The sequence below is a fragment of the Paenibacillus sp. FSL F4-0100 genome (assembly GCF_037993005.1).
GTDB lineage: Bacteria > Bacillota > Bacilli > Paenibacillales > Paenibacillaceae > Paenibacillus_AQ.
Genome location: NZ_CP150303.1, coordinates 5,989,498 through 6,220,183 on the forward strand (window position 1 = coordinate 5,989,498; position 230,686 = coordinate 6,220,183).

The 230,686-nt window shown below is 49.6% G+C and carries 215 protein-coding genes, 2 tRNA genes, 1 pseudogene, 1 riboswitch and 1 other annotated feature (1 of these 220 cut by a window edge); of the genes and pseudogenes, 58 read left to right on the forward strand and 160 right to left on the reverse strand.

The window, feature by feature from the left end; genetic code table 11:
• The 11 genes from polA to MHH48_RS27110 all read right to left on the reverse strand — a co-directional run.
• Positions 1-69 carry the 5' portion of a DNA polymerase I gene (gene polA, locus MHH48_RS27060; RefSeq protein ID WP_076324314.1) on the reverse strand. The gene continues 2,592 nt to the left of window position 1, outside the view, so only the first 69 of its 2,661 coding nucleotides appear in the window; the start codon lies at positions 67-69; its stop codon lies beyond the left edge, outside the window.
• Positions 70-334: 265 nt separating this feature from the next.
• Positions 335-994, reverse strand: a complete 660-nt coding sequence (gene phoU / locus MHH48_RS27065) for a phosphate signaling complex protein PhoU (RefSeq protein ID WP_076324315.1) — start codon at positions 992-994, stop codon at positions 335-337.
• Positions 995-1,043: 49 nt separating this feature from the next.
• Positions 1,044-1,799 carry a phosphate ABC transporter ATP-binding protein PstB gene (pstB, locus tag MHH48_RS27070; RefSeq protein WP_076324316.1) on the reverse strand — a complete coding sequence of 252 codons (756 nt, stop codon included), beginning with the start codon at positions 1,797-1,799 and terminating at the stop codon, positions 1,044-1,046.
• Positions 1,800-1,847: 48 nt separating this feature from the next.
• Entirely contained in the window at positions 1,848-2,723 is an 876-nt protein-coding gene (gene pstA, locus MHH48_RS27075; RefSeq protein WP_076324317.1) for a phosphate ABC transporter permease PstA, read from the reverse strand.
• Positions 2,724-3,656, reverse strand: coding sequence for a phosphate ABC transporter permease subunit PstC (gene pstC / locus MHH48_RS27080; protein ID WP_076324318.1), 933 nt, complete (start codon positions 3,654-3,656; stop codon positions 2,724-2,726).
• A 59-nt stretch (positions 3,657-3,715) separates the two neighbouring features.
• Positions 3,716-4,717, reverse strand: a complete 1,002-nt coding sequence (locus tag MHH48_RS27085; RefSeq protein ID WP_076324319.1) for a PstS family phosphate ABC transporter substrate-binding protein — start codon at positions 4,715-4,717, stop codon at positions 3,716-3,718.
• 127 nt (positions 4,718-4,844) lie between these two features.
• The gene (locus tag MHH48_RS27090; RefSeq protein ID WP_076324320.1) at positions 4,845-6,035 is read right to left on the reverse strand and encodes a methyl-accepting chemotaxis protein; all 1,191 of its coding nucleotides are present in this window, start codon (positions 6,033-6,035) and stop codon (positions 4,845-4,847) included.
• 175 nt (positions 6,036-6,210) lie between these two features.
• Entirely contained in the window at positions 6,211-6,942 is a 732-nt protein-coding gene (locus MHH48_RS27095; RefSeq protein WP_076324321.1) for a response regulator transcription factor, read from the reverse strand.
• Between the two features lie 70 nt (positions 6,943-7,012).
• Positions 7,013-8,827, reverse strand: a complete 1,815-nt coding sequence (locus tag MHH48_RS27100) for an ATP-binding protein (protein ID WP_076324322.1) — start codon at positions 8,825-8,827, stop codon at positions 7,013-7,015.
• 25 nt (positions 8,828-8,852) lie between these two features.
• Positions 8,853-9,824 (reverse strand): bile acid:sodium symporter, encoded by a 972-nt coding sequence (locus MHH48_RS27105; RefSeq protein ID WP_076324323.1) that lies wholly within the window; start codon positions 9,822-9,824, stop codon positions 8,853-8,855.
• 163 nt (positions 9,825-9,987) lie between these two features.
• A complete protein-coding gene (locus MHH48_RS27110; RefSeq protein ID WP_076324324.1) occupies positions 9,988-11,541 on the reverse strand; it encodes a fumarate hydratase in 1,554 nt (517 codons plus the stop codon).
• 218 nt (positions 11,542-11,759) lie between these two features.
• Between MHH48_RS27110 and MHH48_RS27115 the strand changes: the two genes are divergently transcribed.
• Complete coding sequence (locus MHH48_RS27115; protein ID WP_076324325.1) at positions 11,760-12,131, forward strand: hypothetical protein; 372 nt, start codon at positions 11,760-11,762, stop codon at positions 12,129-12,131.
• Positions 12,132-12,261: 130 nt separating this feature from the next.
• On the opposite strand, the gene MHH48_RS27120 is transcribed toward MHH48_RS27115, so the two are convergent.
• The 5 genes from MHH48_RS27120 to citZ all read right to left on the reverse strand — a co-directional run bounded on the left by MHH48_RS27120 (position 12,262) and on the right by citZ (position 17,501).
• Positions 12,262-13,128, reverse strand: a complete 867-nt coding sequence (locus tag MHH48_RS27120; RefSeq protein ID WP_076324326.1) for an SDR family oxidoreductase — start codon at positions 13,126-13,128, stop codon at positions 12,262-12,264.
• Positions 13,129-13,418: 290 nt separating this feature from the next.
• On the reverse strand, positions 13,419-13,844 hold the full coding sequence (locus MHH48_RS27125; RefSeq protein WP_076324327.1) for a hypothetical protein: 426 nt from the start codon (positions 13,842-13,844) through the stop codon (positions 13,419-13,421).
• A gap of 152 nt (positions 13,845-13,996) precedes the next feature.
• A complete protein-coding gene (mdh, locus tag MHH48_RS27130; protein WP_076324328.1) occupies positions 13,997-14,938 on the reverse strand; it encodes a malate dehydrogenase in 942 nt (313 codons plus the stop codon).
• Positions 14,939-14,952: 14 nt separating this feature from the next.
• Entirely contained in the window at positions 14,953-16,245 is a 1,293-nt protein-coding gene (gene icd, locus MHH48_RS27135; protein WP_076324329.1) for an NADP-dependent isocitrate dehydrogenase, read from the reverse strand.
• A gap of 143 nt (positions 16,246-16,388) precedes the next feature.
• Complete coding sequence (citZ, locus tag MHH48_RS27140) at positions 16,389-17,501, reverse strand: citrate synthase (protein WP_076324330.1); 1,113 nt, start codon at positions 17,499-17,501, stop codon at positions 16,389-16,391.
• A gap of 376 nt (positions 17,502-17,877) precedes the next feature.
• On the opposite strand from citZ, the gene ytvI (MHH48_RS27145) reads away from it, so the two are divergent.
• Positions 17,878-18,996 (forward strand): sporulation integral membrane protein YtvI, encoded by a 1,119-nt coding sequence (gene ytvI, locus MHH48_RS27145; RefSeq protein ID WP_076324331.1) that lies wholly within the window; start codon positions 17,878-17,880, stop codon positions 18,994-18,996.
• A 161-nt stretch (positions 18,997-19,157) separates the two neighbouring features.
• Here the strand turns inward: ytvI (MHH48_RS27145) and MHH48_RS27150 are convergent, their stop codons facing one another.
• The 8 genes from MHH48_RS27150 to MHH48_RS27185 all read right to left on the reverse strand — a co-directional run bounded on the left by MHH48_RS27150 (position 19,158) and on the right by MHH48_RS27185 (position 28,392).
• Positions 19,158-19,550, reverse strand: coding sequence for an FxsA family protein (locus tag MHH48_RS27150; protein ID WP_076324332.1), 393 nt, complete (start codon positions 19,548-19,550; stop codon positions 19,158-19,160).
• A 4-nt stretch (positions 19,551-19,554) separates the two neighbouring features.
• Positions 19,555-20,064 (reverse strand): thioesterase family protein, encoded by a 510-nt coding sequence (locus MHH48_RS27155; protein ID WP_076324333.1) that lies wholly within the window; start codon positions 20,062-20,064, stop codon positions 19,555-19,557.
• A 104-nt stretch (positions 20,065-20,168) separates the two neighbouring features.
• Positions 20,169-21,596 (reverse strand): pyruvate kinase, encoded by a 1,428-nt coding sequence (gene pyk / locus MHH48_RS27160; protein ID WP_076324334.1) that lies wholly within the window; start codon positions 21,594-21,596, stop codon positions 20,169-20,171.
• A 111-nt stretch (positions 21,597-21,707) separates the two neighbouring features.
• The gene (locus MHH48_RS27165) at positions 21,708-22,697 is read right to left on the reverse strand and encodes an acetyl-CoA carboxylase carboxyltransferase subunit alpha (protein ID WP_076324335.1); all 990 of its coding nucleotides are present in this window, start codon (positions 22,695-22,697) and stop codon (positions 21,708-21,710) included.
• Complete coding sequence (gene accD / locus MHH48_RS27170) at positions 22,697-23,590, reverse strand: acetyl-CoA carboxylase, carboxyltransferase subunit beta (RefSeq protein ID WP_071218063.1); 894 nt, start codon at positions 23,588-23,590, stop codon at positions 22,697-22,699. Before accD ends, MHH48_RS27165 begins: the two co-directional genes overlap by 1 nt.
• 92 nt (positions 23,591-23,682) lie before the next feature.
• Entirely contained in the window at positions 23,683-23,871 is a 189-nt protein-coding gene (locus MHH48_RS27175; protein ID WP_006212044.1) for a hypothetical protein, read from the reverse strand.
• 155 nt (positions 23,872-24,026) lie between these two features.
• Positions 24,027-24,521 (reverse strand): phosphatidylglycerophosphatase A, encoded by a 495-nt coding sequence (locus MHH48_RS27180; RefSeq protein ID WP_076324336.1) that lies wholly within the window; start codon positions 24,519-24,521, stop codon positions 24,027-24,029.
• A gap of 145 nt (positions 24,522-24,666) precedes the next feature.
• Positions 24,667-28,392: a DNA polymerase III subunit alpha gene (locus MHH48_RS27185; protein WP_076324337.1), complete on the reverse strand. Its 3,726-nt coding sequence runs from the start codon at positions 28,390-28,392 to the stop codon at positions 24,667-24,669.
• A 178-nt stretch (positions 28,393-28,570) separates the two neighbouring features.
• On the opposite strand from MHH48_RS27185, the gene MHH48_RS27190 reads away from it, so the two are divergent.
• From MHH48_RS27190 to MHH48_RS27200, 3 genes are all read left to right on the forward strand, one after another.
• On the forward strand, positions 28,571-28,897 hold the full coding sequence (locus MHH48_RS27190) for a YtrH family sporulation protein (protein ID WP_076324338.1): 327 nt from the start codon (positions 28,571-28,573) through the stop codon (positions 28,895-28,897).
• Positions 28,898-28,900: 3 nt separating this feature from the next.
• A complete protein-coding gene (locus tag MHH48_RS27195) occupies positions 28,901-29,404 on the forward strand; it encodes a hypothetical protein (RefSeq protein ID WP_076324339.1) in 504 nt (167 codons plus the stop codon).
• Positions 29,405-29,538: 134 nt separating this feature from the next.
• Positions 29,539-29,850 carry a YtpI family protein gene (locus tag MHH48_RS27200; RefSeq protein WP_076324340.1) on the forward strand — a complete coding sequence of 104 codons (312 nt, stop codon included), beginning with the start codon at positions 29,539-29,541 and terminating at the stop codon, positions 29,848-29,850.
• 83 nt (positions 29,851-29,933) lie between these two features.
• Here MHH48_RS27200 and MHH48_RS27205 read toward each other — a convergent pair whose 3' ends face one another.
• From MHH48_RS27205 to MHH48_RS27220, 4 genes are all read right to left on the reverse strand, one after another.
• Positions 29,934-31,268, reverse strand: a complete 1,335-nt coding sequence (locus tag MHH48_RS27205) for a DRTGG domain-containing protein (RefSeq protein ID WP_076324341.1) — start codon at positions 31,266-31,268, stop codon at positions 29,934-29,936.
• Between the two features lie 177 nt (positions 31,269-31,445).
• Positions 31,446-31,733 (reverse strand): hypothetical protein, encoded by a 288-nt coding sequence (locus MHH48_RS27210; RefSeq protein ID WP_076324342.1) that lies wholly within the window; start codon positions 31,731-31,733, stop codon positions 31,446-31,448.
• A 141-nt stretch (positions 31,734-31,874) separates the two neighbouring features.
• Positions 31,875-32,222: a YlbF family regulator gene (locus MHH48_RS27215; RefSeq protein ID WP_076324343.1), complete on the reverse strand. Its 348-nt coding sequence runs from the start codon at positions 32,220-32,222 to the stop codon at positions 31,875-31,877.
• A 75-nt stretch (positions 32,223-32,297) separates the two neighbouring features.
• Positions 32,298-33,464 carry a DUF445 family protein gene (locus MHH48_RS27220; RefSeq protein WP_076324344.1) on the reverse strand — a complete coding sequence of 389 codons (1,167 nt, stop codon included), beginning with the start codon at positions 33,462-33,464 and terminating at the stop codon, positions 32,298-32,300.
• Between the two features lie 136 nt (positions 33,465-33,600).
• Here MHH48_RS27220 and MHH48_RS27225 point away from each other — a divergent pair, with 136 nt between their 5' ends.
• Genes MHH48_RS27225 through MHH48_RS27250 form a run of 6 tightly spaced genes read left to right on the forward strand, consistent with a single transcriptional unit; the run spans position 33,601 to position 40,310 of the window.
• The gene (locus tag MHH48_RS27225) at positions 33,601-34,995 is read left to right on the forward strand and encodes a YheC/YheD family protein (RefSeq protein ID WP_076324345.1); all 1,395 of its coding nucleotides are present in this window, start codon (positions 33,601-33,603) and stop codon (positions 34,993-34,995) included.
• A 15-nt stretch (positions 34,996-35,010) separates the two neighbouring features.
• Positions 35,011-36,147, forward strand: coding sequence for a YheC/YheD family protein (locus tag MHH48_RS27230; RefSeq protein ID WP_076324346.1), 1,137 nt, complete (start codon positions 35,011-35,013; stop codon positions 36,145-36,147).
• Entirely contained in the window at positions 36,144-37,517 is a 1,374-nt protein-coding gene (locus MHH48_RS27235; protein ID WP_076324347.1) for a YheC/YheD family protein, read from the forward strand. Before MHH48_RS27230 ends, MHH48_RS27235 begins: the two co-directional genes overlap by 4 nt.
• On the forward strand, positions 37,514-38,620 hold the full coding sequence (locus tag MHH48_RS27240) for a YheC/YheD family protein (protein ID WP_083659757.1): 1,107 nt from the start codon (positions 37,514-37,516) through the stop codon (positions 38,618-38,620). The genes MHH48_RS27235 and MHH48_RS27240 overlap by 4 nt, the downstream gene beginning before the upstream one ends.
• 53 nt (positions 38,621-38,673) lie before the next feature.
• Entirely contained in the window at positions 38,674-39,213 is a 540-nt protein-coding gene (locus MHH48_RS27245; RefSeq protein WP_076324348.1) for a GNAT family N-acetyltransferase, read from the forward strand.
• Complete coding sequence (locus MHH48_RS27250; protein WP_076324349.1) at positions 39,195-40,310, forward strand: YheC/YheD family protein; 1,116 nt, start codon at positions 39,195-39,197, stop codon at positions 40,308-40,310. The genes MHH48_RS27245 and MHH48_RS27250 overlap by 19 nt, the downstream gene beginning before the upstream one ends.
• Before the next feature lie 103 nt (positions 40,311-40,413).
• Here MHH48_RS27250 and MHH48_RS27255 read toward each other — a convergent pair whose 3' ends face one another.
• The gene (locus MHH48_RS27255; RefSeq protein ID WP_076324350.1) at positions 40,414-41,100 is read right to left on the reverse strand and encodes an HAD family hydrolase; all 687 of its coding nucleotides are present in this window, start codon (positions 41,098-41,100) and stop codon (positions 40,414-40,416) included.
• A gap of 194 nt (positions 41,101-41,294) precedes the next feature.
• Between MHH48_RS27255 and MHH48_RS27260 the strand changes: the two genes are divergently transcribed.
• Positions 41,295-41,573: a hypothetical protein gene (locus MHH48_RS27260; RefSeq protein WP_076324351.1), complete on the forward strand. Its 279-nt coding sequence runs from the start codon at positions 41,295-41,297 to the stop codon at positions 41,571-41,573.
• 32 nt (positions 41,574-41,605) lie between these two features.
• Here MHH48_RS27260 and MHH48_RS27265 read toward each other — a convergent pair whose 3' ends face one another.
• The gene (locus MHH48_RS27265) at positions 41,606-41,815 is read right to left on the reverse strand and encodes a DUF5957 family protein (protein WP_076324352.1); all 210 of its coding nucleotides are present in this window, start codon (positions 41,813-41,815) and stop codon (positions 41,606-41,608) included.
• 2 nt (positions 41,816-41,817) lie between these two features.
• Positions 41,818-42,222 carry a DUF6220 domain-containing protein gene (locus MHH48_RS27270; RefSeq protein ID WP_076324353.1) on the reverse strand — a complete coding sequence of 135 codons (405 nt, stop codon included), beginning with the start codon at positions 42,220-42,222 and terminating at the stop codon, positions 41,818-41,820.
• A 179-nt stretch (positions 42,223-42,401) separates the two neighbouring features.
• Here MHH48_RS27270 and MHH48_RS27275 point away from each other — a divergent pair, with 179 nt between their 5' ends.
• From MHH48_RS27275 to MHH48_RS27285, 3 genes are read left to right on the forward strand one after another with little or no spacing between them, the layout of a single operon-like run.
• Entirely contained in the window at positions 42,402-43,088 is a 687-nt protein-coding gene (locus tag MHH48_RS27275; protein WP_076324354.1) for a response regulator transcription factor, read from the forward strand.
• Positions 43,085-43,483 (forward strand): hypothetical protein, encoded by a 399-nt coding sequence (locus MHH48_RS27280; protein ID WP_256720694.1) that lies wholly within the window; start codon positions 43,085-43,087, stop codon positions 43,481-43,483. Before MHH48_RS27275 ends, MHH48_RS27280 begins: the two co-directional genes overlap by 4 nt.
• The gene (locus MHH48_RS27285; protein WP_256720695.1) at positions 43,390-44,454 is read left to right on the forward strand and encodes an ATP-binding protein; all 1,065 of its coding nucleotides are present in this window, start codon (positions 43,390-43,392) and stop codon (positions 44,452-44,454) included. The genes MHH48_RS27280 and MHH48_RS27285 overlap by 94 nt, the downstream gene beginning before the upstream one ends.
• 102 nt (positions 44,455-44,556) lie before the next feature.
• Here MHH48_RS27285 and MHH48_RS27290 read toward each other — a convergent pair whose 3' ends face one another.
• The 10 genes from MHH48_RS27290 to MHH48_RS27335 form a co-directional block, all read right to left on the reverse strand.
• Positions 44,557-45,126, reverse strand: a complete 570-nt coding sequence (locus MHH48_RS27290; RefSeq protein WP_076324355.1) for a manganese catalase family protein — start codon at positions 45,124-45,126, stop codon at positions 44,557-44,559.
• A gap of 90 nt (positions 45,127-45,216) precedes the next feature.
• Positions 45,217-45,492: a spore coat protein CotJB gene (locus MHH48_RS27295; protein WP_076324356.1), complete on the reverse strand. Its 276-nt coding sequence runs from the start codon at positions 45,490-45,492 to the stop codon at positions 45,217-45,219.
• A 6-nt stretch (positions 45,493-45,498) separates the two neighbouring features.
• A complete protein-coding gene (locus MHH48_RS27300; protein WP_076324357.1) occupies positions 45,499-45,720 on the reverse strand; it encodes a spore coat associated protein CotJA in 222 nt (73 codons plus the stop codon).
• A gap of 148 nt (positions 45,721-45,868) precedes the next feature.
• Positions 45,869-46,900, reverse strand: coding sequence for a sporulation integral membrane protein YtvI (gene ytvI / locus MHH48_RS27305; protein WP_076324358.1), 1,032 nt, complete (start codon positions 46,898-46,900; stop codon positions 45,869-45,871).
• 34 nt (positions 46,901-46,934) lie between these two features.
• Positions 46,935-48,260, reverse strand: a complete 1,326-nt coding sequence (locus tag MHH48_RS27310) for a hemolysin family protein (protein WP_076324359.1) — start codon at positions 48,258-48,260, stop codon at positions 46,935-46,937.
• Positions 48,261-48,285: 25 nt separating this feature from the next.
• Positions 48,286-49,425: a radical SAM/CxCxxxxC motif protein YfkAB gene (gene yfkAB, locus MHH48_RS27315; protein ID WP_076324360.1), complete on the reverse strand. Its 1,140-nt coding sequence runs from the start codon at positions 49,423-49,425 to the stop codon at positions 48,286-48,288.
• A gap of 139 nt (positions 49,426-49,564) precedes the next feature.
• On the reverse strand, positions 49,565-51,826 hold the full coding sequence (locus MHH48_RS27320; RefSeq protein WP_076324361.1) for an MMPL family transporter: 2,262 nt from the start codon (positions 51,824-51,826) through the stop codon (positions 49,565-49,567).
• Between the two features lie 29 nt (positions 51,827-51,855).
• Positions 51,856-52,941 carry an HD-GYP domain-containing protein gene (locus tag MHH48_RS27325; RefSeq protein WP_076324362.1) on the reverse strand — a complete coding sequence of 362 codons (1,086 nt, stop codon included), beginning with the start codon at positions 52,939-52,941 and terminating at the stop codon, positions 51,856-51,858.
• Positions 52,942-53,049: 108 nt separating this feature from the next.
• Positions 53,050-53,874, reverse strand: a complete 825-nt coding sequence (locus tag MHH48_RS27330; protein ID WP_076324363.1) for an undecaprenyl-diphosphate phosphatase — start codon at positions 53,872-53,874, stop codon at positions 53,050-53,052.
• A 69-nt stretch (positions 53,875-53,943) separates the two neighbouring features.
• Positions 53,944-55,377: a bifunctional UDP-sugar hydrolase/5'-nucleotidase gene (locus MHH48_RS27335; RefSeq protein WP_076324364.1), complete on the reverse strand. Its 1,434-nt coding sequence runs from the start codon at positions 55,375-55,377 to the stop codon at positions 53,944-53,946.
• Positions 55,378-55,490: 113 nt separating this feature from the next.
• On the opposite strand from MHH48_RS27335, the gene moaD reads away from it, so the two are divergent.
• A complete protein-coding gene (gene moaD / locus MHH48_RS27340) occupies positions 55,491-56,228 on the forward strand; it encodes a molybdopterin converting factor subunit 1 (RefSeq protein WP_076324365.1) in 738 nt (245 codons plus the stop codon).
• 87 nt (positions 56,229-56,315) lie between these two features.
• The gene (locus MHH48_RS27345; protein ID WP_076324366.1) at positions 56,316-57,362 is read left to right on the forward strand and encodes an HD-GYP domain-containing protein; all 1,047 of its coding nucleotides are present in this window, start codon (positions 56,316-56,318) and stop codon (positions 57,360-57,362) included.
• 273 nt (positions 57,363-57,635) lie between these two features.
• Here MHH48_RS27345 and sufB read toward each other — a convergent pair whose 3' ends face one another.
• From sufB to MHH48_RS27375, 6 genes are all read right to left on the reverse strand, one after another.
• Complete coding sequence (gene sufB / locus MHH48_RS27350; protein WP_076324367.1) at positions 57,636-59,033, reverse strand: Fe-S cluster assembly protein SufB; 1,398 nt, start codon at positions 59,031-59,033, stop codon at positions 57,636-57,638.
• A 33-nt stretch (positions 59,034-59,066) separates the two neighbouring features.
• On the reverse strand, positions 59,067-59,486 hold the full coding sequence (gene sufU, locus MHH48_RS27355) for a Fe-S cluster assembly sulfur transfer protein SufU (protein WP_076324368.1): 420 nt from the start codon (positions 59,484-59,486) through the stop codon (positions 59,067-59,069).
• Positions 59,476-60,696 carry a cysteine desulfurase gene (locus MHH48_RS27360; RefSeq protein WP_076324369.1) on the reverse strand — a complete coding sequence of 407 codons (1,221 nt, stop codon included), beginning with the start codon at positions 60,694-60,696 and terminating at the stop codon, positions 59,476-59,478. The genes sufU and MHH48_RS27360 overlap by 11 nt, the downstream gene beginning before the upstream one ends.
• Positions 60,693-61,997, reverse strand: a complete 1,305-nt coding sequence (gene sufD, locus MHH48_RS27365) for a Fe-S cluster assembly protein SufD (protein WP_076324370.1) — start codon at positions 61,995-61,997, stop codon at positions 60,693-60,695. Before sufD ends, MHH48_RS27360 begins: the two co-directional genes overlap by 4 nt.
• A 22-nt stretch (positions 61,998-62,019) precedes the next feature.
• Positions 62,020-62,802 (reverse strand): Fe-S cluster assembly ATPase SufC, encoded by a 783-nt coding sequence (gene sufC, locus MHH48_RS27370; protein ID WP_076324371.1) that lies wholly within the window; start codon positions 62,800-62,802, stop codon positions 62,020-62,022.
• A 445-nt stretch (positions 62,803-63,247) separates the two neighbouring features.
• Entirely contained in the window at positions 63,248-63,724 is a 477-nt protein-coding gene (locus tag MHH48_RS27375) for a Dps family protein (RefSeq protein ID WP_076324372.1), read from the reverse strand.
• Between the two features lie 308 nt (positions 63,725-64,032).
• Between MHH48_RS27375 and mtnK the strand changes: the two genes are divergently transcribed.
• Positions 64,033-65,256: an S-methyl-5-thioribose kinase gene (gene mtnK, locus MHH48_RS27380; RefSeq protein WP_076324373.1), complete on the forward strand. Its 1,224-nt coding sequence runs from the start codon at positions 64,033-64,035 to the stop codon at positions 65,254-65,256.
• Positions 65,253-66,332, forward strand: coding sequence for an S-methyl-5-thioribose-1-phosphate isomerase (gene mtnA / locus MHH48_RS27385; RefSeq protein WP_076324374.1), 1,080 nt, complete (start codon positions 65,253-65,255; stop codon positions 66,330-66,332). Before mtnK ends, mtnA begins: the two co-directional genes overlap by 4 nt.
• 173 nt (positions 66,333-66,505) lie before the next feature.
• Here mtnA and MHH48_RS27390 read toward each other — a convergent pair whose 3' ends face one another.
• On the reverse strand, positions 66,506-66,808 hold the full coding sequence (locus tag MHH48_RS27390) for a DUF1805 domain-containing protein (RefSeq protein ID WP_076324375.1): 303 nt from the start codon (positions 66,806-66,808) through the stop codon (positions 66,506-66,508).
• Positions 66,809-67,028: 220 nt separating this feature from the next.
• Here MHH48_RS27390 and MHH48_RS27395 point away from each other — a divergent pair, with 220 nt between their 5' ends.
• A complete protein-coding gene (locus MHH48_RS27395) occupies positions 67,029-67,580 on the forward strand; it encodes a hypothetical protein (RefSeq protein ID WP_076324376.1) in 552 nt (183 codons plus the stop codon).
• An 86-nt stretch (positions 67,581-67,666) separates the two neighbouring features.
• Here the strand turns inward: MHH48_RS27395 and MHH48_RS27400 are convergent, their stop codons facing one another.
• The gene (locus MHH48_RS27400; RefSeq protein WP_076324377.1) at positions 67,667-68,047 is read right to left on the reverse strand and encodes a DUF423 domain-containing protein; all 381 of its coding nucleotides are present in this window, start codon (positions 68,045-68,047) and stop codon (positions 67,667-67,669) included.
• Between the two features lie 211 nt (positions 68,048-68,258).
• On the opposite strand from MHH48_RS27400, the gene MHH48_RS27405 reads away from it, so the two are divergent.
• The 5 genes from MHH48_RS27405 (at position 68,259) to MHH48_RS27425 (ending at position 74,479) form a co-directional block, all read left to right on the forward strand.
• Positions 68,259-68,681: a hypothetical protein gene (locus MHH48_RS27405; protein WP_076324378.1), complete on the forward strand. Its 423-nt coding sequence runs from the start codon at positions 68,259-68,261 to the stop codon at positions 68,679-68,681.
• A 168-nt stretch (positions 68,682-68,849) separates the two neighbouring features.
• The gene (gene yhbH / locus MHH48_RS27410) at positions 68,850-70,010 is read left to right on the forward strand and encodes a sporulation protein YhbH (protein ID WP_076324379.1); all 1,161 of its coding nucleotides are present in this window, start codon (positions 68,850-68,852) and stop codon (positions 70,008-70,010) included.
• Between the two features lie 458 nt (positions 70,011-70,468).
• A complete protein-coding gene (locus MHH48_RS27415) occupies positions 70,469-72,676 on the forward strand; it encodes an acyltransferase family protein (protein ID WP_076324380.1) in 2,208 nt (735 codons plus the stop codon).
• A 169-nt stretch (positions 72,677-72,845) separates the two neighbouring features.
• Complete coding sequence (locus MHH48_RS27420) at positions 72,846-73,682, forward strand: sulfurtransferase (protein ID WP_076324381.1); 837 nt, start codon at positions 72,846-72,848, stop codon at positions 73,680-73,682.
• A gap of 77 nt (positions 73,683-73,759) precedes the next feature.
• The gene (locus MHH48_RS27425) at positions 73,760-74,479 is read left to right on the forward strand and encodes an SDR family NAD(P)-dependent oxidoreductase (protein WP_076324382.1); all 720 of its coding nucleotides are present in this window, start codon (positions 73,760-73,762) and stop codon (positions 74,477-74,479) included.
• Positions 74,480-74,630: 151 nt separating this feature from the next.
• Here the strand turns inward: MHH48_RS27425 and MHH48_RS27430 are convergent, their stop codons facing one another.
• The 6 genes from MHH48_RS27430 to MHH48_RS27455 all read right to left on the reverse strand — a co-directional run bounded on the left by MHH48_RS27430 (position 74,631) and on the right by MHH48_RS27455 (position 80,970).
• Positions 74,631-75,656 (reverse strand): hypothetical protein, encoded by a 1,026-nt coding sequence (locus tag MHH48_RS27430; RefSeq protein WP_076324383.1) that lies wholly within the window; start codon positions 75,654-75,656, stop codon positions 74,631-74,633.
• Between the two features lie 71 nt (positions 75,657-75,727).
• Positions 75,728-76,066, reverse strand: coding sequence for a hypothetical protein (locus MHH48_RS27435; protein WP_076324384.1), 339 nt, complete (start codon positions 76,064-76,066; stop codon positions 75,728-75,730).
• 7 nt (positions 76,067-76,073) lie between these two features.
• Positions 76,074-76,508: a tetratricopeptide repeat protein gene (locus MHH48_RS27440; protein WP_076324385.1), complete on the reverse strand. Its 435-nt coding sequence runs from the start codon at positions 76,506-76,508 to the stop codon at positions 76,074-76,076.
• Positions 76,509-76,705: 197 nt separating this feature from the next.
• Positions 76,706-77,893, reverse strand: a complete 1,188-nt coding sequence (locus MHH48_RS27445; protein WP_076324386.1) for a multidrug effflux MFS transporter — start codon at positions 77,891-77,893, stop codon at positions 76,706-76,708.
• A 356-nt stretch (positions 77,894-78,249) separates the two neighbouring features.
• On the reverse strand, positions 78,250-79,257 hold the full coding sequence (locus MHH48_RS27450) for an ABC transporter substrate-binding protein (protein ID WP_076324387.1): 1,008 nt from the start codon (positions 79,255-79,257) through the stop codon (positions 78,250-78,252).
• Positions 79,258-79,353: 96 nt separating this feature from the next.
• Entirely contained in the window at positions 79,354-80,970 is a 1,617-nt protein-coding gene (locus MHH48_RS27455) for a helix-turn-helix domain-containing protein (RefSeq protein ID WP_256720698.1), read from the reverse strand.
• Between the two features lie 265 nt (positions 80,971-81,235).
• Between MHH48_RS27455 and MHH48_RS27460 the strand changes: the two genes are divergently transcribed.
• On the forward strand, positions 81,236-81,574 hold the full coding sequence (locus MHH48_RS27460; RefSeq protein ID WP_076324388.1) for a VOC family protein: 339 nt from the start codon (positions 81,236-81,238) through the stop codon (positions 81,572-81,574).
• 89 nt (positions 81,575-81,663) lie between these two features.
• On the opposite strand, the gene MHH48_RS27465 is transcribed toward MHH48_RS27460, so the two are convergent.
• A complete protein-coding gene (locus tag MHH48_RS27465) occupies positions 81,664-82,200 on the reverse strand; it encodes an SMI1/KNR4 family protein (RefSeq protein ID WP_076324389.1) in 537 nt (178 codons plus the stop codon).
• Positions 82,201-82,284: 84 nt separating this feature from the next.
• Positions 82,285-83,049 carry an SDR family oxidoreductase gene (locus MHH48_RS27470; protein ID WP_076324390.1) on the reverse strand — a complete coding sequence of 255 codons (765 nt, stop codon included), beginning with the start codon at positions 83,047-83,049 and terminating at the stop codon, positions 82,285-82,287.
• A 319-nt stretch (positions 83,050-83,368) separates the two neighbouring features.
• Here MHH48_RS27470 and MHH48_RS27475 point away from each other — a divergent pair, with 319 nt between their 5' ends.
• Entirely contained in the window at positions 83,369-84,205 is an 837-nt protein-coding gene (locus tag MHH48_RS27475; protein ID WP_076324391.1) for a YitT family protein, read from the forward strand.
• 105 nt (positions 84,206-84,310) lie between these two features.
• On the opposite strand, the gene MHH48_RS27480 is transcribed toward MHH48_RS27475, so the two are convergent.
• Positions 84,311-85,198, reverse strand: coding sequence for a hypothetical protein (locus MHH48_RS27480; protein WP_076324392.1), 888 nt, complete (start codon positions 85,196-85,198; stop codon positions 84,311-84,313).
• A 387-nt stretch (positions 85,199-85,585) separates the two neighbouring features.
• Here MHH48_RS27480 and gdhA point away from each other — a divergent pair, with 387 nt between their 5' ends.
• Positions 85,586-86,965 carry an NADP-specific glutamate dehydrogenase gene (gene gdhA / locus MHH48_RS27485; RefSeq protein ID WP_076324393.1) on the forward strand — a complete coding sequence of 460 codons (1,380 nt, stop codon included), beginning with the start codon at positions 85,586-85,588 and terminating at the stop codon, positions 86,963-86,965.
• A gap of 51 nt (positions 86,966-87,016) precedes the next feature.
• Here the strand turns inward: gdhA and MHH48_RS27490 are convergent, their stop codons facing one another.
• Positions 87,017-88,000: a diaminopimelate dehydrogenase gene (locus MHH48_RS27490; RefSeq protein WP_076324394.1), complete on the reverse strand. Its 984-nt coding sequence runs from the start codon at positions 87,998-88,000 to the stop codon at positions 87,017-87,019.
• Positions 88,001-88,151: 151 nt separating this feature from the next.
• Entirely contained in the window at positions 88,152-89,213 is a 1,062-nt protein-coding gene (locus MHH48_RS27495) for a suppressor of fused domain protein (RefSeq protein ID WP_076324395.1), read from the reverse strand.
• A 254-nt stretch (positions 89,214-89,467) separates the two neighbouring features.
• Here MHH48_RS27495 and MHH48_RS27500 point away from each other — a divergent pair, with 254 nt between their 5' ends.
• The gene (locus tag MHH48_RS27500; RefSeq protein ID WP_076324396.1) at positions 89,468-90,199 is read left to right on the forward strand and encodes a hypothetical protein; all 732 of its coding nucleotides are present in this window, start codon (positions 89,468-89,470) and stop codon (positions 90,197-90,199) included.
• A 94-nt stretch (positions 90,200-90,293) separates the two neighbouring features.
• Here MHH48_RS27500 and MHH48_RS27505 read toward each other — a convergent pair whose 3' ends face one another.
• From MHH48_RS27505 to MHH48_RS27520, 4 genes are all read right to left on the reverse strand, one after another.
• Complete coding sequence (locus tag MHH48_RS27505) at positions 90,294-91,832, reverse strand: copper amine oxidase N-terminal domain-containing protein (RefSeq protein ID WP_083659758.1); 1,539 nt, start codon at positions 91,830-91,832, stop codon at positions 90,294-90,296.
• Between the two features lie 17 nt (positions 91,833-91,849).
• Entirely contained in the window at positions 91,850-93,256 is a 1,407-nt protein-coding gene (locus MHH48_RS27510) for an MBOAT family protein (protein WP_076324398.1), read from the reverse strand.
• A gap of 200 nt (positions 93,257-93,456) precedes the next feature.
• A complete protein-coding gene (locus tag MHH48_RS27515) occupies positions 93,457-93,906 on the reverse strand; it encodes a YdeI/OmpD-associated family protein (RefSeq protein ID WP_076324399.1) in 450 nt (149 codons plus the stop codon).
• A 47-nt stretch (positions 93,907-93,953) separates the two neighbouring features.
• A complete protein-coding gene (locus MHH48_RS27520; RefSeq protein WP_076324400.1) occupies positions 93,954-94,715 on the reverse strand; it encodes a glucose 1-dehydrogenase in 762 nt (253 codons plus the stop codon).
• A 232-nt stretch (positions 94,716-94,947) separates the two neighbouring features.
• On the opposite strand from MHH48_RS27520, the gene MHH48_RS27525 reads away from it, so the two are divergent.
• Entirely contained in the window at positions 94,948-96,060 is a 1,113-nt protein-coding gene (locus MHH48_RS27525; protein ID WP_076324401.1) for a DUF3626 domain-containing protein, read from the forward strand.
• Between the two features lie 138 nt (positions 96,061-96,198).
• Positions 96,199-97,053: an AraC family transcriptional regulator gene (locus MHH48_RS27530; protein ID WP_076324402.1), complete on the forward strand. Its 855-nt coding sequence runs from the start codon at positions 96,199-96,201 to the stop codon at positions 97,051-97,053.
• A 94-nt stretch (positions 97,054-97,147) separates the two neighbouring features.
• Here MHH48_RS27530 and MHH48_RS27535 read toward each other — a convergent pair whose 3' ends face one another.
• Entirely contained in the window at positions 97,148-97,639 is a 492-nt protein-coding gene (locus MHH48_RS27535) for a GyrI-like domain-containing protein (protein WP_076324403.1), read from the reverse strand.
• 94 nt (positions 97,640-97,733) lie between these two features.
• Between MHH48_RS27535 and MHH48_RS27540 the strand changes: the two genes are divergently transcribed.
• Entirely contained in the window at positions 97,734-98,429 is a 696-nt protein-coding gene (locus tag MHH48_RS27540) for a GyrI-like domain-containing protein (RefSeq protein WP_076324404.1), read from the forward strand.
• Between the two features lie 117 nt (positions 98,430-98,546).
• Here MHH48_RS27540 and fabV read toward each other — a convergent pair whose 3' ends face one another.
• The gene (fabV, locus tag MHH48_RS27545; protein ID WP_076324405.1) at positions 98,547-99,737 is read right to left on the reverse strand and encodes an enoyl-ACP reductase FabV; all 1,191 of its coding nucleotides are present in this window, start codon (positions 99,735-99,737) and stop codon (positions 98,547-98,549) included.
• A gap of 223 nt (positions 99,738-99,960) precedes the next feature.
• Positions 99,961-100,710 carry an SDR family oxidoreductase gene (locus MHH48_RS27550; protein ID WP_076324406.1) on the reverse strand — a complete coding sequence of 250 codons (750 nt, stop codon included), beginning with the start codon at positions 100,708-100,710 and terminating at the stop codon, positions 99,961-99,963.
• A 144-nt stretch (positions 100,711-100,854) separates the two neighbouring features.
• On the opposite strand from MHH48_RS27550, the gene MHH48_RS27555 reads away from it, so the two are divergent.
• Positions 100,855-101,754, forward strand: a complete 900-nt coding sequence (locus tag MHH48_RS27555; protein ID WP_076324407.1) for a LysR family transcriptional regulator — start codon at positions 100,855-100,857, stop codon at positions 101,752-101,754.
• 102 nt (positions 101,755-101,856) lie between these two features.
• Here MHH48_RS27555 and MHH48_RS27560 read toward each other — a convergent pair whose 3' ends face one another.
• Positions 101,857-102,621: an exodeoxyribonuclease III gene (locus MHH48_RS27560; RefSeq protein ID WP_076324408.1), complete on the reverse strand. Its 765-nt coding sequence runs from the start codon at positions 102,619-102,621 to the stop codon at positions 101,857-101,859.
• A gap of 248 nt (positions 102,622-102,869) precedes the next feature.
• On the opposite strand from MHH48_RS27560, the gene MHH48_RS27565 reads away from it, so the two are divergent.
• The gene (locus MHH48_RS27565; RefSeq protein ID WP_179090678.1) at positions 102,870-103,013 is read left to right on the forward strand and encodes a hypothetical protein; all 144 of its coding nucleotides are present in this window, start codon (positions 102,870-102,872) and stop codon (positions 103,011-103,013) included.
• Positions 103,014-103,254: 241 nt separating this feature from the next.
• Here the strand turns inward: MHH48_RS27565 and MHH48_RS27570 are convergent, their stop codons facing one another.
• The 3 genes from MHH48_RS27570 to MHH48_RS27580 all read right to left on the reverse strand — a co-directional run bounded on the left by MHH48_RS27570 (position 103,255) and on the right by MHH48_RS27580 (position 105,602).
• On the reverse strand, positions 103,255-103,632 hold the full coding sequence (locus MHH48_RS27570) for a VOC family protein (protein WP_256720702.1): 378 nt from the start codon (positions 103,630-103,632) through the stop codon (positions 103,255-103,257).
• A gap of 95 nt (positions 103,633-103,727) precedes the next feature.
• On the reverse strand, positions 103,728-104,429 hold the full coding sequence (locus MHH48_RS27575; protein ID WP_076324409.1) for an RNA polymerase sigma factor: 702 nt from the start codon (positions 104,427-104,429) through the stop codon (positions 103,728-103,730).
• 156 nt (positions 104,430-104,585) lie between these two features.
• Positions 104,586-105,602, reverse strand: a complete 1,017-nt coding sequence (locus MHH48_RS27580) for an iron-hydroxamate ABC transporter substrate-binding protein (protein ID WP_076324410.1) — start codon at positions 105,600-105,602, stop codon at positions 104,586-104,588.
• 169 nt (positions 105,603-105,771) lie between these two features.
• Between MHH48_RS27580 and MHH48_RS27585 the strand changes: the two genes are divergently transcribed.
• Both MHH48_RS27585 and MHH48_RS27590 read left to right on the forward strand, forming a co-directional pair.
• A complete protein-coding gene (locus MHH48_RS27585; protein WP_256720708.1) occupies positions 105,772-106,794 on the forward strand; it encodes an iron ABC transporter permease in 1,023 nt (340 codons plus the stop codon).
• Positions 106,795-106,796: 2 nt separating this feature from the next.
• A complete protein-coding gene (locus MHH48_RS27590; protein WP_076324412.1) occupies positions 106,797-107,801 on the forward strand; it encodes an iron ABC transporter permease in 1,005 nt (334 codons plus the stop codon).
• A gap of 224 nt (positions 107,802-108,025) precedes the next feature.
• Here MHH48_RS27590 and MHH48_RS27595 read toward each other — a convergent pair whose 3' ends face one another.
• Positions 108,026-109,075: a 2,3-butanediol dehydrogenase gene (locus MHH48_RS27595; protein WP_076324413.1), complete on the reverse strand. Its 1,050-nt coding sequence runs from the start codon at positions 109,073-109,075 to the stop codon at positions 108,026-108,028.
• A 324-nt stretch (positions 109,076-109,399) separates the two neighbouring features.
• Between MHH48_RS27595 and MHH48_RS27600 the strand changes: the two genes are divergently transcribed.
• Positions 109,400-110,428: a LacI family DNA-binding transcriptional regulator gene (locus MHH48_RS27600; protein ID WP_076324414.1), complete on the forward strand. Its 1,029-nt coding sequence runs from the start codon at positions 109,400-109,402 to the stop codon at positions 110,426-110,428.
• Positions 110,429-110,539: 111 nt separating this feature from the next.
• Here the strand turns inward: MHH48_RS27600 and MHH48_RS27605 are convergent, their stop codons facing one another.
• The 13 genes from MHH48_RS27605 to MHH48_RS27665 all read right to left on the reverse strand — a co-directional run bounded on the left by MHH48_RS27605 (position 110,540) and on the right by MHH48_RS27665 (position 122,685).
• Positions 110,540-111,388, reverse strand: coding sequence for an AraC family transcriptional regulator (locus tag MHH48_RS27605; RefSeq protein WP_256720709.1), 849 nt, complete (start codon positions 111,386-111,388; stop codon positions 110,540-110,542).
• Between the two features lie 254 nt (positions 111,389-111,642).
• Complete coding sequence (locus MHH48_RS27610) at positions 111,643-112,740, reverse strand: alpha/beta hydrolase (protein ID WP_083659759.1); 1,098 nt, start codon at positions 112,738-112,740, stop codon at positions 111,643-111,645.
• Positions 112,741-112,834: 94 nt separating this feature from the next.
• Positions 112,835-113,428, reverse strand: a complete 594-nt coding sequence (locus MHH48_RS27615) for a TetR/AcrR family transcriptional regulator (RefSeq protein ID WP_076324415.1) — start codon at positions 113,426-113,428, stop codon at positions 112,835-112,837.
• A 211-nt stretch (positions 113,429-113,639) separates the two neighbouring features.
• Entirely contained in the window at positions 113,640-114,482 is an 843-nt protein-coding gene (locus MHH48_RS27620) for a sulfurtransferase (protein ID WP_076324416.1), read from the reverse strand.
• Positions 114,483-114,518: 36 nt separating this feature from the next.
• On the reverse strand, positions 114,519-115,292 hold the full coding sequence (locus MHH48_RS27625) for an ABC transporter ATP-binding protein (protein WP_076324417.1): 774 nt from the start codon (positions 115,290-115,292) through the stop codon (positions 114,519-114,521).
• Positions 115,293-115,313: 21 nt separating this feature from the next.
• Positions 115,314-116,330, reverse strand: a complete 1,017-nt coding sequence (locus tag MHH48_RS27630) for an ABC transporter substrate-binding protein (RefSeq protein WP_076324418.1) — start codon at positions 116,328-116,330, stop codon at positions 115,314-115,316.
• 39 nt (positions 116,331-116,369) lie between these two features.
• Positions 116,370-117,146: an ABC transporter permease gene (locus MHH48_RS27635; RefSeq protein WP_076324419.1), complete on the reverse strand. Its 777-nt coding sequence runs from the start codon at positions 117,144-117,146 to the stop codon at positions 116,370-116,372.
• A gap of 5 nt (positions 117,147-117,151) precedes the next feature.
• Positions 117,152-118,492, reverse strand: coding sequence for an LLM class flavin-dependent oxidoreductase (locus tag MHH48_RS27640; RefSeq protein WP_076324420.1), 1,341 nt, complete (start codon positions 118,490-118,492; stop codon positions 117,152-117,154).
• A gap of 76 nt (positions 118,493-118,568) precedes the next feature.
• Entirely contained in the window at positions 118,569-119,549 is a 981-nt protein-coding gene (locus MHH48_RS27645) for an aldo/keto reductase (protein WP_076324421.1), read from the reverse strand.
• A 172-nt stretch (positions 119,550-119,721) separates the two neighbouring features.
• Positions 119,722-121,038 carry an LLM class flavin-dependent oxidoreductase gene (locus MHH48_RS27650; protein ID WP_076324422.1) on the reverse strand — a complete coding sequence of 439 codons (1,317 nt, stop codon included), beginning with the start codon at positions 121,036-121,038 and terminating at the stop codon, positions 119,722-119,724.
• 44 nt (positions 121,039-121,082) lie between these two features.
• On the reverse strand, positions 121,083-121,655 hold the full coding sequence (locus MHH48_RS27655) for a DUF4825 domain-containing protein (protein WP_076324423.1): 573 nt from the start codon (positions 121,653-121,655) through the stop codon (positions 121,083-121,085).
• A complete protein-coding gene (locus MHH48_RS27660; protein ID WP_076324424.1) occupies positions 121,652-122,332 on the reverse strand; it encodes a permease prefix domain 1-containing protein in 681 nt (226 codons plus the stop codon). Before MHH48_RS27660 ends, MHH48_RS27655 begins: the two co-directional genes overlap by 4 nt.
• Positions 122,329-122,685, reverse strand: coding sequence for a PadR family transcriptional regulator (locus MHH48_RS27665; RefSeq protein WP_076324425.1), 357 nt, complete (start codon positions 122,683-122,685; stop codon positions 122,329-122,331). The genes MHH48_RS27660 and MHH48_RS27665 overlap by 4 nt, the downstream gene beginning before the upstream one ends.
• Positions 122,686-122,886: 201 nt before the next feature.
• Between MHH48_RS27665 and MHH48_RS27670 the strand changes: the two genes are divergently transcribed.
• The 5 genes from MHH48_RS27670 (at position 122,887) to MHH48_RS27690 (ending at position 127,617) form a co-directional block, all read left to right on the forward strand.
• Positions 122,887-123,417: a DUF2062 domain-containing protein gene (locus MHH48_RS27670; protein WP_076324426.1), complete on the forward strand. Its 531-nt coding sequence runs from the start codon at positions 122,887-122,889 to the stop codon at positions 123,415-123,417.
• A gap of 206 nt (positions 123,418-123,623) precedes the next feature.
• Entirely contained in the window at positions 123,624-125,084 is a 1,461-nt protein-coding gene (locus MHH48_RS27675) for a spore germination protein (RefSeq protein WP_076324427.1), read from the forward strand.
• On the forward strand, positions 125,084-126,259 hold the full coding sequence (locus tag MHH48_RS27680) for a Ger(x)C family spore germination protein (RefSeq protein ID WP_083659760.1): 1,176 nt from the start codon (positions 125,084-125,086) through the stop codon (positions 126,257-126,259). Before MHH48_RS27675 ends, MHH48_RS27680 begins: the two co-directional genes overlap by 1 nt.
• A gap of 12 nt (positions 126,260-126,271) precedes the next feature.
• Positions 126,272-126,478, forward strand: a complete 207-nt coding sequence (locus MHH48_RS27685) for a hypothetical protein (protein ID WP_076324428.1) — start codon at positions 126,272-126,274, stop codon at positions 126,476-126,478.
• A 35-nt stretch (positions 126,479-126,513) separates the two neighbouring features.
• Entirely contained in the window at positions 126,514-127,617 is a 1,104-nt protein-coding gene (locus MHH48_RS27690) for a GerAB/ArcD/ProY family transporter (protein ID WP_076324429.1), read from the forward strand.
• A gap of 516 nt (positions 127,618-128,133) precedes the next feature.
• On the opposite strand, the gene MHH48_RS27695 is transcribed toward MHH48_RS27690, so the two are convergent.
• Complete coding sequence (locus tag MHH48_RS27695) at positions 128,134-128,994, reverse strand: DUF421 domain-containing protein (protein WP_076324430.1); 861 nt, start codon at positions 128,992-128,994, stop codon at positions 128,134-128,136.
• 161 nt (positions 128,995-129,155) lie between these two features.
• Here MHH48_RS27695 and MHH48_RS27700 point away from each other — a divergent pair, with 161 nt between their 5' ends.
• The 3 genes from MHH48_RS27700 (at position 129,156) to MHH48_RS27710 (ending at position 131,213) form a co-directional block, all read left to right on the forward strand.
• Positions 129,156-129,362 carry a DUF1657 domain-containing protein gene (locus MHH48_RS27700; RefSeq protein WP_076324431.1) on the forward strand — a complete coding sequence of 69 codons (207 nt, stop codon included), beginning with the start codon at positions 129,156-129,158 and terminating at the stop codon, positions 129,360-129,362.
• Between the two features lie 157 nt (positions 129,363-129,519).
• Positions 129,520-130,482 (forward strand): sugar kinase, encoded by a 963-nt coding sequence (locus MHH48_RS27705; protein WP_076324499.1) that lies wholly within the window; start codon positions 129,520-129,522, stop codon positions 130,480-130,482.
• 62 nt (positions 130,483-130,544) lie between these two features.
• Positions 130,545-131,213 carry a bifunctional 2-keto-4-hydroxyglutarate aldolase/2-keto-3-deoxy-6-phosphogluconate aldolase gene (locus MHH48_RS27710; RefSeq protein WP_076324432.1) on the forward strand — a complete coding sequence of 223 codons (669 nt, stop codon included), beginning with the start codon at positions 130,545-130,547 and terminating at the stop codon, positions 131,211-131,213.
• A 98-nt stretch (positions 131,214-131,311) separates the two neighbouring features.
• Here the strand turns inward: MHH48_RS27710 and MHH48_RS27715 are convergent, their stop codons facing one another.
• The 5 genes from MHH48_RS27715 to MHH48_RS27735 all read right to left on the reverse strand — a co-directional run bounded on the left by MHH48_RS27715 (position 131,312) and on the right by MHH48_RS27735 (position 136,745).
• A complete protein-coding gene (locus MHH48_RS27715) occupies positions 131,312-131,917 on the reverse strand; it encodes a YitT family protein (RefSeq protein ID WP_076324433.1) in 606 nt (201 codons plus the stop codon).
• A 122-nt stretch (positions 131,918-132,039) separates the two neighbouring features.
• Positions 132,040-132,891, reverse strand: coding sequence for an MBL fold metallo-hydrolase (locus tag MHH48_RS27720; RefSeq protein ID WP_076324434.1), 852 nt, complete (start codon positions 132,889-132,891; stop codon positions 132,040-132,042).
• A 148-nt stretch (positions 132,892-133,039) separates the two neighbouring features.
• Entirely contained in the window at positions 133,040-135,001 is a 1,962-nt protein-coding gene (locus tag MHH48_RS27725) for a fructose-specific PTS transporter subunit EIIC (RefSeq protein WP_076324435.1), read from the reverse strand.
• Between the two features lie 83 nt (positions 135,002-135,084).
• On the reverse strand, positions 135,085-135,996 hold the full coding sequence (gene pfkB / locus MHH48_RS27730; RefSeq protein ID WP_076324500.1) for a 1-phosphofructokinase: 912 nt from the start codon (positions 135,994-135,996) through the stop codon (positions 135,085-135,087).
• Positions 135,996-136,745 (reverse strand): DeoR/GlpR family DNA-binding transcription regulator, encoded by a 750-nt coding sequence (locus tag MHH48_RS27735; RefSeq protein ID WP_076324436.1) that lies wholly within the window; start codon positions 136,743-136,745, stop codon positions 135,996-135,998. Before MHH48_RS27735 ends, pfkB begins: the two co-directional genes overlap by 1 nt.
• Positions 136,746-137,013: 268 nt before the next feature.
• On the opposite strand from MHH48_RS27735, the gene MHH48_RS27740 reads away from it, so the two are divergent.
• A complete protein-coding gene (locus MHH48_RS27740) occupies positions 137,014-137,931 on the forward strand; it encodes a molecular chaperone DnaJ (protein WP_076324437.1) in 918 nt (305 codons plus the stop codon).
• Positions 137,932-138,013: 82 nt separating this feature from the next.
• Here MHH48_RS27740 and MHH48_RS27745 read toward each other — a convergent pair whose 3' ends face one another.
• Positions 138,014-138,904: a hypothetical protein gene (locus MHH48_RS27745; RefSeq protein ID WP_076324438.1), complete on the reverse strand. Its 891-nt coding sequence runs from the start codon at positions 138,902-138,904 to the stop codon at positions 138,014-138,016.
• A 173-nt stretch (positions 138,905-139,077) separates the two neighbouring features.
• Between MHH48_RS27745 and MHH48_RS27750 the strand changes: the two genes are divergently transcribed.
• A complete protein-coding gene (locus MHH48_RS27750) occupies positions 139,078-139,935 on the forward strand; it encodes a DegV family protein (RefSeq protein WP_076324439.1) in 858 nt (285 codons plus the stop codon).
• Between the two features lie 241 nt (positions 139,936-140,176).
• Positions 140,177-140,680, forward strand: a complete 504-nt coding sequence (locus MHH48_RS27755) for a hypothetical protein (RefSeq protein WP_076324440.1) — start codon at positions 140,177-140,179, stop codon at positions 140,678-140,680.
• A gap of 97 nt (positions 140,681-140,777) precedes the next feature.
• Here MHH48_RS27755 and glpX read toward each other — a convergent pair whose 3' ends face one another.
• The 4 genes from glpX to MHH48_RS27775 form a co-directional block, all read right to left on the reverse strand.
• Complete coding sequence (gene glpX, locus MHH48_RS27760; RefSeq protein WP_076324441.1) at positions 140,778-141,755, reverse strand: class II fructose-bisphosphatase; 978 nt, start codon at positions 141,753-141,755, stop codon at positions 140,778-140,780.
• 42 nt (positions 141,756-141,797) lie between these two features.
• On the reverse strand, positions 141,798-142,604 hold the full coding sequence (locus MHH48_RS27765; RefSeq protein WP_076324442.1) for a pyruvate, water dikinase regulatory protein: 807 nt from the start codon (positions 142,602-142,604) through the stop codon (positions 141,798-141,800).
• Between the two features lie 13 nt (positions 142,605-142,617).
• The gene (locus tag MHH48_RS27770; RefSeq protein WP_009595798.1) at positions 142,618-143,280 is read right to left on the reverse strand and encodes a helix-turn-helix transcriptional regulator; all 663 of its coding nucleotides are present in this window, start codon (positions 143,278-143,280) and stop codon (positions 142,618-142,620) included.
• A 209-nt stretch (positions 143,281-143,489) separates the two neighbouring features.
• On the reverse strand, positions 143,490-143,663 hold the full coding sequence (locus tag MHH48_RS27775) for a GapA-binding peptide SR1P (protein ID WP_076324443.1): 174 nt from the start codon (positions 143,661-143,663) through the stop codon (positions 143,490-143,492).
• 327 nt (positions 143,664-143,990) lie between these two features.
• On the opposite strand from MHH48_RS27775, the gene MHH48_RS27780 reads away from it, so the two are divergent.
• The gene (locus MHH48_RS27780) at positions 143,991-144,965 is read left to right on the forward strand and encodes a cation diffusion facilitator family transporter (protein WP_076324444.1); all 975 of its coding nucleotides are present in this window, start codon (positions 143,991-143,993) and stop codon (positions 144,963-144,965) included.
• 65 nt (positions 144,966-145,030) lie between these two features.
• Here the strand turns inward: MHH48_RS27780 and MHH48_RS27785 are convergent, their stop codons facing one another.
• Positions 145,031-146,827: a S9 family peptidase gene (locus tag MHH48_RS27785; RefSeq protein ID WP_076324445.1), complete on the reverse strand. Its 1,797-nt coding sequence runs from the start codon at positions 146,825-146,827 to the stop codon at positions 145,031-145,033.
• Between the two features lie 286 nt (positions 146,828-147,113).
• On the opposite strand from MHH48_RS27785, the gene MHH48_RS27790 reads away from it, so the two are divergent.
• Positions 147,114-148,505 (forward strand): SpoVR family protein, encoded by a 1,392-nt coding sequence (locus tag MHH48_RS27790; protein WP_076324446.1) that lies wholly within the window; start codon positions 147,114-147,116, stop codon positions 148,503-148,505.
• 129 nt (positions 148,506-148,634) lie between these two features.
• Here MHH48_RS27790 and MHH48_RS27795 read toward each other — a convergent pair whose 3' ends face one another.
• Together MHH48_RS27795 and MHH48_RS27800 are read right to left on the reverse strand one after the other, a co-directional pair.
• Positions 148,635-149,696, reverse strand: coding sequence for a globin-coupled sensor protein (locus MHH48_RS27795; protein ID WP_076324447.1), 1,062 nt, complete (start codon positions 149,694-149,696; stop codon positions 148,635-148,637).
• A gap of 213 nt (positions 149,697-149,909) precedes the next feature.
• Positions 149,910-151,805, reverse strand: a complete 1,896-nt coding sequence (locus MHH48_RS27800; RefSeq protein ID WP_076324448.1) for a PrkA family serine protein kinase — start codon at positions 151,803-151,805, stop codon at positions 149,910-149,912.
• A 265-nt stretch (positions 151,806-152,070) separates the two neighbouring features.
• On the opposite strand from MHH48_RS27800, the gene MHH48_RS27805 reads away from it, so the two are divergent.
• Positions 152,071-152,847: a DUF2161 family putative PD-(D/E)XK-type phosphodiesterase gene (locus tag MHH48_RS27805; RefSeq protein ID WP_076324449.1), complete on the forward strand. Its 777-nt coding sequence runs from the start codon at positions 152,071-152,073 to the stop codon at positions 152,845-152,847.
• Positions 152,848-152,973: 126 nt separating this feature from the next.
• Here MHH48_RS27805 and MHH48_RS27810 read toward each other — a convergent pair whose 3' ends face one another.
• Both MHH48_RS27810 and MHH48_RS27815 read right to left on the reverse strand, forming a co-directional pair.
• A complete protein-coding gene (locus tag MHH48_RS27810) occupies positions 152,974-154,188 on the reverse strand; it encodes a PLP-dependent aminotransferase family protein (protein ID WP_076324450.1) in 1,215 nt (404 codons plus the stop codon).
• Positions 154,189-154,298: 110 nt separating this feature from the next.
• Positions 154,299-154,955 carry a response regulator gene (locus tag MHH48_RS27815; protein ID WP_076324451.1) on the reverse strand — a complete coding sequence of 219 codons (657 nt, stop codon included), beginning with the start codon at positions 154,953-154,955 and terminating at the stop codon, positions 154,299-154,301.
• Positions 154,956-155,336: 381 nt separating this feature from the next.
• Here MHH48_RS27815 and MHH48_RS27820 point away from each other — a divergent pair, with 381 nt between their 5' ends.
• Both MHH48_RS27820 and MHH48_RS27825 read left to right on the forward strand, forming a co-directional pair.
• A complete protein-coding gene (locus MHH48_RS27820; protein ID WP_076324453.1) occupies positions 155,337-155,744 on the forward strand; it encodes a hypothetical protein in 408 nt (135 codons plus the stop codon).
• Positions 155,741-156,826, forward strand: a complete 1,086-nt coding sequence (locus tag MHH48_RS27825) for a phosphodiester glycosidase family protein (protein ID WP_076324454.1) — start codon at positions 155,741-155,743, stop codon at positions 156,824-156,826. Before MHH48_RS27820 ends, MHH48_RS27825 begins: the two co-directional genes overlap by 4 nt.
• A 281-nt stretch (positions 156,827-157,107) precedes the next feature.
• On the opposite strand, the gene MHH48_RS27830 is transcribed toward MHH48_RS27825, so the two are convergent.
• From MHH48_RS27830 to MHH48_RS27865, 8 genes are all read right to left on the reverse strand, one after another.
• On the reverse strand, positions 157,108-157,362 hold the full coding sequence (locus MHH48_RS27830) for an AbrB/MazE/SpoVT family DNA-binding domain-containing protein (protein WP_009595823.1): 255 nt from the start codon (positions 157,360-157,362) through the stop codon (positions 157,108-157,110).
• Positions 157,363-157,558: 196 nt separating this feature from the next.
• Positions 157,559-158,023 carry a tRNA (uridine(34)/cytosine(34)/5-carboxymethylaminomethyluridine(34)-2'-O)-methyltransferase TrmL gene (gene trmL, locus MHH48_RS27835; protein WP_076324455.1) on the reverse strand — a complete coding sequence of 155 codons (465 nt, stop codon included), beginning with the start codon at positions 158,021-158,023 and terminating at the stop codon, positions 157,559-157,561.
• Positions 158,024-158,152: 129 nt separating this feature from the next.
• Positions 158,153-159,241: a 3-phosphoserine/phosphohydroxythreonine transaminase gene (serC, locus tag MHH48_RS27840; RefSeq protein ID WP_076324456.1), complete on the reverse strand. Its 1,089-nt coding sequence runs from the start codon at positions 159,239-159,241 to the stop codon at positions 158,153-158,155.
• 99 nt (positions 159,242-159,340) lie between these two features.
• Entirely contained in the window at positions 159,341-160,225 is an 885-nt protein-coding gene (locus tag MHH48_RS27845; RefSeq protein ID WP_076324457.1) for a hypothetical protein, read from the reverse strand.
• Positions 160,226-160,303: 78 nt separating this feature from the next.
• Entirely contained in the window at positions 160,304-163,030 is a 2,727-nt protein-coding gene (locus tag MHH48_RS27850) for a cellobiose phosphorylase (protein ID WP_076324458.1), read from the reverse strand.
• A 25-nt stretch (positions 163,031-163,055) separates the two neighbouring features.
• Positions 163,056-163,892 (reverse strand): carbohydrate ABC transporter permease, encoded by an 837-nt coding sequence (locus tag MHH48_RS27855; protein WP_076324459.1) that lies wholly within the window; start codon positions 163,890-163,892, stop codon positions 163,056-163,058.
• The gene (locus MHH48_RS27860; protein ID WP_076324460.1) at positions 163,892-164,785 is read right to left on the reverse strand and encodes a sugar ABC transporter permease; all 894 of its coding nucleotides are present in this window, start codon (positions 164,783-164,785) and stop codon (positions 163,892-163,894) included. The genes MHH48_RS27855 and MHH48_RS27860 overlap by 1 nt, the downstream gene beginning before the upstream one ends.
• Positions 164,786-164,892: 107 nt before the next feature.
• Entirely contained in the window at positions 164,893-166,233 is a 1,341-nt protein-coding gene (locus tag MHH48_RS27865) for an extracellular solute-binding protein (protein WP_076324461.1), read from the reverse strand.
• 414 nt (positions 166,234-166,647) lie between these two features.
• Between MHH48_RS27865 and MHH48_RS27870 the strand changes: the two genes are divergently transcribed.
• A complete protein-coding gene (locus MHH48_RS27870; RefSeq protein WP_076324462.1) occupies positions 166,648-167,691 on the forward strand; it encodes a LacI family DNA-binding transcriptional regulator in 1,044 nt (347 codons plus the stop codon).
• A 176-nt stretch (positions 167,692-167,867) separates the two neighbouring features.
• On the opposite strand, the gene glnA is transcribed toward MHH48_RS27870, so the two are convergent.
• From glnA to metA, 23 genes are all read right to left on the reverse strand, one after another.
• A complete protein-coding gene (glnA, locus tag MHH48_RS27875; protein ID WP_076324463.1) occupies positions 167,868-169,292 on the reverse strand; it encodes a type I glutamate--ammonia ligase in 1,425 nt (474 codons plus the stop codon).
• A 292-nt stretch (positions 169,293-169,584) separates the two neighbouring features.
• Positions 169,585-170,640, reverse strand: a complete 1,056-nt coding sequence (gene aroF / locus MHH48_RS27880; protein WP_076324464.1) for a 3-deoxy-7-phosphoheptulonate synthase — start codon at positions 170,638-170,640, stop codon at positions 169,585-169,587.
• Positions 170,641-170,867: 227 nt separating this feature from the next.
• Positions 170,868-172,658: a sensor histidine kinase gene (locus MHH48_RS27885; RefSeq protein WP_076324465.1), complete on the reverse strand. Its 1,791-nt coding sequence runs from the start codon at positions 172,656-172,658 to the stop codon at positions 170,868-170,870.
• A gap of 38 nt (positions 172,659-172,696) precedes the next feature.
• Positions 172,697-174,271 carry a helix-turn-helix domain-containing protein gene (locus tag MHH48_RS27890; RefSeq protein WP_076324466.1) on the reverse strand — a complete coding sequence of 525 codons (1,575 nt, stop codon included), beginning with the start codon at positions 174,269-174,271 and terminating at the stop codon, positions 172,697-172,699.
• Between the two features lie 79 nt (positions 174,272-174,350).
• The gene (locus MHH48_RS27895; RefSeq protein WP_083659761.1) at positions 174,351-176,021 is read right to left on the reverse strand and encodes an extracellular solute-binding protein; all 1,671 of its coding nucleotides are present in this window, start codon (positions 176,019-176,021) and stop codon (positions 174,351-174,353) included.
• Between the two features lie 79 nt (positions 176,022-176,100).
• A complete protein-coding gene (locus MHH48_RS27900; RefSeq protein ID WP_076324467.1) occupies positions 176,101-176,997 on the reverse strand; it encodes a carbohydrate ABC transporter permease in 897 nt (298 codons plus the stop codon).
• A 31-nt stretch (positions 176,998-177,028) separates the two neighbouring features.
• Positions 177,029-177,985, reverse strand: coding sequence for an ABC transporter permease subunit (locus MHH48_RS27905; RefSeq protein ID WP_076324468.1), 957 nt, complete (start codon positions 177,983-177,985; stop codon positions 177,029-177,031).
• A gap of 670 nt (positions 177,986-178,655) precedes the next feature.
• Positions 178,656-179,606 (reverse strand): 4-hydroxy-3-methylbut-2-enyl diphosphate reductase, encoded by a 951-nt coding sequence (locus tag MHH48_RS27910; RefSeq protein WP_076324502.1) that lies wholly within the window; start codon positions 179,604-179,606, stop codon positions 178,656-178,658.
• A gap of 52 nt (positions 179,607-179,658) precedes the next feature.
• A complete protein-coding gene (locus MHH48_RS27915) occupies positions 179,659-181,116 on the reverse strand; it encodes a HAMP domain-containing sensor histidine kinase (RefSeq protein ID WP_076324469.1) in 1,458 nt (485 codons plus the stop codon).
• Between the two features lies 1 nt (position 181,117).
• Positions 181,118-181,804: a response regulator transcription factor gene (locus MHH48_RS27920; RefSeq protein ID WP_076324470.1), complete on the reverse strand. Its 687-nt coding sequence runs from the start codon at positions 181,802-181,804 to the stop codon at positions 181,118-181,120.
• A 129-nt stretch (positions 181,805-181,933) separates the two neighbouring features.
• Positions 181,934-183,577 (reverse strand): trypsin-like peptidase domain-containing protein, encoded by a 1,644-nt coding sequence (locus MHH48_RS27925; RefSeq protein WP_076324471.1) that lies wholly within the window; start codon positions 183,575-183,577, stop codon positions 181,934-181,936.
• Between the two features lie 159 nt (positions 183,578-183,736).
• Entirely contained in the window at positions 183,737-184,390 is a 654-nt protein-coding gene (locus MHH48_RS27930) for a response regulator transcription factor (protein ID WP_076324472.1), read from the reverse strand.
• An 18-nt stretch (positions 184,391-184,408) separates the two neighbouring features.
• A complete protein-coding gene (locus MHH48_RS27935; RefSeq protein WP_076324473.1) occupies positions 184,409-185,491 on the reverse strand; it encodes a sensor histidine kinase in 1,083 nt (360 codons plus the stop codon).
• Positions 185,492-185,496: 5 nt separating this feature from the next.
• Entirely contained in the window at positions 185,497-186,603 is a 1,107-nt protein-coding gene (gene liaF / locus MHH48_RS27940) for a cell wall-active antibiotics response protein LiaF (protein WP_076324474.1), read from the reverse strand.
• A gap of 198 nt (positions 186,604-186,801) precedes the next feature.
• Complete coding sequence (locus tag MHH48_RS27945; RefSeq protein ID WP_071222739.1) at positions 186,802-187,002, reverse strand: hypothetical protein; 201 nt, start codon at positions 187,000-187,002, stop codon at positions 186,802-186,804.
• A 131-nt stretch (positions 187,003-187,133) separates the two neighbouring features.
• Positions 187,134-187,880, reverse strand: coding sequence for a 3D domain-containing protein (locus tag MHH48_RS27950; protein WP_076324475.1), 747 nt, complete (start codon positions 187,878-187,880; stop codon positions 187,134-187,136).
• Positions 187,881-187,966: 86 nt separating this feature from the next.
• On the reverse strand, positions 187,967-188,200 hold the full coding sequence (locus MHH48_RS27955) for a hypothetical protein (protein ID WP_340388338.1): 234 nt from the start codon (positions 188,198-188,200) through the stop codon (positions 187,967-187,969).
• A 119-nt stretch (positions 188,201-188,319) separates the two neighbouring features.
• Positions 188,320-190,257: a threonine--tRNA ligase gene (gene thrS, locus MHH48_RS27960; protein WP_076324503.1), complete on the reverse strand. Its 1,938-nt coding sequence runs from the start codon at positions 190,255-190,257 to the stop codon at positions 188,320-188,322.
• Positions 190,258-190,720: 463 nt separating this feature from the next.
• Positions 190,721-191,626 (reverse strand): putative sporulation protein YtxC, encoded by a 906-nt coding sequence (locus tag MHH48_RS27965; protein ID WP_076324504.1) that lies wholly within the window; start codon positions 191,624-191,626, stop codon positions 190,721-190,723.
• Between the two features lie 198 nt (positions 191,627-191,824).
• Positions 191,825-192,958, reverse strand: a complete 1,134-nt coding sequence (mqnC, locus tag MHH48_RS27970) for a cyclic dehypoxanthinyl futalosine synthase (protein ID WP_015737124.1) — start codon at positions 192,956-192,958, stop codon at positions 191,825-191,827.
• 165 nt (positions 192,959-193,123) lie between these two features.
• Entirely contained in the window at positions 193,124-194,347 is a 1,224-nt protein-coding gene (locus MHH48_RS27975) for an aminotransferase class I/II-fold pyridoxal phosphate-dependent enzyme (protein ID WP_076324505.1), read from the reverse strand.
• Positions 194,344-195,528 (reverse strand): PLP-dependent transferase, encoded by a 1,185-nt coding sequence (locus MHH48_RS27980; RefSeq protein WP_076324506.1) that lies wholly within the window; start codon positions 195,526-195,528, stop codon positions 194,344-194,346. The genes MHH48_RS27975 and MHH48_RS27980 overlap by 4 nt, the downstream gene beginning before the upstream one ends.
• 24 nt (positions 195,529-195,552) lie before the next feature.
• A complete protein-coding gene (metA, locus tag MHH48_RS27985; protein ID WP_076324507.1) occupies positions 195,553-196,470 on the reverse strand; it encodes a homoserine O-succinyltransferase in 918 nt (305 codons plus the stop codon).
• A gap of 133 nt (positions 196,471-196,603) precedes the next feature.
• Positions 196,604-196,733, reverse strand: a riboswitch (SAM riboswitch).
• A gap of 435 nt (positions 196,734-197,168) precedes the next feature.
• Between metA and corA the strand changes: the two genes are divergently transcribed.
• Positions 197,169-198,104: a magnesium/cobalt transporter CorA gene (corA, locus tag MHH48_RS27990; RefSeq protein ID WP_076324508.1), complete on the forward strand. Its 936-nt coding sequence runs from the start codon at positions 197,169-197,171 to the stop codon at positions 198,102-198,104.
• 79 nt (positions 198,105-198,183) lie between these two features.
• On the opposite strand, the gene MHH48_RS27995 is transcribed toward corA, so the two are convergent.
• From MHH48_RS27995 to MHH48_RS28055, 13 genes are all read right to left on the reverse strand, one after another.
• Complete coding sequence (locus tag MHH48_RS27995) at positions 198,184-199,209, reverse strand: HRDC domain-containing protein (protein ID WP_076324509.1); 1,026 nt, start codon at positions 199,207-199,209, stop codon at positions 198,184-198,186.
• Between the two features lie 184 nt (positions 199,210-199,393).
• On the reverse strand, positions 199,394-200,290 hold the full coding sequence (locus MHH48_RS28000; protein WP_076324510.1) for an ROK family protein: 897 nt from the start codon (positions 200,288-200,290) through the stop codon (positions 199,394-199,396).
• A gap of 94 nt (positions 200,291-200,384) precedes the next feature.
• Positions 200,385-201,068: a molybdate ABC transporter permease subunit gene (gene modB / locus MHH48_RS28005; RefSeq protein ID WP_256720712.1), complete on the reverse strand. Its 684-nt coding sequence runs from the start codon at positions 201,066-201,068 to the stop codon at positions 200,385-200,387.
• Complete coding sequence (gene modA / locus MHH48_RS28010) at positions 201,065-201,871, reverse strand: molybdate ABC transporter substrate-binding protein (RefSeq protein WP_256720713.1); 807 nt, start codon at positions 201,869-201,871, stop codon at positions 201,065-201,067. The genes modB and modA overlap by 4 nt, the downstream gene beginning before the upstream one ends.
• Before the next feature lie 38 nt (positions 201,872-201,909).
• Positions 201,910-202,806, reverse strand: coding sequence for a 5'-3' exonuclease H3TH domain-containing protein (locus tag MHH48_RS28015; protein ID WP_179090684.1), 897 nt, complete (start codon positions 202,804-202,806; stop codon positions 201,910-201,912).
• 398 nt (positions 202,807-203,204) lie between these two features.
• A complete protein-coding gene (locus MHH48_RS28020; protein WP_076324513.1) occupies positions 203,205-203,567 on the reverse strand; it encodes an arsenate reductase family protein in 363 nt (120 codons plus the stop codon).
• Between the two features lie 37 nt (positions 203,568-203,604).
• On the reverse strand, positions 203,605-204,621 hold the full coding sequence (locus tag MHH48_RS28025) for an RluA family pseudouridine synthase (RefSeq protein WP_076324514.1): 1,017 nt from the start codon (positions 204,619-204,621) through the stop codon (positions 203,605-203,607).
• Between the two features lie 3 nt (positions 204,622-204,624).
• Positions 204,625-205,185 carry a cob(I)yrinic acid a,c-diamide adenosyltransferase gene (locus tag MHH48_RS28030; RefSeq protein WP_076324515.1) on the reverse strand — a complete coding sequence of 187 codons (561 nt, stop codon included), beginning with the start codon at positions 205,183-205,185 and terminating at the stop codon, positions 204,625-204,627.
• A gap of 236 nt (positions 205,186-205,421) precedes the next feature.
• Entirely contained in the window at positions 205,422-205,685 is a 264-nt protein-coding gene (locus MHH48_RS28035) for an aspartyl-phosphate phosphatase Spo0E family protein (RefSeq protein WP_076324516.1), read from the reverse strand.
• 118 nt (positions 205,686-205,803) lie between these two features.
• Positions 205,804-207,009: an aminotransferase class I/II-fold pyridoxal phosphate-dependent enzyme gene (locus MHH48_RS28040; RefSeq protein ID WP_076324517.1), complete on the reverse strand. Its 1,206-nt coding sequence runs from the start codon at positions 207,007-207,009 to the stop codon at positions 205,804-205,806.
• A 14-nt stretch (positions 207,010-207,023) separates the two neighbouring features.
• Positions 207,024-207,524 carry an Lrp/AsnC family transcriptional regulator gene (locus MHH48_RS28045; protein ID WP_076324518.1) on the reverse strand — a complete coding sequence of 167 codons (501 nt, stop codon included), beginning with the start codon at positions 207,522-207,524 and terminating at the stop codon, positions 207,024-207,026.
• Between the two features lie 177 nt (positions 207,525-207,701).
• Positions 207,702-208,097 carry a spore coat protein gene (locus tag MHH48_RS28050; protein ID WP_076324519.1) on the reverse strand — a complete coding sequence of 132 codons (396 nt, stop codon included), beginning with the start codon at positions 208,095-208,097 and terminating at the stop codon, positions 207,702-207,704.
• A 46-nt stretch (positions 208,098-208,143) separates the two neighbouring features.
• Positions 208,144-208,380, reverse strand: coding sequence for a hypothetical protein (locus MHH48_RS28055; protein WP_083659766.1), 237 nt, complete (start codon positions 208,378-208,380; stop codon positions 208,144-208,146).
• 140 nt (positions 208,381-208,520) lie between these two features.
• Here MHH48_RS28055 and MHH48_RS28060 point away from each other — a divergent pair, with 140 nt between their 5' ends.
• Positions 208,521-209,747, forward strand: a complete 1,227-nt coding sequence (locus MHH48_RS28060; RefSeq protein ID WP_076324520.1) for an FAD-binding oxidoreductase — start codon at positions 208,521-208,523, stop codon at positions 209,745-209,747.
• A gap of 157 nt (positions 209,748-209,904) precedes the next feature.
• Here the strand turns inward: MHH48_RS28060 and MHH48_RS28065 are convergent, their stop codons facing one another.
• From MHH48_RS28065 to MHH48_RS28080, 4 genes are all read right to left on the reverse strand, one after another.
• On the reverse strand, positions 209,905-211,107 hold the full coding sequence (locus tag MHH48_RS28065) for an MFS transporter (protein ID WP_076324521.1): 1,203 nt from the start codon (positions 211,105-211,107) through the stop codon (positions 209,905-209,907).
• Positions 211,108-211,252: 145 nt separating this feature from the next.
• A complete protein-coding gene (locus MHH48_RS28070; protein ID WP_076324522.1) occupies positions 211,253-211,810 on the reverse strand; it encodes a hypothetical protein in 558 nt (185 codons plus the stop codon).
• Between the two features lie 161 nt (positions 211,811-211,971).
• Positions 211,972-212,391 (reverse strand): DUF350 domain-containing protein, encoded by a 420-nt coding sequence (locus MHH48_RS28075; RefSeq protein ID WP_076324523.1) that lies wholly within the window; start codon positions 212,389-212,391, stop codon positions 211,972-211,974.
• A 120-nt stretch (positions 212,392-212,511) separates the two neighbouring features.
• Positions 212,512-214,881, reverse strand: coding sequence for an endonuclease MutS2 (locus MHH48_RS28080; RefSeq protein ID WP_076324524.1), 2,370 nt, complete (start codon positions 214,879-214,881; stop codon positions 212,512-212,514).
• A 156-nt stretch (positions 214,882-215,037) separates the two neighbouring features.
• Between MHH48_RS28080 and MHH48_RS28085 the strand changes: the two genes are divergently transcribed.
• Positions 215,038-215,397 (forward strand): phage holin family protein, encoded by a 360-nt coding sequence (locus MHH48_RS28085; RefSeq protein ID WP_076324525.1) that lies wholly within the window; start codon positions 215,038-215,040, stop codon positions 215,395-215,397.
• A 274-nt stretch (positions 215,398-215,671) separates the two neighbouring features.
• On the forward strand, positions 215,672-216,058 hold the full coding sequence (locus MHH48_RS28090; protein WP_076324526.1) for a cytochrome C oxidase subunit II: 387 nt from the start codon (positions 215,672-215,674) through the stop codon (positions 216,056-216,058).
• A 91-nt stretch (positions 216,059-216,149) separates the two neighbouring features.
• Here the strand turns inward: MHH48_RS28090 and MHH48_RS28095 are convergent, their stop codons facing one another.
• From MHH48_RS28095 to MHH48_RS28145, 11 genes and pseudogenes are all read right to left on the reverse strand, one after another.
• On the reverse strand, positions 216,150-218,114 hold the full coding sequence (locus MHH48_RS28095; RefSeq protein WP_076324527.1) for a hypothetical protein: 1,965 nt from the start codon (positions 218,112-218,114) through the stop codon (positions 216,150-216,152).
• A 259-nt stretch (positions 218,115-218,373) separates the two neighbouring features.
• The gene (gene pheT / locus MHH48_RS28100) at positions 218,374-220,824 is read right to left on the reverse strand and encodes a phenylalanine--tRNA ligase subunit beta (RefSeq protein ID WP_076324528.1); all 2,451 of its coding nucleotides are present in this window, start codon (positions 220,822-220,824) and stop codon (positions 218,374-218,376) included.
• Positions 220,825-220,853: 29 nt separating this feature from the next.
• Positions 220,854-221,888: a phenylalanine--tRNA ligase subunit alpha gene (pheS, locus tag MHH48_RS28105; RefSeq protein WP_076324529.1), complete on the reverse strand. Its 1,035-nt coding sequence runs from the start codon at positions 221,886-221,888 to the stop codon at positions 220,854-220,856.
• Between the two features lie 66 nt (positions 221,889-221,954).
• Positions 221,955-222,230 (reverse strand) — a binding site (T-box leader).
• Positions 222,231-222,338: 108 nt separating this feature from the next.
• Positions 222,339-224,207, reverse strand: a complete 1,869-nt coding sequence (gene abc-f, locus MHH48_RS28110; RefSeq protein ID WP_076324530.1) for an ABC-F type ribosomal protection protein — start codon at positions 224,205-224,207, stop codon at positions 222,339-222,341.
• Between the two features lie 524 nt (positions 224,208-224,731).
• A pseudogene (locus MHH48_RS28115) lies at positions 224,732-225,387 on the reverse strand (HXXEE domain-containing protein).
• Positions 225,384-225,998, reverse strand: a complete 615-nt coding sequence (locus MHH48_RS28120) for a TetR/AcrR family transcriptional regulator (RefSeq protein ID WP_076324531.1) — start codon at positions 225,996-225,998, stop codon at positions 225,384-225,386. The pseudogene MHH48_RS28115 and the gene MHH48_RS28120 overlap by 4 nt, the downstream one beginning before the upstream one ends.
• Before the next feature lie 387 nt (positions 225,999-226,385).
• Positions 226,386-226,456 (reverse strand) — tRNA-Gly (locus MHH48_RS28125).
• Positions 226,457-226,533: 77 nt separating this feature from the next.
• A tRNA-Pro gene (locus MHH48_RS28130) sits at positions 226,534-226,607 on the reverse strand.
• Between the two features lie 177 nt (positions 226,608-226,784).
• On the reverse strand, positions 226,785-227,747 hold the full coding sequence (locus tag MHH48_RS28135) for an aldolase catalytic domain-containing protein (protein ID WP_076324532.1): 963 nt from the start codon (positions 227,745-227,747) through the stop codon (positions 226,785-226,787).
• Between the two features lie 143 nt (positions 227,748-227,890).
• Complete coding sequence (locus MHH48_RS28140; RefSeq protein ID WP_076324533.1) at positions 227,891-229,408, reverse strand: leucyl aminopeptidase; 1,518 nt, start codon at positions 229,406-229,408, stop codon at positions 227,891-227,893.
• An 84-nt stretch (positions 229,409-229,492) separates the two neighbouring features.
• Entirely contained in the window at positions 229,493-230,617 is a 1,125-nt protein-coding gene (locus tag MHH48_RS28145; protein ID WP_076324534.1) for an ATP-binding protein, read from the reverse strand.
• Positions 230,618-230,686 lie beyond the last annotated feature (69 nt).

Sequence of the window (230,686 nt, forward strand, 5' to 3'; positions counted from 1 at the left end):
CAACGGCGGCATCGCAAAGAATGCACGGTAAATGATATTATTTCCATCAATCAAAATCAGCTTGTCCATAGAACACCTCGCACCAATATTACTTCCTTTCCACATGATAACATAGGTTACCGCCAATTCCGAACAATCCGTTCGATTAACGATGAATTCTTGATGAAACGCAAAATAACCCCACAAAGTGGAGCCTGTGCTTCGATGCTTATTCCAAATACTTTGCGGGACCCCAAATATATAAATGCGATTAAAGAATTGTTCCGCTTCGCTGGAGTTTTCTAAATTCTCGCAAAAAAACGCCAGCTTTCGCCAGCGTTAGACTGTCATGATGCTATTGATTGAGGTCGGGACGGTGACCTGTTACGAGGTACACGGTGCTCTCGCCAATGTTCGTGGCATGGTCGGCGATCCGTTCAATGTAACGGCCCACCATGATCAGCAGCATCGCTTGATTGGCCGAGTCCGGATCGGAGGTCAGATGCGAATACAGGTCCTGCAGAATGACGCTGTACAAATGATCGACCTGATCGTCATCCTGGGCCATTTTATAAGCCAGATCCGTGTTTTCCATCAGATAGGATTCGATGGATTCCGAGACCATCGCACGCACCAAATCCGACATCCGCGGAAGATCCACTAAGGGCTTGATCAGCTTCTGGCCTTGCAGACGGATCGTGACTTTAGCGACATCACGAGCCAAGTCGCCCATCCGCTCCAAATCGCTGGCAATCCGGAAAGCAACCAATATCCGTCGCAAATCCTTCGCCACAGGCTGCTGGGTTACGATCAAGCGGGAGCCGATCTCCATGATCTGCTCTTCCATTGTGTTTAACTGTACATCGTTCTTGATAACCGCCTGCGCTTTCTCCGCATCCAGGGTCTGGAGAGACTCTACACTGCTCGCCAGTGCCTCCTCCATATGCTTGCCCATATCCTGCAGCAAGGTTTTCAGCTCATTAAGCTGCTGATCAAACTCAATTCTCCGGATCATGTGTGATGTTCCTCCTATCTACTTTTAAGAAAGATCATATGAGTGTGGGTTAACCAAATCGACCCGAGATATAGTCCTCGGTACGTGCATCCGACGGCGTCGAGAACAGCGTATCGGTGCTTGCAGATTCAACCACTTCGCCATTCAGGAAAAATACCGTCTGCCCGGATACGCGGGCGGCCTGATGCATATTGTGCGTTACCATAACGATGGTGTATTTGCTCTTCAGCTCTTGTACCAACTCTTCGATTTTCAGGGTCGAAATCGGGTCCAGCGCGGAAGTAGCTTCGTCCATAAGCAGAATATCCGGCTGTACAGCAAGTGCCCGGGCAATGCACAGACGCTGCTGTTGGCCCCCGGACAAGCTCAGCGCGGACCGCTTGAGATAATCCTTGACTTCATCCCACAGCACGGCCTGCTTCAAACTCTGTTCCACAATTTGGTCAAGCTCCGCTTTACTGCGGATACCGTGGAGTCGCGGACCGTAGGCGATATTATCATAAATCGATTTAGGAAACGGATTCGGCTGCTGGAACACCATCCCTACCTGCTTGCGCAGGGCTTCAACGTGGACTTCCTCGCTGTAGATTTCCGTCCCGCCGATTTGCACGCTGCCTTCAATCCGGGTGGAAGGAATCATGTCATTCATCCGATTCAGCGTACGCAGCAGCGTGGATTTACCGCAGCCCGACGGACCGATGAACGCCGTCACCGTTTTTTCCGGAATGTCCAGATCCACGTTTTTAAGCGCATGATACGTATCATAGTAAAGGTTTAATTTCTTAATCTGTATGATGGATTCCATATCTTATTCATGTCTCCTTTTTCACGATTAGATCTGCTTAAGCGTCTCTTAGATGTTCTTCGAATACTTGTTCCGGATCCACACGGCGATGATGTTCATGATGAACAGCATGATGAGCAACAGAATAATACCCGAAGCCGCCAGCTCGTGGAAAGCCTCACTTGGTCTTGATATCCAGTTAAAGATCTGGATCGGCATGACAGTAAACGAATCGAGCAGATTTTCCGGCAAGAAGGCCACGTACGTTAAGGCACCGATCATGATCAGCGGTGCGGTTTCGCCAATCGCACGAGACAAGGCTAGGATAACCCCGGTCATGATTCCTGGAATCGCTGAAGGGAGCACAGCGCTGGATACCGTTTGCCATTTCGTTGCGCCCAGCGCATAAGAAGCATCGCGCCGGTTCTTAGGCACGGCGCGAAGCGCCTCCTGAGCGGCAACGATAATAATTGGCAGCACCAGCAGCGTCATCGTTAATACCCCGGAGAGCAGACTGCGGCCCAGATTCATCCCACGTACGAAAATAGCGAGCCCCAGGATACCATATATAATAGAAGGAACCCCTGCAAGCGTACTGATATTCAGCTGAATCAGCCGAACCCAGCGGCTGCGGCCCGCATACTCTTCAAGAAAGATCGCTGCGCCAACGCCTAATATGAAGGACAGCGGAGCCATGAGCAGAAGCAAGTAAATCGTGCCGACAATCGGCGATTTCAGTCCTGCTTTATCCGCGATACGTGACGGATAGTTGGTGAACAGATCAGGCGATAGTCTGAAAATACCATCCGTCACAATCGTAACAATCAAAGCCATCAAGGCAAGAATACCGATACTGGTACAAGCCAGGAATATAATGTGCAGCGTCTGGTCACTACGGCGTCTCCGGTTGATTCCTTTGCTATCTCCCAGATTCAATTGTTCCATCTAGTATTCCTCCCTGAAGCGGCGAGCGACCCACTGCGCCAATATATTAAGCAAGAAGGTGATGACAAACAAGGTCAGACCTACCGCAAAAATCGTGCCGTATTCAATCGTTCCGCGCGGAACATCACCCATACTTACCTGAACGATATAAGAAGTCATGGTCTGGATGCTTTCCAGCGGATTCAGCGTCAGCTGCGGCGTAGCACCAGCAGCCACCGTTACGATCATCGTCTCGCCAATCGCACGCGAGAATGCCAATACGAAGGACGACACGACCCCCGACAGAGCGGCAGGCAGCACAATTTTCAGTGCAACCTCAAATCGGGTAGCACCGAGCGCGTAGGCACCGTGACGAAGACTCTTGGGTACCGCACGCATCGCGTCTTCACTTAAAGATGAAATCATCGGCAGGACCATGATCCCTACCACGATACCCGCGCTAAGAGCATTGAATATACCCATGTTGGGAAAAATCTTTTGAAGGAATGGCGTTACCGTTTCAAGCGCAAAATATCCATAAACAATCGTTGGTACACCAGCCAATACTTCAAGCACTGGCTTTACAACCCCCCGAACCCGGGCAGGAGCGTATTCATTGAGATAAATAGCGCATGCCAAGCCGATAGGCACTGCGAATAGAATCGCAATGCCTGTAATCAGCAATGTGCCGCCCAGCAGGGGCAGCACGCCGAATTCTTTTGGAGGGAGAATCGGACTCCATGTCGTTCCAGTCAGAAAGGACCATACCGGTACTTCCTTGAAGAAGATCACGGATTCCTGCAGAAGCGTATATACAATACCGATGGTAGTAAACACCGAAAGCAGGGCACACAAGCCGAGTAAGATTGGAATGATTTTGTCTGAGATGCGTGTTTTGCTTCGACGGAATGTCATGCTTTTTGTGTTTACCGCCACGGGTGAAGTTTTGTTCATTCTCCTCTTCCCTTTCTATGGGTCACCCGGAGGATTCCCTCCGGGCATCTAGTCTTTAATTATTTTGCCAACTTGTCTTTTTCTGCTTTGTACTGTTCATCTTGAAGCGGTACGAATCCGACTTCGCCAGCAAGACTAGCGGCATTCTCAAGGTAGAAGTTCATGAATGCACTCACTTCTGGACGCTCAAGCTCTTTATCGTTAACATAGAGCAGCAGCGGACGGGACAATGGAGCATAGCTGTTATCCTTGATCGTTTCCATGCTTGGAGCTACTGTAGCCGTACCGTTATCAATCGGAACCAGCTTCAACTTGTCTTGGTTCTCTTCATAGAAGGAGAATCCGAAGTATCCGATGGAGTTCTTGTCACCAGCTACCCCTTGTACGACTGCGTTTGTATCAGCACTGAACGTAATTTGGCTATCGTTTCTGCTTGCTTGTGCTTCACCGTTAATTGCTTCTGTGAAGTAATCAAATGTACCGTGGTCAGTACCTGGCGAGTAAATCTTGATTTCCTCTGCCGGCCATCCTTCACGAACGTCAGCCCATGTTTTTACGGTGCTGTTTGGCTCGTAAATTTTCTTGAGCTCATCTACGGTCAATTTATCTACGAATTCATTGCTTGGATTAACAACGACGGACAGTCCGTCATAAGCTACCAGAACCTCATGATAGGTAATGCCATTGGCTTTTGCTTCCTCAGCTTCACTGTCTTTAATTGGACGGGAAGCATTGGATACTGCGATCTCGCTGTTGTTAAAACGTTTGAAGCCAGCGCCTGTTCCGCCTGTTCCGATTGGAATACGGACATCAGGGTTAGCTGCACCAAACTCTTCAGCAACCGCTTCGGTTAATGGATGCAGTGTACTTGAACCATCAATTTCAATTGTTCCTGTCAAAGCTGTTGAGGTATTTTCCTCTGTTTGCTGTGCTGAACCATTCTCTTTATTTTCTCCTGAAGCACCGCCGGAAGTTCCTCCTCCGCATGCTGCCAAAAGTGTGCTCAGCATTAACACCAATACGAGAATACCTGCTGGTTTACGACCCCTTCTTCTAAACAAACGAATCCACTCCTTCAAAATGGTTGTTGTCTCTACTTCCTGCTTACAATATTGATAATAATCCCGGAATGTAATAGCAGTTTCTTAGAAATGTAAACGCAGTGTAAAATATTTTAATAAAGTAGAGTTATACATTCGATCTTTCTTCCTTGATCGAAGATTCGCCGGTGTTCATTCCAGCAAGCTCATCCTTAACCCGCTCCACACGCCTAACGGTTTCCTCGGCCAGTTGATAAACCTGGCTCCCGGATTTCTCGACCTCTTGAACGGCGTTGTCCATTTCATTAAACATCTGGGCACCTTCCGTTACATACCCCTCGCAGGATTGAATTTCCTTCAGCGATGATACGGCCCCCTTGGCTGTATCTGCTGCCAGCCGCTGGATTTGCTCCAGCAGCTGCGATATATCCCCTGAGAGCTTGCGTGTTTGTTTAGCCAGCGATTGTACCTCTGCCGCAACCACTTGAAATCCCCGCCCATGCTCGCCGGCATGTGCGGCTTCAATCGAGGCATTCATTGCCAGCAGACTGCTTTGGTTCGCAAGCTCGGTAATCATGCCGGTTATGGAAAAAATGCGGCTGGCATCCGCCGCGAGCTCGGAGGCCTGGCCTTCACGCTTCGTCATATCCTCCACAAGGCCAAGGTACGAGGTTCGGACAAGATCCAGTTTCTCCTTCCCGGTTTGAGACCACTCCCTCATCCGTATACATTCCGAGTTCGTTCTCGCTGCTGCCGTTCGGACGTCGGTTAATGAGGATTGAATGTTCCGGGTATGCCGGTAGCTTTCCTGCAGGATCAGTTCCCGCTTCTCTTCCGCCTCCGCTTGGAGTCCGCTGGACAGACTCATCAGATCCCGGACGGTAAGCACACCTTGCAGTTGGTTTGAATCCGTGATCAGGACACAATCATAGAATTTTGAATCCGGGCGCTGTAGGGACAATTCCAGCAGCGTTCCGACCTTCTCGGATATATCGACACGCATCGGTTGATGGTCCGCAAACTGGAAGGCGGGCTTGGAATAATACAGGTCAACGGCAAACCTGCCCATCATTCGCTGGTAAAACACATCCCGCATGATCAGTCCTGCTGGTGTGTCTGCCTCATCGCAATAAATAACACACGGAATACGCGGGTCCTTCGCAAAAACATTCAACACATCAAGGCAGGATTCAGTCTTTCCTATAACAGGGACCCTTCTTATGTATTGCCGATATAATGCGCCTGCTTCAGGCTCGTTTGCTACTTGTCCATCAAGTTCCGGCTCTACCTCCATCTTCATTCTCTCTGTCTGATTTGGTTTGGTTTGAAGCAGTGTCATGCGCCTTCACCCCTTCTTCATCTGGTCCTTTAGACGCATCTTACCGAACAAGTATTATGGGAATATACTCGAATGATTAAGGGAACGTAAACTACGGAAGGATAATCGCGGGGATATGAGACATTAGACACGTCAGGATCTGACCAAAGACCCAAAAAAAAGACTCCTCATCATTTCAAACGGAATGATGGGAGCCTTTTTTCGGATTTACTACAAGTTTATAACCAACCCCGCGAATGGAGTCAATGTGTACAGATTCAGGATCAAGCTCAAGCTTCTTGCGCAGGGAACTCACATGAACGTCCACGGTTCGCTGCCCGCCGATATAATCGAAGCCCCAGACCACGTTCATCAGATCATCCCTTGTTAACACAACGCCCGGTTTTTTGGCCAGATAGAGCAGCACTTCAAATTCTTTCGGCCTAAGATTAATGCTCTGACCGCCAAGACGAACCTCGTATTTCTCAGGATAGATTTCCAGTTGTCCAAGTGAGATGACATTTCCTTGATTATCAGTCGTCTTCACTTCATCGGCGTGACCGGAAACCCGGCGCATAACGGCCGATACGCGGGCCAGCAGCTCAGATACGCCAAATGGCTTGGTAATATAGTCATCCGCCCCCATCTTCAAACCTTGAACAACTTCTTCCTCGGCGTTCTTCGCGGTCAGAATGATGATCGGCGTGGTAATTCCGTTACTGCGAAGCTTCTCTAAAATCTGAAAGCCGTTCATGCCAGGCAGCATGACATCCAGCAGGATCAGATCATATTCATGATGCGACGCTTTCTCGTAACCTGCGGTACCGTGTTCCTCTACCTCGACTTGAAAACCTTCCTGCGTCAGATTGTAAGACAACAGCCGCGAAAGTGTCGGCTCATCTTCGATAACCAGCATGCGTTGCGTCAATGTTACCCCCGCCCTTATCTTGATAATTGGACTGCTTATGCAAGTATATCAACAGAATGTTAACGGAGTGTTAACTCCCTGTCTCCTGGGTTTCCTGCAATATCGGAAGCTCAATAATGAAGGAGCTGCCGATTCCGAGCTCGCTCTCCACCTTGATGGTTCCGTGATGAAGATCTACCAGATGCTTCACGATCGATAGTCCAAGCCCCGTTCCGCCTGATCCGCGCGAACGCGCTTTATCCACCCGATAGAATCGTTCAAATATACGGGGAAGATCTTTCTTCGGAATGCCAATCCCGGAATCCTTAACGATGAATTCCACAATATCCTCGGCGTTCCCATGACTATGCTTTTCAAGAGCCGTTAATTTTACTCGTCCGCCTTCTTGCGTGTAACTGATCGCGTTCGAGAGCAGATTCATAAATATCTGGCGGAGCTTGTCCTCGTCTCCCTCCATAAACAGCTCTTCCGGAATGTCGAGCTCCAGGCTGATCCGCTTCTTCTCTGCGACCGTGCGCATCATTTCGGATATCGTATCAAAGAACGCCGACAGATGAATCGGCGAATAATCCATCTGAATCCGCTTGGATTCGATCTTGGACAGCTCTAGAATGTCACCGATCAGCCGGTTCAGCCGCTCGGACTCGTCATAAATAATCTGAAGGAAGGAACGCGATGTCTTCTCATCGGTAACCCCGCCACCAAGCAGCGTTTCGGCAAACCCTTTAACCGCAGCGAGCGGAGTCTTCAGCTCGTGAGACACGTTGGCTACGAATTCGCTCCGCATGCGTTCCAGTCTGCGGATATCACTTACATCCTGCAGGAGGAACAGCATGCCTCTATATGACTCCTGCTCTTCCTCCTGCATCATCGCAACCCCATCCAGGCGGATGATCGATTCCACCGGATAATAAATGTTGCGCTCTTCATGGAAGCCTTCCTTGCTCTCCAAGCCTTGCTCCATCAGTTTGGTCAATTCATAATGCTGCTTGAGCTCACGGTACGATTTGCCTGTTATCACTTCGGCATTAATGCCGAGCATTCGCTCGGCAGCCCGGTTCACAAGAATAATCTGACCTGCTCCGTTCACCATGACGATACCGCCTGTCATATTGTTTAGAACGCTTTGCAGCAAATCCTCATTATCCCGTATCGTCCGCAGTTGGGTCTGCAGGCTGTCGGCCATTCCGTTAATCGCTTGCGCCAATTGACCGATCTCGTCCTTACGGTGAATCTTCACCCTCGCATCATATTCAAGGCTCGATATCCGTCTGGCAACGCGCGTGATTTTCTCTAGCGGTGACGTCAAGCCTTTAGCGACACGATAACTCACTAGGGCAGCAATCAGGAACAGCACCAGCAGGCCAATCCCCATGACGGCCCAGCCTTGCCTGACTCCCTGGTCCACTGCTTTCAGGCTAACCGACAATCTGACGAATCCGTCGAAATTCTCTCCGGCCTTGACCGGAAGAGCAACGTAGAGCATGTCCTGCTCAAGCGTATCGCTCCGGCGAATGGTACTCCCGCGGCCTTCTTTAACCGCCTGAAGCATCTCTTCGCGATAAGCGTGGTTATCCATAGTTAACGGATCACTTTCCGAATCCCCGATGACCTTGCCATCCTTCAATATAAACGTCACTCTCGACTCGGACAGCTCCTCAAGCTGCATGGATCTGTTGGTATAATACGTGATAGCATCCGCGCTGTCCGCATCCGGAAACTCCATCATCGTCTGCAGAAGCCGAATCTCCCGGACCATATTGTCCTCCAGCAGCTGAACATGGGACTGCTTGAATACCGTCACCATAGCCAGTCCTGCCGCGAGCATAGATAACCCAATTAAAGTAAGCATAATCAGAGTCAAACGATTGCGATACTGCCTCATGGTCTCTCCTCTTTCTGCCGCGTGATCATTTTGGATAACTTACTGCTCGTGTGCGTCTTCGGTGGAATAACGCATGAATGATGGTCGCCGCTGGCTGCTGGAACATAATGCCAAGCACCACCGGGATGGAAGCCTGGGGTGAGAAATACGTTGTAGCTAGCACCATCCCGAGTGATATATTACGCATTCCGGACGCATATGTAAATGTAATTTGCATTTCCCGTGTCGGTCCCGGCATCGCATACGAGCCAAAATAACCAAGCAAATAACAGATCACAATCAACGTGAAAACAACCGGGATAACCACCAGCATCTCCTCCTTCATGCCTGCTGCATGGGGAGCGATGGCAGCTGCATTCAGCATAACCACGAGCATAAAAAACACCTTCGAGATCGGCTGGGCAACGGGAGCCGACCAGTCCTTAATCCGTCCTTTGGAGCCTTCATACAGCATCACCCCGATCACAGTGGGCAATACCACCATGGTTAGCAAATCGAGAATCAGCTCAGACGCATTCCAGGTAACCAAAGCATCCCCGATAAACATATCCATCAAGGCCGGTACGACTAGTGGACTGAGTATGGTATCCAGCACGACCACCGCTAAGATGAACGGAACGCTGCCGCCGGAGCTCCCGACCCACATCACCGAGGATATCCCCAGCGGAATGATCGCGAACAGCAGCAAGCCGATCGTATAATCCGAGTGCGCACCAAACACAGCCGAGCCCAGTCCATAAGCAAGCACCGGTGCGGCCGCATGGGCAAGAAACAGCGTCAACATAACGGCAAAGGGGCGTTTTAGAACCCCTTGCAGATGACGGATCCCACAGCCAAGCGCCATAACCAGTGTAATATAACCGAATAGATAAGGAATCCAGTGAACAAAGTCCAGCAAGACATCCGAGAGCAGCCAGCCAAGCACCAGCGAGCCGGGAATCAAGAGAAAGGTGTACTTTTCAAACCAAGATGCAAAGGCTAGTCCAAAACTTCTCACCTGTTTCCTCCCATGTCTGAATTGACGTATTTGACTTTCATCATAAACCGGAGTGTGCGAAAACCGCAACGAAAATTCGAAATAAGGGCCCACCTCCCCTGCTCAACAAAAAAACATCGACCGGCACATAATGGCCAATCGATGCTTCTTCAGATGCTCTGGATTAGGAGTACACCGGCTCTTTAAACATGGCCAGCTTCTCTGCCGAATCCTTGCTCACATCGGCATGCAGGCTATTTCCGTGTGAATCCATCGTGACGATAGCGGCAAAGCCATCAACCTCCAAATGCCACATCGCTTCCGGAATGCCAAACTCCATGAAATCCACGCCGTTTACTTTTTTGATGCATCTTGCGTAATACTGAGCGGCCCCGCCGATTGCATTCAAATACACGCCGCCATGCTCCTGCAGGGCTTGCAGCGTCTTCGAACCCATGCCGCCTTTTCCGATGACCGCGCGAATGCCGAATTTTTTCAAAATATCGCCCTGGTACGGCTCCTCGCGAATGCTGGTTGTCGGGCCTGCCGCCTTGACATGCCATCCCTCTTCATCCTGCATCATAACCGGACCGCAGTGATAAATCACAGATCCGTTCAGATCGATAGGAGCATCGTGATCCATCAGATATTTATGAAGCGCATCCCGTCCGGTATGCATCTCGCCTCGGATAACCACCACGTCCCCAACGCGCAGAGAACGAATTTGCTCCTCGCTGATCGGGGTCTGCAGCACCACTTCGCGGCCCTTGGAATCACTTGGACCGGCGTCTTCTGCTTGGGACACAGCCGTTTCGGAATTTGCGTTCATCTGCACCTCGCTGCCCGCTTCATACAGCCAGTCCGTGATCTCCCCGGTTTCCGGCTCAATCAATACGCCCTGACGGCGGAATGCCCAGCAGTTATAAGCAACCGATACAAAAAAGCTTGCCGGCAAACGGTTCATCGCACCGATCTTGCAGCCGAGCAGCGTGACTTCTCCGCCAAAGCCCATTGTCCCGATCCCCAGCTTATTTGCATTTTCCAATATGTAATCTTCGAGCTTCGCCAAATCTTCATTCGGGTTCACATCTTCCACATGACGGAACAGCTGATGCTTCGCAAGCTCATAACCGGTCGTCCGGTCGCCTCCGATGCCTACGCCGATAAATCCAGCGCTGCAGCCCTGACCTTGAGCTTGATACACGGCATGCATAATGCATTTGCGGATCCCGTCAAGATCGCGGCCTGCTTTCCCCAATCCTTCAAGGTCTGCAGGAAGACTGTACTGGATATTTTTGTTCTCGCAGCCGCCCCCTTTCAGGATGAGACGGACGTCCACCTTATCCTGCTCCCATTGCTCGAAATGGATGACGGGCGTGCCAGGACCGAGATTATCCCCGCTGTTAGCGCCAGTCAACGAATCCACTGAGTTAGGGCGCAGCTTGCCATCCTTCGTGGCGCGAATCACTGCAGAGTAAATCGCCTTTTTCATCTCGATTTGGTTCGCACCCACCGGTGTATGTACGATGAATGTTGGCATGCCGGTATCCTGGCAGATCGGCGATACTTCCTGCTCGGCCATCTCAATATTTTGAGCGATTGTTGCCAGTGCCAGCCCCGCTCGCGTTGCCGCATCCTCAGACGCTCGCCCACGGTTGACTGCTCTTCGCACATCTCCAGGCAAATTCGTGGAGGTTTCTACAATCAGTCGATACATGCTCTCTTCAAATGACTTCATAACGTTAGTAAACTCCTCTCTCTCATAACCCAAACATGATGGTAAAAAAGAATCATTATAAACTGCCAATATTGTTATCATATCATATCATTTCGCACATGAAAGGGTTTACTTCAAAAAATGAAAGAGTAGAGAAAATGTGTTGATTTTCCCCGTCGCATCAACCATACCAATCTATGAATCTCACATATATTGGTTAAGGAAAGGAGGTGATAGTTATGACGAAAGCCTCAATCTCCCAAGTTGTCTTTCCAAGACTTGCCCTGTTTAGAAACGAGTTTTACAGAGGACGCCGATTTGTCGTACGTGGAAATGTAGGTATCCGCAATCTCGAGAGAACTTTCGGTGACATTGAAAGCTTGAGATTCTTCTCCACCAACCCCAATGCAACCCTGGTCCTGTTCTCGGAAACGAATTTCAGGGGCAGATTCAGAGTATTCCGCGGCAACACCAACATCGCCGATCTTGATGATATTATTCGTGGCGAAGAGCCGGAATCCATTATCAGCTCCAACCGTCGTTTGACGCTGGCTCAAATCCGGGCGATCCGCGATACCGGTACACTTCCAAACGGTTTTAGAACCATCTGATTCTCCGTAAGCTCCGTAATCTCTCCAAATTCACCTATGATAAAATAGCGGACATCCGGGCTGGAGCCCCGGATGTCCGCTCTATTTTATTCATTGAGTATGTCTTCACAACATAAGTGAAACAAACACCTTAACCGTTAATCACTTCGCCGCCATTCACGTGAATGACTTGACCGCTCACGTAGGAGGAGTCCGTCGAGGCCAGATATACATAGGCAGGAGCTAGCTCTTCCGGTTGACCTGGACGTTTCATCGGCTGGGTCGCCCCAAACTCGGCTACCTGATCCGGCGGGAACGTCGAAGGAATCAGCGGCGTCCAGATCGGTCCCGGCGCAACGGCGTTCACCCGGATCCCTTGCCCGACTACGTTCATCGATAATGAGCGCGTAAAGGCAACGATGGCCCCCTTGGTTGATGCGTAATCCAGCAGCTGCGGACTTCCCCGGTAAGCCGTGATGGAGGTTGTATTAATAATCGAGCTTCCTTTCGACAGATGCGGCATTGCCGCCTGTGTCAGATAGAACATACCGAAAATATTCGTACGGAACGTCCGCTCCAATTGTTCTTTGGTAATATCCTCAATCTTCTTCTGCGGATGCTGTTCGGCTGCATTGTTAACGAGAATATCGAGCTTTCCGAGCTTCTCCACGGTTTCGGTAACCGCATCGCGGCAAAACGCATCGTCGCCGACGTCACCGGCGATCAGCAAGCATTTACGGCCTTCCTGCTCCACCTGACGCTTGGTCTCTTCCGCATCCTTATGCTCATTCAGGTACACAATAGATACGTCCGCGCCTTCCTTGGCATAGTGGACCGCTACCGCACGGCCAATACCGCTGTCACCTCCGGTAATCAGTGCAACCTTTCCCTTCAACTTACCGGCTGCTTTGTAAGCACTGCTCTCAAACTCCGGCTTCGGACTCATCTCCGATTCCGTTCCGGGTCTGTGATCCTGATGCTGGGGCGGCAAGGTTTGTTTCTGTTGATCTTGTGGCATATGAACATTTCTCCTTTCGGGTCAGTATCTCAAACTACCACTCATAGGATGCGTACGACACGCCTCTTTATACTCATACAAAGCCCTTCGCTATTGTTTTTACCCAGATTGAACGGGATCAAACGTAAGTAAAGCCCTTCTCTCCCAATAAATTCCCCCCACAAAGTGGGGCATTGCTCCGAAGTCCATTCAGATCCTTTGCGGGGGACGCCGGTAATTTATATGAATGCAATAATATCAAAAAAAGCCGCCCGATAAACGGACGGCTTCTCTTTCGTATGTAGCTGTTCTTAGATGATATGGTTGAATACCATGAAGAAGATCATAACCAGGAGCAGCAAGGAGAGGAGTGCGCTAAGCGTACCCAACTTGCTTGTTTCTTCCTTCACTTCACGCTTCTCGCGGATTCCTGCAAGCGCATTCTTCAATGGCTTGCTCATGATGCCTCCAATAGCAAACATCGCCAGCAGCAATACCGTTACAATGATCATCCAAGGAACCGAATACTCGCCTTGGGACATCATGTATCCGCCAGTCAACAACTGAATAACCAAGCCGTACTGAGCAAACCGGTTCGCTACACGAATCGTATTAACGGCTCCTTCTTGTGCGCCGAGGGACAACTTCTGAATACCGCCAACAACAAACGGCAGAATCAAGTAAAATCCTAGCGCCGCCGTACCGACCATATGCAGAAAAAATGTTACGTTCCACATAAACAATTCCTCCAAAGTCGTTAGTGTGATTTTTGTTACATCAAGTTCATCGTCTCTTATTATACTGGAGAGATCCTCCAAAGAAAAGCAATCCCGCCCCGAATCACGGGACGGGATTGCATTATTAGACGATTTTGTGAATCCTGATTCAATTACAGGGTCACGACCGCGGTTACATTACGTACGGATTCCGCAGACTTATCGAGAGCAGCTTTCTCTTCGGCCGTCAGCTCAAGCTCGAAAATTCGCTCGATGCCGTCTCCGCCGAGAATTGCCGGTACGCCCATGAACAGATTGTCATAGCCATACTCGCCCTCCAGCAGAGCAATAATCGGAATGATCCGTTTCTTGTCCTTCAGAATCGCTTCCGTCATTTGTACCAGGGACGCAGCCGGCGCATAGTATGCACTACCGTTACCCAGCAGGTTCACAATTTCGCCGCCGCCAACCCGGGTACGCTGCACAATGGCTTCAATGCGCTCAGCCGGAATCAGCGTGTCGATCGGAATGCCGCCAACACTGGAGTAGCGAACGAGCGGAACCATGTCATCACCATGGCCGCCAAGTACGAATCCGCGGACATCCTCAACCGATACGTTCAGCTCTTGCGCGATGAAAGTGCAATAGCGAGCCGTATCCAGTACGCCAGATTGGCCGATTACGCGGTTCTTGGGAAATCCGAGCGTGTTATATGCCACGTAAGTCATGGCATCGACCGGGTTGCTCAAGATGATCACCGTGGCGTTCGGTGCGTGACTCTTCACGTTCTCACATACGGATTTCACGATCCCTGCATTGGTATTAACGAGGTCATCGCGGCTCATGCCCGGCTTGCGGGCTACACCTGCTGTAATGATTACGATATCGGAATTAGCTGCATCCTCATAGTTGGATGTACCAACTATGTTGCTGTCAAATCCTTGAACGGGACTTGCTTCGAGCATATCCAGCGCTTTACCTTTCGTTGGGTTCTCGAGCTGCGGGATATCCAGCAGCACCACGTCACCCAATTCTTTTTGAGCAAGCATCAGGGCGGTAGTCGCACCTGTAAAGCCAGCACCTACTACCGTAATCTTTTTACGAGTAATTGCCACGATGAATCTCCTCCTTACAGGTTTTTAATGATTTCGTCTGCGAACTGGGAGCATTTCACTTCGGTAGCGCCTTCCATCAGGCGGGCAAAGTCATACGTCACAGTTTTGTTGTTGATCGATGTTTCCATCCCTTTGTAGATCAGGTCAGCGGCTTCCTGCCATCCGAGGTGCTCAAGCAGCATTACGCCGGAGAGGATAACGGAACCAGGGTTTACTACGTCTTTGTCTGCATATTTCGGAGCTGTACCATGAGTCGCTTCGAAAATCGCATGTCCAGTTACATAGTTGATGTTAGCCCCTGGAGCGATACCGATACCGCCAACTTGTGCAGCCAGCGCGTCAGACAGGTAGTCACCGTTCAGGTTCAATGTCGCAATGACATCGAAGTCGGTTGGACGAGTCAGAACTTGCTGCAGCGCGATGTCAGCAATCGCATCTTTAACGATGATTTTGCCAGCTTCTTCAGCTGCTTTTTGAGCAGCATTAGCTGCATCTACGCCGTCTTTATCCTTGATGATATCGTATTGAGCCCAAGTGAACACTTTATCGCCGAATTCAGCTTCAGCCACTTCGTAACCCCAGTTTTTGAAGGCGCCTTCTGTAAATTTCATGATGTTGCCTTTGTGAACCAATGTCACCGATTTGCGGCCATGCTTGATTGCGTATTCAACCGCTGCACGTACAAGACGCTTGGAACCTTCGGAGGATACAGGCTTGATGCCGATACCGGACGTTTCCGGGAAGCGGATTTTGTTGGCTCCCATCTCGTCTTGAAGGAACTTGATCACTTTCTTCACTTCTTCGGAGCCTTCTTTATACTCAATACCTGCGTAGATGTCTTCCGTGTTCTCACGGAAAATAACCATGTCTACCAGTTCAGGGCGTTTTACCGGAGATGGTACGCCGTCGAAGTAACGAACAGGACGCAGGCAAGTGTACAGGTCCAACTCTTGACGAAGGGCAACGTTCAGGGAACGGATACCGCCGCCGATAGGCGTTGTAAGAGGCCCTTTAATCGCAACGATATACTCGCGAATCGCTTCAAGCGTATCGTTCGGGAGCCATTCACCGTATGTATTGTATGCCTTCTCACCGGCAAATACTTCATACCAGGCAATTTTCTTGGAACCGTTGTATGCTTTTTCTACTGCTGCATCAAGGACGCGTTTGGAAGCTCTCCAAATGTCACGGCCAGTACCATCACCTTCAATAAAAGGAATGACAGGGTTGTTAGGCACCTGCAGAGTTCCGTTATCAATCGTAATTTTCTCGCCTTCAGTTGGTAGTGCGAATTTTTCCAATTTCATGAGTATGAGTTCCTCCTTTGAATATGGTTCTTGTCTCTAACTATTCCAAAAATTCCACCAGAATAGGCACAGAGAAACCCGCCACCCGCGATTCACTCACGTTTGAGCGGTTCTCTAGCCTATTGTACATGATTGCCAGCCACTTAGCGAAGTTCTATCGGCACATATTTTTGGTCGGTCATACCTGTATACTCTGCGCGCGGGCGGATAATACGGTTGCCTTCATACTGCTCAAGGATGTGCGCAGTCCATCCGGATACACGGCTGATGGCAAAAATCGGCGTGAACAATTCCTGCTCGATACCGAGCTGCGTATAGACCGATGCGGAATAGAAATCAACGTTCGGCTTCAGCCCTTTTTGGTTGGTAACCGTTTCGTCGATCAGTACCGACATGTCGTACAGCGTAGTGTCGCCTTTCATTTCACCAAGCTCACGCGACATTTTTTGCAGATGCTTCGCGCGCGGGTCGCCGTTTTTGTAAACGCGGTGTCCAAAGCCCATAATTTTTTCACGGTTGTCCAGCTTCTCCTGAATGTAAGCCTGAGCCCGATCAATCGAACCGACTTCGTTCAGCATCTTCATGACGGCTTCATTCGCACCGCCGTGCAGAGGACCTTTCAGCGCACCAATGGCGGAAGTTACGCCGGAATATATGTCGGACAGCGTGGCTACGGTTACACGGGCAGCAAACGTGGATGCGTTAAGCTCGTGATCCGCATGCAATACCAGTGCCTGGTCCAGAGCTTTGATCGAAGTCTGATCAGGATCTTCGCCTCTGAGCATATACAAGAAATTCTCCGAGATGGAGACGCCGGCTTTCGGAGCGACCGGCTCTTTACCCTGACGAACACGGGCGATGGCAGCGATGATCGTCGGAAGCTGAGCTTGAAGTTTAACCGCTTTCTTTTCGTTCGCTTCACGGCTCATATCGTCGCCTTCGGCGTCATACAGAGCAAGCGCGGATACAGCGGAGCGAAGCGCAGCCATCGTATTGGTATCCTTCGGATACAATTTGATCTGCTGGATAAGCTCATCCGGAATGGCAGCATAGTCGCTCAAATCTTGTTGAAGGGCCTTAAGCTCTTCGGCATTCGGAAGTTTTCCGAACCAGAGCAGATAGGCTACCTCTTCAAAACTTGCATGTTCTGCGAGATCGTCAATATCATATCCACGATAAGTCAGAACGCCATCGACGATCGAACTAATCGCGGAGGTGGTAGCTACAATGCCTTCCAAACCCTTGGTAGCTGTCATGCAACATCTCTCCTTTATGATCGGGATAAACTGAACTATTTTGACATTCATGAAAACATTTTCATGAAGTCGGATAAAAAAGAAAACGCGAAAAAAATTGCTATGGTCCTAGTCATAAACCTTCTCATATCATACTGGATTTTGTCTGATATGTGAACATGAGCAGCGACATTCGCCGCATCAAATTGTTTTATCGACACCATAAACATTTTTTTGAAATCACTTACAATTCCATTATACCTGTGATAATTCTCATTGTCGAATCATGAAGACAAGCGTTTTCCAACTCTTTATCCTTATATTGAAACTCCTTGCATAGGTATAGAGAATGAGCGACTCTGCTCGTCCTTGAAGTGCTGCAAAGGAGTGTGATTGTTTGGAACGATTGATGCTCAAGCGTTTTGGCCGGGGAGTGTGGGTGCTGTCTTCCATCTTCGTGATTGCCTATTTAATATATGTACTGCTGCCGCTGCTTTATCCCTTCCTTCTGGCCTGGATCATCGCCTATGCCATGAATCCTTGCGTCCACCTGCTTCAGCGGAGTTTGAAGCTGCCGCGGTGGCTCGCCGTCACGTTGTCCCTGCTGTTGTATTTCGGAGCGGCTCTACTGATTCTTACTGCGGCTGTTACCAGACTGGTCAAGGAACTGATTATTCTGTCACAGTCCTTCAATCTCCATATTGATACCTGGATGGAATGGCTGACGGCCTGGATGCAGAATGATAGCTTCCAGAATATCATCAATGAGATTAGCCGGTTTTATCAGAACAACCCGAATTATCACGATACCATCAATCAAAATATTACCCGTACGACACAAACGATTGGCACGGCCGTGACCGATTTAGTTACCAGTATTTTTAACGGAATTTTGCAAATTATTTATTACTTGCCGAACTTAGGCACGATTCTGATTGTTGTTTTACTGTCAACATTCTTTCTCAGCAACAGCTGGGAGCGCCATAATCGCGCGCTTATCCGCATCCTACCGGGCGTCATTCGCAAACCCATGATCTATATCTTCTCGGATCTGAAAAAAGCATTGTTCGGATTCGCGAGGGCCCAATTGATCCTCATCTCCATCACGGCCCTTATCGTCATGCTCACGCTTTATGCGCTCGGGGTCGATTCCGCCTTCTCCATCGGACTTCTGATCGGCTTGGTGGATCTTCTCCCATACCTTGGCGTCGGCATCGTCCTGATCCCCTGGTCGCTGTATGCCTTTATGTCGGGCGACCTGACGCTCGGCATCGGACTGACCGTCCTGTACAGCATCATCCTGATCGTCAGGCAGATCATGGAGCCCAAGGTGCTCGCCAGCAGTGTGGGACTGGACCCGCTCGCCGCCCTGCTGGGCATGTTTGTCGGGCTCAAGCTGTTTGGCATTCTGGGATTGATTGTAGGTCCTGTGTCGCTTGTCATCCTGGATGCGTTCCACCGGGCCCATGTATTCAAGGACCTAAGGAATTATATTATCGGAGGCAGGTTCAGATAGCCGTCAGACGAACAGGTTTGACTCATGATAGGGCAATAGTGATCCGATTATCGCAGGACTGATAGAAGTACTTCCGTGGTGCTCCCTGATTCTCTCTCGTACTCCATGCATAGATAGACCGGCCCACGAAGGGGCCGGTCTTATGGGTGATCCTGTTTGTTTTATCTGCGAAAGATCGTAATCTTGCCGTTTTTCATATTTTTCTTCATCCATTTCAACAGCAAAATCCGATACAGCGGGCGGGTCAACGGAAATATCAGCGTAAATCCGATAATGTCAGTTACAAAGCCCGGCAGAATAAGTAGTACTCCACCTGCAAATATACATAGGCCATCAGCCATGGAAGCACCCGGAACCATGCCTGAGTTCATTCTCTGCTTGGCATCTTCCATCGCTTTGCGACCTTCGAACCTCATCATGGCCACGCCAACCGCAGAGGTCAGCAGTGTCAATAACAAGGTATTCATGCCACCCACGCGATCCGCAACAATCTGGAAGCCGAATATTTCAATAGCAGGCACGAAGATAATCGCTGCCAGCAACCATTTGAACATGAAGCTACTCCTTCCTCCCCCAAAGGGTGTCCCTCAATGCATCATACAGCTTTGGGGAGCATTTATCCAGTCGGGCCGGCTTCCACTCTCGATTCAGCCATACATGTCGGGTCGCACCTGCCGTTAACAAGGCACCAGGCAGCCCGGATTCGGGAGACAAATCCATCGTCCCCAAATCTGCCTGCTCCTGTTCGCTCAGCAAACGGACCTCATATTCATAGTGTATTCGAAGCGGGGAGAAATCAGTCATTCTGGTAAATACCGTTACGAGATCATCATACCGCGCAGGCTGGCGGTACTTGATATCAAGTTCAACCACCGGGAGCAGGACGCCTTCTTCTTCCATTCCACGATACGTAAATCCCATTTCACGGATCATTTGGGTGCGCCCGATCTCGAACCAGTTTAAATAGTTAGCATGGTATACGACACCCATTTGATCGCTTTCCTGATAACGCACCCGAAATGACGTCCAGAACCAGCGGCTTAGTGTCGGCACGGATGGCTTAGGCATCAACATCACCCCCTTATCTATGCAAAAAGCAATGGTCGACAGAATCATCGTCCATTGCTCATATGCTGCTATATTCAGAATCCAACGGATTCTTGACTGTTGTATTACTTCTGTTGTGGAATTTGATCCACTTTCAGCAGGTTGGTCGAACCGGAACGGCCCAGCGGCACGCCTGCTGTAATCACAACAAGATCGCCTTCTTTAACGAGTCCGGACTTCACGCCGCCTTGCAGCGCGTAATCAAACATCTCGTCCGTAGAAGAAGCCTGTTCGCCTTTAACCGGCGTTACACCCCAAGTCAGTGCCAAACGTCTCATCGTTCTGTCTTGAGTCGTGACAGCGACGATAGGAGCCTCTGGACGGTATTTGGATACCATGCGAGCCGTTTGACCAGATTCCGTGGACGATATGATTGCTTTGGCATTCAGGTCGAGTGCCGAGATCGCAACGGATTGGCTGATTGCTTCGGTAACGCTGGTATCTTGAGCAATACGCTGTTTCAAGAACATTTCACGATAGTTCAGTGCGGATTCCGCTTTCTCTGCGATACGGGACATGGTCAAAACGGATTCTACAGGATATTTACCTGCAGCCGTTTCGCCGGACAGCATGATGGCATCGGTACCGTCAAAAATCGCATTGGCAACGTCACTTGCTTCCGCACGGGTAGGACGTGGGTTGCGCTGCATGGAATCCAGCATTTGCGTAGCCGTAATGACCGGTTTGCCAGCCAGGTTACATTTTTCGATCATGCGTTTTTGCACCAATGGAACTTCCTCAGCCGGAATCTCAACACCGAGGTCGCCGCGGGCTACCATCAAGCCATCGGATACTTCGAGGATTTCATCCAGGTTGTCAACGCCCTGCTGGTTCTCGATTTTGGAGATGATTTGGATGTGCTCGCCATTATGCTTCTTCAGCAATTCGCGAATTTCAAGCACGTCACTTGCTTTACGAACGAAGGAAGCAGCAACAAAATCGATGCCCTGTTCGATCCCGAAAACGATATCGTTGGCGTCTTTTTCCGTAATCCCTGGGAGCGAAATCGCGACTCCCGGTACGTTTACACCTTTTTTGCTCTTAATGGTTCCGCCATTGACGATGCGGCATCTGATTTCGGAGCCTTGAATCTCCACCACGGTCAGACCGATCAAACCGTCATCGATCAAGATCGTGGATCCGACTTGAACATCTTGCGGCAACTCTTTATAAGTAATGGACAAACGATTCTTATCACCAAGGATTTCCTCGGTAGTAAGGGTGATATATTCATCTTGTACAAGCTCAATCGGTTCCAATTCAAGTTTACCTGTACGGATTTCCGGTCCTTTGGTGTCAAGCAGGATCGCTACCGTTTTGTTCAACTCTTCACAAGCTTGGCGGATGTTCTTGATCCGGTTGCCATGCTCCTCGAAGTCGCCGTGAGAGAAGTTCAGACGAGCCACGTTCATGCCGGCCATAATGAGCTTCTTGGTGTTTTCCAACGATTCACTGGAAGGACCGATGGTACATACAATTTTTGTTTTGCGCATTTGGGTTTCCTCCGTTTATTAAAGGGTTCTCTATATCTCTTTTTCCAACAACTAAATCTACTACAAAAAGTCTAATTTGTATAGGAACTTTGTCATATCGTCACATACTCATCAGATTTTCACAGAATCGTCTTCCTGTTCCGCCTTCGCAAAATCGAATTCGCCAATCTTGCGGAACTTGCGGTACCGGTCTTCCTTCAGCTCGCAGGCATCCATGACGGATAGCTCTTTCAGCTGGCTGATCAGTGCGCTTTGAATGGCGGCGGCCGTCTCTTCATAGTCGCGGTGCGCACCGCCCTTAGGCTCCGGTATAATTTCCTCAATGACTTCCATTTCAAGCAGGTCCTTAGCGGTGATCTTCATGGCTTCCGCAGCCTGGTCCGCTTTGGATGCATCCTTCCACAGAATGGATGCGGCGCCGTTCGGTGAAATGGCGGAATAAATGGCATGCTCAAGCATCAACACACGATTGCCTACAGCCATCGCAAGGGCACCGCCGCTCCCACCTTCGCCGATGACCACAACAACAATAGGCACCCCAAGGGACGACATTTCCCGTAGATTACGGGCAATCGCCTCGGACTGACCTCTTTCTTCTGCTGTATTACCCGGATATGCGCCTTTTGTATCAATAAATGTGATAATGGGACGCTTGAACTTGTTCGCCTGCTGCATAAGTCGCAGAGCTTTACGGAAGCCTTCCGGATGCGGACTTCCGAAGAAACGCGCGATATTATCCTTCGTATCCTTACCGCGCTGCTGACCGACCACCGTGACGGGAACACCGTCCAGTTTGGCCAAGCCGCCGACAATGGCAAGATCGTCCCCGTAGAGACGATCTCCATGCAGCTCAATAAAATCCGTAAAGATCAACTGGATCAAATCAAGCGAAGTCGGTCGCTGCTGATGACGGGCCAGATGCATTTTCTGGGAAGGCGAAATCGAAGAATAAATTTCTTCCTCCAAACGACTATATCGTTCTTCCAGGCGGGCGATTTCATCCGTGAAATCGATCCCTTTTTCCTGTCCGAATTGTTTCAGTTCATCAATCTTCTTGCGCATTTCGGCAAGTGGCATTTCAAAAGGCAATTCGCCTGACATCAGAATCCCCCTTTCACGGTATGCATCTCCAGCAGCTTACCAAGCATGGAGCGCATATCTTTCCGATGAATAACCATGTCAAGCTGACCATGAGCCAAGTTGAACTCCGCTGTCTGGAAGTCATCCGGCAGCTTCTGGCGAATGGTCTGTTCAATAACGATACGGCCCGCAAAACCGAATACGGCTCCCGGCTCGGCAATATTGATATCGCCAAGCGTCGCAAAGCTGGCGGATACACCGCCGGTCGTCGGATCCGTTATCACTGAAATATAAAGCCCGCCGAGTTCGTTAAACCTGGACAGGGCTGCGCTTGTTTTGGCCATCTGCATCAAACTGAGAATACTCTCCTGCATCCGGGCACCGCCGGAAGTGGAGAAAATAATGAGTGGTAAACGCTTGTCCGTCGCAAACTCGATCGCTCGGGTGATTTTTTCCCCGACGACGGAGCCCATGCTTCCCGTGAAGAAATCAAAACTCATCACAGCCACCACAACAGGCTGGCCGAGAATCGAGCCTTGACCGGTAATAACCGCATCATGAAGACCGGATTTCATCTTCTGCTGCTCCAGCTTGGCCGCATATCCCGGAAACTTGAGCGGATCCACCGAGATCATATCTGCGTCAAACTCTTCAAAGCCTGTCTCATCCAGCGTCATAGCAATCCGTTCTACCGCATTCAGGCGCATATGATGTCCGCATTCCTGACACACCTTCAGATTCTTCTCAAGCTCTTTGCTGTATTGAATGGTGCCGCACTTAGCACACTTATTCATCAGACCTTCCGGAATTTCCCGTTTCGGGCGTTCGCCTTCCTGAGGCTGCCCTGCTGTCCCAAGTCGTTCCGATGGGATCGTTGCGTATTTCCTTTTTTTCTGAAATAAGTCTTTAAACACAACTACACCTCTCCAGCCGTAAATTTGAATGGCCGCCGCAATAGCACATCGCCGATCCGTACGCTAAGCTTCGCTATGTAACCCAGATGAAACTAGGGGTGCAATATCGAATTCAACACTTCCTGTACTTCCTCAAGCTCTCCGGAGGGTACCAAAATCTCAAACTGCTGTTTGGAAAGATTCACAGGACGGCTTTGAACCAAAAAACCTTCTTCCGTTAGCCTGGTCTTGATCATTTCCGCCACCTTTGCAGTTGGCGCAATATAGATTACCGTCCACATGCCTTTCAGATCCCCCTAATCTCGTCCCACAGGCATATCCTGAGCCGATATAATGGATAATGATAACATACTTCAGTTTTTACCTCAACAAAGAGAGCAGGGGGCTGAAAGCCAAATCTTACCCTTATGCAGCGATTCGACACCGCTCGCGCAAATCAGTCAGAACCTGCGGTATAATGGGCCGCATCGGGATTGTTATGGGCGATGCGTGAGGAAGCGGCAGCGGCGATGCCTGCAACGAGATCATCCAGAAACACATGTATCCCGTCCGACTTTTCATTTAATATCTCAATCACACCTATTTTTTCTTTGTCCAGGTAACCGAAACTGGTCAGTCCGATCATGCCATATATGCTCGTGACACCAAGCGCCATGGTCTCATCCACTCCGTAGAGCGGTTCGTCTTGCTCCATAATCGATTGCAGCGGCTCCGGCAGCAGTTTCTTCTCCGCCAGCTCATCCAGCGCAATGCCCGTATACAGCGTATACTGAACTTCGCGCTTGCCGAGAACGGCCCGGACGCTTTCTTCACACTGCTCGATGGTTAACTTCGGATGATAACGCTGCTGCAGCTTCAACACAATATCCGCGATGGAGCTTACGCTGACTCCTCTGCGGCTGAGCATGCTTTCTGCCAAGTCCATTGACATCACAAATCCCCCCCGCGTCTTTGGCCGCGCTCTTTCAATCCGGTTCTATCATGAAGAGCCTTCTTCATGCGAATACTCGGCCAACATTACCTGTAGTGTCCTAATTGTATGCGGGAGGGATGGGAAACGTTCTTAAATTTTCATGTCACTTCACTTTAACGGTGTCCTTACCCAGCATGCTCTCCATTTCGGCAAAAAGCTCTGTCGAAGGCTTAATCCGATAGGCATCGCTAAGCGCAAGCACCTTCTGGCTTCGCTCATAAAACAGCACCGTTGGCACATGCCCCGGATGCTGCTGCAGGAGCTCTTTCAGCTTCACCAGCAGCTCCGATTGCTCCGCATCGGCCGTTATTTTCACAAACACGCGCTGCTCAGCCTTATGATTCGATACGCCGGTACGAGATTCCTTCTCGGACGATAAGCTGCTGCCCGATGCTTCATTTCGAATTGAGGTCGAATCATCGCCACTCCGGGCGACAAGCGGCTCCGGAGGCGGGACGGCCGAGGGATTACCGGCCGAAACCGGCGGCATGCCGACTGCGCCCGATTTTACGCCCCGACCGTTATTCTCTCCGCCGGATCTTCCTCTTCCGCCTGCTGTTCCCCGAACCTTGCTCCGGTGAACCAGTTGGCTCAAGGTTTGCGCCTCAAGCGGAGCGATTTCTTCGGCCAGCAGCTTGAAGCCTTCGTCCTGCAGTTGGACCTTTGCCCGGATCGCGAGCAGTGCGCCTTTATCAATCAGATGCGCGCTTCGCTTCCACACTTCGGGAAAGAGAACGACCTCGCAGCGCTCGATTTGGTCCTCGCACTCCATGAAGGCCATCGCCTTCCCCTGTTTCGTCGTAATGGTCTTTAGTGTAACCACCATCCCGGCAACCGTAGCCATCGATTCATCTTCCGCTTCATGCAGATCCATTAACCGATCAGCTCCGGATTCCGTCAGCGTATCTTCGAATCCGTCTAGTGGATGACCGGACAAATACATGCCTAGCAGCTCACGTTCGAATTCGAGCTGCTGACTTGCGGTATACGGCGGGATGTCCGGATATTCAATGTCCCAATTCGTCGTTTCCACGAAGTCGAAGAGCTGAATCTGGAGATCATCCCGCTCCTTTCTCCACTTCACGGCCGCTTCGACCGTTTCGTCCAGCATAGCAACCAGTTGGGAGCGGTGACCCTGCAAGGAATCGAAAGCCCCCGCCTGGATAAGCGACTCGATCACGCGCTTGTTGCATACGCGGAGGTCCACCCGGCGGCAAAAATCAAGCAGGCTTTCAAACGGCTTTTCACGCCTGATCTCGACGATATTCTCCACCGCTTGCGTGCCAACATTCTTAATCGCGGCAAGCCCGAATCGGATTCCGCCTCCGGCAGGACGGCCTTCATCATCGCCGCCCTCGGCAGCAGGACCGCTCATGACCGGCGTGAAATACGTTCCGCTTTCGTTGACATCCGGCGGCATGACCTCGATGTCGAGCCGCCGTGCCTCCAGCACGTATTCGGCTACCTTCCGGTGGCTGCCCATAACCGCAGTCAGCATGGAAGCCATGAACGGAACCGGATAGTGCGCCTTAAGATAAGCCGTCTGGAAGGCCAGCACGCCATAAGCGGCAGCATGCGCACGGGGAAATCCGTAATTCGCGAACCGGACGATCATATCGTACACACGGTTGGCCTCATCCTCGCTATAGCCGAGCTTGAGACTGCCCGACACGAAATGGCTCCGCTCCCGGTCCAGCACTTCGCGCTTCTTCTTCGAAACCGCTCTTCGCAGCAAATCGGCTTCCCCGAGCGAGAAGCCGGCCATCGTCGAAGCGATCTGCATGATCTGCTCCTGATAGACGATAATGCCGTACGTATCGCCTAATATCGGGATCAGGTCCGAATGGGGATACTCCGGCTCAATCCGGCCGTGCTTGGCTTGAATGAACTTCGGAATAAACTCCATGGGACCCGGGCGGTACAAGGCATTGACGGATACGATATCCTCAAATACCGAAGGTTTCAGATCCTTCAGCACCCGCCGAATGCCCGCGGATTCGAGCTGAAATACGCCCGTGGTATCGCCGCGCCCCAGCATCTCATACGTCAGATGATCGTCATCTTGCACTTGTTCGAAATCGAGTGTTCTGCCGGTCAATTCTTGAATCCATCGCAGCGTACGCTCAATGATGGACAACGTCCGCAGACCCAAAAAGTCCATCTTGAGCAGCCCCACGCTCTCCAGATTCTCCATGGAATACTGTGTCAGCGCCGTCTTCTCGCTGCCTTCCTGCAGCGGCACAGCATCCGTCAGCAGATCGCGGGAAATGACAATGCCCGCCGCATGCGTCGAAGCATGACGGGGCATGCCCTCGACCTTCATCGCCATATCGATCAGCTCGCGCACCTTCGGCTTCGTCTCGTACTGCTCCTTCAGCTGTGGGCTTTGCTCCATCGCTCCTGCGATGCTGATGCCCAGGTGGTTAGGGATCAGCTTGGCCGCCTTGTCCACATCCCCGAACGGCACATTCAGCGCACGTCCGACATCACGGACGGCCGCCCTTGCCGCCATCGTACCGAACGTGATGATCTGAGCGACATGTTCTTTCCCGTATTTATCCACCACATAATCAATGACCTCTTCCCGGCGCTCGTCACTGAAGTCGATATCAATATCCGGCATCGTAATCCGTTCCGGGTTCAGGAAGCGTTCAAACAACAATTTATATTTCATCGGATCAACATTTGTAATGTGAAGCGTGTAAGCTACCAAGCTGCCCGCCGATGAACCCCTGCCCGGTCCAACCGCGATGCCTTGCCTGTGGGCATAGGCGATAAAATCCCATACGATCAGGAAATAATCGCTGAAGCCCATGCTCTCAATGACACCGAGCTCATAGTTCAGTCGCTGCTCCAGCTCGCTGCGCAGCGCTTCATCCTGCCACCGCTCCGTATTCTCATAACGTCCTTTCAGCCCGTTCAAGCAGAGATCCCGCAAGTATTCTGCTGCATTTTTCCCTTCAGGAAGAGAGCTGTATTCCGGCAAAATGGACTTGCCGAACTCCAGCTCCAGGTTACATTGGTCCGCAATCTTAGCCGTATTCAATATAGCTTCAGGCACATGGGGGTACAGACGCTCCATTTCGCTGCCGCTCTTCAAATAGAGCTGGTTCGTCTGGATTTGCAGCCTGTCTTCATCTTCCACCGTTTTGCCCGTGCCGATGCAAATTAGGACGTCCTGAACTTCGGCATCGCTCTCAGCCAGATAATGCACATCATTGGTAGCGACCAGCGGAATACCCGTCTCGCGGCTCAGTTGAATCAGCTGGGGATTCACGCGCTTCTGCTCCGGAATTCCGTGATCCTGCAGCTCCAAGTAGTAGTCTTCTCCAAAAATCGCCTGGTAACGAAGCGCAGCGGCTTTCGCTTCCGCCTCACGTCCATGAAGCAGATGCTGGGGAACCTCGCCGCCCAAGCAAGCGCTGAGACATATGATGCCTTCATGATGGGCGGCGAGCGCCTCCATATCGATTCGGGGTCTGTAATGGTACCCCTCCAGATGCCCGATCGAGCACAGCTTCATCAAATTGCGATAGCCGGTCTCATTCTTGGCAAGCAGAATCAAATGATAGATCGGCTGATCCTTGCGGCTTCCCCGCTCCTTGCGGGAGCCTGCCGTGATATAGGCCTCGCAGCCGATAATCGGTTTGATGCCTTGCGCCATGCAAGCTTTATAGAACGGAATGGCACCATACATCACGCCATGATCCGTAAGCGCCAGCGATTTCATTCCAAGCGCCGCCGCTTCCCGCACCAGGTCACCGATACGTGCCGCTCCATCGAGCAAACTGTATTCACTATGCACGTGCAAATGCACGAAAGAGCTCATCGTAACGCCTTCCTTTCGCCGGTACATGTATATTTAAAATCAATCCAAAGATATCTTTAAAAGTCTTTATACCATTTTATCATAATCCCGCTAGGCCCGCCCATAGAATGAAACTAGGGAGTACGTGGACAGGCGGTTGCCTTAACATCCACCAAGAGAAGAGAGGAGACATGAGGGCATGAGCGTTTTTTTATCAAAAGCCATCCTGGACTTTTTTATAGCCTTCGGCATCGTGCTGGGGGGAGCCATGGTGGGAGGTGTGGGCGCCGTGCTGTCCCTGCAGCCCCCCACCCACACCATGATGGAGGTCGCAGACCGAATTAAGATCTGGGCGCTTGCGGCTGCCATCGGAGGCACCATCGATCCGATGAGGGTCATTGAGAGCAATATGCTTGGCGGTAATTTATCACCTGTGATCAAACAAATTCTATATCTCGGCTTTGCATTTCTTGGAGCACATATGGGCAGCGAGCTGGTCAAATGGGTGTGCTCCAGCCGGAGTTAATCGATGCGCGTACCTCCAACCCACCGCTTCCGCCCCTTCTATCAGGTCGCATCCATCTTCGTGCTGGGGATGGTTGTCGGCAGCATCGTCTACAACTCGGTCTATCATGCAGCCTACAATAAACTATGGGAAACGAATCAAGGCCAGCAGATCAAAATTGCACAATATGAAGAAGACATCGAGTCGTTAAAAAAATACAATAAACAATCGACGGTCATCAAAGAAATCAAGATCCGGAGCGAGCAAAACGACAGGGCGCCGCTGGATCCCGTGATCATCAAAGAACTCATCAAGCTTATGGGCGATGATCTGGCAGCCCTTCGGGGCCGTAATGTGTTTGATATCGACGCGGACAGCAAGCTGACGCGCTCACTCCTTAGCGACAAAATATATACGGTTCGCGAAAAGGATTACAAGGTCCAAATCAAGACCATGCTTGTGATGGAAGGTGTACTTCAAATCTGGGTTAGCTTTGATCATGTGGATGCAAAGTCAACGGTATCATGATACAATACCGGTATTGTACATGATCGAATCTACACGCTTCTAGAAGTTGTTCAGTAAGTCAGCCTGACTTATTGAACACGCACTTTTAGCTATATCGTAAGCATGTTACTGAATATAAAGGAGCCTTCCATTCCATGATCACAGTCATCCACTATATCCTATACATTATCCTCGTTCTGTCCGTGATCGCTGCCGCGCTGTACAGCATTCGCGCACGACGAGTAGCGGATCCCGCAGACCGCGGAATCTATATGTCCATGATGAACCTCTATATGGGCATTATGCTGGTTTCCCTTTCGCTAGTCTGCATGTTTCTGTTCAGCGGCTCCACGCCGGCTGTCATTGTAGAAGCCATATTCTTGGTGCTTGGCGCATTTAATATATTTTCCGGCATAAGAAGCCGCACCTATTACAGCAGACTGAAGGATTCGCGGACGGCCAGTTAAATTAAATTAAACGGAACAAGGGCATCCCAGAAGGTCTATTATAAGACCTGCAGGATGCCCCTTTATTTTGTCCGGAATTTACGTCAGCCATGATCGATCGCCTGCATCGTCATGACCGCTTTGGCAATCAGGTTCGTCTGATGCTGAATCTCAATCTCCATCTTGCAGGTACGGCGGCTGATCTCCAGCAGTTTCGGCATAATGACGATCGGGTCCTCGATCTGTACGGGCCGGATGAAATACGTTGACAGATGGTCCAGCACATGATCCCAGCCGCTGATATCCTTGGCCGCTTTAACCGCCGCTTGGCTCATTACGGTCGTAAGCACTCCTTGTGAAATCGTTCCAAGTTCTGAAGCCATTTGGGGCGTGATAAAACCGTGAAAGAACAAACGCCCTTCCTCATCCCGATCCTCTGCAATCCCATTCCAGATCAGCTGATCAAACGTTTCGCCGAGCTGAGGCTGATTTCGCGCATCCCGCAGTGCCCCTAACACTTCTTTACGAGTGACCGTTGCAAGCAGCTTGCGGTTCCGATCCACAATCGGCAGAAAATCGATCCCTTCCCACATCATAATCTGCGCCGCTGATGCAAGCGAAGTTTTCATGCTTGCCGTCACCGGGTTACGGGTCATCGCTTTCTCGATCGGCTGGGTGTCGGCGAGCCCTTCCACATCCCGGACACCAACAATGCCGATGACCCGGTTCCATTCGTCGGTTACCGGATAACGGATTTCCCCGGTCGCTTGTGAAATCCGTTTGAATTCCTCAACGGTGACGGAGTTTTTCAACTGATGATTCTTCGGCTTATCATGAGCGATATCCTCCACCAGCATAATTTTCTTCTTGATTAAACGGTCAAAAATGGCGCGGTTAATCATGGAGGCGACGGTAAACGTGTCATGACGGGACGATATAATGGGCAGATGCAGCTGGTCTGCCAGCTGCTTCACTTCCCGGCTGGTTCCGAAACCGCCCGTAATCAATACGCCCGCTCCCTGCTCAAGTGCCAGGAAATGGGCATCTTCACGGTTACCGACAATCATGAGGCTTCCGGCATCGATATATCGGATCATCGCCTCTACCTTCATAGCGCCAATCACGTATTTATGCAGGCTTTTATTAAGCCCCTCCGCACCGCCAAGCACATGCCCTTCCACTATTTCAACAACATCGGCAAACATAAGCTGCTCGGATATGTTCCGCGGCTTCCGTTCCACACGAACCGTGCCGATCCGCTCCTTCGTGACCACAATGCCCAGGCTTTCCGCTTCCTTCACCGCCCGATAAGCGGTGCCCTCGCTGACGCCCATCTCTTTAGCTAACCGTCGTACCGATATTTTGCTTCCAACCTTCAAACTTTCAATATGCTGAACCAACTGCTCGTGTTTAGTAATCGTATCATCTCGAACGTCCAACTGTTACACCCCCAGAACACTATCTGTACCATACTGTATCTATTATATCACGTCCTATGACACTCCCATACCCGTCAGAAACAAAAAAACCTCCCATAAAGGATAACGGATGGGCGATCCAACCGTATACCTTAAGGGAGGTTTTTGTTCATCACAACGCTCGCTATGATCCAACTCTTAATTAGCTTCCTGGCTCTTCTGTTCCTCAGGCCATTTCAATTCCCATTGACGCAATTTCTCCTTGCGGATCTCATCGAGCGCTTTCTGTTTCGCTTCATCTACACCGATGAGGTAATAGAGATGCGAACCGATCACGAGCAGGGCAAATCCTGCCCAGACTGCACCGAACAGCGAAACCCACGAGAACCCGCCAGAAAAGGAAATGCTGGGAAGGGCGTATATCAACATGCCGAGTGCAACCAATAAATAAGCGGTGTGTTTAAACTTGTTCTTCTTTTTTTTCATTGTAAACGCAGCTCCTCTACTCTCTGAAATCTATATTTCTACTCTATGAGGAGCTTGCGCAATTTATGAGACAAGTTTTTAAAAATTGTTCAAATTCGATCCGAAATTAACGGCCCGCATCATGGTTACAAATAGATTGCTTTATGGTTGAGCTGGTCCGTACAGATGCTGGAGGCTATCCGATATAATCTTGTTCACGTCTTCGATGATGACACTCAAACGCCGCTCCGCGTCAAACAAACGACGAATGTTCAGGTTCAAGCTAAGCACCTCAAACTGCTTCTCCATCTTCTCCATTTCGTCCTGAGCCGGCATATCGCCGGACATCATACGCTGTTGAAGCTCCATCTGGCGCTGACGGAAATCATCCAGCATGCGTCTGCTCTCCGGATCTGCATCCACGAGTTTCATAGCAGAGGTGATCTCCTCTACCTCCTTGCTTTCCCTCATCGCTTTTGCCAAATCATGTGCCTTGTCATAAATGTTCATTTTTAATTCCTCCAATATATTCGGCCAAAATGCCATTTTTTTCAATTCGCCTTTCGCCTTACTCCATCAAACATCTCATCTCCACAGCACAATCAGCATGGATTGGAACAATCCGATCACTCCGCCCAGCAGAACTCCAAGCCAGGTGATAGCCCTGAATTCACGGCCGGATACACTTAGAATGATCTCTTCCAGCCGCTCAATTGGAAACTTCTCCACCTGCTCCTGAACGAGCTGCGGCAAGTTAACAGCCTTCATGGCAGCCGGGATGCTTCGCTCAAGGAAACCCAGTCCCTTATCGAGCAGTCCAGGCAAGGCTGCCCCAATAGCCGGCATTCGCGGTCCGATCACTTCGCTAACACGAAGAAGCTCGATCCGCTCAATCCACTTGGACCAAGGAAGCTTATCATCCAAAGTTCGGGTGATCCAAGCTAAGCCCGGCTCATCCGCGACATGTTCGATGAGATTCCCAAGCGGCATATCACCGTAATACGACAGCTTTCCTGAGATGATATCCGTGATGGTCTTGCGGACTTTCTCTCCCTCCAGCTGCTGAATCAGCATGGGCGTCAGCTTCTGGACCAGCTTATCCTCATCCACAAAGATCGAAGCCATGGTCCCGAGAAATCCGCCTGCCTTATCGATGAGCGATGAAGCCACCTCCGATAGCATAAGCTGTCCCTTGGCGGACAGCAGCGTGTTCTTCAGCTCCTTCAGCACAATATCGGCGGCAGCCCCGCTCCAGCCCTGGATCGTTTCCTCCGACCAGCCGGGAACAAGCTCCTTCAGCGGCTTTGCCTCCAGCCCGTAGCCATGCCATACTGCTGCGGCACCCCGGGCCGTAAGCTGGCGGGCTGATTGTTCAGCACGGACCTTCAATTGCTCCCACTGTTCCGAACTCCATACCTTTAGCGCCAAGTCTCGGAAGCTCAGCTCCGACTGGCTCCATTCCTCCAGCTTCCGATAGAGGCTGTCCTCTATCTTACCCCGAAACACCGGCTTACGAATAAGCTCCTGCAAGCCCTCGCTTGTTACCAGGTAATCCGAGACCACGTGTCCGAGCGACTCGGCTATTTCGTCTTTACGCTTGGGGATGAGCCCTGGTGTAAAGGGTATGCGGCGACCCAGGATGATTTTTTCTTCACGAGGATGAAACAGCATTTTTATCGCAAAATGGTTCGTTATGCCGCCAACAAAAGCAGCAACGCACACGTTCACCAAAATAAACAGCCAGTTCTGCATTTTAAGCACTCCTTTTTCCCGAGCAGTACAATCACCAAGGGATATATGTCCTCATATGATGCATTACATGCAATGATCAGATGAAGTCTTTGTCTGTTCACTTAAGTATCCAGTTGTTGTCGGAAGGAGATCCATCATGCGCAAATCCAAGATTAAATCCAACACCAAATCCAAGATATCGGCTCAATTAATCCGCTCAGCCCAGCTTTCGGATAACGATATCAAGCTTGGTGACCGTCTCATAAGACAGCTCCGTATCCCGACAGATTCAAAGGTACAGCTTGCCTTTGGCTCCTTCAGGCAGGAAGTCAGCGTTACCTCAGGAGGAAAATCGAACTCGCTGGCCCTAAGCCCATCCGTATTCAGCCATTCGGGACTTCTTCCTCGTACCGTCATGAATGTCAAATATTATCCAACGGAAAGAACACTGAAGCTCGGTCCGCTTATCGGGATCATGGTTAGTCGCTATCAACCGGATGAACCTGATAAACCTTTCGGATCGATCTCAGCTTTCTGCTTGGAAATGGTCAACGCAGCCAAGAAACAAGGCGCATATGTATATTTTTTCACACCTGACATGATCGGTTCGAACCCGGCAACACTTGAAGCCATTGCTTATGACGCAGGATGGAAAAAGCTCAGCGTTCCAGCTCCGGACGTCATTAATAACCGGCTGTCTACCCGCAAACTGGAGAATAGTCCTAGCGTACAGCATTTTATGAGAGAAGTAAAATCACAATTCGGCACCCATATCTTTAACGAGAAATTTCTCGATAAATCCGATGTCTTCGAGGCACTCGGACCTGATGCGAAACTGCAGAAATACTTGCCGGAATCCTACTTGCTTAGCGGTTATCCGACGCTCAAAAAAATGTGTGCTACTTATCGGACGGTCTTCCTGAAACCGGTCCGGGGTAGTCTGGGAAAAGGTATCATCCGGATATCCCGCCAAGAGAACGGCCATTATCAAACGATGACCACCTCTCTTGAAGGAAGCAAGAAGAATACCTACTCCTCGCTTCCAAAGCTGTTCAGCAGCTTATCCGGAAAAATAAAAAAAACGCGTTATCAAATTCAGCAAGGATTGGATTTAATCCGCATCAATAGGCGAAACGTTGATTTTCGCGCGCTTGTTCATAAAAACAAAAACGGCAAATGGGCAGTGACCTCGGTCGTGGCCCGCATTGCCGGCGGAAACCACTTTGTTTCCAATCTCGCCAGAGGTGGTACACTGTCTTCCGTCAAGGATGCGCTTGCCATGAGCAGTATCCCGTTAAACTCCAAGCAAACGGCCCCCGCTCGAATGAATCAAGCGGCGCTCGATATTGCTCATGGTCTGGAAGCTGCCATCCCCTATCATTTCGGAGAGTTGGGCATTGACTTGGCAATTGATACGACAGGACGCATTTGGCTCCTGGAGGTCAACTCCAAGCCGTCCAAAGGCGAAAACGCACCGCTGAATGCCGACTCCAAAGTAAGGCCGTCAGCCGTACGACTCGTTCAGTACTGTATATACTTGACGGGTTTCTAAAAAAAGGAGAACCCTATGGCCTCAAACAAGATAGGCACCCTGGGTGTCATGGTATGCCGCAAACCGGGCTTCCCTCCCTTTAATGAGAAGGAATTTCTCCGTGAACTAAGCTCGAAGGCCAAGGAACTCGGCATGCAAGTATTTGTTTTTTGTCCGGATGATGCCTCTCCTGCTTTTGGTGCTGCAAGCACCATAGACAGGATACAAGGATATCAATTCAATCCGGGAGATGGCTGGACCATCGGCACCTTTCCTCCTCCTGACGTCATCTATGACCGATGCCTGCACCGAAACGGTGAGGAAACGGCTGCTGCCGGCCAATGTCTGGACCAACTGCTGCAGCAGGGCGTAAAGCTGTGGTCACGAGGTCTGCCCGGCAAGCAGAAAGTTCATGAAGTATTAAAGCGCTCCTCCGCCTTACGACCTTATCTGCCGGCAACTTTAAACTATACGGGTGCCGAGACACTGAACAGGGCTTTGCTGGCTTTTGGCAGCAGACTTTTCATGAAACCTAGCGGAGGCTCCCAAGGCCGTCATACTTTGTACCTCGCTCTGACAGATCACCAGCGTGTCAGACTGCAAGGAAGGGATCGGAGCAATCGCATGTTCCAGCAGACCATTCCCGCACAAGAGATGAACGAATGGGTGAGGCGTTTTACCGGCCGACGCCGATTTATCATTCAACCCTACCTGGAGCTTTGCAACCGTAACGGAGACCCGTTTGATATTCGGTCATTGGTTCAAAAGAATGACCGCGGCATATGGTCCATCACAGGAATCGCCGCTCGGCAAGGCGTAAGCCAAGGGCTGACCTCGAACCTACACGGGGGAGGTACGGCATTTCCAGCCCTTCCCTATCTAACGACTGATTTCGGAGAAGAACAGGCCATGAAGATCATTCAGAACATCCGGAATCTGTCCGCTCAGCTTCCATCTTCGCTCGAAGAAGGATTCGGCCGACTCGGCGAGCTGGGAATCGATTTTGGCGTGGATACAAAGGGACGGATCTGGATTCTGGAGGTCAACTCCAAACCGGGCCGCCGCGCATTTACACTAACGGGAGATGGTCACGCAGCCCGGCTGTCCGTCGAACATCCGATTCAATACGCCCGTTATTTATTGCTTCGACAACTTAGGAGGGTAAATACATGAGTTTGAATTTCGGAAATATTCATTTCTCGCAGCAGCCCGAAAAAGTCGTCTTTTTATCCGGTTCGCTTCTAAAGAGCCTGGGGCTATCAAGCAGGAAATCGATTAAGCTTCGCATCGGTACCAATACGGTGTCCGCTGCTGTGAAACCGATTGAGCGATCGGGGAAACACATCTATTTAAGCAACGGTGTCCGAAATGGCATCAACGTCCCCAGACAGGGCCCTGTCTATATCCATTCCCCCGGTGAGGGCGAAATCGTGCTGGGGCCTGTGGTTGGGGTTCTGTCCGACGGACCACATAATCCATCCAGCCCTTTTGGAGCCCGAACCTCGTATATTCGGCAGCTTCTTCGTGAGGGCAACAAAAAAATGTTCGTATATGCCTTTGCCCCCCGGGATATCAACTGGCAGCGCGGAACCATTCATGCCTATATGCTCGGTTCCGGCGGCGGTTTTGTCCGCAAAACCGTTCCGCTCCCTGATGTCGTCTATAATCGCCTTCCTAGCCGGAAAACCGACTTCTCCCCTTTTACCAATCAACTGAGAGATCGGTTTCTGAAGCGCAACATCAAATTTTTCAACTGGGCCTTCTTCAATAAATCCGATGTGTACTCCCAACTGGACGGCGATGTGCAGGCAGGCAAATATTTGCCGGAAACGTATAATAATCCTAGTCCCGAGCGGATTAAGGATATGATGGAGCGTCACAACTTTGTGTATTATAAGCCCTCAGCCGGAAGTTTAGGCCTTGGAATTTACCGGTTAACCTATCTTCCCAAAAAAGGATACTTCGCGCGTTATCATGGAAACGGGGGCAACACCCTCCTCAAGTTTCCAAACTTTAATAGTCTGATGCGGATGCTTCAAGCCAAACACGGCTCCAAGCTGCGAAACTATGTTATCCAGCAAGGAATCCGTCTCATTGAAATCGACAGCTGCCCCATCGACTTCAGATTCCACATGCATAAGAACAGCAAAAACCGCTGGTCCGTGGTTGGTATCGGTGCGAAAAAGGCCGGAAGGGGCAGCGTCACGACGCATATCAAGAACGGGGGATCCTTGATGACGCCGGAGCATGCGCTCAGCCGGGCCTTCGGCTCCAAAGCGAAAGATGTGCTGGAGCGTGCCAAGGACGCTGCCATCGAGATGTCGGAAGCCATCGAGAATCATCATCCGCATCTGTTAGGAGAAATCGGGTTCGATATCGGAATAGATGACAACGAGAGAATATGGATGTTTGAAGCGAATTCGAAGCCGGGCCGATCGATATTCAACCACCCTTCCCTTAAAGGGGAAGGAAAAGCATCGGTCGAGCATATTTTTGAACACAGTATGTATCTCAGCGGCTTCCACAGGGGGAATGATTCGTGATCAACCGAGTGGAGAGTGATGGAAGACCGGTTGTAGCCATCCTGACCATGCACGATACGCATACGATGTTCAGGGGCAACCGGCAAAACTTTCAAGAAATCATCAAGACGGGAAAAGATATGGGCTTTATGGTCTACGTAGTGACTGTACGTGATCTGAAGCTTGATACGGGTACTGTCAAGGGCTACATCCTGAACAACGACCATTCCTGGGAGCAGAGGCCATGCCCTCTGCCCCAGGTTATATATAACCGGATCCCCTACCGAGAGGATGAAGCTCTTCCCTGGGTTCGCCGCAAAATCAAGGAATGCCAAGATCATCCCCATATCGATATCTATAATCCACACTTTTTCAATAAATGGCGGCTGTTTGCTTGGCTGAACAAATCCCGGTTAACTAAAAAATGGGCTCCTTTGACAAAGCGTTTGAAAGGTTATCCCACTTTATATGAAATGATGAAGCGGAAGCCTTACCTGTATCTTAAACCCGAGGACGGCAAAGCCGGGCAAGGGATCATGAGGGTACGATATCAGAAAAACAAACCGCTCCCCTACCGCATACAGATACAGAACAACAAAAACAGCACCACATACAAAGCAGCCTCCTTGGAGCGGCTTTGGAACCGGGTTTATCAAGAGACTAAAGGAAGCTCATACCTGATCCAGCAGGGAATCGAGCTGGCCCAGGTCCACGGTCGCGCCTTCGACCTCCGTATACTTGTGCAGAAGAACGAATACGGTTTCTGGGCAGTTACAGGAATTGGAGCTCGAATGGCAGGCGCCAAGAGCATAACCACGCATGTTCCTCGCGGAGGAACGATTGAGGATCCAGAGAAGCTGCTTCCGATTGTATTCGGTCAGGAACGGTCCGACGCCATCCTTAGCGAAGTTAAAAAAGCAGCCGTGCATATGGCACGGCAGATTGAGAAGAGCTCTGGTCAAATCCATGGCGAAATGTCCATGGACCTCGGGATTGATAACGAGGGCGTCCTTTGGTTCTTCGAAGCCAATTCAAGACCCATGAAATTTGACGAACCCGCGATCCGGAAAAAATCACTGGAGCGGATTTTTCAATATTCCGAATACCTGATCAATCAAAGGTAGTCCTTGCATCCTCTAGAGCAACCGTTAAGGAAGATACGAAAGGAGGGGATCATGTGGAAATCTCATGTCTCTCTCTCTCAAGCCCGGAAGAATGGCCGCATGCCAGACAGCAGTGCAGCGATTTCTTCCGACGGTACGGCAACAAACGTCTAACCCGCGAAGGTTACCAGTGTCTGGCCTCGCTATCCTATGAAGGGCTGCTGCAGCCCGGCACCTCAATCATGGCGGCTACGGTTCGAAGCGATATCGGCCGCATACCTGTGGGGATATGCTTTGCGGCGGATTATGGAGAAGGTGCCTGTATGATTGCTGTACACCCTCTATACCGCAACCGGCATATCGGTTCTTCCCTGATCCGCTCACAATTATCCAAATTTGGACGGCTGCGATGCAAAGTGGCCGCCGATCATTCCGCAAGTTTGCAAATGTGCTTTCATGCAGGGCTTAAGGCCATTGCTCTTGAGCAAGGTCCGACGAGCAAACCTACGCTCGTTATGAGCGGAGTCCTGCCCCTGCACCCATTCCAAAGTTGTTCAACATCTAGTGCTGACTCTATTCAAGAAGGTGAACTTCTGTGTCAAAACCCGTCTTAGGTATTATGACGTTATACTTGGATGAACGAAAAACGCTGGAGGAGCGGCATATCTACGAGCATATGATCAGGGAAGGAAAAGCGATGGGGCTCGACGTTTACGTCTTCACTCCTGCCGACGTCAACAGTACCCAAGGCCTGATCAACGCCATGGAATACGATCCAGATCATCAGAAATGGAGCCGGCGATGGCGCTCGTTTCCCAATATGATCTTTGATCGCTGCCGCATTCAAAAGAGCCCCCGCTTTCAACAGCTGCTGCGATTTCGTTCCCACTATCGGCATTTATTGTTTCTGAACAGACCTTTACGCAACAAATGGACGATTCATCAAGTACTGTCCACCAAGAAACGCTTCCGGCCCCATCTGCCGGATACCCGGATCGTAACAAGCACAGGTGACATCCACCGGATGCTTAATGTACATCCTACCGTCTATTTTAAACCGATCAATGGAACGGGCGGACGCGGAATTCTGCGGATTACGAAGGTCCCTGGTGTTGCGGGTACGTATGAAATCCGGGGACGCAATTCCAACCGGAACATCATTCGACCAAAACGAATGCCTTCAGGCCATTTGGCACAATATCTGTCGGGCTGGGGTAATAAAGATCGATATTTGGTTCAAGAGGGGATACAGCTGGAGCTGCCGGATGGAAGAGTGCATGATTACCGGATGCTCGTACAGAAAAACGGATCAGGCGTATGGCAAGTGACCGGTTGTGTGGGACGCGTCGGGGCGCCGAAGAGCGTTACCTCCAACCTGCATGGCGGCGGACGCGCGACCATGATGGAAGAATTATTAAGTAAATGGATCACAGATCCGGTAAAGCGCGCCAGCATCCGCGAGGAAGCCGATTCCCTCGGCGTGGATGTAGCCCAATTTCTCGACGGACAGTATGGAGGTTTGTGCGAGCTTGCCCTGGATCTGGCCGTGGACAAAACCGGAAGAGTTCTTCTCCTCGAGGTGAATCCGAAGCCATCAAGAGAAGTCTTCTCCCAAATCGGCGATACGGCTGCATACCGTGAATCCATGGTGAAGCCTTTAGAATATGCACTGTGGGTCTATAGTCAAAAAAAATCCGCAAAAAATGCTTAAGATAAATCATAAAAAACCGTAATTTAGAATCAGAAATGCACAAAGGCTGTTTCCAAGAGGTTGCTTGATACCCTTGGGAACAGCCTTTATGACTCCTATCGATCTACTCTGCTTGATCATGAAGCTTCAGCAGGTGTGAAAAAGAATGAATAACGACGTCTGATCCCTTCAGCTCCTGCTCCCCGCCAAAGCCTGCATAGTGGCAGCCAATGACGGTTTGTCCGTTCTCTTTGCCTGCCTCCACATCCGATGACCGGTCCCCTACCATCCAGGCGTCCCGGATATCGTGTTCATCCAGCAGCAGTCTTACCAAATCCACCTTGGAAGCCGTTCCATGCTCTCCGGCACTGTAGACGCCTTCAAAGAGCGACATGATCCCTCTCGCTTCGGCTATGCCTTTCACGTAATGCTCCAGGCCGTTGCTAGCAACAAACAATCGGACGCCGCGCCGATGAAGCTCCTCCAGCGTCTCCTTCACTTCTGGATACAATACGGCTGCTTCATTGTTTAAGCCTTCAAGTTCCAGCTGCAGCAGCAGCTCGTCTGCACGGCGATGGGCTGCCGACGTTCCATTCGGCATGACAATTTTCCAAATGTCTTCGAGCAGCATGCCCAGACATCCAAGCATGAGCTCCTCATCCGGCGTTTCTCCTTCATAATGCCCCTCTTCACGTAAAATGTCGAACAATTTGTGATAGGCGGGCAGCAGCAGGGTCTCCGTCTGAAACAGCGTTCCATCCATGTCAAATATCATCGCTTCCGGCTTGATCAACGTTGCAGTATTTTCCAATTCGGTCCTTCCCTTCCCTTCAATCCATATAATCTGATTCTAGTCTAATCTTTCCTCATCATATAGGAACCATATCACATCTGCAAACCCCATCTCCTCATTTACTTTTGATCTTCCGCCTATAAAATATGCGTAACCAGGAGTGCTTTATAGTTGTTATACATATAACACGTACTACGATGAGGGGGATTTACATGCCTGGAATAAAGGAGTCTGATACTACACCGCCAATTGGGCAGTTGGAAGCCGAGCTATTGGCTGAGCTGAGCCGCTATGATCCCCATGAACAAGCTGTCATTCTCAAGCGGATGGTGAGCCGCCTTAAGAAAGAACGGTATGTCCGCAGCCCGATCGTAGTGGTTAAAGAGATGATCCGGACGCCGCTCGTATGGCTCCTGCTGTCCATGGGAATGATGATCCCCATTCTGTTCTATATCCTGTTCGTTTGGGTATCGCTGGCAGTTGAAGGGTAATAGGATAGAGGTAGGTACCAACTGATTGGCGTTTATCGTTTAAAGCACGGACGTGGACGCCAAATCATTAATGTGGCGGCGCATAATGCCGAGGTAACTACCGGCAAATACTTGAGACCCTTCAACCCTTTTTCGTCTCCTCCATATAATACTTGCGACATAACGGCAATCACTTCATTCAGAATGAGCCCACCCGCATAACCTCCGATTAAAGCCATAACCAACACCGCAAGGCCTTTCATATTCAATCTACCCCTCTTTGTCCCTGTCGATAGTACGGCAGAAGGGAGCGCGCCGTGTCCACCGCGAGCCAGAACAATCCGATGGCAATGACCGGATGCCATGCACCCGCACCAGGGAAATTGGCCGTGAAATACTGGCTGAGGACCAATAATAACATGACCAACGAGCTCCATTTATACTTGGTGGGCAGCTTGCCTACAAAACCCAAAAGCAGCATAAGCAGCGGCACAATTTCAAAAAAATGAACAAATAGAGTATGGCTTCTCCACATCGATCCATCGTGAAACAGTGCCATGCCAGCAAATAGCGTCTGAATAGCAATACAAACAACAAAAATCCAGGCCAGCCCTAGTGAAATCCAACCGGCGAGCGGTGTTTTTCTGACAGATGAAGCTTGTTGATTCATCTCGATACCCCTCTCTTGTTTCATGATCGTTACGGATACCATCCTATCACCGGAATGTTGTGATCTTGTGATGATGGCTTGCGGATTCCGTGAAATTTTCCATTCGCGGCTGGAAACCGTATATAATGGGGGGGATTTAAGGTTAAACCTAACGAATCAAAAGAAAGGCAGGATTCAGCATGGCACATACCTTGCTTCTTGTAGACGATGAACGCAAAGTCATTGAATTTATGGAGTCATTCCTCAGGCAAGAAGGATTTCAGATTATTACCGCTGCGACAGGTACGGAGGCTTTGGCCAAAGCGAGGGATTTCAAGCCTTCCCTGGTCATACTCGATTGGATGCTGCCTGAATTAAGCGGCATTGAGGTATGCCGCGAGCTCAGAAAATCAAGCCGTGTCGGCATCATTATGGTTACTGCAAGGATTGAGGAGACAGATAAACTAATCGGGCTTGAGGTAGGGGCGGATGATTATATGACCAAGCCTTTCTCACTCCGCGAGCTGGCTGCCCGGATTCGTTCTGTTCTGCGCAGAATGGAAGGCGGTTCGGTTTCCGAGGATTTGCTTGAGCGCGGCGAATTAACGATCTCGGAAACCCAATGCCGGGTATGGAAACGCGGCCAGGAGATACAGCTGACTCCTACCGAATTCAAGCTCCTTCTTACCCTCGCTTCCAGACCGGGCGTGGTATACAGCCGTCTGCAGCTGCTTCAAGCGGCCATGGAGGACGATATCCACAATGATGAACGGACCGCGGACGCCCATATCAGCCGGATCCGTAAAAAAGTAGAAGATGACCCTGCCGAGCCCATTTTTATAAAAACGGTGTATGGTTTCGGCTACCGGTTTGAACAGCAGCCATGAGTGTTGGACGTAAGATATTCATCGTGTTGTCGTCGTTTATTATCGGATTCAGCACCGTTTTCGTCCTTCTTACTTACATTGTGATCCGCGACTCCATGGATGTCATGCTGCAAACCTCGCGTGAAGAGGAGCTGAATCAGCTTGAGGCCAGGCTGCTCAGCTACTATGTGAAGAATGGGAACACCTTCCGTGCCATTCAGGATCAGGAATGGTTAAGCGAACGTCTACCAGTAGCCGACCACCAGGAAAGTATCCTGCTGGTATCCAGGGAACAAACGGTTCTCTTGCTAAGGGGGACGCGGTGGAAAAACAGATCAAACACTTGGGGGTTAAACGGACGTTATATTTTGAAGGCAAACCGATTGCGGACGTGTATTATTATGATACGGATATAGCAAACCTGTCCAAACTTCGAATTGGCACACCCACATCCATCATCATTCTGTTGGGAGGCGGCACCATCCTCTTCGTCCTGCTCTCCCTCGGAGCCGCCTACTGGATATCGCGGAGGCTTACTGCGCCGCTGCGCAAACTCGTACCGGCCATCGAACGCCTCGGGCAGGGCGAGTACGGTATCCAGGCTCCCGTTACCTCGGAAGATGAATACGGGAAGGTCGCGGTTGCTTTTAACGGAATGTCTTCCAGACTCGAACAGTCCGAGATGGTTCGTCGCAATCTGGTGGCTGATGTCGCACATGAGCTTCGAACACCGCTGACGATCGTCAGAGGCAAGCTGGATCTGCTTCAGCAGAGCGTGCAACCGATCCAGCCGGAACTATTGCTTCCCATCCAGGATGAGTTGATTCGCTTAACCCGTCTTGTAGGAGACCTTCATCAACTATCACTGGCCGAAGCGAAGCAGCTGCCGCTGGTTCGGAAACCTACGGACATGCTGGATCTGCTGGGTCAGATTCAGGAGCGCATAGAGCCAGATGCCGATGCCAAGAATTTGACCCTGCGTTTAACGAGCGCTACGGAACACACTTCCGTTCCTGTGGATCCAAGTCGCATCACACAGGTGTTTCTGAATCTATTCATCAACGCGGTTCGGTATACACCCCAAGACGGGCTTGTCCACATCACGTTACAAGAGGAGCCCGCTTCCGACATGCTACGGATTGATATTCGGGATACAGGCCCAGGCATTGACGCCCAGCATCTTCCCTATCTCTTTGACCGCTTCTACCGCGCGGATGAAGCACGTGCACGGCATCAAGGCGGTATGGGACTCGGTCTGGCGATTGCCAAGGAATTTATCGTATCTCACGGTGGCACGATTCAGGTGGAGAGCCAGCAGGGGCAAGGAACTACATTTACGGTCCGGCTACCCTATCATGACTCGGATCAGCAGTCGCACGGGATATAATAGCCCCATACTCCTATCCAACATAAACAAACAGGCCCGGACAGATATCGACCGGGTCTGTCATTGGTTATACATTTGAATGTCGAAACGATCTCCTCTCCCCTAGAATATTTTTTTCGTTGCCCGATCCTCCTTGATGATCTCTACGGCTTCCCTGAAGCGGATGGAATGGATGATTTCTCGTTCCCGCAAAAACTTGAGACTGTCCTGCAAATCCACATCATCCGTCATGTCGATGAGCCATTGATATGTAGCACGTGCCTTCTCTTCTGCCGCAATGTCCTCATACAAGTCCGCAATCGGATCGCCTTTTGCTTGAATATAGGTTGCCGTAAACGGAACCCCTCCGGCATTCTCATAATACAGCGCATGATCGTGATTGACATAATGCGCGCCCAATCCGGCAGCCTCCATCTCCGAAACCGTGGCATCTTTCGTCAATTTAAACACCATGGTGGCAATCATTTCAAGGTGTGCAAATTCCTCTGTCCCGATATCATTCAACAATCCGATGACCTTGTCAGGAATGGTATACCGCTGATTCAAGTAGCGGAGTGCTGCCGCTAGCTCCCCATCAGCCCCACCGTACTGCTCAATCAAGAACTTCGCCATCCTTGGATCACATTTACTTACGCGTACCGGATACTGAAGCTTTTTTTCATATACCCACATGAGATCTTCCGCCTCCTTGTTCTCGCTTTTCCTCTTCATGAGGGCTGCATGCAGGTGGTGAAGAGGGCAGCAGCCCGCTTGCCAACACCGTCAAACCTGCCAAGGCCAAGGACCTTGGGCCCATTCAAACGGATATCTGGAAAAAGCACGGCCAAAATTTTGCAGCGGCCCATACAGCTCTTGAAATTGCTTCGCAAGCACAGTCCTTTCCTGGGTTAGTTTGTTGAACTGCTCGATGCTCTTCAGGTCATCCGGATGGGTGTCCAAATACAGGTTCAGCTCCACCAGGACAAAATCCAATGCCTGCAGCTGCTCCAGCATTTCGTAATACTTCAGATCTCCAACCTGGGGTCTGGCTTCATTCACCGCCGATCACTCTCCTTTGAATTTTCGCGAAGTATACGGGCTATACAAGGATGGCCATAACGTTCCGTGTCTCAACGCCTCGGCAGGGCTGAACTGCGGCAGTCCGGTCGGCTGAAACACGACATACTGGTTGACAGGCACCACATACGATCTGTAGAGCTTGGGAGGGCAAGGATCGAATGGCGAATGAAATACCGGGTATACGCGCACCTCTGGATTTTCCTTCAAGGGTATTCCTCCTTATGTTTACTTTCCGTTGTTATCAATGGCTCTTCGTATTTAACATATGTCTTCCGCCCAGAAAATGAACTCCAAAATGACAAAAAACCCTCTTCCCTGGAATATTTCCGGGAAAAGGGTTCTCGTTGAGTTGTCCTCAAAATTTAATTTTGATTTGGAACAAGCCGGCTTTACGCATAGCAGAATAGATAATAACGACCAAAGGGCCGATAAAAAATCCGATCACACCCACCAGTTTAAATCCGATATACATGCTGACCAGGGCAGGCAATGCGCCGATTCCGACGGCATCCCCTATGACCTTCGGTTCCAGCACGCGGCGGATTACCGTAATCAGAATGAACATGAAGATCAAGCCAACCCCTGTAAAAATATCGCCTACTGCAAGCAAGTAGATAGACCATGGTATCAATACGGAACCTACACCCAGAATCGGCAGAATGTCGACAATGGTGACAAGCAGAGCGATGGCAAGCGGATAGTTAACGCCTAATACCAGCAAGCCGAGCAGCGTGATCACGTACGTAAACAGGCTGAGAATCAGCTGTGCCCGTAAAAAGCCGAAAATTGATTTTTTCAGGCTGATCAGCACTTCGTTCACCTGCGACTGTGATGTCTCATCGAATAGCGACAACACTTTCTCACGCATCGTATCGAGGCTGAAAGCGAACAGGAACACCGCTACACAGAATACAATGAACGTGACGAACAGGTTCGGCAGCGTTTTGGCAAAGGACAAAAATGTTGATGATACCGAATTGACAAGCGACCGTATATAGGAAGAAATATTCGACATGAATTCGGTAAGACTGTCGGCAAGCCCCGGCGAAATGCCGTTCAGCATGTCTTGCGCTTGAATAATCGTATGCCGAAGGAATTCGTTAGCCCCGTCAAAATATTGCGGAGCCCGGCTCCAATATTCGACGAGCTGGTTAAACACCTGCAGACCGATCAAATAAGCCAACAGCAGCATCAAAAGAAGGAATAGCGTGCTTGTCACCGTTGCGGCCGCGATGCGGTTCAACCGAAGCCTTTTCATTAAGAGCCGATTTAACGGCTCCAATGCAATAGCAATCACGATGGCCAACAAGAACGGAGCTCCAACGGTAAACATTCCGTACAGCAACAGGAGGCCGAGACCGACAAATATGAGCTGCTTAATCGACATAATCCACTTCCTAACAAATAGAGTCTTGCTAGTTCTAGGTGAAGCTGCTCTCGAGCTTCTGATGAATCATGACGCGAGTTACACGCAATCGTGTAGACTCCTCTACCTCAAAGACCACCCCGTCAAAGATGGTTTTCTTCCCAACAGCCGGGTTCCCTTCAAGCTCCTTGAATAACCAACCGCCAATGGAATCCACGTTATGCTCTTCAATCATCAAGCCGGTCAAATCATTCACTTCTTCAATGAGCATCCGCCCATCCACTGAAAAGTACTCATCATACACTTCAATTTCAGGCCGCTCATCTTCAAATTCATCGTACAGGTCCCCAACAATCTCTTCCAGAATCTTCTCAGCTGTCAGGATACCGGCCGTCCCTCCATATTCGTCCACCACGAGCGCAAGCTGCTCATGTCTTGCCTGCATCTTCCGCAGCACCTCGCTGATCTCCGTCGATTCCGATACATCCATAATTGGTCTCATCAAGGAAGCCAGATCACGCTGCTTATCAGGCTCCGCCAGCAAGAGATCGGTAATGTGGACAAACCCGATAATGCGGTCTTTGTTGTCCGTTGCAACCGGGTAACGGGAATGCTTCGTCTCATTGACGATCTGAAGATTCTCTTCCAAGGTATAATTGGTGAAAAGAACGTCCATGTCCGTCCTTGGCAGCATAATTTCTCTGGCTCTCAAGTCAGAAAAATCGAACAGGTTGTCCATTAATTTCATCTCGTTCTCGTCAATGACACCGCTCTTTGCGCTCTCGTTCATCAGAATCCGAATCTCTTCCTCGGAGTGGGCTGCTTCGGCCTCACTTGCCGGCTCGATGCCGACCATCTTCAGAATACGATTAGCGGAAGCATTCAGAACCCAGATCACCGGCAGAAAAATGCGATAAAACCAGAGCAGCGGCGCCGACAGAATCAGAGCCGTCCCCTCCGTCCGCTGAATAGCCAAAGACTTCGGTGCAAGCTCCCCTAACACAATATGCAGGAAAGTGATAATACAGAATCCCACCGCAACCGATATCGTGCTAATCAATCGTTCATCCGTAAAGCCAATGCTATGCATAATGGGAGCCACCAGCAATTCTGAAATGGCAGGCTCCCCAATCCAGCCAAGACCCAGGGAAGTTAAGGTGATCCCAAGCTGAGTTGCGGATAAATACGCATCCAGCTTCTGATTTACTTTCAGGGCAATGCCAGCCAGCCGGTTCCCTTCGCTAACGAGCTGGGTCAACCGGGATTGACGCATTTTCACCAGTGAAAATTCGGCAGCTACAAACACGCCGTTCAACAAAACGAGCAGGAAAACCAAGAGCAAATTCAAAATCAGTTTCCCGACCTCAAATTCCTCCGCCATGATGACACGCCTTCTTTCTAGAGTTCTAGTTTGTCTTTGCTTGCCTTGACTTGAAATCCACACCCTGGTAGTACATGTCCGCCACCAACAGGTTCGGCCCACAGCAGCTCACTGCATCGCAGTGACAGTTAACTGTTTGATTCAACGGGTGTCCCGTTGTCCATTCATTAAAAATATCGTCAAGCTTCTGTTCCTTAATATTACCAAACGCCGGGATATCAGCAAAATCCGTTACATACACATCGCCCGAGAATAAATTCACATTCACCCGATTACGACCATCCGGATCATTCCGGACCGTTACGTTCGGTTCTTGCCGCAGACGGCGAATGATCTCTTGGTCATGATCATCGGAGCTGCAGGCATAGAAGGGCAGCGTTCCGAACAGCATCCACATGTCCCGATCCCGGACATCGAGCAGATGGTGGATGGCAGCTTTCGTGTCATTCAAGGACAATACGGGCAGAGCGGAAGCAAAGTTTGAGGCATACATCGGGTGAACCTCGTGCCGTTTGCAGCCCATATCCTTGATCAGCTTGTGGATGCCGCTGAGTTTCGTATGCGTCCGATAGTTAATCATCGATTCAGCAGATATGTACATACCCGCTGCACTCAGCTTCTCCGAATTGACCAGCATCGTATCGTACATTTTGTATGCCGTCTCCTTGGAGACAGAACGTGCGCTATTTGCAAATCCGACCTCATAGAAGTCATCCCCGTTCAAATAATTGAATGAGATATGCATAACATCCAGATAAGGCAGCATTTTCTCATACCGACTAATATCGAGCGTCAGATTGGAGTTAATCTGGGTCCGGATGCCCCTTTCCTTGGCATACTTGAGCAAGGGAACAATCACGTTGTCCACCGTCTTGCCCAAAAATGCCGGTTCTCCACCCGTCAGACTAATCGTCTGTAGATGCTCTACCTCGTCCAGTCGCTTCAGCATCGTATCGAGAGGCAGCATCGGGGCTTCCTTCATGACAAGCATATCACCAACAGCGCAATGCTCACAGCGCATATTACAAAGATGCGTCACTGTCATTTCCACACTGGTCAGCACATGACGACCATGCTCGCGCAGTGAAGTTATCGGATCCCACGGATCATAACTCGGCGAAATGGGCCTTACGGCTGATGGAAATGGCTGTGCTGTATTACTCATGGTTCTCTCACCTTATTTCTTTGAATTACCGATTCATGCAGTACAACTTACGCTTTATGTACTCTACGGCTTTGATAATGTCCATTATATGATTATAACATACCCAAACAGAAGGCTTCTGCTTGTTTCGTCTGGGAAATCATCCGGTTTCCCTAGGTTTGTCTGAGCGTTCCTTGGAAGTAAGTTTGTGTGCCGGAAACATCCACCTTGGACTCCACCAATTCGCTTTGCCCATCATCTTCATAAACGCAGGCACAAGCAGCACCCGAATTACGGTAGCATCCAGCAGAACGGCTGCTGTTAGGCCTAAACCGATTGCTTTCATCACTTCATTATCCGTAAATACAAACGCACCCACAACGACGGCCAGGATTAAGGCAGCGCTTGTAATCAACCCGCCCGTGCTCTCCAGACCTTCAGCTGTGCTGAATTCGTTGTCCCCCGTCCGTTCATAGTTCTCCATCATACGCGAGAGCATCATGACTTCATAGTCCATCGATATGCCGAACACCACACAGAATATCAGAATCGGCAAAAGCGCAAAGATAGATCCCGTAGAGGAAACACCCAGCCACTGCGCGCCTATCCCCTCTTGAAATACCCACACTACAATACCGAGTCCGGCGCCGAGGCTGAGCATATTCATTATGCTTGCTTTTAAAGGGAGCACGACCGATCGAAACGCCAGGAGGAGAATGACATAGGTAACTACAAATACAAAAACCAGAACATAGGCGATTTTCTGATGGATGGCATCCATGATGTCCAGTTTGTATGCGGGACTTCCAGTGACATAGGTCGTCAGCTCATGAGTATCCATCGTCCTTAACGCTCGGACAAGCTGCATTGTAAGTGCATGGGATTCCCCATATTCTGGGATCACGGCGACGGCTGCTATATTCCCCCTTACAAAACGATGCTGCTCCAGCTGCTGGCGGATATCTTCGCGGGATAAATACTTCGATGCTTCCACTACCGATCCTCTGCCAATGCTCAGATAACTCTCTACCTGCTTCACACCCGGCATCATCCTGATTTCATCCGTATATGCCTTCATTAGCTCGATGCTGCGCGACTCCTCATAAGAGGCCGGAAGCTCCACCGCCACAACGATCGAATTCAATTCACGTTCGTCATAAGCCTGTGTGAGCAGGTCGTGACCATAACGGGATTCATAGGCTGGGGGAAGCACATCGGCTGCGGGGATCGCGATATTCATGTGCCTAACAGGATAAATCGCCAGCAACAGTAAACCGATCGCTGCGATTGAGATGGTTACAGGATGCGCCATGACAAATCTGGAGAGCTTTCTCCACATACCGGAGGTCTGCCGTGCCCGGAGCGTTCGATATGCGGCAGGGAATAGAGGGAGCGTTTCTATACGCGGGCCCAATATTCCCAATAATGCGGGAAGAAGTGTGTTACCGGCCAGCACCGATAACAGCACGACGGTAATGCCGCCTATGCTGAAGGAACGGAAGATCGGCAGGTCTATGAAACTCATCGCCACGAAACCAATCAACACAGCCGCACCGGAGAACATCACCGCTTTGCCGGCGGTTGCGCAAGTGACAGCCAGGGCAGTCCCCACATCTCCGCTCCGTGCCCGCATCTCTTCTTTGAAGCGGCTTACGACCAGCAACGCATAATCGATACCCACGGCCAGCCCCAACATCGTTACAACATTCGGAAGGAAATTGCTGATCGAACCGTCGGCCGAAGCGACGAAATACAGGATTCCCATCGTCACCACCACGCTGGCAACACCGGCTAACAAAGGCAGGATCGCGGCAGTCAATGTTCCGAATACGACCGCCAGAATGAGCAAAGCTGCGGGAATGCCTACCATCTCGGCATGGATGATATCGCTTTTGACGGCTTGGTTCATATCGGCGAAGATGGCGGTATTCCCTGTTATGTAAGTATCCGCTCCCGTGATGCTCGGAACCGAATCTCGAATCTCTTCAAACTGCTTCAAGGCTTCCGTGGAATCCAGATCCAGCAGCACCGTCACGGATACGATATGATCCTGGCCTGCCTTATGAGCTGCCATATTCATATAAATATCCCTGACATAGGGACGGGCTCGCAAAGGCGCAAGCTCCGTCAATATTCGCCTCTGCGCCGTGCCTGCCGTCAGATTCTCATCGTGCTGACTGACTACGACAACATCCAACGAGGCTGCCGACAATCCTAATCCCTCTTCCAGCTTCTCAATCCCGATCTGGGCCGGACTATCCTTCGGCGTAAACCCGTTGTGCTGCAGAATGGACGGCAGCTTAAACGCAAACGGAAGCAGCCCGCAAAACAAAAGAAGCCAGGTCACAACAATGGCTTTACGGTAGCGATATATCTGTCGCCCCCATGTATGCAGCAATGTTGTATGGCTGTTACGTCTCACGAGTCAACCTCCTTAAGTGTAAGTTTGATCTATGGTGCTCGTCCGATACCAGCGATCATAATGGCCAGCGTTTCCGACAAATCCAATTCGTAAGGTGCAGATAGCGGTGTGCCTTCGGCATCCGTTAATACGCGGACAACGGGGCGATGAGGCACATGTGCGTGAATTTTGGATACCACTCCACTCTCACCCGTATGCAATTTCACGGTGATCCCTGGAGGATATATCGCTACCCGATCCCGAAACATGGCCAGGAATGACTGTTCATACAGTGTTCCCGAGCCTGCATACATCACCTCTACCGCTTGATGCGGCAATAAGGCAGGCTTGTACACCCGCTGTGTTGTCATCGCGTCGTAAGAATCCGTAATCGCAATCCATTTGGCGTATTCATGGATCTCAGATCCTTTCAAGGCTCTGGGATAACCGCTGCCATCCAGGCGCTCATGATGTGACAAGGCGCAATGCGCTGATAACAGCGGAATGTTGGGTTCATCTTTCAATATTTTGAACCCGATCTCCGTATGCTTCTGAACCTCGCGAAATTCTTCTTCACTCAAACGTCCTGGATGATTCAGCAGCTCCTGGGATATCCTCGTCTTGCCGATATCGTGAAGCAATGCCCCCAAGCCCAGCACCTTCAGATCCTGCCGATTATACCCGTAAGACACACCAAGAACCGTTGAATACAGACATACGTTAAGAGAATGACGATACAAGTTGTAATCGTTCGTATTCATATCGGTCAGCAGCACCATGCACTCGTCATGATCCGATATTTCATCCATAATAGACTCCATCATTCCAGAGAACGTTTTGCCTAAATGAAGGAAGCTTCCCTTCAGAGCAGCCTGGCTCTCCAGGGTCTTGAAGCTCGTCCGAATTGACTGGATCGCGTGCAGCCGAGTTTCCTCGGTCAACAACTCCGGAACCACGATATCCTCCGTCATCGGTTCCTCGATATAGACATACCCGAGTTCCAACGTGCCCAGACGGCGGATCAGCCCTGTTGTCAGCTCCACGCCTTCGGCAAGCAGAATTAAACCATCGCTATTATATATTCTTTTACCAAGAACCATCCCCGGCCTCAACGCGTTGATAGGTATAAGACGCAAAATCCGTCACTTCCTCTGCTATTCTCAAACTTGTGTGGGATATAGCGTCTAGTCTTCAGTGGATCACGATACGAAGAAGCCGGATCTCCTCCTTGTGTCTTCTCCTGCTTAATGCATGATAAACAGCCAAAAAACGGCAGCGAGAACAAAACGGTAGATCGCAAAATGAGTAAGCCTTATCTTCTGTATGAGCTTCATGAAGGCCAAGACGACAAAATAAGCGACAACAAACGAAACGATAAATCCGGCAAGAAATACACCGATCGTATCTAAAGTAAAATATCGATAAGAATCCAGCAATTCATATCCGGATGCAGCACACATAATGGGAATTGCGATAATAAACGAGAAGTCGGCCGATGCCTTATAGCTCACACCGCTAAGCATCCCCCCGGAGATGGTGGATCCCGAACGGGAAAATCCCGGCCATAATACGGATATGATCTGGTAGACGCCAATCTGAAAGGCCTGTTTATATGTCAAGTCATCCAAATCATGCGATGTCACTTGAACTTTATGTTTATTGTACCATTCTGCAAAAATCATAAAAATACCGCCGGCAACGAGTGCAAACAACACGGTCTGAGCATGGAACAGGCTCTTGATGAAATCCCTCGCAAAGAAAGCAACCAGCAGGGCCGGCGCAATCCCCAAAAAGATATGGATCAAATTCAATCGTCTTCGATGCATCTTCTTGGTCAATGGTTCACTTCGGCTCCAGCCGAGCAGATTCAAAATCCGATTCCAGTAAACAATCGCGATCGCCATAATAGCGCCAAGCTGAATAACAACCTCAAACGTCTTCATGATCGGAGTTTGATCGTCGTAACCGAGCACCTTAGCCGTCAAGATCATATGGCCTGTGGAAGACACCGGAATGAATTCGGTCAGTCCTTCCACAATCCCCAGTATAATGGATGTGATAAAATCCATGATCCTTCCCCTCCTTACCTTTGTCCTCCTCATATGTATGCTCGGCCCAAGGAAGTTAGTCGGGGATTGTCAGGATAACCAGCGTGGAATCATGGACTCTTCAAGCGAACCGGGCCTCGAAAGCTCACTTCGCAGCAAGTCTCTAATAAACTCCGGCAGCATATATACCGTGTCCTTGCCAAGTGACAACGACTCATATCCGATTTTGAAAGTGAACATGTCGAGTGTTCCCACCTTGTATTCTCGCTGCGGCTCTAGCGGTTGTCCCTTCATGGAGATATGCGTGATCTTGCGATAGGGCTCTCCGTTCTTGTCATAGTGAATCTTCAAGCCATCGACAGCCAGGCCGCCTAATATATAACCGCGGAAGCCAAAGCCCAGTATCTTCTTCCCGCTGAACTCCTGGAGCAGGCTTTCCTCAAGTGCTTGATAAATATGTTCTCCGCGCAGCTTCACGACACAGGGATTAATCGGGGACGGACACAGGCCATGGAGCATGCCGGTACTGATCTCGCCCTCCGGCAGCGGTCCTAGCAGCTGCCCCGAGTTCACGATAGAAAAATCAGCATCCGTATGCTGCAGCACTGCCTGAGCCAGCAGGTTCGCAAACGGCGACTCCTCCTCATAGTGAATGGGCAGACTACGGTCAATAACGGCTACGGCCTCCGTTAATTTCTCCCTTGCCAGCTCATGGTGTTTCATGATCGCCTGCTCTACGATGGGTTCCATCAAGTTTTTATCCACGGGCAGCAGACTTCCCTCTATACAGGTAAAGCGATCTTCTGCATGATCGCGCTGCATGACAAGGCGACCTACGAGTTGTCCGAACTTGCCTGCACCGCACACGGCAGTCTTCCCAATCATCAGAGGCTCCTCAAGGATGTGATGGGTATGACCGCCTAGAATAACATCAATCCCCTCAACATTTTCTGCTAATCTTTTATCAATCGTTAGTCCTAAATGGGATAAAACGATCATGATATCACACTGGCCCTGAAGCGCTCGCACTTGCTCAGCAATAGCCTGCACCGGATCTCCGGCTTCCCAGCCTAACAATTGATAAAATCCTGCAAAAGCAGCCGTTGCGCCGGTGAGCCCGATTCGAATGCCTTCTCGTTCCAGGATCACATGCGGCTTCATCCATGAAGGAGGTTTACCGCTCTTTGTCTCGATTATGTTGCAGCACACAACGGGACACTGCAGTCCGGCGTATACACTCTCCAGAACATCATACGAAATGGTGAGCCCTTCGTTATTGCCAATCGTGATGGCGTCGTATCCTGTCAAATTAATGACATCCACATTGGCTTGGCCCATCGTGCCTTCAGTTTCCACCGATGCCCGGTCCATATGATCACCGATATCCAGCACAATTGCCTTATCACCGGCAACCGCCTTTTCCCGGGAAATAAGTGCCGCCACATTACTCATCATTTCAAAATGGCTGTGAATATCGTTGGTATACAATATCGTCAGCTTCTGCTTGTTGCTTCCTAACCCCATCTGGCGGCCCCCTCCCCATGTTCGTTATTCCATAATTTCCGGTCTTACAAGCATAACATTTTAGCGAAGATTATGGTATATTGTAGCCCATAAGAATTACGAGGTGATGAAGAATGTCAACAACCATTTCTATACTATTATTTGCAGGATTAGCTGATCGAATCGGCACAGCTTCACTTACATTTAACGTACCGGGCTTTCCCCTTACAGCCGGGGAATTGAAGCTGCTTCTTAGCGGGGCTTATCCTGATGTCCAATCCCAGATTTCCACGGCTTTCGTCGCGGTCAATCAAGAGTATGCGTTATCGGATCAGCTTATTCAAAGCGGTGACGAGGTAGCTCTGATTCCACCTGTGTCCGGCGGTGACGGAACCGCCCCGCAAGACTCCAGATCCAGGTCCTCGGCAGATGGGAAGTGCTCTATATCCTACGACCAGCTGTCCGTAGAAGCAACCATTGCCAAAGTTCATGATGATAATCATGGAGCAACGCTTTCCTTTGTAGGTACAACGCGAGAGATGACCGGCCAGATGCGAACGGTTACGCTGGAGTATGAAGCATATATCCCGATGGCGCTAAAAGAGATGCAGCAAATATGCGCTGACATTTTTCGACAATGGCCCGGCACGCAATGTGCGATTTCCCACCGTATCGGTACGGTCGGCATTGGAGAAACCAGTGTTGTTATCGCTGTATCCTCCCCGCATCGGAATGCATGTTATGAGGCCAGCCGTTATGCCATCGAACAATTGAAGCGATCCGTCCCAATCTGGAAAAAGGAGATCTGGGACGATGGTTCGGAATGGAAAGGACCGCAGACCGGACCCTGGGACCCAACCGTTAGGCAATAAGTCATGATTACACATTGTAAAACCATAATTTTCTTGCTAAGATAGTTTTGATCTTTTTACTTATATAAGGGCAAGAGGTGCAATGATTTGAGAGTACATGTCACGGACCTGATACCCGGTGATCAAATGCAGGATGATGCTTACAACACAAACGGCGTTCATGTTCTACAAAAAGGAGCAACCCTTCGTTTAGAGGATATATCCAAGCTATTGCAGCACGGTATCGATTACATAGAAATAAACCCACGCAAACTGTCCGTATCCCTCGATTCATCATCTGAAATTTCAGATTCATACAACAAGGTTAAACCCCATTTCAATCTTGCATTTGACGGGTGCTCCACCTTATTTACCGAAGCGTCACAAACCGGTAAATTCAATGAGTCCGTTGTGGATGATGTTTTCAAACCCTTAGTCGGCTCTCTGAATGAGCATACGGATGTGGTCTCCTTGCTTCTGCTTTTTAATGGTAAAGACGATTATACCTACAGGCACTCCATTCAAGTAGGAATGTTATCGTACTATATCGCGGATTGGATGGGTTACTCCGACAAGGAAGCTTATGAAATCGGCAAAGCGGGCTATCTCCATGATATCGGCAAAAGCAAGATTCCAAGGAATATACTGGACAAGCCAGGGAAGCTGACTTCTGAAGAATATGAGAAAGTGAAGCTGCATACCATCTATGGTTACGAGATGATCTCCGAATCCATGGAAGATAAGGTCACCGCTATGGTCGCACTCCAGCACCATGAACGGGATGATGCTTCCGGCTATCCACGAGCGCTCCGTGCAGACCAGATTCATCCATACTCTCATATTTGCGCTGTAGCCGATGTATATAGCGCGATGACAACGAACCGGGTCTATCAATCCAAGCAGCAGCTGTTAACCGTACTTCGGGAGCTGTATCGTCTTAGTTTCGGTAAACTGAACGGCAAGCCGACGCATGCCTTCATCCAGCAGATGCTGCCGAACTTTATCGGTAAAAAGGTTCTGCTGACGACAGGCGAATCCGGCAGTATCGTCATGAACAATCCTTCGGATTACTTCCGTCCGCTTGTGAAGACTGAGGATCGATTCATCGACCTCTCCAAGGAATATAATACCGAGATCCAAGAGATTCTTCTGTAACCGGCCTTTTCGCCTAAGACCCCTTATGAATAGCCCATATAACCGTCAGACTAGTATGCTGGCGGTTTTTTCATGCGCTTTTGTGACATTTCTCACATCCCCTCACTCTTGATTTCTGGCAAAATAAAAGGCGTGTCCTATCGAGACGACTCACGCAACTATAAAAGTCACATTGAATCAACATAATATAAACAATCCCAGCATCCCCAGCATTAAAAAAGGAGCAAATCACTCGTGCCCGAGTGATTTGCCCCCTGTGTATATAAGAACTATTTAGCCGATACTGCCTTCCATCTCAAACTTGATGAGTCGATTCATCTCAACGGCATACTCCATCGGAAGTTCTTTGGTGAATGGCTCGATGAAGCCCATAACGATCATTTGCGTAGCTTCAGACTCGCTAAGGCCACGACTCATGAGGTAGAACAATTGTTCCTCGGACACCTTGGATACGGTCGCTTCATGCTCCAGTGTAATGTTGTCATTCTTGATCTCATTGTAAGGAATCGTATCAGACGTCGATTCATTATCGAGGATGAGTGTATCACACTGGATGTTGGCTTTCGCGCCTTCTGCATTGCGTCCGAAGGAAGCCAGTCCACGGTATGTTACTTTACCGCCATGCTTACTAATGGACTTGGATACGATCGTAGAAGTCGTGTCCGGTGCCAAGTGAATCATTTTGGCTCCTGCATCCTGATGCTGGCCTTTGCCTGCTACAGCGATGGACAATACCATCCCTTTAGCACCGCGACCCTTCAGGATAACAGCAGGATACTTCATTGTCAGCTTGGAACCGATGTTGCCGTCCACCCATTCCATCGTTGCATTCTCTTCAGCAACGGCACGCTTGGTCACGAGGTTGTAGATGTTCGGCGCCCAGTTCTGAATGGTTGTATAACGAACGCGCGCATTCTTTTTACAGATGATCTCGACCACCGCACTGTGAAGCGAGTTCGTGCTGTAGATTGGCGCTGTACATCCTTCTACGTAGTGCACGAAGCTGTCCTCGTCCGCAATGATCAGCGTACGTTCGAATTGGCCCATGTTCTCGGAATTGATTCGGAAATACGCTTGCAGCGGAATTTCACATTTCACGCCTTTTGGAACATAGATGAAGCTTCCGCCAGACCATACGGCACTGTTCAGTGCAGCGAATTTGTTATCCGTTGGAGGCACCACTGTTGCAAAGTATTCTCTCAAGATCTCAGGATGCTCTCTGAGAGCTGTATCGGTATCCATGAAGATAACGCCTTGATCCTCAAGATCCTTTTGCATGTTATGGTAAACAACTTCGGATTCGTACTGTGCGGATACACCCGCAAGGAACTTCTGCTCTGCTTCCGGAATACCCAATTTATCAAAGGTTTCCTTGATCTCAGTAGGAACTTCCTCCCAAGTCTTGCCTTGCTTGTCGGAAGGTCTTACATAGTACTGGATATCGTTGAAATCCAGCTCGTCGAGATCGCCGCCCCAGCGAGGCATTGGCATTTTCTCGAACTGCTCCAGTGATTTCAAACGGAATTCCAGCATCCATTCCGGCTCGTTCTTGATTTTGGAAATTTCCGTTACGACTTCACGCGTCAAACCTTTGCCAGTTTGAAAAATAGCTTTGTGCTCGTCACGGAAACCATATTTATATTCTCCAATTTCTGGTGCTTTTTTAGCCATTTAACTTACCTCCCTATCGATCTATTGATTCACTTACTTCGCGTCTATTCCTTTTCGGAGTGCGTTCCACGCAAGAGTTGCGCATTTAATGCGTGCAGGAAACTTGTTAACACCGGATAGGGCTTCAATATCCTCGTACTCGTCAAAATCTACAGCCTCGCCTTTCATAAGGGAGGAGAACCGATCCGCCAGACTGATCGCTTCATCCAGCGTTCTGCCTTTTACAGCGTCCGTCATCATCGAAGCGGAAGACATGCTGATGGAGCAGCCTTCCCCTGTATATTTGGCATCGGCTACTACGCCGTTCTCTACCTTAAGCTGCAAGGAAATGCGATCTCCGCAAGTCGGATTGTTCAAATCGATGGTTACTACATCGTCTTCAAACTTGCCGCGATTGCGGGGGTTCTTATAATGATCCATGATGACACGTCTGTACAAATCGTCAAGTTGCATCGCCAAAATACTCCTTTGTCTGGATTAAGGCGCTAACTAATCGATCAACGTCCTCTTCTGTATTATACAGATAAAAGCTCGCGCGTGCCGTAGAGGATACTTTTAACCAACGCATAAGCGGTTGACAGCAATGATGTCCTGCACGAATAGCAATCCCCTGTGCATCCAGCACGGTTGCCACGTCATGCGGGTGAACGTCGCCAAGGTTAAATGTAACGAGGCCTACTTTACGCTCACGGGGACCGTAAATGGAAATGCCTTCGATCTCGGAGAGGCGGTTCATGGCGTAAGCCGCAAGCTGCGATTCATGCTGCTCGATGGCATCCATTCCGATTTCCTCCAGGAAATCGATGGCAGCGCCCAAACCGACAGCCCCTGCAATGATAGGCGTCCCTCCCTCAAACTTCCAAGGGAGTTCCTTCCAGTTCGACTCGTACAATCCAACATCATTGATCATTTCTCCGCCGAATTCGATCGGCTCCATTGATTCCAGCAGCGCCTTCTTGCCGTATAATGCGCCGATACCTGTTGGAGCGCACATCTTATGGCCGGACAAAGCGTAGAAATCGCAATCCAGGTCCTGGACGTCCACTTTCATATGCGGTGTGCTCTGCGCACCATCCACCACAATGACGGCACCGTGGCGGTGCGCGATTTCCGCCATTTGTTTCACGGGATGTACAACGCCCATCACGTTGGATACGTAAGCGATGGCTACAACCTTGGTCCGTTCGGTAACGAGTGCCTCTACATCTTCGACACGGATCGTGCCGTCAGGCTGCAGAGGAATATATTTCAGCGTAGCGCCAACGGCGATAGCCGCCTGCTGCCACGGTATGAGATTACTGTGATGCTCCATTTCCGTCAGGACAATTTCATCCCCAGGACCGCACACAGAGCGCGCGTAGGACGAAGCTACCAGATTTAGGGCCGTCGTCGTACCGCGGGTGAAAATAATTTGCTCCGAACTCTCGGCATTAATAAAACGGGCAACCTTCTCCCTGGCTCCTTCATAAGCATCAGTAGCACGGCTGCCGAGTGTATGAACCCCGCGGTGTACATTGGAGTTCTCCCACTCGTAGTACCGCTTGATAGCATCTATGACCACCTGCGGCTTTTGCGATGTCGCGGCATTGTCGAGATATACCAGCGGATGTCCGTTGATCTCCTGATGAAGAATGGGAAATTGCTCACGGACAGAGGCGATCATTGTCCCAGCTTCCTTTCAACGAGCCCCTGCAGTTGGTCGCGAAGTCCCTCAAGCGGAATTTCGCTGACTACCGGAGCCAGGAATCCGTATATAATCAAGGATTCTGCCACGGTACGCGAAATACCACGGGACATCAGGTAGTAAATTTGCTCCTGATTCACTTGTCCTACGGACGCTGCGTGTCCAGCTGTTACATCATCCTCGTCAATCAACAGAATCGGGTTCGCGTCACCGCGAGCTTTCGGGCTGAGCATCAGCACACGCTCGGTCTGTTGTCCGTCCGCCTTCGTTGCACCCTTCTCGATCTTGGTAATTCCGTTGATGATGGCTTGTGCCTCTTCGCGCATAACCGCACGGGTAATCATCTGGGATTCGGAGCTCTTGCCATAATGCTTCGCTCGCGTGGTGTAGTTGAGCTTCTGGGATCCGGAACCTACCGCGATGACTTTTGCATCAGATGTCGAGCCGTTGCCCTTTAGGATACTCATGGTATCGCTAGCTGTATCGCCATTGTTCATTTCACCAACGATCCACTCGATCGAAGCGTCATTGTCCAGCATCGCACGACGGAATGTAACATCGGTTACTTCCCCAGCCAATTGGTGAACGGAAGCATAACGCACCTTTGCGCCATTGTTGGCGAATACTTCCACCGCTCCGTTATGGGTCAACGGTGCTGCCAGAGAATCCGATACGTAGTTGTCTACATAAGTGATCTGACTGTTCGCTTCAGCTACGATCAGCACATGCGGAGCAAATGTTGCTTCGGCATCATCCGTCAGCATCACCGCCTGCAGAGGTACATCGACCTCCACATTCTTAGGAACATAGAGGAACACCCCGCCGTTCCATACGGCAGCATGCAGAGCGGCCATCGAATGCTCGTCATTCTTAAGCGCTTGATGCAGATAAGGTTTAACCAAATCCGCGTGTTCTTTAACCGCTGTTTCCAAATCGGTGAAAATCACGCCTTTGGCGGCAAGTTCCGGAGCCAGACTTACATATACGGTTCCCGAGTTGCGTTGAATAACCAAGCCGCCTTCTCTTGAACCTTCGACAAGTTTGGCTACCTGTTCTGGCAATTCGTCAAGGGAAGCAAGTTTGTTGCTCTCTTTATACTCACCATAGCTTTGGATGTTCCAGCGCTCGATGCGTTGTTTCTCCAGCTTGGGCAGTTCCAACTGGCCAGCCAGTTCCAGGGAAGCCAAACGGCTGTCTGTCAGCCAGGCCGGTTCCTGTTTACTTTCGGACAATGCCTTCAGAGCCTCAGCGTTGACCGGAAGAATGGTTTGTGTAGTCATATCGTTTCCTCCTCCCGTCTATTTACGCGTCTTGACCTACAGTTTCATCAGTAATGCCCAGCTCTTCCTTAATCCAGTCATAACCTTCTGCCTCCAGGCGCTGTGCCAGTTCAGGGCCGCCGGATTTTACGATACGTCCTTGCATCATCACATGAACGTAATCTGGAGTGATATAGTTAAGCAAACGTTGATAGTGGGTAATAATCAAGAAACCGCGTTCCTCGGATTTCATGGCATTGACACCGTTCGCCACAATTCTCAAAGCATCGATATCAAGACCGGAGTCGATTTCGTCAAGCACGACGATTTTCGGATCCAGCATCATCATTTGCAGGATTTCGTTACGTTTCTTCTCACCACCGGAGAAACCTTCGTTCAGGTAACGGTGAGCGAACTCAGGATTCATCTCGAGCTCCTTCATTTTGCCTTCCATTTGACGAATGAACTTGATCAGGGAAATCTCATTGCCTTCACCCCGGCGTGCGTTGATGGAACTGCGCAGGAAATCGGAGTTCGTAACGCCGGCGATTTCGCTTGGATATTGCATGGCCAGGAACAGACCTGCGAGGGCGCGCTCGTCAACTTCCATCTCCAGCACGTCTTCATCGTTAAGGAATACTTTACCTTCTGTAACTTCATATTTAGGATGCCCCATCAACGCGGAAGCCAAAGTACTTTTGCCTGTACCGTTTGGTCCCATGATGGCATGAACTTCTCCGCCCTTCATCTCAAGGTTGATACCTTTAAGGATCTCCTTGCCTTCGATTGTTGCTTTCAATCCTTCAATGACAAACTTGGTTGACATATTAGATTCCCTCCGTTGAATAGGTAGTGTATTGTTGTCCTATATGATAACAGGATTGGACGCCCTGATTTCATAAAACAAAAAATAATTCTTTATTTATAATCATTCTAAACTGATTATCAATGATTCTCAAGCCATTTTATAATAAAATATGACGTATTTCAACCGGACAAGCGTTTTACAGACAACATTCAGACAACCGTAACAATTAAAAAAACAGGCATGACCGATAGACCGGCCAAGCCTGTTTCGTTCGCCCTGTTCCCCTTCCTATCTGCTAATGCTCCTGAGAATCATTACTGCATCCGGCACCGGCGTTTATCGCGCGTTGACAGACGGTGCTCAGGTCAACATCACGAGCTAAGGCACACGGCACGGTAACCGGCAACCTTAGCTCTTGCAAAATTCAAGGAAAGAACAGGCATCACTCTGTTGTATTCACGCTTTATCCAAGGAACGAACGAAGCATCCACATATGCTTCTCAAGATCAGCCTTAAACCCGGTGAACATGTCCGCTGTTGGCGCATCTCCGGCTTCCTCAGCCATTTCAATACCTTCCGCCAGCTCCTCAGATACGGTTGCAAAGTCCTCAATCAAAGCTTGTACCATGCCGCGGGTATCCTCGTTGCCCGAAGCCTCCTGGACTGTCGCAAGTTCCAAATATTCTTTCATCGTTGCAGCAGGTTTGCCTTTAATCGAGAGCAAGCGCTCCGCAACCTCATCCATTTTAAGTGTAACTTCGTCATACAGTTCTTCGAATTTAACATGAAGGGAGTAGAATTGCTCTCCGGTTACATACCAGTGATAATTGTGGAGTTTGACATAGAGCACGTTGAAGTTCGCAACCTGCTGATTCAACAATTGCTCCAGACTTGCGTTCTTCGTTTTTCCTGCAGCTTTGCCAGATGTAGTTTTTGCCATGGTTAATCCCTTCCTTTTCTATATGAAATGCACCCTGTACTGCGTCAAAGGAACATTCGGCAGAGCGGTGTATACCCATTGTAACTGGTACCATCTGCTAATGCCATTCCTTCCTTAATATATGAGTACATCCTGTGCTGGGGCGTCTATTTATAGTTTACCCTTAGGACTACAAGGCGAATCAGTTTAAACAAACCTTTCGTCTTGCCAAAAAATTATACAAAATTCGCGAAAAAACGTTATACTAGGTAATACCAAGCAAAAAAGTTGGCTTTGTTTTCTTCTATTATATTTGGGGGTGACCATCCATGTCTGCATATCATCCGCTGAACGCGGAAGAAGCTATACAATTAGCTAAAAGTATACCCGGCCGGTTCCCGGACCATGCCCAGCTCGAATGCCACGAAATCGGCGACGGCAATCTCAATCTGGTGTTTCATGTCACCGCCAAAAATACAACTGATAGTATCATTATCAAGCAAGCTGTTCCTTATGCAAAAGTTGTAGGCGAATCTTGGCCGCTGTCTCTCGACCGGGCCCGCATCGAACGTCTCGCGCTGGAGACAGAGTACTCCATTTGCCCCGACCTCGTGCCCAAAGTATACGGTTATTCGGATGAGCTCGCCTACACGGTAATGGAAGACCTGAGCGAGTATACCATCATGCGCAAAGGCCTGATCGAAGGCAATGCCTATCCGAAGTTCGCAGAACATATTGGCCGCTTCATGGCCAGAACCCTGTTCTACACGTCGGATCTGGGGATGAACCAACAGAAGAAGAAGGAACTTGCCGGCCGCTTTGTCAATCCGGATTTATGCAAAATCACCGAAGATTTAATCTTCGAAGATCCATACCGCGAATCCACCAATAACAATTATGCGCAGAGCATCGCCGATGAAGCCGAAGCCCTCCGTGCCGACCTGCCGCTTCACTTTGAAGTCGCGCTGCTTCGGGAGAAGTTTCTGACTCACGCACAGGCTCTGCTGCACGGGGATCTGCATACAGGCAGCATCTTCGTCACGCCGGAATCGACCAAGGTCATCGACCCGGAATTCGCTTATTTCGGCCCGATGGGTTTCGATATCGGTGCGGTCATCGGCAATCTGCTGCTCAACTATGCGGCGCAGCCGGGCTGGAGTCAGGACGAGCATACGATGGCGACCCGGGAAGCCAGACTCCTCGAGATGGCAAGCGACGTGTGGACCCACTTCGAGAACAACTTCCGCATGCTGTGGAACGATGATCTCTTGGACGAAATGTCCCGGACACCAGGTTATCAGGACCATTATGTATCACAGATTTTGAAGGACACCGCAGGATTCGCAGGCTGTAAAATGATCCGGCGCATCGTCGGATTGTCCCATGTTGCGGACATTGACACCATAGCCGATGATAAAGCCAGAGAAGCTGCGCAGCGCAAAGCGCTTGCTATCGGCAAAAATCTCGTGCGTCATCATCGCAGCATCAAGTCCTTTGAGGACATTTTAACTTTGATCACACAAGCAACTACAGGAAATGAGGTATCGATATGAGCGGTATGACTACCGGCAATGCCAGCACCTATGAACCGCTAAGCTCGGTTTATTGGGGGGGAGACCATCTGGTCCTACTGGACCAGCGTTTACTCCCGGAAGAGATTGTCTATCTCCAGCTCTTCACACCGGAGGAAGTCTGGGAAGGCATTCACTCCATGAAAGTCCGCGGCGCGCCGGCTATCGGCATCGCGGCAGCATTCGGCGCGGTCCTTGGCGGCATGCAGGTTGAAGCCAGCGATAACGAGGGATGGCTGCAGCAAGTCGTAAAAACTTGCGCTTATCTCGCCACTTCCAGACCGACGGCCGTCAATCTGTTCTGGGCGCTGGACCGTATCAAGCTTGCGGCTGAGAAGCTGGCAGAATCGAAACTGGATACGGCCGGACTGAATGCATCGCTGCTCGCCGAAGCCGAGGCTATTCGGGCCGAGGACGAGGATGTATGCCGCCGCATCGGCGAAAACGCGCTGCCGTTCTTCAAAGAGGGTATGGGTGTGCTTACCCACTGCAACGCGGGCGGATTGGCGACTGCCAAGTACGGGACCGCACTGGCACCGATGTACCTCGCTCATGAGCAAGGGATGAACATCAAGGTGTTCGCCGATGAGACAAGACCTGTCCTGCAAGGCGCGCGTTTAACTGCGTTTGAACTCCAGCAGGCGGGGATCGACGTGACACTGCTGGCGGATAACATGGCCGCCATGGTCATGTCCAAAGGGTGGATACAAGCGGTGATCGTCGGTACGGATCGCGTTGCCGCAAACGGCGATGTCGCCAATAAGATCGGAACGTATGGAGTAGCGGTACTTGCTAAAGCTCACGGCATTCCTTTCTACGTGGCGTGCCCGCTGTCGACGATTGATCTGAATACGAAGACAGGCGCCGATATTCCGATTGAGGAGCGGCCAGCGGAAGAGATCACGGAAGGTTTCGGCAAGCGCACAGCCCCACAAGGCGTAAAAGTGTACAACCCTGCCTTCGACATTACGCCGAATGAGTATGTGACAGCGATCATTACGGAAAAAGGCGTCGTGCAAGCTCCTTATCATGAGAGCTTAAAAAGCTTGTTCGAATAGCCGCCATATCCGAATGTTTTATGGCATCATAAAACGGACAAACGGCCCTCCAGCCGTATTGTCCGTGTTTTTTTGCGGTTTGCATGTTAGTGCATTTAGAGTTGATACTTTCTTATCTCTAAAAAAAGAGCGATCCGCACGGGAATCACTCTTGTAACGTAAGGATACATGACTCATAACATGCGTAGGATCGCATCCTTGCCAGCCAAGCCAGGATGAATGCCCCATTTCTCCGCCTCCAGGGTTACCGATTCCAGCGGCGCCTCCAGCAGCTGCTCCAATGTGCGAACCCCTACGGCTCTTCCTGCGATAATCTTGCGGTCCGCAAGCTTTTCGTTAAGAAGGCCCACATCGAGTGCACCGCACATAATATAGCCGCGGGAAGTGTATACGGCCAGCAGCGTTGTTTTCGGAAGCTGTACCTCGACGCCCATAACAATATGTCCTTCAATATCGATCGGCAGTAAAGTCACCAATATCAACAAACCTCCCCTCGCGTCGGCTTAGAATTATGTTTATTCTTTTGCAACCGACATGGTGCGAATGTCTCTGATATTATGCATTCCAACCTACGTATATGGTGCGAATGACTCGTAAGTCAATAGAATAAAGATGAAATACATATGACATTAGGACTATTATTATTCGAAAATTATGGTATATTTGATTCAGTAGAAAACATGTGAAAGCTGGTGAATGATAAAAGCTATGAACACAATTCCTGTCACCGATGATAACGGCTTTTTATTCAACGTTGATATTCTGGTCAAGAGTTCCTCCAACGCACTGGCTTTGCAATATTTGCTAGAAATGCTGAACGACAAGGCTGAAGTCGTCGATTTCCGGGTTAAGTCCGGAATGGAACTTGGAGAAATTATCAACACCTTGGTTCAAGCCAAGAAAGATTCCGTTATTAGCAAAGCTTCCGGGAAGATGGCTTCTGCCGCTTCTCAGAAAGAGAAACCTGTGCCACCTGCGACATCCTCGCCGGAAAAAAAGATCGCTGCAAGCGTACCCCCTGTCCAAACTCCACTCACCGGAAGTGATCCTTTCGAATGGATTAAAGTATACAGTAAGGACAATCGCCTTGTTCGCCTGACAACCAACCGCCACGGCAAGCAGACAAGTCTGCCCTGCCGGATTCTCAACTATGATGAAAGCAATTTCCTGGTCAACGTTTATCATGTCGATGAGAAACAGGTGTATACCTTCAAGCTCAATGAAATTGACGAGTTCAGCGTCAGCTGAGTCGGTACCACATCAACGGAATCCATTTTAAAAAAAACGGCTTCGCCGCCCCATAAGAAGGGATCGGTGAAGCCGTCTTTTTAACATCAAACATTTTTTCGGGAGAGCGCCGAAGACATCAGCATCAGCCAGCCCACGATAAAGGAGACACCGCCGATCGGCGTGATCGCCCCAAGCCACTTGATGCCGGATATACTTAACACGTAGAGACTTCCGGAAAATATGACGGTTCCCGCGATGAATAAAGTCCCTGCCCAGAACAGCTTCCGGGATTCGCCCAGAACCTTCGCCACAATCCCCGCAATCAGCACCGCAAGTCCGTGAATCATATGATAATGAACTCCGGTCTCATAAATGGCAAGTTCGTCCGGCGTAATCTTATCCTTCAGCATATGGGCACCGAATGCCCCGATAGCGACAGACAATGCCATCAGGATCGAACCCCATACAATGAATCTACGACTCATGCCTTTTCAACCCCTTTTGTCAGTGGACACCCGTGTCCTTATGTAATCAAATTAAGTTTAACGGATTCGAAGAAGCTTTTCCACCGGCATGCAAGCGCTTTGGACTTGATTTCAGGGCCATTTTGTGAAAGATTAATAAGGATGTCTTTTTATTGAAAACCCACATGTACCTATTAGAGAATGAATTCTTAAGTTAGGAGCGATTAAACACATGGATCAACAATCACCTTCCTCCCCATCCGAGGACCAAGGTTCACCCAAACGACCTAAAACCACATTTATTCCACCCGAGGACAGAAAAAACTCTCGCTTCGGCATCGCCTCATTCATACTGTCGATCGTGACGCTGCTCGGGTATATTCTACTCGGCGCACTCGGCACAACGATGATTGAGCCTTACATGACGGAGAATGGACCGATCCTTGAACCGACTCAGGAAACGCTGGAAGCGATGACCACGCTGGCGGCCGTGTTCATCCTCGTCATGGTCATTAATATCGTCGGCTTGGTGCTTGGCATTGTAGGCTGCTTCTCCAAAACGCGCAAGCGTGTCGTTGCCGTCATTGCTACCATTGTGAACGGCGTAGTCATTATCACCATCGGAGCCCTTTTCCTATTCGTATTAAGTGCTTAAGGAGCACCACTTCGAGACACTTGCCTAATTCATCTTTAGGTTAAGTGTCTTTTTCATGACAAACCCGGATTCATTACTCACATATCGCTCTTTCTCCCGAATATAATGAATTACTACAGCCGAAAAGACGGCAACCGAGTCAAGGCTACACTTGGGAGGTGACTGTCCATGCAAAATGAAGACGCTCTGTCGTTTGTCGTATCTCGTGAAGACTGGTCGCTGCACCGCAAAGGCTACCAGGATCAGGTACGTCATCAGCATAAAATCCGTGAAGTCATCAAACGCAACCTGCCCGACCTTATTACCGAGGAAAACATTATTCTGTCCGACGGAAAGCAGATCATTAAAGTTCCGATCCGGAGCCTTGACGAATACCGTTTCATCTATAACTACCAAAAGCAAAAGCATGTCGGTCAGGGCGACGGTGACAGTCAGGTTGGGGACGTCCTGGGACGCGACCCTTCGTCAGCCCAGCCCGGTAAGGGGGAATCGGCCGGCGATCAGGCAGGGCAGGACATCGTGGAAACCGAGGTCAGCCTGGAAGAACTGGAGAATATGCTGTTTGAGGAACTGGAGCTCCCGCTGCTGCAGCCTAAGGATAAAGAGCAGATCGAAACAGAATCCATCGTTTTCAACGACATCCGCAAAAAGGGCATTATGTCCAACATTGACAAGAAGCGCACCATCCTGGAGAATCTGCGCCGCAATGCCAGAGACGGCAAACCCGGCATCCACGGCATCAGTCCGGACGACCTGCGTTACAAGACTTGGGACGATACCGTCATTCCGGAGTCCAATGCGGTTATTATCGCCATGATGGATACGTCCGGGTCCATGGGCTCCTTTGAGAAATACTGCGCGCGCAGCTTTTTCTTCTGGATGACCCGTTTCCTCCGCAAACAGTACGAGAAAGTAGAAATCGTGTTTATCGCCCACCATACCGAAGCAAAAGAAGTGACCGAGGAAGAGTTCTTCACGCGAGGTGAAAGCGGCGGAACCATATGTTCATCCGCTTATCAGAAGGCGCTTGATATTATCCATCACCGTTATCCCCCTTCCCAATACAACATTTATCCCTTCCACTTCTCCGACGGCGATAATCTCACGTCCGATAATGAACGCTGCGTCAAACTCATCGGCGAGCTGCTGAAGGTAAGCAACATGTTCGGTTACGGTGAGGTCAATCAATACAATCGCAGCAGCACACTGATGTCGGCCTATAAGAATATCAAGCTGGACCAATTCATGTACCATGTCATTAAAGACAAAGGGGAAGTCTACGAGGCGCTCAAAACCTTTTTTCGTAAACGGCAAGGAGCCGCCATCTAATCCATATACTATATTGTTAAAAGGAAAATCATGGATATTTAATCATCCGGATATTGGAGGAGGCTGGGACCTCCTCTTTCTTATGGCCTGCGGCGATACAGTTAACAGACCGTTACCGAAGCATGGATATACCAAACATAAAGGCTTGTCATTTCAAATGAAAAATCTGTCTTATTATTGACATCACAATGTAGCCGTAGGTTCATTTTTTTGTCACCTTCTGTTTTTCCAAGGATGGTAGTATTAGCTATGACATCTTGTTGCAGGATATTACAGGATTCGATATGCGTCTCCTTAATTTAAGATATCCTCCTATAAAGGAAAGGGAAGGTTTACCATGTTCCAAATGACACATTCACTATTCAGCACCCAGACGTTTGAGAATATGTCCTACATATTATCGCAGCGGCTGTTACAGGGCGGCATAAGCGCAGATCCTTCGAAAGGAGCGATCTCCCGTGCCAGCATCAGATAAGCCACGTTCACGCTACATGCCCGGTCTCGATGGGCTTAGAGCCCTCGCCTTGATCGGAGTGATGGGATACCACTGGAGTTTTGGTTTTGCAGGCGGTGGTTTTCTCGGAGTAAGTTTATTCTTCGTACTGTCCGGGTATCTCATTACGGATATTCTCGCATCGCAATGGCATCACCAGCGCCGGATCGATCTGAAAGATTTCTGGATACGAAGGTTCCGGCGGCTCCTGCCGGCCATGCTGCTCATGCTGTTCATCCTTGTGGTATGGGTTACGCTGTTTGACCGATCGCGACTGGCTACGCTCCGGAGTGAGGTGCTCGGCGCCGTTACATACATAAGCAACTGGCAGTTTATTTTTCAGCAGCAATCTTATTTCGAATCATTTGGCCCACCTTCTCCACTGGGGCATTTCTGGTCGCTTGCCGTGGAAGAGCAGTTTTACTTACTGTGGCCTTTGATCATGTTAGCGGTTCTCAAGCTATTCCCCCGCAGGGGACAGCTGTTCACTTTCATTGCTGCCGGAGCCGCGATTTCGGCTTTGGCCATGGCGGTGATCTATCAGCCGGGAGATGATCCTAGCCGGGTCTATTATGGAACGGATACCCGAGCGTTTGGTCTGCTCATTGGAGCTGGGCTGGCTGTCGTATGGCCCAGTTGGAAGCTGTCCACCCCTGTTTCAAGGGCTACCCGGCGCAGACTCAATGTGACAGGCGCCGCGGCAATGCTTATCATACTCTCCATGATGTGGCAGGTGGACCGTTACGATTCGTTCCTGTATCAAGGAGGCATGTTTCTCTTCTCTCTTGCCGCCGCCGTCCTCGTTGCGGTGTTGGCGCACCCAGGAGCTTCGATCAGCCGCTTGTTAAGCTGGAAGCCCCTGTTATGGATCGGCGTTCGATCCTATGGGATTTATTTATGGCATTACCCGGTGATGATCCTGACCTCACCTGCATCCGGTGCAGGCGATCTGAGTTTGCCTCAGATTGCACTGCAAATCGCGGCAAGCGTTCTGTTGGCCGCCCTATCCTGGAAGTATGTTGAAGAACCGATACGACATGGCGGACTGAAGAAATTATGGTTTAAGGCCCGATCCATTCGGCGCCGTTCAACTTCGATTTCGTTAAGAGGCTGGGTCGTGTCGATAAGCTCGCTAATTCTAATCGGCGTTTTTTGCTCGGGGATGATGAGCAGTGTATCCTCTGCGAGAACGGTAGGTGATATCGCTGCCATGCTAAACATCGATGATCCTGCCCCGGAAGAACCGGACCAGATGCAAGGTGGAGAGCCCGAAGCGATGGAGCCTCCGCAAACACAAACGCCGCTTCCTTCAGACACGAACGGGAAAGTACCCCCGCCTCCTACCGACGCGAAGCAGCCTGGTGTTGTGAAGAAGCCAAACTCCGATGAAGAAGCGGATCAACCGATTCCGGATGGAGCAACAGGGTCTGGCAATGACGATGCTGGCGGGAACGAAGAGCCAGACCATCCTGTTGGAAATGACGTTGACAACAAAGATGAGCCAACCGACACAGGGAACGGAAGCTCCGATAAGGCTGATTCCGGGAAAACAATCCCGGATCAACCGAATGAAGATAAAGCTGATAAACCTGGTGAGGATAAGGCTGATAAGCCAGTTCAATCCAAGGACTCGGCAGGCAAAACGACAGGCGGAAAGAGCAATCCTACGAAGCCAACGAGTAAGCCTCAAAATCCTCCGGTATCCAAGTCCGCCATCACGGCCATTGGGGATTCGGTCATGCTCGGGGTCTCCCCTTATCTGGAAAAATCGCTGCCTGGCATTCACATCGATGCGGTGATAGGCCGCCAAATGCGTCAGGCCGATGACCTGATTCCCGTTATGAAAGCCCAGAACCGGATAGATGGCGGCATTATCGTCATCGGGCTGGGAACCAACGGCGCTTTCTCGAAAAAGGATCTGGATTCTCTTCTGCGTCCGCTGGATTCAGCTAAGCAAATTCTGCTTATCAACACACGGGTTCCACGTGATTGGGAACAGAACGTAAACGGCATGCTGGCAAAAGCGGCTGCCCAGAACCCGAAGGTTACGTTGGTGGATTGGTATTCAGCCAGTAAGGATCATCCGGAATACTTCCGGTCTGACGGCGTCCATCTGGAGCCGGAAGGTGCCGAGGCCTACACGTCCATGCTGCTTCAAGCTATCAAGAAATAAAGCGTTTATCCTGATTCTTGCCATCATTCATTCTCATATCGTCGACCTGATCTCATCCTTCTATGAGACAGGTCGACTTTTTAGTTATATACGTAATCGGAAGCAGCAATATGATATAATTCGGTTACTTAATCTCATTATTTCTTAATAGAAGGCGGTGTCCTGGTATATGAACAATATCGTGACAATGAAATGGCTGCTGGCCAGACTCTATGAACCGGATCTGGTCATCGTTGACTGCCGTTTTGCCCTCGGCAAGCCGGAAAGCGGCCGAGCCGCTTACGAGGAATCGCATATTCCGCGTGCCGTTTACCTTGACTTGGAGAAGGACCTCTCCTCTCCTATCACCCAACATGGCGGACGCCATCCTCTACCGGACCTGGATCAGCTTGCACAGCGTCTCGGCCAGTCCGGTATTCAGGAGAGCAGCCGCGTCGTCATCTATGACGACCAGGGCGGAGCCATGGCCAGCCGTCTATGGTGGCTGTTGAAATACACCGGGCATGAACAGGCTTATGTGATGGATGAAGGTTTTACAGCTTGGAAGAATGCCTCTTATCCGGTAACGGAGGAACAGCCGATCGTGATTCCGGTACCATATGAAATCAAGCTTAAGCCCGATAAACTGGTCCTCGTAGATGAGGTACGCAAGGCTTCGCAACATGGTAACAAAACGCTCATCGATTCACGCGAACCACGTAGATATGCCGGAGTTGAAGAGCCTTTGGACACCAAGGCCGGACATATTCCGGGGGCGGTGAACTACTTCTGGAAGGGGGTCCTGGACACCTCTGGACATTGGAAGGATGCTGGCGCGCTTCGCGAGCATTTTACCGATGTCCCGCAAGATGCCGAGATTATCGTATACTGCGGCTCCGGCGTCACCGCTTGTCCGAACGTGCTTGCCCTGGAAGAAGCAGGTTACGGCAACGTGAAGCTGTACGCGGGCAGCTGGAGCGACTGGATTTCGTACAGCGACAATCCGGTGGCAATCGGGGAGGAGTAGGAGCTAAGACAGATATGAATGATATTACATCGCCACTAAGGTTGTATGCCTTGGGAAATGTAATAAGGAGAATGTAGATGAAAACATATATTGTATTTGGTGCTAGTAAGGGATTGGGAGATGCATTTGTTAGGGGTGTGGCTCAGCAAGGTGATAAAGTTTGGGTGGTTGCTCGCAGCAGGCCTGAAAGTTTAGATTTAGAGGATGGCATTGAACGGGAATGGATACCAGCGGATTTGTCTGAGCTCCATTCATCGACACTGATTAAGGATAAGCTGCAGAACGAAACATTGGATGTTCTCATATATAATGTAGGAATTTGGGAAAAAGAAGGTTTTGAGGATCATTATACCTTCGATCACGATGAGCCTGCTGACATCATTAATCTTATACAAGTGAATATTACTGCTGCCATTGTATGCATTCAAGCGTTATTGCCTCATCTTCGTAAATCTAATGCAGGAAAAATGATTCTTATTGGTTCGACAGCAGGCCTGAATAATGCAAACAGCAGTCAAGTTTCTTTTGTTGCCTCAAAATTCGCTATTCGAGGAATTACAGAGGCTCTTAGAGAGCACACGAGAGAAGATGGTATTGCTGTGACATGTATTAATCCTGGTGAATTGGCTGCTGAAATTCCGTATGCAGAAGGGGTTGAGCGTGCCCTTTCTGCCTATAATGAGACACGTATTCCGCTCCAAGATATAGTTTCCTTAGTAAAATGTGTGGTCAGCTTATCTAAAGCAGCCTGTGTCAAAGAAATCAATATTCCGGCGCTAATGGATACGAATATCTAACTATACCATATGATAGCTGTACGCCGGCAGCCCGAGCGATTGGATTTGTTATGTGGGGAACCCGGTGGACTGGGACGTGTAAAAAGATTAAAATCGGCAAAAATCCCGCTACCATAGCGGGCTTTTTGCCGATTTTATAGCATCTGCACTCTTACATCAGTCTCCCTGATAGATGCTCAAGAGCCATCGATTGCATCCGCTTCTCCTCGTCGATATTCTCATAGAGAAGATGCTCTTTGCCCGCTTCAACCATTCGCTTGCGCATGGCGGCAATGCGGCCTTTTCCGGTATCGATAAACCGGAAGTCTACCTGCCGCAGGCAATCCATATCCGCCAAGCCGTCCAAGGCTTCCGCCTTGATCCTTGTAGGAATCTCCTTTAACATCAGAACCTCCAACCGGTCCGCGGTCCATAAGTTCCCGATCTCCTGCAAGGATTTCATGTAATCCAGCTCAAGCTGCCGGAGATTTCGCATATGCGAGAAATCGCACAGGCGCTCGACTTTCGGCAGCGACAAGTGAAGGAAAACCAAATGATCCAATACCGCCAGGGCATCGATATTCGTCAGATTTCGGACGGCAGAGAGCCTCAGCATACTTATATTGGAGCTAGCCAGCACTTCCAGCGAACCGTTCAAAGTACAGCTGTCTATGGCCAGATACTTCATCAGCGGCAAATCCACGACAAAATCCAGCTGGTCGATCGGGCAGTTCAGGACCAGCGTATCCAGCCGAATGCAGTCCGCTATCGCCGATAGATCATCAAATTTGCCACTAAGCTCAAGGTATTTTAAAAACTTGTAATTCCGGATAAAGTCGAGATTTTGCGTTTTGGGCGAGCGTATCTTTAGAAATTCCATTCGATCCATTGCAGCCAGCCTATTCAAATCCTGTTGCTGTTTGAGATCCAGGTGCAAAGCAGCAACAAACTTTAATCCTGAAAGTGTCTCCAAAAATTCCTCCGTATAACGACCTTTCGCCTCTGCATGATAGATATGCAATATCAAGTCCGGACGCTTGGAGAACACCTGTTCATCCAGCTTCAGCAGATCTTCTGCTTTGTCTGCCCCAACAACAAAACCAATGGTTGCACGGTGCCTCAGCTGTTTAACGGCACTGTCCATCTTGTCCGTGCTCCAGGGAACCCCGCTCATCGATGCTGTCCACGGTTCGCTCATACCGCTCGCCTCCGTTCTTTGAAAATGATATGGGAATTGTATATGAACAGGTCGATTCTAGTCTCCGGCCATCATGAAGGAACCACAATCTTCTTCAACATGCCCCGCACATGCGTCCAGTCTGCCGGAATCTCTTTATTGATCTGCTCTAATGAGGTTAAAGCGAATTCCTCAAGCCGCGCCTTGATATTGGAGCGGATGTAATCCTTGTTAGTCTTATGCTGGCGCAGCAGCCGTTCATAGATTTCCAGCAATCCGGGATCGGTGACCTCCCTCAGTGCCTGTAGTGCGGTATGCTGCACACGTACTTCTTCGTCCTCCAGGACACGAATAAAATCCGGCAGATAATTCGCCTTATCCGCTGATTTTCCAGCCAGATAAACGCTCTGAATTCGAAGTCTGTCCCGCATCCACGTTCTACCCTTTGATTCGACCCAGATAATAATCAAGATATTTCTTCGGTCTTCCCTGGAAAGCCCTATTCTTCCCGTATTGATAGGCTCGGTCAAAATATTGGAAGGCCTCATCATGCTGCTTCAGTTCCAAACAGACCATGCCGAGATCAATGAGCGGTCCGGTGTCGATACTGGAGCCTCTGGTTTGCAATGAAATTTCGCTCCAGGGTTTGGCTTGCTCGAACTCTCCCCTCGCAAAGTAAACACTGGAACAACAAGATGCGATCCAACTCGCAATCTCCCAGCTTAACTTGGGCTCAGGCAGCATGGACCACGCTTTCTCATAATATGTAAGAGCCTCGTCCAACTTCCACTCCTCTTCAAGCTCATTCCCCGACTCAACGGTCGCTACAATCTCATTTTCCAAGTCCGGGTTGTCGATTCCCAGCTCTTTCATTCGGAACCCCTCCTCGTAAATCTAGTTAAAATGGTACCAAACCATGGATAAATATTCCACTACAGCGGGGAATCTTTTATTGATAGGCGAACCACCGCCGCTCTATTAATCCAGTGGAACAAGAAGAAGCTGCCCCTCCTGCAAGAAAGGGGACAGCTTCTTTTCAATCCTATATGAAACTTAAACAAGATGTCAAACTACCTCCGCGCATATCCAGCAAGCTTCTTGCTCACGCAGACCATGACTACGGCAAGACCAAGAAAATACAAGGGCATCACGATTAACGAGCCATTGTGAAGAAGACTCATGCCGCTCGTAATCAGGCTGACAACAATGTAGTAACCCAATCCGAAGATCGCTCCTGCCGTTCCGAGCACATCTCCATATTGGTTCAGCGCCAGACTAAGGCAATTCGGAATCGCCATTCCGATGCCAAGCAGCAGAATAAAAATACACGCTACCATTAACACCATATCCATTATAGTGGCGTTAATTCCGATAACAGCAAGAACGGTAAGGCAAAGAGCCCCCAGCATCGTAATGATTGTGCCGATCACGATAATGCGCTCAGCCTGAAGCCTGGTCAGCAGTTTCTTCGACAGCATCGCACCTAAGATGGATGACATCGCAACAAAGATACCGAAGAAACCAAAGCCGCCGGGGCTCATCTGAAAAAATTCAATAAAAATAAACGGGGCCTCCGCATAGTAACTGAACAATATGCCGTTGGTGGCTCCAATGAGAAAACCGAATCCCCATATTCTGGGGTCAGAGACCAGGCGCTTGCCCACGGAGAGGGTGTTAATCTTCGAGACAGCCTTTACCCTGGTTTCAGGCAGAGAAGTCCAGGTATACAACAAAATGGCGGCGCTCATCAAAACCAACGTCAAGAACACTGCTCTGAAACCAAGAGATTGATCCACCCATCCGCCAATGAGCGGCCCAATAGCGGGTGTAAACGCAAGCGCTGCCGAAATCTGGGCAAACACCGCATGACGCTTGGCTCCATCGATACTTTCACGCAAAATGGTTTGGGTGACGACCGAGCCGGTGCTGGCACCAAAAGCCTGAATGAATCGGCTCACCAATAACCATTCGGCCGAACCGGATAGATAGCAGCCCAAGCTGCCTAATCCATAAACCAGGATGCCCCAAAGCATAGCAGGACGACGTCCGATGGAATCCGAAAGCCTTCCCCAGCAAAACACTCCGAAGGCAAAGCCTAAGAAGTAAATGCTGAGCGTTAGTTGGATAGCATTGTTGCTTGCTCCCAATTGATGGGCAATGTCCGGTAATGAAGGTGTATATATCGTTTCACTAATTTGTGGGAAACCCACAAGGATAATTAATAACCATATGGATGGATTTGAGATTTTTCTTTGCACAGCTAACATCCCCCTTATCATTTCAAAAAATCTCTAGTTGGCTGGCAAAGAAATTACGGGATCGGGGGTTTGCATTTCGTTAGTCTAGTAAATGAAAGCATGAAAAGTCACCTTTTTTTCTGGATAAGGGGGTTATATCTACCGAGTATTATAGCAGAATCGCAGGCAAAATTCTCTCTTGATTCTCCTCCCACGGGAGGCCTTACACTTTGGGTCAGGGGCAGCAAGAACAGAAAAATGAGAGGAGGTTTTATTTTTTTGAGGATTTGATTACTCGTACTTGCATCACGATCAAAAAAGGGTGCCCTACCATCGCCCTGTATAATGACAAGACTCTGACGAGCACCTTTTATGTATCAATTCTTCTTGGAGAGCCATTCTGCCAATTCTTCCGTCTGGGCAAGAACGGCAAGCGGATCGTAATACCAGGAACGCTCCTCGGGCCATACATACATGTTCCCCTTCTTGACCGCAGGGAGACTGCCCCAAATCGGATCCGCTCGGAAATCTTCGATCGTACGCGTATTAGACGTCATAATAATGTAATCGCCCGCGTATTTTCCTATCATTTCAGCCGTTAACTCAGCCCATTGCTTCTCTAATATTTCCGCAACCACCCCGCTCGGAGGCTTTCTTCCCAATGCCTGATAGACAGGCTGACCGCCACGGCCGAAATTATCACCGTACACCCAGGTTGTCTTCTCGCCGTCTTCCATAATGCTAAAGGTCGCATCCGCCGGAATCGCTGCATCGACTTTAGCTTTGGCTGCCGCAATGCGCCGATCATACTCCTCCAGCCAGGTTTTGGCTTCCTCTTCCTTACCAAATAACTCGCCGAAATAAGTCAACTCTTCATGAGCATTCTTTAAATCTCCATATGGAATGACGATAGTGGGTGCGATTTTGCTTAGCTGCTCATAGGTTGTTTCCCCATTGCCGGTAATGATGAGATCCGGGTTTAAAGCCATGACTTTCTCGACCGACGGTTTTCCGTAATCCCCGATATCCTCGATTCCTTTTAAGGATTCTTTAAAATAATAATTTTGGATGGTAAGCCCCGGCGCTCCAACCGGAATGACATCAAGCGCAATCAGGCTGCCCAAATATTCTTCTGCGACGATGCGCTTCGGACTCACCGGAACTTCGATATCGCCATTGACGGTAGAAACGGTTTTCACTTTGGATTCTTCCGCCGAATTCGTATCCAGCGCTTGCGATGAATCATTAGCTGCGGTCAATACGGTCTCCGTGTTATTTCCCTTACTTGTCTCTCCTGCTCCACAGGCACTGAGCATAAATGCCAGAAAGAGCACTGCGGTAACAAGAGCTACACGCCTTCTGCTTAAACTACGAAAAGAAAACACTTTATATCCCCCTTATATATCGATAACGATAATCATTCTCATATAAAACATTACCTCCTGTCCCCTCCAATGGCTATGCCTTAAAATGATGTCTACTCATGCAAAGTTATGATGTCCTGTCAGCACTTTCATTAATTCGCGCAGCTGTGCTTGTGAGGAGATAGGATCATATCCGAAGAATAATTCCGGTTGATTCAGAACATAGACTCGATTATGCCGTACCGCATCCAAATGCCGCCAATCCGGTGATCTAAACAATGCTTTGACGCGCTCCAGACCGTGAGGATGGTTAGGTAATGACGTTATGAATATATGATCGGCCGCGTAAGAAGCGACCTTGCCGATTGCCGCTTCCACATATCCGCGGCGATGGAGCCCTTCATCCACCAGCCCGGCAGGCGGATGAAATCCAATATCGTCGTATAGAATCTGGCTCCCTCTGCCAAAACTGCCGCTGAAGCAATAGGCTGTATCCGCGCAAAATTCCCAGACGACGGCGCTTCCCCGCTTACCAAGCACTCCATTGAGTACCTCATTCGAGTGATCGACCCGTTCGTTGTAACGCGACAGCCATTCCTCCGCTTCCGCATCTTTATCTATAGCGGAAGCGATGACGCGGAATTGCTCGCGCCAGCTCATCGTCTTGAACGGCAGATCCAGGACAGGCGCCAAAGCGAGCAGCGCCTTGTTCTCAATTGCCGAATCGTAGCTGATAATCAGATCCGGATTGGATGAAGCTATCGTCTCATAATAATGATCGAATGCGAGAGCATACGGGTCGAAACGATGGTCTGCACTCAGATGATTGCTGTATGGAGTCTGCTGAAGCCAAGGGGTATACACCCCCATCTCAGGCGTAACCCCAAGCGCCAACAAGGATGCCGTATGGTTTAGGTTCAATGCGGCGATTCGCTTTGGTTTACATTTATAAGCCGTAGGAGACATGCCTACGGCTTCCTTGAATTTACGGCTGAGGTACAAGCCCTCCTTATACCCTACTTCCTGCGCCAGCGTATTTAAATCTTGCGACCCGGTCAACAGTCGTTCTTGTGTTTTACGTATTCGAAACAGGGTCAAGTATTCATTAAAGGTACGTCCGGTATGCTTGCGAAACTTGCGCGAGAAATGCTCCGGACTAACACCCGCCCTAGCAGCCATCTGCTCTCTTGTCAGATCTTTATAGTAGTTCTCTTCCATATACTGCTGGGCTTGTTCCACCCAAGATCGTTGCTGTGAAGGTGATCTGGATATCGTCTCCGCATGGATCTCTTGCAGCAGTTTAATGAACAGATGCTGCAGTTGAAAAGGCTCCCCGTGATTCGCACCTCCCCAGATGCTCTCAAGTTCTCCGGCCATCCGTAAAATCTCGGACGGAATGTCATGAATCGGAACATTACATTCAAGTCCGTAAGATGCGCTGTCATCTACACATAAGCATCGATATTCCATGTAAAGCCCCCGTAAAGGCGTTAATCTCATGGATTCCAGCTTGAGTTCCGTTAGGCTGCCGGAACCAAATACGCTTCCTCTGAAAACCGGATAGGATCGCTCATCCACATGCAGCAGGCCCTCTCCCTCCTGGATGATCATGATGCAATAGCTCTGCTCTTGATGATTCCCGCTGGCGCTCGGAATCTCTTCATCCAATCCCATTAAACGAATCGGCACGTGAAAAAAATGAGGGGGTAGTTTATTCGTTGAAGGTAGTGACACGGAACGCCCTCCTTGATTATGATAATCATTATCAATTAATGTGATGTTATTATACCAGATGCTTGCTCCATCTGTTACGTTAAATCCATTTCATACGCTCCCTCCTTCCAAGCAATCATGGCGAAGCCCTATCTAAAACATTCGACTTGTGTGACGGGTTTCGCCGACCATGCCTGCCCTAAACCTGCATAAGCTCTCCACTTGCTTAAATGTGCTACGCTTAAATTAAGAATCACTCATTCCACAGAAAGGAAGTGTGCACGATATGATACTGAACCATCTTAATCTCACTGTCACTGATGTAACTGCGGCAAAGGAATTTTTGCAAACCTATTTCGGACTCAAAATCGGAGGAGAGCGCGGCCAATCGTTTGCAGCGCTGTTTGACGATCAAGGGATGGTGCTGACCTTAATGCGGGGGACCGAGGTTAACTACCCCAAGACGTTTCATATTGGCTTTATTCAGGAAAGCGAAGCGAAGGTAAATGAACTCTATCAGCGTCTAAAGGATGATGGGTTCGATGTCGAGCCGCCACAAAGAGCCCACGGATGGACATTTTACATTAAAGCCCCGGGCGGGTTTACTGTCGAAGTTCTGGCCTAATCATCATCGTTACATGGGACAATGCCATTCCTCATCCGCTACACGCAAAAGCCCACGCATCACGCGTGGGCTCTTATGTTATGTCAGGCTTAATAAAGCTCCCATGTCTCCGTGCATAACGCGGGTAAAGAATCCGCAACCCGCTCGCAGTCCTCATAGCCCAAGCTGCCGGAATGCGCAAACAAAATCGGATATTCTCCGTTTACCGGCTCTTCCCTCATATCGAACATATAATGGTTTCCGCTTCCATCCATCGCAAACGACACCGCCTTCGGCATATACTCAGGCAGCTCGTAAGCCAGGTTCATCTCCCTCAGGTCATCCGTGCTAAAGAACTGAAAAAGACGTTCTCCCTGTTGAAATTCCCCGCCGTTGGAATACTTCAATAAGTCCAAATAGCTTGCGGGGAAATTCCTCTGGGGCAGCTTCCAGCCTGCAGGATCGAGCGGCGTATATTGATCGTAAAAGGGAGACGTTTTGTGAAAAGGATTCACTTGTCTTCCCTTGATTTCATCCATTTCTTGCGTAGACAGCTCCGTATTCCACTCCTTAACAAAACGAGCCATTTGTTCACCGGTCGCGCCGGAACGTTTGTCATACGGGTGCTCAAAATTGATATTCCACATCTTGGCCTTCCTCCATCCTGGTACTTCCTGTCTTGGATCTTCTCCAATCATTATAATGGAAATATCCGAAAGAGGGAGCAGTCATTACAGATGGGATCCTCCACTGGCATCGATGCATTGACCGGTGATCCAGCGGCTGTCCGGAGAAGCCAGAAATGCTGCAATATCTGCGATATCCCCAGGCTCACCCCATCTTCCGAAGATCGAATAGCCGGCCCCGAATTGGAACGAGGCCGGGTCCTGAAGCATGGCGGCATTCATGTCAGTAGCAACGAATCCAGGCTGTATCGCATTGATCGTGATTCCGCAGGAACCTAGCTGGCTCGACAGGGAGAGGGTCAGCGAATTGATGGCCCCCTTCGTCATCGTATACGCAGGAATATTGGGCAAGGAGATTCGGGTTACCGCAGAAGATAAATTGATAATGCGGCCATTGTCTCGAAGGCGTGGGAGAGCCTGCTGAATCATGAAGAATGGCGACTTCACGTTCATTCGCATCACTTCATCAAAACTTTCCTCCGTGGTCTCCTCGATGGTTTCCACTAAGCCGATCCCTGCATTGTTGACCAGAATATCGAATTGCGTATTACCGGTTCGTGCTTTTAACGTCTCATCCAGCGACCCGTACAGGGTACTTATTCCATCCATGGAAGTAAGATCCGCCCCTACCAAGAAAGCTTCACCTCCGGCCTGGGTTATCTCGCTCACGACCTCTTCCGCGGCTTCATGGTTCTTGCCATAATGAACGGCTACCAACGCTCCTTCCTTTGCCAATCGTATCGCGATGGCACGTCCAATGCCTCGGCTGGAGCCCGTAACCAAAGCAACTTTTCCCGTCAATGTATTCATGTTCTCATCATCTCCTCTTTTTCTTTCACTTTTAGTTTTATCACAGGCCACATTTCGAAATGTTGCGCTCCTATTCTCGCCTTCCTCTTGATAAACCCCATAAAAGATGCCCCGCCTGCACGGGGGGCTAGAATGTAGGCATTTGCGTCGCCGCCTACGCTCAGTGAATTAAAAATCATTTACATTCCATGTAATGATTATTATAATGAGAATATCAAAAGAGCTGCGCAACCTGTGTTTGCATAAAGCGATTAAAGGATGATTTTTTCCTTTAGTCGCTTTTTTTGTGAGCTTGTTGAAAGTCATGGAGGTATATCGTATGAAAAAAAGAGCGTTTGATATGATCATGCTGCTCATCGGGGCATTTATTTTTGCGCTGGCCGTCAATTTATTCGTCATTCCCAACGATTTTGGCGAAGGCGGAGTTACCGGGATCTCGATCATTCTGTTTTATGTGCTGAAATGGTCCCCGGCGCTGGTCGGCATTGTGATTAACGGGATTTTGCTGATTATCGGCTACAAGCTTCTGGATAAAAAAACGACGGTCTATACCATTATCGTTGTTGCCTTTCACTCTCTGTTCCTTCATTTGACGGAGAACTGGAGCATCGCTTCGGATGAGCCGGTGATCAATGCCATATTTGCCGGACTGTTTGCCGGAGTCGGGATTGGACTCATCGTCCGGGTGGGTGGCACAACGGCGGGTACGGTGATATTGGCCCGCCTGGCTAATAAATATTGGGATTGGAATATCAGTTATGCCCTGCTGTTCTTTGACCTGATCGTGGCCGGACTGTCCGTCTTTGTGATCGGGATCGAGAAGGTGATGTTCACCGTGGTCATCCTCTATATCGGTACTAAGGCGATGGAGTTCATTATTGAAGGCTTGAATCCTAAAAAGGCCGTTACCATCATCTCGACTCATCATGACCGCATCGCGATTCGGGTTACGGAGATTATGGACCGCGGGGTAACCGTGCTCCGGGGTTATGGATATTACACCGGTCAGACCAAAGATGTGCTCTACATCGTCATCAGTAAACAGGAAGTCTCCATGCTCAAAAAAATCGTCCGGGCCGAAGACAAAAACGCTTTTGTCACGATCCATGACGTACGCGACGTGTTTGGCGAAGGATTTATTGATATTTCAAAATAAGAGCGGACTTATCCTTTTATACGAAAAAAGATCGAAACAGCCGTTTGGGCAGGTTTCGATCTTTTTTATCTTTTTTTCATCATACTCAGCTTCATCTTCGGTTTATTAGGGAGACATATATCTTCCATACGCCAGCCCGAGATCTGTAATGGCATCATCCGACACGGATAGAAGCGAAACATTCTCTCCTTCCGAGCCCATCCATTGGACGCCCAACACAAAGCCAAGCTCCGATTTTGCCGCAAAGAGAAATGAGAACATCTCCGGCCGCACCTCGCCTTGATCATCCACTCTCCATGTAGAGCTCAGATCAAACTTCGCCGGATAATCATAATATAACCAGCCGCTCTCACGTTTCAGCGCCAGGCTTGCCAGCATATCATCACCCTGTCTGACGAATTGCACCAGATAGAGGGACTCCCCATCAGGAAGTTGAACAATGGGCCATGCCTTGTCTACTTCTCTCCCCTTGCTGTTCTTGATGTCCTGCAGCTCCTGTTCATTGATCTCCTCCGGATTTGCTGGTTGAATAGTCATTAAGGCATCCGTAGGAAGATGGCGCTTAGGGATGATAAAATAGGTGGCATTCGGTTCTGCGGCCCCTTCGCTCACCTCATACAATTGTCCAGCCTGATGGCTGAAATTCGGTGCGGTTTGCCTGCCGTTATCTTCCTCCGTCGCTGGCTGCGAGCCGGCATATTGAACCGGAAGCACCACGCCTCCCTGTCCCACGGCAATCAGCGAGGCTTGCTCATCCTGAATAGCCGCATCCGGGTCTACCAACAGCCTATGCCCCGTCTCGTCGGCAAAAGAGAAGGTCCCTTCCTGTAAAGCAGCCACATCCTGGACCACCAAAGGCTGCTCATCCTTTATATCAGGCGCCGGCTTCACGTCCGAAACGGGTGGGGCTTCGACCTGCTCCATCTCCGGATCCGCACATGCCGTCAAGGTACTTATTGCCATAATAAACATCGCTGCCGATAACCTTTTCATGCCCTCAGCTCCTGTAATAAGATTCCAAGTCTTCCATAACCTCAGACGCTAAACATACCGAAAAAGTTGAAGCCAAAGTTCCTTTTATTTGTATTTTCCCATGACAAATTCGGATTATTTTTTGCATTTTAGCTACACGAAACACGGAGTTATGGCTTATTAACTTACACCAAATGACAACTTTATAGAAATATTTAATGAGTTCGCAAAAAACATTTTATTGGTAATACGAGGCAAGATTCTATACAATTCTTTTTAACTTAAAAATGCTGAGTGCAAACTTTTAATGTTTTAGTACAAATTGTCCGAGACAGGCTACCTTTCCCGCAAAACAGACGATTTATCACGCAATTCTACTTTAACGATTTGAAGGAGTGCATCGCAAAAGTGACTACGAATATTTCTGTTTCTTCACCCCTTACTGCCGCGAAAGACTATGTGGAATCCATCTATAACCAAGTGGTGGCTCGAGATCCGCATGAGCAAGAGTTTCATCAAGCCGTCCGTGAATTTGTAGATTCCCTCGTCCCTGTTTTAGCCCAGCATCCGAAATATCGGGAATACGGTATTCTGGAACGCCTTGTGGAGCCTGAACGAATGATCACCTTCCGTATTCCATGGGTGGATGATCAAGGCAAAACCCAAGTAAACCGCGGGTTCCGTGTCCAATTTAACAGCGCGCTGGGTCCGTACAAAGGCGGCATCCGGTTCCATCCTTCGGTGTATGCCGGTATCGTCAAATTCCTTGGTTTTGAACAAATCTTCAAAAATGCGCTCACAGGCCAGCCCATCGGCGGCGGCAAGGGCGGTTCGGATTTCGATCCGAAAGGCAAGTCCGATCAGGAAGTCATGCGTTTTACCCAGAGCTTCATGACCGAGCTTTACCGTCATATCGGACCTGATTCCGATGTGCCTGCTGGCGATATCGGTGTCGGCGCTCGCGAGATCGGTTATATGTTCGGCCAATACAAGCGGATCCGCGGCGGACATGAGGCCGGCGTTCTGACAGGCAAAGGCGTCATCTATGGCGGAAGCCTGGCACGTACGGAAGCAACCGGCTACGGCTGCGTCTACTTCGTACAGGAGATGCTGGCTTCGCAAGGCCTTAGCTTCAAAGACAGCCGCGTCGTGGTGTCCGGCTCGGGCAACGTCTCCATCTACGCGATTGAAAAAGCACAGCAGCTCGGTGCACACGTCATCGCCTGCAGTGATTCCAATGGGTACCTGTACGATCCGGACGGAATTAACCTCGAAACCGTGAAGCTGCTGAAGGAACGGGATCGCCTGCGGATCAGCGAATACGTCAAGATTCACCCGCATGCCGAATATACCGAAGGCTGCACGGGCATCTGGACCATTCCATGCGATATCGCACTTCCTTGCGCCACGCAGAATGAGCTGGATGAAGAAGCAGCGAAAACACTCATCATGAATGGTGTAAAAGCTATCGGTGAGGGAGCCAATATGCCTTCCACGCTGGAAGCGATTGAGCAGTTCATCAACAGCGGCGTGCTGTTCGGACCGGCTAAAGCCGCCAATGCAGGCGGGGTTGCCGTATCCGCGCTGGAGATGAGCCAGAACAGCATGAGAATGTCTTGGACCTTTGAAGAAGTGGATGCGAAGCTGCATCAGATCATGAAAAACATCTACAGCAGTGCCGTAGAAGCTGCAGAGGAGTATGGCGTAGCTGGCAATCTTGTGGCTGGTGCCAACATCGCAGGATTTATTAAAGTCGCTGATGCCATGATCGCACAAGGTATCGTATAAATAAGAAACAAAAAGAAGCCCTACCGCATATGCGGTAGGGCTTCTTACAGCTTATAGAAGCTCGCTACGGAGCTCTTCGGCCGATTTTGGAGATAAGTATCCCAGCGGGATATCAAACACCGTCTTAGCGCCTTTCTGTCCCTCTCTGCTCAAACGATGGGCAGCTCTTGCATAAGACACCAGCACACTGGCCGTAAATTCCGGGTTGCTGTCAAGCTTCAGGCCAAATTCAACAATTTGTTTATTTCCGCTTCCGGTTACGCCGCTGCGAATGACAAATCCGCCATGAGGCATGCCTGCATGCTCAGCCTCAAGCTCTTCTTGCGTAATGAAAGTTACGGTTGTATCGTAATCGGCAAAATAGTTAGGCATCGACACAATCGTTTGACGGATCTGCTCTTGGTCCGCACCTTCTTCCGCTACGATGAAGCAATCTCTCCGGTGCTTCTCGCGCGTGGCGAGCTCCGGTGTTTCACCAGCACGGATTTGGTTGATAACCTCTTCTACTGGAACCGTATATTGAACGCCTGCCTTCACCCCGGGAACACGACGGATGGCATCCGAGTGGCCCTGGCTCACGCCTTTGCCCCAGAAGGTATAATCTTTTCCTTCCGGCAAAATCGCTTCGGCAAGCAGACGATTCATGGAGAACAAGCCCGGATCCCAGCCCGTCGAAATGACACTGACACGGCCTCCGCCCATCGCTGCTTTGTTGACTTCCTCGAAAAACTCAGGGATTTTCGCGTGTGTGTCAAAGCTGTCTACCGTATTGAACATGCTGGCAAGCTGTGGCGTTTGCTCAGGCAAATCCGTAGCCGAACCGCCGCACAGAATCATAACGTCAATCTTGCCGATGTATTGCTCTGCCGCTGATATATGCTCGAAGCGAGCACCGGAATTGGACGGCATTTGCTGCGGGTCTCTGCGCGTGAAGATGGCTACCAGCTCCAGATCCGGATTTTGCCCGATTGCTTTCTGTACGCCTTTGCCCAAGTTTCCATAACCTACGATCCCTACTTTAATAGATGCTTTCAATGTAATCCTCCCTTTGTCAGAACCATTTCCCTGTAGCATGATGTTTATGTACCGCTTTAAAGTATAAGTATATAGACATCACTCAAATTGTAAACTATTTTATATGGACAGGAAATTGTTTCTATCTGTGTTATTCTTATTTTTCACCGTACTATCCGATAACTTGTACAACATTTCCTTCTTGATCCTTGATTTCCGTCTTCAAGACCTCAATCCGGATTCCTTGCAAGCCAGAAAGCTCGAAGGTGCTGACCTGCGGGAGCAATCGGCTTGAGAATTCACCCGCAGTTCGATCGTCCAAAACCAGGGTAACATCTCCGTCCTCCGCAGTCCAGCGGCTCTCTTCTCCCGGCTCAAATACGACCCGAACATCCGAACCTACAAGGCTCAGTTTCTTATCCTTCAGAATTCGGCCCTGCAGCAGCTTCCCGATAATTTCGGCCTGCTTGGCACCTATTTGTAATGTAGCCGGAGTTTTACTTAACCAGCCCTTCTTCCCCGGTTCAAAAGCCAGCTGGCTCACGTAGAGAAATCCGGTGTTGGAGCCCTCTTGTTTTGTCCCTCGGTCAACGGCTTCCAAAATCGAAGGTACATTCAGGAGCGTATCCCGATCCAGATCCGTTATATATTGCGGCATATAATCTGCACAAGCCTGTAATACGCCAAGCGTATTCCATGTCTGCATCGCCTCGAGTTCTTCACGTGTGATGCCAACCATCTGCAGGAATTCTACCCGACCATTCGGCGTATCCATCCCCGGCAGTTCGGGATCCAGGGTGAAGGCGAGTGCTGTCAATTGCGTATCGGCACCCAGACAGATCGGCCCATTGGCATCCAAATAATCTCCCGAGCGAAAAACATTCCCGCTGTTAAACACATATCTCCCCATGTTCTGAAGCAGATTTAGCGCCCACGCCGGTGGCTCTTCCTCTTCCTCCCCCTTAGCCAGCCTGAACGTCAATTCGAATCCGTAACCGCTCTCCTCCAGATTGTCCGATTCCTTGTCATACAGCTCGCTAAAGCCATAAGTAACCATATGCCAATGCGGACTTGGGGCATTTGACGTATAAGCGCTGATTCCATTCAGCGGATCGGGTCCTCCAAGGGCATAGGGAATTAGAGCCCCGTAATGTTTCGGCTCCTGCTCCCCGTACAGTTTCAGCAGCTGCTCATCAATCGCGTCCCAGCCTGCGGCGTTTTCTTCATGTGTCATATCCTGTTCCCCCCGTTATCGTTTACCTCCAAGATTAAACCGTATCCGAATAGGCTCAATCATACTTCCTAATAGTTCCTTCCATTCCACGGACAGCATGTCCCATTGTCGATCATATAAGATAAGGCAGTTTTCAGAATGCGTGTCCCGGCTTGTTCCACTTCCGTCTTCATTATATAGGACGTATAGGGGAATGAAGAAGTTTCCAGAGAAGTGTATAATAGAACCATATCAACGAAGGAGCCTACATGTTCATGAAAAAAATAACGGCATTATCCGTAACCTTAACACTTTCAGCTTCGATTATGGTCTCTTCACTAACTTCGCTGCCGGTTTCCGTCGATGCGGCCTCAGCCAAGGAATGGATGCAAATCTCCGAAAGGACGTCCTATTACGGTGAAGCAGCCAACGGCCAGCCCAATGGACGCGGTACGATCAAATGGGGAAATGGCAAACAATATTCCGGCGAATTCATTAACGGGAAGCGCACCGGAAACGGTAAATACATTAACGAATACCAAGAAGAAGGTGAAACACATAAGGTGGTATACACCGGCCGCTGGAGCAACGACAAAATGGATGGCGAAGGCATCCTGACGCATAAGGTGAAATTGCCTGACGGGTCCGTCCGATGGAATCAGATCCAGAAAGGGACATTCCAGGCAGGCGCCTTCCAAAGCGGATACGATGTCACTCATGCCATCGCGGATCCCGACTACAATTTTATCTACAAGAAAGGCCAGGAATCGCTCGAAATCATGGGCTTCAATCAAAACATGAAGAAAGCCTGGGCCGCCGGAACGATGTTCAGCGTTCATTATAAAAACGGCACCATCAACAAAGAATCTTCGATTTTCCCTGCCAACTCGGCGGCTGAACAGCGTCAAAATGACGCCGCGATCCAATATTTCAAGAGCATTCAAAACAAAGTGGCTCCTCACCTGGAGCAATTTGAATCATTGTCCAAGCAGGTTCCATTAAAATAACCTGACCCAATACAATCGTCAAAGAACCCGGTAACTTGCCTATAGCAAGACCGGGTTCTTCTATTACCGAAGGAGCCTATCCATCACAATATCTCTATGATGCAGGACCCTCGAGTACAAACTGTAACGTATAATGATCCAGCTTCTTCACCTCTACTTGATACCCCAATAAATCTGCCGTTTGCAGGAGGGGCATCATCGTCTTGCCCTCCGAGATATAAGGAGCATGCCGAAGCGTAATTTCGGCTGCGGCCGCTTCTTTCTTGCGATCCTCTTGGCTGCTCCACCCCCAAGCTTTCGTTGAATCTACCGTCAGTTCGGCGACAGAACCTTTACCCGATAAAGTTATTTTTCCTGCGTCATATGCCGCCGATAACCCGAGCGCTTTAACCGCTTCCTTCACGGGTACCATCAATTCCGTCTCATCCGGCATCTTCCGACTTGTAAAATGGACGGGTTCCCCGTTTTCGGTAATCCGTACCTCCACGCTTCGGGCTTCCTTCCCGACTATCAGCACTGTATCAACCTGTTTGGTTAACCGCTCCATGAAGGTCGCAGCATTCTCGGGGGTCATCTTATAGCGGGCATCCTGCTGGCTCACCGCTTGAGTAATCCGGGAGTTTATGTCCTGGGAATGATGAGAAAGATCCTTGAACAGCGAGAAGTCATACGTCCAGTCCACTTCGGCCTGAAAATCATATACTTGCGTGTTGCCGTAACGGTTCAACTGCTGGAACATCCACGTCTTCATCTCCAGTTGATTGCTGTAACGGGCCGGGTTCGTGTCCTGCCACAGCTTCTGCCGCAGGATGCTGTATGGTGGGTAATAGACAATAAATTCAACGTCGGGATATGCCTCTACCAACGACAACACATATGTATTGAAATGATGCTGAACCTGCTCGATCGGCTCTTCATTCACGCTGAAATAGTATTCCGTATTTCGGGCCCGATCATAGGCATTCATCACTTGATCATTTCCGTATGACACCTCGTTGTGCCAGTTGTACAGATATTCGATATTTTGGGGAGTGCCTCCCATGAGTGTTTTGACGATCCCTCTCGCAAAGTTTTCATAGGCTGAATAATTGAACCAGTACTTATAGTCATTCCACCAGATATCGTCATACAGATATTCCGGAAAATAGTCGTCCGCGCCTTCATCCGGATTCTTCAGCGCAAAATAGTCCAGTCCCCACAAAACGGTCTTTACCTTCCCGGTCTGAAGCGCCAGAGACCCAATCTTGTACTGCTCATCGGCTGTCGATCCGCGCATGGATAACTTTAGCGCTTGGCCTCCCATCGCCTTCCCCACTTCGGACGGCAGGAAATTCTCTGTCATGGATGTACCGAGGATGATGGTATCATAGGGGTAATTGCGGGCTAGTCCCGGGTTCTGGTAGCGCTGCTCGCTGGTAAAGATCGGAGCGTACCAGGTCGCTTTGCGGTAGAACTGAAAGGGATCCAATACAAATGTCATGCAGCCGACCAGCAGTGCAACAATGAGGGAAGCGAGTGCAAACTGAATCAGCATCCTTCTCCCTGCCCTCCGATGAATACGAACGGATTGAGGAGCAGCGGCTGCGCTCGACTTGGGAGACGCCGACTTGGTGGCCGTTGATGTCGTTGGCATGTTGAACACCGCCTTTCCTAGAAATTAAAATACAAAAACTCGCTAATGCGGGTGATGTACATCAGAGAGATGACCAACAGAACCGCACATACGACGGCTTGTTTGAAATTCGGACGGAAGGAAACGGACAATTCCGAGGAATTCCGGCAGAGCAGCACAATCGGCGCGATAACAACAATGATGGCTAGCGGCTCTAATATGGCATCGTTCAAATAGAGATGAATGCCTGACAAACCGCTCATTCCCTTCAATAAACGCATAGCCTGTGCCCAGCTTTCCGCACGGAAAAAGACCCAGGTAACCGTAATGAACACAAAGGTGATCGTCCAAGCGAGAAGACGCGGCATCGCAATACCGAGCTTCCCCCAGAATCGGTGAATGACTTGTCCCACACCGTGCAGCAGGCCCCAGAACAGAAAGGTCCAGCCGGCACCGTGCCACAAACCGCCGATCAGGAAGGTCAGCACCAGGTTCCGCAGCATGATCGCTTCACCCCGGCGATTGCCTCCGAGCGGGATATAAATATAGTCCCGCAAAAAACGGCTTAGGGTCATATGCCAGCGCCGCCAGAAATCCTGTATGTTCAGCGCCTTATAAGGTGAATTGAAGTTCTGCGGCAGCCGAATATTGAACAGAAGCGCCGCACCGATGGCCATGTCGGTGTAACCGCTGAAGTCGAAGTAGAGTTGAAATGTGTACGACAAAGCAGCGATCCAAGAGTCAACGAAGCCTGCTGCTGTGTCAAAGCCCGCATTGGCATAGATCGCCAGTGTATCGGCGATGACCACCTTCTTAAACAAGCCGACACAGAATATAAAAACACCGTTAGCGGCGTTTCCCCAATCCCACAGCTTCCCCCGAACCCGATCGAACTGCGGCATCATCTCGCCATGATGCAGGATCGGTCCCGCAATCAAATGAGGATAGAAGGTCACAAACAGCACATAATTGACGATATTGTACTCACTGGCCTTCCCTTTGTAGGCATCTACCAAATATGCGATTTGGGTAAAGGTAAAGAAGCTGATCCCAAGCGGCAACGCCAGATTGAGGAGAGATACTTCCCACCCTGTTGCAGCTCCTATATTAACGAGAAAGAAATCGGCGTATTTATAGTAGATTAACAGCAGCACATTGCCTGCAATGCCACAAATTAATATGCCTCTGGCGCCTCGCCGGGAGAAAGAAGCGTCTTGGGAGTTGGCTTGACGGGCTTGCAGCAACCGTCCGATGAAATAGTTAAAGGCAATCGAACCGAGAAGAAGAGGAAGATAGCTGATATTCCACCAGCTGTAAAAAAATAACGAGGAAAGTGCCAGCCAGCACTTGGCTGCCAAGCTAAATCGAAACCGATTCAACCCAAAATATACGATAACCGTGATCGGCAGGAATATAAAAATAAAAGGATAGGAATTAAACAACATGCCGGGAAAGGCACCTCCGACTTTCTAAATTGACCATTCGTTAACGATGTCGATTCTTGGCGGTAATTTCTAAATAATATCATATATTTTACATTTGAGATATAATTTTCTTGCCCACTAAATGATCCTTTATGTATAAAAGAGGCGCCTTTTAAGCGCCTCCATGTTACTCTACTCTTTTTTCAATTGCCAGGCTATCTCTACTGTGAACGTCCCTCGTTCAGCATCGTGATGGTCTTATCGATTCGCCGCTGACGGGTTTCCATCGCCTTAGCCCCCTCGATCGACAGCACCAAGCGGCGTTTATTACTGTAGGACAAACTATCGAAGTATTGTCGTGCCACCGGGTTCAGATCCAGCGTCGCGGAAAAATCCCCGGGTACCGTGATCTCGCGTGGCTCGGTATCAAGCTCAATCTGAACGGTCACTTCGTCACCCGCTGCAACTCCCGCTGCTTGCCGGTTCTCTGCGCTAAGCGGCAGCATGAATACGCCTCCCATAGGGGCGATAGTACTGCGATAGGTATGCTTGCCGATGGTGACTGTAACTGGGGGTCTTTTGCCCGAACCGAGACCTTCCACAACTTCATCCGGTACCTGAAACCCTGTTGCCGTCTTACCGCCTAACTGTATCGTCGTTCGAAATTCCATTTTTGTATTCCTCCAGTTAAAAATCATGGGCTACCATGAACACAGCCTTATTGTGCCGTCCAGCCGCCATCCACAAGCAGCAAAGTGCCTGTCACAAGATCTGATGCCGGGGAGGCGAGATAAATAACGGCTCCAGCCACATCGCCAATGGTACCGATCCGCCCTGCCGGGATCCGTGCCAGGACGCCGTCGCGGAAATCGGGGGAGTCCAGTCGCTCGGCTGTTCCCGGCGTATGGATGAACGTAGGACCGACGGCATTGATGTTCACGCCACGGCTGGACCACTCCAGCGCCAGCACCTTTGTCAGCTGATTCACGCCGCCTTTGGAGGCGCAATAGGCAGCCCCTTCCGTAATCCCAACGACACTCACCTGGGAGCTGACGTTAATGATTTTTCCGTACCCCTGCTCCAGCATGATGCGGCCAGCAGCCTGACAGCAGAAAAATACACCCTTCAAATTCACGTCCATCATCTCATCCCAATAATCCTCGGTGATATCTTCCGCAAGCCTCCCCTCTCCCAGACCCGCGTTATTGACCACGATATCGAGCCGGCCGAAATCCTTGGCTACCTGGCCAAACACGGTTCGGATCTGCTCCACATTCCGGACGTCCAGCTCATAGGCCTTGGCCTGACCTCCTGCCTGAGAGATTTCCTCGACCAATCGATCCAGCGAGTCTTTGCTTCGTGCCATGACGGCAACCTTGGCTCCTGCTGCTGCCAGCGCTTGGGCTAGTCCATAACCGATACCTTTGCTGGCCCCCGTCACGATTGCGATTTTATCCTGAATGCTGAAATTAGGCTGCATATGTAATACCTCCATCACCTTAGATTCTATGTAGTTTCATTAAAGCATGATGGCTGGTCAGTCGCAATCGTTCCCAGATCCCCCTCCCCAGTAAATCCATCCGATTAAGGCCTAAAGTACGTTAATTTGCAGCAGCAATAGAGGAATCTCTGCCCGTGGGCTAGAAATGATGAGAACTATAGCGATCGTTGTCTAGTATGGAAAGCATGGAGAGAATGGAGGAAATCCAAGTATGAGCGAACGATTATCTGAAGCGCAGCAACAAGCGATTCTTCATGTCGAATCAACAGCGGCGGGCCAACGAAAAGTCGCTTTGGAAATGACGGAACAAATCTTGCGGAAACATGAACAAGACTCCGTAACGATCGGCTCGCTGTTAACCCATATCGGAAAGTCTGCACGTGTTACGTTAAATTTCCATCCGGATCGGATAATGCCCACCGGACACGCTGTCATCGAATCCCTCTTGGCAGAAGGCATATATCATAACCAGTTCATCACGAGCGTGACGAATGGAAGCCGAACCGCCTACCCGGGCGGTGACCGCGACCAATGGGAACGGCTCCTGTTTGGCGGTGCCTACCAGCAGCCTGATGTGCGTAACGACGAGCGGCCGAAATACGGAGCACTCAATCTCATGAATTATGCCGATGGTGCATCTCCCCGCTTCGGTTCCTGTTTTTTGGTGCTATCCCCTAACCTATTGAACCGCTGCACCTTTACATTCGGAGACAGTCATGCAGGTCCTGAATTTGTGGGCACCATTCGTCAATGGGATTCGATTCTCGCTGCACTCTTGCATCAAGTTGAGACCACAGGCTCGGCCCTAGGTTTCCCGAATGTGGACATTCCGTCCATGCTGGAGCGCATTCTTCATCTGCCTTTATCGCATACCGGTTTCTCCGGACCTGTCGGTCGTTCCTTGGATGATTATATTGAAGCGCAGATCCATGGTGTCATCGACTTGTCCAGCGATGTGGAGGCCCTAGTGTCCGATCCATCCTATAAAGACTCCCCGATCGGGCATTTGCTCCATGCATTATGTGAACGGTATGACCTCACCTTGTCCTGGCATCCAGGCTTCTGCCTTGCCGTACAGGATGTTCCGGATGATTTCCGGGGACCCGTCATGCCGCCGCTCGCCAAGCGGATCGATCAACGGTTTGGAGGCTCGCTGGGCATGCTGGATGCAGCCCTTATTGGCAAAGCCGCTGCTCAACTGCACCATGATCCAAGCGAATGGAGCGATTGGGGAACATTGGATGAAACCTTCCAGCATCTCAAACAGCTGTGGCATGTGCTCGTAAAGTATGGACATTCGTATCCGTATACACCAAACCGCTAAGCTGTATTTTTCCCTATGTACGTGCACTGGCATGAGGGTCCGACTAAAGATAACCGGGCTAGCGATATCCGTGCAGCAACGGCTAGGTCTTTTGGGCGTAGCTTCTTATATATTGATCTTAGAAAGGATGATGACCGGATGGATTGGGTCCAGCGGATGAATGAAGCCATAGGCTATATAGAAGGACACATAACCGAGGAGATCGATTACGCTGAAGCTGCTCAGATCGCATGCTGCTCCGTGTACCATTTTCAACGCATGTTTCCGTTCATTACGGATGTTTCGCTGTCCGAATACATACGGAGACGCCGGCTGACACTGGCTGCCTATGAGCTGCAAAACAGCGAAATCAAAGTAATCGACCTTGCCCTTAAATATGGTTATGATTCCCCGGAGGCGTTCGCGCGTGCATTCCAGAACATGCATGGCACAACGCCGACGGCCGCACGCCAGACCGGCACCAAACTGAAGGCCTATCCCCGCATCTCCTTTCAATTCTCAATGCGAGGAGCTGCCGAAATGAATTACAGAATCGAAGAAATGAAGGCTTTTTCCGTTGTCGGTTTCAAGGAGCAAGTAAACACACAACGTGCCTATGAAGACGTTCCCCGCCTCTGGAAGGAAGCCCTGGAGAAGGGCATTTTCGAGAAGCTATGGAACTATCGTGAGCAAGACCATCCGATCCGGGGAATACTGGGTGTTTGTGCAGACGGTGACTACGGGAGGAATGAGCATTTTGACTACATCATGTCCGTCGTATCCAAGGATACGCCTCAAGAACCGATAATACAGCGACATTTCCCTGCCGCCACTTGGGCCGTATTCGAGCTGGAAGGAGATCCGAGCGGCATTGCGGAGATGTGGAAGCGTCTTTATACGGAGTGGATACCATCCCATGCTTATGATCTCGCGCCGCTTCCTGCCATCGAATGCTATCTTCCTCCGGACGAGCATAAGAACGAGTTATGGATTCCTGTAGTTAGAAAGGCATAGCACATTTCCGCTGAAACGATGTATGTTTTGCTCACCGCTACGAAGATCATGAACATAAGCTTCATATCGATACCGTGCGGTGAGCACCAAATGCTCAAATCTGAACGGGAATCATGATGATAAATTCGGGGTCATCCGCATAAGGATCCTGACTCATCGGATATTTTTCGAAATGCGTTAAATGATCCGGGTTATATTCCGAGTAACCTTGTTCTTTGATCCAAGCATAGATATTGTTATAGGACTGATCGATGCTCTGCTCTTTCCGATGAGTACAAGTGGCATAGGTTAAAGCAGGAACGGATATCGTAACCATCCCCTCCGGAACTTCGTCGATCTGTTCCACTTCCACGACCGCGTAATGAATAAATCCCTCACCGCCGGGAACTGCGTGATAAGATAACCCCAACAACGAGTCGGTATGTAAGGCATGGGGGATCTCCTCGAGCCGCTCTTGCAGCGTCCGATGCACCGCACGTATCCCGCCCGCACCCGCTTCGGCAAATGTGCCTTCCCACTTTAATCCTATCGCCTGAAAAGCTTCCTTGCTCGTAACCGCTGCTTCGTTTCGTTGATCGTTAGTCATCCGTAAATGCTCCTTTATCCTATATTTGATTTCATTATATACTTGAACTATGCCAGAAACTGTCACAGTATAAAAAAATCATAGGAGCGAAATCATGCCCAAAACCGAACGGATCCTTAAGGTCATGCAGCGGGTGTATGAACGGCAAAACTTCACCGTCGGCGAGTTAGCCGAAGAATTCTCGGTTTCGTACCGTACGATGCTCCGCTATCTTCACGAGCTGTCTCGTCTAGGTGTTCCTTTATACGCTAATGAGGGGAAAAACGGCGGTTATTCCATGCTGACATCGCGGCAAATGCGAGAACAATCCGCGCAGACGAATGAATCCATTCAACGGATCATCAAACCGCAGACCCTGATCGTCGGCCTGGAGATGAAGCTTCCTTTCACGGCTTATTATATGTCTCAAGCCCTCAAGCCAAAACTCTGGCAGGAACTCCAGGACCGCCTGGGGGAAATTCCATATATCCGCAAGAAAACATCGAGTCCCTTATATATTGCAGCTGTTTTGAACCGGCAGCAGATCTATCATTATGTAGCCGGAGTCGAGGTATCCACGATTCGTGATACGCCAAAGCGGATGGTGAGTTTAACCCTGCCGACACAGGAATATGCCATGTATACCCATGAAGGGCATGCCGACCGGGAGGATACCGACCAATCCTATACCTATGTTATCCAGCAGTTGAAACAACGGAGCCTTACGCCAAACCCGACGCTCTACAGCTTGGAACTGAGAACCTCGATACATGCCTCTAAAGCCCAAATCTATATCCCTTTAATTGAATAAGAGACTTCCCGAATCGTCATCAATCCTTCGGTAAGTCACACCTTACACAGGGGCAAATGTCTTATTCCAGCTAAAAAAAGCGAGCCCCGGACCATGTCCGGAACTCGCTTTTACTTATTAAATGGCTTTCAGATTGTCGACCACTGGATTAACATCTGCATCGTAATCCACGCCGTCGGTTTCAAAGCCGAACAGTTGGAAGAACTCGCGGCGGTAACCGGCAAGGTCCGTCAATTCTTCAATATTTTCGCTCGTAACCTTGCTCCACAACTCGGCCACTTCTGCCTGCACATCCTCACGAAGCTCCCAATCGTCGATGCGGATACGCCCCTTCTCATCGACCGGCGTTTCCTGCCCGTTATAGAGACGATCGGAGAACAGACGATAGATCTGCTCGATGCAGCCCTCGTGCAGCCCTTTCTCCTTCATGACTTTGTACAGCGCCGATACGTACAGCGGAACGACCGGGATCGCCGAGCTGGATTGGGTCACTAATGCTTTGCTAACCGTCACATAAGCGCGTCCGCCTCCAGCAGCGAGCTTCTCGTTCAATTTCAGCGCGGTGGCCTCCAGATGATCCTTGGCTTGTCCAATCGACCCATCACGGTAAATGGCTTTGGTAATCTCGGAGCCGATATAGGAGAACGCAATCGTGGTCACATTAGGAGCCAATACGCCGCCTTCCGCCAGCTCATTCATCCATAATTCCCAATCGTCACCGCCCATCACCTCAATGGTGTTCTTCACTTCCTCTTCCGTGGCCGGCTCAATCGTTACCTCCGTCACTTCACCGGTATGGAAGTTTACCGTCTTGTTGGTATAGGCTGGTCCGATCGGCTTCAATACGGAGTTGACCGTCTCGCCCGTCTCAGGCAGCGTACGGCGCGCCGAGGCAACACTGTACACCACAAGATCAACCTGGCCCAGCTCTTGGCGGATAAGCTCAACCGTCTTGGCTTTGGTCTCTTGCGTGAAAGCATCTCCCGTCACACTGAACGATTTTAAGCCTGCGGCCTCCGCTGCCTTCTCGAAAGCGACCGAATTGTACCAGCCCGCCGAAGCGGTCCGCTTCTCGGTTGCCTGGCTGGGACGGTACACACCCACGGTATTCGCCCGGGAGCCGAATGCGGCAGCAATTCTGGCGGACAAGCCGTAGCCCGTTGAAGCGCCGATGACCAGCACATTGCGCGGCCCCTCGATGCCAGGCTTTTTCAACACATAATCAATCTGCTCCTGCACCTGGGCTTCGCAGCCTACAGGATGGGACGTTGTGCAAATAAATCCGCGTGTTCTAGGTTTAATGATCATATTTATATACCTCTCTTCCAGTACTCGTCGTCTGACACCATATGTATGGTCTTTTAAATTTCCTTTCTATTTTAACTGTTTTTTGCGGAGAGAGGAAATCTTTTGACAGGAAAACCAAGAAAACCTCTCTTCGGAATAACGGAGGCTAAAGCCTGCATTCCTTCCAAAGAGAGGTTCTGTATGTTTAATGCTCTATATACGTTGCCATTAAATACCGAACGAATTATTTGAATGAAGCATAGCCTTGGTCAGCCATGACCACGCTGCCTGTAATCGCAGCAGCTTCATCCAGAGACACGAGATACACGGTATCCGCTACAACTTCAGGCTGTGTTAATTCTCCGCCCATGACTTTGGCTCTCATGGAATCCAGCATTCCTGAATCTTTATAGCCTTGGATAATCGGTGTATCAACTGCTCCAGGAGCAACGGCAACGACACGAATGCCGTATGGTGCCAGTTCAAGCGCAGCGGATTTGCTCATCATGATGACGGCGCCTTTTGTAGCGTGATAAGCAAACGTTCCGGGTGAAGCCAGGAATCCGAATACGGATGCTGTATTAATGATTACGCCTTTAATGCCAAGCTCTTTCATCTTTCGGCCTGCCGCGATAATACCGTAGGCAACCCCGTGCTGATTCACGTTAATGGTGCGATGGTAGAGATCCATATTTTGCTCGAGAACCGGTCCAGCGCCGCCAATCCCCGCATTGTTGTGCATGACATCGATGCGGCCATAAAGCTCAACCGCTTTATCCACAAGCGCCTCGACGCTTTCTTGTTTGGAAACATCGACTTGAACGAAAGTGGCTTCGCCGCCTTCTTTTTTGATCATGTCCACCGTCTCTTGACCGGCAGCCTCATTATAATCGGCTACGACGACGCGATCGCCTTTTCTTGCAAATTTAAGGGAGACCTGACGACCGATTCCGCTCGCTCCACCGGTAATTACCGCTACACGTTGTTCTGACATTATCAATGACCTCCTAGGGCAAAATAGCGTTATTCTTTGAACATTGTGTGTCAATGTCCTTGTGTTCATTGTAACGCTGCGTTATATTTAAGTAAATTTAAACCTAATTAATATTACTTAACTATAGATTAAGGATGAGGTCATATGAATCTTGAACAACTGGAATATATCGTGGAGACGGCCAAGGCAGGATCATTAACCAAAGCAGCCCAGAATTGCAACGTTACCCTTTCCGCCGTCAGCCAAGCGGTGTCCAGCCTGGAAGCCGAGTTCGGTTTCTCCTTGTTTACCCGATCGCGGCTTGGTGCCGTACCCACAGCCGAGGGCCAGCGAATTCTCCAGAAAGCCTATGCCATTTTGGAACAATTTCAGGAGCTGAAATCGGAGGCCGAAGGATATTCCAACCTCCTGAGCGGATCTTTGCGGATTGCTACCGTTCCGGTACCCTTAACGCTGTCCATCGATGCCATTATTCAGTTCAAAAAAGACTTTCCCCAAATCAAACTCGAAATCACGGAAAAAGCGACTCTTGATATTATTGAGGATATCAAACAAAATCATGCGGATATCGGTTTGATTTTTGTCGATGATTCCATCATTCATCAACACCGCGGCCTCCATTTCGGCAAGCTGCTGGAGAGCAAATTCGTGGTCGGAGTCAGCCGTCAATCTCCACTCGCCATGCGGCAATCGATCACGCCGGAAGAACTGCGTAAGTACCCCTTGGTTCTCTACAAGGATGACAGTCTGTTCAAACTGATGGATGTATTCGAGGAGCAGTACGGGGAAATGGATCTGCTCTTCTCAACCAACCAGACGAGGGTCATACAGAAGGTCGTCGAAGAGAATGTAGCGGTCACGGTGGGGGTCGATTTGTCCTTCTCCAGCTTCACTCCCATACCTTCGGGAAACATCGTAACGCTGGAGCTGGAGATGCCCCCGGGCCACGCTGCCTCCTCATTCGGGTGGGTACAGCCCGGAACGCACCATCTGTCGAAGCCGGCGTCGATCTTCCTGGACAAGCTGAAACATCAGATTGGGTAAACGCCACCTTTGCTCCCGAATATAAAAGCCAACCGGCAAATAGGGTCGTGACCGTTATCCAGTCCCCCTGCTCTCCGGTTGGCTTTTTTAGAAAAATCGGTATTAACGTAGTGACTCGCTAAGCGTCAAACTCACCGGGCAATGATCACTGCCCATTACATGGCAGTCAATCTCGGCATCCTTCAACTTCTCGGTTAAACGGGTTGACGTCAGAAAATAATCGATGCGCCAGCCGATATTCCGCTCCCTCACCTTGGCCATATACGACCACCAGCTGTATACATCACTCCGGTCCGGGTAGAAGTAACGGAAGGAATCGATAAAGCCCGCTGCCAGCAGATCGGTCATTTTGCCGCGCTCTTCCAGCGTGAAGCCGGAATTGCCCTGATTGGATTTGGCATTCTTCAGATCAATTTCCTGATGGGCCACATTCAAATCACCGCATACGATCACGGGTTTGCGTTCGTCGAGCTGAAGCAAGTAAGCACGGAACCGTTCCTCCCACTCCAGCCGATAATCCAGCCTGCTCAGGTCACGCTTCGCATTCGGCGTATATACGTTCACCAGATAGAAGTCCTCAAACTCCAGGGTGATCACTCTGCCCTCTGGTTCGCTGTCTTCCTCCAAACCATAGCGTACGGACAGTGGTGCGATTTTCGTAAATATCGCCGTTCCCGAATATCCCTTCTTCTCTGCATAATTCCAATATTGTTGATACTCCGGCCCCAAATCAAGCTCAATTTGCCCGGCTTGCAGCTTCGTCTCCTGCACGCAAAATATATCGGCATCCGCCTGTTGAAAATAATCCATAAAGCCCTTCGTTACACAGGCCCGTAAGCCGTTGACATTCCAAGACACTAACTTCATATAGCAACCTCCATGATATCCATATCGTGCAGTAAGCATCATCTATGAATCTTCTAAATTCTATTATGGTATCATGTCACGACCGGAACGGACAAGGCAACTCCATTCTTTCATCATAATTTCATGAAGCGAAGTTGAGGTTACGTGCATAATCCCATGCAAAATCAGGAACAACATAAGGGTACGCGAAGTGCGGCAGTCCGCACGCCCGCAATCGATGAAGAACCCTATATAAGGAGGTGCACAACATGGCAGGCAGAAACAACAAACCTAAGAACGACGGGCCATCCAGCAGTCCTGAGCGATTGGACCAATACGGAGATAAGCTTGCTTCCGAGAACGAAGAAGAGTTTACTTCGGCCGCCGAGGAGAACTGCCGGGATCAAGAATAACAAAGTTCCCGCAGCAGCAAGACACCATAATTAATTATGCTGGGCACTGGAATTACATAACGTCTTTCCCAGGTCTGATCGCATAAGTTAGCCCTGATTGATGGTGCCGAGGCGTTGCATAAACTACCAAACCAAAATACCCATCCTTGCGAAAGCATTGTGATGGGTGTTTTGCTATTTCGATATCCGATTCTTTAAGGAAAGGCCATATCAGTTATAACACTTCTATTCCCTAGTTCTGTTACTCTGTTACTCCGTACCGGTTACCATCGGGATCCGTCAGCGAGAACCCTTTAAACCCATCAAAATCCTCAATCTCACCCACAACAGCTCCCTTAGCCTTCAATTGCTGATGAATTCCGCTCACATCCGTGGTATGAATATTGAAATATTGTCCTACACCATAATCATTCTTAGGAAAAACCGGCTGCTTCACCTCATAGGACCTTACCAGACAGAAACTCACTTTCTCATCGTTCATTCTCATCACAATAGCGTCGGGTTCATCTTGATGAATCACTTCAAGGCCTAGCATTTCCGTATACCATGCCGTCGAACGCTTCAGATCACTCACCGGCACAAAGATACCCACACCATACAATGGGGGTCTGCTCATCATTCTCCATCCTCCTCTTATATCTGGATTTTTTTAATTCCAACACAATAAAGAAACGATATTTTGAACCGAAACCAAACATAGGTCTAAAAAAAATTTCACTCCGTGATCAGCCACACATTTCCGTCAGGATCTTCCATATAAAAAGCAAGGATTCCACGGACCCAGCTCAATTTGCTGATTCTTATCCGCATCTTCGTCAATTGGAGGTATGAGGCACATATGGCCTTCGGATCCCTTCTACAAAAGGCATCCACTAGTACGTCCAGATCCAGCCCAGCGGCTGTACCAGCATTGATATTCTCCCGCGTCTCAGGTTCAACGCCTGATTGCTGTAAACATGCCAGTTTTTTAAGCCTTGTCCGTGCACGCCCGAGGGACACCTGTACGGCTCCTTCCGTCATAGACAGGAATTCAGCCGTTTCCCTCGCTGTGAAATCAAATACATCCATAAGCAGTAAAATGACCATCGCCCGCGGAGATAAACGGTTCGCCAAGGTCTCTAACAGTTCCCTTGTCGTTAAACCGCCGTCGTCGCCCGGTCTATCCCACAACTCGTCCTCGGCAACACTCATGCGGGTCCTGTCCTTCTTCAATCGATCCTTCCAAGCGTTGCTTGCTATTCGATATAAATAGGCATTGGATAGCTGCCTAGCAGGATGAGTATCCACAGCCCGCATGACCTTCAGGATGACATCTTGCAAAAGATCATCCGCATCCCACGGGTCCCTGGTCACATGTAAGCAATATCTGTGCAGCTTGGCCTGCAGACTTAGTAAATCCAGCGTATATTCTGGCATAAACATTCCCCACCTCGCTAACTAGTTCTGTGAGAGCCCGCGTTTTCCTGCTGAATTTCACATCCAATCCCTGCCCCAGATTCGTATGCATACAAAAAACCGCCTCCCGATAAACACCGGCAAGACGGCTGCATGCATGTTTCAATCTGTTACCGTTTATTTCATCAAACTTTCCAGCACGTTATCAATGATCTGGCTGTTGGCAATCGTGCCGGTATACAACCAGCTTGTATCTTTGCCATATTCGTAGATGTTCCCATTCTTAACCGCCGGAATATTCGCCCAGAGCGGATCTTGGAGCACCTCAGCCCCATCCCCGTCACTGTTAATAAAGAACAAATGATCCGCGTCGAGTTCCGCCAATTTCTCCAGGGAAATGGATGACCAGTTGCCCGTAGCCGATGCCGAGATTTCCTTCACCACATTCGGAACAGTGAGACCCAAGTCACCGTACATGACGGCTCCGCTGGACAACGTCTCGCTAACGACGAACAATTTACCGCCGACAAGCCAAATCGCTGCAGCAGATTCACCGCCGATCGATTGCTGGATTTTCTCCTTGGCATCCTTTGCCTTCTGCTCGTATTTATCGAGAGCCGCTTGCGCTTCCTCCTCCATGCCAAAGATTTCTCCCACTTTCTTCAGCTCTTCGCGCCAATCGTTATTGACCTCATTGCCGATGACGTAGGTTGGAGCAATCTTCTCGTATTGGCTGTACTTGTTGCCTTCTACCATGGATGCCGAGTCCATGATCAATAGATCCGGCTGGAAGCTCGCTACCGCTTCAAAGGGAAGATCATGCTCAATCGTAGGCACATCCTTCAATGAGTCCTGCAGATAATCCTGGACGCTTCCGCCTTTGACCGACCACTGCGCGATCGGAGTAATACCCAATGCCACCAGGTTATCCTCCAAGTAAGAAGCTATCACTCGTTTCGGCTCCGCCGGAATTTTTACCTCATGGCCCATAGCGTCTGTCAATGTGCGTTCTGTCTTGGCTTCTGTGCTTCCTTCGTCCGGCTTGGCTTCGGTGCCGTTGTTCTGGTCACTTGGCGCTTGGGCCTCCGTTGGCTCGTTCCCGGCTGCTTCCTTGCTATTTCCACAAGCTGCAAGCAGCGTGAAAGCTGCCAATAGTCCTGCGATTATCCATATTTTTTTCTTGAACCGATTCATTGTTACAGATCCCCCTTATGTATATTTTTTCTGCCTAGATCACTAGCAATCTTAGGATGAAGTGATATAATAATAACCATGATAATGAAATTCATTCTCAATTACAATACGTTATTTAAAATTTTTTATCAACATGAAGGTTTAGGTGACTATGCAAGCAAATCAGCCCATGAACAAAACAACCGAAAAATCCATCTACCGCCCCAAGACGGCCGCGGCCGTCATTCTGCTGGGGCTTGGTCTGCTGGCTGCCGCGATGGCATCCTCAATTATCTATGGCGCTTCGAATATTAAATTATCCACCATATGGGAGGCGTTTGTTCGATTCGATGCCCATTCCACCTCGCACCAGATTATCCAGAGACTGCGCATGCCGAGGGCCTTGGCAGCTGCGCTGATCGGCGGTTCCTTGGCTGTTTCGGGAGCCATCATGCAGGGGATGACAAGGAACGCGCTCGCTTCCCCTTCCATTATGGGAGTCACCGCAGGTGCCACTTTCATGATGTCGATTGGGTTTGCCTTTATGGAGTCGCCGTCCAACACCGTGCTCATGCTGCTATCTTTTGCCGGTGCGGGCCTTGGGGCCGGACTCGTGCTTCTCATCGGCTCGTTATCCAAACGGGGCCTGACGCCAGTCAAGCTGGCGCTGGCCGGATCTGCCGTAACCGCGCTCCTCAGCTCGATTTCCTCAGCCATTGCCATCCGCTTTAACGTTGCCAAGGATATCAGCTTCTGGTATGCCGGAGGCGTGTCGGGCGTGCAATGGGTAAACGTGCAGCTCCTGATCCCCGTCTCCATCATCGGTTTGCTGATTGCATTGGCACTCAGCAGATCCATTACCGTCATGAGCCTGGGCGAGGAGGTCGCTACCGGGCTTGGCCAAAAAACGGGAACCGTGAAGTTCCTGGGCACGCTTGTTGTGCTGCTCCTCACGGGCGCAGCGGTAGCTGTGGGCGGAACGATCGGATTCGTGGGGCTTGTCATCCCGCATATCGTTCGCTTCATCGTAGGTCCCGACTATCGACTGATCATCCCTTGCTCCGCTGTCATGGGAGCACTTTTGCTGGTGTTTGCCGATGTGGGGGCGCGGATGATCAACCCTCCGTTCGAGACGCCTGTCGGTGCGATTACGGCGATCATCGGCGTTCCCTTCTTCCTCTATCTTGCACGACGCGAAGGGAGGGGACTGTAACGATGAATACAACAAGAAAAGTGATGTCCGTGTCGATGATTCTGCTGCTGGCCATATTAGCCGTGTTTCTGGTCAGCCTGAATATGGGAACGATGAAAATCCCGCTCGCTGAGGTCATTAAAGCGTTCAACGGAACAGGATCTGAGCAGAATTATACCGTTCTAATGCACTTTCGTTTACCCCGCATGGTCATTGCCATTCTGATCGGTGCGGGAATCGCCGTCTCCGGCGCTATTCTACAGAGTGTTTCGCGGAACGCGCTGGCAGACCCGGGCATTCTCGGCATTAATTCCGGAGCAGGACTGGCTGTCGTGCTGTATATCTTTTATTTTCAAGGCAGCTCGTTCAGTTCCGGCATATGGTCCGTCTATATCATGCCTTTTGCCGCGCTATTTGGGGCATTTCTCGCTGCCTTTCTCATATATTCAATAGCCTGGAAGCAAGGCGTGACGCCGATTCGGCTTGTTTTAGTGGGGATTGGCATCAACGCGGCCTTCGGAGCGCTTATTATCGTGTTTCAGCTCATGATGGACCCCAACAATTTCATGCAGGCCACCATCTGGCTGTCCGGAAGCATATGGGGAGCAAGCTGGGAATATGTCGTTGCGATCCTTCCGTGGATTCTTCTGCTGATTCCCTGGGCGGTGTATAAATCGCAACATTTGAATGTGCTCAACCTGGGGGACCACACGGCAGCGGGACTTGGGGTCACGGTAGAACGCGAGCGAAGAACGCTGCTGTTCATCTCCGTTGCCTTGGCTGGCGCCTGCGTGGCCGTAGGCGGCGGCATCGCGTTTCTTGGACTGGTTGCTCCGCATCTGGCGCGTAAGCTGGTGGGTCCCCGTCATCAGGGAATGCTGCCTGTCTCTGCGCTTCTTGGCTCTCTGGTGCTGCTTGTTGCCGATATGATCGGCAAGAACCTGATGGCCCCTTCCGAAATCCCGGTTGGATTGGTCGTTTCCTGCCTTGGAGCGCCCTACTTTATATATTTGCTGATCAAGGATTAAGTTGAACAGTTTTTTTAAAAAAAGACGGCGATCTCCTCCCGGTCCATGCAGGAGGAAATCGCCGTTCTTTTGTGTCATGCGCTAAAAGCTTGATTGGCGCACATGAGCGAGTGCTATGCACTGTTCTGACTCAGCTCGGAGGCAACCTTTTTATTCCGCAAAGCAAAAAGACCGCGTTTCGCGGTCTTTCATAAGTTATGCAACTGCGAAGCGCAGCTGCGATATTAGTGAGCGCTCACCAGGATTTTCACCTGGTTCTTCTCTTTGAGCAAGGCCTCAAAGCCCCGGTCAATAATCTCATCCAGTTTGATCCGCTGAGTTACCAGCTTATCCGCAGGGAAGAATCCTTTTTCCATCAGGCTAATGACAGCCGGGAATACGTCGCGATAACCGATGATTCCGGTAATATTACGCTCCTTCATCACGATGTCATTCGGCACGATCGGAGCGGAGGTTTCGAATATGCTGACAATCATAATCTGTCCGCCGATCTTCGTAGAGTTGATGGCTTGATTCAGTACAGGTGGAACACCCGTTACTTCGAATGCCACATCTACCCCGGTGCCGGTGCGACGATGAAGTTCTTCTACGACATCGTAAGCCTTGGGATCAATGACGATAGCCCCCAATTCTTCGGCTTTCTGTTTACGCTCAGCAGACAGCTCCACGGCATAAATCTCGGATGCCCCTGCTGCCTTCAATGCTTCAATGACGAGCAGACCTATCGGCCCCGCACCGAATACAACTGCCCGATCCCCTGCTTTCAGCTGGCTTTGGCGTACGGCATACAAGGCAACTGCCGAAGGCTCTACCAAAGCCCCTTGTTCATAGGAGACGCTGTCCGGAATTTTATGAACCATATGCTCATCCGCAGCTACATATTCGGAGAATCCGCCGCCACCGCCGGCAAGGCCGAGAAAGCCCATTTTTTCGCACAGATTGTATTTGCCTTGTCTGCAAGCTTCGCATTTTCCACATGCAAATACTGGCTCAACAACCACGCGGTCACCAGCCTTGAATTTCGTGACGCCTTCGCCAACCTCTACCACCTGGCCAGAAAATTCATGGCCCATTACCACCGGAGCCTGTTCTCCGGTAAGGGGATGAGGCGTATTCTCAGGTATAAATATAGGCCCAGCTACGTATTCGTGGAGATCACTACCACAAATCCCGCACCATTCGACCTTGATTTTCACTTTTCCACTCGTTGCTTGCGGCTCTGCAATTGTCTCCAAACGCAGATCCTTTACTCCATGCCAGCGCAATGCTTGCATTGTCTTCATCTCCTTATGGGTTCGAAAAAATAAAAACAAAACAGGAAACGTTTCCGAAATCAAATATGTCACATTTTCGACAATATGTCAAACACTATTGACTAAAATGTATGAAAAATCATGGACAACCCAAGATCTAAGCTCCTCCTCTTTTTCAGTGATTATCAGCAATGTATACAGCACGCTTCCTGCGCCTCTTTTCTTCGTCGAGCTGTTCTATGATTTAAAGGTATTCTTAATGGTATAATATAGATATTGCTCCATTAAGATCTCAAATCAGAACAAGAACAGGAAACGTTTCCGATATAGAGAGGACTTTTGAATATGGTGAATCCCAAAAAAGTGACGATTGAAGATGTCGCCAAACAAGCGGGCGTTGGAATAGCAACCGTGTCCCGAGCCATCAACAACAGCAAGGGAATCAGTCCGAAAACGAAAGCACGGATCTTGCAGGTGATCGAAGAAATCGGATTTAGTCCGGATACATCGGCTCAAAGCCTGAAGGTGCGGCAGACGAATCAAATCGCCTTGGCCGTGCCTGACATTCGAAATGCGATCATCCCAGAAATCGCCTGGTCGGTGGAACAGACCGCCAAGCAGCACGGATATCGGGTCGTTCAGATCAATACAGCCGGGAATGCCCGAAACGAGCTTGAAATCGTGAGAGATATCAAGAAGCTGCACGTAGACGGGTTGATTATCATGCCACTGGCTTATCCGAAAACACTGGGCGACCTGATCAACAAATCAAGCCTCCCCGTCTCGATCATTAATTACGGGAAACAGCTGGGAGATGAGTATAGAGCCGATATCGTAGGCCTCGCACGTCAGGAGGGGAGGCTTGTTATGGAGCATCTGCTGAAAATCGGACGGACCCGAATCGCCTATGCCGGTGCGCCCAAGGATAAAATCGAAGAGCGGTATTGGGCATATGAGCAATCGCTGACGCAAGTCGATCCGTCGCTTGTCTATTTCGGGGAGGATTTCTCGTTTGAAACAGGGGTTCGTGCCGCGGACTATTTCTATGGCCTGAAACATATGCCGGACGCCATCTATGCGGTAAACGATATGGTTGCTATCGGCATCGTCAACCGTTTTAAAGAGCTGAAGATCCGGGTTCCCGATGATGTGGCCGTCGTCGGCATCGATAACAATGTATGGACCACCGTCACGACGCCTCAGATCAGCTCGGTGTCTATCATGGGCGATGAAGTAGCCCGGCTGGCTACGGAATTGCTGCTCAAGCGACTTCGCGAGCAAAAGTCCGGCCAATACGAACGCGTGCAATTCGAACCGAGGCTCATCGTCAGGGAATCCAGCATGTCCTTTATACGAAATGCAACAACCGACTAAAGGTTGTCGATGCCACAGGAACAAGCCTGGAATGTGAAGTTCCTGGCTTGTTCTTGCTGCTCTTAATATGGTGCTCTTTATGTGAGATGGATGTAATACAGGCAGCTCGCTTTAGAGTGGCACCGGCACGTGTTGCTGCCGATACGAGGTAGGCGACGTGCGGTAATATTTAGCGAATGCTCTCGAGAACGTGTGGAGGTTGGAATATCCCAGCGAAAAAGCAGCCTCCGTCACGGACACATCGGTTTCGGTCAGTAGCACCGCTGCCCGCTCCATCCGCAGCTTCATTAAATAATGACTCGGACTGATGCCATACGCCCGGATAAACTCACAATACAGATGCGTCCGGTGTACGCCGGCATACTCGACAACATCCATAACCGTAATCCCCTCCATGTAATGGGAATCCATATAAAACACGCTTTGCTCGAGCCAGTTCGATTTGCTCCCTTTTCTGACCGTGGCGGCAGCCAGCAGCTCAAACAGCTGATATAACCATTTCTGTCGTCCAAATTCGTTACCAACGGTGTCGTCATCCACGCACCCGTATATTTGATTCAGCACCGCCTGCAGCTCCCCCTTCATCCCGGCAAAAATAAAGGGCTTGCGCGGAGATAACCCGATCCGGGTCAACGCATTGTCGGTTAATTCACCATCCAGGACGACCCACTGCGTGCGCAGCGTCGGCTCCGAATGGGGGGGCGGTTCCCAGTAACTGAACCTCGTATGAGGGAACAGGCAAAAGACATCCCCTTCCGACAAGGTGACCTCCTCATCCCCATAAGCCAGTGTGATCTTTCCGTTTAGAACAAAATGCAGCGCATAGTTTTCGGATACTTTGGGGCCCACGTAATAATGGGGCTTCGCCATGCTGCGGCCTGTACGGAGAATCCAAATTCCGCCCTTTCTTTCCATCTCCGAAGGTATGCAGTACTTCATTTCGGCATATTCGAAGGCCATCCCCTTCACATGAAATCCCTCCCTCACAAAATAAGAATGTTTCCTGCTGCCGCAGAATCCTGGTATTGTTGCGCCTGACTTTATCAGATAAAAAACAACAAAAAGACACAGCCCCATAGCTGTGCCTCCAGTGATCTGGTCGACAAACCTTCGTATTTATCTATCCCCTGCTCCCTTATTGTCCCTGCAGCTGATCCAGTTGCTCAAGCTGGCTTGGCTATCCGCCTGTATCAACGGAAGCCCTGTACAGAGACTCACTTGCCATTCGCCGTAACATTCGTTCGCTCCAAAATATCAAATAAGGCCTCGTTGAATTTCCCCTTCCGCTCCAGCATGGGAACATGGCCCGCTTCCGGAATGGAGTAAAACAGCTTGAGCGGGGCTTTGATCGTCGAAAAAAATTCCTGTGCCAGCGGATAGGGGGTTTGCCAGTCCCGCTCTCCATGAATATAAAAGACTGGAATATCAAATGCAGCGCCCATAGACGACAGATCGAACGATTCCCATAAATATTCCCAAATAGGGCGCTGTCCTTCGCCAAATGCTCCGGAGATGAAAAAATATCTCATATCCTTAAGCGTATAAAATGGTGAACCTAACGCATTGAGGATAAGCTCTGTTGTTGGACCAGCCGATAACCTATATTTTCTTTGGAATTTTCGAACCTTCATAAGGTTCCTGATCATGCCGTCATCGAATGCTGGCGGAGGATAAGGCTTCAAACGAAGAAGATCCCGATAATCGTTGTCGTTTCCGGCCATTTTCGCCGCTTCCAGTACTTTTTCATAGCCGACGCGTTCATTGTCCATCATATTCACAACCTGCCCAACGCCGATATAAGCCTGCACAAGCTCCGGATATTGTTTGCTGAACAGGCTGCCTAACACCGAGCCCCAGGAATGCCCCAAAATGATAATCTTCTCTTTGTGATACTTTTCTTTCAAATAGTTCACAATTTCATATGTATCCTGAACGATACGGTCAACCGTAACTGTTGGGGCAACTTGTTTCGGATCATTGTTAAAATAGGTTTTGCCGCTGTTTCTTTGATCCCAATGTACGATCGTAACATGCTTCTCCCACGGGATCTGAAACTCTTGGGCAAACGGCAATATAGGCTCTCCTGGACCGCCGTGCAAAAACAGCATCACTGGATTATCCATGTCCTCGCCCCGATGATGCAAATATTGCGAAATGCCGCCGATGGTTACGAATTCTCTGCAATCAATGCCATTACTCATAGGATTGATCCGAATTTGATGTGCAATCTTTTTTTTCTTGTACTGGGCAAACATAACGAAGCTGACGGTGAATAAGAGCAACCCGGCTAATACGATCCATATAACGCTCATCGTGTCCTCCGGTAAACGTTAGGACCTGGGTTACGCAGAGCAGAGCCATTAGGGGCAATCCCATACAACGGTTTGTATTTCTCCAAGGATTCTCTCATTGCTCGGCTCCTCCCGTCATATAGTCGGCAATGGCATGAACGAGTAAATCCAAGGCCTTCTCTCTTCCCCGCTCACCAAAAGACATATCTGTCGATCCAACAAAATGGAGTGCATTCATTAAATAGGCAAGCACATCCATTTCGCATCTCGATTCGTCAATGCCGCAAAGCGACAGCGTCCTGCTAAAATAGTTGTTTGATTTTGACGCTTCCCGGTCCGCCACCTCAGCTGGGAGCTTACGAAGCAGCAGCTCTATATCCGATGGGGAAACGTAGAGCACGATACTGTCAGCCGCCAGATAAATTTCCTTTAATACTTTTACAAGCCTTTCATTCAAATTTGCGTTTTCAGATAATACGGCCTCCACTCTCTCAAACATTCTGCTCTCGCTCTTTTTGATAATCGAATAGAGAAGTTCTTCTTTGGAATTGTAGTACGAGTAAAAGGAACCTTTGCCGATATGGGTCGCACTGGTGATATCCTCTACTGTAATCCGCTTTACGCCTTTCTTGCGAATCAGTTCAATCCCTTGTGTAAACATCGCTTCTCTCACCATATCTTTTTCATGTTCGGTGACAATTTTAGGCATAATCCCTCTCCTTTTAATGACTATAAATACATTATGCAGTCATTAAAATATAATAATCCTTTTTCCTGTTTCTTACAAGATGTTTTATTTTCGCTGAATAGTGTTTCGCTAGTGGAGAAAAAACAGGAGAATAGATAAGGAGAGTTCAAAGGCATATATGTGCTACACCGCTTTATCACCGGAACCCACATCAGACGCAGGCTCTTCCGCTTTACACGTTCCCAGTGGCTACCGGATTGTCCTTGTAGCTGATCCAGTCGCTCCAGCTGCCTGCGTACAGCTTCACCTTGCGGTATCCGGCTTCCTGCAACGCCAGGACGTTCGGACAAGCCGACAACCCCGAGCCGCAGTACACTATTACTTCATCCTCGGGAGAAATTCCAGCAAAACGTTCCCGCTGCCGCTCTGCTCCCTTCAGTGTCCCGTCTACATTCATCCCGTCCTTCCAAAAAGCATGCGCCGCTCCCGGAATATGTCCGGCCACCGGATCCAGCGGCGCGGTTTCTCCCGTGAACTGCTTCCAGTCCCTTGAATCGAGCAGGGTCACGCCGGCTGCGCCAAGCTTCACCCTCACCTCGTTCACATCAGCCAGCCAGTCCTGTTGGACATTTGTCTGGAAAGAACGAGGCGTCAATTCGCTTTCCTCCGAAGTAAGCGGATATCCGGCTGCTTTCCAGCTTGCGAACCCTCCATCCAATATATATGCCGACCCGTGGCCCAAGTATTTCAAAATCCACCATAACCGCGCTCCTTCCGGGCGGAGGTCACCGTCATAGACAACGACAGGCGTATTTGCATCGATCCCGAGCTTGCCGAGTCGCCGCGCCAGCTCCTCCGGATGCGGGAGCGGACTCCGGCCGCCATGCTCGCTTGGCAGATCCATCAGATGCTTTTTCAAATCAACGAATATCGCACCAGGCACATGCTCACGCTGGTAAGCCTCAAAGCCGTAACCCGCATCACCCGGGCTGAATCGGACATCTGCGATAACCAGCTGACCCGGTTTCGACTCCAGCTGTTCCAGCACCCATTCCTTGCTTACGAGATTTGACAATAACTCCACGTCCCTTCTGTTTTCAAGCGGCTGTTCTTAAATCGTAAATTCCAAATCCTCTTCTGTCTTCACGTCATAAATCGCCGAGTAGATATCGTTCTGAATCTTCAGCAGACTGGCATCCTCCCGCTTGCGCGGACGCTCATAGGGAACGTCGAAAATATGGTGAATACGCCCAGGACGCGGAGATAACAGGACGACTCGGTCTGCGAGAAAGACGGCTTCGGATACATCATGGGTAACAAACACCACCGTTTTCTTCTCCTCCTGCCATATGCGGAGCAGATCCTGCTGAAGCTGGAGCCGGGTAAGATGGTCCACCGCGCCGAAAGGCTCGTCCATCAGGAGGATGTTGGGACTATTCACAAGCGCCCGTGCGATCCCGGCGCGCTGCCGCATGCCTCCCGACAGATGATGGGGATATTTGGAACCGAATCCCTGCAGACCGACCATATTCAAATATTTGTCTACGAGCGCTTGCCGCTCTGCTTTTTTCATGCCGCCGAGCTCCAGCCCAAGGCCGACGTTCTGCGAGATCGTACGCCATGGATACAAGGATGCATCCTGGAACACAACCCCCGAGCTCCGGGTGGGTCCCTTAATCTTCGCGTCATCCAGCCAAATCTCGCCTTCCGTCGGGAGCTGCAACCCCGCCAGCAGTTCGAGCAGCGTGCTTTTCCCGCAGCCGCTCGGCCCAAGGATGCACAGGAATTCGCCATCTCGGACTTGCATGCTTATATCTTGAAGCGTGATCGTAGGAAGATCACCGTCATATACCATCGAGACATTTTTCACCGTAAAGCCAGACATATGAACTCCTCCTGCCACACTTTATTTTTTCGGAATAAACCGTAGGTCCAGAATGTCCTCCACCTTGTAGATCTCATCCTGGAAGCCCAATTCCTTTTGGATCTGCTGGGTGTCATTCAGCGCGTTGATGTCCACATCCGGGTTGTTCTCCCACAGAACTTCTTCGCGCTCCAGCGCCAGATCCAGCACCTCGGGATCGATCTCGATGTTCTTCAGATAGTAAGCCTTATACTCGTCCGGATGGCTCTTCGCATATTCTTGCGATTTAAAATAGGCCCGCAGCAGCTTCTCGACCAATTCCGGCTTCTCGTTCAGAATCCCCTCACGCGCCGCCAGCACCCCGGTGTGGAAGGTCGGTAGGTAATCCCAGCCTGTAGCAATGATATTTCCTTTTCCCTGCTTCTCCGCGAGAGAAGCGAACGGCTCATGGATGATGGTGGCATCAACCTGTCCTGTTTCCAGACTCGCGTATGCCGCCTGATGCGTACTGTTAGCAATGAAGGTCACATCCTCCGGCTTCAATCCATGCTCCTTCAGGATGACCTGTGTATATACCTCCAGCCCGCTGCCAAACACAGCGATGCCTACCTTCTTGCCCTTCAGGTCTTCCACCGTCTTGATCTCCGGCGAGGCAATCAGGTAGAATGGGCCTTTGGACCGGAACATGGAGGAGACAATTTTGACGGGGGCGCCCTTGCCTGCAGCTACAATCGCTGTCGTTGTGGCTACGTCGACCACATCGATGTCTTTGCTAGTCAGGCCAGTAATTGGGTCCTTGGTGGTAATAAACTCGACGTCGAGTCCTTCTTCCTCGAAGAATCCCTTCTCCGCCCCGAAGGACACCGCCAATCCGCTGGCACCGCTAAGCGGTGCGTATCGGATCTTCTCCAGCTGGTTTCCCGCAGCGTTTTCTCCGCCCACTGTGGACGGAGCTGCTCCCTTGCCGCTATCCGTGCCGCTTGCGCAGCCGGCCGTCATGGCGATCAGCCATATCGCTGCAAATGCAATCATGTATGAACGTATTCCTCTTCTGGTCATATGGATCTCTCCCCTATAAGTGATGCTTTTTCCAATGGTCTATGATGATTTCCATTTCAAAAACACATTGCGTTCCAACAAATCGATTAATGAAATAATAAGTACGGATACGACGGTAACCAGCGCTACAATAGCAAAGGCCTGCGCGGTATTATACAGCGATGTTGCCTTCACGAGAATATTTCCAAGACCATCCTTCGACGCCAGCATCTCCCCAAACAGAGCCCCGACCAGTCCGGTTGCAGCCGATAGGCGCAGACCCGCAAAAATGGTCGGCGCAGCCGATGGCAAAATCACCTTCATGATGGTCTGGTACTGCGTGGCCTCGAATACTTGGGCGACCTTCAGATGGTTGTCAGCCGTCTGCTTAATCCCTGTCATCGTATTGACCGTGATCGTAAAGAAACAGAATAGGAACACAATCGATATTTTATGCGTGATCCCGATCCCGAGCCAGAGGGCAAGCAGCGGCACAATCGTCACCTTTGGAATCGCCATCAGCGCCGAAAGATAGGGCCTGAAGAACTGCTCCGCCCAAGGAATCAGCACCAGAGCCATGCCCACGGCCAGGCCTCCAAGTGCCGCAATTCCATAGCCCGCAACGAATTCGGCCAGCGTGACGTACAGATGCTTCCAAATCTCCCCGTCACCGAACAGTTTGAACAGCTCTTGGAATACCTTGGAGGGCGCAGGCAGATACAAGCTGCTGACGGTCTCCGTGCGAACCAGAAGCTCGCAGATGCCCAGTATGATCAGCAGCAAAATCGCCTGCCCCGCCCAGATGCCGCGAAATTTCTTGGCTTTCCTCGTTCCCATCAGGCTCACCCCTTTGCAATCAGATCATAGCGGTTCCCCGGACGGCTTAGTCCCAAGTGCTCCCGGAAGGTGCTGCCTTCATATTCGGTACGAAATAAGCCCCGACGCTGAAGCTCGGGTACAACCAGCTCCAGGAACAGATCCAGTCCACCCGGCATATAAGGCGGGCATACATTGAATCCATCGGCCGCTTCATCCCGGAACCATTCCTCGATGATATCCGCCACTTGCGTCGCGCTGCCGACAACAAGCAGATGCCCGCGGACCGTGACGGTGAAGAAATAGAACAGCTCCCTGATCGTAATATCCTCGCGTCCGTTGGCCTTTCTCGCCAGGTCGGCCCAGTGCAACGCCGTTTCCGAAGCGGATACATCCGGCAGCGGATCCTCCAGGGGATATCCCCTTAGATCAATCCCGATCTTATCCGACAGTGGACCCAGATCGTAATCGGTCACAACCAGTTCATTCAGCTCCGCATATTTGGCACGCGCCTCTTCCTCCGTCCGGCCCACGATCGGAACCAGTCCAGGCAGAACCTTCAAATCCGAAGCTTCCCGTCCATACTCCGGCAGCCGGCCTTTCACTTCCTTAAAGAATTTGACGGCAACTTCCTTCACATTCGTTCCTGTGAAGACCATGTCGGAATATTTAGCCGCCAGCATTTGGCTGCGCAGGGAGGTTCCAGCTGTGATGAGCGGCAGCTGCCCCTGTATCGGGCGCAGAATGTTCAGCGGCCCGGCGACGGAGAAGTGCTCGCCGACATGGTCCAGAGCGTGTACTTTGCTTCCGTCGGCGAACACACCGCTTGCCTTGTCCCGCGGAAGGGAGTCGTCCTCCCAGGTGTCCCACAGCCCGCTGACGATCTCGATAAATTCCTCAGCATAGTCGTACCGCTTTTCGTTATCCCAATGCTTCTCCCGGCTGAAATTCAGCGCGGCCCGCGGATCGGAGCCCGTCACGACATTCCATGAGGCCCGGCCTTGGCTTAGATGATCCAAGGATGCCGTGAAACGTGCGATGTTGTACGGCTCCGCATAGGTGGTGTTCACCGTGCCAATCAAACCGATTTTATCCGTTGCCGCAGCCAGATAGGACAGCATCGTAAACGGCTCCAGCCGCGTCATTTGGGAAGGGAATAAATGCTGCATATCTGCGCTCGTGGCCAATCGGTCCCCCAGAAAGAAGAAATCAAACTTGGCCTTCTCAAGCTCCTGGGCAACCTCCTTCAGAAACTGGGGGTCATAGGCACCGTCCGTTTTGCCTTCGGGCAGCCTCCAGCCCGCGGGATGATAGCCCGTCCCGAATAAAAACAATCCAAGATGCAATTGACGACGTTTTGAACTCATAGTTGGGTCACCTTCCTGATCTGTAATGGTTATGGTTGATAATCATCGTGCCGTATGGTTTCGTTATATATCTGCTTTATCCGCGAATTTCCTCTGATAAGCGGTCGATTTCCTGCAGTTCTTCCTCTGACAGCCGCTCATCCGAATACTTCAATGTATCCGTGATATGCTCGGGCTTCGATGCCCCGATAATGGCTGATGTGATGCCTGGGCGACTGAGCACCCAGTTCAGGGCGAACTGCGGAAGCGTCCATCCCCGATGCTCCGCCAGTGGCCGGATCGCTTCCACAACGGAGAGCGAATGCCGCTGGTTCAGCAGCAATTGCAATCTCTGTTCGCCTGCAGCCAGGCGCGAGTCCGATGGGGGAGCTTCGCCCGCCCGGTACTTCCCGGACAATATGCCCCGTCCGAGCGGGCTGTACACGATAACCCCAACCTGCTCGGACTGGGCAAAGGGAATTAATTCGCGTTCGATATCCCTTGTAATGAGACTGTATTCCGGCTGTACGCTCTCGAACCTGCGCAGACCGTGGAGCGCACTGATGCCATGAGCTTTGGCCAGCTGCCAAGCCGCAAAGTTCGAGCAGCCGATATAGCGGACTTTGCCCTGACGTACAAGATCCGTAAGCGCCTCGAGCGTCTCGTCCAGCGGGGTACACTCATCAAACCGGTGCACTTGATACAGATCGATATAATCCGTTTGGAGCCGGGCAAGGCTATTCTCCAGCGCACGGTAGATATGATAGCGGCTTTGGCCTTGGTCATTAATGCCGGGACCGATCCGGTTATGCAGCTTGGTAGCTAGGAGAATATCTTGTCTTCGCTCCTTCAGCAGCCTGCCTAGAATTTCTTCCGATTCCCCAAGCTGGTTTACGTTCCCGTTATCCATACCGGTACCGTACACGTCAGCCGTATCGATGAGATTGATGCCAGACCCAAGTGCCTGATCCAATACGGCGGCCGAAGCCCTCTCATCAATCCAGCGCCCGAAAGCCATCGTCCCCAGACTCACCTCCGACACTTGAACTCCGGTTCTACCCAGTGCTCTATACTTCATGATTGCTGCCTCCTCGTAAGATTCATACAAAAAAACAGCCGAAGACACACCTCGGATCATAAACTGATCCAAGGATGCATCTCCGGCTGTCCGGTAGAATGTGCATCAATTCTATTATTTCCGATATGTTAAGTAGGATTATAGCATCGTCTAATTTTGCCGTCAATTATTTTTAATGTTGGATTTCCGGCCGGGTGAGACCGAGATGGTCCCGTAACGTTCTGCCTGTATAGTCCTCGCGAAACACGCCGCGCTGCTGAAGCAGCGGCACTACTCGCTCCACAAACTGCTCGAGACCACCCGGAAGCAAAGGGGCCATAATGTTGAATCCGTCGCAAGCCCCGCTTCGAAACCAATCCTCGATCCGATCGGCAATCTGCTGCGGGGTTCCGATCATCGTCATATGACCTCTAGATACCGCGTAATGCCGGCCGAGCTCCAGAATGCTTTTGCCCGATTTTGCAGCCATATCCATAATCATGATCGCTCGGCTGCTGTTCCCTTCCCTCGGAAGATCAGGCAGCGGACCGTCTACCGAATATCCTGTCAAATCAGCATTCAGCAATTGCGATACATATTTCACCCCTGCTTCCGGCAAGATGAGCTCGCTGAACGTCCGATAATACGCCAAAGCTTCGGCTTCGGTCTCTCCAAGGAAGATCAGCAGGCCCGGCAGAACCTTCACCTCTTCCCCTTCCCGTCCATACTCCTTGAGCAACTCCTTAAACTCGCGGTAATACCTTATCGCATCTTCTTTACTCTCGCAGGCCGTAAACACAACATCGGCCGTTTGGGCCGCCAGCCTTCTTCCCGCTTCCGAGGTTCCCGCTTCAATGATAACGGGCCTGCCTTGTGGAGATCTAGGCATGTTCAACGGGCCCTCTACCTTAAAAAACTCTCCTTCATGATGAACCCGATGAATCTGGGTCGTATCCGCAAAGACAGCTCTCTGCCGGTCCAACACAAGGGCATCGTCCTCCCAGCTGTCCCAACATTCCTTCACAACCTGTAGAAACTCCTCCGCCCGTTTATACCGCTTCCCATGCTCCATTAATTCCGCCGAGCCGAAATTGCGTGCCTCCGCATCCTTCGTGGAGGTCACCACATTCCATGCAGCTCTGCCGCCGCTGATATGATCCAGCGTGGACAGGCGCCTTGCCAATGCGTAGGGCGCGTTGAATGTAGTAGATGCCGTGCCAGCTAATCCAACATACTCCGTGACACCGGCCAGACTGCTGAGCATGGTCAACGCTTCAGGTTGAAGAAAGCTGACATTCGTCCGCAAATCCTCAATCAGCGGTATCGAGTTGTTGTCTGCAAGGAACACCATATCGAATTTCCCGCGTTCGGCTGCTTGAGCGCAGCGCTTATAGAAATCGTAATCCACAGCTCCGACCCCCGCCGAACCGGGATGCCGCCAAGCGGCAATATGATGGCCGTAATTCATTAGAAAAGCGCCCAGACTTAATTGGCGTCGCTCCGCACCCATCTCTATACTCCCCTTCCCTTTATCTCTACTGAAGCTGTTTATCTCTACAGAAACTTACGCTCAACCAGTTTCTCTACGTAATCACCGACATACTTCATATCATCAAGACGGGATTGAACCTCCTTCTCCCATGTCCCGGCATCCCGTAATGAAGCAAGAGTAACCTGGTTGCCATACCACGACTGCACCTCGTCCCGTCGTATGGTGAAAGCTTCGTCTTCAAAGGCGAAGATCAGTTTCTCCAAATTATCAATCATGGCAAAATTTGCAGTGGAATTATAAACCAGTAACTGCTTCAGCTTCTCCTCTTGCAGATCGCCGGCCCTGGCCTGGAATCGGAGCTCGGCCGTCAATTCCTCCGGGTAGAGCTGAAATGTGCGTTCGATGTCACGCATGGGAAGCGAAGCATTCAAATTGATCAGGTTCCCGGCATTCCCCATATACGGGCTGGCGAAGCTTAACGAATTTCGGATATCATGCGTCAACGGATCATTCTGCTCCGCTTCATATTGAATGGCCTGTTCATTTGCCCTGGGCTTAATGAATCCCTCCAGTGCAGCCATACCCACTACGCCGATAAGCAGCAGTGCAACAATCAGCCAATTTTTTCTGCTCATGGTTCATTCACCTCAAGTTGAAGAGTTAGTTTACAAGCTTTTTGGATAAGCAGCGGAATTATGACCGACGTCATCGGGATGGCATATCGCATGACGGTTTCGTAGAACGAATAGGGCCCATCGATCCGCAATGCTCGCCCAAACCATAGATCACTGCCGTATTGAACCACGAAGGTGTACATGGATACAACTACGATAAATATCGACCACAGCCACCATGCCCCTTTACTCCATTTGGCCAATTTGCCTGCATTGATAATAGCTGTCTGCTTCTCATACCGTTTCAGATGCCGTGACATGGAAAGATACACCGCTCCGGTGAAGACAACAACGCACAGCAGGAGGGTGTTCACCCCTATACCGCTTGGCAAAAATCGGGCCGGGATGGTGACGATCCAGGCCAGCAAGGAATAAATAAGCGCGCTCTGAACAAGGTCATAACGGAAACGGTAGCTGTAAACTTTTTGATTATCGTCAATGAGGGCCTCGATATCTTCGATGTTATCAATAGCCAGGCTGATGGCCGATTGATATTCCATGCCGTTCTCCATATAATCCGTAACTCGGGCCTCCAAATTGCTGAGAACCTCATTCTTCAGCTCTACCACTTCCTTGGTTTTGCGTTGATTCGCAAATAGACGGTCCACAAAGATCTCTAAGTCATGCCTGTTGGTCACTTCTCTGTCAGCTCCTTTCCGTTCCCGATCAGAACATCGATAATCTCGCGCGCAGCCTTCCATTCCTTCTGATTTTGCAGCAAGCGCCTCTGTCCCTCCTGGCTGAGGTTGTAATATTTGCGCCTTCCGCCCTGGGTTTCTTCTCCCCAATAGGAACGGATTAATCCCTGCTTCTCTAACCTTCTCAGACTGGAATACAATGTAGGCTCCTTCAGCTCAAATCGATTCCCGCTTCGTATCGAAATTTCTTTAATGATCTGATAGCCGTAATTATCTCCGTCCGATAACACGCGCAGAATAAAGGTATCAATATTTCCACGTATCAAATCACTGTTATGTAAGGATTCAATCAAATACCCGGACCTCCTTAACGGAATGGAATGGGTATAATATAACGCATATTACTATGCATGTCAAAGTAATACCTCACACATACATTTCTTTCTTCGTCGATTGACGGTTTACAAGCACTACTATATAATTCTTGAAAGTTCTTCCTATAATAATTAGAATCGCTTCATTATTGTATTTAGTACGTGCAGGAGGAGACGGTTTTGCTTTATAAATACATTCGACGACTGAAATACTATATTATCCGGACTCTCCGCATGCAAAATAGTGATCATCGAATTGCGCTCGGTTTTGCCGTAGGTTTTTTTCCTTGCTGGTATCCAACCTTTGGCATTGATCTGCTGCTGGCTCCGCTGCTCGCTCGCATGGTTCGGGCGAGCGTTCCCTCCGCCTTCCTTGCAGCTTCGGCAGGGACCGTCTTATGGCCGATCCTGTTCTATACAAACTATAGAATCGGGGTGTTTGTGCATCTTTTCACCACATTTCCCAAAACCTTTGAAATCGAAGATGCCCTCTCGGCACCTGTCCCAGAGACGGATTATCGAATTGAGACAAATCATTTTGGCAGATTAGGCGATATGGGCGTCAACTTTTTTGTCGGCGCTCTCATCAACAGCATCCTGTCTACATTGATACTCTATATTTTGCTGCGCATCTTACTCTACGTTTACCGCAGACCTATGCTTCACAAAATCAAAGAATCCATCCGAAGAAGAAAATCGAAGTCTAAATGAAAACTCACATTAAAAAGCGCCTGGAACCCCCTTCCCAGGCGCTTTTTTTATTATTCAGAATCATGTTACATTGTCCCTGCCTTATTTCAACTTCTCTTCAGTCCCTGGCCAGTTTCTCTGGAAAATTCGGTATAAGTTGCTAAAAGTACGGCATTCTAAAGAGGATGAGCCTTTACTACGAACCGGCAAAGGAGGGAAGAACAAAAATGAAATCGAAGGCGCAGCACGTACTGCTTGCCCCTGTTAAAGAACGGCTTGCGAATTGCGAGGATGTCATCTATCAATCCTTACGTATCCATGGATCGACGTGTACCGTTATCTATATTGAATCCATTGTGGATACCAGCACCCTGCACGAGCATATCGTTAAACCGCTGATTAAGGAAGCCGCGTTGATTCAGCATAATTTTAACGACTTCATTGACCGTATGGATCGTGGAGATATCCTATCGGTTCCTTTTCATCGTTCTTCCTCGGCGGAGTATATTGCCAATATGATAGTCGAAGGCACAGCGGTAGTGGTTGTGGAGCAGTTGGCAGAGGCTTATTTATTCGACATCGCCTTGTATCAGAAACGGGCGGTTTCGGAATCTCAGAATGAGCTGGTGGTGAACGGGCCGCAAGAAGCTTTTATCGAAGACATTGGTACGAATTTATCGCTGCTCCGGCACAAAATCAAGCATACGGATCTCAAAACCGTACGTTATCAGATTGGTGACTATTCCAAAACCGCCGTATATATGGTGTATGTCGATGGCTTATGCAAACCCGAAATTGTCGCTCAAGTGGACCGGCAGCTGAATAGCATATCCATTGATGGCACCTTCGGGATCAGCACCTTGTCCGAGCAAATGAAGGAAGGCGTGAAATCCCCGTTTCCGCAGTTTCAATATACCGAGCGACCGGATTCCGTAGCCGCTTCTCTGCTTGAAGGCAGGGTCGGCATCATGCAGGATGGAACGCCGTCAGCTCTTATTGTGCCTGTCACTCTATTTTCCCTGCTGCAGTCGTCCGAGGATTATTATCACAGCTTCTTCTCTTCCAGTTGGATCCGGATTATCCGGTTCATGTTCGCCGTCATTTCATTGCTGATGCCTTCGCTATATGTGGCGATCACCACATTTCAGCCATCCATCATACCCACCGATCTGCTGATCACGATTGCGGCATCACGTGAGAACATCCCATTTACCGCTTTAACCGAAGCGCTGATCATGGAGCTTACCTTCGAAGCCTTGCGGGAAGCCGGAACCCGGATCCCCAAGCCCGTCGGGCAGACCATATCCATCATCGGCGCCATCGTCATTGGGCAGGCAGCAGTAGCAGCCGGTGTTGTATCCAACCCGATGGTCATTGTGGTGTCCATAACCGGAATCGCTTCTTATATCATTCCGCACTTCGAGCTCGGGCTTGCGTTCCGCTTACTGCGCTTCCCCATACTCATTCTGGGAGGGACACTCGGTCTTATCGGCGTATTTGCTGCTGCCTTCCTTGTGTATGGTCACATGGCTTCCCTGAAGTCTTTTAATACACCTTATCTGCAGCCCGTTGCGCCGCTTGTGATATCTGAATGGAAGGATACCTTCCTGAGGGCGCCATCCATGCTGATGAAGAAGCGGCCTAAGACCTATGCGTCATCCAACAATTTAAGGAGAAGAAAGCCATAATGCCTCTACTCAAATTGTTTAACATGTTCAAAATAGTGCTTCCCCTAACGCTGTTGACGGGTTGCGGTTTCACGATGACCAAGGTTGAGATCAATCAGCAAACCTTTGTATTTGCCATGTATGTGAATAAAGGTCAGCAAGACGACACCGTAGAAGTTACGATTAGTGCCCCCCTTCCAAATCGGCTTACATCTGGAAGCCAAGCAGGCAAGCAAGGTGGTGGTGAACCGTATGCCACGGTAACCAAGACCTCCAGCACTGTGCAGGATGCCTTGCACCTGATTCAACGGGATCTTTCCAGGCGTTTGGACTTCAGTCACGCCAAGGTCGTTGTCGTTGGCAAAAGCTACGCGGAGGCGGGATTAGAGGAGCTTACGGACTGGTTACAGCGAGAACCGACAACCATCCTCAGTACTTATTTAATGGTTGCGTCCGGAGATGCGAAAAAAGCCGCGGAGCTGACGCCGGTCTTTGAGCAGATGCCCTCGGAGGTGCTCACCCGTTTTGCGGACCAACACAACATGATCACGACGAACTTAAAGGATTACCTCTATGCCGAATCGGCCAACCAAGGCTATGCCTTGACCTATTTGGCAACAGGCATGAAGCCTATGGTCGCCGATCAGGAGAAACTGAAGCCTTGGACAGGGATTCAAGGCACGGCGCTTTTCCATCATCATAAACTAGTTGCTACACTCCCGATGAAGGAGTCACTTGCTGTCAGTTGGGCAGTAAACGAGGTAAAAGGTCCTATGTATACCGTTTCATGGGATGAAGGTAAGAAGGCAAGCGTGTTTCTCATCACATCAAGCTCTAAGAAGTCTGTTCGCATGGTTTCGGGTCATCCAGTGTTCACGGTAAAGCTAAACGGAACAGGCGATATCGTATACAAACAAAAGCAGAAGCAGCTTGATACCCTTCAGGTGAAAGAGCTCATCGAGCGTGAGCTCAATGAGCAAATCACCGGTCATTTAACAAAGGCTCTTCATACCTCGCAACGAGTAGGAGCAGACATCCTGCAGCTTGGCATGCTGGTGGATTGGAACTATCCGGATCATTGGAAAAGAGTTCATGCCAACTGGCCCGATTATTACAAAAACGAAGTTGAGATCCAAGTTGTTACCGACATCAAGATTCGAAACTTCGGATCCATACTCAAAATGAATCCGAAATAAGGAGGTTTGCCCATGCTCGCTCTTCTGTTCCTCGTGTATTCCTTGGTGGAATGGTATATCGCGAAGAAAAAGGCAAAAGCACCTCGTGAAAAATGGACGGTTCTCCTTCTGATCCTTGCGTTTACCGTCTGGAATTTATTCGCCTTGTTTTATCACGAGTGGCTGACCCCCAACCAACTGATTATGCTGCTGTTCGGTTGGCTTAATAACATAGGGTAATAAAATCTATAACGGAAAGGATGTACGAACCCGACATGCGCAATACTCCCTGGCAGCTGTTCCGTTTCGGATTTGTCTATCTTAACGCCATACCTACTGGATTTCTGATCAGTCCCTTATTGTGGAACTCCGCTTATTTAGGATGGGCCGCGATTCTCGGCGGCTATGCGATGAGTCTAATCTTCCTGTGGTTTACCGTAAAGCTCGCGCTGTGGGACCCTCAGAAACCCTGGATCGATTTCGGCAGTAAACTAGTGAGCAAATGGATTCACGTTCCGATCGTCGCTTTGGTTTTCTTCTGGTCGATCAATTACATAGGGATGGATATCGAAAGCTTCACTTTATTCTTCGACACCAATTACATGCGTGAAACTCCTCAATGGTTCGTGCTCCTGATCGTGGGTTTGGTCGTTATGGTTACCACCAGATGGGGCATGGAGACGATGATTTATATTTCAGACGGGCTTTTTCTCGTCATTGTCATTGCGATCGTGTCCATGAACATGTTTTTCTTCAAGGAAGCCCATTTCGATATGATGATTGCGACGGTCAGGCATCATAATTATGAGTCTGCAGTTAAGGACGCCCTGTTCTGTCTTTCTTTCTTCGCCGAATGGATCATCTTCCTCTTTCTCGCTCCCTATATCCAGTTTAATCGGAAATCGTTTCGAAACCTCGCTGTCGCAGGGATATTGGTGACTATTGGTATATTGCTCCAATGGGCTTCTGCTTTACTGAATTTCGGCCCTTATCTAGGGCGGGAAATGCAATATCCACTTGTTGAATTAATGCGCGCAGCTAGTGGGTTCCTCGCTAATGCCGATCCACTTATCATTGGATTATGGAGCAGTTCGATGTTTTTCCATAGCGCCTTTCTCATCCACGTAAGTGTAAGTTGCCTTGCCAAATTGTTTAACCTGAAGCAAATGGATGGGCCACTAATCGCCATCGTTGGGGGAACCGCTATCGTGATTGCATACCAATATTCGCAAAATCCAATCCGCTTTCTCCAGGACTTCAATTCATTCGAGATGGTGATGTTCTTTATTCTTATAGAGTTAATCCCTGTTTTCTATTGGATTGCCTCCCTGTTCCGCAAACGCAAACACAAACCTAAGGCTAATCATAAACCCGCTTGAAACTTGAAACTGTATCGATATCCTATTGAAAAACAGAAACTGGGAGAGCGGCATTTGCTGCTCTCCCAGTTTTCCGGATTATATGTCACCTTTAGTACCGAGATAAGTATGATAAGCCTCTGGAGTTTATACTTTTTGATCTCGTCAAAAAATCAACATTTTATGTAAGCGCTTCCTACAAAAAGGTTCTTTTATTGTAAGCAATTGGCATATTATATAGTACAGTAGACCAGCTGGCAAGGGTGGCAGCAGGAGGTGATAGGCATGGGCGTGAATGAAGCTTTGGCTTTAATGATATCGTTCGCCACTCTGGTCGTCTCGATCCTTGCCTTCCATAATAAGAAATAGACCCGTCCCTTGTACAGATGAATCTATTTCTTACGTCTGGTTGCAAGCAAATATCCACCTTGCAGGTGATGATCTGCTGTGTGAGGAGTCGGCGGCAACCGGCTCCTTTTAATACACAAAAATATCCTATTCTGATTTTCACGGAATTATGACTCGGCGGCGCCCGAATTAAGTATTTAGGATTGGCTTTACCTCCGCTATAATTTTCTCAATCTGTTTGGAGCATTCTTCATACATTTTCTTGGCCTTCTTACTCTTTGTGCTGAGGCTGAATAACTCCAAGTCCGCCTGACATTTCTTTAAATTCGCATAGAGCAGTTTCCGCTCCTCATTTTTGGGAACCTGAATCTGATCATCATATAAATCGATGGTTAGTTGTCCATAAGCATCTACCTGGGCAAGAAATACGTCCTTGATCTTGGCGCCCTGCTTGTCCAGTTCTTCCACCAGCCATCCCTGATTGAAGCCTGCGACGCGCAGCGGTTCATCCATGACTTTACCATCCATGACCACAACCTGTGCAACTTTTTCCGGCGCTACCTGGATACCAAGATCTTTAGGGGTTAAAGGCAGATTCTCACGTGTCTGCAGAATATTAATCTCCCCGCTTGACTCCATGATGGCAAATTCCACGTCAGCGACCTGAAACACGTCTTTTTTCCGCAACTGCTCCATTAACTCATCGGTAGTCAGTCTTTCTTTCTTTAAATTGCCTTCTAATATCTTCCCATCTTTAATGAGTACGGTCGCCTTAAAATCGATAAAGTCCCTGGCCTTCTTGCTCTTGATTTGGAGGAATTCAATAAGTAATGAACAGCCTACCCATACGCCCAGCCCAATTAATCCCAAATACCAGTTCGCCTCAAGATCCAAGGAGATATAGGCGGCCAAGCTGCCGATCGTAATCCCCGTTAAATATTCAAAAAAAGAAAGCTGCGAAACCTGTCGCTTTCCCAGCACTTTCGTCATCAGAAACAACACAACCACAGCACATAAGGTTCTAAGTACAATTTCCAACCATTGGGCCACAATAAAGCCTCCTCATTTGATGTCTCGACTTAATAATCACTCTATAGATTATTGTCAAATATCCTTCCAGAAATCACACCATTATTTCCCAGGCTATACTTCATGCATGTTCTTCTGCAAAATGCGTACATTATTACGCATGAAAGGAGTGATAAAAACCAATGACCGTAGCATCCGATGTCAAAACATGTCTCTCATCCTTAAAAAGCGCTCAGGCCAGCCTTGAGCAATTTGCACTGTCCACGCAAGATCAAAATGCCAAGGATTTGTTCACAGCTGCAGCATCACAAACACAGCAAGTCGTGGACCAAGTGGCCCAGCGGGTTCAACAGCTTGAACAGGAAGAGCCTCAGTATAAAGGTTTCTAACCATTTTTTTTGTTAGCTCCATCGCGTGTAAGCCCATGCATACCTCCTATCTTCCCCTGATAGGAGGTACTTTATATTGTGTTATTTATTATTGAGTTATCTTCCCCATCAGGGTAAAGTGTTAATAACGGAGACTGAATACAAAGGGGTAGATTCTATGAAGAATGGTACGCGTTCTATCGATGTCATCACGTTCGGTGAATCGATGGGATTATTATATCCGGAAGGCACACGGGGCATAGGTCAAGGAGGAAACATGGCACAATCCTTCGGTGGTGCCGAAAGCAATCTCGCCATCGGATTAGCCAGGCTTGGCTGCAGCAGCGGATGGTTCGGTCAACTTGGCAACGATCCGATCGGAACCGGTATTTTGAAAACGCTTCGAGGCGAAGGTGTCGACATTTCCGCCGCCAGACAAACGGATGCTGCACCGACCGGTCTTATGCTGCGACAGAATGTTCGCGGCCAATCCTCCGTCTATTACTACCGTAAAGGCTCTGCCGCCAGCCAAATGACGCCGGACCATGTAGACTCCGAATACATAGCCAATGCCCGCATCCTTCATTTTACCGGCATCACCGCAGCTTTAAGCAGCAGCTGCCTGGAGACAATACGGCATGTCATTTCCGTATGCAAAGCGCATGGCGTCCTGATCAGCTTTGACCCTAACCTCAGGCTCAAGCTATGGAATATCGAGGAAGCACGTCCTGTACTGCTGGAGCTTGCGGAAGTCTGTGATTATTTTCTTCCGGGCTATGATGAATGCAAGCTGCTGTTCGAAACAGAGGACGAGCAGGTGATCCTGGATCGTCTGCGACAGCTTCCCGCAATGTCAATAATCAAAAGTTTCAATGGGAGCAATGTCATTGTCCACAAGAACCACACCTATTCCCTTCCCTTTGAGCAGGTGGATCAAGTGGTGGATACCGTGGGAGCAGGCGACGGCTTCTGTGCCGGTTTCCTTGCTGGTATTGCCAAAGGCTGGACACCCGAAGAAGCTCTTTCACTGGCCGGTTTAACCGGTTCACTGGTGATCCAAGCGCCCGGTGATTGGGAAGCACTTCCGACATGGGAAGAAGTAGAGCAGCGGCGCGGGAATGCTGCTCATATCGAACGTTAACTCCTGTTCTTTAAACGAGCCATCTTTCTAATCCATTCATAGACGAGAAGGAGTGTGTTTACATGAAAAAACTAAGACTAATCGAACAAATTCATCATGCAGGTGTCGTTGCTGTCCTTCGCGGGGATTCCCCTGAAGAGGTTGTCGAGATTGCCAAACGTGCGATTGAAGGCGGTATCAAGGTAATTGAAGTAACCATGACTGTACCGTTTGCTACCGAAGCCATTACAACGCTGGCCAAAATGTACTCCTCCAAAGATCCGCAAGCGGATAATTATGCCATTATCGGCGCAGGCACGGTTCTGGATGCCGAAACAGCCAGAATCACCATTCTTGCCGGCGCCGAATTTGTGGTCTCGCCCGGCTTCGACCGCGATACCATTCTCCTCAGTAATCGTTACCGCGTCCCGGTGATGCCGGGTGCCGTAACCGTTCATGATATCGTCGCCGCTCTTGAACTTGGCGTCGATGTCGTTAAGCTCTTCCCGGGGAATTTGTACTCCCCATCCGTCATTCCATCCCTGAAGGGTCCTCTCCCGCAAGCCAACATCATGCCAACCGGGGGCGTAAATTTGGACAATCTGCATGAATGGATCAAGGCCGGGGCGTTTGCGGTCGGGATCGGATCGGATCTGACCAAGGACGCGCTAAAGAATGGAGACTTCAGTCTGATTACGGAAAAGGCACGCGCATATATCAACGCGTTTAAAGAAGCTCATGCCCAAAGATAAAAAATGATGTACTGATTTTGTAATACATTTTTTGCTAAATATTGTTATTTTCATAAACAGACAAGCCTATCAAGAGTCGACTTGATAGGCTTGTCTGTTTATTTAATCCGTCTCTTTTTGAACCAACGCTTCTGCGTAAGCATTCCCGTCGTAAACCCGCCTGCTACTATTGTCAAAACGGAATACATGAAGGTGCTTCCCGACAGCAGGATGCCTCCGAAACCGATGATAACGACATCCATCAGCAAAATAATGACGCCTACATTTAACGGCAAATATTTTGCCAGGAAATGCGCCAACAGGTCCGTTCCGCCCGTGCTTGCATTGTTTCTAAGCATAAATCCAAGGCCGGCTCCGATCAAAGCCCCGCCCAGAGGCGCGCTTAGGATGACATTCGGGGCAAAAAATCGCAAAAAACCCGGTTGCAGCGGTGAAAGCAAATCGATGATAAATGAAGATATCAGCATGCCTGACAGACTATTGTAAAAGATTTCGCGATTTAATATCCAGGCTGCGATAAACATGGGAATGCTGCACAAAATGATGACGAATCCAATATGTAGATCAAACACATAGTTAGCAATCAGAGCTATGCCGATAACTCCACCGTCCAAAACTTTATGCGGGACAAGAAAAAAATTGGTCCCCATCGCGATCAGAAAACTGCCGATCACGATAATGACATGTTTTCGAAATGACACCATTTCCCCATCTCCATTTATAAGGGCATGTCTTATTTATATGCTTGTCATTTCGAAAAATTGCGAACTTGCTGTCCCGCATTTGAAAAAAATTCCACCGTGTTCAATTCGGATGCTTTTCGCTTTTAATCTTTTACATAAATTAAACGCTCGGTCCGTGCCATCACCTTGGTCTTCATATATGGATAATTCTCATAACAATAATCCACAAAATACCCTGGCTTCTCTCCATTCCAAGGGAAAATATCGTAGTGCATCGGAATGGTCAGATCGAATCTCGATACTGCGGCAAGCTCTGCGGCCTCCCGGAAGCCCATATTTCCAACGATCCCATCATTCCGGCGGAAGGCATCTCCCCCGTTGATCGGCACCATCCCGATATCAATCGAATGCGCCTGTAATCTTTCAACCAGACCAGGATAAACGACGGTATCTCCTGCATGGTAAATCAACACGCCCTGGATATCCACCAGATATCCGACAAATCGGTGTCCAAACTGTTCATGCTCATCCAAGGTTTCATGGGCAGCCGGAATCGCCATCAGACGGAAGCCCTCAAACTGCTGCCATTGATCGCACACCGCCGCGAACAAGCGCGCCGGTGCGACGCCAGCCTCTCTCATCGCTTCATGACAGCAAGCTGGTGCAACAAAGGCTGTCTCCGGATTCTGTTTGGCTATGACCGCAATCGTTCCCAGATCCATATGATCGTCATGCTCATGGGTGATCAGCACTATGTTCGCATTCGTGATATGCTCCGGCTTCAGCGGTGCAGGAAATGCGCGCTGGAATCCCGCTTTGCGTTCCAGATCATCTGACATATAAGGGTCGATATAGATGACAACCTCTCCGCCTTTAAGGACAACGCTCTCCTGCCCCAGAAACCATACCGCCGCCATCCCTTCGGCTGCGGACGTCCGGTTGATTTCTTCGATAAGCTGCTCAGGACCTCGACCTTTGCTGTTCTGTTCCATCATCTCTATTATCTCTCCTTTCATTTTCTATCACGACTAGATTATAACATGCAGTCATTTGTAGAAATGGCCCAACCCACAAAGAAAAAAACGAGTCCAGAGTAAGCAAAAATGCCCACCCCAAACTCGTTTTGTCTCATCTATATGAATCCTAATTACGTTCAAGCGGCTTCTTCCATAGACCAAGCAGCATGCCTGATATTACCGCGCCAATAAGAACGGCCAGCAAGAACAGAAGCGCATGGTTCGCCAGTGCTGCAACAAAGATCCCCCCATGAGGAGCAGGGACGTTGATCCTCCACAGCTGCGTCAACCCGCCGGCAACTGCCGAGCCGAGGATACAGGATGTCAGCACACGCAGCGGATCGGCTGCGGCAAACGGGATCGCGCCCTCCGTTATGAAGGAAAGGCCCATCACGTAGTTGGTCACGCCGGACTTTCGTTCCTGCTCCGTAAACTTATGCTTGAAAAACGTCGTTGCCAGCGCAATGGCGAGCGGAGGAACCATCCCGCCAGCCATAACTGCAGCCATCATGGCTCCGTTTGTGTTGCCGCTGGATGTAAATACGCCGATCGCAAATGCATAAGCCGCTTTATTAAAGGGACCACCCATATCAATCGACATCATTCCACCCAGAATAAGACCGAGAATCACCGCGTTGCCGGTACCCAGATTGTTCAGAATATCAACCAGACCGAGATTGATCCAGCTGAAGAACGGATCAAACAGGTAGAACATGATTGTTCCGGTGACAAGGAGGCCGACAACCGGGTACAGCAGAATCGGCTTTAAGCCGTCAAGTGCTTTTGGCAGTCCGGCAAATGCTTTGCGCAGCAGGATCACCACATACCCCGCCAAGAAACCTGCCGCAAGTCCGCCTAGGAATCCCGAATTGGAATTGAGGGCCATCAGGCCTCCGACCATGCCGGGCATCAATGCCGGACGATCACCTATACTCAGTGCAATGAATCCCGCCAGAACCGGAATCAGGAAGTGGAAGGCGCCGTCTCCCCCGCCAATCGTCTGCAGCAGCTGAAAGAGGGGATGATGTTCACCTGCAAGCTGCTCGATCAGGAAGGAGACAGCCAGAAGAATGCCGCCTCCCACGACGAATGGCAGCATATGCGAAATACCATTCATCAGGTCCTTATACACTTTAGTGCCAATACTGCCCTTCTCTTTCGTCTGCGACTCACCGCCGCCTTCGCTCCGGTAGATCGGCGCATCGCCGCTCATCGCCTTGCGAATCAGCTCCTCCGATTTGCGGATACCGTCGCTGACAGGTCGCTGGAGCACGGGCTTTCCGTTAAAACGGGCCATTTCCACGTTTTTGTCGGCCGCAATGATGACGCCTGCAGCCCTGCGGATTTCCTCTTCCGTCAACACGTTTTGCGCACCTTCCGAGCCATTGGTCTCCACCCGAATTTCGACGCCCATTTCCTGGGCTTTTTTCTTCAGGGCATCTTCAGCCATAAATGTATGGGCAATACCGGTTGGGCACGCCGTTACGGCAACAACAAAAGCTTCCGAGGTTCCGGCAGGACCCTTCATAGGGTCAGATTGGGAAGTCATATCGGATTCCTGATGCTTCTCCGATTCCTTTTTTGCCGCTTCCCTTCTCTTGGCCGCTTCCTTCTCCGCTTTGGCAGCTTCTTCGATCTCCTGTTTCGAATCGAATAAAGCCGTCACTTCCCCGGGCGTGTTCGTATTCATCAATTGACCGATGAATTCCGCATCGATCAGCAGCCGTGATAGCGCGGCAAGTGTGCGGAGATGGGTATTCCCGGCTCCTTCCGGAGCAGCGATCATAAAAAACACATACGCCGCCTCTCCGTCCAGCGCTTCGAAATCCACGCCCTGTCTGCTCTTGGCAAACACAACGGTTGGTTCATTAACCGCTTTCGTCTTTGCGTGCGGCATCGCGATGCCGCCCCCGATCCCCGTACTGGATTCGGCTTCACGCTTCAGAATCATCTCTTTGAACAAGACCGGATCGTTGATCCGTCCGCTTGCTGCCAGGCTTGCGATCAATTCATCAATGGCTGCCTCCTTCGTGACCGCCTTCAGGTCCATGATCATCGTTTCTTGTACCATTAAATCCGTAATATTCATGCTGGTTCACACTCCCTTGAAATCATCGTGATGACTACCACGCCATAACCGCGTCATAACCGCCGGATTCGTAGTAAAGCAGCTTACCATTCCGTGATCCTAACCTGCGGAAGAAGTCGATCAATCGTTTCCCGCACAGCCAAATCGTCCGAGAACGCCGTCGCGCTTCCCGAGGCGACTCCTGTCCGGAATGCCTCGATCGGATCCTTGCCCATCGCAAGCGTACCGACGAATCCGGCAATCATCGAATCGCCGGCCCCAACAGAATTACGGACTGTACCTGACGGTACGTTGGCATGATATACCCGATCAGTCGTGATAAACAGCGCCCCTTCGCCTGCCATGGAGATAAGGACATGCTGCGCTCCTTCCTCAAGCAGCTTTCGGCCATACTCCACAAGCTTCTCGCTTGAGTCGATAACAACGCCGAATAACTCGGCCAGTTCGTGATGATTCGGCTTCACGAGGAGCGGCTTCCAAGCCAAAGCCTTCATCAGCGCCTCGCCGGTGGTGTCCATCACGAATTCGGAGCCGCTCTTCCGGCACGCTTCGATAAGACGGCCATAGAAGTCAGGACCCAGCGAAGGCGGAACGCTGCCGGACAACACAACGATATCCCCTGCTTGAAGCTGTGACAGCTTATGAAGCAGCTCTTTCGTCTCTTCCTCATGGATGATAGGACCCAGGCCGTTGATCTCGGTCTCGTCGCCATGCTTAAGTTTGACGTTGATGCGAGTATCGTCCGCGATATTTACGAAATCAGTCCGAATTCCTTCCTTGCCCAGCATCTCGTCTATATAACAGCCGGTGAATCCGCCCAGGAAACCGATGGCCGTATTATCAGCTCCAAGCTGGTTCAGCACCCGCGATACATTAATTCCTTTCCCCCCCGGAAACTTCATGTCCCGGCTCATTCTGTTCAATCCGCCAAGCTCGATATGCTCAACTTCCACGATGTAATCAATGGAAGGATTCAGTGTTACCGTATATATCATCATGATCCCTCAATTATTTTGGTTTTCTGTGAAATGGCCTTCTTCCATGATTCCGGCAAGGGCTCTGTAATTAGCGTTGCTTCGTTCAGATCCAGCAATTTAGCGAAGGAAACCTCACCTATTTTGCTGGAATCCGCAAGGACATAACTGGAGGCGGACAGCTGATGGGCTCGCCGCTTAATCAAAGCTTCTTCCGGATCGGGCGTGGTGTAGCCCATCTCTACATCCACACCGTTCGTGCCCAAAAAGCAGCGGTCAAAACGGAAGTTGTCCATATTTTGCAGCGCAATGCTTCCGATGACGGCTTTGGTATGAATTTTCATCATGCCGCCAAGTAGATAGCTTTTGATTCTCTTGCTTACCAGCGCTTCGATGTGGGATAAACCGTTTGTAACAACCGTGACGTCCTTCGCGTCGATGAACGGTATCATCGCCAGCGTGGTCGTTCCCGCATCCAGGTAAATGCTTTCTCCATCCTCTACCTGTGCGGCCGCTAAACGAGCAACGACATTTTTTTGTTGAATGTTTTTGAACGTTTTTTCCTCAATTCCAGGTTCCTGTATCTTAGGGCTCGGCAGAGCCGCTCCGCCATGAATGCGCTTTAATAATTGACGTTCTTCAAGATCGATCAAGTCACGCCTTACTGTTGATTCCGAAGCTTCAAGGAGTTCAACCAATTCCTGCAACTTCACGACGCCGCGTTCTTGCAAGCGCTCTAGAATGATTCGGTATCTTTCTTCCGTCAGCATAATGAATCCCCTCCTCATTGCATATAGTACCATAACTATTCCAAAAAACAATCTAAAACTTTCAAAAACATTCATAATCATTCAGAGAATCCGAGAATCATTTACCATATCGGATCATTTCCATTCGCCATTTTTTGCTTGTTCATGACAGTTTACCCATTATCAAGCCGGCAAGTGTCGAAACATCACATAAACGTTTGTAACCTGCAGCCTCTACACTATATACTGGTAAATAGGAAACTCTCACAGTATAGAAGAGGTGACATGAATGGACCAATTGAAAGAAGCCTATGAGCGAATGGGTCTGCCGGAGGATGCAACCAAAGAACAGCTCGACGACCGGTATACGCTGCTCATGCGCCAAACCCGCTCACATCAAAGGCGGGAGCCGGACCGGGCGGAGGAGTTCGAAGCCGAGTTTGCCGAAATCACCAAAGCCTATAAATTCATCCTTGAAGAAGAGAACCGTAAAGCTTTGGAAGAGATGAATCAGAAACGGTACGGCAAATATAAAAGGTTTGCCGGGACAGCGGAGAAAACCGATCATTTCTTCCGTTATTATAAATTTCATGTGCTCGGCGGTATTGCTCTAGTCGGCGTACTCATTTATATCGTGATCAGCATTTTCAACCATCAGGCCGAGAAAGAACGGTTAGCCAATCTGCCCCCGGTTGATCTGGAAGTCATGTTCCTCGGATCTTATATGAATCAGGATGGAGGACAAGACCTCAAACCGATCGAAGACGCGATTCTGGCGCAATTCCCCGATTGGAAACGCGTAACCGTTAACATTAACTATGTACCGCCTCTGGATTCCAACAATCCGCAGGATGCAGCCATGCTGCAAAAGGCACTGCTTGTACTGTCCACCGAGCGCCCGGACCTGTACATTATGGATCAGACTGCCTTTGATTGGGTGGGCAATCAAGGGATGGTACGTCCGCTCGAAGCAGAGGTTGAAGGTGAGCTGAAGGAGCTGCTCACGCCGGAGATGCTGATAAAGGGGAAAAATGAGGAAGACGGTTCGGAGCATGTGTATGCCGTTGATATTATGGGCAGCCCGCTTGGCGAAGAACTGCCTGTCCTTAAGAAAGAAATGTTTGCAGGCATTCGTGAAGGCACGGAACGTGACGCAAATGCATTGCGCTTCATTAAGCAATATTTGGAGACGTCCAAGCAACAATAGATGCTCCCATCCGATATGAACAACAAAAACAGCCTCGCTGCTTAGCCTTATGGCCAAACAGCCGAGGCTGTTTTTATGCGCATTATTGATTAACGATCGAGCTCAAGGATGTAAAGGCATGCGTGGCAAATCCTTCGGAAGGTTCACGGTGAGGGTTATTGACGCGGAAAATATAACCCTGTCCGTCAATCTCATCCACAATGTACATCTGGGTTAGGCTCTCACCTTCGCCTATCATATACACGGACGCATCCTCCATGCCCTTATGCTTCTCATTGTTGCCAGCCTCACGAACTTTACCTGCATCGGCGAGCTCTTTCTCCGCTTCCCGCTTGAGTTCATCCTCGTTATAATCCGAAGGCAGCTTCGTTATCTCGACATAATAATCTGGATCCACATTCATGGTCAGTTTGTTGGTCTTTGCATCAAAGGAAAAGATATCAAATATATACAGCGCGTAGCCATCACCCTTGGCCAGTTTAGCTGTTTTGGTCTCTTTCATGCCCTCCAGCTCAAGTTCAAAATCCTGGGTTGCTGGCAGCTGCGCGTTCTCTGAACCCGTGCCCCCGCCTCCCTCTACCACCGTCAGCTTGGTGAGGATCAGTTGTTTCAATTCCTCTTCGCCCTCAATGGGCCGCTCCCAATACTCATACGAGACGGACTCATCTCCCTGAAGCTTGGATATCACTTGGTCCATACCAACGCCCAGACGGAACGCGGAAGGGCCATCTGCTGTTTCAATTTCAACGGAATTGTTATCAATTTGACCTACATAGGTACCAGTTCCCTGCTTAATCTCGTACTTCGGCTCTTCGACGGGTTCAACCGGTTCCTTGACATTATCCTCTATTGGATTCGGATTAGCCGACGGCTGAGAAGTTGGGTCTTCACCTCCGCATGCCGTTATCGCCATCAGCAGCATTGCAGCGGTCGTTAATGCGATCATTTTGCTCAAATGCCTTCGCTTAGCCATAAAACCACCTCCATCATGATTAACGGGAAACTTATGGAATATGTTGCACAATCATCGCCTTTTTGGCGTATGCTCACAGTACCCGCCTCAAAACGACAAGAGCATTCCCTTTTCCCATCAAACAAGGTATTCTAGTAATACAAGATTCAATTAGTTGATAAAGGGAGATGTTCATGTCTGGTAAAATTAGAATTTTTGCTGACAGTACTTGCGACTTACCACCTTCATGGATAGAAGAATATAATATCGGCATCGTTCCGCTTTACGTCGTATTCGGAGAACAATCCTTGCGCGACGGAGTCGACATTACGCCGGAACAGCTATACGCCAAAGTCGACCAGATCGGCAGCCTGCCCAAAACAGCGGCACCTTCTCCGTCTGACTTCATTTCGGCCTTCACGCCTTCCATTGAACAAGGCGAGGATATCCTGTTCCTCAGCATTTCTTCAGAGCTTTCTTCCACCTATCAAAATGCGTTGATCGCCGCAGGTGAGCTGCCCGAGGGCCGGGTTGCCGTGTTTGATTCACGCAATCTTTCCTCCGGCATCGGACTGCTTGTCATGAAGGCTGTTCACGCGGCCAATGAAGGTTTATCCATACCGCAAATTGTGGAGCTATTAAGCCGTACGGTAAATGAAGTGGAGTGCGAATTCGTTGTCGATACGCTGGATTACTTGTATAAAGGCGGACGCTGTTCCGGCATGCAAAACATCATCGGCAGCCTGCTGAAAATCCGCCCCGTTATCAAAGTCGTGGACGGCGGCATGATCCCCGCTTACAAGGTACGCGGCAAAAAAGAGAAGGCACTGGAGCAGATGATCCAAAATGCGCTGGCTCAAGTGGACAAAATGGACAATGATCTGATTGTTGTTGTACATACCATGGCCGAAGAGGAAGCCCGCTTCCTGCAGAAGCAGCTGCAGGAGAAAACAGGCGCACGGCAGGTTAGCATTTCTACGGCGGGTTGCGTCATTTGCAGCCACTGCGGTCCTCAAACCGTCGGTCTCATGTATACCAAGAAGCCTTCATAGGATTTATTATCCAAAAAAGACAGTCCTGCTTTATAACGCTCTGCTGCAGGACTGTTTTTTCTGTACTCAGGCCTGCCTATCGGGCACTTAGTGCCTTATTAAACGGGCTGCCTATTGGCTAAACATGCCATCCTAGACTAAAGTCTAGGTGAAACATTCCCCGAAGGACCGAGGACATCCCCATCCATAACATGGTATTCTTGGATTAATCAATCTACAAAAGGAAAGGAACGAAGTTTGTATGACGAAACGTACAATCTTAGCACCGCTGCTCATCCTGCTCGGCGCATACTTGCTCTTAAACCAAGGCGGATCGGTAGGCGCCGGTTCCATCTTCGCCACATTCTGGCCTACCCTGTTCGTGATCCCATTAGGCCTGTTTTTTCACTGGATGTACTTCTCGCTGGTTGGACGACAGGGCATCGGACTGTTGATACCGGGCGGCATTCTGCTCACAGCTGGTATTGTCAGCCAAATCGCCTCCTTGTTCGACTCGTGGGGTTCCATGTGGCCCGGCTTTATCCTGGCCGTTGCGGCAGGGCTGTTCGAGTTCTACTGGTTCGGATCGCGTAACAAGTGGCTGCTCATCCCAATTAACATTCTGACCGTATTGTCGCTGCTGTTCTTCGTGGTATTCTCAATCGGACCTGTGCTGAATTACCTGTCCGTTGTACAGCCTGTCATCGCCGTGCTGCTTGTGCTTGGCGGAGCTTGGCTGATGCTCGGACGGAAGAGACACGGTTAAGCATCCGCTGCGCCAAACCGTTAACAACGCATAAAAGCACTCCGAAGGTTGGCTAACCTTTGGAGTGCCTTTATGTTATTGATGCCCTGCGTATGCATCAAGAAGAGGCAGCGGCAGCTAAGGTTTCACTGCTGTGAAACAGATGATGAACGCTGCGGATGTAACGGACGGTTCTCGTGCCGGAGTACATCATGACGGAATGCGTTTCGGCCCGTTGACCTGGCATATACTTCACGCCGCGCAGGAAATCGCCAGCTGTCACGCCGGTAGCCACGAATAATACGCCTTCGCGCCCTACCATATCCTCCATCGTCAGCAGCTGCTCCGGATGTTTCAGCCCCATGTCCTGGCATCTAATAAAATCCTCCGGTGTCTCCGGTATAAGCCGTCCCTGAATTTCTCCGCCCAGGCATTTCAAAGCGGCGGCAGCGAGAACGCCTTCCGGAGCCCCTCCGGAGCCCACATAGAGATCGACTTCACTGTCGGTGCAGGTCTCGATCGCTCCCATGACATCTCCGTGACTCAACAGTTTAATCCTTACCCCGGACTCTCGCAAACCCTTGATCATCGCGCTGTGTCGCTCACGATCGAGAATGGATACCGTCATCTCCGACAGCGGCTTTGATAAGATCTCCGATGCTTTTCGAAGGGTTACCTCAATCGGATCATTCAAACTCAGCTTGCCCGCAAGTTCGGGTCCAACCGCGAGCTTATGCATGTAAATATCGGGTGCATGCAGAAGGGTTCCGCGGGGAGCTGCCGCAATCACGGACAACGCGTTGTTCAGCCCGCTGGCCACCGTTTCCGTTCCTTCGAGCGGATCCACCGCTACGTCCATCTTCGGACCTTTGCGGTTCCCTACGCGCTCTCCAATATACAGCATGGGAGCTTCATCCATCTCGCCTTCCCCTATGACAACGACCCCATCCATCGCTGCGGAATCAAAATGCTTGCGCATGGCAACCGTCGCGGCTTCATCAGCACTGTTCTTGTCACCTCTTCCTGTCCACCGGGCGGATTGCAGCGCCGCTTCCTCCGTCACTCTTACAAGCTCCAATGCTAATGAACTCTCCATGAATGAATCCCTCCTTTTAGCTTTTTTCATTACCGATGCAGCTTATTTCAAATAATTCGTAATCAGTCCTGCGGTTTCCTCAATCGCCTTGTCAGTAACATCGATGACGGGACATCCGAGCTCCGCATACAGCGACAACGCATAATCCAGTTCTTCTTGTATCCGCTCAAGGGATGCATATTGCACCTGGTGCGGCAATCCCATGACCTTTAAGCGCTCGCTGCGGATTTTAAGCAGATGCTTCGGTTCGATCGTAAGTCCGATAATCGTGCCGTCCGTTACTTCTCTAAGCTGTGAAGGGGGCGACATCTCCGGTACGATCGGGAAATTGACCGTTTTGTAGCCTTTATGAGCGAGAAACATCGATAGCGGCGTCTTGGATATTCGGGATACGCCCAGCAATATGATGTCCGCCTTCAAAATGGCGCTAACGTCCTTGCCATCGTCATATTGGACAGCGAATTCCATCGCGTCGACCCTCCGGAAATAGCTGTCGTCCAAGCGATGCAGCAGCCCTGGCAGCCGTTTGGGATAGTCGTTGAACGTATCGGCAAATGCCTGCATCATCGGCCCCATAATATCCACCGTACGAATGTTTAGTCGCACGGCTTCCTCCCGCATTACCTCGCGAAGCTCCGGCTGCACGAGCGTGTAAGCCACAAAGCCTCCGCGCCGCGCCACCTCCTCCATCAATTCGGTCAATTCATCCTCGTCGCGAACGTTCATATAACGTTTAATCTCTGTATTCGGAAGCTCGAACTGGCGTAACGTAGCTTGCACAACCGCTTCAGCCGTCTCCCCAATGGAGTCCGAACAGATTGCTATGAAATGTGTTAATGCCTGATTCATCCGATTCCTCCCATTATTCCTCGGCTACCATATCGAGCAGCATTTTGATAATATTCGTTTTTGTAATCCGACCCACAACCTTCCAGTGTTCCCCCGGATTCCCCGTGGTGGATGGTACAACAACTGGCAGGCTATCGATTTGATGATTGATGATTTTTCGTGCGGCATCCAGCACCGTATCTTCCGGCTGCACGGTTGTCACGTTAGCCCGGCGGGTCATGATCAGGCTTACCGGCATGGAGGATGCCGTTGGGTTGCCAAGCGTTACCTTAAGCAAATCCTTGCGGGACACAATCCCGGCCAGATGGCCGTCGGCATCGGTAACGATCAGATTCCCCACGTTCTCCAGAAACAAGGATACAACGGCTTCATGAATCGTCGTGGTCTCACGCACAATAACCGGAACACCGTGCAGATCGCCAACCTTCATTTTGAGCAGGCGAAACTTCTCCTCCCGGTCGCGCGTACCCCGCTTTCCCAGGAAGTACCCTACCTTTGGCTTGGCATCAATATAATCCAGAACCACCAGTTTGGATAAATCGGTACGAAGGGTGGCTCGGCTGACATTCAGCATCTCCGCAATCTGATCTCCTGTAATCGGTGCATGTTTTTTTACGATATCGACGATATCCTGCTGCCTTGTCGTCAGTTCGATAGTGATCCCTCCTGCGTGCATTTCCTCTACTTGCCGATATAATACGTCATATATAATATATATGCAACATATTTTCGTCCAAAAATACATAATTAGGTATTAATCATTTTTTTGATGCCCATCAAAATAAGTTATAAATCCACTAAAAAAGCATGCTTCAGGAAAGTTTCCTCCCCCCATAAGCATGCTTTGTGTTTGTATTTACTTTTCATCTAACCATTATCAATTGTTTAATCTTGAGGGTCTGTACCTTTGCATTCTCCTTTACCGCAAAATCCATAAATGATCTTCACTCCGTCGGTTGGAATCGTGTCCACCATTTCATCACATCTGGAGCATATAATCAGGCCCCATTCCTCGTTTGCCTTGCCTTTCGCTGCCTCTGGACTTGTTAACGCTTTCACAACATTTCCTCCTTATGTTTTTTCACTTTGCTGCAAGGCTGTTTACGCTTTGTTATCAAGGGGTAACTCGATTCGCCACATCCTGCTAAAGACCAGACCAACCGTTTCGCTAACATACATCCCTTTATTTTCCACTATATTCTTAATGTATTGGGTAAGAAATGAAGATATGAGTAAATTATGATAATGAAACAAAAAACACGTTAAGTAATATTTATGTCATCATGATTCATGTGTGGGGGATAGGGGATACCCTTAATTTGGCATGATATGATAATATATACTTCAGATTTAATGGAAATTGACATTATAGACGGAGGGTTTTGATTGAAGAACACATGGCAGCTCATTAAGAAAGGAAACACCTCATCCGCGATAGCGGCACTGGGCAACACGGGACTGGCCATAATCAAGGGGATTGCGGCGTCTGTTAGCGGCAGCGGCACGATGTTTGCCTCCGCCATGCATTCCGTGGCCGATGCCGTAAACCAGGGGTTTGTATTCGTAGGCAGCGTGCTCGCCGAGCGGAAGCCGACCAAGAAGTTCCCCACCGGATTCGGCAGGGTCATAAATCTGGTTTGCATGGTCGCGGTGATCGTGGTTACCATCATGGCCTACGAAACGATACTGAAAGGTTTCAAGCTGTTAAACCATCCGGAAGAAGCCTCGAATTTCTGGCTTAATTTTATTGTGCTGGCCATTGCCGTTATCATTGACGGTTCCATACTGGTTAAAGCCATGAAAGAGATTATGAAGGAAACCCGTGTTCAAGCATCCGGCCTTGCCCTGCTGCCCGCCGCTTTCAAAAATGCCGGCCGTGCTGCCCCGCCTACACGGCTTGTGTTCTATGAAGACATCGTGGCTACACTCGGCGCCCTCTTTGCTCTGGTTGCCATTATATTCGCATATTTCTTTAATTTCCTCATCCTGGATGGAATCGCCACAATCCTGATCGGCTGTCTGATGGTAGGCGTTGCCTTTAAGGTCGGATATGACAATATGGTCGGCTTAATCGGAGTCGCCGCTCCGAATGAAGTGGAAGAGAAGATCTCCCAGATCATTCTCGGCGATTCGGATGTCCGCGACATCAATCGTCTTCGCATCCTGCAGGAAGGGCGCAACTATCATGTGGAGGCCTACATTGAACTGAAGAAAGGGATGACCCTGGCCGAAGCAGGCCATTCCAAAATGAGAATCAACGCCCTGCTGACCCAGGATCCGAACATCTCGGATGTGACCTTGGGCATCCTGGAGGACGATGGAATCAAGCTCTGGAATCCGAGCGATCCTATAGATAACTAAAAGAGAAAGAGGCATACCTTAGAGTCCAAATGGACCTTGGGTACGCCTCTTTTTTCATACGACTCTTACTGATTGCGCTTCAGGAATTCGACCATCCGGGCATAAGCGATTTTTTCGTTGGCCTTCTTCGTAATGCCATGCCCCTCGTCTTCGAAAACAAGATATTCCACGTCACGGCCCTTCGCCCTCAAAGCTTCGACAATTTGGTCAGACTCCTCTTTGACGACACGCGGATCGTTAGCCCCTTGGATAATCAGCATCGGGTTCACCATATCATCCAGGTACGTAATCGGCGAATCCTTGATAAATCGTTCTTTATCCCGTTCCGGATCGCCTATCCAGCGCTCCATAATCGGCTTCCAGTGCTCGGGTACCGAATGATAGAAGGTAAACAGGTTGCTGACACCGACAATATCAATCGCCGCTTTGAAATACTCCGGATTACGTCCTGCCAGCAGCAGGGTCATATAACCGCCGTAGCTTCCACCCATCACGAAGAGCTTCTCACGGCTCGATATGCCTTGCTCGAACAGCCAATCCATGCCTGCCAAGCAGTCCTTACGCGGTCCCTCGCCCCAATCCTGCTCCACCAATTTCACGAAAGAGCTGCCGTAACCCGTGCTTCCCCGGAAGTTCGGGCAGAAGATATGATACCCTTTGGCCAGGATATACTGGAACATCGAACGGAACTGCTTGCGTTCCGAGGCTTGCGGGCCGCCATGCGGCCAAAATACCGTATAACCGTTCGCCACGTGGTCTTTGGCACGGAACAGGAGGGCTTCGATCTCCATGCCGTCAAAAGAGGGATACGTTACGACCTCAGGCGTCACCATGTCCTCGTCGGTTAATCCGGTCAGGACATTCTTCGTGATCATGCTCCATGCGCCATTCGCATACCGGTAAATGTTAAGCGGCTTCACGGCTCCGCGGGCCAGCAGGTACAGATTGCCGGATTTCGTCACGTTCAGCTGCTCCACGATGTCCGATGGAAGAGGAATGACGGTTAGCTCACCACTGTCTAGCGAATAGGCATACAGTCGATCCTCCACCCCTTTTTCCGTGACGATGTAAAGCGTCCGTGAATCCTTATGATAGCGCAAGAGCTGGATGCTCTCCCGGTCGATGCGGCACAGGGGTTTAAACTTCTGCTGAGGAATGTCGTAAGTGGCTACATATGAAAATTCCGATTCGTAATCCGTTGCAAAAATGACCTGGTCATTGCTAGCGAACAGCACATCGCCTGAAATATGCACCTGGTCAGGGGAAGGCGTCAAGCACAACGGCTCTTGGCCTACACGCTTCACGTAACTGACATAGTAGGTGTTGGCATACATTTGGGTATACGCGATGGTTTTCTCGTCAGGACTGACAGCACACATTTCGGTTGACGTAACCTGGCCTTCAAGCAGCAGTTGATCCTCTTTGGTATCCAGATGGTATACACGCGAGTTCAGAAAGGATGGATTGTCTTTCGACGTAACGTAATATAAGCGCTTGCCGTCCTCTGACAGATGAACGAAATAATGTTTGTCATCCGCATCAGCCCCTTCGAACAAAGGCATCGGTTCGCCACCATTCCAAGGCAGCGCATGAAACTGATAATTCTCATTCCCGTCACGGTCAAACGCCGTTAAGATATGTCGCCCTTCCGGGTCCAGCTTGATAAAGCTTGCGATCTGATCATTGTATGTAAGCGGATAAGGGTAGGACGTCTCTCCTTCTAACTCCATGGCCCATAAATTAAACTTTCCGTTCAGGCTGCTGCTGAACACGAGCCGTGACTCGTCTGCGCTGATTCCGAAGGTACGAATGCCATACGTTTGAAAAAATTGCTCCACATCGGGTTTAGGAAATTCGATCATTCATTTGCCTCCCTGACCTCATTTTATTATCCATCGGTTAATAAATGGAGAAGTTTGCCAACCACTGGATTAATCCCATTATAACGCAAAGCTTTCTAAGGGGCATCATTACATAGCCTGGCAGATTGCTACGACTGTGGATCGAGATGAGGCACTTTTTGACCTAAGGCTAGCCTGTGCGTTTGCCATCATCCGTTCACGGATTCCCTCTTCAGCCCGCATATCTGCACCAAGATTCCATATAAATGATAAGAACCATGTTTTTAATAACGAAGGGGGGATTCTCGTGCACCAAGACGAGATCGCGGAACTGGAACGTTCCATTGCGGAGATTACCGAGATCGCTACAGGCTTTGGCCTTGATTTTTACCCTATGCGATATGAGATCTGCCCGGCAGACATCATATACACCTTCGGTGCCTACGGCATGCCAACCCGGTTCAGCCACTGGAGCTTCGGAAAAACCTTTAATAAAATGAAGATGCAGTACGACTTCGGCCTTAGCAAAATCTACGAGCTCGTGATCAACTCCAATCCGTGTTATGCGTTTCTCCTGGACGGCAACTCCCTGATTCAGAATAAACTCATAGTCGCCCATGTCCTTGCACACTGCGATTTCTTTAAAAACAACGCCCGCTTCTCCGTCTCCAACCGTAATATGGTCGAGAGCATGTCGGCTACAGCCGAGCGCATCTCCCGTTATGAGATCGAACATGGCACGGAGGCGGTTGAGCAGTTTATTGACGCCGTGCTAGCGATTCAAGAGCATGTGGATCCCCATATCATAAGACCGGATAAACTTGATAAGCAGCGGTACACCGCACGGCGGATGCAGGCGCAGAAGGAGGAAGCCAAGCGGCAGAAGCCTCCCGGCCGGTACGACGATTTATGGGATATGGACGAAGACGGTGAAGATAAAGCCGACAAATTGCCGGCGTCACCCAAACGCTTCCCGCCCGAGCCGGAGAAAGACATCATGTGGTTCATTCAGGAGCACTCCGACATTCTGGAGGATTGGCAGCGAGACATTATGAGCATGCTGCGGGAGGAGATGCTGTACTTCTGGCCGCAGATGGAAACCAAAATCATGAACGAGGGCTGGGCTTCGTACTGGCACCAGCGCATTCTGCGGGAGATGGACCTAACCAGCGAGGAAACGGTGGAATTCGCCAAGCTTAACGCCTCGGTCGTACAGCCGTCGCGCCACAGCCTGAACCCCTACTACCTTGGACTGAAGATCTTCGAGGATATCGAACGCCGCTGGGATCGGGAGAAGATGTTTGATGTCCGCGAATACGACTCCGATATCTCTTTCCTGCGCAATTATTTGACAAAGGAATTGGTGGAGGATCTGGACCTGTATGTCTTTGAGAAAAAAGGTCCAGAGTGGAAAATCACCGACAAGGCGTGGGAACATATCCGCGACCAACTGGTCGTCTCCCGCGTAAACGGCGGCTCCCCGTTTCTCGTGGTGACCGATGGCGATCATCTCCGCTCCGGCGAGCTGATGATCAAGCATCTGTACGAAGGTATTGAGCTTGACCTGAAGTATATGGAACGCACCATTCCCTATGTTTACCGGCTCTGGGGCAAACCCGTGCATCTGCACAGCATGATCGAGGGCAAACCGATCCTGTTCTCCTACGACGGCAAGAAGCTCCATCGGCGATTTATTTAACAACGCAATGCTTGAAGGACAATATGGCGCCATATAACAAACAGCACCCGCACATGAGGGAATTCTCCTCAACGCGGGTGCTGCTGTTGTTTACAGATATCCTTAATCTATTCGCTTCTTAGGTCCCTGTTATACGCTTACCTTCTCGGATACGGTTCCCTCTTGGACATCGTGCTTCTGAACATCATATTCATGTTGAAGCGATTCCAAGTCATCGGCCAGCTTTTCCATCATTTTCACAAAAGCAGCCAATTCCTGCGAGCTTGCCGCCTGATTACGTGCGTTCATGGACGTTTTTTCCGATTCCTGCTCCACAAGACCCAGCTTGCGAATAATGCCGCTAACCTTGTCCTGAATCTCATCCATCGCCTTCTTGGAGTTGGTGGCCAGCTTTCGGACTTCCCCGGCAACCACCTCGAAGCCTCTGCCTAATTCCCCGGCATGAGCAGCCTCAATTGCCGCATTCAGACCGAGCAAGTGGCTCTGATCCGAGATTTCCCTGATCAAGCTGCCCATCTGCTCAATATGCAGAATTTCCTCGCCCAGCTCGGAAGTCAGAGTATGCGCTTTATCCTGTGCCTCTGCTGTTTTGATTGCATTGTCAGCCATTAACGCCGCGCTTTGATCCAGCTCCACGATCATGGCAGTCAATTCTTGAACCGCATTTGTAATCGCTTCCAACATTCTTTGTTGATCCGATACCAAATTGCTGATTTTCTCTTTCTCTTTCATTTCGTAAGCTTCCAGGACGAGCTGGGAGTCTAAATTAAACATCTTGCTCAGCGCATGCACCACTTGGATCCACTGATCCGGTACGATTTGCTTCAGTAAATCGGTGGCGATGTCCAGATAAACCATGTAACTTCCAAGGTAATAGTCTGTTTTCAGGCCGATTCTGGAGTGAACTTGTCCGATCTTAATCCGTTCGGCAATATAAGCATCATCCACTCTCCCTGCCGCAAGTGACATCCAATATACCCGCTGAGTCTCCTTAAGCCGTTCCACGGTCGAGGTACGCTCGATAATCTGCATCAGCTGCGGCTGCGTCCCGATCTGCGCGTAAAACCGGTTAACGACCTCTTCAACCACCTTCGCAAACACATCACGATGTTTAGCCAGCAGTTCCAACCCTTGTTCATCCAATCCGATATACTCCAACTGTTGGCGTCTTTTCGGGGAAACATCAATCATTTCGAAAAATCCACTCCTAAATAACGTGATCCATCTCACAGGTTCAAGTACTTAGGGTCCATTATAGACTATATTTACCACCTAGACATAATGCCAAAGTCCTAATTATGTGTATATTTGCACCTCCTAACCGGGCTATTTCATCCCGAAGCATGAGAAACCACCCTAACTTCTTGGGTGGCTCCTCATAGCATTCCATTATTCTATCCGGTATTACCGATTCAATAGACTGCCCACATAACGCAGGAGCTCGTTCGCACATACCGGGCAATACCCATGCTCCTCGATCAGTCTGGAGCTAACCTCGTTGATCCGTTTCAACTGCACGGCATCCGGCGTTTTGGTCGAGGTTGTAATCTTGACGATATCCTTCAGGTCAGTGAACAGCTTCTTCTCAATCGCCTCGCGCAGGCGCTCATGATTGTGATACTCGAACTTTTTACCCTTCCGGGAATAAGCCGAGATGCGAATCATGATCTCTTCCCGAAAAGCCTTCTTCGCGTTTTCCGAGACGCCGATCTGCTCCTCGATCGAACGCATCAATCTTTCGTCCGGATCCATCTCTTCATCCGTTAACGGATCGCGAATTTTCGTCCAGTTGCAGAATGCTTCGATGTTATCCAAATAATTCTCGAACAGCGTCTTGGCAGACTCCTCGAAGGAATACACAAAGGCCTTCTGGACTTCCTTCTTCGCCAGATCATCATACTCCTTGCGTGCGGCGGCAATAAAATTCAGATAGCGCTCCCGCTCCTCCTTGGCAATCGAAGCATGCTGATCCAGCCCATCCTTGATCGCCCGCAGCATATCCAGCGCGTTAATGCACTGAAGATCCTGCTTAATCAAAGCACTGGATATCCGGTTAATGACATATCGCGGATCAATCCCGGACATGCCTTCTTCCAAATATTCATTCTGCATCTCTTTCAGGTCCGCTTCTTTATACCCTTCGACTTCCACCCCATCGTACATCCGCATCTTCTTGATCAGATCCATCCCTTGCTTCTTCGTTTCCTTCAGACGCGTCAAAACGGAGAATATCGCGGCAGAACGAAGCGCGTGCGGCGCGATGTGAATATGCTTCATATCGCTTTGGCCGATCAGCTTCGAGTAGATCTTCTCCTCGTCGCTAACTCTCAGGTTATACGGAATCGGCATGACAATCATCCGCGATTGCAGCGCCTCATTTTTCTTATTCGCGATAAATGCTTTATACTCGGATTCGTTGGTGTGGGCCACAATCAGCTCATCGGCGCTAATTAGCGCAAACCGGCCCGCTTTAAAGTTCCCTTCCTGGGTCAGGGAGAGCAAATTCCACAGAAATTTCTCGTCGCATTTCAGCATCTCCTGGAATTCCATCAAACCGCGGTTCGCTTTGTTTAACTCGCCGTCAAAGCGATAGGCCCGCGGATCCGATTCCGAGCCGTATTCCGTGATGGTGGAGAAATCGATGCTGCCGGTTAAATCGGCAATATCCTGCGACTTGGGATCGGACGGGCTGAATGTGCCGATGCCGACGCGGTTCTCCTCGGAGATTAACACCCGCTCGACTTCAACCTGTTCGATATCTCCGCCGTATTCGGTCTTGAGGCGAAGTTGGCAGGCCGGGCACAAATTGCCCTCGATCCGGACGCCAAGCTCCTTCTCGATTTCGGGTCTTAGCTCCAGTGGAATCAGATGCAGCGGCTCCTCCTGCATCGGGCAGCCGGATATCGCATATATAGCCCCCCGATCGGTACGGGAATGCTTCTCCAGGCCGCGCTTCAGCAGCGTGACCAGCGTGGATTTCCCGCCGCTGACGGGCCCCATAAGCAGCAGTATGCGTTTGCGTACATCCAGTCTGCGGGCCGCGGAATGGAAGTATTCCTCAACGAGTTTCTCAACAGCTCGGTCGAGACCGAAGATTTCCTGTTCAAAAAACTTATATTTTTTCTGACCCCCGCTCTCTTCGAAACCGTAGGATTCGATCATGTCATATACACGGGCATGTGCCGTCATGGCTGGAGAGGGATCCTTCTTAAGTATTTCAATGTATTCCCTGAATGTGCCGCTCCACGCCAAACGGTCGCCTTCTGCCCGATATGATGCTATGCGTTCGAAAATATCCATTTCGCTACCTCCTATGAGTCTGTTTATGGGGATTGGCTTCCATTCCACAGCGTCATTAGAAAACATTCCATTTTCGAAAAAGTGTATTACATACCTATGCGACTTGCTTGGAATAGTTGACCTTATTTTCGAAGTCATGCGCATGCAATTTATCTAACCACCGGTCCATTCTACACTCGGGTACGCCACGCGAGCCGTCCCCATGCTATACTGAAATTACATTAACTTGACATTAAAGCATCTTTCGAATAAAAGGAGAGTCATCATGGCGATAAAGCATGAAGCCGAGCTGTACGCTCCCCTGAAGGCCTTTTTTGAATTGAACGGATATGAAGTGAAAGGCGAGGTACGCAATTGCGATCTGGTCGGTATGAAAGAGGGCGCCGATGAACCGCTGATCGTGGAGCTGAAAAAAACATTCAATCTGGCCCTTCTGCTCCAAGGCATCGAGCGGTTGAAGCTGACTCCTTACGTTTACCTGGCCGTCGAGAAGAGCCGGGCGAAGAAAGGAGCGGTCAATCAGCGCTGGGCGGATCTGACGGGGCTTTGCGGACGATTGGGATTGGGACTCATTACGGTCACCTTCTACAAAACCAAAGCGCCCTTCGTCGAGGTGCTCTGTGAGCCGGAAATGGCGGTACAGAAGGGAAGGACAGCCATCAGGCGCAAGGAACGCCTGTTGTATGAATTCCGTGAGCGCAGCGGCGATTACAATACAGGTGGGGTAACGAGAGCCAAGCTGGTTACCGCTTATCGCGAGAAGACGCTGCGCGTGGCTGCTGCCATGAATGCGGCGGAAGTGGAGCAGCAGAGCTCGCGTGAATCTCAGGAGTGGCATGAGCTTCAAGAAGGAACTGCCCCTGCGATACTGCCTGGTATTTCTCCCGCAGCTGTGCGGGATCGAAGCGGCGTTGGATCAGCGGCTGACATTCTGCAACGCAATTACTACGGCTGGTTCCGTCGGGTGAGCCGCGGACGCTACGTGCTCACACCAGCAGGCGTACAGGCCTTGGCAGACTATGCTACCGTATTGAAATCATAAATTCTGGATGCAGACCTTATATTCACCCATGAAAAAAAGCTGCTGATTCTCTTCCGAACCTGAAATCAGGCTCCATCAGCAGCTTTGTTATGTTATACACGATTCGTAAAAAGAAACCTTCCATGTCTAATTCCGGGCTGTAAATTCCATTACGGCCTCGCTGATGAGATTCATACCGAGCAGCAGCTCATCCCGCCCCGGATGCGTAAAATTCAGCCGGATACACTCACGGGTATGATCAGCTGCCGAGCACATCGAGCCTGGCAGGAAAGCCGCTCCTTTTAATAGAGTAGCTCTTAGGAGCGCATCCCCATTCAATCCCGGAGGTAGCCGTACCCAGAGAAACATCCCCCCGGGAGGCACTGCATACTTCGAATCCTTCCACGCGCTGCGTTTCAGCAGTTCCACCATCAGCTTGAGCCTCGTTGCGTATTCCCGATTAAGCATGCCGATATGATCTTCCAGCTTAAAATGCTTCGATTCCAGCAGATGGTGCAGCATCCGCTGGTTCAGCATGCTGGATTGCCAGTCGGCCATCTGCTTCACGGCCGTCATCATCTCAATCAAGCGCCGGTTCCCGGCAGCCCATCCCGTACGCAGCGCTGGCGCAACGGTTTTACTGAACGAGCCCACATACAGAACATGTCCTCCCTGCGGCTCCTCAAGTGAGAAGATGGAAGGAATTCGGGGCTTCGGATTCTTGGGATCCGCAAAATAAAGATCACCGTAAGAATCATCCTCCACAATAAGAAGTCCGTGTGAGATACACAGCTCCAGCACCTGCTTACGCCGTTCCAAACTCCACATCACGCCTGTTGGATTGGTAAAATTGGGCGCAGCCATAAGCAGCTTCGGCTTGTGCTGCCGAATCATGGTCTCCAGGTGCTCCGGCAGCATCCCGTCTTGATCTCCCTCCACAGGCACGATGACGGCACCTTGGAGGCGCAGCACCTGAAGCAGTCCTGGTGAGGTTGGATTCTCCACCAGTACCGGGTCGCCCGGGTCCACATACACCCTGACCAGCAAATCGATGGCCTGCTGGGTGCCCGTTGTCAGCAAAATATGCTGAGGCAGGACACTCAGGCCTTTACGGCGGGAAAAGTCCTCGCTCAGCCACTCGCGCAGCGGTCCATACCCTTCTGCCTCACCGTACTGCAAGGCGAGTGGGTCCTCGGAGAGCACAGATGTCGCCGCTTCTGCCAGTGAATGCAAAGGAAACAATTCTTCAGCCGGCAGCTCTTCTGCCAAGGAAATAAAAGAATCCCGCTTCGCAAGTTCCCTGATATCGCGCAGCGGGGATGACAAAAGGGTCTGTGCACGGGAAGCAAAGGAAAACTGCATGGAAGTCCCTCCTCTAACCGTTATCAAAACCTCGGTTTTGTATTCAGGAGCCTCTTTACAACCTCTAAAAGGTATTCCTGATATTTATATATTATAACCTTAATCCTGCATTAGGCATAAATTTGCCGGCCTTGGCGGGTGTAGAGGGCATATTTCTCGATCGCCTGCGCACGAGTGGATACCCCCAGCTTCACATAGATTTTGCGGAGGTAATTGTCAATTGAGCGGCGGCTTACCTGAATTTCCATGGCGATTTTGTCGTATGTAATGCCCTGGACGATCCGTTCCATTATAAAAGCCTCCGTCTCGGAGAGCTGGAGTCCGCCTTCATTCATTGCAGAGGCCGTTAACGGCCAGATGCCTTGCCTTACCCAGTCGAGCGGCAGCGAGGCAACGCCTTCCCGGAGTCCTGTAATCATATGTATGAGCTGAAAGGTGGATGCCTGTTTGGACAATAGGCCGCTTGCACCGCGGCTGATCAAGGATTGCAGCAACGGAAGGCCATCATTGTCGGTCATAATGACGACATGGGTCTTAGGGGACAGCTGTTTCATCTGCTCCAATACGGCTTCCGAGGTATGTTCCGACAAATGATAATCCAATAGTACCAAGTCAGGAAGCAAATCCCCGACCATTCGAAGCCCTTCTGAATCCGAGGATGTCATTCCCTCAACGAGCAGATCCTGCTGCTCTTCCAAAATCAATTTTGTTCCCAGCATGCTTGTAGGTTGACTGCCGACGATAACTACCCGCCAAACCTGATTCATTTTCTAATAGACCTCCTGTATCAGCAAACTTGAATCTCTAGTATCTCTATTAAGTAAGCGCCGTCAATTTCTTACATATCCGGTATTGCGAATCTCCGTTGTTTGCAGATATGGGTAGACGCAATTCGGAGCTGTCATTCGTGTAGAAATAAGGTTAATTAATCCTATAGGCGCAGGGCCTTTGACGGTATGCATGGCGAATGTCTTATATGTATCCTGTTTGATAATCAAATCTATACAGATTGTATCCCACTCTATCTTTCTAGGCAATCTATTTTTCATAAAAACAAGTGCTATTAGTTCGTCTTTGCGAAAGTAATCCTGACATGTTAGAATGAAATTTGGAAAAAATGATAGTTTTTGAGGGGTGATGAAATGCCAATGTTGGAGCAGGAACACAATACCCCCTATAAATCCCGTGAGGAAACGCAGCAAAAGGGGCCATCCACCAAATGGTTCTGGGTATTTTGGATTGTTCTCATCGGGCTGGGTACCACCGCAGCCTACCTATATAGTAATCACTTGAAAGAGCAAGTCGTGGTGCAGCTGCAGCAGGATACGCGCCAGGAGATGGCGGCATTCAAAGCGGAGTACGACCAAAGGTTTAACGAGCTGGTTCAGGAAATGGACGAGATGCAGAGCAAGGTTCAGTCGTTTAATGAGCTGCTGACCTTTACCAAGGATCAGGCTAGCGGCAAAACGGACAACAGCAACAAGCTGTACAGTCAGCTAAGCCAAGTTGAGAAACAGCTGAAAGAGCTGGAACGCAAGATGGAGCTGCTGAAGTGAGAACACTGAAGTATATCCGTCCCAAGCAGTTAAACCGTACATTTATGCTGGCCATTGCACCTTTTATCGGAATGCTGCTATGTATGTGGTTAATTACGGAACCGCCGCGCCTGTCGCACGAAACCGCGGAGTACATACCATCCGGCAGCATATCGGAACAGTCCGCCGTGATCAAACAGGATTTGGATCAAGCCGCTGTCTATGCGGAACAGACGATATCCTCCATTGAAAAAACGGCCAAGCTCTATCGGCAAACGACCGCCACGGTAGGAACCATTCTGCAATCAGCGGAAGCACAAGCTTCACGCCCGGAGCAAATCTATAATCGCCGGATCACAACCAAACTGGGTGTCCCTATTGAAACGGTCAACAGTGACCGGATTCGAATTGAGTTATACAAGATCAACCCGGGTACTTATCACGGATATGCGATGAAGGTCAAATTGAAGGATCCTTCCGCGATGAAGATGTCGCTAGGGAGCGAAAGCGGCAGGCCCGGGTCCGTAGAAACGACCATGCGTGCCGTAAGCCGGCATGGTGCGGTTGCAGGGATTAATGCAGGTGGATACGCTGACGGGAACGGGGGCAGACATCCGCTGAGCACGACCTATTATGATGGCAAATACGTCTCGGGGTTTCAACCGAGCTTTAAGGATCTTGCCTTTGTCGGCATGAGCAAATCCGGCAAGCTGATCGGTGGCAAGTTCTACAGCCAGAGCGAGCTTGACCGGCTCGATCCCATGTTCGGTGCTACCTTTGTACCCGTACTGCTCCAAAACGGCAGTAAAACAACAATTCCCGAGAAATGGAGAACGACCCCCGGCCGGGCACCGCGTACCGTCATCGGCAATTACAAGGACGATCAGCTGCTCATCCTGGTTACCGAAGGATATGACGAGAAGGGCAAATCGGGAGCCACGCTGCAAGAGCTGCAGAACAAGCTTAAAAATTTGGGCGTGATTGACGCTTATAATCTCGATGGCGGCGGGTCCGCATCCCTAATCCTAAACGGCCGGGTCGTGAACAAACCGTCGGACGGAAATCTGCGCCCGGTACCCACGCACTTCTTATTTTTCAAATGATAGAATCGGCACTCATATTGTCGTTTATTTTTTGGCTCAAGGTGGTTATAATAAGGTTAGCTTAGCAGGAGGTGGCAAGAATGTCGTTCTCATTAACATTTTGGATCGTCATGCTCGTATTCGCCCTTTACATGGTTGGCATTTGGACCGCGGCATACAATGATGATAAAACCAAAGGCCTGTAAGGCGTCTCCCTCGTATATCGGGGGAGTTTTATTTTTTTGAGGAACAAAAAAGGCACCGCTCATTAGCGATGCGCAAAAGGTAATTCATTTGAGGTACTAGGCATGTTTCGGAAGCTGCTGCATTTCGGACATGCATTGTGAACAGATATAGCGCTCTTTAAACTCGCTAACTCCGTCCATAGAACCACAGAAGACGCATTTCGGACGATAGCGCTCCAATATAATATGGTCCCCCTGTACAAGAATTTCTACGGGATCCCCCTCGTTCATTTGATATCTCTTGCGTAGAGACTTAGGCAGAACGATTCTTCCCAGCTGATCAACTTTACGAACAACACCAGCAGGTTTCATAACGATTGTACACCTCTTTCATTTTCAACAAGTGATTTCTGACACCACAGTTCAGAACTGATAACAAGGGCCTAGTATAATAGTTCGATAAAAAGTTGTCGAATCCTGCTGGAAATTAAGAATTTCTTAGTTTTTTTCAATATCAACTAGGTATACTGGATGATATTCCCCAAAAAACTCAAAGTTTTGTAAAAACTTATTCCATACCCGGGAAATCCAATTGACGCAGTGCTTCATATACCATAATCGCTGCAGAGTTGGATAAATTCAAAGAACGAACCTTATCGGTCATCGGCATGCGAATACAATGCTCGCTATTCGCGGCTAGCAGCTCCGGCGGCAATCCCTTGGTTTCTTTGCCAAACACCAAAAAATCCCCGTCTTGATATTCAATGTCCATGTAACGCTTGGTAGCCTTCGTCGTGGCGTAGTAATAACGTCCTTCCGGATAGAGCGCCTGCAACTCCTCAAAGGAATCGTGATATTCAATATGTACGGCATACCAGTAATCCAGCCCGGCCCGCTTTAATGTCTTGTCGTCTGTATTAAAACCGAGCGGACGGACCAGGTGCAGATGTGTGCCCGTTGCGGCGCAAGTTCTGGCGATATTGCCCGTATTGGCTGGAATTTCCGGTTCGACTAGTACGATGTGTAATGCCATGTTGATAAGTCCACCTTTTCTTCTGTTTTATTTTTATTATAACCGATTCCTTCCCGATTTCCCGGGATATCCAGAAATAACCTTCCGCTGAACCGGCGGAAGGTTATCATTGTGTAATCTTGTATGATCTTAGCTGTGACTCTTCTTAAACTGCTGCATAAATTCTACCAGCGCCTGAGCGCTCTCATACGGAACGGCGTTATATACCGAAGCCCGCAAACCGCCGACGCTGCGATGACCCTTCAGGCCGACAAAGCCTGCTTGCTCCGAAGCCTTCACGAATTCCTTCTCCAGCTCCTCAGAGGCAAGACGGAACGTAATGTTCATATCGGAACGTACCTCTGCATTCACGCAGCCGCGGTAGAAGCCTTCGCTGTGATCAATGGCATCATAGATGAGTGCGGCTTTCTTGCGGTTCATCTCTTGAACGCCTTGCAGGCCGCCCTTCTCTTCAATCCACTTCAACACTTCGTTGATCATATAGATGCCGAAAGACGGCGGCGTGTTGTACAGCGAGTTATTTTTCAAATACGTATTGTAACGGAGCATAGTCGGCAGATGTTTAGGAGAATCTGTAATCATATCCTCTCTGACGATCACAACCGCAACCCCGGACGGCCCCAAGTTCTTCTGAGCGCCCGCATAAACCATCGCGAATTGGTTCAAATCGAACGGACGGCTGAGGATATCGCTCGACATATCACAGATAAGCGGCACCGAACCGGTATCCGGGAATTCCTTAAACTGTGTGCCTTCAATCGTTTCATTGGAAGTCATATGGAGATAGGCTGCATGATCCGACAGCTTAATGTCCTTAAGGCTAGGCAGAGCCATGTACTTGCTCTCCTCAGAAGAGGCTGCCATATGAGTTTCGCCAATCAGCTTGGCTTCTTTAATCGCCTTGTCAGACCAGCTTCCCGTCATTACATAGTTCGCAACCTGGCCTTGTCCCAAGAAGTTCATCGGAATCATGGCAAATTGCGTGCTTGCACCGCCTTGGATAAACAACACCTTGTAGCCGGATGGATTCCCCAGCAGGGACAGCAAGCGCTCCTGCGCTTCGTTATGAACGGCTTCATATACAGCACCGCGATGAGACATTTCCATAATCGACATGCCGGTATCCCCATAATTGACGAATTCGGCCTGGGCGCGCTCCAACACTTCAAGCGGCAATGCAGCAGGTCCTGCGTTAAAATTGTATGCTCTCTTGCTCAAAAGACTCTCCACCCTTTCTCTACTATGAATGCTAATTAACGCTAATCATAGCAACAATCCCATAGACCTTCAAGTGTAATTATTCACATTGAATTCTCGCTACCAACAGAAGAATTGGTACTTTCTACTCCAGGATCTCTTTTCTCCGGGTGCCAGGCTTAATCGAATAAACACTTCTGGCGATATAACGTGGTCGGTCCCCCACAGCGCCATATGCGCAACCGGAAAATCGCTGATCTCCCTGACTCCCGCCCTGCTGGCGCTGTGCGTTAGCTCCCAGGAATAAGGATAATCGCTGCCGTTAAAGCCTTGCATTCTCCCATAAAAGGGCTTGTCCGGTCTGGCATTCCAGCCCACTTCGTTATCCTGAACAGACAGCAGACCCGAGGTATAATCCGATTCGACCTCCGTAAAGCGGACAGGGACCGGTAACTTCAGTTTATACTCTGGACCTACCAGTTCTCCGTTAATCCCTATGAAATTATGAATGTACTCCTCCGTATCCATCCTTTGGCTCCCTTCATTGAAGAGCTCATAACCTATCGTCAATGTCGTGTCCTGAATCGAGATTTTCTTAACGAGTTTTGCCGCATACCCTTTGACGTTCCTAGGATGCATCGTATATGAAATGCACACGTCATCCGAAGTGATATCCACATTGAAAGGTTCCACCGGATACGTATACTGAAAGTGATACGGGTCCTCGCTGACCCGTTTGAGAAGGCCCACTCCTAATTTGGGAAACCACCCACCTACTTCCGCCTTTGCATAACCCATCCCCTCATGCAGTCCAAACTCGTTGCACAATCCGGACCCGGCCTGAGGGTTAAACCCATCCGCAAACTCATGAACACAGAATGTGTGACCACTTTCGGTCAATTTGACCTGGGTAATGAAACCGGTCCGGTCAAAACGCGTGCCTTGATAACGACCGACTTCCGCTATATCGACTTCCAATTGTCCGTTTGCTAATTGATGTCCCATAACAATCGCTCCATTCATGATGAAGAAACCCCGGCCAACTTGCCTGCCGGGGCTTCTGAAATGTTGTATGCTCGTGTGTCAGGCAAGCTCGACACGAATTAGTTGACACTCATCTTCGGATAACGCGTACAGCAAGCTGCGATCCAATTCGGCAGCCCCCGGTTTCTGACTGCGCAGCTGAATCTTCTCGCCGTTCAGCGTTACCGATTGAATCGTATAACTTCCGTAATCCAATCGCTTCGGATTGCTGTATACAATCTGAAGCGGTTTACCCGCAAACCGCGTATGCACAGCAGCAGTACCGTCGGCTCCAAATTGCGAAGGACTGAGCTTCGGCTCCAAGAGCAGATGTCCCAGATTTCCTTTCACTCCAAAAACCTCGGTCAGCATGGTAAGCAAAAGCCAGCTTGCCGACCCGGTAAGATAGGGATACATCCCTCTTCCCTTCTCGTTGATGTACTCGGGAATACCCGGATACATGCGGCTCCGTTCAAAGTCATTGCTTAAATCGTAAATCGATTGTAATACCTCGTATCCCTCTTGGACAAAACCTCTCTTATAGAGAGCGTTAGCGTACATGACGCTCATATGGCTGAACATGGCTCCATTCTCTTTATGTCCGAACGCGAAACCGAATGCCCGCCCGAGATTTTGTTGAATCTCCCCAAAGTTCGAATTTAGACGATAGCCAATGCTCGAATCTTTTAAATACCGATCAACCGATTTCGTAATTTGTCCTACCTGTTCATCGTCCGCAATTCCGCCCATAACGGCAAAGACTTGACCTGTGAGCGTCATGCGCACGCCAAGAGGATGATCGCCTTCCACGCGCGCTCCGTCATTATTGTAATAACCGTTGAACCACGAGTATCCTTCTTGGCTTGTAATCCATTCTTTGCTGCGCAAATGTCGGATGATCCAGTCCGCTTTCAGTTTCAAATCCTTCACAACTTCCGCAACGCTAAACTTTCGTTTGTTTCCGGTCACGGAGACTTTAACAGCCTCATAATACTGATCAAGCAGCTCCAGCTTCCCCTGCACATCTTCATATGAGACGGGAGCCGTTACCGAATCGAGCAGCACAGCCATTTCCTCCGCGATTTCAAGAAACTCAACGCCTTCTCTGTCCTGCCATGCCAGCAGCAGATCGCCAAGCTGCATCAAATTGCTTGCATAGAACGCAGTAAAGGCCACGCTCTCGCCTCTGTCCGGAGCAAGATCGAGACCATCATTCCAGTCCGCTCCCTCAAGCTTGATGTTATTGTGCTCACCTACATTAAAGAACGGAACCAGATTCTGCAGCAGCATGTGCTCCAGTATCGTACCTTCGTATACCTCACCGTTCACGGTTAAGAGTAGATTCCCATGCTCAGGCAGCCATCCGCTGTCCTTCTCCTTGCACCGACTTACAAATACGTCGCGGAAATAGGTCTGCGGCTGCTTCAGGAAATCCAAATCCCCGCTCTGATCCAAATAAAGCAGCGTCGTCATGAATGGCCATGCACCGTGATCCATCCATACGCGCGGTATGTTGTTCCGGTCAGCGATAAACTCACCGGGCTTCGTTCCAATAATTGTAGCATTGCTTCCATCAATCCGTACACCTGCATAATTATTAAGCAGCAGATACCGGACCTCGGATGGTTCCATGATCATCAATGCCAGACAGTCCTGCCAGAGGTCACGCCATCCACGTCCTCCACGGCCATAGTCATGATAAGGAAGAAATGAGTTGCCATAGAGACGCCTCAATATCGGCTGCAAGGTTACCCATTTCATCCACAAGTCCTGCTGCTGATCGCCGGTATGGAAGGATACGGTACTCAGCTTGTCATTCCAATAGGCTTCATTCTGAGCAAGCAGCTCATCAAAGCGCTTCTCCGATAAATACGTTTCGGCAAGTCTTCCGGTCTCGGCGCGATCTTCCGAAATGACCATCGCCATAACATAAGCCCTGGATTCGCCAGGCTGCAGTTGAACCCCCGCAAACCGTAGACCTCCAATGGCCTCATATCCCTCCAAGGAGTCACCTGCCTGCGCGCCCGCTTGCTTATTGGCAATGATAGCCTCAGGCCAATCGAGCGCGCCGCCTTCCCCAATATACTCTTCAAGCACCGGAAAATAACCGATCGGTTCCGCACCGTCCGCTTCCGCGCCTAGGACGCTGTAGGATACGTGATTAATACGGTGACCCCGCTCGTCAAATGAGAGAGCAGGCTGGACTTCGATTCCTTTGCGATGGACAAAGATCCGGTGAAGCAGGGATGTCACGTGACGGTGGTCCCGCAGGTCGTCTGCCGAACGGCCATACAGCGGGATCGCCGCGGTAGGGGTCAGTTTTAGCGTCTGCTCGCCTACGTTGGTCAGTGTTACTTTCATTAACTCGATTTTGTCATCCGTTACCGGAACGAAGCTGGTTACTTCCGCTTGCAGTCCGGCTTCCCCGTTCATCCGTGTCAGCTTATGCCATAAAAACCCGGCTGCCAATTGGCTTTCTTCTTCCTCGTTCATGAACCGGTTTGCATTCTGCTTGGCTGAATTGCCGGTTACGGACCATGCACCATGCCCGTCAATATGCACCCAAAAGTTACGTGCGGACTTGGAATTATGTAGATCCTCCACCGATACGGGCGACATGAAAAACGTATTATGACTGCTTGTCATTTCACCGTGAAGATTCGGCGTGACGGCCGACATCATGCCGGCCTCATTCACTAAAGGGAAATATAAATAGTTATGATGTTCGGGATTACGCAACGTAAAGACCCCGTGGTTTCCCTCAAACTTCCATCCTGTTGATTTCATATCGCGATCTCTTCCCTTCTATGCCTTAGGATTTGACGGCTCCGGCCAGCGCCCCGTCCACCAGATATTTCTGTATGAACGTGTACAGAATGATCAATGGCGCCGCTACGATCGTAATTCCGCATGCAAGCAGCGGCCAGTTATTCCCGTATTGCCCCCTGAATTCCTTTAGGCCAAACGTAATAGGATAGTTGGACGGACTCGGGAGATACATGATCGGACCAACAAAATCATTCCAGATTCCAATCGCAGTCAGAATGACGCCGGTTGCGATAACCGGCTTCATCAGTGGCAGAATGATCTGGAACAGGTAACGGATATAACCGGAACCATCCATCCCTGCGGCCTCATCCAGATCGCGGCTAATCGACTTGATGTAGCCGACAAACATCATGAACACAACGCCCGTTCCCGTCGTTTTCAGCAAGATATAACCAAGCTTGGTATCATACCCGAAAAACGAAACACTCTCCTTGAAGGACAGCATGAGTTTATACTGGGCAACCATCGGATTCGGAAGAAACTGGGACAACAAAAAGAACATATAAATGAAGCCGCTCCACATCACATATCCGCGCGCGACCGGAAAGGCCGCAAACAACGACACGATGATGGTCAGTACCGTCGCAGATACCGTATAAATTAAGCTGTTCGCGAAATAACCGGCGAAATTGCCCTCAGACCATGCCTGCGTATAATTGCCCCATTCCATGTTCTGGACGATCCCGATCGGATTGAGCAGATACTCATTGAAGGATTTGAGTGATACGTTGAATACGAGCAGAAGCGGAACGACATACAGAATCAGCAGCAAACCGATGACGGCGTAAGAAAGAATTTGCGTGGTTTTGGAATTTCGCATCAATACTCCACCTCTCTCTTACGCGTCTGTCTGACAGCCACCACAACAAAGAGGAGAATAATCAGGAACTGCACGACAGACAGCGCCGAAGGAAGGCCCATTTCCAAACTTCCCCGGAACGTCTCTTTGTACACGTCGTAAGCCATCGTCCTTGTATTGAAGCGACCGTCTGTTGTCGCCAAAATGATATCAAAGGTAGACATTGCGCCAATGATGGATAACAGCATATTCACCGTGAAGGATGGTGCGATCAGGGGGAAGGTAATATGACGGAAAGATTGCCACTTGCTGGTGCCGTCAATATGACCCGCCTCGTATAAATCTTTAGGGACCGATTGGAGTCCAGCCAGAAAGATCAGCATGGAATAGCCCATGTACATCCAAATCTGGACGAAAATAATATAGCCGAACGCGTGAGTGAAACTCCCAAAGAACATGTCCTGATAGCCGAAGAGAGCGTCGTAAAGGCGATTGACAGGTCCGTTTAACGGATCGAACATCATCCCCCAGATCAGAGCAACGACAGCTACGCCCAGTACAACCGGCAAGAAGAATACCGCGCGATAGAAATAATCGCCTTTCAGGCGCTGGTTAATGATGACGGCGATAAACAGAGCGACCCCGTTCTGCACGATCGTAACAACGAACATAAAGATCAGGGTGTTTACGATGGAACGCCACCGCTCCCCTGAGTTCCCCGAGAAGAATAATTCCTTATAATTATCTAGCCCGACAAATTGGTACGTGCTGCCCGGGAGGTTCTTGACATCGGTAAAGGAATAGATGACTGTCAGGATCGATGGTCCAAAATAAAACACGATGTAAAGCGCCATCGGTATCAGCAGCAGCAATAAGGGTATGAATCGGTTAAATCCTTTTCCAAATGGATACATCTCTCTCACCTCGCAAAATCCCATTTCAATAAATGTCGGGGCCTGCTGCACAGACCCCGACTACAGTATGGTTCATTCTATATAGGTCTCTTTATAATAGAAGAATCTTATTTCGGAGCAGCAGCTTCCCATTCTTTTTGTTGAATGTCAGCCAGCTCTTTTGCTGTTTTGTATGGACCGCCCGGTGCCAGGAATTCCGTATGAACGCCTTCTGCAGCCAAATGCTCGCCAATATTTTGACGGTTAATCATCATGATTTCGTACGCCAATTCGAACTCTCCGAGATATGGGGTCAGTTCATTGTCAATAAAGTCGCTTTCCGTCTGAATGTTATCCTGTGTCGGGATGAAACCGGCAGCTTTCACGAATGTCGTGTAATTTTCCGGCTCGGAGAAGAATTCAAGCCATTTTAGGGCTCCTTCTTTATTCGGTCCCTTCTCGGTTGCATACCAGGTCACGTCATACTTGCCGACAAAAGAGGCATTCTTGGCTGCATCCTCCGTAGCCGGAAGCGGGAAGTAACCGAATTTCAGCTCCGGATTTGCTGCTGCGACGGTTGGAGCATCCCAAGAGCCATCAGCCAGCATGGCGGCTTTTCCTGTTGCAAAATAGGAAGGCGCTGTTGCATAATCGATCCCCATGAATCCGTCAATCATGTAATTGTCTTGAAGCGTCTTCATTTTTTCCAATACTTCGACTGCCTCTTCATCGTTATAAGCCGTCTCGCCTTTCCAAACACCCTCAATCCATTTCTGTTGATCTCCGCCGCCCAGAATTTTGGCTTGCAGGGCGAATACAGGGAGTTTCAAAGGCCATACGTCTTTACCTGCAACAACAATCGGGGTAATGCCCTTGGCTTTCAGATCATCATTCAGCTTGATGAACTCCGACCACGTTTTCGGAACACTCAATCCATTCTGTTCAAAGATTTCCTTATTGTAGAACAGACCGGACATCGCAACCTTGCCCGTTGGAATCGCATACACTTTATCGTTATAAGTTCCGGCTTTTTCAATATCGTTAGCATTATAATTCTTAATGAAGGCTTGGTCGGATAAATCCGCGATCAATCCCGTATCAATCCACTGCTGCCAATCTGGTACTTTCGCACCCGGTGTCCATTCCTGCGGGGAAAGTCTCATTCCCGATAAATCAGCCAAAACGTCGACGTCATTAGCGGTGATTCTTGCTCTCTGCGCCTGCTTGTATTCGTCATCCGGACCCGTAGTGGTATACTCTATCGTATACTCAGGATACTTCTCTTCAAATTTCTTGTTGATCTCTTCAACCGCTTTATTGATGTTATCTTGTTTCCAGTGTAAAATTTTGATGACCTTTTTATCACCTTTCGAAGGTGTACCTTTATCGGCTGAATCACTGCTTCCGCAAGCCGCTAGCGAGAAAGTCAGAGCACCCGCCAATAGTATTGCTGATAATTTCTTAATCATTTCCTTACCCCCTGAAATTAAAGTGCAATTCATTATGAAACCGGATTCATCATTCCGCTTTTTCTCGCCCAGTACAATCTTGATGTTACGAAACAATAATTATTAATTTTCGCAATTCAGCGAAATATACCGAAAGCGGTTTCGCAAGGCCTATTATTACTCATAATATTTTGTTTGTCAAAGCTTTTTTTCTCTTTCCCAAAATATTTTGTTATCAAACGCGATACAGCCTTATTCCTTTCTATTACAAGCATCATGACTACTCTCTTCATTGACTTACCTAGTTAAAGCAGATACACTAATTTACGAAACAGTTTCGCTTCTGTACTGAATAACGACAAGTAGCAGTCATACTTAACGAAAACTCGCGAAAATTATGAAATGATAATATAAACAGAATAAGGGGCGTTTCGCATGGCGTTAAACATCAAAACAATCGCTAAAATGGCCGGGGTATCCGTATCCACCGTCTCCAAGATTATCAACAACTACAGTGATGTATCCGAAGAGACCAAAGCACGCGTGTTGGAAATTATGAAAGAGACGGGATACACCCCTTCCAATTCTGCGAAAACATTAGCAACCAAGAAATCGAATTTGATCGGCATCATATTTGCGGGAAAGCTGAATGTCGATTTTACTCATCCTTTTTTTGTTGAAGTTCTCAATTCCTTTAAGAAGCAAATGGGGGTTCTCGGTTACGATCTACTGTTTTTTTCGAATGAGAAATTCCAAGGGGATGACGCCGACTACCTCGGCCGATGTCGTCATTATCAGGTGGATGGATGTGTCATTATATCCGGCGAGGAAATCGAGCCCTCGATTAAAGAGCTGGATGAGAGCGATATTCCGTGTATCGGGGTCGATATTGAACTATTCGGCGAAATGTCGGGGCATATCATGTCCGATAATTATAAAATGTCCTCGAAGGTCGTGGAGCATTTCTATCTTCAAGGTTTCAGAGACTTGGGGTTCATCGGAGGCAGCAAGGAGTCTGAAATCTCCAACAAGCGTGAGGCCGGTTATCGTAACGCCATGGATAGCTTCGGACTTCCGGCCCGGGCGGAATGGTTCCAAAGCGGTGAAGATTTTCATGAGGCAAGCGGATACAAAGCCATGACACGGCTGATCCAAGCTGGTTCCCTTCCTCGCGCGATCTTTGCGGCCTCCGATCAGATTGCGATTGGAGCCATCCAAGCGCTTCAGGAACATAGCCTGAAGGTCCCTGACGATGTATCGATCATCGGTTGTGACGATATTGAGGCGTGCAAATATACAACTCCCAAACTAACGACGATTCGGCAAAATAAAGAGAAAATCGGTCGCCTGGCAGCGCTCATGCTCTATGACCTTATCCATAAACAATCACCCATCAGCTCCTTTGTCGTAGAGCCTGAACTCATCGTTCGGGAATCTTGCGGAAGCAATACGCATCACTACGGATACTTTAAAGAGTAAAGCTGGATAAGGGAGTGAGGGGCTGCTTAAGCCAAGAGCAAGGTTATTCATGCCTGCCTTTGAGAACAGCTCTTATTCTCCTAGGTATGATAATCCTCGTCTAAACCTAGCTAGGCTTTATATGTGTGCAAAAAAAAGCCCAGGGCATGATGCCCTAGGCTTTTTGACGTTATTTATTATAGGTCGTAGTACAGGGAGTACTCGTGCGGATGAACGCGGATGTTAACCGCTTTGGCTTCGGCACGCTTGAACTCGATGAAGTTCTCGAGGAATTCTTGCGTAAATACGCCGCCTTCTGTCAAGAACTCATAGTCTGCTTGAAGTGCATCCAAAGCTTCATCCAGGGAACCCGGTACGCTGCGAATTTCTTTCTTCTCGGCATCAGACAATTCATAGATATTTTTATCGAATGGTCCATAACCGAGTGCGGTAGGATCGATTTTACGCTTGATACCGTCCAAGCCAGCCATCAGCATGGCCGAGAATGCAAGGTAAGGGTTCGCCGTGGAATCCGGTGTACGGAACTCGATGCGGCAGCCCTTCGGCGTTACGGCTGCAACCGGGATCCGCACTGCGGCAGAACGATTGCCCTTGGAGAATACGAGGTTAACCGGTGCTTCATAGCCTGGTACCAGACGTTTGAAGGAGTTGGTGCTTGGATTCGTCAAAGCGATCAATGCAGGCGCATGGTATAGAATACCGCCGATGTAGTGGATCGCTGTTTGGCTCAGGTTAGCATAAGCGCCTTTTTCATAGAACAATGGGGTGTCACCATCGAAAATGGACTGGTGAACGTGCATGCCGCTTCCGTTATCCCCGAACAATGGCTTCGGCATGAACGTAGCCGTTTTGCCATATTGGCGCGCTGTGTTATGCACGATATATTTATAGATCAACAAATTGTCAGCTGTTTTCTTCAATGTATCGAAACGGAAGTTGATTTCCGCTTGGCCTGCAGTTGCTACTTCATGGTGGTGACGCTCAACGCGAAGTCCTGCTTCATCAAGCAATCGGCACATTTCGCTGCGGATATCCTGTTGAGTATCCACAGGTGCTACTGGAACATATCCGCCCTTAACGCCAACTTTGAAACCAAGGTTGCCGCCTTCTTCCTTGCGGTTCGTATTCCAATGCGCTTCCTCGGAGTCTACGAAATAGCTGGAGCTGTTCATGGAGCTTTCATAGCGAACTTCATCAAACAGGAAGAACTCGGATTCCGGTGCAAAGAATGCTGCTGTTCCGATACCGGCCTCTTGAAGGTATTGCTCGGCACGAGCTGCGATACCGCGCGGGTCACGCTCATATGAATCACCTTCCGGTGTATAGATGTTGCTCATAATGTTAAGCGTAGAATGTGCTGTAAACGGATCAATATAGCAAGAATCCGGATCAGGCATCATAACCATATCCGATTCTTCAATGCCACGGAATCCTGGAATAGAAGATCCATCGAACGCTACCCCGTTCACGAATGTTTCTTCATCTACTTCTGAAGCCGGCAAGCTAATATGATGAACCCGTCCCGACAAGTCTACAAAACGAAAATCGACCCACTCAATATTGTTCTCTTTAATGGTTTGCAATACTTTCTCTACCGACATGTCTCTTCCTCCCAATTTCCGAACATTAAGACTTAAACAGCTTAACAATGTTCATAATCTTTCGATTTCTTTTCGTCATTATATGCCGGGAGATAACCTGACGTCAATACCTATGTAAGGTATTTTTGAAAACAATGTTAGGTTATATAACACCAGAAACCAATTAATGTAAAATAAAAAAAGACACCTGCAAGCTTTTTGCAGATGTCTTTTATATTAGATTTAAGGAACTGGCGAACCTTAACTATGTTTTTAACGCTATCCCCGAGTGTACAACGTCGCTTATCAATTACTATACGCGCGCAAATTCAGAAGCAGGTGCTTTGGAAGTCGCAAAGCTTTTGCCTACCAGTGGGGCCAGCTGCTCCAAGTCTTTAAGCAATGCGGCAAATTGATCCGGGAACAGGGATTGAACCCCGTCGCCTGTCATGGAATTATCTGGATCTGTGTGCATCTCAATAATAAGGCCGTCTGCCCCGGCCGCCACAGATGCCTTGGACATCGGTTCGACAAGCTCGCGTCGTCCTGTTCCATGGCTCGGATCAGAAATGACCGGAAGGTGGCTCAACCCTTGTAAAACAGGGATGGCAGATAAATCCAGCGTATTCCGGGTGTACGTTTCGAATGTTCGGATTCCACGTTCACAGAGCATGACATTCGGATTGCCGCCGGCAAGAATGTACTCCGCTGCATTCAGGAATTCATCATAGGTTGAACTGAAACCTCTTTTCAACAAAACCGGCTTACCGCAGGTACCCAGTTTCCGAAGCAAATCGAAATTTTGCATATTACGGGTTCCCACTTGCAGAATATCGGCGTATTCCGCGCAAATATCCACGTATTCGGGCGTCATAACCTCCGTAATCGTCAACAGGCCATGTTTTTGCCCGGCTTCCGCCATCATAATCAAACCTTCAACGCCAACGCCCTGGAAGCTGTATGGGCCCGTACGTGGCTTAAAAGCGCCACCTCTAAGCACCTGTCCGCCTGCTGCCTTAACCAGCTGCGCGATCTCGTCAATCTGCTGTGCGGATTCCACGGCGCATGGACCACCCATGACGACCAGATTGCCGCCGCCAATCTTGGTGCCTTTAATATCAATAACGGTATCATCCGGATGAAAATCACGACTAGCAAGCTTGTAGGACTTGGAGATTTTAACCACATTCTCTACGCCCTTCATTTGGCGAAGGTGCTCCGCAAGCTTCGGGTTCACGCTGCCGATCAGCCCGATTACGGTACGGTCCGCCCCTTTCGATACGTGAGCCTGCAGTCCTTCCTTCTCAATCTCGCTTACGATATGCTGAACTTGTTCCTCTGATATTTGATTGGATGTAATAACGATCATAATAAAACCTTCTTTCTGAATTTATTCCATTTTCAATTTCAATTTCAATTTCAATTTCAATTTCAATTTCAATTTCAATTTCAATTTCAATCGATGGATAATTGCTTTCGCGCTTGTTCGCTTTTAAGCTTTTATGCTTTTATCCGATAAAGTAAATATACAGAAAAAATCTCCCCTCGTCAAGCCCATTCTTCAAGCCTGCACGATCGGGAGATGTCGATTACCTGTTACATCAATGTTTTGCTGCGTCCTTCCGCTACGGTTCGCTTCACGAGTGGTATCGCAATTCTTGCCGTTGTCCCAATTCCGGCTCGGCTGAATAACGTGACCCCATATTCGCTGCCATAGTGAAGTTTGATTCGTTGATCCACATTCCGAATACCGTATCCGGCATTGGTTAGATCCTGTCCGCCTGTATTGTCCAAAACTCTGCCGGGCGGGAACCCGACTCCATTATCGATAATTTTAAATTCCATGACATCTTCCAGCACTCTGGCGGTAATTCGAACATGAATATAATCCCCGGTCCAGGCATGCTCCAGCACATTCTCGATAAACGGCTGCAAAATCAATTTCACGGTTTCATACCGGACCACTTCCGGCTCGAAATCATAAGTAACCTGCATCCGTTCGTCGTATTTAATCTTTTGAATATCTACATACGCCTGAGCCTGTTCCAGTTCATTCTTCACGGAGATGATATTCCGGCCATCGTTAAGCGACAGGCGATAAAACTTCGCTAGGTCCATCACCATACGCTGCAGTTTATCCAGCATCCCAAACCGCGCCAAGCGGCTGATGGAGGATAGGGTATTGTATAGAAAATGCGGATTAATCTGCGCATGCAGCGATTCCAGTTCCGCTTCTTTTTTCTGAAGGTCGGCCAGATACACCTCATTGATCAGCTTGCCGATATTGCTGCCCATATCATTCAGAGCAGAGGAAATATGCGTAAATTCATCATTGCCCTTAAAGGATACCCGCTTGTGGAATTCCCCTTCCTGGAACGAGTCCAGCACCGATACGATTTTGGAAACCCGGCGGCTGAAGTATCTGGATACCAAAATGCTGACCACAAAAAAGATAGCGATACAAATCAGACAGATCAGATAAGTTAAATTACGAATCTTGACCGTATCTTTCTCCACGATTTGCGCAGGGACAACGGCAATCAAATCCCATCCGAGCTGGGGAATGGGCTTCCGAATGAGGAGGTCACCGTTCTTGCGAAGTTCTTTTTCCTTGAAGACGGTTGTCTGTATGCCACCCGATGATAGAACCACCCGCCCTTGGGAATCCGATAAATATAAAGCCGTTCCGTCACCGATCTTGTTGTAATCCATGCTTTCGAACAGGTCGGTCATACTGACGTTGATCCGCATGAATCCGATCTCCTGCGGTTTAATGGTCGAGCTGATATCCACCAACCGCCGCAGCAAGGAAATGCGTCCGTTCCTCACATCGTCTTCAATCTGTTTCCATTGCAAGGTTACGCCATAATTCTCATCCTTGGGATACAGCTTATACCATGATCGGTCCTCTAGTCTGTCATATTGATAAATATCAAACAGACGTTTGTTGGAATCCAGTGGATCTGAATTCGAATAATTGTCATAGATCTCCCTAAGGTCGTCATTACGCAGGTAGATCGATAACCAGATCCTTCGGTTAGCCGTACTCACCGCGGTCTCCAACTTGGGAATCAGCACATTAATCGTTGTGTCGTAGCTAATCCAAGCGCTTTCAGTAAACCGCAGGCGGCTGTTAAAGGTCGTATCAAAATAAAGCATGTCCGAGATCCGAATCATGTCCTCCATCTTATACGATATATTCTCGCTCATCTGATGCAGCGTACCCTGAATATTGTTATACGTCTGCTCGCGAGTGGACTTTACGAAGACCTGATTCGCAATCTGACCGACAAGCAGCACCGGTATAATGATGAACACGCAGTACGAAATCATTAACTTGTACCCGAAAGGTATCTTGACCCGTATTCGTTCGAATTTCCCTGCCATCACCTGTTTGACCCCACATCTAATCTGAATTTTACAAGTTAAGAGTGCTTGCGCCGATATTCCAGAGGCGTCATTCCATACATTTCCTTAAACTGTCTACTGAAATAAGGCAGATACTGATACCCTGTTTGCGATGCAATTTCGTATATTTTGAGCTTGGTCGTCTTGAGCAGATCTCTAGCGCGCTCCATGCGGAGCTTGATTACATAATCGCTGAAGTTATGTCCGGTTTCTTCCTTGAAGAGCACCCCAAGATAATTCGGTGAAAAAGAAAACCGGTTTGCCATATCTCGCAGCGTGATATTCTCATGCATACGCGCTTGGATATTTTCTATGATCTCTTCGACCAGCCTGCCATTCTTTGTTGATTTTCGGTTCTTGAGCATTTCCGAAATTTCCATTGCCTTCATGCGAAGCCATGAGAAGATATCATCCATCGTTTCAAAATGAAGTAGAATATCAAGATTTTTGAGATCCAATCCTGCCATACGGTATAACTCTTCATTAATCGTCTGCAGATGACCTTCGAGCTTCACCATAATATATACGGCTAAATTACGTATGGTGAACTTGGATCTGATATTAGAGGCAAGCAATTGAATCGCTTCCAGTTCATCATAAATACGAACGATATCATACTCTGTCATGGCTGTAAATAAGGCATCCAGACGGATATCGAGACTTTTTACATCCTCACGGTCCTCGGTAGGCACCTCGCTGTACAGAATCCATTTACCTTTGCCCCGGAACATTTTGTAGTCCAGCGCGGCCAATGCCTCCTGATACGACGTGTGAAGCTGCTCCAGTTGGTAGGCAGCTCTTCCTTCTCCTACCGTCATCGTATAGTTATATTCCTGCTTCAATTCCTCAAGCAGGGATTGAATCTCTTCTTTGCCCCTGCCCCCGTTAAGCAATACGGCCGTCCGCTGATCTGTTACCTTGCATATGTATTCGAAGCCGTTCTGTTCGAGCAGTTTATGCAGTCTCGAGAAATACTCCTCTATGACACTAAGCTTTTCCTCGGAATCGAGCAAGCTGCTTCGCCAGGTGCTCACATTATCAAGCTCTAGCAAAATGACACAAACCGGCCAGTGAAGCTCCGTCAATCGGTACTCCCGCTTGATAATATCCAGTATGGCTCCATCGTAGGGCCTATGGAGAATTTGCAGGAGGTACTGATTTTTGAGGATGGGGATCATCTGCTGGTAAGCTTCTTCCGTCTCTTTGCGTTCATGGAGACGATCCAACTCCAGCCTCACCTTCGTTAACGCATCAATCAGTTCTTGGTCCTCCATCGGCTTTAGCACATAACTGCATGCATTCAAGGCAATCGCCTGCTTCACATAACCAAAGTCCTGATAACCGCTTACGAAGATAATCCGGAGTTCCTCCTGCAATTTCAGTGCCCGCTGAGCAAGCTCAAGCCCGGTCATATTCGGCATGCGTACATCGGTAACGAGGATGTCGATCTTCTCCTTTTCGAGAACCTCACAGGCAGCGAAGCCATTATTGACCGAGTCTATCACTTTCATTCCGAGATTTTCCCATGGAATAAAGCTCTTCATGCCCTCTAGATCCAGTATTTCATCGTCTGCCAGCAGCACTTTATACACGGGTATCATCTCCCCCATAAATTCCGATAAGGGTATACTGCATAAGCAGCATACCCTTCTTGGTTTTAAGTAAAGAATATTATTGGCCTTTCATTTTTGCAACGTTTTCTTGCCATTTCGTTGTTTTGAATGCAAGAAGTTTATCATATCCTGCAGATTGCGCATCGGCTTCCGCCTTGTCGAGGATTGCCAATACTTCGGCATCATCCTTCGCATACAGGGCTTTCGCTCTGGATTCTGTAAAGATATCCTCTACACGCTGACGGATAATTCCTTCCTCGCTGTCCGGGGCCGGATCGAGGTTGATGTATTCCGTAGCATTTGCTTGAGTCTTCCAAGTGACTTCATACTGCCAACGAGTGGACCAGTTACGCTGCTCCTCTGGCAATGTGCTTTCATATTTTGCTTTTGCTGTATCAATAAATACCGTGTTACCGTTCCAATGCAAGTTCGTTGTTATCGCTTGCAGCTTGTTAAGACCGGCTGCATCAGATACATACTTCTCAGTAAATTTAGGTGTCACACCGTCGTCTTCAAATCCATCCCAATATCCTCCTGGAGGACCCCACATCAGAACACTTTGTCCTTCAGGACCTGTGTACCAATCCAGGAATGCGAAGATCGCTTCTGGATTTTTAGCAGACTTCGTAATTACACTTACGTTCCAACCCAATTGCGTGTAAGTACCAGGGAAGATTTTGTTCTTGTCCAGGCCTTCTTTATGAATCGGCCAGATCATGAAATATCCTCCGTTTGGATCTTTTGCTGCCAAATCGGCATGTGCGTTCATTGCATTTTCAGTCGGGCTTGAAGCAGCATATACTGCAACTCGTCCCGTGTTCACTTTCTCTTTAACCTGATCTACAGTTTGAGTCATAGCATCCTGAGAAATCAACTTCTCACGGAACAGCTTCGCGGAATACTGCATCGACTCACGGAAGATAGGATCAGTAAAGATGGAAGACAACTTGTCGCCGTTAGGTACGCCGCGGATGCTGATCCAGCGCGTTAGAGCATTTTCAGCAAAAGCGGAATACAGTACTTCAATACCTTGACCTTGAACGTGCGGTTCAAATGGAACAACTTTATCGCCATATTTGGCTTTAACTGCTTTCAGGTATTCGTACAAATCATCTGTTGTTTCCAGTTTAGGTGAACCTAACTCATGGTAGATTTGTTTATTAACAACATACCCTGCGTTACCGTTCGGTTGGTTCGTATACCAGTTCGGGAACTGATACAGTTTACCGTCAGGAGAACGAAGCATGTTCAGGCCTTCCTCACCCATCCATTCCTTCAAGTTAGGGTATTTATCGAGATATTCGTCATAAGGCACAAGCATGTCTGCTTGACGCAATTTCTCTACATCCGGTCCGCGATCCATCCACATAACATCTGGAAGCTCCGTGGAAGCAATCATGGTATTGAATTTTTGTTGTGCGTTACCTTGCGAATGAATGGCATTTACGGTTACTTTCTTATTCTCTTTAATCCATTTCGAGGATTCGTCTTGCCCCCATGGAGGCATGGTGTACTCGTTATAATGACCATAGAAGCTGAACTCAAGCGGAGTTTCGCCAAGCACAAACTTGTCAGATGCCTCCGTTGGAGGCGTGCTAGTTCCGCTTTCGCCTGCTGGCTCAGGGTTAGCAGTCTTGGTTCCACCGCCGCCGCCGCATGCAGAAAGCATTAGCGCTGCCGCAAGCAAAGCCGTCATCGATGTGGTCAGCGATTTCTTTCTCAACCTCATTCTCTAATTTCCCCTTTCGTCTTTACACTTGATATTTATGTCTAAAGCATAATGCTTCAAACAACACATATTGTTGCCCTTACTCTTTCAGGGAGCCTACCAGAACACCTTTAACGAAGTGCTTCTGTACGAATGGATACACCATAATAATCGGAAGTGTTGCCACCATCATGGTTGCCATGGACAACGACTTGGAGGTCACACTCTGCATCCGGGAGAGAACGGCCTGAGAAGCCGAATCTAGATTGCTCATCTGTTCAGACATAATATTAGAGTTCAATATTTGGCGAAGCATGGTCTGAATTGGCAGCAAGTTCTCGTTATTGATGTAGATACTCGGCAAGAACCATTCATTCCAATGCGAAACCGCGGTGAACAATGACAATGTTGCGATTACCGGACCGGACAGTGGGAGAATGATCTTAAAGAAAATACCCCAGTTGCCACAGCCGTCAATTTTGGCGGACTCTTCAAGACCATTCGGGAGGCCGTTAAAGAACGTCCGGAAGATGATCATGTTCCACACACTTACCAAGCCCGGAATAATGAACACCCAGAAAGAATCCATCAGACCCAAACCGCGAACGAGCATAAAGGATGGGATCAAGCCACCGCCAAAATACATCGTAATAATACACATAACCATGTAGTACTTACGGCCGATCAGTTCGCTCTTCGTCATCCCATAAGCGAAGATAGAGGTTACAAGTATGGAGGAGATGGTTCCGATCACGGTACGAAGCACCGAAATCTTGAAACCATTCAGCAGCCTGTTATCCTGAAAGACGATCCCATAATTCTCTAATGTAAAGTCCCGGGGCCAGAAGGTAACGCCCCCCATTGCTGTATCTGAACCTGAGTTAAATGAAATGACAAGTCCGTTCCAAAACGGATAAAAAGTTACAAAGGCCAGTAATGCCAAGAAGATATAAATGATGACCATCATCACTTTGTCACCAAATGCTAGACGTACCACAATTACCCGCTCCCTTCATCATAGTGGTCTTTTACCATAAGCTGTTCCCTGATTTACGTGCAATCAAGTTGGCAATCGTCAGAAGCATGACGCTGATTACCGCTTTAAACAAGCCTACAGCCGTTGCATATGAGAATCGGGAATTTTCAATACCTATTCGATAGACATACGTGTCGATAACGTCGGATACCTCTCGCAATACCGGATTCTTAGCCAAGAGCAAGATGTCTTCGAAGCCCGCAGTTAGCAAGTTACCAATGGCAAGAATCATAAAGATAACAACGACTGGCATAATCGATGGAAGCGTAATCGTAAAGATCTGCCTGAATTTGCTTGCGCCATCCATGTCCGCTGCTTCGTACATGTGCGGGTCAACCCCGGCAACAGCTGCCAAGTAAACAATCGAGGAGAACCCAATCTCTTTCCAAACCCCTGTCGTTACGAGTATCGTCCAGAAATACTCAGGAATGGACAGGAAGTTGAGCGGTTCTTCGATCAAATTCAGCTTCTGCAGCAGAATGTTCACACTGCCGTTATCCGTTGACAAGAGAGAAATCGCAAATCCTGAAACGATAACCCAAGACAGGAAGTGCGGTAGATAACTGACGGTTTGCACCAATCTCTTGAAGAACATATGCCGAACCTCGTTCAGCATCAGCGCCAGCATAATCGGTGCAGGGAAACCAATGATAAATTTAAGTAAACTGATGACGATCGTGTTTCGCATAACCGTCATAAATTCAGGTGATTCAAAAAACATTTCGAAATGCTTGAATCCAGCCCATGGGCTCTCGCCCATCCCTTTGAAAATGTTATAGTCCTGGAAAGCCATTAGAATACCGTACATCGGTATATAGCTAAACACAAAAATGAGTGCGAGTGCAGGAAGCACCATTAACTGAATATCCCATTGTTTAGCAAAGCGAATCAATAAGCTGTCCTTTTTCCGTTTTGGAACAGGTTCCTGTTCTACGGATATTTGCGCCATGTCCAACCCCCCGTGTGTTCTATGCCATGAAGTTTACCTAATGTCTAACATTGTAGAATAAACTATCCAATATAAACATTTGCCTATTCAACGAAAAATGATATTATTCAATCGAAAATTAAAACGCTTACAGATTTGGGATATTTACGGGGTTACTGCTAGTCCAAAAAAATGATCCTGTATCCGGCGAGGTTGTCCAAAATTCATCGTCCGTTCTTAATACGGGACATAGAAAATCCCCTTAGGTCTATAGTGTTCAGTTCATTTTACATGAACTGTTGTTCCACCATTCACCACAAGGGGAGAGTTTATGAATTAGCACAATTTGGCTAAACCATTCATAGTTTTTATAAACTAAGCTAAAATGGATCTCTTGTTATGTTTAGGCAATGATTCATGAACGGATATAATTTCCGATAACACCATCAATGTTTAGCTGAACGCTGTCCTCTGCTGGTATGCTATAAACCATTTTCTGTAATGTCAATGGACTCGAACTCCTAATATATCATAGGTGATCATGAAAATAAACGCTTATCCCCCTGTTCGAGAAAAGGAGCCAAATAGGACGATGACAAGATAATATTAAGGACGTACCAATATCAGCAAAAAAATACAACCGTCACGATAAAATCGCGACGATTGCATTAAGAAAATTAGTATTCCATTCTTATGATTTACTCTTCACCCGAACCGGCGGAAGCAGCTTATTCATATTCACCGTACGTTTGATCTCCCAAGTTTCCGGCTGATCATGTTCATACTGTTCCAAGTAGGCGATGACTTCCTTAGTAATTGGAGTCGGTGTTGATGCCCCTGATGTAACAGCCACTTTGCCTACGCCTTCAAACCATTCGCGTTTAAGCTCCGTCACATCGCCAATGCGGTGAGCCGGAACGCCAGCTATCTCTTCGGATACCTGTGCGAGACGGTTCGAGTTATTACTGCGCGGATCCCCAACCACGATGACCAAATCAGCCTGGCCCGCTTGCTCAGCTACCGCTTCCTGCCGCACTTGCGTTGCAAGGCAAATTTCATTATGAATCTCCGCTCCCGGGAATTTATCGAGCAGGCTCTTCATGATATGCTTGATGTCCCATTGACTCATCGTTGTCTGGTTCGTAATGATGATTCGGGATGAATTTATCTGAAGCTGTTCAATTTCTTCTTCCTTCTCGATCAGATGCACGTGTTCCGGTGCGATCCCAATCGCGCCTTCCGGCTCGGGATGCCCCTTCTTCCCGATATAAATGATTTCATACCCGTCCGCTACCTTTTCCCGGATCAAATCATGGGTTTTCGTCACATCAGGACAAGTGGCGTCGAGCGTGGTTAACCCTTTATCTCTCGCAAGCTTGCGTACTTCGGGAGAGACCCCGTGTGCGGTAAAAATAACGGTGCCGCTCTCCACCTGACTCAGGATTTCCATCCGATTCGGACCGTCCAGCGTAATGATACCTTCATCCTCAAAGGATTGCGTGACATGACTGTTATGCACGATCATGCCCAATATATAAATAGGCCGAGGAAGATCCAGATTCTGGGCCGCCTGACGTGCCAAGACCATAGCGTCAACGACACCGTAACAGTAACCTCTCGGTGATATTTTCAAGACTTCGATGATCCTCACCTGCTTTCCGTTGTAATACGTAAAGTATCTAGTCTATTATAACCTATTCCAGAGGAGGAGCAAAGACGACGGGCAGCCAGACGATAAAGGTGCTGCCTTCCCCTCTTCGGGTAACAACCTCGACAGAGCCCTTGTGCTCATCAATAATCCATTTGGCTATGGATAAGCCAAGGCCGGTCCCGCTCGTCACGCCTCTGGACTGGTCCGCACGGTAGAAACGCTCGAATATAAACGGAACCTCATCCTTATCCATACCGATCCCCGTATCCGAAATTCGCAGACCGACCTGGCCCTTGTACAGGACGACATCCAGGCTAACTTCACCCTCCGGCGTATACTTGAACGCATTCTCGATAAAGATGAACAGCATCTGCTGTAAGTAGTCCTTATTACCTTCTACATAAACACCGTTCAGGACAGACAGCTCTCCGACATGCCACTCAGCGGTTTTCTCCAGGAAATGAGCGCGCCGTGCGACCTCTTCAACCAAAGGCTGCAGAGGGACCGGATCCAGTTCAAAGGTCTGGCCGGTATCGGCCCGTGCCAGAGACAGCATATCGTTCACCAGTCTGCTCATCCGCTTCGCTTCATCAGATATATCTCCCACCGCTTCGACCGAGATTTGCTTAATCGTTTCTTCGTCCATATTCGCTCTCTCGCCAGGGGCTTCCGTCCACATCTTCTGGAGAAGATCCACATTCCCCCGGATGGTGGTCAGCGGCGTTCGGAGTTCATGGGAAGCATCCGATACAAATCGGCGCTGCGCCGCATAAGCATCTTCAAGCTCTTTGTAAAAGCCCTCCGTCCTCTCAAGCATTCCGTTAAACGTGCCGATCAACTGACCAATCTCGTCTTCCGGCCCATCATATTCGATTCGTACGCTGAGGTCGGTCCCCTTCTGGATTTGCTCCGCTGCCTCCGTTACCTTGCCGATTGGTTTCATGGATTTCCGGGCGAGGAACAAGCCTAATGTTGAAGCAATGACAAGTGTTGCTGCGGATCCCATGATGAGGATGGATTGGAGTCGATCCAGGGTTTGCTCGATGGTTCGGGTACTTACTCCGATCTGAAGCCATCCGAATAATTTCCTTGAGTTCGTTTCAACGACCGGGGATTCGTATACAATGAAGGATGCCCCATTAAAAGAAAACCGTTTAAACTCTCCGGGTTTGGTCATACTTAATGCTCTGTCTACAGTCGGATTTTCAAATTGCAAACCACTGAACTCCATATTCCCAGATCTCCAGATGGACCCATTATAGAAAGTATACAGCTGAACGTATAAATCAGCTGCCTCCATATTAAGCGCGGAGGAACGATCCGGTAGAAGTGCAACAGACGAAGATGTGTAACCAATCTTATTTGCTTCCTGTACTAATCGCTGCTTTAACTCCTCATACGTATACAAATGGACAAAGCCATACACCGCCGAGCTAAAAATCAGCAGTGTCACAAACAAAATGCCGGTATACCATGCTGTCAGTCTTAACCGAATGGACATGCTAGTTATCTCCTCTTAAAATATAGCCGGCTCCGCGGATCGTCTGGATCAGCCGTTTACCTCCATGTTCCTCGGTCTTCTGCCGGAGCATGGCGATATAAACCTCCAGCACGTTGGACTCCCCGCTGTAATCATAGCCCCATATTTTATCCATTATTAAATCGCGGGACAGCACCCGCTTCGGATTTTGCATAAACAGGTGCAGGAGCTCAAATTCCTTGGCGGTTAGCTCCAGTCGCTGCCCGCTGCGAATAACTTCCCTTGCATCGGTATCCATCACAAGATCCTCGTAGGTCAGTCGGTGGTTAGAGCTATCGTCCCCGGTTTTACGGCGCAGCAAAGCCCGTACGCGGGCAAGCAGCTCCTCCAGCGCGAAAGGTTTGACCAGATAATCATCTGCTCCGGTATCCAGTCCCTTCACCCGATTCTCCACTTCATCCTTCGCGGTCAGCATCAGCACCGGTGTCGTGCTTCCGCCTTCCCGGAGTCTGCGCAATGCTTCAAATCCATCGACTTGAGGCATCATCACATCCAGAATGACAACGTCCGGGTCCTCACTCAATATCACCTTCAAACCTTCCGCTCCGTTGGATGCGGTTAGGACGTCATAGCCCTCAAACGCAAGTCCCCTGCGCAGCATGGAAATAATCTTCTCATCATCATCTACAATTAATATCCGGGATCGCATAGCGGCATCTCCTCTATCTTCTAGCGTTTAATTTAGTTCGACGTTACAATCCCATTATATCGGTCGCCTCAAGGACAAGACAAGCGGAAGGGAACGGTCCCTTCCGCTTGTTGTCACACCTATCCAGGGTTACGGTTGCTGTTGTTGTTGCTGCTGTTGGGATAGATCAAACTTATTACGGTCCCCAATCGTCAGCGGCAAATCAATGTTCTTACCGTTGCGAACCACATTCAGTGTGATTTTGTCTCCAACCTTCTTCGATTGTATGAACTCAGTCAGATCCTTCGAGGTCGGATATTTTGTTCCGTCCACGCCCACAATGATGTCATATTGACGCAGGTCCGCTTCATAAGCCGGCGAACGGAATACAACGCTGTCAACATAAGAACCTTCCTTCACGTCGGTACCCAAGGACTGGGCAATTTGCGGAGTGACCGTTCCCAGGCTTGCCCCGATAAACGGAACCGGCTCTTTCGGAACTTCCTGATTATTCTTCAGGTATTCCACAACTTCCTTGATCGTACTGGACGGAATTGCAAATCCGATCCCTTGCGCTTCCGCGCTGACGGCTACGTTCATCCCGATAACCTCACCCTTCAGATTGAGAAGCGGTCCCCCGGAGTTACCCGGATTAATCGAGGCATCGGTTTGCAGAAGATGCTCGTAATTACGATCATCCTCACCATTAGTGCCTTGAATATCAATCTCGCGTTCCTTCGAGCTAAGTACGCCTGCGGTTACCGTATGCTCAAAACCATGCGGGTTACCGATGGCAACAAGCCATTCACCGACCTTCAGCGAATTGGAGTCGCCCAACTGCACAGTCGGGAAATCGGCCCCTTCGATTTTTAGCACGGCCAAGTCGAGCTCATAGCTGGAACCGAGCAGCTTCGCTTCATAAGGCTTTTTGGTACCCTGTACCGTTACTTGGATCACATCTGAGCCATGGATCACATGCTCATTCGTCAAAATGTATCCGGACTTCTCAAAGATGAAACCCGAGCCGATGCCGGAAGGCTGAAGCTGGGATTCCTGACCTCCGTTGTTGCTGCTTCCACCGTTTCCACTGTTTCCGCCATTTCCTTCCTGGCTCGATTGGCCGCCGCCGAAGAAGTACCAGAACGGATCATTCATATTCGGATTCGTGCTCTGGCGATTGCTGCTGTTTACAAGCGTCTCGATCAATACAACGGCAGGACTCGCCTGATCTACAACCGCCGATACATCGCCCGGATTCGAAGGAATCATGGCCGATGCTGTAGTAGCTCCGCCGTTATCATCGACTTTGGCTGAAGTTTCTTGAGCTGGCTCTGATGAGTACGCCGCATCAGGTGTAAACAGATTCGTGCGGTCAGCGGCAAACATCAGGCTCGAAATGACAAGGACACCTGCCATGAAGGACAACAGCACCGTCTTCACGGAATTTTTAGGCTTCTGGCTGTAGTTCCATTCTTTATTTCTTTGCATCGAATCCATAGACCCGCCGCCCCCCTGGCTTCCGGAGGAATGTGACTGCGAGAAACCGGAGGATGGAATCGGTTTGACAGGCTGCGGAGCGGTAACTTCTACTTCCTTCGATTCCCGGCTCTGGTATGGCCGCTCTGGCTGCTGATCATCACGTTCGCTGGGTATGGACTGAAACGGTCCGTAAGAATAGTAATAAGACGAATTCTTCGTGGATGCTTCCTCACGTCTCGGTGCTTCATTGTTATTCGACTCGTTGTTCATTCCCTCATCATCCGGATACCCGTAGCGCTTTCTTTGGTCGTCCATAGGTCTACCTCCTATTAAAATCACTTGCTTCCAAGTGGTTTAATTGATTAACTGTTCTTATTGTGTACTATAAACCTTAATAGTACCTTAAAAACAATTAAAAGGCAGATAAAAAGAAATCTAAGGCCGCGTCAAGGGAATCTGATCCGAGTGAAGTCGCTACATTTTGACCCATCCCTTACGGTGGGCATAAATCGCCAATTGCGTGCGGTCTTCCAGCTCACACTTCATCAGCAGATTGCTGACATGGGTTTTGACCGTTTTAATGCTGATATGCAGCTCTTCGCCGATATCTTTGTTGCTCTTGCCTTCGGCAATGAGCAGCAAAACTTCCTTCTCGCGCTCGGTAAGCCCGGAATCATCGCCGTTCACCATATGTCGGCGGATCCCGCGGGTGAGTGCTTCCGACACGTCTTTGGTCATGACCGGCATACCCCTGAAAGCTCCCTGAAGAGCGTAAATGAGCTCGTCGGCCGAAACGGTCTTCAGTACATAACTAACAGCCCCCGCTTCGATGCACTCAACCACAAGCTCGTCTTCGAGAAAGCTGGTCAGAATCACGATCTTCTGGTCCGGGAACTCGGACATGACCGCACGTGTGGTCTCTGCCCCGTTCATCACTGGCATCATCAGATCCATAAGAATGAGATCAGGCCGGTCTGCCTCATCCCCATTTCTTAACATATCAACGACCTCTTGGCCGTTTGCGGCCTCTCCGATCACTTCAAATCCCGGGTCCAGTGACAAATACGTTTTTAATCCCATCCGAACCATATCATGATCATCCGCCAGCAATATTCGAATCGTTCCCATAATGATGTTGTCCCCTCTCTATTCCACTGGCTCAGCCAGTACTTCCTGATCCTTGCTCTCTTCCGCAGTCGGTCCCTGATTACCCTCGGCCTCAAACAGCGGAATATTCACGCGAACTGTTGTCCCTGCACCCTTTTTACTTATAATATCGACCTGCCCACCAAGCTTTTCGGCTCGCTCACGCATCGTGGACAGCCCGTATGAACCCTGCTTGCCTGCCACCTCGTCAAACCCAATCCCATCGTCGCTAATGCTTAAAATAACGCGTTTCTGATCCTCACGAAGCGACATGCTGACAAGGCTTGCACCGGCATGTTTCACAATATTAGCCACTGCTTCCTGTATAATCAGGAACAGCTGATGCTCAATTGCATCCGACACTCCGCCGTAAAGTTCAACATCCTTCATGCCCTTTAGGCCATTTTGGCGACAGTAATCCGGGAACCACCGTTCGAGTGCCTCCTCTAGGGTTCTTCCTTCCAGTTCAACAGGCCGAAGCTGTGCAATTAGCGCACGCATTTGCTTCTGCGCCACGTGAGACATCTCAATCAACTGGCCAAGCACTTTATCGCCCTGCTCCGGGTTTCTCTTCAGAACCGCCGGAAGCGATGAAGCCGACATATGGATCGCGAACAGCTGCTGACTGACCGTATCATGCAGGTCCCGTGCCATCCGGCGTCGTTCCTCAAGCACCGCGGCTTCCGCAGCAATCTCTTTCTCAATGACATCCTGCTCACCCAGGCGCTGCAGCAGCTTCATCTTCTTCTCCAGTGCTTCTGTCATTCCGTTAAACTCATCGTATACTCTGGCAAAGGAGCCGTCTTCCATGGCTGGCAGTCGCACGTTCAGATTTCCTTTGGCAACCTGCAGCATGTTCAGATGAAGCAGGTCCAGCGGTCGCTGGATGCGCTGTCCCGCAATGTATCCCGCAATCCCCGTAAACAGAAGTACACCGACCGTGTAATACACCCACAGCCGGTTATCTTCAATATGTATGTAGCCGGATTGGTTTGCTGTATACAGGAAAACAGCAACCCCGGCTCCAATCAACAGAAAGTAAAACAGTATCACCCATTTGGTATTTTTCAATATTCCCATCATAACGGTTATCCTACCCTATTCACTTTGACATCACCGATAAATACGCTGACGGTGATTCGAATTTTCTTACCTGCTTCCCTATAATGCGGGCTTTCCAGACCGGCATTGCTCATAAAGCCGCTGCGGCTTTCCTCCAGCACCTTCATATCGCCGATGAAGGAGTTGGTCGTGACATGAATGCCGACATCCGAATCATTTGGAACGAATACTTTGACATCCCCGATAAACGCCGAGATGTTGATTTTCGTTTCACCGTAAGGGATTTGGGCTTTAGTCAGATCCAGCACCGTATCACCGATGAACTGCGAGATATTTGTCGGCTTCAGCTGAAAATAATCTTTCCCCATATGCACGTCCCCGATAAAAGAGGACTTGTTCACCGCATCATGGCTGTGCCAAGATTGATGGTGGTGGTGGTGCTGTTCATCCTTATAATCCGATCCGTCGCTGTAGCTTTTGCCGTTATCGTCAAAATCAACATGAACTCTGAACCGGCTGCGATCTTGACGGTCCTGGCGCTGGCGTTCATGATGCTGTCCCTGCCAGCGGTACCCCTTGCCCGGCTCATGAAAATCCGGTGATTCTAGTTCAGGATCGGGCAGGATATTTCCAGTCTTGTCAGCCTTGTCTGGCCTGCCAAATCTCCGTTCGAATTCTTCATCCAGGGAAGAATCAAGCGGACGCGCTTCAGGCGGATCGGGAATGTTGTAATCGTCGCGCCGATGCGAGCTGAAGTCATCCGGACTTGGCGGTGATGGCGGCGGCGTATGAGGTTTCGGTTTAAAAATAACCTGCAATCCAAACCCAATCAGGATAATCGGAATCGCATACTTGATCAGATCGCCGAATGAGAAGTCAATCAAATCCAGGTTTCTTCCAAGAAAGTACGATCCGATTATGATTGGCACAACGGAGCCCCACAGTGCTCCTCCACGTGCATAAATTAAGCTTTGCAGGCCGAACCAGATGATGAATACCGGCCAAAAGGTCGAGAATATATAACCAAGATCCACATGTATCATATCGAGCTGATTTAGAAGAAACACCACACCAATACCGATGAGCAGCAAACCGTTGCTAAGCTGGCTCCATCCTTTTCTACTCATGGTCATCCCCTTGCCTTCCAGTTCTATTTTTTTCTTAACTACAGTGTACAACATATTGCATTGAACAGGTTAGCGGCGGTGGAATGAAGTTGATCTCGGTCTTGAGACTGAGTCCATGGATAAAAATGGGAATTATACCATAATAAAAGACCCCCGCTAAAGCGGAGGTCTTATTTGGCACGAACGGGCGCTGACATCTACACCTTAACGGTTTGCAGAATGGTCCCCTGGTGTGTTCAGTTCGCCAAACTCAGCGTCAAACTTCTCGTTCGGTTTTTTGTAGTTCTCCTGAACCTTGGAATTCCCTTTTGGATTGCTGGCTATGCTGGTATCTTCAGCAAACTCAGCGTTAAACTTTTCATTTGGTGTTTTAAAGTTTTCTTGTACCTTGTTCTTTTTAGCCACAGTATTCACCTCCCTGTTCATATGCAATACCATCATCCTCTTCAGGGGTTTAGCCCCCGAAAAGTAGTATGTGATGAACAGGTTGGCATTATTCTTAAATGTTTACTGCCAATCTACACGCCAAAATCATCCTAAATGGCTTCCTCCAAAACAGATGAAGGCAGGAAACGATAGGTTTCAATCGCGTTATCCAGGGTTCTCAGCATTTCTTCCGTGCATTTGCCGCTTCCGGTTTTAATAACCTGTACCTCGACGTCCTTCTTCCCCCACTCCTTAAACACTTGTTTGGTTGTGGAGAAGTAAAGATCGATTTTTTGCCCTTTGATCGCAGAACCGATATCCGCTACGATTCCATAACCATAGCCCGGTATATAGAGAATACTGCCAAGCGGGAATACATTCGGATCCGCGGCAATCGTAGATACCATATTTCGATCCCGCTTAACCTTCACCCCGGAGTAGGTGATTCCATATTGAGGATGTCCCGGTTTCTTTCCGGTCGATTCATAACCTGCCGTATACCCTGTAGCGGTTACCTTCACCGTATGCAGCACCTGGTCCTCCCTCGGCGCAAGCACAGGCATGGATTCGCGTTTCTTCCCAGTCTTGCTGGCCTTAGGCCCCGTATTCGGAACTTCCAAGTATCTATTCATATCGCTAAAACCTGCTACACGAAGCGCATAGAAGCGAGACATTTCCACGTAATCGGAGCCTTGAATTTCCCCGGCCGGATCATACACATTTCTGAAGTCTGTTGAATCATAGGATTCGCTTAGAATCAGATTGTATGCTTCTACCATTGAAGAACCTTCATTAAACAAGACGGCTGATAAAATAAAACCAGCAAAAAACCTCTGCCACTTTTTCCATTGGATCATGTGAATACCTCCCCCTTACTAGCGAGGGTTCCCACTTCCCGAATAGAATATACGTGATGGCAGAGGTCTGCATGTCCCATCGTTACTTAAGCTTTATAGAGGTTGTTCAAAAAGTCCGCTTTTGATAAGAAAACCTCTATCGAGGCCACTTCAAGGATGAGCGACCGCGATGCATAGGTAGGTTTTCTTGCGATATAGAATTTCATCAGTTCCACTGATAACTCATAAATTCTATATCTAACACGAAGCGAATCAGGAAGCAGTTCGGCATCGAATCTTGAATTCAGCCGGGCCTTCCGGTGCTCACGTACCCAAAACATACGCTCCGCTCCTCACTCCCTAGCTTCATCCAACTGAAGCGTTTTGAAAAAACGCACATCGGAAGCATAAGCTTCGGTGCTGAAAATCGACCTTTTTGAACATGCACTTATAGCTAAACTTAAACGACGTGGGTGTTAATTTCTTCACGAAGCTTGAGGATGATCTCGTCCAGCGGCTGGGCACCGATGTCCCCTTCGCCGCGTTTGCGAACGGAAACCGCACCCGCGTTTTTCTCGTTCTCGCCAACGATGAACATGTAAGGAATCTTCTCGAGCTGGGCTTCCCGAATCTTGTAGCCCATCTTCTCGTTGCGAAGATCCGACTCGACAGAGATACCGGCGAATTGAAGCTTCTCGGCCACTTCCTTGGCATAGTCTTCAAAGGCATTGGAAACCGGAATGACTTTAACCTGTACCGGTGACAGCCACAGCGGCAGCGCACCTGCAAAATTCTCAAGCAAGAAAGCAGTAAAGCGCTCCATCGTACCCAGGATGCCGCGGTGGATAACGACCGGACGATGCTTCTGGCCATCGTCGCCGACGTATTCCAGCTCAAAGCGCTCAGGCAGCAGGAAGTCGAGCTGAACGGTTGACAGCGTCTCTTCCTTGCCTAGAGCCGTACGAATCTGAACGTCGAGCTTCGGACCGTAGAAGGCAGCTTCGCCTTCGGCCTCATAGAACGGCATGTCCAAGCTCTCGACGACTTCGCGCAGCATACGCTGGGACATTTCCCACATTTCATCGTTCTGGAAGTACTTCTCGGTATCCTGCGGATCCCGGTAAGAAAGGCGGAAGCGATAGTCATGGATGCCAAAGTCCTTGTAGACGGTCATGATTAGCTGAATAACTCGTGCAAACTCTTCCTTAATCTGATCCGGACGGCAGAAAATATGCGAGTCGTTCAACGTCATTGCGCGCACGCGATGCAAGCCGGTCAGTGCACCGGACATTTCATAGCGGTGCTGCATGCCAAGCTCAGCAATACGGATCGGCAGATCCCGGTAGCTGTGCATATCGCTCTTATATACCATCATATGGTGAGGACAGTTCATCGGACGAAGGACAAGCTCCTCGTTGTCCATCTCCATTTTCGGAAACATATCTTCCTGATAGTGCTCCCAGTGACCGGACGTTTTGTACAGCTCCACGTTTCCGAGGACAGGCGTGTACACGTGCTGGTAACCAAGGCGCTCCTCCATGTCCACGATATAACGCTCCAGGGTACGGCGCAATTTCGCGCCGTTTGGCAGCCAGATCGGCAGGCCTTGTCCAACGAGCTGCGAGAACGTAAACATTTGCAATTCCTTGCCCAGCTTACGATGATCGCGTTTCTTGGCTTCCTCAAGCAGGTGAAGATGCTCATCGAGCTGCGCTTTTTTCACGAACGCCGTACCGTAAACGCGCTGAAGCATTTTGTTCTTGCTGTCGCCGCGCCAGTATGCGCCTGCCACATTCATGAGCTTGAATACTTTGATCTTGCCGGTAGAAGGGACGTGCGGTCCACGACAGAGATCAAAGAATTCGCCTTGCTCATAGATCGTGATAACGCTATCCTCAGGCAGGGCATTGATTAGTTCCAGCTTGTACGGATCCCCAAGCTCGCCAAAGATGCGCAGCGCTTCCGCACGGCTCACTTCCTTGCGGACAATCGGAAGATTCTCGCCGATAATGCGTTCCATTTCCTTCTCGATCTTCTGCAGGTCCTCCGGATTCAAAGGCTCTTCCAGATCCATATCATAGTAGAAGCCGTCCTCAATGACCGGACCCACGCCCAGCTTTACTTCTTTCGCTCCATACAAACGCTTGGTTGCCTGAGCCAGCAAATGCGCTGTACTGTGGCGCATCACTTCAAGCCCTTCAGGCGTATCCTGGGTTACGATCTCGATCAAAGCTCCGTCCTGAAGCGGTGTCGAGAGATCCACAACGATCCCGTCCATTTTTCCCGCGACCGCATTCTTTCTAAGTCCGCTGCTGATCGACGCAGCCACATCCTCAATACTGCTGCCCGCCTCATACTCCCGTACGGAGCCGTCAGGCAATTTAATGCTAATAGCCACCTTGTATTCCTCCCAAGAAAAAAGAATTTCACGTTTCTTCCATATATGAAGGACGCGTTAGTCTCCCCGCGAACTCCAGGCATGAACCGCTCGGTGCTCGCCTGGACTTCAGCAAAGATACCGGAACATGCAAAAAACACCCGTCCCGCGAAGGGACGAGTGTTATACCCGTGGTTCCACCCTAATTCGATCTCTCCCTCAGCTTATGTACCGGGTACATAATTGATTAAGATCCTTCATCAGCATTGAGTAACGGTCATGAACCGGTGAAGCCTACTCATCCGCATTCATCATGATGTGCGGGTTCGACGACACAGCTACAAAGGGGTAAATCAATGGCGAACCGGAGGAAATTGCAGCCGAGGTTCCTCTCTCTGAGCGGTCAAATCCGGATTGATTCATGTCTTTGTCAGAGCTTTTACGTGAATTTATCAGTAATTATAATCCTCACCGCTTCGGTGCGTCAAGTCATCATTCGTCCGCTTCCGAGAAGCGCGCTGCATTCCGGACAACTGCAGCATACTTCGGCGCGGTTATCAAAGATGTGGGCCAATGTCACAATAACGGGAAGCTCAGGCTGTCTCGTGTGGATAATCATGCGGGCCGGAGATACCGAAATCAGTGTACTGACCACCATATCTTCAATCTCCATATCCTGGTCCAGCCTTTCCATAACGAGTCCTTCATCTCGAGGACGTTCAATCGGGCGAAGATTGCCATCCAGCAGCAGAAAATCTTCCTCCCCCTTATGAATGACGTGTACCAGCGGCATTTTGGGCTCCTGAAAATAAACAAAATATTTCAGCAGGCTGACAAACTCCTCGTACTGCTGATCGAGCATAAATTCATCCACTGCATACTCCGCCATCTCGCGGAGCTCCTGTTCGTAGGACTGAAGCCGGAAGGTCATAAATCCATCCAGGTTAAGCTCAGGTGCCTCGTTCAGGCACTGATATATGCCTTCAGACAGCTTGCGTCTGCGGCTCTGCCAGAAGTCCCCGGACGGGCCTTCCTCTTTTTGCAGGAGCATCAAAAACCACTGCAGAATCCGCCCTGCTTCTTCCTCATCATCAAACTCGAATTCCGAGAACATTAACCGTGCAGCAATCTCCTGCTCCTTTGCTTCCAAAATATAAGCAGTGACTGCTTCGGCAGTGAGCCGGCGCAGCGTGTCGGCCGATGCGGTCCATGAGGACAGCGGAAGCTTGCCGGAGCACGTCCAAATCACGCGGTCATCCGAAGCGCTGAACGTGAATTTCAGCTGCTTGCAGTGTTTATGTAGCTCTTTCTGCTTGTGTGACAATATACGGTGAAACGCCTTTTTCTCGTCTTCCGTCCGTGTACCGACAGAAATGCTGAACAGTTCCATGGAATCACTCCTTTCGAGTTCCCTTTTCAGTATATGGGGACCCGCTCGGGGATATACGGAACTCCTGCTTGGAAAAACAAGCAAGTCCGAAAGAATATTTAATAAATGGCGCGCTCCTCGGAAGGTTATACTTTCAGATAATAAAAAAAGCGGACCGAGTTGCTCGGCCCGCCTTGCGGATCTTCATGAAGTATAGGATTAGTTCTGCATGACGAAGTCGCGCTCAACAGTGCTGTTATCTTCGAACACGCGCAGAATATCATACCGGGTGTTGCGTTGAGCCGGAATGTTGCCGGTCTCACGGATCAATTGAATAATCGATTCAATATTGACCTTATACACGGCTCCTGCGGAAGAAACCACGTTCTCCTCCATCATCGTGCTGCCAAAGTCATTACAGCCATAGCTGAGTGACAGCTTGCCGATCTCAGGTCCCATCGTTACCCAGGACGACTGCAAATTCGGAACGTTATCGATTGCCAAGCGACCGATGGCCACCGTCTTTAAGTACGCCTCCGGCGTTTCACGCTCACGCTTAAGGTTCGTGTTGTCCGGCTGGAACGTAAATGGAATGAAGGCCAGGAAGCCTTTGGAATCATAACCGTTCTGAATGCATTCATCCTGCGCATCACGCACGCGAAGCATATGTAGCGCACGCTCTTCCATCGTTTCGCCTAGGCCGATCACCATAGTAGCCGTCGTGTTCATGCCGACTTTATGGGCCGTTTGCATGACATCCATCCACTGGCGCCATGTGCCTTTCAGACGGCTGACTTTTTTGCGGATACGATCATCCAAAATCTCTGCACCGCCACCAGGCAATGAGTCCAGACCCGCGCTGTGAAGCTCGCGCATCACCTCTTCGAGCGTAAGCCCGGAGATCTCCACCATCTTCATAATTTCCGCCGGGGAGAAGGAATGCATCGTAATGTTAGGAAACCGCTTCTTAATATTGCGAAGCAGATCCGTATAATAATTGAAAGGCAAATCCGGATTGACTCCGCCCTGCATCAGAATTTCAGTACCGTTCACATCCTCGGTTTCCTGAATCTTCTGGAAGATCGTCTCATCGGGCAGAACGTAGCCCTCAGAAGAGCCCGGTCTGCGATAAAAAGCACAGAAACGGCAGAATACATCACATATGTTCGTGTAATTGATATTCCGGCCGATAACAAATGTCGTGATAGGATCCGGATGCAGACGCTTTGTCATCACATCCGCCGCATGACCAATTTTCTCAATCTCATCACTTTCAAAAAGCGTCACGGTATCTTCGAGGTTTAAACGCTCACCGCGTAAAGCTTTATCCAATATACGGTTTACCGCACTCATTCTTGCAGCCTCCCTACTTAGAGCAAAATAACAAACACCAGTAAAACTTTTTCTATCTCATCCTACCACAATCCGGCATTAAAAACGACATCCCGTCCGTGACAGGATGCCGAATTCTATGATTTGGCAAATCTTCAAATGATGTCCCTAACTTCATGCAAATCTTTAGTAACTTGCAGCAAAAGCCCGATCCAGATCAGCAATCAGATCGTCCACATCCTCGAGTCCGACCGAGAAACGGAGCAAACCATCCGTAATTCCGCGTTCATGCCGAACCTCCTCGCCCATAGCTGCATGGGACATCATCGTCGGGTAAGACAAGATGCTCTCCACAGCTCCCAGGCTGACCGCTACCAGCGGCAGCTTCACATGGTTCAGCACCTGCTTGGCACGCTCGCCTGAGCCGACGTCAAAGGAGATGACCGCGCCATAACCGCTTGATTGCTTCTCATGGACCTCACGTCCCGGATGATTCAAGAGACCAGGGTAGTACACTTGCTCAATATCGCTTCTTCCTTGCAGCCAGGCCGCCAGCTTGGCTGCACTTTGCTCGGAGTGGGCCATACGTGTGCTGAGCGTCTTCATGCCGCGCATAAGGAGCCAGGAATCCTGGACCCCAAGCACCGTGCCCAAACCATTTTGCAGCTGTTTCAATTGGTCTCCAAGCTCCTGGGTTCTGGCTACCGCGAGACCTGCCAGCACATCGCTGTGTCCGCCAAGGAATTTGGTCGCGCTGTGAATGACGATATCCACACCGAATTCAATCGGACGCTGGTAAAACGGCGTCATGAACGTATTATCCAGCAGGGTAAGCAGTCCATGCTCCTTCGCCCAATCCGTCACGGCACCAATGTCGGTAATTTTCAGAGTCGGGTTCGAAGGGGTCTCCATATAGACAGCTTTCGTATTCGGTTTGAGGGCAGCCTTCACCTGATCCAGATCGGTCATATCTACGAAGGTGCTCTCGATGCCCATACGACTTAAAATGCTGGTTAGCAGGCGGTAGGTTCCGCCGTACACATCCTCCGTCACGATCATATGATCGCCCGCGGAGAGCAGCATGAACGAGCTGGAGATCGCCGCCATACCGGAAGCATAAGCGAAACCGCGTACGCCTCCCTCCAAGAGGGCGATATATTCTTCCAGCGCCTGCCTCGTCGGATTGCCGGAACGACTGTAATCGTGCAGCGGCGGGTTAAAGATGTCCTCATGATGAAATGTCGAGGCTTGATAGATCGGAACGCTGGAAGCGCCGGTTGCCCGGTCGATTTCCCCGCCGAAATGCAATAGTTTCGTCTCGAAACGGAGTTCATCTTCTTCATGTCCCCGTTTTGCTGATAACTGCTTGGTTTGCGTTTCCAAGCCTGATGGACCTTTATCGCTGCTCATTCTCCCGTGCTCCCTTCCACTTCAGCTATGGCTGCGCTCAGTGCAGCATCCAAATCCGCGATCAGATCATCCGCATGCTCGATGCCGACCGAGAACCGGAGCAAGCGGTCATCCACACCGATCGCTTCCCGAATCTCAAGCGGGATGTCCGCATGGGTCTGGACGGCAGGGTAGGTCATCAGAGATTCGACGCCCCCTAGGCTTTCTGCGAACGCAATCAGTTTAATGTGCCGCAGCACGGGCTCCACATAGCGGGCATCTTTCACCTTGAAGGAGAAGATGCCGGTGTTGCCGCTGGATTGGCGATTCTGGATGTCATGTCCCGGATGATCCGGCAGGGCAGGATAATACACCTCGCCAATCGCTGGGTGAGTTGTCAAAAATGTTGCCACTGCGGTTGCATTCGCTTCGTGCCGATCCATGCGCAGGGCAAGCGTCTTCATTCCTCTCATCAGCTGATAGGAATCGGTCGGGCTTAACACCGCGCCGATGGAATTATGAAGGAAAGCCATCTCTTCCGATAGTTCCTTTCCCTTCGTTACGATGATACCCGCCAGCACATCGTTATGTCCTCCCAAATACTTGGTGGCGCTATGTATGACAATATCCGCCCCAAGCTCGATAGGTCTTTGGAAATATGGTGTCAAAAGCGTATTATCCACGATGCTGATCAGTTGATGGCGCCTTGCCCACGTACAGACGGTTTCGATATCCGTAATCATCATAAGCGGATTGGTCGGCGTTTCGATAAATACAGCCTTCGTGTTGGGCCTTCTTGCCCCTTCCAGCGCATCCAGGTCATTCGTATCCACATACGTAGCCGTTACGCCAAACTTGGACATAATCCGCTCCAGAAGCCTATAGGTCCCTCCATACAAATCCAGCGATACAATCAGATGATCCCCTTGACCGAACAAAGCAAAAATCGTCTGAAGGGCAGCCATGCCCGAGCTGCAGGCAAAGCCGGCATCACCGGATTCCAGCTCGGCGCAGGCGTCCTCCAGTACCGAACGGGTCGGATTTTTCGTACGGGTGTAATCAAACCCTGTGCTCTGGCCTAATTTGGGATGGCGGTATGCCGTAGCGTGATAAATCGGAAAATTCACGGCTCCGGTTACCGGTTCTTGCACCGACCCGATCTGTGCCAGCCGGCTCTCTATATTCAAAGGTTTCTTCTCCATCACAAACTCTCCTCCCGTATACTTCTATATTTGCGGACCAATATCGTATGGCGTTTCCTGATATACATAGTAATTGAGCCAATTAGTAAATAATAAGTTTGCATGCGCTCGCCATATGGACGGAGGCGTCCTTGTTGGATCATCATTCGGGTAATAGTTGCGCGGCAGCGCGATATCCATTCCTTTGGCAGCGTCCCGGTCATACTCCCATTTCAGTGAGTCCGCATCATACTCGGAATGTCCTGTGGCAAATATCTGCTTGCCATCCCGGCTTGAAACTAAATAAATTCCTGCTTCCTCGGACTCGGACAGGATGACCAGATCGTCAATGCCTGTAATGTCTTCGCGCCGAACCTCCGTATGACGGGAGTGCGGAACAAAGAACATTTCGTCAAAGCCGCGGAGCAGCTTGGTACACGCTTCATTGATCGTATGTGGAAATACGCCAAAGCATTTTTCTTCGAGGCTGTATTTCGGCACGCCGTAATGATAATAAAGTCCGGCTTGCGATGCCCAGCAAATATGGAGCGTGGAGGTCACATGCGTCTTGGTCCATTCAAAAATTTCAGTAAGCTCATCCCAGTAATTCACTTCTTCAAACTCCAACTGCTCGACTGGAGCTCCTGTAATGATCATGCCGTCAAAACGACGGTTCTTCACTTCTTCAAAGGTTTTGTAAAATGATTTCAGATGCTCAGCCGACGTATTCTTCGAAACGTGGGAACTCGGATGAAGAAGGACAACATCCACCTGGAGCGGGGAGTTACCGATCAATCGCAATAATTGGGTCTCCGTCGTTTCCTTGGTTGGCATCAAGTTCAGAATAGCTATCCGCAATGGGCGGATATCCTGATGAAATGCATGACTCTCATCCATGACAAAAATGTTTTCTCCAGCCAGAACTTCCTTTGCCGGCAAGGCATCCGGAATTTTAATCGGCATCGTGGCTCACTCCTTCGAAATATGAAATGATACATCCATAAAAAGCTGTGAGAAAGAGCGTTAGACTGTATAAACGCAAGAAAACCTTTCTCAAAGTAGAGAAAGGTCATCATATACGTATCACAATGCGCCTCTCTCATCTGTCAGACTATACAACGACTTCTAAGAAGCGTCGTATCTCCTGCAAGAATTAGCACCGTGCGATGTTGCCGCCGGTTGCCGGGTTTCATAGGGCTAGTCCCTCCACCTGCTCTTGATAAGATTTCGCTTTATTCAGTTGTCTTAAATTGTTCGTAATTGATACTTACTTTAAATCATTCCCAATTTTTCGTCAAGAACCTTTTCATAAAGTTTGTCACACTTCACCGAAGGTTTCCATACCCTGTACCATGGTCCTTGGCTGCGCCGGATTTCAACTTGAAAGGTCCTACACCCGGCGTTATACTAGACAAGTGCTGTTGAAAACCGAGTATGAAAGAGGTGACATGGAAGATGGACGGTGACCCGAGCCAGAAACTAGATCAAGACGCACAACCGCATAGGATTAAGATCAGTCTACCGGCAGAGGACGGCGTTATTTTTCATGCGTTTTTATCGTATTCTAACCTTCCTTGACATGCCCCTACACCGGTGGGCTGATATCCTGTGCCTTTACTGCTTAACCAAGCAGCTTGTATTTGACAAAGGAGTGATATCAGATGAAAATCCGGTTGGTCGATTCGGGCGTATTTACCCCTGTTGATGACATCGAAATGACGCTGACCCCTCCGGCCAGCGGCTTCTACTGGCTGGATGCGGACGAGGATGATTTAGCCGAACTGCAACCTCTCTTCTCCCTGCATGATCTTGCGGTTGAGGATTGCCTCAGCGAAGAAGAGCAGCGTCCAAAAATTGAAATATATGAGAACCACTATTTTATCGTCGTTAACAGCATCCGGTTTGACGACGAAGAAATTTTCCTTCGCGCATTGAACGTTTTCTTGGGCAGGCATTTTATTATTACGATGACCAAGCAAAAAATCCACGAGCTTCGCAGCGTTAAACCGCTTCTCTGGGAGGATGAAGTGAGCACGCCTGACCGCTTCCTCTATCTCTTGATCGACCTTGTCACGGACAACTATTTCTCCGTCGGGGACCGCATCGAGGCGCGGATTGAAAAGCTGGAGGAAGACATCCTCATGCATACCAAAAAATCACACTTAAGCGAGATTATCGGTCTGCGAAGCGAGATTCTTTGGTTGAAAAAGGTACTTGGACCGCAGAAGGAAGTTATCAATACGCTGAACAAAAAAGATCTCCGGCTGATCGATGACCAGTTGCAGAAGTATTTCAGCGATATCTATGAAAATGCCGTGAAAATTTCCGAGACATTCGAGACTTATCGAGATCTCATGGGGAACCTTCGCGAAGCTTACCAATCCAGTATCGCCAATCGGGCCAATGAAATCATGCGTGTGTTTACCGCTATCACAACCATCTTCATTCCACTGACGCTGATTACGGGCATCTACGGCATGAACTTTGACAATATGCCTGAGCTTCACTGGAAATACTCTTATTATGTGGTTCTAGGCATCATGGTTTTTGCCGGAGCTCTCATGTTTTATCTGTTCCGTAAAAAAGACTGGATATGAAATACCACAGAACCACAGACAGAATCAGGACGGATCTCCTTGCCACGAGGAAATCCGTCCTGATTTTCGTTTATGTGGATTAGCTTGCGTTTGCTTTTCCAGACTCTTCCCGCCGGAAGCGAATCCGTATCAGGCGCAGCCGCTCATACAGCTTCTCCATTCCGCCAATGTCTTCTACCTCTCCATTCCGGGCTTGTCCTTCTCCATATACCCGTTGTAATACGGGTTTAAGAAACGTATCGCCCAGCTCTTCAAACGCCTTCCATACCGTTGCCTGCTCTGAAGCCGTCATCGTATTCAATTCAACCCCAAGCAGTTGCTCCGTATCATAACCTTCCTTCTCGAGCCCCTCCAATTCCTCAACCAAATCCCGACGAGATAACGAGGTGCGCTCTTCCAGCTGGGCCAGTGAAGCTCCCTCAGCTATCCCAATCAGCATCGTACGGCGGATTCGGAAGCGGTCGAGCTCTTGCTTGTATCGCTGCTCCTTCTGTTTATACAGCCAGGACAAGAATACCTCTTCCTGCAGCTGCTCGTAAACCCAATCCAGTGGAAAGGTTGTGGTTCGTTCGATTTTCGTCGTGATCTCCAGCCACTCCGCCCCATGCTCCGAAGCCTTGCTGACCCCGATTCCCGGAAGCTGTAGCAGCTCTTCCTCATTCTGGGGGATGAAGGCGCTAATCATACGCAGCACTCGATTGCTGGCAATGAAGTAAGGTGCTTTTCTTCCGGAGGCCGCCTTTCTTCTGCGCCAAGCACACAGCTCCGTGTACAACTCCTCCGAGCCATACAGCTCACTGTAGCACTGCAGCTTCTGAGCGCCGAGATTCTTGCCTCCAGTCTCTCCCGGTTCATGGAATACCCCCTCAACTAGCGGCCGGAAGCCCTCTCCAAGCTTCTTCGCTAATTGATGTCGGTACACGCATAATAACTCATTCCATGAATTTCCCTCATACCACTCATCATCGGATACATCACCGTCCGGTTCCATGTTCCGCCAGCCAAGCCGCCATCCCCCCTCTTCCTCACCGATCCATACTTGAGCAGAACGGATGTGACCTGACTCATCCGCTCCGCTCATCTGATTCATGAACACAATTTGCATCCCTCAAATACCTCCCGCTTACGCATTCAGCACAACGATGGAACAACGCAAAAAAGCACCTCTCCTCCGCCGCAGCGACAAAGAAAGGTGCTTCCCGTTCCATACGTTATACTGTTGACATCATAATACCATAATCTGTAATAAAATCAACCTAATTTTGATTCACTCTATATAAGAAATAGGGTTAAGCTTGAACGCTCTTGGCCTCATCTACTGCCAGCTTGGCCAACGCCAATGCGCCGCAGAGACCCGCATTATCGCCGAGCATCGGCGGAACGATAAATTGATCAATCCCATCATGAAGGCTTGGATGCTGAACATATCCGGCCAGCAGCTCCTGAAGCTTCGTGCGGATCAGCGGGAACAGCTGCTCCTGCTTCATAACGCCTCCACCCATCACGATACGCTGCGGGGACAGAATGAGGACATAATTCATCAGCGCTTGAGCCAGATAATAAGCTTCCATATCCCAAGCCGGATGATCCGGCGTCAATTCCACACCGGGAACTCCCCAACGTTTGCCAAGAGACGGTCCGGCAGCAAGCCCCTCCAGACAGTCTGCATGATAAGGGCATGTCCCTTCATACCGGTCTTCCGGATGGCGGCGCACATAAATATGTCCCATCTCCGGATGAGACAAACCGTGAATCAATTCACCAGCTACCACGGCGCCTGCTCCTACTCCCGTTCCGATGGTGATATACAGACAGCTATCCAGTCCCTGGGCAGCGCCCCATGTATATTCTCCAAGAGCAGCTCCGTTTACATCGGTATCAAATCCAATCGGAACATTAAAACGCTCTTCCAATGCTTTGACAATATTGTAATTGCTCCAATGCGGCTTCGGTGTCGTAGTAATGCAGCCATAAGTCGGGCTGCCCTTCACCGGATCAATCGGTCCGAAAGAACCGACTCCGATCGCCTCTATATCCTTATCAGCAAAAAAGTTAAAGACGTTTGCCATGGTTTCTTCAGGGGTTGTTGTCGGGAAGCTCACTCGCTCCACAACCGTTCCATCCTCCATACCCACGCCGCAAACGAACTTGGTTCCTCCTGCTTCAATTGCTCCAAGTAAACTCATGCTTCTTCCATCCTCTCCACGATGTGCTATGCCTTGTTCTCTATATAGTTGCTAACAAGCTCTATTCGAAGCATATGTAAACATTGTGCTCCCGTCAAGTCCGCCCGCCTCTTTCTCTGCTTCTGCCCGTTCCTGACGCGGCCAGCAACAGCCAAGAGAACAAAATAATGACAGCCGTCCACGCCCACGCTAGCCCGCTCTCGCCATTGCTTACCGCAACGTAAATCGCCGTGGGCAGCGTTTGCGTAACACCCGGTATATTGCCTGCAACCATCCAGGTTGCCCCAAATTCACCTAAACCTCTGGCAAAAGCCAGAATGAACGCCGAAATCCCCGCTCTGCGGACAAGCGGCAGCGTAATCCAGCGAAGCACCTGCCATTCGCCGGCCCCTGCCGATCGCGCCGAATCCTCAAGCTCCGGTTCCACGGACTCAAAGCCCACCCGCATGCTCTGATACACAAGCGGAAACGAGACCACAATAGCCGCTATAACCGCGGCCCCCCAACTGAAAATGATGGGCCTGGCAAACAGCCATTGCGCAGCTGCGCCAATCCAGCTGTTTCTGCCCAGCATGACAAGCAGAAGAAAGCCAACCACCGTAGGTGGAAGCACAAGCGGAAGCATCAGCAGCGTTTCAACCGCCGTCTTCCCGACAAACGAGCGCCTGGACATCCAGCGCGCTGCCGCTAATCCCAGTATAAATGCAATGATGCTGGACAGCAGTGATGTTTTTATCGACAGCCATACCGGCATCCAGAACATTTCGGTCGCAGTCACGGCGACGCCTCCGCTACCTCAAATCCAGCTTCCGTGAAGATATCCCTGATCTCGGGCTTCCGCATAAATTCGAGGAACGCCTCAGCCTCCTGCGGATGCTTGGCATTGCCCGGAACCGCTGCAGGATATTCGATCGGCTGGTGCTTGTCCGGGTCAACCTCAAGCGCAAGTGTTGCCTTGGCGGAACTCTTCAGATCGGTTTTGTACACAAAACCGGCATCCGCATTCCCCGACTCCACATAAGCGAGAACTTGCGTCACGTCCTTGGCATACACCGCCTTGGATTCGACATCTTCCCAAAGGCCTTCATTCTGAAGAGTCTCCTTCGCGTACTCCCCGGCCGGTACAGTATCCGGCTGCCCGATAGCCAGAACTCGTACTTCAGGTTTGAGCAGATCGGATAACTGCTTCACGTTCTGTTTGCCAACAGGCTCAATCAGCACCAACGCATTTCGAAACATGAACTGAACCGCATCGGATTGTACGATCCCCTTCTCGACCAGTCGATCCATCGGCTCCGTTGCCGCGGATACAAACAAATCTACAGGCGCCCCTTGCTCAAGCTGTTGTCCTAGAGAGCCCGAACCGCCAAAATTATAACGCAGCGTAACATTCGGATGCTCTGCTTCAAATCGTCGTCCGGTCTCTTCCAGGCTGGATTTGAGACTTGCTGCTGCCGAAACTATAACTTCAACCTTCTTCTCAGCCCCTGAGGGCGGCTTAGAGGTATCGGTTAAAGGAGTCTGATTGGAGGCACATGCGGATATAAGAAGCAGCATGGCCCCAAGCAGTAATCCGGTCAAGATTGATTTTCTTCCGAAATTAAACTGTCTCCACATAACTAGGAAACCACCGCCACCCCAAAAAGATGGCCCAAGCTCTTCATCTCAAGCTCCTCCAGTTTGGTTAATGCACGTTCGTGATCCACGCTCAAGCGGCATAGTTCCAGTTCGCACTCCATTGGAACCTCGCAATGGATTTCCGCCAAAGCCCGGGACAGATGCAGCATTTCCAGATCTGCCTCGATCTTGGTGCGGACCCCTTTGGTCAGTGACTCAAGATTCGCAAGAATTCCTTCCACGGTTTCATACTCCTGAATCAGCTTGACCGCCGTTTTCTCGCCAATCCCACGTACGCCAGGATAATTATCGCTCGTATCTCCCATCAAGCCTTTCACATCGATAACCTGTCTTGGGGAAAGTCCTTTTTCGGCATACAGCGTTTCCGGGGTATAGTGCATATAATTGCCGTGTCCCTTTTTCATGATAATGACGGAAGTGGAATCGTTCACGAGCTGAAGCAGATCGTGGTCCCCCGACAGGATCATGACATTCATGCTATCTCCGTACCGTCTGGCTAATGTACCGATGCAATCATCAGCCTCATAGCCCACGACGCCCAGGTTCGGAATTCCCAAACATTCCGTCACATCACGAACCAACGAAAACTGCGGAACCAGATCATCCGGCGCTTCCGGACGATTGCCTTTATACGAGGCGAATTGCTCGGTACGAAATGTTTTCGAACCCATATCCCAGCAGCAAGCTACATGGGTAGGCTGAAATTTATCGATAGCATCCCACATATACCGCAGGAAGCCATAAATCGCGTTGGTCGGCACCCCCGCTTTGGTTCGACGGATATAGCCGCTTGACGCGGTTGCATAGTAAGCACGAAATAATAAAGCCATCCCGTCTACAAGCATTAAGGATGGTTGTTGATTGGGTATCACAGTCATGATCGCTCCTAACTTTAACTTCTCTGGTATAACCTTAAATATACCTTGTCATTATACCATATCCCTATATAGACTTGGACTTGTCACAAGGTATTTCTTTGAATTTCCTATCATTGCCTGTACATAAGAAAAACGTCTATCTACGTACTTTCTCAGTAGACAGACCGCATATAGAGGAAGTTTTTCTTGCGAGATAAAGATGCTAAGCCTCGGATGTTTATACTTTCTTATCTCTTAAAACGAAAGAGCATCCCGGCGGCCAAAAGACCTTGGGATGCCCTACCTTCATCAGCAGGAAAATGTGTCATTCCGGATCGTTGACCTTCAACAATGGGGCCTCTCAGTTCTTTCAACCGGCCTCAATTGGGCCGTCATTGTCTCCGACCAAAATAGCCATTCTACTTCTGCCATGACTCCTGATATTGTTCTGCTTTGAAGCCGACGGTCACTTTACTTCCGTCCGTCACGATTGGACGCTTGATCAATCTTCCGTTGGACGACAACAGTTCGATTTTCTCCTCATCGGAAAGTCCAGGCAGTTTGTCTTTCAGGTTCATTTCCTTGTAGACCTCGCCACTCGTATTGAAAAATTTCTTAAGCTCCAGGCCGCTCTTATCGATAAGATCGGCTAATTCTTCCTGCTCTGGCGGTTGTTCAAAAATATTTTGAAGTTCCAGCTCATGTCCTTCGTTCTGCAGCCATTTGACCGCGTTACGGCATGTCCCGCATTTCGGATATTGATATACTTTCAGTTTGCTCATTCGATACGTTCTCCTTCTCTTGGTGTTTTGAAAATATTTAAGTCGCCTCTTGCGCAAGCATATTTCTCAGAGAGTTCATATCCTCAGGAAGCGGAGCTGTGAATACCATCGTGTTCCCCTCAATCGGGTGAATCAGTGTCAGGCTTGCTGCATGCAGTGCCTGCCTGCCCATATAACGGTCCACCCTCATGATGGATGAATCGACTTCCGGCTCTGCCGACCCCTCGTTCCCATAGGACGCAGTTTCCGTCCCATCTGATCGTAACTCCCGCTCACTGTATACCGGATGCCTATACATCTGATCTCCAATCAATGGACAACCGATGCTAAGCATATGCACCCGAATTTGATGGGTCCGGCCCGTTTCCAGCTTCAATTCAACCAAGGATGCGGAATGATAGGTTTCGCATACCTGATACCGTGTCAATGAAGGATATCCGTCCGGGGTTACGATGCGGCGGTGGGGCTCTAAAGGATCCCGATCAATCGGACCGTCAATATCGCCTGACGGCAAAGCAGGCTTGCCATGAACAAATGCAACATACCTCTTGTCGACCGTGCCGGCTATCATTTGTTCTGAAACATGCTGGTGGATATACGGATTCTTGGCCACCACCAACACGCCGGAAGTTTCCTGATCCAGCCTGTGAACCGCTCGGAACCGGTAATTCCAGCCCTTCTCCTGCCAGTAGTGGACAACGCCGTTCGCCAGTGTGTCCGTATAATGACCATGCGTCGGATGCACAATGATCCCTGCCGGCTTGTTCAGAACAAGCAGATGCTCATCCTCGTATAGAATATGAAGGTCCATCGGCTGGGGCAGCATATCGTCTGAACGTTCCTGCTCCATCCGAATTTCAACCAGATCTCCCGCATGCACTTTCACGCTAATGTATACACGGGTCCCGTTCAGCATAATGCCCTGCTCGGTCAACTTGAGGCGCGAGAGCAGCTTGCGGGATACCCCCATTCGTTTTTGCAATATAGTCTTAAGCAGCATGCCGTCTTCGTGGGGGGACACGACATAGCTGATTGGCGGATAGTACAAACTCATGAATTACCGAAACACCTTTCCACTTCGCTCATATTCGACATCCGGAATCCCGGCGTGCACATTGGCTGCCCGAGCAGTCACAAAGAAATAGTCGGACAATCGGTTCAAATACCGGCGGACCTCCGGATTGATTTCCGTGGTTCGCTGCAGCGAAACGGTCAACCGCTCAGCGCGGCGGCATACGGTCCGACATACATGAAGCAACGAAGACAACGCGCTTCCGCCTGGCAAGATAAATCGTTCAAGCGGAGGGTTCTTCTCCTCGAATGCATCCAGCCATACCTCCAGATTATCCACTAGCTCGGCGCCTACCTTGAGTTTATCCTCGCGAGGTCTCGCATAGGCTAGATCCGAACCGCAATCGAACAGTTCATGCTGGATTCGAACGAGCTGAAGATGCAGCTCCTCAAAGTCGGCTTCCTTGGCCAAAAATACAGCTTGACCGACAAAGCTGTTCAGTTCATCGATCGTGCCATACGCTTCGATGCGCGGATCATCCTTGGGCACACGACCACCAATAATTGAAGTTTCCCCCGCATCTCCCGTTCTCGTATATACCTTCATCCCATCTTCCTCCATTTCAAAGTGGATCCTTATCGAACGAACACCATATTTCTTATTATGCTCAACTATAGCATAATTTCGGATAACGGTCCCTCTATGGCGGAATAAGCCCCAGGCGGATCATGATTCCGGGGCGAGGTTCTATCATCCCGGGGAAATCATTTAAACGCAAACAAGGCTGATCCTTGAGTCATTGCACTCAGGAGCAGCCTTGTATTATTCAATCAAATCGTATTTTATAGTTTCTTTTTTGGATGAGCCTTCATATATTCGTTAATCTTCAAATCCAGCAAACTGCTGATCTCGATGACAATTTCGGACGTAAAGGACTGCTCTTCCAAAAAAATCTGTTCCATCTTCCGGCGAAGCATGTGAATTTCGTCTTCCAAGGTAATTTCCTGAGGAGTGGATTTGGCTGATTTAATTGACCATTTACCGTGATTATCGCCTTCAGCCGTATAGTCACCACGGTAGTTTGACAATTCATAATCACAAAACACTGGTGATCCCTCCTTGGAAAGTAAAATTCTGCCCCCAAAATAAAATTATAACATATATTTCCCCAATGGAAAGTGAATTTTTTGTTAATTCAAGGAAAAAGTTCAACGAATTCCTTGTCTACTTTATTTTTTCCACAAAATTGCCCATTCTCTCCAAGGCCTCATTCAGCTGGGCAATGGATGTAGCATAAGAGCAGCGGATGAATCCTTCCCCGCCTAGACCGAATGCGGTGCCTGGCACGGCAGCCACCTTGGCCTCAGTCAGCAAGCGCTGGGCAAATTCTTCTGAGCCGAGCCCCGTTCGCTTGATACTTGGAAATGCGTAAAACGCTCCCTGTGGTTCGTGGCAATCCAAACCGATCTCGCGCAGCCCTTGAACCACCAGTCTGCGCCGCTGGTTATAGGATTCAACCATTCGATCCTTCTCCCCCATACCGTTGCGCAATGCTTCGAGCGCGGCGACTTGCCCCATTGCGGGTGCACACATAACCGTATATTGGTGTATTTTCAGCATGGCGCCGATCAGATCGGCATGAGCACACACATACCCCATACGCCAACCGGTCATAGCAAACGCCTTCGAGAAGCCGCTCACCAGTATGGTGCGGTCCATCATGCCTGGCATCGAGGCAAAGCTGACATGTTTGCCTTCATATGTGAGCTCCGCATAGATTTCATCGGAGATCACAATCAAATCGTGTTTTTCCACCACTTCTGCAATGGGCAGCCAATCCTCATAAGTCATGATGGCTCCCGTCGGATTGCTTGGGTAGCACAGGATTAGAATCTTCGATTTGGGCGTGATTTGCGCTTCAAGCGCCTCGGCCGTCAGTTTGAAATGATGCTCTGCCGTCGTTTCAATACCAACGGGTACCCCGCCACCGATTGAAGCAATCGGCGAGTAAGAAATGTAACACGGCTCGGGAATCAGAATTTCATCACCGGGTACAATCAAGGCACGCAGCGCCAGATCAATCGCTTCACTGCCGCCTACGGTTACAATCATTTCATTGGCAGGATTATAGGTCACGTGGAAACTGTCGTTCAAATATTCCGCGATCGCCTCCCGCAGTTCCGGCATACCGGCATTGGACGTATATCCTGTAAACCCGCGCTCCAATGAATACACGCAGGCTTCTCGTACATGCCACGGCGTTACAAAATCAGGCTCACCGACACCAAGTGTGATAATATCCTTATTTCCACTGACGAGATCAAAAAATTTCCGGATTCCGGAGGGTTGAATGTCCCTGACCCTAGGCGCCAAATAGGAGCTCATCGATTTCCTGTTATTTTCTGCAAGCTGCTGTTCGTTCACAATCATAGCACACGCTTCCTTTACGGCGAGATCAGGAGACGATTGTCTTCTTGACGTTCTTCAAAAATAATCCCGTCTTGTTTATATTTTTTTAAAATAAAATTGGTTTTGGTCGATAATACAGAATCGATAGGTGACAGTTTCTCCGAAACAAAGTTGGCCACCTCACGCAAGTTTCTGCCTTCCACTTCAACCAGCAAGTCGTAGGCGCCAGACATAAGATAGACCGACTTCACCTGCGGGAATAAATAAATCCGCTCGGCAATTCCTTCAAAGCCTCTTCCGCGCTCAGGTGTAATTTGAACCTCGATCAGCGCCGTAACCTTCTCGTCTTCCATCTTGCCCCAGTTGACAACGGTCGCATACTTAACAATAACGTGATCTCGTTCAAGCTCCGCAATGGAGGTCTTTATTTCTTCCTCATCTACACCGAGTAGAGTAGAGAGTAGAGCCGGCGATCTTCTCGCGTCTTCTTTCAGCAGGTCAAGCACCTTCAGTTTCAATTCGCTAAGCTCTTCCATATACGTATCCTCCAGCACTTATTCCGAATAACCATTCTTCATGCATGATATTTCGGAACAGAGATTAATACTTATATTACAATAACTTACACGGGATGTGCAAAAAAAAATACCGATGCATCACTGCAGCAACGGGCTGCAGGTGTCATCGGCTTATTGTTTGAGTTAACCATGGGATTATTGGGTTACATTATTAGATGTAGGGGCTACATTAGTGGTATGTGGCGCTACATTCGGATGATGCGCGTACGCGCCCATACCGGAAGTTTTTTGATTAATGGTTTCCCGTGTTTTTTGCTGGGACTGCTGCGCTTGCTTATACTGCTTGTCCACATCGTATTTCAATGCATGCCGAGGCGCGGTATACATGTTCTGCTGCTTCATCATATTAAAAAATTCACCTTGCAGCTTCAGTGTATCCGCAGTCAGATCCGTAAACATTTGACGGACATCAGGACAAGAAGCTTCCGTTGTAGCTGTCGTATACTCTCGCACGACCCGTTTCAGTTCTCCCAGAATAGGGCTAAGCATATCCTCTTCGGGCAGGTATGAAGATCCATTAGGCGTTATCATAAGTCGTTCCTCCTTAACAATTATGCATCCTGGTCTATATCTCCTCTTATTGAGGCTGCGTCGGCGCGATATTGCTGTGAATCTGCAGTGAGTTAACCAATGTATCGAGATGCTGCTCATGGCGACTTACGAATCCCAGCAGCGCCTGCTGGATTGCAGGATTTTGACTGGCTGCGGCTGTCGCGGCACAATGCTTGGCCAGCATGGTCTCGTTGGAAATGCAATCCGCAATATAGTCCAGTTCTTTTGAAGTTAGAGGCTGTAATTGCTGATTAGGTATCATCTTTGTGTTTGTTCCCCTTTCCAATTAGGTTGCACAGGGCTAGTATGCCACCTATATAAAAATCTATGTCGTGAGATGTCATTAAATACGAAAGGAACGTCCAAACTAATAACGATGTGACAATGAGGGGGTGAGGGACCATGTTACTGACCGGCGGAACAACGCCCTGGAAATATTTAAACACCGAACCTGTAAAAAGATACCCTGGTCTATCAGAACAGCTCAGCTGTGATGTGCTAATTGTCGGCGGCGGTATTAGCGGTGCGCTGATGGCCTATGTGCTGACCAAGCAAGGCGTGGGCACCGTCCTGCTGGAGAAAAAACGCGTATGCGAAGGCAGCACATCCGCCAATTCGGGGCTGTTGCAATTCTCCAACGACTGCCCCCTATCTGATCTGATCCAACAATTTAACGAACAACAGGGCTCCTCCTTCTACATGATGTGCAGAAACGCCGTACGTCGGCTCACCGAAATTGCAAATCATCTGTCCAGGGATTCCGGCTTGACCCCGCGAAGCAGCCTCTACTATGCCAGTAACCCCCAAGATGTCGGCATGCTTCGCCATGAGTATGACCTGCTCAAACGAAAGGGCTTCGATGTGGAGTACTGGAGCCGCGAGCATGTGAAGGCTAACTTTCCGTTCTCAAAAGAAGCTGCCATCTATACTCGCGGCGATGCCGAAGTCGATCCCTACCGTTTTGGGCTTAATCTTCTTCAAGATGCCTGGGAGCATGGGCTGCGAATTTACGAAAATAGCGAAGTGAAGGAAACTCGGTATACCGACAGCGATGTCACCGTCTTAACCGATCAAGGAAGCGTCCTCGCCAGGAACGTGATCTGGGCCACCGGGTATAGCACCCAAGAATGGAAGCCTGATTATCAAGCGGAGCTGCTCAACACCTATGCCATCCTGACGGAGCCTGTATCCGATCTGTCTTCATGGTACGAGCGAGCATTCATATGGGAAACAAATCGCCCTTATCTCTATTTCCGGACAACGCCGGATCAGCGAATCATAGCCGGAGGGCTGGATGAACCGCTTCCTCCTTCAGGCAAACCAGAGGAATACGCTGAACCGAGAGGCCGGAGATTGCTAAATGAAATCCAGAAACTGTTCCCCCATATGACGGATTTGAAAATCGCTTGCAGTTGGGCCGGCGTGTTTGCCACAACCCAAGACGGCATCCCGTTGATCGGCAGACACCCGCAGTATCCGCACAGCTACTTTATCGAGGTGTATGGCGGAAACGGGACCGTTTACAGCATGATCGCTGCGGATCTGCTGGCCGAGACGATTGCAGGACGTGAGCCCGAAGAGCTGAAATGGTTCTCCTTGATACGGCCAATCGACCTGAAAATCACATAAAATAATTGAAGGTATCTCCTTATTGGCCATGGGGCCTTGGAGATACCTTCTTCCGTTGTAGGGTTGCGGCGTAACGCTGTCTCTTGTTTATCAACTCACCGTTCGTTAACTGGCACAACGCTTTTGACGCGAGCGGATGCGATTAGGCTTCAGGTGTTCAGGTGACTTGTCCTTTGGAAGGAAACAGCTTTCGTATAAACAGCCACGATCCGATAGGGGAAGCCCCCAGAAACAGCAGCAGCAGGGTTACCGTTAACGTGTCCTGTCTAAATGACAGAACAAGAATAAACACAAGGAGACCCGTAATTCGGCCTATGGTTAGACTGAGTTCCCGCAGCACGACCAGTTCCACCCGCTTCTCCACGTTTTCCTGATTCACTCCCATAAGATCAAAGCTGGCCGATATAGCCGGCATCATGTACAGCGGAATAAACAGCGACGTCCCGATTCCCAGCACCAACAGCGTAGTATAGTTGACAGCAAATAGCAGCGGCATAATTACCAGCAGCATCAATATCGAACCTACCAGCATGCCGGTTTTACGGAATTTGGGCTTGAACCACTTCCCGCAGGCCCAGTAGCTGACCAGCGAAACCGCCGAAGTAATCAATGCGAATTGCCCCAGCTTCGATTCCTGGTCCGTCGCCACAAAAACAAGGAGTGTAATAAGAAAGGAAAACACACCTTCCCTGATTCCCTGAACGGCCAAGCCGAATACCGCGTATTTCCAGACTCCGCCCTCCTTGAGTCGGCTAACCCCCTCCAGCCAATGATAGTCGCTCTGGACCGGTCGTTTTCGCAGAAAAAAGCTGAGCACCACCGTCGCCGCGAAGATGACCATCGATACGGTAAAAATAAACCGGTAGCCCTGATCCCCATGCATCATCGTGATGATCCAACCCGCCATCCACGGACCGATAATCCCCGTTATGGAGCCCAGGAGTCCGATCCAGCCATTAAACCAGTCCCGATTCTCTGCACTTGAAATCTCGAAGTAAACCACATTAAAGGCTAACCAGAATAATCCCAATGAGACGCCGAACAGCAAGCCGAGAGGCCAAATATAATGGACGGCATCCCTCCCTGCCCACAGAACGCATAGATAAAACAGGGCGGACACTGCAATACCCAGGCGAAGCGCATTCATTTTGTTATGCTCCTTCACCCATTTGCCGGCGGCCCAGAACGTCAAACCCAATGCAACCTGCTGAGCAATCGTGAACCAACCGAGCATCGTATAGTCTTGGCGGCTTTTCCATAAGTATACGTTGAGGAATGTACCCGACAATGCACTCGATAGTATAAACAACCCATGAACGGATAACAGAAGCATAGCCTGGGGGTCCTTTGTCAACTTCATATACAGTTCCTCCCTTGCCTTCACACTTGAAGTCCAAGGTATTTTACCCCTCTAATCCCCACTTCATGAACAAAAAAAAGGAAACCGCCGCAAGCAGTTTCCTTAAACTAGCCGTGGATCGGCATACAGCGCCTTTCCGCAAACTCTATTCCTTTTTATGGATAAAGCTTTTGATCATCCGAAGCCGGTCATTCTCTGCCAGATTGTGCTGTACATGGAAGCATCCAGGGCACACATATACATTTAGATCATAAGGCGGCTGAAGGATAGGGCCTTGAATCAGAGCTGCGTTAACCGGCTGGAAGCCTTCCCCACTCACATGCTGCGTTCCGGCATGAAGCATATACTCTCTGCAATGCAAGCACTCGGGAACTTCCTCTTGCTGGTCCAGAATCCCCTCTACCGTCTCCTCAAATGCAAAGAGGTCATGATCCTCCCCATACTTATCCACGGTTCGAAGCGAGGACAGTGTTTCATGGTCGGATCCCCATATACGATGAAGATCACCCGCTTCCTCATCGGAAGCCTCATAAGCCTCTTCATATTCCTCCGGATCGTCCTGTACATCCTCGTCTTCCAATGCGATATTCAATGTACGATAGCCTTTAAGCTCGTTCGCACAGTGAGGACAAGTATCTTCGGGACCTATCTCTTCATCCCATACAATCTCACTTTGGCACCATGGGCAAACCGTCGGTTCCATCGATCATTCATCCCTTTCTTTATTCAAACGGCCATGAATGGCCCTATTAACTTTATTTTTATTGAGACATCAAGTATACAATACCCGCCACAAAAAAAATCAAGGCAGCCGCAAACAATATCCGCGGTAAATATTTCATCGTCCTTTTCCTCCCGAAGCCCTTAAATGATGCTCGCTCCAATAATGTAAGATAAAGATACGGTGATAATTAGTACGATCAAGCCAACTGCGCGGTTATCCTTGCCAATCTCTTCATCGACCGAAAATACGGGAGTCAAGAATTCAAGCAACCAATAAGCCAATAAAAGCAGTATGAACCCGAAGAATGACCATTTAATCATGCCATAAATGGACGTATTGGCTGTTATGCTATACCGCATCACGTTACAGATGCCAAAGACCTTGCCGCCAGTCGCCATAGCTGCGGCAACATTTCCTTTGCGTATTTCATCCCAGCAGTTGTACTTGGTAACCAATTCAAAGCAATACAAGTAAACAATAAGTGCAAGTATCGCAACCGAGAAATAGCCGACGAGCACCCCAAGTGGATGGGTCAGCAAATGATCAATCGCTTCCGTCATTCCCTTTTTTCCTCCCTGATATAAACGGGATGCGGCACCTTTCGCATCCCGTCGTTCTGAACCTTATGATGATATGTTATACGATTGAAGGAGAAAACGGTTCCTGATTTCTTACTTTTCTTATTTCAACTCGGCAATCGTAACGCCATTGCCGCCTTCGCCGTAATTGCCTAAACGATGACTCTTAACATGTTTATGTTTGCGCAAATAATCCTGAATCCCGGTTCGCAGTATTCCGGTTCCCTTACCATGTATGATGTAGATCTGCCCCAGGTTCCCCAGAAAAGCCTCATCAATGAACCGATCCACCTCGATCAGCGCTTCTTCCAGATTCGCTCCTCTTAAATCCAGCTCATTCCGGATGTTGGTATCGCGAGTCCGCTTCAAGACGGTAGCATGCTGTTTCGGCGCTTGTTTGGCGCTTGCTGCCGGATTCGACAAAAGCTCCAAATCATCCAGCGCCACCTTCATCTTCATAATGCCAAGCTGAACAACGGCTTCCTTGGACCCGGCCATTTCTACAACATGCCCTTTCTGATTCAGGCTGGATACCCGAACCTCATCTCCTGGCTCAATGCTGCGCTGCTGCTTCGCTGAACGTTGGCCAGCCGTCTTCTTACCCTGCTGCGGTTCGGCGTCATCCAGACGCTTTCTGGCAGCAATCAGTTTGTGCTCCTTAACGGAAGCCCCTTCCTCTTGGGCAATCTTGCGTAGATCCGCGATGATTTCTTCCGCCTCACTCCGGGCCTTGTCCACGATCTGCCTTGCTTCCGTACGAGCTTTATCAACAAGCTTGTCCTTCTGCTCTTCCAGCTTCTGAAGCTCGTGCTGGTGACGAAGACGCAGCTCCTCCATTTCCTTCCGAACCTGCTCCGCCTTCTCACGCTCTACTTCCGCGGTGTGCCGGTTCTCTTCGAGCGATGCAATCATATGCTCCACTCGTTGATCTTCTTCCTTCACTTCGCCACGGGCAAATTCCAGAATGAATCCCGGCAATCCCAGACGTTCTGCAATGGCAAACGCATTACTGCGCCCAGGCACGCCTACCAACAGGCGATAGGTCGGGCTTAGGGTATTGATATCGAACTCCATGCTGGCGTTGATGACACCTTTGCGTTCGTATGCATAAGCCTTCAATTCAGAATAGTGCGTTGTCGCGATCATGCGGCAGCCCATGCGGTGGATATGCTCCAGGATGGAAATCGCCAGAGCGGAACCCTCCGCAGGGTCCGTCCCTGCTCCCACCTCATCAAGCAGCACTAGGCTCTTCGGCGTCATCTGGCTTAATATGCGGATGATGTTCGTCATATGGCTGGAGAAGGTACTGAGGCTCTGCTCAATGCTTTGCTCATCGCCAATATCCGCGTAGATCGCATCAAACACGCACATCTGGCTGCCTTCTTCGGCAGGAATAAAGAGTCCGGACATCGCCATCAGATTTAATAATCCGATCGTTTTGAGCGTAACCGTCTTACCGCCGGTGTTCGGCCCTGTGACAATGATGGATGTGTAGGAATTGCCTAATTCCACATCAAGCGGCACAACCTGATCCGCCGGAATCAGTGGATGTCGGCCTTTGCGCAGCTTAATATAACCTCTGTCATTCATTCTTGGTAGTGAAGCCTTCATTACATGGGCTAAACGAGCCTTGGCAAAAATAAAGTCGAGCTGGCCGATCAGATCCAAGTCAATGGATAGCAGCTCAGCCTGTTCGCCGACCTGGGCGGTCAGCTTCTGCAGAATCACTTCGATCTCCCGCTCTTCCCGCATTCGCGTCTCGCGCAGCTTGTTGTTCATGGCTACGATGGATTCCGGCTCAATAAACAACGTCGCGCCTGACCCGGACTGATCGTGCACGATACCGCCAAAATGCGAGCGATATTCCGCTTTTACGGGAATGACAAAACGGTCGCCGCGAATCGTAATTAACTGGTCCTGCAGCATCTTCGCCACGGATTGCGATCGAATCATGGACTCCAGTTTCTCGCGAATGCGAACTTCTCCGCCCCGCAATTCCCGCCGGATCTGAGAAAGCTCCGCGCTTGCGGAATCCAGCACCTCAGCAGCATCGTCAATACAGAGCCGAATGGCATCTTCCAGAGGCTTCTGCTCCGAAATAAGATCACTCAAATTATAGAGGATCTCAATCTTCTCGTCCTCGTGGATCGCTGCAATAAACCGCTTGATTCGGCGTGATCCATGAATCGTATTCGACGCAGCCAGCAATTCATGGGGATTAAGCGTCCCCCCAATTCTGGCTCGCTTCAATGCGTCGTTAATATCGGTAATCCCGCGAAAAGACGGATTGCCCTTGAGCCTGTCTACGGTGTAAGCCTGGTCAGTAGCCGCAAGCAAATCCTTTACCGCCTCCAGGTCGGTTTCAGGCATTAACGTTTCAGCTCTCGCACTTCCCATGGAAGTTTGAGTGTATTGTGTTAATGTATTTAAAATTTTTCGGTATTCTAAAGTTTGCAAAATCTTGTCATTCAAGAAGTTCACAACTCCTCTCAATCGATGCATATATTATATCGAAACTAATACGAATTCGCCAAGGAATCCAAAAACCTTCCACACATAACCGACGGCCCTATTGAACAAAATAAATTCTGCGTAACATTCCAGTCTTATTCTAAGGAGGCAGGTACCATGCAATTTCTCGGGCATGTTGTTCGATTTATCGTTGCCGCGCTCGTTCTTATGGTTGTCGGATGGATTGTCCCCCAATTCACCGTCGGCGGATTCGGAAGCGCCCTGTTGCTTGCACTCGTTATCGCCCTGATTGGTTGGGCTATCGAGGGCATCTTCGGCAAAAAAGTCACACCGTTTGGACGTGGCATCGTGGGCTTCCTGGTGAGCGCACTCGTGATTTACCTTGCCCAATTCATCGTTGGAGGCGTTAGCGTCTCCGTACTGGGCGCCTTGCTTGCTGCACTGGTCATCGGGATCATCGATCTGTTCATTCCGGTTTCCACCCCTTTTGAAGCAGGCAAATCCCGCAAAGAATAAGATAGAAGAACGCCCGCTTCTGTTAGAGGATTCCTCTGAAGCCCTCTTTCTGAACGAACCGAACGGCAGCAGTATCCCCACACTAACCCCCTGTTAATCTAAACAGGGGGTTTTCCATCTTCCCCTATATTATAAAGTAAATCTATATCATCGTTTGAAACCGTTCACGTTCACCAATTTTTCATAACACGAATGTGCACCCACTCTTTTTCTGCGCTATCATAAAGATTGGAAATTATATTTCACAATTATTTCATAGTCAGGAGAGATTTCAGTGAAAAAAGGCATTGCTTTACTTGTTTCATGTATGCTCCTATTTGTATTGGCTGCCTGCGGTGGAGACCAGAAAGAGTCCCAGGGAGATTCAGCGATCTCGGATACTGGTGTAGCACCGGAAGCTGAACTCGTGATTAAGGGCACCAATTTCCAATTCGACCAAGAGGAATATCGTCTCAAGAAAGGCGTGCCTGTCAAGATTACTTACGAGAATGAAGACGGCAACCACGGCGTTATGATTCCTGCGCTCGGACTGCAGCTCGACCGTAAAAACAACTCAACTGTCGTTACGCCTGATGAGACGGGAGAATTCGAAGTTTCGTGTTCCATTATGTGCGGAGCGGGTCACAGCAAAATGATGTCCAAACTTATCGTCGAAGAATAGTAGATCTTCCTCACGAAAATAAACCTCCGGATCGCCAGAGTATCCTCTGTCTAATCCGGAGGTTTTTTCAGGTTCACATCTTCGCCATGGCCTAACGCTGATCCTGCTCAATCAACTCGATCCACTCATTATATTCAACTTGGAGCTTCGCATACTCTTCCTTCAACTTACGGTGTTCTTCTTCAAGCTGCGCAGATTGCTCCGCCTTCAATTCCTGCTCTGCCTGAAGCAGACGATATTGGTGCATGACGAGCTCATACTGTTCACCTAAATCGGAATACTGTTGTGCCGCTTCACTCTTCTCGTCTTCCAGACGTTCATAGGCTTGGCGTGCGGATGCAATTTCCTGCTGCCATGACTGGAGCTCTTCTTCGAGAGCAAGCTTGGTTCGTTTCCACTCATCGCGCTCTGCGGCCAGCTTCTCGCTGTCCTCGGCAAGCTGTTCCCGTTCCGCCATCCCTTGCTGGTATTGCTCCTGCCACTGAACGGCGCGTTCCTCTGAATCTCTCAGCTGCTCGGCGAGTTCACGTGCGCGCTCTTCACTGGCAGCCGCCTTCTTGCGAAGCTCATCCAGCTGATTCGACACCGTATCGTATTCTTCCTCCAGCATAGCGTACAGTTTGCTGGTCTCTTCCTCTCGGACTCCCGCTTCCTTCGTGAGCTTCTCCAGCTCTTCATGGCGAAGCTGCAGTTCATTCAATTCCTCTTGGGCACTTCTACGCTCTGACATAGTCCGGTCAGCTTCGTCCTTCATGACCTGGATCTCATCCTGAAGTCCCTTCATTCCTTCTTCCAGGCTCTCGTTCGCTTCCATAAGCTCGACAATTCTCATCTCGAGCTCAGCGGTTTCCTCTTTGCGCTGATCAGCCAGCGTGCGCCAGGATTGAAGCTCGCTGCTTAGACGCTGCAGCTCTTCTTGCTGTTTGCGGGAGGTCTGATTTGCATCCACCACAAGTTTCTGCAGACGACGGCGCTCTTCCTCCGACTTGGCGGATTCCTGCTTCAGGCCCTCGAGCTCCTTCGTCAGCCCTTCGACCTTCGTTCGGAAGGAACGCAATTCCTGCGAAGAGGCCTCGGCTTGCTGTCTGGACGACTGGAGCGCTTCCTTCAGCTTGTCCGATTCTGCTTTTACAGCACCCAGTTCCTTCTCGGCGGACGACAAACGTGATTGGAGCTGCCCGCCCCGCGTTCGCTGCTCGGCAAGCTGCTTCTCCAGCTCTTGGACGGTACTTGTATGCTTTTGCTCCATATCCTGCACCGTCTTCGTATTCTTCTGTTCCAGATCCTGCACCGTCTTCGTATACTTCTGCTCCATATCGTGCACGATCTTCGAGTGCTGCTGCTCCTTCAGGAGCGCCTCTTGTTTATAGGTGCTCTCCTGTTTCTTCAATTGCTCAGCCAGCTTCTCCTCGGCCTGCTTCGCAGAGGTCCGTTGACTCTGTTCCAGCTTCTCGATGGCCTGTTTATGAGTGAGCGTCAACTGCGAAATCTGCCCTTCATAGCGGCGCTTCATATCTTCAATAGACTGCTTATGGCCGCTCTCCAGCTTCTCGCGCTGCTCCTTAAGACGGGCCTCAAGCTGCTGCTTCTCCTTCAGCAGTTCCGCCACGCGGTCCGATTCCTTCTGAAGCAATTCCTTCGTACGCTCTGACTCCGCGGTTAGATTCTCCTTGGACTTCCTGTATTCCTCAGCCAGCGTAGTCTGCTCCGCCAGCTTGTGCTCCAACTGCTCCTGCTGCTGACGATGTCTCTCCTGCTGCTCGATTTGAAGTCCTTGCACCTTGGCAAGCTCCGTACGCAGTTCATTTCGCTCGGCCGTCATCTGCTTGGCCTCATTCTGAAACTCCAGCTTCTGCAAAGCTTCTTCAGCCATATGTACTGCAGCTAGGACGGCAATGCGCGGGGTATCCAATCGAGAGTGCGCCTTGGATATGGTACGCATGCGATCATCTACATAATTCGCTACCTGTCGGGTATAATCACTGCTACTGCCAACGAGTTTATAGGAAGTTCCGTAGATATCTACGGTAACGCTTTTACGGTCCGATGTAGTCAAAATTGTGCCCTCCTTCTATTATGTGTAGATTCTATGATGTCTGAAATGGTCTATTCTCTACATTCATTATATATGAGATAACATCTGTAGACGAACCTCAAGAAAACAGACCGAAGTTTGGTATATGATAACACAGTTTTGTGCTTATAATTATGTACCCTGCGGGCGTCCTGATGCAAATCCCAGTTCAATTTAGAGCAAAAAAGCCCGCATCGAATCCCTGATGTAATGGATTCGATGCGGGCGTTCACAATTCCTGCTATTTTCTTAATTCTGCGCCAAAAGTTTGCTGAAGGGCAGCAACCGCTTTTTCCGTGACGCCGGCAACCTCCTCATCGGTCAGCGTCCGTTCCTGATGACGGTACGTCATAGAGATGGCAACACTCTTCTTACCCTCTCCAAGCTTGCTGCCTGTGAAGACGTCAAATACCTGAATCTGCTGCAGAAGCTCACCTGCATTCTCCTTGATCACTTGAATCAGGGAGCCGGCTTCAACCTCCTCATTCACCACGATGGCAAGATCGCGTTCCATACCCGGGAATCTAGGCAAATCGCGGTAAACGACGCGGGCGTTAGTCAGATCATACAGCGGCTTAAGGAGAATCTCGGCGGCATAGGTATCTTCCAAATCCAGCTCCTGCTGCGTCTTCGGATGAATTTGTCCCAGTACACCTAACAGCCGCTTGTTCTCGCCTTGACCCGCATATACGGAAGCGGAACGTCCCGGGTGGAAGCCCTCCGGACCGTTGGCCTCGTAAGTGATCTCCTCTGAGCCAATTCCAAGGTAGTCGAGCACCGTTTCGAGCGCCCCCTTCAAATCGAAGAAATCGACCTTGGCCGGCTGAACATTCCATTGCTTGCTGCCTTTGCGTCCCGTCAGCAGCAACCCGAGAACCGGGCGCTCCAGCGGCTGCTTCGTCAATGTCTTCTCATGCGTATGAAACAGGTTCCCTATTTCAAACAGGGCCAAGTCCGGCTGCTTGCGGTTATGGTTGTACACCGCGATATCCAGCAGCTGCGGAAGCAGGCTGGTGCGAAGGACGCTGCGGTCCTCGCTCATTGGCATGGCCAGCTTAACCGCCGTGCCATCTGACGAAAGGGAGGTGAACATTTCTGCTTGCTGCGGATGGATGAAGGAATAACCCAGAACCTCCTGGAATCCGCTATGCGTCAGCAAACGGCGAAGCGAGCGGCGGATTGCCTGAGCGATGGTCAATGAACCCGGTGTCGTCGGACCTTCAATCGCCGTTGTCGGGATATTGTCGTATCCATACAGACGGGCCACCTCTTCAATGAGGTCTACGTCAAGCACGATATCGCCGCGTCGGGAAGGCACTTGAACATCCACCATTCCTTGGCCCGAATCTCCGCAAGGGAAATGCAATCGGGCGAAGATCGTTTTCACCTCAAGCAGGGACAGCTCCGTTCCCAGATAACGATTGAGCTTCTCCAGCGACAACGTAATCACGGTAGGCTCGGTGTCCGCACTGCCTGCTTCGACGATTCCCTGATGGACAGCGCCTCCGGCATATTTCGCCATCAATGCCGCTGCACGGTTCAGTGCAGGGATAACTGCGGCAGGATCCACTTCCTTCTCGAAGCGGGAGCTTGCCTCCGAACGCAGTCCGAGCTGACGGGATGTTTTGCGGACGGTACCGCCATCGAACTTAGCCGACTCCAGGAAAATATTGACCGTGCTGTCCGTTACTTCGGAGTCCAGCCCGCCCATAACGCCAGCCAAGGCTACCGGCTTGCCCCCTGCTGTAATCACCAGCATATGCGGCTCCAGGCGACGCTTCGCGCCGTCCAGCGTTACCATCGTTTCTCCAGCTTCAGCCATACGCACATGGACCGCGCCATCCTTCAGCTGATCTGCATCAAAAGCATGCAGCGGCTGGCCATATTCCAGCATCACATAGTTCGTAATATCCACGATATTACTGATCGGGCGCACGCCCGCTGCCATCAACCGGTTCTGCATCCACAGCGGAGAAGGACCGATCTTAACTCCGGTAATATAACGTGCCGCGTAATGGCTGCACTGCTCGTCAGCCCCGATCGTAACCGAGATATGATCGGCTGCTGCATCTTGAACCTCCAGAATTTCCTTCTCCGGGTTCGGAAGACTCAGCTCGCGCCCCAGAATGGCGCTCACTTCGTAAGCTGCTCCCAGCATGCTGAGACAGTCAGAGCGGTTCGGCGTCAGATCCAGCTCCAAAATTTCATCGTTCAGACCCAGCACATCTTCAATTGGTTTGCCGATCTCCGTCTCAGCCGGAAGTACCAGAATCCCTTCCTGCAGCTCTTTAGGCAGCAGTTTGTCATTCATGCCAAGTTCCTTCGCCGAGCAGATCATGCCTTGGGAGAGCACGCCGCGCAGCTTGGCCTTCTTGATATCCATACCGCCAGGCAGCTTCGCGCCAACAAGCGCCACCGGCACCTTCTGGCCAGCATCCACATTTTTGGCTCCGCACACGATCTGGAGATCTTCCTCCTGACCCGCATCCACGATACATACATTCAGCTTGTCTGCGTCAGGATGCTTCTCCTTACTCTTGACGTAGCCTACGACCACTTTGTTAATGCCTTGATTCCGTTTCTCGATCACATCGATTTCAATACCAGCCGAAGTAATACGGCTTGCCAAATCCTCTGAGGTTACGCCTTCGAGCGAAATATAATCGGACAACCAATCGGTTGAAACTCTCATTGTCTATTCACTTCCCTTTATCGTTAAAATTAGATCCGCGTGAATTGATTCAAGAATGCTGTATCGTTGTTGAAGAAGTGACGGATGTCATCCACGCCGTATTTCAGCATCGCAATCCGCTCAACCCCCATACCGAAAGCAAAACCGCTGTACTTCTCAGGGTCATAACCGCCCATTTCAAGCACCTTCGGATGAACCATGCCGCAGCCTAAAATCTCAAGCCAGCCTGTTTGCTTGCATACGCGGCAGCCACTGCCGCCGCATCTTACACAGGATACGTCCACTTCCGCGCTCGGCTCCGTGAACGGGAAGAAGCTTGGACGCAGACGGATCTGCGTGTCATCGCCGAACATCTCCTGCACGAATTGCAGCAGCGTCCCTTTCAGATCACTCATGCGAATGTTCTCGCCGATGACCAAGCCCTCGATTTGATGGAACTGGAACGAATGCGTCGCATCATCGTCGTCCCGGCGGAATACACGGCCCGGGCAGATGATTTTGACAGGTGCTTTCCCATTCATCGACAGCATCGTCCGGGCTTGCACCGGGGATGTCTGAGTACGCATTAGCAGATCTTCCGTCAAATAGAAGGAATCCTGCATGTCGCGTGCCGGGTGATTCTTCGGCAGATTCAGCGCTTCAAAGTTGAAGTAGTCCGTTTCCACCTCAGGGCCTTCCGCTACCTGATAACCCATCCCGATGAAAATATCCTCGATATCCTGGATCACCTTGCTCAAAGGATGGACCGCGCCTTGGCTGAGCTTGCGGCCCGGAAGAGTTACGTCCACCTTCTCTGCACGCAGGCGCTCTTCGGTTTCCTGCTGCAAGAACGCTTCCTGCTTGCCGGAGATGACTTCCTCGATCGCGCCCCGAACGTCATTGGCCACCTGGCCGATAACGGGACGCTCTTCTGCACTCAGCGCTCCCATTCCGCGCAGGATTTCCGTCAAGGCACCTTTTTTGCCAAGGTATTTCACCCGCAAATCATTCAGCTGCTGCGGATCGGTAACATCCTGCAATTGCGCCAATGCTTCCTGCTTTAATGCTTCTAATTTTTCCTTCATAGCTATTCGCACACCCCTTTGTAAACTCCATCATCGTACTGAAAACAAAAAAGGCCTCTCCTCCCGAAAAGGGACGAAGAGACCGTGGTACCACCCTTGTTAACATGCATCATACCCTAACCAAGGCGGTAAAAAACCTTAGGCCCGAGTATGCCTCATCATGCTCACTTGACCGACGTAACGAATCGGACCCGTTATCCCCTACTGACCGGCACCATGCCGTGTTCAAGGAACTGCTCCGGAGCGAACTTCACTAGCCTGTTTCTATAGGGACACTCTCAATCCACGGCATCCCTTCCCTGTAAAGAGGCACTAGCTACTTTTCTCCATCCACGCATTTATTACATATGCAAATATATAGGGTTTATTATATGCAACCTTTCGGGATATGGCAAGTTTCATTTCCCCATTTTAACCCCATCTGACTGATTTTAATCGTGATCCCTGATCTTATTCCGACTGAAGCCTGGTCAGCTCTGCCCGGAGCTCCCTGATCTCGGCAAGCCAGCTCGCCTCGTCCCCGGCTTCAAAATCTTCGGCTGATAAGCCCAGTAATTCCTGAATCCGATATTCAAGCTCCATTCGCCGATTGTCCTTCTCCGTATTCCCCCTGATCACACCGGTCCGCGAGGCCTGTTCCTCCTCCTCATCCACACTTCCCTCAAACCAAACCGGAGCTCCCCCAGGCTTCAGCGTGAGCAGCCGGTTCGCGATTTTGCGCACCAGATACCGGTCATGGGATACGAGCGCAATCGCACCCGGAAAGCTCACAAGCACTTGTTCAATCACCTCGCGGGTATCCACATCCAGGTAATTCGAGGGTTCATCCAACACGAGCAGATGCGCCCCGCTGAAATACAGCTTGAGAAAAGCCGTTCTGCACTTCTCCCCCATGCTCAGCTGCCCCATCTTCTTAAACACATCGTCCCGCCTGAAGAGGAACGAGCCCAGCAAGGTACGCGCACGGCTCTCCGTCATTCCCGGAATGACGAGCAGACTGTCCAGCAGCGTGGTTTCGGGTTCCAGCCCCTCAAGTTCCTGTGAGAAATAGCCGATCTTAACGGAAGGATTTCGGGTAATTCGGCCCTCCTGCGGTTCGATTTCGCCCAGCAGCAGCTTGAGCAGTGTCGTTTTCCCGCTCCCGTTAGGGCCTCTTACGGCCAACCGGTCGCCGCGGTTCAGATAGAAGGTGAGCTTATTAAAAAGCGGTTGATCTTCGTAACCAAAACTGATGTCCTTCACTTGGACAAGGGTACGGCCGCCGAAAGCTTCCCCTTCCAGCTCCATGTTCAGCTTAGGACCGCTTCGCGGTTTATCCACCCGCTCTGCTTCCAGCCGTTCCAGCGCTTTTTCCTTGGCATGATATCTTGAGATGTTCTTCTTGGCCTTGGCCTTGTAAAAGCTGGCGGTGATCTTGACGTCATTTACGTCCCCGGCCGCGTTATGCGCTTTATGGAACCACTCCTCATATCTTCGGATCGATTCCTCCAGCGCTTTGCGAGCCAGCTCTTGCTTCCGGTAAAGCGTCTCCTGCTCGCGCAGCTCCCGTTCCTTTTCGCGGCGGTAATCCGTATATCCTCCCCGGTAACGCCGAAGTTCCTCCGAGGTCAGCTCACATACAGAGGTTGCTACCCGATCGATGAATTCCCTGTCATGGGAAACAAACAACACAGTGCCTTTATAGGACGATACCAGCCACTGCTCCAGCCAGACCAAGCTGTCGCTGTCCAGATGGTTCGTGGGCTCGTCGAGCAGTAAAAATCTCGGTGCCGATACAAGGAGCCCTGACAGCATGACCTTCGTCTTCTGGCCTCCGCTCAGCTCGCGGTAGGATACAGGCCACACCTCTGGCCCGATGCCCAGCATCGTCATCGCTTTCTCCACCTCGGTCTCCCACTGGAAACCGTTCTGGGACTCGTAACGCTCCAGCAGATTGCCATATTGCTCAAGCAATTGTTCCATTTCGACAGGGCTGCCGCCATTCATCTGCTGCTCGACGCCGGCAAGCTGAAGCTTCAGCTGCCATAATGAAGGATGACTGCGGCTGCGCACCGTATCGATGGCACTCCTATCGATTTCGTCCGGCTCATCCTGCTGCCTGAGCCAGCCCCAGCGCTCTCGCGGGAGAATCGTCTCCACAACGCCCGAGGTCGGTTCGAGCTCACCGGCCAGGATCGAGAGAAGCGTGGTTTTGCCGGTACCGTTGCGCCCGTACAGCGCAATCCGTTCTCCTTCCGCCACCTCCAGCTGAATGCCTTCAAACAGCGGCCTTCCTTGGAGCTCCATACTTATATCTTTCGCTTTTAGAATCATAGTCATATCGTCTCATCCTCTCTCTTTGAAAAAACTAAAAAACCGCAAGCGATGGCCTGCGGCGGATGTTATAAAGAGAGATATGGGTCTGGTCTGAATTAACGGGACGAATTTGCACGACCGACACTAACTTCGGCTGTTCATTCCAGTCCAGCCTTGACTGCTATTGAAATGAAGCTCAATAACCTCGCCGTTAGCGGAAGCTGCAAATCCGTTCCATGGATGTGATTGTATTTCATTAGAGTACCATTTCAACATAACAAAAAGAGGCACCCCAGTCACATTGTTCAGACACACCAAATCTCTCCTCTACCGCCGTAGAGAAACGCCTGCAAACCACATGCAGTTGTTTAGAGAAAAGGGTGTCTTACTTCATTGGACTAGGTTACCTCGCATTCTTGGAATGAAATTATGGTCATTATAACAGATATTCTGCGCTTGTAAAAGGGGTAAACTCATCTCGCCCGTGTCGGTCAACACTGCCGTCAACCGTCTGGATGACCAGATCTTTGCGAGGGCTAATGTCGCTCCTATATTTCGTCGTCGACCCATACCGTGTTCGGAGACACGTTATAAGGGCCTAGCTGCTTCGGAGAAAACGAATACGGCGAGTGTTCATCCTTCAGCCACATATTCCCCTTGATGATGAAGATATACGCGGCGATAACAAAATAAACCGAGCCCAAAATCCAATCCCACGCACTTGCCAGATTGTAACTAACGATATGATAGATATACCAGCCGCCGATCGGAAAATGAAACAGCAGACGGCGCCCAAGCCGGGATAGTATATCGTTTTTGCTTTGATGTTGGCAAATATGCCGTGCCAAATAAATTGGAAAAAGCCCATGAATACGGGGGCAAGACCAAGCCAGATGAGATGCGGGACAAACACGGGAAGAAGGTAAAACAGATAAGCGATGCCGAGGTTGATGATCATAGCAGACTGCGTATTCAGCGGATAGCGTTCCGGATGCTCGCTTCGAAAAATGACGCCGTTAAACAGCCCTCCGAAATACCCCGGCCACCGATATTCTTCGAATTGATGCACCAATATCGCCACAAAGCTGAGCCATAAAATGATTTCGATTTCCGGCATGAGACTCCCATTGACCAACAATCCAATGCATACAAAGAAGGCGACAACGATGCCCAGATCCTGCCAATAATCTCTTAGAAATTTCATTTTCCTCGCTCCTTTGCTTCTCCATATTCAGGAAAATAGCGCTCAAACAAAAAATCGATTTGCCGGTCGATGGGAGCAGGCTTGACTCCAGCTCCGGATTCGAGCAGCGGCTTCATTAATGCAGGGAGAAAAATGGCGCCGAAAATTTGCGTAACCATCATCATTAACGAGTCCGGCCGTTCCTCCCCCGTGATCTCTGTAAACACCTTTTGAAGCTTATGAAATCCAGTTGCTTGCAAAAATTCCCCATACTCATGTTGGGACGCGAACATCGCCGAGCCGGCCGCTATCGTGTGCAGCACCAGCTCCGGATATTGCTGAATGACCTGAACGTAACGGGTTAAAAATAATTTCAATCGCTCCTTCGGTGGCACAGACACGTGATCGAGCACATCGAAGGTATCCCGGAAGCCGATCAGCAATCCCTTGATCGCCTCGTTGATCAGCTTGTCTTTCGAGCCAAAATAGTAGTTGACAAGCGCGATGTTGGCGTCGGAACGGGAAGCAATCTTGCGAATCGTAACACTGTCGAATCCTTCCCGCTTGATTACGTCTAGTGTCGTCTGCAAAATCTTCTCTTTGGTGTCATTGCTGTGGTCTGGCGATGCCATCGAACCCCTCCCTATCTATCCTGATGCAAACAATTTATTAAACATCGTTTTAAACACTGTTTAATGAGAGTGTACCACCCTTTTTATGACAAAGCAATCGTTAGAATTCTCCCGAAATTCCCCGCCAACGCGGTAAAAAACTGTACTTTTGCAGCATATTAAGTCGCTAGCCCTTCATGCGGGGGCATTGGCAGCGCTCTACCGGCAGCCCATCAAGCTTCGGTTAGATAAGCGCATCGTTACAGCAAAAAAAGCCCTTGTTCTTTCAAGGACTTTTTTGTATGTATGGTGCTTGTTATAGGAATCGAACGGGAAATCGAAAGTTCGTAAATTCGGATTTCCGCAAACAAAAAACCCTTGTCACCAAGGGTTTTCGTTCTAACTATAAGCGGGTGATGGGAATCGAACCCACGCTACCAGCTTGGAAGGCTGGAGTTCTACCATTGAACTACACCCGCACATATACCTACAAAAGTGACGCTATGCTTCGGAGCATATTTCGATTACTTTTGCGAGGCCCTAATTCATAAGCGAATCGGGACGACACGATTTGAACATGCGACCCCCTGGTCCCAAACCAGGTGCTCTACCAAGCTGAGCTACGTCCCGATAATGAAGATGGCGTCTTTTGAAGACAAAAATAAATATACCATGTCGAACATATAATTTCAACATGTATTTTATGGAAAATGGATCGCCCGTATATTAAAGCAAACAGCATCCTTCCCGGGAGGGAAGGATGCTGCTTTACCTTGACCTGATATGAGGGCTGTGAAAGCACCTTGCCTATTTTTTGTCGAAGGTCACTTCCGGTGTCGTTAATTTATCATAAAAATCCACAATTTTGTCTTTATCCTCCGAAGCACGGAGTGCCATGGCGGAGCGCGGATGTTCGTCCAAGGTGCCTGTAATCATGTAAGGCATAATATAACCCCACTCTTCTTTTTCGCGAAGAGGGATCATGTAGCGCTCGATAATATCCAGTACCGGACGCAGTTCATACTTCGTGCCTTTCAGATGGGTAACCAGAAGCTCGGTCGGGCAGTTGCCGGCCGCACGTCCCATCCCGTACACGGATGCATCCAGAAGCTCAACGCCAAGATCTGCAGCGACCAGCGTGTTGGAGAACGCCATCTGCATGTTGTTATGGGTATGAACGCCCAGACGTTTGTTCGGCAGATGGGTCTTGAACTTATTTACAAGGTATTCCATATCTTTATGATCAAGGCTTCCGTAAGAATCGACGATGTAGACCACATCCACGACGCTCTCCTTGATCAGCTCAAAAGCTTCCAGCAGCTCGTTCTCCATCACGTTGGAGAGAGCCATAATGTTCAGCGTAGTCTCGTAACCACGATCGTGGAAGGTCTGAACCAGCGCAAGCGCCTTATCCACGTCTTTGATGTAACAAGCGACACGGATGAGATCCAACAAGCTTTCCTCGCGTGGCAAAATATCGTCTTCATCCACACGGCCGATATCTACAAGGGCGGACAGTTTGGTCTTGCCTTTATGAGGAATCACTTCTCTGAGGAAGTCATCATCCAGAAAACGCCAAGGGCCCGCCTGATCAGCGCCTTTCAGCAGTTTAGGCGAATTTTTATAACCGATTTCCATATAGTCCACGCCAGCCTCATTCAGGCCCGCATATAAATTTTGTACGAATTCCACACTAAAATCCCAATTATTGACCAGTCCGCCATCGCGAATGGTACAGTCTACAATCTTTGTCTGACTACTCTTAATCATTCTAAGCTAAACTCCTCTCGGCAATTTTTCTCTTCATCATACTTGAATGCCGGTTGAAAAGTAAAGCAAAAACGTCCGAAAGACGGACGTTTTTCTAAGGGATATGGGACTCCCACTGACATCTTCATTTCATAGCAAGCGATTCAATCCATGACGACCTGGACCTGCTTAAGAATCCAGTCGGTGATGGTGCGAACGAGCACACCGGTTGCCCCTTTGGGATCCACGCCCCGCTCCTTGGATAAGTAAGCCGTACCTGCTATGTCAAAATGCACCCAGGGCAGCCCATCAGCAAATGTCCCTACAAAAAGACCACCCGTTATCGTCCCGCCTTCTCGGCCCGTCTGATTGCGTAAATCCGCCACCTCACTCTTCAATTTATCCCAAAACTCCGGATAGGATGGAAGCGGCCATATTTTTTCGCCGGCCCTCCGAGATGAGGTAATAAGCTCTTCCAAAAAGGTCTCATCATTAGTTACGGCCCCAGTGGCTATATCCCCAAGAGCCGAAACGACAGCACCTGTCAATGTGGCCACATCAATCAAACGCGAAGCCCCGAGCTGCTTGGCATAAGTTACTCCGTCCGCAAGCACAATACGTCCCTCAGCATCCGTATTCAATACTTCGATGGTGCGACCGCTCAGCGTCGTGACAATATCGCCGGGTTTAAAGGCACTACCGCTCATTACATTTTCCGCTGACGGAATCACCATCACTACATTTACCCTGGGACGAATCCGTCCGAGCGCTTCCATAACGCCCAGTACGGTAGCCGCCCCGCCCATGTCGCTGATCATATCCTCCATCCCGGATGCCCTCTTCAGCGATACACCACCGGTATCAAACGTAACCCCCTTACCAACAAGGCCGATCACATCCTCCCACGTCTCCCGTCCCTGATAACGGAGCGCAATCATGCGCGGTGGATGTATGCTGCCTTTACCTACGGCCAGAAGGCCGCCCATGCCCTTCTCGACAAGTCCTTCCTCGTCCAGTACCTGTGCTTCAAAACCGTTCCGTTTTGCAACCTGAAGTGCCTTCTGGGCCAAGTCTTCCGGCAACAGCATATTGCCGGGCAGGTTCGTTAAATCCCGTGCCAGACAGGTCGCTTCTCCAATCGCTGCGCCTAATGACATCCCCTTCGTCCACCCAGCTTCAAATTCCGCATCCATATCTTCTTCTATATAATAGAGGATTTCTTCTAAATTCGTTTGTTCGGCAGCATCACGCTTATAATGAGGTTTCCGATAGCTTCCGAGGATAAAACCTTCAGTTAAAGCCTGAGCAGCATCTTGGGGAGTCTGTTCGGCAGTGAAGTTGACCATCGTATTCGGAATTTGAATGGCAGCACTGCGTACACCCGATTTCACGGCGGCTTTCCCCGCTTGTGCTGCAAGCAGCCGCAGCTGCTCGGATGTCAAGATTCCTTCGGGGCGGCCCAGCCATATTAACAGGCGTGATTCACCTTCGATGTTCTCCGTCCATACGAATGACCGATTGGGAGTTCCGTCAAATAACCGACTCTCGGCCAACGGTTTGAGCAGTGGATCCCAGGCCTCGGAAACACCGCCTTCCGCCGTTTGTTTTTTCGTTACGGGAATGATGATAGCATCGGTATGCACCTGCCCGGATGATAAGCTGCCTTGTAATGTCCACTTCATGCGATCTTCTCCTCCTAAAAAAGAAAAAGCCATTCCATCGGAACAGCTGCTCTCGTATTTATTTCAGGCATGAATCGTACATTCTTATACTTCCGAAACGTCCAATTTAGGAAATGTAATCACAAACTCCGTCCCGCTACCAACCTGACTATCCACGGCAATCGAGCCACCATGATTTCTAATAATACTGTAACTCACGGATAATCCCAGCCCCGTTCCGCTCTCTTTCGTTGTGAAGAATGGATTGAACAGATGGTTCAATGTATTCTGATCCATGCCGCCACCGTTATCCGAAATGCAGATGTTGATATGTTTCCCCGTATCGCGGGCGGAAATATCAATCACTCCGGTGATATTCTCATCATGATGCTCATTAATCGCATCCAAGGCATTTTTAATAATATTCAGAATCACCTGTTTGATCTGCTTCACATCCACGGAAATAAACGCAGGTGGGGTCTTATCAGTGTGCAGAATAATCTGGCATCCCTTCATTAAGGCTTCACTTTCAGTTAGTAGAACGACTTCCTTCAATAAAGAGGATACGGACACAATCTTGGTTTCTGGAGCAGAGGGTTTGGAGGAATTTAGAAACTCATATATAATATCATTCGCACGATCGATCTCCGTAAGGATAATTCTGGCATATTCGTCCTTACCTAAGCTTACGAGATGTGGACGAAGCAGTTGGATGAAGCCACGGATGGAGGTCAGCGGGTTCCGTATCTCATGGGCAATGGATGCCGAGATCTTTCCCAGCATGGCCAGCTTATCGTTCTGATAAGCGGTTTGCTCAATTCGTTTGAAGTCAGATACATCCTTCACGCTGATCAGAAAATCGCCTTCCATCTGATCGCCATAAGTCATGGTGATCAACCACGATCTGCCATATTCATCAACCAGTTCATGAAATCTCTTGCGATGGAATACCGTTTCCCGGAAAATGCGAAGTATTTTTCTCTTCTTGAATCTGGAGAGCTGGGGATGACGCAATAGTTGGGTCAGCGTACAGCCAGTCAGCGATTTACGGGATACACCTAATAATTTTGCCATCTGTACATTAACAAATGCCAACACACCGTCACTATCAAAGAGGATGATCCCGCTGTCGAGATTCTCCAGTATGTTCTCATACTTGTTCCTAATAAGCTGGCTGGAATGAAAAGAACGAATAGCCTGCAGCTCAGATTCACGGATTTGACTCAACAAGATGGCTCCCCCTTTTCTTGAAAAGTTGAACTCACCAAACCGACAAAAAACCTTGCAATAATCAGCTTG

What these genes read in the sequence shown, in the direction of transcription:
- MHH48_RS27440 (WP_076324385.1), bottom strand. Translation starts at nt 76,508, where the DNA reads ATGAAAGAGCTGGGAATCGACAACCCGGACTTGGAAAATGAGATTGTA.
- MHH48_RS27920 (WP_076324470.1), bottom strand. Translation starts at nt 181,804, where the DNA reads ATGCGATCCCGGATATTAATTGTAGATGATGATGAGAAGATTATTTCC.
- MHH48_RS27710 (WP_076324432.1), top strand. Translation starts at nt 130,545, where the DNA reads ATGAAAAAACTAAGACTAATCGAACAAATTCATCATGCAGGTGTCGTT.
- mqnC (WP_015737124.1), bottom strand. Translation starts at nt 192,958, where the DNA reads ATGAGTGCGGTAAACCGTATATTGGATAAAGCTTTACGCGGTGAGCGT.
- sufD (WP_076324370.1), bottom strand. Translation starts at nt 61,997, where the DNA reads ATGACTACACAAACCATTCTTCCGGTCAACGCTGAGGCTCTGAAGGCA.
- MHH48_RS27885 (WP_076324465.1), bottom strand. Translation starts at nt 172,658, where the DNA reads ATGGCAGGGAAATTCGAACGAATACGGGTCAAGATACCTTTCGGGTAC.
- MHH48_RS27110 (WP_076324324.1), bottom strand. Translation starts at nt 11,541, where the DNA reads ATGAAGTCATTTGAAGAGAGCATGTATCGACTGATTGTAGAAACCTCC.
- MHH48_RS28015 (WP_179090684.1), bottom strand. Translation starts at nt 202,806, where the DNA reads ATGACTGTGATACCCAATCAACAACCATCCTTAATGCTTGTAGACGGG.
- MHH48_RS27675 (WP_076324427.1), top strand. Translation starts at nt 123,624, where the DNA reads ATGAAATCGAAGGCGCAGCACGTACTGCTTGCCCCTGTTAAAGAACGG.
- MHH48_RS27520 (WP_076324400.1), bottom strand. Translation starts at nt 94,715, where the DNA reads ATGCAGCCTAATTTCAGCATTCAGGATAAAATCGCAATCGTGACGGGG.
- pstB (WP_076324316.1), bottom strand. Translation starts at nt 1,799, where the DNA reads ATGGAATCCATCATACAGATTAAGAAATTAAACCTTTACTATGATACG.
- MHH48_RS27430 (WP_076324383.1), bottom strand. Translation starts at nt 75,656, where the DNA reads ATGAGCGAACCGTGGACAGCATCGATGAGCGGGGTTCCCTGGAGCACG.
- MHH48_RS27735 (WP_076324436.1), bottom strand. Translation starts at nt 136,745, where the DNA reads ATGCTGACGGAAGAAAGATACCGAATCATTCTAGAGCGCTTGCAAGAA.
- MHH48_RS27995 (WP_076324509.1), bottom strand. Translation starts at nt 199,209, where the DNA reads ATGCAAATTGTGTTCATGAATCAGATGAGCGGAGCGGATGAGTCAGGT.
- MHH48_RS27460 (WP_076324388.1), top strand. Translation starts at nt 81,236, where the DNA reads ATGATACTGAACCATCTTAATCTCACTGTCACTGATGTAACTGCGGCA.
- MHH48_RS27420 (WP_076324381.1), top strand. Translation starts at nt 72,846, where the DNA reads ATGAACAATATCGTGACAATGAAATGGCTGCTGGCCAGACTCTATGAA.
- MHH48_RS28085 (WP_076324525.1), top strand. Translation starts at nt 215,038, where the DNA reads ATGCAATTTCTCGGGCATGTTGTTCGATTTATCGTTGCCGCGCTCGTT.
- MHH48_RS28020 (WP_076324513.1), bottom strand. Translation starts at nt 203,567, where the DNA reads ATGAGCAAACTGAAAGTATATCAATATCCGAAATGCGGGACATGCCGT.
- MHH48_RS27530 (WP_076324402.1), top strand. Translation starts at nt 96,199, where the DNA reads ATGGATTGGGTCCAGCGGATGAATGAAGCCATAGGCTATATAGAAGGA.
- MHH48_RS27605 (WP_256720709.1), bottom strand. Translation starts at nt 111,388, where the DNA reads ATGGCCTTCGAATATGCCGAAATGAAGTACTGCATACCTTCGGAGATG.
- MHH48_RS27740 (WP_076324437.1), top strand. Translation starts at nt 137,014, where the DNA reads ATGGACCAATTGAAAGAAGCCTATGAGCGAATGGGTCTGCCGGAGGAT.
- MHH48_RS27475 (WP_076324391.1), top strand. Translation starts at nt 83,369, where the DNA reads ATGAAAAAAAGAGCGTTTGATATGATCATGCTGCTCATCGGGGCATTT.
- MHH48_RS27805 (WP_076324449.1), top strand. Translation starts at nt 152,071, where the DNA reads ATGGCGATAAAGCATGAAGCCGAGCTGTACGCTCCCCTGAAGGCCTTT.
- MHH48_RS27585 (WP_256720708.1), top strand. Translation starts at nt 105,772, where the DNA reads ATGAACAAAACAACCGAAAAATCCATCTACCGCCCCAAGACGGCCGCG.
- MHH48_RS27720 (WP_076324434.1), bottom strand. Translation starts at nt 132,891, where the DNA reads ATGATGGAACAGAACAGCAAAGGTCGAGGTCCTGAGCAGCTTATCGAA.
- MHH48_RS27515 (WP_076324399.1), bottom strand. Translation starts at nt 93,906, where the DNA reads ATGGAATTTCGAACGACGATACAGTTAGGCGGTAAGACGGCAACAGGG.
- pyk (WP_076324334.1), bottom strand. Translation starts at nt 21,596, where the DNA reads ATGCGCAAAACAAAAATTGTATGTACCATCGGTCCTTCCAGTGAATCG.
- MHH48_RS27655 (WP_076324423.1), bottom strand. Translation starts at nt 121,655, where the DNA reads ATGAGCAGAAAAAATTGGCTGATTGTTGCACTGCTGCTTATCGGCGTA.
- MHH48_RS27795 (WP_076324447.1), bottom strand. Translation starts at nt 149,696, where the DNA reads ATGATTGATGTTTCCCCGAAAAGACGCCAACAGTTGGAGTATATCGGA.
- MHH48_RS28050 (WP_076324519.1), bottom strand. Translation starts at nt 208,097, where the DNA reads ATGATAACGCCTAATGGATCTTCATACCTGCCCGAAGAGGATATGCTT.
- MHH48_RS27115 (WP_076324325.1), top strand. Translation starts at nt 11,760, where the DNA reads ATGACGAAAGCCTCAATCTCCCAAGTTGTCTTTCCAAGACTTGCCCTG.
- MHH48_RS27500 (WP_076324396.1), top strand. Translation starts at nt 89,468, where the DNA reads ATGAAAAAAATAACGGCATTATCCGTAACCTTAACACTTTCAGCTTCG.
- MHH48_RS28140 (WP_076324533.1), bottom strand. Translation starts at nt 229,408, where the DNA reads ATGAAGTGGACATTACAAGGCAGCTTATCATCCGGGCAGGTGCATACC.
- MHH48_RS27870 (WP_076324462.1), top strand. Translation starts at nt 166,648, where the DNA reads ATGGCGTTAAACATCAAAACAATCGCTAAAATGGCCGGGGTATCCGTA.
- mtnK (WP_076324373.1), top strand. Translation starts at nt 64,033, where the DNA reads ATGTCTGCATATCATCCGCTGAACGCGGAAGAAGCTATACAATTAGCT.
- MHH48_RS27330 (WP_076324363.1), bottom strand. Translation starts at nt 53,874, where the DNA reads ATGGATTTTATCACATCCATTATACTGGGGATTGTGGAAGGACTGACC.
- MHH48_RS27915 (WP_076324469.1), bottom strand. Translation starts at nt 181,116, where the DNA reads ATGTCCATTCGGTTAAGACTGACAGCATGGTATACCGGCATTTTGTTT.
- MHH48_RS27165 (WP_076324335.1), bottom strand. Translation starts at nt 22,697, where the DNA reads ATGTCAGGCGAATTGCCTTTTGAAATGCCACTTGCCGAAATGCGCAAG.
- MHH48_RS27860 (WP_076324460.1), bottom strand. Translation starts at nt 164,785, where the DNA reads ATGTATCCATTTGGAAAAGGATTTAACCGATTCATACCCTTATTGCTG.
- MHH48_RS27535 (WP_076324403.1), bottom strand. Translation starts at nt 97,639, where the DNA reads ATGACTAACGATCAACGAAACGAAGCAGCGGTTACGAGCAAGGAAGCT.
- MHH48_RS27690 (WP_076324429.1), top strand. Translation starts at nt 126,514, where the DNA reads ATGCGCAATACTCCCTGGCAGCTGTTCCGTTTCGGATTTGTCTATCTT.
- MHH48_RS27570 (WP_256720702.1), bottom strand. Translation starts at nt 103,632, where the DNA reads ATGATGAGCAGACCCCCATTGTATGGTGTGGGTATCTTTGTGCCGGTG.
- sufB (WP_076324367.1), bottom strand. Translation starts at nt 59,033, where the DNA reads ATGGCTAAAAAAGCACCAGAAATTGGAGAATATAAATATGGTTTCCGT.
- mtnA (WP_076324374.1), top strand. Translation starts at nt 65,253, where the DNA reads ATGAGCGGTATGACTACCGGCAATGCCAGCACCTATGAACCGCTAAGC.
- MHH48_RS27640 (WP_076324420.1), bottom strand. Translation starts at nt 118,492, where the DNA reads ATGAGTTCAAAACGTCGTCAATTGCATCTTGGATTGTTTTTATTCGGG.
- MHH48_RS27905 (WP_076324468.1), bottom strand. Translation starts at nt 177,985, where the DNA reads ATGGCGCAAATATCCGTAGAACAGGAACCTGTTCCAAAACGGAAAAAG.
- MHH48_RS27930 (WP_076324472.1), bottom strand. Translation starts at nt 184,390, where the DNA reads ATGGGAACGATTCGAATATTGCTGGCGGATGATCATGATATGGTTCGG.
- MHH48_RS27950 (WP_076324475.1), bottom strand. Translation starts at nt 187,880, where the DNA reads ATGATCCAATGGAAAAAGTGGCAGAGGTTTTTTGCTGGTTTTATTTTA.
- MHH48_RS28135 (WP_076324532.1), bottom strand. Translation starts at nt 227,747, where the DNA reads ATGATTAAGAGTAGTCAGACAAAGATTGTAGACTGTACCATTCGCGAT.
- MHH48_RS27820 (WP_076324453.1), top strand. Translation starts at nt 155,337, where the DNA reads ATGTTGGAGCAGGAACACAATACCCCCTATAAATCCCGTGAGGAAACG.
- MHH48_RS27400 (WP_076324377.1), bottom strand. Translation starts at nt 68,047, where the DNA reads ATGAGTCGTAGATTCATTGTATGGGGTTCGATCCTGATGGCATTGTCT.
- MHH48_RS27855 (WP_076324459.1), bottom strand. Translation starts at nt 163,892, where the DNA reads ATGCGAAATTCCAAAACCACGCAAATTCTTTCTTACGCCGTCATCGGT.
- MHH48_RS27360 (WP_076324369.1), bottom strand. Translation starts at nt 60,696, where the DNA reads ATGATCGCCTCTGTCCGTGAGCAATTTCCCATTCTTCATCAGGAGATC.
- MHH48_RS27895 (WP_083659761.1), bottom strand. Translation starts at nt 176,021, where the DNA reads ATGAGGTTGAGAAAGAAATCGCTGACCACATCGATGACGGCTTTGCTT.
- MHH48_RS27090 (WP_076324320.1), bottom strand. Translation starts at nt 6,035, where the DNA reads ATGACACTGCTTCAAACCAAACCAAATCAGACAGAGAGAATGAAGATG.
- MHH48_RS27480 (WP_076324392.1), bottom strand. Translation starts at nt 85,198, where the DNA reads ATGAAAAGGTTATCGGCAGCGATGTTTATTATGGCAATAAGTACCTTG.
- icd (WP_076324329.1), bottom strand. Translation starts at nt 16,245, where the DNA reads ATGAAATTGGAAAAATTCGCACTACCAACTGAAGGCGAGAAAATTACG.
- MHH48_RS27625 (WP_076324417.1), bottom strand. Translation starts at nt 115,292, where the DNA reads ATGTCTGGCTTTACGGTGAAAAATGTCTCGATGGTATATGACGGTGAT.
- MHH48_RS27270 (WP_076324353.1), bottom strand. Translation starts at nt 42,222, where the DNA reads ATGAATCAACAAGCTTCATCTGTCAGAAAAACACCGCTCGCCGGTTGG.
- MHH48_RS27955 (WP_340388338.1), bottom strand. Translation starts at nt 188,200, where the DNA reads ATGTTTTGGGTACGTGAGCACCGGAAGGCCCGGCTGAATTCAAGATTC.
- MHH48_RS27965 (WP_076324504.1), bottom strand. Translation starts at nt 191,626, where the DNA reads ATGGAACTGTTCAGCATTTCTGTCGGTACACGGACGGAAGACGAGAAA.
- MHH48_RS27575 (WP_076324409.1), bottom strand. Translation starts at nt 104,429, where the DNA reads ATGCCAGAATATACGCTGGATTTACTAAGTCTGCAGGCCAAGCTGCAC.
- MHH48_RS27505 (WP_083659758.1), bottom strand. Translation starts at nt 91,832, where the DNA reads ATGCCAACGACATCAACGGCCACCAAGTCGGCGTCTCCCAAGTCGAGC.
- MHH48_RS27310 (WP_076324359.1), bottom strand. Translation starts at nt 48,260, where the DNA reads ATGGCGGAGGAATTTGAGGTCGGGAAACTGATTTTGAATTTGCTCTTG.
- pheS (WP_076324529.1), bottom strand. Translation starts at nt 221,888, where the DNA reads ATGAAGGAAAAATTAGAAGCATTAAAGCAGGAAGCATTGGCGCAATTG.
- MHH48_RS27580 (WP_076324410.1), bottom strand. Translation starts at nt 105,602, where the DNA reads ATGAATCGGTTCAAGAAAAAAATATGGATAATCGCAGGACTATTGGCA.
- MHH48_RS28000 (WP_076324510.1), bottom strand. Translation starts at nt 200,290, where the DNA reads ATGAGTTTACTTGGAGCAATTGAAGCAGGAGGAACCAAGTTCGTTTGC.
- fabV (WP_076324405.1), bottom strand. Translation starts at nt 99,737, where the DNA reads ATGATCATTAAACCTAGAACACGCGGATTTATTTGCACAACGTCCCAT.
- MHH48_RS27525 (WP_076324401.1), top strand. Translation starts at nt 94,948, where the DNA reads ATGAGCGAACGATTATCTGAAGCGCAGCAACAAGCGATTCTTCATGTC.
- MHH48_RS27555 (WP_076324407.1), top strand. Translation starts at nt 100,855, where the DNA reads ATGAATCTTGAACAACTGGAATATATCGTGGAGACGGCCAAGGCAGGA.
- MHH48_RS27225 (WP_076324345.1), top strand. Translation starts at nt 33,601, where the DNA reads ATGCGCAAATCCAAGATTAAATCCAACACCAAATCCAAGATATCGGCT.
- MHH48_RS27395 (WP_076324376.1), top strand. Translation starts at nt 67,029, where the DNA reads ATGATAAAAGCTATGAACACAATTCCTGTCACCGATGATAACGGCTTT.
- glnA (WP_076324463.1), bottom strand. Translation starts at nt 169,292, where the DNA reads ATGTCGGTAGAGAAAGTATTGCAAACCATTAAAGAGAACAATATTGAG.
- MHH48_RS27590 (WP_076324412.1), top strand. Translation starts at nt 106,797, where the DNA reads ATGAATACAACAAGAAAAGTGATGTCCGTGTCGATGATTCTGCTGCTG.
- MHH48_RS27815 (WP_076324451.1), bottom strand. Translation starts at nt 154,955, where the DNA reads ATGAATCAGGTTTGGCGGGTAGTTATCGTCGGCAGTCAACCTACAAGC.
- MHH48_RS27335 (WP_076324364.1), bottom strand. Translation starts at nt 55,377, where the DNA reads ATGGGGTTAGGAAGCAACAAGCAGAAGCTGACGATATTGTATACCAAC.
- MHH48_RS27220 (WP_076324344.1), bottom strand. Translation starts at nt 33,464, where the DNA reads ATGCAGAACTGGCTGTTTATTTTGGTGAACGTGTGCGTTGCTGCTTTT.
- MHH48_RS27785 (WP_076324445.1), bottom strand. Translation starts at nt 146,827, where the DNA reads ATGATCGAATTTCCTAAACCCGATGTGGAGCAATTTTTTCAAACGTAT.
- MHH48_RS28040 (WP_076324517.1), bottom strand. Translation starts at nt 207,009, where the DNA reads ATGATTGTGAACGAACAGCAGCTTGCAGAAAATAACAGGAAATCGATG.
- MHH48_RS27150 (WP_076324332.1), bottom strand. Translation starts at nt 19,550, where the DNA reads ATGTTCAAATGGTTGCTGGCAGCGATTATCTTCGTGCCTGCTATTGAA.
- MHH48_RS28065 (WP_076324521.1), bottom strand. Translation starts at nt 211,107, where the DNA reads ATGAAGTTGACAAAGGACCCCCAGGCTATGCTTCTGTTATCCGTTCAT.
- MHH48_RS27705 (WP_076324499.1), top strand. Translation starts at nt 129,520, where the DNA reads ATGAAGAATGGTACGCGTTCTATCGATGTCATCACGTTCGGTGAATCG.
- MHH48_RS27630 (WP_076324418.1), bottom strand. Translation starts at nt 116,330, where the DNA reads ATGACCAGAAGAGGAATACGTTCATACATGATTGCATTTGCAGCGATA.
- MHH48_RS28070 (WP_076324522.1), bottom strand. Translation starts at nt 211,810, where the DNA reads ATGGAACCGACGGTTTGCCCATGGTGCCAAAGTGAGATTGTATGGGAT.
- aroF (WP_076324464.1), bottom strand. Translation starts at nt 170,640, where the DNA reads ATGATCGTTATTACATCCAATCAAATATCAGAGGAACAAGTTCAGCAT.
- MHH48_RS27615 (WP_076324415.1), bottom strand. Translation starts at nt 113,428, where the DNA reads ATGCCTAAAATTGTCACCGAACATGAAAAAGATATGGTGAGAGAAGCG.
- MHH48_RS27510 (WP_076324398.1), bottom strand. Translation starts at nt 93,256, where the DNA reads ATGTTGTTTAATTCCTATCCTTTTATTTTTATATTCCTGCCGATCACG.
- MHH48_RS27215 (WP_076324343.1), bottom strand. Translation starts at nt 32,222, where the DNA reads ATGAACATTTATGACAAGGCACATGATTTGGCAAAAGCGATGAGGGAA.
- MHH48_RS27725 (WP_076324435.1), bottom strand. Translation starts at nt 135,001, where the DNA reads ATGAATATTACGGATTTAATGGTACAAGAAACGATGATCATGGACCTG.
- MHH48_RS27125 (WP_076324327.1), bottom strand. Translation starts at nt 13,844, where the DNA reads ATGTGGAACGTAACATTTTTTCTGCATATGGTCGGTACGGCGGCGCTA.
- MHH48_RS27435 (WP_076324384.1), bottom strand. Translation starts at nt 76,066, where the DNA reads ATGCGGGACAGACTTCGAATTCAGAGCGTTTATCTGGCTGGAAAATCA.
- MHH48_RS27175 (WP_006212044.1), bottom strand. Translation starts at nt 23,871, where the DNA reads ATGTGGACGGTAATCTATATTGCGCCAACTGCAAAGGTGGCGGAAATG.
- MHH48_RS27280 (WP_256720694.1), top strand. Translation starts at nt 43,085, where the DNA reads ATGAGTGTTGGACGTAAGATATTCATCGTGTTGTCGTCGTTTATTATC.
- MHH48_RS27645 (WP_076324421.1), bottom strand. Translation starts at nt 119,549, where the DNA reads ATGAAGTATAGAGCACTGGGTAGAACCGGAGTTCAAGTGTCGGAGGTG.
- pstA (WP_076324317.1), bottom strand. Translation starts at nt 2,723, where the DNA reads ATGGAACAATTGAATCTGGGAGATAGCAAAGGAATCAACCGGAGACGC.
- MHH48_RS27975 (WP_076324505.1), bottom strand. Translation starts at nt 194,347, where the DNA reads ATGAGCAGCGATAAAGGTCCATCAGGCTTGGAAACGCAAACCAAGCAG.
- MHH48_RS27425 (WP_076324382.1), top strand. Translation starts at nt 73,760, where the DNA reads ATGAAAACATATATTGTATTTGGTGCTAGTAAGGGATTGGGAGATGCA.
- MHH48_RS27180 (WP_076324336.1), bottom strand. Translation starts at nt 24,521, where the DNA reads ATGTCAATGGACTTGGCAGAAAGCATGCTCAGCCGCAGAGGAGTCAGC.
- metA (WP_076324507.1), bottom strand. Translation starts at nt 196,470, where the DNA reads ATGCCGATTAAAATTCCGGATGCCTTGCCGGCAAAGGAAGTTCTGGCT.
- MHH48_RS27980 (WP_076324506.1), bottom strand. Translation starts at nt 195,528, where the DNA reads ATGGAGAAGAAACCTTTGAATATAGAGAGCCGGCTGGCACAGATCGGG.
- MHH48_RS27935 (WP_076324473.1), bottom strand. Translation starts at nt 185,491, where the DNA reads ATGATGGGAATATTGAAAAATACCAAATGGGTGATACTGTTTTACTTT.
- MHH48_RS28075 (WP_076324523.1), bottom strand. Translation starts at nt 212,391, where the DNA reads ATGACGGAAGCGATTGATCATTTGCTGACCCATCCACTTGGGGTGCTC.
- MHH48_RS27810 (WP_076324450.1), bottom strand. Translation starts at nt 154,188, where the DNA reads ATGCAGTTTTCCTTTGCTTCCCGTGCACAGACCCTTTTGTCATCCCCG.
- MHH48_RS27375 (WP_076324372.1), bottom strand. Translation starts at nt 63,724, where the DNA reads ATGGCAAAAACTACATCTGGCAAAGCTGCAGGAAAAACGAAGAACGCA.
- MHH48_RS28045 (WP_076324518.1), bottom strand. Translation starts at nt 207,524, where the DNA reads ATGGAAGAGCTTAGCGAATTGAAACTGAAGGTGCTTGACCTGCTGAAA.
- MHH48_RS27565 (WP_179090678.1), top strand. Translation starts at nt 102,870, where the DNA reads ATGGCAGGCAGAAACAACAAACCTAAGAACGACGGGCCATCCAGCAGT.
- ytvI (WP_076324358.1), bottom strand. Translation starts at nt 46,900, where the DNA reads ATGTCGATTAAGCAGCTCATATTTGTCGGTCTCGGCCTCCTGTTGCTG.
- MHH48_RS27745 (WP_076324438.1), bottom strand. Translation starts at nt 138,904, where the DNA reads ATGGCTAAGCGAAGGCATTTGAGCAAAATGATCGCATTAACGACCGCT.
- MHH48_RS28025 (WP_076324514.1), bottom strand. Translation starts at nt 204,621, where the DNA reads ATGAGTTTGTACTATCCGCCAATCAGCTATGTCGTGTCCCCCCACGAA.
- MHH48_RS27540 (WP_076324404.1), top strand. Translation starts at nt 97,734, where the DNA reads ATGCCCAAAACCGAACGGATCCTTAAGGTCATGCAGCGGGTGTATGAA.
- MHH48_RS28055 (WP_083659766.1), bottom strand. Translation starts at nt 208,380, where the DNA reads ATGATACCTAATCAGCAATTACAGCCTCTAACTTCAAAAGAACTGGAC.
- MHH48_RS28030 (WP_076324515.1), bottom strand. Translation starts at nt 205,185, where the DNA reads ATGAAGGTATATACGAGAACGGGAGATGCGGGGGAAACTTCAATTATT.
- MHH48_RS27925 (WP_076324471.1), bottom strand. Translation starts at nt 183,577, where the DNA reads ATGGACGACCAAAGAAAGCGCTACGGGTATCCGGATGATGAGGGAATG.
- MHH48_RS27610 (WP_083659759.1), bottom strand. Translation starts at nt 112,740, where the DNA reads ATGAGCGTTATATGGATCGTATTAGCCGGGTTGCTCTTATTCACCGTC.
- MHH48_RS28120 (WP_076324531.1), bottom strand. Translation starts at nt 225,998, where the DNA reads ATGGCATCGCCAGACCACAGCAATGACACCAAAGAGAAGATTTTGCAG.
- MHH48_RS27100 (WP_076324322.1), bottom strand. Translation starts at nt 8,827, where the DNA reads ATGAGGCAGTATCGCAATCGTTTGACTCTGATTATGCTTACTTTAATT.
- MHH48_RS27865 (WP_076324461.1), bottom strand. Translation starts at nt 166,233, where the DNA reads ATGATTAAGAAATTATCAGCAATACTATTGGCGGGTGCTCTGACTTTC.
- MHH48_RS27210 (WP_076324342.1), bottom strand. Translation starts at nt 31,733, where the DNA reads ATGAAAAAAAAGAAGAACAAGTTTAAACACACCGCTTATTTATTGGTT.
- MHH48_RS27260 (WP_076324351.1), top strand. Translation starts at nt 41,295, where the DNA reads ATGCCTGGAATAAAGGAGTCTGATACTACACCGCCAATTGGGCAGTTG.
- citZ (WP_076324330.1), bottom strand. Translation starts at nt 17,501, where the DNA reads ATGACAGCTACCAAGGGTTTGGAAGGCATTGTAGCTACCACCTCCGCG.
- MHH48_RS27465 (WP_076324389.1), bottom strand. Translation starts at nt 82,200, where the DNA reads ATGTGGAATATCAATTTTGAGCACCCGTATGACAAACGTTCCGGCGCG.
- MHH48_RS27850 (WP_076324458.1), bottom strand. Translation starts at nt 163,030, where the DNA reads ATGAAATCAACAGGATGGAAGTTTGAGGGAAACCACGGGGTCTTTACG.
- MHH48_RS27765 (WP_076324442.1), bottom strand. Translation starts at nt 142,604, where the DNA reads ATGAATCAGGCATTAACACATTTCATAGCAATCTGTTCGGACTCCATT.
- MHH48_RS27235 (WP_076324347.1), top strand. Translation starts at nt 36,144, where the DNA reads ATGAGTTTGAATTTCGGAAATATTCATTTCTCGCAGCAGCCCGAAAAA.
- sufU (WP_076324368.1), bottom strand. Translation starts at nt 59,486, where the DNA reads ATGCAACTTGACGATTTGTACAGACGTGTCATCATGGATCATTATAAG.
- MHH48_RS27185 (WP_076324337.1), bottom strand. Translation starts at nt 28,392, where the DNA reads ATGAGCTCTTTCGTGCATTTGCACGTGCATAGTGAATACAGTTTGCTC.
- MHH48_RS27750 (WP_076324439.1), top strand. Translation starts at nt 139,078, where the DNA reads ATGTCTGGTAAAATTAGAATTTTTGCTGACAGTACTTGCGACTTACCA.
- MHH48_RS27405 (WP_076324378.1), top strand. Translation starts at nt 68,259, where the DNA reads ATGGATCAACAATCACCTTCCTCCCCATCCGAGGACCAAGGTTCACCC.
- moaD (WP_076324365.1), top strand. Translation starts at nt 55,491, where the DNA reads ATGTCAACAACCATTTCTATACTATTATTTGCAGGATTAGCTGATCGA.
- MHH48_RS27470 (WP_076324390.1), bottom strand. Translation starts at nt 83,049, where the DNA reads ATGAATACATTGACGGGAAAAGTTGCTTTGGTTACGGGCTCCAGCCGA.
- yfkAB (WP_076324360.1), bottom strand. Translation starts at nt 49,425, where the DNA reads ATGAGTAATACAGCACAGCCATTTCCATCAGCCGTAAGGCCCATTTCG.
- MHH48_RS27650 (WP_076324422.1), bottom strand. Translation starts at nt 121,038, where the DNA reads ATGGGTGCGGAGCGACGCCAATTAAGTCTGGGCGCTTTTCTAATGAAT.
- MHH48_RS27715 (WP_076324433.1), bottom strand. Translation starts at nt 131,917, where the DNA reads ATGGTGTCATTTCGAAAACATGTCATTATCGTGATCGGCAGTTTTCTG.
- phoU (WP_076324315.1), bottom strand. Translation starts at nt 994, where the DNA reads ATGATCCGGAGAATTGAGTTTGATCAGCAGCTTAATGAGCTGAAAACC.
- MHH48_RS27755 (WP_076324440.1), top strand. Translation starts at nt 140,177, where the DNA reads ATGACGAAACGTACAATCTTAGCACCGCTGCTCATCCTGCTCGGCGCA.
- trmL (WP_076324455.1), bottom strand. Translation starts at nt 158,023, where the DNA reads ATGGCATTACACATCGTACTAGTCGAACCGGAAATTCCAGCCAATACG.
- MHH48_RS27195 (WP_076324339.1), top strand. Translation starts at nt 28,901, where the DNA reads ATGCGCGTACCTCCAACCCACCGCTTCCGCCCCTTCTATCAGGTCGCA.
- pheT (WP_076324528.1), bottom strand. Translation starts at nt 220,824, where the DNA reads ATGAGAGTTTCAACCGATTGGTTGTCCGATTATATTTCGCTCGAAGGC.
- MHH48_RS27770 (WP_009595798.1), bottom strand. Translation starts at nt 143,280, where the DNA reads ATGCACGCAGGAGGGATCACTATCGAACTGACGACAAGGCAGCAGGAT.
- abc-f (WP_076324530.1), bottom strand. Translation starts at nt 224,207, where the DNA reads ATGACTATGATTCTAAAAGCGAAAGATATAAGTATGGAGCTCCAAGGA.
- MHH48_RS27120 (WP_076324326.1), bottom strand. Translation starts at nt 13,128, where the DNA reads ATGCCACAAGATCAACAGAAACAAACCTTGCCGCCCCAGCATCAGGAT.
- sufC (WP_076324371.1), bottom strand. Translation starts at nt 62,802, where the DNA reads ATGTCAACCAAGTTTGTCATTGAAGGATTGAAAGCAACAATCGAAGGC.
- MHH48_RS27200 (WP_076324340.1), top strand. Translation starts at nt 29,539, where the DNA reads ATGATCACAGTCATCCACTATATCCTATACATTATCCTCGTTCTGTCC.
- MHH48_RS27685 (WP_076324428.1), top strand. Translation starts at nt 126,272, where the DNA reads ATGCTCGCTCTTCTGTTCCTCGTGTATTCCTTGGTGGAATGGTATATC.
- MHH48_RS27635 (WP_076324419.1), bottom strand. Translation starts at nt 117,146, where the DNA reads ATGGGAACGAGGAAAGCCAAGAAATTTCGCGGCATCTGGGCGGGGCAG.
- MHH48_RS27595 (WP_076324413.1), bottom strand. Translation starts at nt 109,075, where the DNA reads ATGCAAGCATTGCGCTGGCATGGAGTAAAGGATCTGCGTTTGGAGACA.
- MHH48_RS27845 (WP_076324457.1), bottom strand. Translation starts at nt 160,225, where the DNA reads ATGGGACATCAATTAGCAAACGGACAATTGGAAGTCGATATAGCGGAA.
- MHH48_RS27830 (WP_009595823.1), bottom strand. Translation starts at nt 157,362, where the DNA reads ATGAAACCTGCTGGTGTTGTTCGTAAAGTTGATCAGCTGGGAAGAATC.
- MHH48_RS27265 (WP_076324352.1), bottom strand. Translation starts at nt 41,815, where the DNA reads ATGAAAGGCCTTGCGGTGTTGGTTATGGCTTTAATCGGAGGTTATGCG.
- MHH48_RS28060 (WP_076324520.1), top strand. Translation starts at nt 208,521, where the DNA reads ATGTTACTGACCGGCGGAACAACGCCCTGGAAATATTTAAACACCGAA.
- MHH48_RS27800 (WP_076324448.1), bottom strand. Translation starts at nt 151,805, where the DNA reads ATGGATATTTTCGAACGCATAGCATCATATCGGGCAGAAGGCGACCGT.
- MHH48_RS27155 (WP_076324333.1), bottom strand. Translation starts at nt 20,064, where the DNA reads ATGCCTAAGCCATCCGTGCCGACACTAAGCCGCTGGTTCTGGACGTCA.
- MHH48_RS27600 (WP_076324414.1), top strand. Translation starts at nt 109,400, where the DNA reads ATGGTGAATCCCAAAAAAGTGACGATTGAAGATGTCGCCAAACAAGCG.
- MHH48_RS27550 (WP_076324406.1), bottom strand. Translation starts at nt 100,710, where the DNA reads ATGTCAGAACAACGTGTAGCGGTAATTACCGGTGGAGCGAGCGGAATC.
- MHH48_RS27190 (WP_076324338.1), top strand. Translation starts at nt 28,571, where the DNA reads ATGAGCGTTTTTTTATCAAAAGCCATCCTGGACTTTTTTATAGCCTTC.
- MHH48_RS27560 (WP_076324408.1), bottom strand. Translation starts at nt 102,621, where the DNA reads ATGAAGTTAGTGTCTTGGAATGTCAACGGCTTACGGGCCTGTGTAACG.
- MHH48_RS27680 (WP_083659760.1), top strand. Translation starts at nt 125,084, where the DNA reads ATGCCTCTACTCAAATTGTTTAACATGTTCAAAATAGTGCTTCCCCTA.
- MHH48_RS27700 (WP_076324431.1), top strand. Translation starts at nt 129,156, where the DNA reads ATGACCGTAGCATCCGATGTCAAAACATGTCTCTCATCCTTAAAAAGC.
- MHH48_RS27290 (WP_076324355.1), bottom strand. Translation starts at nt 45,126, where the DNA reads ATGTGGGTATATGAAAAAAAGCTTCAGTATCCGGTACGCGTAAGTAAA.
- MHH48_RS27275 (WP_076324354.1), top strand. Translation starts at nt 42,402, where the DNA reads ATGGCACATACCTTGCTTCTTGTAGACGATGAACGCAAAGTCATTGAA.
- corA (WP_076324508.1), top strand. Translation starts at nt 197,169, where the DNA reads ATGAAAATCCGGTTGGTCGATTCGGGCGTATTTACCCCTGTTGATGAC.
- pstC (WP_076324318.1), bottom strand. Translation starts at nt 3,656, where the DNA reads ATGAACAAAACTTCACCCGTGGCGGTAAACACAAAAAGCATGACATTC.
- MHH48_RS27495 (WP_076324395.1), bottom strand. Translation starts at nt 89,213, where the DNA reads ATGACACATGAAGAAAACGCCGCAGGCTGGGACGCGATTGATGAGCAG.
- pfkB (WP_076324500.1), bottom strand. Translation starts at nt 135,996, where the DNA reads ATGATATATACGGTAACACTGAATCCTTCCATTGATTACATCGTGGAA.
- liaF (WP_076324474.1), bottom strand. Translation starts at nt 186,603, where the DNA reads ATGACCATGAGTAGAAAAGGATGGAGCCAGCTTAGCAACGGTTTGCTG.
- glpX (WP_076324441.1), bottom strand. Translation starts at nt 141,755, where the DNA reads ATGGAGAGTTCATTAGCATTGGAGCTTGTAAGAGTGACGGAGGAAGCG.
- yhbH (WP_076324379.1), top strand. Translation starts at nt 68,850, where the DNA reads ATGCAAAATGAAGACGCTCTGTCGTTTGTCGTATCTCGTGAAGACTGG.
- MHH48_RS27230 (WP_076324346.1), top strand. Translation starts at nt 35,011, where the DNA reads ATGGCCTCAAACAAGATAGGCACCCTGGGTGTCATGGTATGCCGCAAA.